Raw genomic sequence first — 223477 nt, 5'->3', positions numbered from 1 at the left:
TCGACCCGGCGCGCCGGCTCGCGCAGTCGATGGGCATTGAGGAGCTGGACAACACCCCGCGGCCGGTGCAGGGGGTCGCGACGGACGCGACCGACGGCGAGTCCGGCCGGCTGGACGCGATGATGCTGGACATGAAGCGCACCTTCGACGAGGTGGTGGAGTCCCAGGCCAGCCCGGAGAAGGCGCAGCAGATCCTGGACAACCCCTTCTACGTCGCCCTGTCGAGCTCGTTCGCGGGCACGCAGGAGTACATGGCGATGGAGAAGCTCGGCCAGATCCACCGCGAGGCGCAACGCAGCGGCGACTACGACCTGATCGTGGTGGACACCCCGCCGTCGCGGTCCGCGCTGGACTTCCTCGACGCCCCCGAACGGCTGTCGAGCTTCCTCGACGGCCGCTTCATCCGGCTGATGCTGGCCCCGGCCCGCGGCCCCGCGCGGCTGATGACGGCGGGCTTCGGGCTGGTCACCGGCGCACTGACCAAGGTGCTGGGCGCCCAGGTGCTGCGGGACCTGCAGACCTTCGTCGCCGCCCTCGACACCGTCTTCGGTGGGTTCCGCCAACGCGCGCAGAAGACCTACTCGTTGCTGCAGGCCGACGGGACGGCGTTCCTGGTGGTGGCGGCCCCGGAGCCGGACGCACTGCGGGAGGCGGCGTACTTCGTGGAGCGGCTCAGCGAGGACGAGATGCCGTTGGCGGGCCTCGTCGTCAACCGCGCGAACCCACAGCCGGCGAGCGCCCTGGAGGCCGAGGACGCGCTGGCCGCGGCGGGCCGGTTGCGGCGTGAGGACCCGGCATCGCTGACGGCGGGACTGCTGCGGCTGCACGCCGACCAGGTGCAGTCGGTGACCCGCGAGCGGGCGCTGCGGGAGCGGTTCGCGACCGCCCACCCCCAGGTCCCCCGGGCCGTCGTGCCCGCGCTCGCCGGGGACGTGCACGACCTGGCCGGCCTCCGCGAGGTCGGCGACCTGTTGGCCGACCAGGCCTGACGGCGAGGCAGGCGCGCGGCTCCGTACGATGCCTCGGGTGACTGCCGCCGCCTCCGCCGATGCCGTCTTCGTGCCCGGGGACGGTCCCGGCACCTTCCTCCCGACCGAGTACGCCCGCGGCCCCTGGAGTGCCGACGCCCAGCACGGCGGCGCACCGGCGGCCCTGCTCGCGCACTGCGTGGAGCAGGAGGCCGGCGAGGGCCACCGGCTCGCACGGCTGACGGTGGAGTTCCTCCGCCCCGTGCCGCTCACTGCGCTGCAGCTCACGGTCACCGGCCGCGCCGGCCGCAGCGCCGGTCGCTGGGAGGCCACGGTCACCAGCGAGGGCGCCACGGTCGCGACCGCGCGAGCGGTCACCGTCGCGGTGCCGGACCAGCCGCTGGACGTGCCGACGCTCGCTCACGAGGACCCACCGCCGGTGGCACTGGCCGAGGACCTGCCCCGCTTCCGCATCCCGGGGATGCCGGACTACCCGTCCTTCTACGCCGACGCGATGGCGCCACGCGTGGCTGCGGGCACCGTCGACGAGCCGGGCGAGGCGACCGCCTGGTTCGGCTTCCGGCTCCCGCTGCTCGCCGGTGCGGACACCCGACCGGCGTCGCTGGCCGCGGCGACCGCGGACTTCTGCAACGGGCTGAGCTGGGTGCTCCCACTGGAGGAGTACCTCTTCAGCAACGCCGACGTCAGCGTGAACCTCTGGCGCGCGCCGATCGGCGCGCACGTCGGCCTGGCCGCCCGGACGACGATCGGTCCCGAGGGCACCGGCGTCGCCACCGGCCAGCTCTTCGACACGACCGGCGTGATCGGGCAGGCCAGCCAGACCCTCGTCGTACGCCGCCGCTGAGCCGAGCCGAGGGGAATTCGCCTCGGGTCAGGCAGCGGCCGACCTCCGGATCAGGAGGCGACGAGCTCGCGGCGAGCGGTCTCGAACAGCTCGCGGAACGAGGTCGCCGGCCGACGACGCAGCAGCGCACGCCGCTCGCGCTCGGTCATGCCACCCCACACGCCCCACTCGATGCGGTTGTCCAGCGCCTCCGCGAGGCACTCGGTCACCACCGGGCAGCTGGCGCAGATCTTCTTGGCCTGGTTCTGCGCGGCCCCGCGGACGAAGAGGTCGTCGGGCCCCTTGGTGCGGCAGGCGGCGCGGTTGGTCCAGTCGTCATCCCACATGTTCGTCCCCATCCGATTCCGATTCCCGCCCCCAACGCGGGCTTCGATGGGTCAACGCTAGTGACCGTTTCGGAGGGGAGGGACGCCTCAACGGTGGCGGCGCACTAGTCATTAGTGACTAGACGTGGTCGCTGGTCGTCGCGCGACGGAATCGGTCCTCTCAGGAAGTTCCCGTAATCTGAGGCGCATGGCACGATCCGACGCCGACAAGCTCCCCGCAGGCAAGATCGCCTCCCACCTCGGTGTGATGGCGCTGGTCTCTGCGGTGCTCGGCGTCGTGGTCTCGGGCCTGGCGATCCCCTTCGCCGGCGTGGCCGGCCTCTCGGCCCGCAGCATCGCGGGCACCGCCGAGGACCTGCCGCAGGAGCTCGAGACCGACCTGCTCGCCCAGCGCACCATCCTGGAGGACCGCGCGGGCAACACCATCGCCACGATCTATGACCAGAACCGGATCGTCATCCCGCTCAAGCAGATCTCCAAGCAGATGGTCAAGGCGCTGCTCGCGGTCGAGGACTACCGGTTCTACCAGCACGGCGCCCTGGACCTGAAGGGCACGCTGCGCGCCCTGGTGACCAACCAGGCCGCCGACGAGGTCGTCCAGGGTGGCTCCTCGATCACCCAGCAGCTGGTGAAGCAGACGCTGGTCAACCAGGCCGACGGCGACGAGGAGGCCATCGCCCGGGCCACCGACGAGTCCTACGCGCGCAAGATCCGCGAGCTGCGCTACGCGATCGCGCTGGAGAAGAAGTACTCCAAGGACTGGATCCTCGAGCGCTACCTCAACACCGTCTACTTCGGCGACGGCGCGTACGGCGTGCAGTCGGCCGCCAAGCACTTCTTCAACGTCGATGCCAAGGACCTCAACCGCAAGCAGGCCGCCACCCTGGCCGGTCTGGTGCAGAGCCCCGAGGCGCTGAACCCGACGTCGTACCCCGAGCGCGCCAAGGAGCGCCGCGACGTGGTGCTGCGCCGGATGGCCTCCCTCGGCGCGGCCCCCGAGAAGCGGGTGGAGCAGCTGCAGGGCAAGGGCCTGGGCCTGGACGTGCAGGCCATGCCCAACGGCTGCGACGACTCCGTGGCCACCTGGTACTGCGAGTACGCGATCGAGTACCTCCTCAACGACCGCGCACTCGGCGAGACCAAGGAGGACCGTCGGCGCCTGATCCGCACCGGCGGCCTGCGCATCCAGACCGCGATCGACACCCGGATGCAGCGCTCGGCGCAGCAGGCGGTCGCCAACAACGTCAACTCCAGCGACACCGCACTGGGAGCGATGGCGCTGGTCGAGCCCGGCACCGGTGAGGTCAAGGCGCTCGCCCAGTCCCGCCCCCAGGGCGACGGTCCCGGCCAGACCTACCTCAACTACACGGTGCCCAAGCAGTTCGGCAACGCCAACGGCTTCCAGCCGGGCTCGACCTTCAAGGTCTTCGTGCTCGCCGCCGCCATCAACCAGGGCATCCCGCTCAACCGCCGGATCTCCGCCGCCGAGCCCGCCACGGTGCAGCTGAACTCGTTCAAGACCTGCGAGGGCAACTACCGCAGCAGCGAGACCTGGAGCCCCGGCAACTCGACGAACTCCAGCGCCACCCCGGACCTCTACGAGGGCACGCAGAACTCGGTCAACACCTTCTTCGTGCGCCTCGAGCAGGAGGTCGGCATCTGCCAGCCGTGGCGCCTGGCCCGCCAGATGGGCATCCGCACCCTCGACAAGGGCGACCAGATCCCCTCCTTCACCCTCGGCGTCGCCGACGTCAGCCCGTTGGACATGGCCGGCGCCTACGCGACCTTCGCCGCGCGTGGCATCAACTGCAACCCGCGCCCGGTGCTGAAGATCTCCGACGCGAACGGCAACCAGCTCAAGTCCTACGACAAGAGCTGCAAGCGGGTCTTCGACGAGGAGGTCGGCGACGCGGTCAACGACGTGCTCCGCGGCGTCATCGAGCCCGGTGGCTTCGGCGCGCCGCTGACGCCGGGCCAGCCGGCCGCCGGCAAGACCGGGACGACCAGCGACAACAAGGCCGTCTGGTTCTCCGGCTACACCCCCAACATGGCCGGTGCGGCCGTGGTGGCCGGCGTCAACAACGACACCGGGCGTCAGATCACCCTGGACGGCCAGACCATCGGTGGCGTCTTCCGCACCACGACCGCCGGCTCGACCACCGCCGGCCCGATCTGGGGCGAGACCTTCCAGGGCATCTCGGGGATCCTCGACGACGAGGACTTCGTGCAGCCCACCGACAAGATCATCAACGGCGAGCAGGGCACCGTGCCCAACGTCAGCGGCGACAGCATCGCCTCCGCCCGCGGCCAGCTCGAGGACGCCGGCTACAACCCCGTCGTCGGCGACGAGCGCAACTCCAACGTCTCCGAGGGCCTGGTCGCCTACTCCTCGCCCGGCGGCGGTGCCACCTACGGCAAGGGCCTCACCGTCTACATCTACCCCTCCACCGGCTTCGTGCCGCCCCCGCCGAAGAAGAAGAACAACAACGGCGGCAACAACGGCGGCGGCAACGGTGGCGGCCGCGGGAACGGCGGCAACAACGGCGGCGGCAACGGTGGCGGAGGCCGCGGCAACAACTAGCGCCCGGGTGCCGAGTCGGCGTGAACTCGGCCGAGTTCACGCCGACTCGCCCCGGTGGCTCGGTCCGGTCCGCTCAGCCGAGCTGGCGGCGTACCTCCGCGGCGACGGCGGCACCGTCGGCCCGTCCCGCCACCTTCGGCTGCACCGCGCCCATGACGCGGCCCATGGCCTTCATGCCGTCCTCGGCGACGCCCAGCTCGGCGATCGTCGTGCTCACGACCTCGGCGATGGCCGCCTCGTCGAGCTGCTCGGGCAGGTACTCGGCGATGACCGCCGCCTCGGCCCGCTCCTTCTCCGCACTCTCGGCGCGACCGCCCTCCTCGAAGGCGAGCGCCGCCTCGCGGCGGCCCTTGGCCTCCTTGGTGAGCACCTGGGTGACCTCCTCGTCACTGAGCTCGCGCGCGGTGTCACCGGCCACCTCGGCCTTGCTGAGTGCGGTCAGCACCATCCGCAGCGTCGAGGCGCGCGCCTTGTCCCGCGCCTTCATCGCAGCGGTGAGGTCGGTGCGCAGCTGATCCTTGAGAGTGCCCATGGCGGCAAGGGTATGTCGCACCGTGTGGCAGCCTTGCCACGTGCCCTTCCTCTCGATTCCGCGCGTGCTCGGCGCCGGTGCGGCCTCCGGCGCCGCGGTGACGGCGTACGCCGCATGGGAGGCGCGGCAGTACACCCTGCGGCGCTACGAGCTGCCCCTGCTCCCGGCCGGCATGCGGCCGCTGCGGGTGCTCCAGCTCAGCGACCTCCACCTTGTGCCGGGGCAGCGTGCCAAGCAGGACTGGGTACGCCGCCTGGGCGACCTGGCGCCCGACCTCGTCATCGACACCGGGGACAACCTCGCCCACCGCGACGCGGTGCCGGCGGTGCTGGACTGCTTCGCGCCGCTGCTGGACCGGCCGGGCGTCTTCGTGCACGGCTCCAACGACTACTTCTCCCCCGGCTTGCGCAACCCGCTGGCCTACCTGCTGCCCGACGACGGCAAGCGCCGCACGGACCTGCCGCCGCTGCCGTGGGGCGACCTGAGCGACGGCTTCCGCGCCGCCGGGTGGCACGACCTGACGAACCGTCGCGAGACGGTGCGGGTCGGCGAGACCTCGATCGCGTTCGCCGGTGTCGACGACCCGCACCTGGGCTACGACGACCTCCCCGCGGTGGCGGGACAGGCGGATCGGACGGCCGACGTCCGGCTCGGGATCACGCACGCGCCGTACCTCCGGGTGCTGGACCAGTACGCCGCCGACGGCTACGAGGCGATCATTGCCGGCCACACCCACGGCGGCCAGGTGTGCCTGCCCGGCGGCCGTGCCCTCACCACCAACTGCGACCTCGAGCCGGAGCGGGCGCGGGGACTGCACCGGCACCCCGCGGACTCGATGCCGGGCGAGCCGGGTTCGGCGTGGCTGCACGTCTCGGCGGGCCTCGGCACGCACCCCCAGATCCGGTTGCGTCTGGCCTGCCGACCCGAGGCAACGCTGCTCACGCTGCTCCCGCGGGACTGACCGACCTCGATTGCGGGACCGCCCGACGGCTCGGGTATGCTCCCGTACTCGAGAGCCTCCCGGAGTGGGGGCTCTCATCGGGCTGTAGCGCAGCTTGGTAGCGCGCCTCGTTCGGGACGAGGAGGCCGCAGGTTCAAATCCTGTCAGCCCGACCACGTGATGTCTCGCGACATCGTGAACCCGGCGGACCGAGCGGTACGCCGGGTTCGGTCGTTCTCGGCCCGCTTCGGTGCGCGGTCGCTCAGTCCTCGTGGGCTCCGGATCCGGCGTGGCCCTCGTCGGGGACGTCGCAGACCAGCGGCGGGCCGGCCACCGCACAGTGGTTGAGGTGGTGGCGAGCGGTGGCCGTGGGGCCGGCCACCGGTGCCGCGGCGTACGGCTCACCCCTGCCACCCTCGGCGACGAGCGCGTCGGCACGGACACTCACCAACGCCAGCACCCCACCGACCAGCAGCACCACGGCGGCCACCAGCATCGCCCGGTCGAAGGCGGTGTCGAAGACGTCGGGGTCGGCGTAGTCGGCCCCCGTGAGCCCGACGAGCACCGGGATCACCGCGACGGCCGCCAGGCCACCGGTCCGGGCGACCGCGTTGTTGACCCCGGAGGCCAGCCCGGCGTGGCGCTCGGGCACCACCGCGAGTGCCGTGGCCGTCAGCGGTGCCACCATCACCGCCAGGCCGAGCCCGAACAGCAGCACCGGCGGGAGGACCTCGCGGACGTAGCGAGCGTCGGCATCGATGCCCAGCATCCACACCAGCGCGGCGGCGCAGACGACCGGGCCCGCCGCCATCTGCAGTCGCGGCCCGATCCGGCTGGCGAGCTCGCCCGACCGTGCGGAGAGCGCCAGCATCACCAGCGTGACGGGCAGCAGCGCCGCGCCCGCGGCCACGGGCCCGAAGCCCGAGACCACCTGCAGCTGCACGACCAGCAGGAAGAACACCACCCCCAGGGCACCGTAGACCACGAACGTCACCGCGTTGACGGCGCCGAACTGCCGCGAGGCGAGGATGGAGGGCGGCAGGACGGGGTGCGACGTCCGCCGCTCCAGCAGCCAGAACGCCGCCCCCGCCAGCAGGCCCACCGCCAGCGCCAGTCCGACCGCGGCCGTGACGCCCTGCTCGCCGCCACCGATCGCGGCGTAGGTCAGGCCGGCGAGTGCGGTCGCGGCCAGCGCGGACCCGGCCCAGTCGATCCCGCCGGTGTCCTCGCTGTCGCGGCTCTCAGGCACGTGGCTCCACAGCACCCACAGCACCACCAGCGCGAGCGGCACGTTGATCAGGAACACCCACCGCCACGACACGCTCGCCACCAGCCAGCCGCCCAGGAACGGCCCGATCGCGGTCGCCACCCCACCCAGCCCCGACCACGCACCGATCGCCCGGCCGCGGTCATCCGCTGCGAAGCTCGCCTGCAGGATGGCCAGGCTCGCCGGCGTCAACAGCGCGCCGCCCACCCCCTGCAGCACCCGGGCGGCGACCAGGAGCTCGGCGTTCGGGGCGATGCCGCACAGCACCGACGCGACGGCGAACCACGCCACACCGACCGCGAACACGCGCCGCCGACCGAAGCGGTCCCCCAGCGTGCCCCCGAGCAGGATGAACGACGCCAACGTCAGGGCGTAGCCGCTCACGACCCACTGAAGCACTGCGAAGTCGGCGTCGAGGTCCTCGCCGAGCGCCGGGAGCGCCACGTTGACGACGGTGGCGTCCACCCCGGCCATGCCCGAGCCGAGGACGGCCGCGGCCAGCACCCACCGCCCCTCGGTCGTGCCCCACCGGATCGGGGCGGAGGTCGCCACCACGGGTCGATTCGACCACGCCGGACCCCCGTCGACAACCGCGGTGACGCTGCCCGCGGAGTGGCTCATGACCGCACCGTGGCGAGGGGTCCATGACACACTGCTCCTCATGTCAGACGAGCAGGACAAGCTGAAGGTCAGCTTGGAGCCACCGAAGCTGTTCGGTCGTAAGAAGAAGTCCGGTCGGGGCGACGACACCGGATCCGCGTCCGAGCACCCGGAGCCTGCTCCGACCGCCGAGGAGCCCACGACCGAGGCCGAGGACGCTCCCACCGAGGCACCGGCGCCGGCGGAGGCCGCCGCTGGCGAGGACGAGCCCGAGCACACCGCCCACACCGACCACGCAGCCTTCGCGCCCCCGGAGACCGCCGAGGTCCCGACGGCGGACCCTGCGGAGGCCGAGGACGCCGACGCGCCGGTCGAGAGCCGGCCGGAGAGTCGTCCGTCATCGGCACCGGCCGCACAGGAGACCAGCGTGCTGCCGCCCGTGGCCGACGACGAGCCGATCATCGACGAGATCGAGACCGGTCTCGACGAGGACGAGGACGACTTGGCGCCGGTGGCCGCCGCCCCGGCAGCGGCCGCGTCCGGCCCGTCGCTCCTGCAGCGGGTCCGCGACCGGGTCGGCGACCTGGTGCGCAACGACGGCGACGACAGTGACGGTGGAAGCAGCGGCGGCCCGGCGTCACCGGGCTCCGACGAGGACGACTCCTCGACGACCGCCGTGCCGATGCTCGACCACTACCCCGCCGCGGTCCTCACCGGAGCCATCGTCGGCCTGGGCATGGTCGTGCTGACCTGGCTCTCGCTGCGCGGCTGCGAGGCCATCCGCGGCACCGCGACGTGTGGCGGGGGGCCCGGCTTCCTGCTGCTGGTGGCGATGTTCATCGTGAGCGTGATGCTCGGCAGCGCCATCCTGAAGAGCTTCGACGTGCCCGACCCCGGCAGCAGCAGTTTCCTCGCCGTCGGCCTGGTCGCCGTCGTCGCGCTGCTGCTGCTCATCGACGTGCTCGACCACTGGTCGTCGCTGGTGGTGATCCCCGTCGTCACCGTCGGGGCGTACGCCCTCTCGGTCTTCGTCACCAAGACCTTCGTCGAACCGGAGAGTTAGCCACCCGGGTCGAGTCGGCGCCAACTCGGCCCACAATTGCGTCGAGTCGGCGCGAACTCGTCGAGTTCGCGCCGACTCGGCACGTGGGTGGCTCAGCGAGCCGCGGCGATGATCTCCGCGAGCTGGACCGTGTTGAGCGCAGCGCCCTTGCGCAGGTTGTCACCGGCGACGAACAGCGCCAGGCCACGGTCGTCGGGGACGCCCGGGTCCTGCCGGAGCCGGCCGACGTACGACGGGTCGTTGCCCGCCGCCTGCAGCGGCGTCGGGATGTCCGCGAGCTCCACGCCCGGGGCCGCCTCGAGCAGCTCGCGGGCCCGGTCGGGGGTCATCGCCTCGGAGAACTCGGCGTTGATCGCCAACGCGTGTCCGGTGAACACCGGGACCCGCACGCAGATGCCCGACACCGGCAGCTCCGGGATGCCGAGGATCTTGCGGGACTCGTTGCGGAGCTTCTGCTCCTCGTCGGTCTCACCGGTGCCGTCGTCGACGATCGAACCGGCCATCGGCAGCGCGTTGAACGCGATCGGCCGCTCGTAGACCTGCGGCTCGGGGAAGGACACCGCCGACCCGTCGTAGGCCAGCTCGCGCGCCTTGTCACCCGCGGCCTCGACCCCACCGGCCAGCTCCTCGACGCCGGCGATGCCGGAGCCGGAGACGGCCTGGTAGGTCGCGGCGATCAGCCGCACCAGGCCGGCCGCGTCGTGCAGCGGCTTGAGCACCGGCATGGCGGCCATCGTGGTGCAGTTCGGGTTGGCGATGATGCCCTGCCCGGCCGCGATGACCTCGTCCATGGCATCGGGGTTGACCTCGGAGACCACCAGCGGGATCTCGGGGTCCTTGCGGAAGGCCGAGGAGTTGTCGACCACGATCACGCCGGCCTCGGCGAACTTCGGCGCCAGCGCGCGGGAGGTCGCCCCGCCCGCGGAGAACAGCGCGATGTCCAGGCCGGTCGGGTCCGCCGTCGAGGCGTCCTCGACGGTGACCTCGCGGTCACCGAACTGCAGCACCTTGCCCGCGGAGCGCGCCGAGGAGAAGAAGCGGACCTCGTCGATGGGGAAGTCACGCTCGAGCAGGATCTGTCGCATCGCGACGCCCACCTGGCCGGTGGCGCCCACGACTCCCAGGTTCACCATGTCGCTCGCCTCCCGATCAGCGGCCGGTGCCGCCGTAGACGACGGCCTCGACCTGGTCGGCATCGAGCTCGAACGCCGTGTGCACGGCGGCGACGGCGGCATCCACCTCGGTCTCGGACACGACGACCGAGACACGGATCTCGGAGGTCGAGATCATCTCGATGTTGACGCCCGCGTCGGCCACGGCCTTGAAGACCTTCGCCGAGATGCCCGGGTGGGAGCGCATGCCGGCGCCGACCAGCGACACCTTGCCGACCTTGTCGTCGTAGGTGAGGGAGTCGTACTCGATCTCGGCCTTGATGCCCTCGAGGGCGGAGGTGGCCTTCTTGCCGTCCGCCCCGGGGAGGGTGAAGGAGATGTCGGTCTTGTTGGTGCTGGCCGCGGAGACGTTCTGCACGATCATGTCGATGTTGATCTGCGCGTCGGCCAGGACCTCGAAGATGCGGGCGGCCGTGCCGACCTTGTCGGGTACGCCGACAACGGTGATCTTGGCCTCGCTGCGGTCGTGGGCCACGCCCGCGATGATCGGTGCTTCCATGGTTCTCTCCTGTTCGAGCCGGGCCTCGTCATCGATGCTGCCGGCGACCGTGGTGCCCTTCAGCTCACTGAAGGACGAGCGAACGTGGATCGGGAGGAAGTGGCGGCGGGCGTACTCCACCGACCGCAGGTGCAGGACCTTCGCGCCGTTGGCAGCGAGCTCGAGCATTTCCTCGAAGGTGACGGTGTCGAGCTTCTTCGCGCTCGGCACGATGCGCGGGTCGGCCGTGAAGACGCCGTCGACGTCGGTGTAGATCTCGCACACGTCGGCGTCCAGCGCGGCGGCCAGCGCCACGGCGGTGGTGTCGGTGCCGCCACGACCCAGGGTGGTGATCTCCTTGGTGTCCTGGCTGACGCCCTGGAAGCCGGCGACGATGACGATGTGCCCGTCGCCGATGGCCTCGGTGATGCGACCGGGCGTGACGTCGATGATCTTCGCCTCGCCGTGCATCGAGTCGGTGATGACACCGGCCTGGGAGCCGGTGAAGGACCGGGCGGTGTAGCCCAGGTCGGCGATGGCCATCGCCACGAGCGCCATCGAGATGCGCTCACCGGAGGTCAGCAGCATGTCGAGTTCACGCGCCGGCGGCATCGGGCTCACCTGGTCGGCGAGGTCGAGCAGCTCATCGGTGCTGTCACCCATCGCGGAGACGGCGACGACGACATCATTGCCGGCCTTCTTGGCCTCGGTGATGCGGCGCGCCACCCGCTTGATCGCATCGGCGTCCGACAGCGACGAACCGCCGTACTTCTGTACGACTATGCCCACGGGGGCTCAACTCCTGAAGTTGATCGGGAAGAGTGTTCCGAACCCATCCCAGCACAACTGGGACGCGAACCCCATTCTAGGGAGCCGTCACGCCTCCGGGGAGGTGGCGTCCAGCACAGCCTCCGCGGCGTCGATCTGGTCCTGCTCGGAGGCGTTGTCGACGTCGAGGCGGTCGTGGGAGACCACCGAGTGCAGCGCCTTCTGCACCGCACTGGCCAGCGACCCCCAGTTGGAGACGTAGGAGAACTGCCACCACCACATGGCCTCGTCCACGTCGCCGGCGCGGTGGTGGCGCATGCCGTTCTCCAGGTCCGCCGCGATGGCGGTCAGGTCGTCGGCGAGGCTGCTCACCACCAGCTCGGGCTGGTAGGGGTCGAGCACGTGGCTGTAGACGTCGGCGTTGCCCAGCAGCTCACCGAGCTGCATGCGGACGTCGTCGAAGTCGGCATCGGGTCCCACGTCGGGCTGGAACTCCCCCAGCGGCGTGATGTCGCGCTGGGCACCCAACCGCGCACCCGCCAGCGACACCTGGCTGACCTGGAGCAGCAGCAGCGAGACCGCCTCGTTGCCGGTCGCCTCACGGGTGATGGCGGTGAGTGCGTCGAGGAAGGCCTGGAAGGAGGCGGCCAGGTCGTCGGCGAGGCGGACGTTCTGCGCCTCGACCTCGACCATGGCGCGCAGCGCGGCGTGGGCCGGGAACTCCCCCGTCGGCGTCTCGGAGCGATCGCTGATCATGTCGCCGCCTGCCTTCCCACGAATGCGCGTCCCAGGGTGACCTCGTCGGCGTACTCCAGGTCACCGCCTACGGGCAGTCCACTCGCCAAACGGGTCACGCGCAACCCCATCGGCTCCAACATGCGCGTGAGATAGGTCGCGGTGGCCTCGCCCTCGAGGTTGGGGTCGGTGGCCAGGATCACCTCGGTGACGCTGCCGTCGCCCAGCCGCGTCAGCAGCTCACGGATGTGGAGCTGCTCGGGACCGATGCCGTCGATGGGCGAGATCGCGCCGCCCAGCACGTGGTAGCGGCCCTTGAACTCGCGGGTGCGCTCGATGGCGACGACGTCCTTGTACTCCTCGACCACGCACAGCACGCTGCCGTCGCGACGCGGGTCGGCACAGATGCGGCACTGGTCGGCCTCGGCGACGTTGAAGCAGATGCTGCAGAACTTCACCTTCGCCTTGACCTCGATCAGCACCTCGGCGAGGCGGCGTACGTCGGCCTCCTCGGACTGCAGCAGGTGGAAGGCGATGCGTTGGGCGCTCTTGGGACCGACACCGGGCAGCCGGCCGAGCTCGTCGATGAGGTCCTGGACGACCCCTTCGTACATCACTGGAAGCCCAGCGGTCCCGAGGAACCGCCGCCCTCGCCGGGCAGTCCGGGCATGCCGCCGCCGGCGAGCGGGCCCATCTTCTCGGCGGCCATCGTGTCGGCCTTGGCGCGGGCGTCGCGGTAGGCGGCGACGATCAGGTCGCTCAGGTCCGCGAGCGACTCGGCGTCGGAGCCGTCGACCTGACCGGGCTGGATCGCGACGTTCTTGAGCTCGCCGACACCGCTGACGGTCACGGTCACGGCACCGCCGGCGACCGTGCCGTCGACGGTCGCCTCCTCCAGCTCGGCCTGGGCGGCCTGCAGGCCCTCCTGCATCTGCTGGGCCTGCTGCATCAAGGCGTTGATGTCGAGGCCGCCGCCACCGCCGAGGGCGTCGAAGGGGTTCTCACTCATGGGGCACCTCTCAGGGTCCGGGTCAGTTGTTGGGTGTCTCTTCGATCATGGTGGCGCCCAGCTCGCGCTCGAGCAGGTCGCCGGTGTCCATCGACTCCACGTCGGCGTCGTCGGGCCGGACGTCGGCGTCGGGGTCCTCCGGCGGCGCCTCCTCGGCCTCGGCCGTCTGCTGGGCGATCTGCTCACGGCGCGAGAGCCGCTCCGGCTCCTCGACCGAGGTCGGCGGGGGCGGAGTCGGCGGCGGCTCGGGCGGCGGAGCCGCGGACGGGTCGGCGCCGGCGTCGTCGATGGTCTCGATGCGCCACGACGCGCCGATGACGTCGGTGATGGCCTGCTTGACCACGTCGAGGTGGCCGCCCTCGAAGCTCTGCCGGGCTCCGGTGTTGGTGAAGCCCAGCGTCAGCGTGGCGCCGTCGAAGCCGACGACCTGGGAGTGGTTGGTCAGGTGGATCCAGGTCACCCGGCGGCGCCGCTTGACCGCCTCGATGACGTCGGGCCAGAGGCGGCGTACGTCGACCAGGCTGAGGCCGTCGCCGCCGGCCGGGGCCGTGCTCGGCGCCGGGGCGGGTGCGGGGGCCGAGGTCGGCCCCGCGGGGGTCTCGACGGGCTCGACCGCCGGGGAGGGCTCGGGACTCGAGGTGGGCTCGGGCCGCACGGTGGGCTCGGCGGGGGTCTCGGCAGGCTCGACCACCGATGTGGGCTCGGGAGTCGGAGCGGACTCGGGCGTCGGGGTCGGCTCGGCCACGGGGGCGGGCTCGGCGCGCTCGGGCATGGCGCGCTCGACACGGTCGGGCTCGGGACGGTCCTGGCCGGGGATCGCGGGCTCGGCCGGGGCTGCTGCTGACGGAGTGCCGGTGATGGACACCCGGCGCTCGAGCCGGTCGAGCCGGGCCATCACACCCTCGGTGCTGTGGTCGGCGGCCGGGAGGAGCACCCGCGCGCAGATCAGCTCCAGCAGCAGTCGCGGGGCGGTGGCGCCGCGCATCTCGGTCAGGCCGGTCGCGACGAGGTCGGCCGCCCGGGTGAGCTCGGCGCGACCGAACCGGCCCGCCTGCGCGACGAGGCGCTCCCCCGCGTCGCTGGGGACGTCGATCAGGCCGGAGGCCGGCGCCTCGGGGACCGCGGCGACGATCACCAGGTCACGCAGCCGCCGGAGCAGGTCCTCGGTGAAGCGCCGGGGGTCCTGCCCGGTCTCGATGACGCGGTCCACCACGCCGAACACCGCCGCACCGTCACCGGCCGCGAAGGCGTCGACGACGTCGTCGAGCAGCGTGTCGGGGGTGTAGCCGAGGAGTCCGGTCGCGAGCTGGTGGGTGACCCCGTCGGCGCCGGCGCCGGAGAGCAGCTGGTCGAGCACCGAGAGGGTGTCGCGGGCCGACCCGCCACCGGCACGCACCACCAGCGGGATCGCGGCCGGCTCGATCGGGACGTCCTCCTTCTCGCACAGCTCGGTGAGGTAGGAGGAGAGCAACCGCGGCGGGATGAGCCGGAACGGGTAGTGGTGGGTGCGGGAGCGGATGGTCGGGATGACCTTCTCGGGCTCGGTCGTGGCGAAGATGAACCGCAGGTGGGGCGGCGGTTCCTCGACGAGCTTGAGCAGGGCGTTGAAGCCCTGCGGGGTGACCATGTGGGCCTCGTCGATGATGTAGACCTTGTAGCGGCTCTTGACCGGCGCGAAGAACGCCTTCTCCCGCAGGTCGCGCGCGTCGTCGACACCACCGTGGGACGCGGCGTCCATCTCGATCACGTCGATCGAGCCCGGTCCACCGCGGGCCAGGTCCTGGCAGCTCTCGCACTCCCCGCAGGGGTCGGCCACCGGCGCCTGCTCGCAGTTGAGTGCGCGCGCGAGGATGCGGGCGCTGGTGGTCTTGCCGCAGCCGCGGGGCCCGGAGAAGAGGTAGGCGTGGTTGACCCGGTTGCCGGCGAGCGCGGCGCGCAGCGGCTCGGTCACGTGCTCCTGCCCGATGACCTCGGCGAAGGTCTCGGGCCGGTAGCGGCGGTACAGCGCAAGCGGGGACTCCACGCATCGGAGCCTACTGACCGCCACCGACGCCCGACACCCCGAGAGGGGCGTCCACGGATGCCGCGGTCAGAGCGTGCGCCAGTGGGTGACCAGCCCGCCGGCGTCGTCGAGGACGTGCACGGCCAGGCTCGGCCCGAGGTCGTGGGTGATGGGCGCCCACCCCGCGCCCTCCTGCTCCTGGTCCAGGGTGACCGTCGAGGCCACCCCACCGCCGATCCGCAGCGGCAGGCCGGCGTACGACGTCGCCGCAGCCGTGTGGGCGTGGCCGGTCAGGACGGCCGCGACGTCCGCATGCGCCGCCAGCACGTCGGCGAGCTCGTCGGGGTCGTCGAGGCGGATCGGGTCCATCCGTCCCATGTGGAGGTCGACGGGTGGGTGGTGGAAGCAGACGATCGCGGGTTCGCCGGGTGCCCGCGCGGCCAGCTCGCGGTCCAGCCGGTCCAGGCTGGCGCGCTGCAGGTGGCCGTGGTCGATGCGGCGCCCGTCCCGGGCCGGCACCAGCGAGTCGAGCAGGCAGAACAGCACGCCGCCCACCCGGACGTACTCGTCCAACGGCTCCGCGGGCGGGTGCTCCGGCTCCCCGCGGAAGGCCGCGTAGTGCTGCCGCACGTCGTGGTTGCCCGGGCACCACAGCACGGGCGCCGGCCCCGGCCAGCCGGCGAAGACCCGGGTCGCCTCGGCGTACTCCTCCGGCGTCCCGTGGTCGGCGACGTCCCCGGTCACGACCAGCACGTCGACCGGCGGAACGAACGCGGCGAGGTGGGCGAGCACCCGCTTGCTGCGCTCGACGGCCGAGGGATCGCCGCCGAAGTGGGTGTCGGTGAGGTGGCCGATGACGAGCACCACCCCAGCGTGGCACGTCCGGAACGACAAGGCCCCCCACGTACCCGGCAGAGCATGCTTACCCTTGCTGCCTTCCGGCCCTGGGGGATTCGGCACGATGCCGCCACGTGGGGGGTTGCCCCAACTCTAGGCGAGGCGCGGCCGGCACCCCAAAGTTGGGGGGATCGGGCGTGCTCCCGTGGCACGGCGACGCGGCCCGTGCTTCACTCAGCGGATGGAGCTGCGCGAGCGGAGCCTGACCCGGCCCGACGGTCGCACCGTCGCGTGGACCGAGTACGGCGACCCCGCCGGCCAGCCGCTCCTCCGCGTCCCGGGCACCCCGGGCTCCCGTTACCCCGTCCTCGCCGACCCCACCCCGTGGGACGACCGCGACCTCTGGGTCATCAGCACCGAGCGGCCCGGCTTCGGGGCGTCCACCCGGCTGCCCGGCCGCGGCTTCAGCGAGCACGCCGACGACCTCGTCGCGATCCTCGACGAGATCGGCGTCGAGCAGGTGCCGGTGCTGGGTGGCAGCGGTGCGGCGCCGCACATCCTGTGCCTGTGCGCGCGCCATCCCGCCCGGGTCGCCGCGGCGACCATCGAGGTGGGGCTCGCACCGCCGCGCGAGGAGGAGGTCGAGGAGATGATCGAACTCAACCGGCGCGTCTTCACCGCCGCCCGGCTCGGCGACCGCGCCACCGTCGCCGAGCTCACGAGTGCGTCCCACGACGCGATGAGCGGGGACCCGCTGGCCGGCTTCCGGTCGGTCATGGATTCCGCACCGCCCGACGACCAGGCCGTGATGCGCGACGCGGGCTGGCAGGAGGCGTTCGCACGCAACGTCACCGAGGCGCTGGCCCAGGGCCCCGAGGGCTGGGTGGACGAGGCCATGGCGCTCGGCGGCGACTGGTCCGACGTCGACGTGGCGCAGGTCCACACCTCGCTGACCTGGTTCCACGCGGCCGGCGACCGCAACGCTCCGCTCGCCGCCGCCCACCGCCTGGTCGGGCAGCTGCCCTCGGCGACGCTGGTGGAGTGGCCCGCGGAGGTCGGGCACCTCTACGGCCACCGCCACGAGGGCGAGGTCCTCGACGAGCTCCTCGCCCGCTGCGGCACGTGAGGTCGGCGGCCGGAGCCGATTTCGGACGACCCGCCCGCCACAGGTAGCCTCCTCTGCGGAGGTATCGCCTAGTGGCCTATGGCGCTCGCTTGGAACGCGGGTTGGGTTAACGCCCTCGGGGGTTCGAATCCCCCTACCTCCGCCGACACCGGAGTCGTGGGATCCAGCGAGGCCACCGTCCTCGCTGGGCCCCGCGACCCGGCCACTCACAGGCGGATGCGTACGCCGGTGCTCTCCTCGCTCAGGTCCCACAGCTTCGCGGCCAGCGCCTCGTCGCGCGCCGAGCGGCTCAACCGGGCCGGGCCGATCGGGCCGCGGGACTCGCCCCGCTTCTGCGGTCCGGTGTAGGAGCCGGGCTCGCCCGCCGTGGCGGCGTACAGCGTCGGGTCCGCGCCGCGGGCGGCGGACTGGAAGACCAACGGCATCGCCAGCGGCGCGACCAGCCGCACGATCGGGTTCGCGCCCATGCCGTCGCGGGAGGCGACCAGGTTGGTGGCCGAGATCCCGGGGTGGGCGGCCGTGCTCACCAGCGGGGCCCCGGCGGCCACGCTGCGGCGGTGGAGCTCCTGGGCGAAGAGCAGGTTGGCCAGCTTGCTGTGGCCGTAGTAGCGGTTGGCGTCGTAGCCCGCTGCCGGGTTGGCCTCGACCACGTGCTCGTCGCCGGCGTGGTGGGCGATCGAGGAGACGGTGACCACGCGCGGCGCCGCCTGGGCCATCAGCGTGGGCAGCAGCAGTCCGGTCAGGGCGAAGTGGCCCAGGTGGTTGGTGCCGAACATCAACTCGTGGCCGTCCCCGGTCTCCCGGAACGCCGGCGGCCGCATGACGCCCGCGTTGTTGACCAGCAGGTCCAACGGCCCCTGCCACCGCTCGGCGAAGGCGCGCACCGAGGCCAGCGAGGAGAGGTCGAGGTGCTCGACCCGCGTCTCACCGGGCATGCCGGACCGTGCCTTCTCCCCCGCCTCGACGTTGCGGCACGCCAGCACGACGTGGGCGCCGTGGGCAGCCAGCTCGTGGGCGGTCACCTCGCCGATGCCGGCGTTGGCACCGGTCACGACGGCGGTCGTGCCGGTGAGGTCGGGCAGGTCCTTCGCAGTCCAGGCCATGGCTCTCCTTCGCGACGATTCCCGGAGACGGTACCCCCGGTGCCCCGTGCCTGCCGCCGCGACGACGGCCGCCCCGCTCAGTACTTGCCGTCGTAGGGCAGCAGCGCCATCTCGCGCGCGTTCTTGATCGCCGCGGTCACGGCGCGCTGCTGTTGCGGCGTGAGGCCGGTGACGCGGCGCGCGCGGATCTTGCCCCGGTCGGACAGGAACGTGCGCAGCAGGTCGACGTCCTTGTAGTCGACGGTCGTCACGTGGGGCGGCAGCAACGCCCGCTTGGCGCGGGCGGGACGGCGCGGACGGGGGGTCGGCTTCATCGGGTGCTCCTCGTCGGTCGGTGCGGTCGCGCGGGGCGGGTCGGTCGGTCCAGCGATGAGGACGGCGAGGCGGACCACGGCCATCCGGTGCAGCAGGCGGGGGCTCACCAGCTGGACTTCCTGATGCCGGGCAGCTCGCCGCGGTGGGCCATCTCGCGGAAGCGGATGCGTGAGGTGCCGGTCAGTCGGACGTAGCCGCGGGGACGCCCGTCCACCTGGTCCCGGTTGCGCAGCCGCGTGGGCGATGCGTCCCGCGGCAGGCGGTCGAGCGCGCGCACGGCCGCGGCGAGCTCGGGCGTCCCGGGGGCGGCGCGGCGTACGGCGTCCTTGAGTTCCGCTCGGCGGGCGGCGTACGCCGCGACCGTCCGCCGGCGACGGGCCTCGGCGGCGATCTTGCTGCGCTTGGCCATCAGCGTTCCTCCTTGAACTCGACGTGGCGCCGGACGACGGGGTCGAACTTGCGCAGCACCATCCGGTCGGGGTCGTTGCGGCGGTTCTTGCGCGTGACGTAGGTGTAGCCGGTGCCGGCGGTCGACCGCAGCTTCACGATCGGACGGACTTCGCTGCCCTTGCGCGCCATCAGAACCGCTCGCCTCGCCGCTGCAGGTCCGCCACCACGGCGTCGATGCCACGTCGGTCGATCGTCTTGATGCCGCGGGCGCTGACCCGCAGCGTGACGTGGCGCTGCAGGCGCGGCACCCAGTAGCGCTTGCGCTGGACGTTGACGTCGAAGCGGCGACGAGTGCGGCGGTGGGAGTGGGACACACGGTTGCCGAAGGCGGGGCTCGCTCCGGTGACCTGGCAGACCTGGGACACGGCGTTCCTCCTCATGGGGTACTATTGAGAATGATTCTCATTCTAACCATACGGAGGTAGCCGATGAGGCAGGGGATCCACCCCGACTACGGGCACGTCGCGTTCCGCGACCGCAGCACCGGCCACGTGCTGGTCACCCGATCCACGCTCGCCGGCCGGGTCGACCCCGACCACACCGTCGAGTTCGACGGCGTGACGCACCCGGTGGTCGACGTCGACGTCAGCCGGCACAGCCACCCCTTCTGGACCGGCCGTGGCCGTGTGGTCGACACCGAGGGCCGTGTCGAGAAGTTCGAGCGCCGCTACGGCCGCAGGGAGGTGCCCTGATGCGCGTCCCCGTCGTCCTCCTCGCCGGCGTCGACCCCGCCCCGATGGCCGCGACCCTGGTCGGACTGCAGTTCGACCTGCCCGGCGCCGTCGCGGTGCGCCACCACATCGACGTCGACCGTCAGGTCCTCACCCGGACCGTCAGCGACATCACCGGCGTGCTCGAGGAGCACGAGACGCTGCTGGAGCACGCGTGCGTCAGCTGCGCGATCCGCGAGGACATCCTGCCCACCCTCGAGCGGCTGGCCCGCGACGGACGGTGGCAGAGCATCGTCTCGCACCTGCCGGTCGGCGCCGAGCCCGCCAACCTGTGCGGCGCGCTGGCGTGGGACACGCGGCTCGCGCGGTTCCTGCGGGTCTCGGCCGTGGTGACCGCTGCCAGCGCGAGCCACCCCGTGCGGGACCTGCTCAGCGACGACCTGCTCGTCGACCGGGGCCACCACTGCGCCGAGGAGGACCGGCGCGGCGTCGGCGAGGTGCTCGCCGCGATGGTGGAGTACGCCGACGTCGTCGTCTTCGACGACACCCCCGACGCCGCGGCCCACGGACTCGTCGCGGCGCTGGCACGCCCCGACGCCACCGTCATGGCCGGCAGCCACGACCTCGACGCCGCCACCCTCACCGGCCACCTGCACCGCCATCGTCGGACCAGCGAGTGGACCGACCCCACGCGGCGCGAGGCCCTGCCGCGCCTGCAGGCCGAGGGCGTGTGGCGGCTGGACCTGCAGTCACTCCAGCCCTTCCACCCCGAGCGACTGCTGGAGTCCCTCGAGCTCCTCGGCGGCGGCAACCACCGCTCGCGCGGCTGCTTCTGGCTCCCCACCCGCCCCGACCGGGCCGTGGAGTGGGACGGCGCCGGGGGCCAGCTCTGCATCGGCGACCACGCCGGCTGGGGACGGCGTACGCCGTTCACCCGGCTGGTGCTGACCGGCGTCGGCGTCCCGCCGGCCCACCTGCGGGAGAGCTTCGACCGCCTGCTCATGACCGCCGAGGAGGGTGAGCGGCTGTCCCGGTCGCCCGACGAGGACGGCTTCGAACCGTGGCTCGGTCCGATCCGGAAGGTGGCGTGATGGCGGTCCCCAAGCGACGGACCTCCCGCAGCCGGACCCGGCACCGCCGTGCGCAGTGGCGTGCCGCGGCACCGGCGCTGGTGCCGGTCACCGTCGACGGCACGACGCACCGGGTGCCGCGGCGGCTGGTGCGGACGGTCCACGCCGGTCTCGTCGACCCGGCCACCGGAAGGAGGACGTGATGAAGGTGCGCAACTCGCTCCGGTCGCTGAAGAACCAGCCCGGCGCCCAGGTCGTGCGGCGCCGCGGGCGCACGTACGTGATCAACAAGCAGAACCCGCGCTTCAAGGGCCGTCAGGGCTGACCCTCCCCGCGCGCTGCGTCAGCGGCAGGCGGTGCGGACGTAGGCGTCGTACGCCGCGTCCGCACCGTCGAGCGTGCTCGCCTCCACCCCGCCGGGGACCGCGGACTCGCTGAGCACCAGGCCGAGCGCGGCATAGGTGGCCGCCAGCTCGGCGTACAGGCCACCGACGGCGAGGGTGCTCATCGCGTCGGGCACCCCGAGCGTGACCATCCGGTCGGCCTCCTCGCGCAGTGGCTCGCGGCGGTCGTCGTCCTCGGCGTGTCGCTCGCGGGCGGCGACCCACTCCCGGTGCGCCGCACAGAACGTCGCCTCGTCCGGCGCGCGGGCCGGCGCCGCTGTCGGCACGACGGTCGGCGAGGCCGTCGTGTCCGGTGGGGCGTCACGGGTGCGCACCGGGTCCGGCCGGACGAGGAGCACGAGGACGGCGACGGCGACGAGCAGCGCGCCGAAGCCCAGCCGCACTCCCGGGCCCGGCGACGGCCGACCGCCGTCCGGGCTCACTCGTAGGGACGCTTCGGCTCGTCGATCAGGGTGAGGTCGGTGACGTCCAGCGCCGGATCGTCCGCAGCGACCAGGCTGACGCCGGTGCCGTCGACCCAGGTGCCCACGACCTCGACCCACTGGTCCGTCGGCGGCGCCTCCACCCCGCGGGCCGCGACCCGGAACGCGGCACCGTCCGCGGCGCAGCAGCGGATCGCGATGCGCGTGACGTACCACCCGTCGGCATCGCTGGTGACGAAGCCGCGCAGCCGGACCGTGCGCCCCGACAGCTCGCCGTCGCTGGAGGCGAGCCGGACGAAGTTGGACACGCCCACGTCGGCGATCCCACCCTCGGGCAGCGGCGCGACCGCGGCCCGGTCCTCGGCGGCGCTGACCTTGTTGACGCCGCGCTCGGCGAGGAAGGAGCCGAGGCTGGGCGGCTGGACGACCAGGCCGATCACCACCGGGAGCAGCAGCACCCAGGCGACCGGGGTGATCGGGTGGTCCTCCTCGGCGGGCCAGAGCACCGCGGTGAAGGCGAGCAGGAGCAGCAGCACCCCGCTGGCGACCAGCGGCCACCGCATCCACTCGTTGACGTAGCGGACGTACTCGTCGGTGATCCCGATCCGCAGCGTCAGCGCACCGACGGCGGTGAGCACGAGGGCCTGGGCAGCGCGGTTCACAGCATCACCCAGCCGACGAGGCAGGCGATGGTCGTGGCGAGCACGAGGACCAGCGGCACGAACTGCAGCGCGAACTGCCGGCCCCACTGGCCCGCCTCCATGGCGGCGAGCTTGACGTCCATGGCGGGCCCGACGACGAGGAAGACGAGCTTGGCGGTGTCGGAGAACGCCGTGAGGCTGACGGCGATGAATGCGTCGGCCTCCGAGCACAGCGCGACCACGAAGGCGAACGCGGCCAGCACCACCACCGAGAGCAGGAACTGGCCGGCCACCGACTCCACGATCTCCAACGGCACCAGCACCTTCACCGCGGCCGCGATCAGGGCGCCGACCACGAGGAAGCCGGCGGCGGGCAGGAAGTCGTGCCAGGCGGCGCCGACGAAGGCGCCGAGCCGGCCGTTGCCGCCGTGGGAGTGCACCGGGCCGCCGATGCGGGGCAGCCTCAGCGCCGGCAGCCGCTGGGCCAGCGCGACGTAGATCCAGCCCACCACGATCGCGACCGCCATCGAGGCGAGGAAGCGCGCGGCCACCATGTCGGTGCGGCCGGAGAACGCGACCGCGGTCGACACGATCACGGCGGGGTTGACCGCCGGTGCGGCGAGCAGGAAGGTCAGCGCGACTGCGGACGGTACGCCGCGCCGGGCCAGCCCCGAGGCGACCGGGACCGCCGCGCACTCACAGGTGGGCAGCCCGATCCCGGCGACGCCGGCGACCGGGACGGCGAGTGCGGGGTTGCGGGGGAGCAGACGAGAGACGGCCCGCTCCGACAGCAGAGCGGAGATGAGTCCGGAGAGGACCACGCCCAGCACCAGGAACGGCACCGACTGGACCACGATCGCGACGAACACCGTCGCCCACGCCTGGAAGGCCGGGGCGTCCAGTCCCGGCCCGAGCAGCCGGACGACGGGCAGCGCGGCGACGAGTACCAGCAGGACCGCCACGACCTGGCCGTCGAGCCGCCCACTCCGCGGCGGCCGCGTGGTCTGGGAAGTCATCGCGCTCAGCGTAGACGCGCTCGCGGCCGGCGCCGCGGAGGCGCGAGTCCCGCCACCCTCACTCGCGACACGGGGCACGGCCCAGCGGACACCGCGCCGCCGCGGTCGAGAGCTCGACCCCCTCGGGCAGCAGGCCGAGCCAGGCGGCCGGGACCTCCGCGGGCCGCTCCCCGGCCAGTCCCAGCCGCTCGAGCGCGGCCTCCTCGACCGGGTGTCGACGGCCGGTCTCCGCGACGAGCTGGGTGGGCCCGCTCCCTGCCCGCACCAGGGCACCGTGCCCCGGTGCGACGTACGCCGCCACCTCGCCGGGCGCGACCGGCTCCGCGGTCCGGTCGGCCGGGGAGATCGCGAGCGCGACCGACGTGCCCTCCTCCCCGCTGCGTTCCATGACGGCGCACACCTCGCCGTCCGGCACCGTCGGCGGGATCCGGACCTCCACGCCCGCGGCCGGCCCGCCGACGGGGAACAACGCCACCCACCCGGGGTCGACCTCGACCGCGGCCGCTCGCGCGACCGGCGTACCGGCGGCCACGGGATGGCGCCGGGCGGCGGTGGTGCCGTCGTAGGTGCGGCTGGTCGCGACCAGCCACCGGCGCGCGCCGTCGTCGACCACCACACCGGTGTCGGCGGTGACGGGACGGGCCGCCGGCACCTCGGTGATGTCGAGGTGCACGCCCTGTCCGCGGCCGGTGCACGCGGTCCAGCCGTCGGGCAACAGTGATCCCGGCGGCGGAACCGTCGGTGGGGCGGTGGGCAGTCCGACCGGTGGCCCGTGCGGACTCGCGGCGACCACGCTCCCCGGGACCTGCTGCGGCGAGGTGTCCCCGGCCAGGAGGCGCGCGGACGTCGCGTTGGCGACGGGCCGCAGCACGGGGCCGTCGGGGGCGTCGTCGTCGATGAGGTGGAGCGCGCCGCTGTCGGTGTCGGCGACGAGCGACGGTCCGTCCCAGTCCACCGCGTCGCGGGGCGCCACGACCGAGGCGATGAACGCGCCGACCAGCACCAGTGCGGCGAGCACGACGCCCGCCACGACGCTGCGCAGGCGGCGCGGCAGTGCCACCTCCTCCCCGCCCGGTCGCCCGTGCACCAGGGCGGCGAGCACCCGGCGCCGGTCGTGGCCCTGCGCCTCGAGCAGGTCAGCGTCGTCGGTCACCGCACCTCACCCCCGGATCGCGTCGAACCAGCCGACGGTCAGCACCAGCAGCGGCAGCAGTGCCACCACGGCGAGCGTCTCCAGCACCGCGCCCCACCGGCGCAGCCGCACCGTGGGCCGCACCCCGAGCACGAGCCCCGCGAGGGCGGCCAGCCCGACCACCGGCGCGACGAGGGCGGGGCCGGGCCCTGCCGACCCGGTCACCAGCAGCACCGCCCCGAGCGCGACCAGCGCGGCCACGCCGGCGGTGACCACCACCTGCACCTGCGGCGCGGAGCGGCGGTGCACCGCCCGCAGCAGCACGGCGACGGCACCGGTGGCGGCCAGCGCCGTCCCCCACGGCCCCAGTCGACCGACGACCGGCGCCAGTGCCACGACGGCGACGCCCAGCGCCACCTCCGCCGCGAGCAGCAGGTCGTGGCCGGTGGTGACCCGTGGCTCCAGTGCCCTGGCGTGCTCCTCCCGGGTGTCGGCGTGGAGGCCGGCCGCCCCCGACGCCAGCCGTGGGGTCGCGTTGCCGGCCAGCACCAGCACCACCAGGCCGATCGGGGCCGCCGTCGCGCGGTCGACCCCGGCGAGCACCAGCACCCCGGCGACCACGGCCACGCAGCCGACCAGTGCGGGCGGGACCGCCGGCAGCCGCAGCGCCACGCACCCCAGTGCGACGACCAGCAGCCCGGCACCCGCCGCGGCGAGCGTGGCCTCCGCCCGCCACATCGGGGCGAGCAGGGCACCGGTCACCGCCCCGTGGCAGGAGGCGAGCCAGGTGAGCACCAGGACCGTCGCCCGATCCCCGTGCCGCCGCTCCCCCACGACGGCCAGCACCACCAGCAGGCTGCCGAGCACGCCGGCGACCGTCGCCGCCGACCCGGCCGGCACCCCCGACAGCGCCGCGAGTCCCAGCCCGAGCGCGAGGACGGCCGCTGCGAGCGTCGTACGCCGCGCCGCGGCCGGGGACCACGGCGGCTGGGTCCGCTCGACCGCCTCCGCGACGGCGTCGGCCGGATCGTCGTGGCGCGCCGGCGGTGCCGCGGGAGGGCCCGCGGTGAGCAGGAGCAGTGCCCCGTCGGCCACGCCCTGCGGCCCGAGCCCGAGGTCGTCGCCCAGGCGGTCGCCGAGCACGGTCGTGAGGTCGAGCGGCTCGTGGGCGGTCGCCCCGTCGAGCAGGTCGAGCCGACCCGCGAGGTCGGGCAGCAGCTCGGCCACCGGCACGGCGGTGGGCAGCACCAGGTCGGCGCGACGGCGACCGCCCGAGACGGTCACCGACACCGACCCGGCGGCGGTGTCGGCAGTGCCGGCAGGGCCGGCAGGGCCGGCAGTGTTGGCAGGGCCGACTGGACCGGCCGGGCTCAGATCTCGAATGCCGCGGCCCCCCTGCGGTCGGCAGCGGCGTACTCGGCGTTGGACTGCTGCACGGTCAGTCGGGTCTGGTCCAGCAGGTCGCGCATCTCGGCGATCGCGCGGTCCCACTGGGACTTCGCGACGACGTAGGTCTGCTGGGCCGCGCCGGCCCAGTCGCTGCGCAGCGGCTCGAGCTCGCTCTCGAGGCGGTCCATCCGGGCGTCGATGTGGCGCACCGTCTGCTGGAGGTCGGCCGCGGCCTGCTCCAGCGCGGCGTGGTTGACGCGCATCCCGTCGAGGTTCATGGTCGTCCTCCCTCAGCCGAGCCGCTGGACCAGCGCCTGGTAGCTGCTGCCCTGCGTCTGGTCGGTGTCGACGTTGTCGGCCTCGGTGCGGCGCAGCGAGGCCTCGAACTCGTCCAGCGCGCGCACCACCGTGGCCTGCTTCTCCGTCCACGCGCGGTGGAGCAGGAAGAAGGCCTGGGCGCCGCGGCCGCCCCACTGGCCGTGGACCGCTGCGATCTGGCCGTCGAGCTGCTGGCTCATGGTGGTGAAGTCCTGCCGGGCCTCGGCGACGAGGCCGGCGGCGCGCGACAGCGTGCCGTCGCCCTGCCCGAACTGGGGTGCGTGGGTGCTCATGGTGATCCTCCTCTGCTGCGCCGGCATCGGACCGGCGCGCGGTGGAGCAGTCCTATCCAGCACGACCCACGTCGCGGAACCCCCTGCTCCGGTTGTCCACAGGCAGCGGGAAAGGCGCAGGTCAGCGGGCCGGCACCGACCTAGGCTGGACGCTCGCTCGGGACCCCGACACCAGGACGCACCGTGAACCGGACGCACGAGGAGCCACCACCCCTGCCGCGGGTGGAGCTGCGCCCGCCGCCGCCCCAGCAACCGCGCGAGGGTGCCGCCGGACTGGCGCTCAACGCCCTCCCGATGCTGGGCAGTGTCGGCTCGATCGTGCTGGTGGCCTCCTTGGGCGGGGCGAGCACGGTGACACGCTTCCTCGCCGCCGGGATGTTCGCCGGCGCCACCCTCGGTTTCGTCGCCGTGCAGGTCGACCGGCAGCGGCGCCAGCACCACCAGCGCGTCGGCAGCGCGCGCCGCTCCTACCTGCGCCACCTGGCCGTCGTACGCCGCACCGTGCGGGAGGTGGCCGCCGACCAGCGTCGCTCCGAGGAGTCGCGTCATCCCCCGCCGGCGGCGTTGGCGCGCCTGGTGGCGGAGGGGTCGCGGGTGGGGGAGCGCCGCCCCGGCGATCCGGACTTCTGGACGGCGCGGGTCGGGGTCGGCGACCGACCGCTCGCGGCGGACCTCGTCGTCCCCGGGGACGACGAGGTCGCCGAGGCCGACCCGGCGACGGCTGCCGCACTGCACCGGTTCGTGGCGGTGCACGCCCGCCAGCCAGACCTGCCGGTCGTCCTCGACCTCGCCGACCGGCCCCGGCGGGCCCTGGGCGGCGCGGACGCCCGCGGTCGCGCGCGGGCGCTGCTGTGCCAGGTCGCGGTGCTCCACGACCCCGCGCACGTCGGCATCGAGGTCGTCACCGACGACGCGAGCGCCCCGGCGTGGGAGTGGGTCAAGTGGCTCCCGCACGCCCGTGGTGCACGACGGCCGAGCGTGGAGGGTGGCCCGACGCGCCTCCTCGTCGTGGTCGACGCCGACGATGGCGCCGACTCCCCCACGCCGGCTGACCAGCCCGCCCCCGGGACGACCGTGGTCACGCTCGACCCGACCGCGGGCGCGGCGGAGGTGCTGGTGCCCGACCGGATGTCGGTGGCCGCGGCAGAGGCCGTCGCGCGGCGGCTGGCCGGACGGAGCACGGCCGGCCCCACCGCCACCGGGGACTATCTCGACCTGCTCGGCACCTCACCGTCCGCGGCCCCGCGCCGCCGCACCGTCGAGGAGCGGCTCCGGGTGCCGATCGGTCTCGACGACGCCGGCCGCCCGGTGCACCTGGACCTGAAGGAGGCGGCGCAGGGTGGCATGGGACCCCACGGGCTGGTCGTGGGCGCGACCGGGTCCGGCAAGTCGGAGTTCCTCCGGACGTTGGTGCTCGGGCTCGCGCTCACCCACACGCCCGAGGAGCTCAACCTGGTGCTGGTCGACTTCAAGGGCGGCGCGACGTTCGCGGGGATGGCCGACCTCCCCCACGCCTCGGCGGTCATCACCAACCTCGCACGCGAGCTGACACTGGTGGAGCGGATGCAGGACGCACTCGCCGGCGAGCTGACCCGGCGCCAGGAGCTGCTGCGGGAGGCCGGGAACCTCGCCTCGCTCCGCGACTACGACCGGGCGCGGGCCGAGGGCGCGGACCTGCCACCGCTGCCGGCGCTGTTCATCGTCGTCGACGAGTTCTCCGAGCTGCTCGCGGCCCGGCCGGAGTTCCTCGACCTGTTCGTGGCCATCGGCCGCCTGGGCCGCTCCCTGGGCCTGCACCTCCTGCTCGCCTCCCAGCGGCTGGAGGAGGGGCGACTGCGGGGGCTGGACTCGCACCTGTCCTACCGCGTCGGCCTGCGCACCTTCAGCGCAGCCGAGTCCCGCACCGCGATCGGCGTCGCGGACGCCCACACCCTGCCCGCCGAACCCGGCATCGGCTACCTCCGGCCGGACCCGGCGACCCTCACGCGCTTCCGGGCCGCCTACGTCTCGGGGGCGCGGGCAGCCCCCGCGCCGGTCGTCACGCAGGTGGTGCCCTTCACCGCAGCGACGCGGGACACCGTCGACGCCGAGCGGCCGGCCGCCGACAGCGAGGCGCCGACCCTGCTGGCGGAGGCCGTCGCGGCGCTGCGCCGCCACAGGCACCCCGCCCACCGGATCTGGCTGCCCCCGCTGGCCACGCCACCGACGCTGGACGAGCTCGACCGGGCGGACGAGGTCGACGCCGGTCCTTGGGCTGTCCCCATCGGCATCGTCGACCGTCCCCGTGCGCAGCGGCGCGACCCGCTCGTCCTCGACCTGTCCGGGGCCGGTGGGCACGTCGCCGTGGTCGGTGCAGCGCGCAGCGGCGCGTCCACACTGCTGCAGACGCTGGTCGCCGGCCTCGCGCAGCACCACGGTCCACGGCAGGTGCAGTTCTTCGTGCTGGACCTCGGGGGCGGCGGGTTCGGTCCCTGGGCGCACCTCCCCCACGTCAGCGGCGTCGCGACGCGGCACCAGCCCGACGTCGTACGCCGCGCCGTCGCGCAGGTCACCGAGCTCCTCGCGGCCCGGGAGGCCGGACTGGCGGACGAGTACGGCGAGGTGTTCGTGGTCGTGGACGGCTGGGGCGCGCTCCGGGCGGAGTACGCCGACGAGGCGGCCGCGCTGCAGGAGGTGGCTGCCCGCGGCCTCGGGGTGGGCGTGCACCTGGTCGCGAGCGCGCAGCGGTGGGCCGACTTCCGCGGTGGGTTGCGCGACGCGTTCGGCACCCGACTGGAGCTGCGGCTGGGCGACCCGATGGACTCTGAGGTGGACCGGCGGCGGGCGGCGGCGGTGCCGACCGGACGGCCTGGACGCGGCCTCACCGCGGCCGGCGAGCACTTCCTCGCCGCGCTGCCCCGCGTCGACGGCGTCGCCGACCCGGACGCCTCGGCGCACGGACTGGCGGACCTGGTCGAGCGGTCGACGTCGCGCTGGCCGGGCGAGCGCGCGCCCGCGCTGCGACTGCTCCCGGACGTCGTCGCGGCCGAGGACCTCACCAGCGAGGGCGACGACCTGGTGGTCGGGCTGGCGGAGTCGACGCTGGCCCCGGTCGGGATCGACGTGACGAGGACGCCGCACCTGTTGGTCCTCGGCGAGGGCGGCTCGGGCAGGAGCGCGACGCTGCGCACCTGGGTGCGCGCCATCGAGCGGACCCGGGGCGCGGACCGGGCGCAGCTGGTGCTGGTGGATCCACGTCGCTCGCTGGGCGGTGAGCTCCCCGACGACTTCGTGCTGCACCACCTCACTTCCGCCGCGCAGGCCGAGCCCGCGCTGCAGGAACTCGCCGACTACCTGACCACCCGGCTCCCCGGACCCGACGTCACGCCACGCCAGCTCCGGGAGCGATCGTGGTGGACCGGCGCCGAGGTCTTCGTCGTGGTCGACGACCACGACCTGCTCACCCTCGGTGGACGCTCACCGCTGACGCCCCTCCTGCCGCTGCTGCCCCAGGCCGGCGACGTCGGGCTGCGGCTGGCGGTGGCGCGGCGCTCGGGCGGCGCGGCACGGGCGCTGCACGAACCGGTGCTGCAGGCGCTGCGTGACCTGGCAGCGCCGGGCCTGCTGCTCTCCGGCAGTCCCGACGAGGGTCCACTGCTGGCCGGGGTGCGCGCCGCCCCCGCCCCTCCGGGACGCGGTCGACTGGTCACCCGCGAGGACGGCGTACGCACCGTGCAGGTGGCCTGGACCGAGCCGACGGCCTGATCCCGGGCGGGCCGATCAGGGCCAGAGCGAGTGGTAGGCGTTGAGGGCGGGCTGCCCGCCCAGGTGGGCGTAGAGCACGGTCGCGTCGCGGGGGATGTCGCCGCTGCCGACGAGGTCGACCAGGCCGGCCAGCGACTTCCCCTCATAGACCGGGTCGGTGATCATCGCCTCCAGCTCGGCGCCGAGTCGCATGGCGGCCATGGTCGACTCGACGGGGATGCCGTAGCGGTCACCGGCCCACCCCTCGAGCACGGTGATCTCGTCGTCGCGCAGGTCACGCCCGAGCTCGATGAGCTCGGCGGTGTGGCGAGCGATCCGCTCGACCTGGTCGGTGGTGCGCGCGAGTGTCGCGGAGGCGTCGATGCCGATCACGCGGCGGCGTACGCCGGTCAGCTCCTCCAGTGCCGCGAACCCGGCGACCATGCCGGCGTGGGTGGACCCGGTGACGGTGCACACGACGACGGTGTCGAAGTGGACGCCGAGGTCACGCTCCTGCTCGGCGACCTCGAAGGCCCAATTGGCAAAACCCAGGCCGCCGAGTCGGTGCTCGCTGGCCCCGGCGGGGATGGCGTACGGCGTGCCGCCCGCCGCCTCGACCTCGGCGATCGCGTCCTCCCAGGACTGGCGGATCCCGATGTCGAACCCCGCGGGGTCGAGCCGCACGTCGGCGCCCATCATCCGCGAGAGCTGGATGTTGCCCACGCGGTCGTTGACCGGCTCGTCCCACGGCACCCAGTGCTCCTGCACCAGCCGCGCCCGCAGCCCCAGGTGCGCGGCGACGGCGGCGACCTGGCGGGTGTGGTTGGACTGGACGCCGCCGATCGACACGAGCGTGTCGGCCCCGCTGGCGAGGATGTCGGGCACGAGGTACTCCAGCTTGCGCACCTTGTTGCCGCCGAAGGCGAGGCCGCTGCTCACGTCCTCCCGCTTGGCCCACACCTCGGCCCCGCCGAGGTGCTCGGTCAGCCGCGCGAGGCGGTGCACCGGGCTGGGTCCGAAGGTCAGCGGGTGGCGGGGGAACTCCTGCAGCCTCATCTGATCATCCTCGCAGTTGCGTGTGCCCGGCGGAACGGTGTCGGGGCCGCAGCCGCGGCGACGTGGCCGGCCGGGGAGGATCGGGCCGTGAGCGAGAACCATCCGACCGTCACCTTCGAGTGCGAGATCCAGGCCCGACTGCGTGACGTCAACCTCGGCGGGCACGTCGACAACGTCGAGGCGATCCGGGTGCTCGACGAGGCGCGCCTGCTCTTCCTCCGCTTCGCCGAGGTGGCCGGCAGCGGCACCGGACTGCTCGGCCGGCTGCCCGACGGCGTGGTGGAGCTGGTCGGCTCCCAGCGCGTCGACTACCACGCCGAGATGCGGTTCGTGCCGTTCCAGCCGTTCCTGGTGCGGATGTGGGTGAGCCACGTCGGCCGGACGTCGGTGACGGTCTCCTCCGAGCTGCGCGTCGGCGAGGACCACCCGCCGGCGGTCGTCTCCGAGACCGCGATCGTGCTGTGGGACGCCGGCACGAACGAGTCGTGGCCGATCTCGGAGGAGGTGCGGGCCGACCTGGCGGCGTACGCCGGGGAGCCGGTGACGCTGCGGGAGCGACCTAGCCGTTGACGCGGTCGAGGACGCGGCCGAAGAACTTCTCCAACGCGCGGACCTCGTCGTCCTCGAGCCCGTCGAAGACCAAGGAGCGCACCGAGTCGGCGTGGCCGGGCGCGGCGGACCGGATCGCGGCGAGGCCCTCGGCCGTGAGCGCGACGTGGGCGCCGCGGCGGTCGTCGGGGCACTCGGTGCGCGAGACCAGGCCGCGCGCCGTCATGCGGCTGATCTGCTTGGACAGCCGGCTCTTCTCCCACTGCACGGCGTCGGTGAGCTCGAACATCCGCATCCGGTGGTCGGGCACGTCGGTGAGGGCGACGAGCACCTCGTAGTCGGCCAGCGAGAGGCCGCTGGCGGCCTGCAGCTCGCGACCCAGGCGCGCGGACAGCTGGGCGTGGGCGTTGAGCCACGCCCGCCACGCGCGCTGCTGGTCCTCGTCGAGCCACGTCGTCATGCCACCAGCCTACCGGCGGTGGTTGACACCGCCACCATCGTCGAACGGGATGCCGAGTCGGCGCCAACTCGGCTCACAGGAGGGTCGAGTCGGCGCCAACTCGGCCCATGAGCGGGTCGACTCGGCGCCAACTCGGCTCTTGCGCCGGACCCGCCCTAGGGTTGTGACATGGCCCACCCTCAGCCACGCAGCCACGTCAGCCAGATCCCCACCTACGTGCCCGGCCGACCGCCGGCCGCCCGGCCCGGGATCACCACCTACAAGGTCTCCTCCAACGAGAACCCGCATCCCCCGCTGCCCGGCGTCCTCGATGCCGCGACGGCCGCCGTCGCGCGGATGAACCGCTACCCCGACATGGGCAACACCGCGCTCTACGAGGCCCTCGCCGCACGGCTCGGGGTCGGCACCCAGCACCTCGCCGCGGGCGCCGGCTCGGTCGCCCTGGTGTACGACGTCGTGGCCGCCTTCTGCGATCCCGGCGACGAGGTCGTCTACGCCTGGCGGTCCTTCGAGGCCTACCCGATCGCCGTCCGGGCCGCCGGGGCCACGTCGGTCCAGGTCCCGGTGACGGCCGACGGGCGTCACGACCTCGCGGCGATGGCCGCGGCCGTCACCGACCGCACCAAGGTGCTCGTCGTGTGCACCCCCAACAACCCGACCGGCCCCGCGGTCACCCAGCGCGAGCTCGACGACCTGCTGGCCGCCGTGCCGTCGCACGTCCTGGTGGTCGTCGACGAGGCCTACCGCGAGTTCGTCCGCTCCGAGGACCCGGTGGACGGACTGGCGACGTACCGGATGCACGCGAACGTGGTGCTGCTGCGCACCTTCTCCAAGGCCTACGGCCTGGCCGGCCTCCGCGTCGGGTACGCCGTCGCGAGCGACCCGATCGCCGGTGCGCTGCGGGCGGTGTCGCTGCCGTTCGGCGTCAACGCGGTCGCCCAGGCGGCGGCGGTGGCCTCGCTCGACGCCGAGGACGCCCTGCTGGAGCGGGTCGCCGGGCTCGTCGCCGAGCGCTCCCGCACCCACGACGGCCTGCGCGAGTCCGGGTGGGACGTGCCGGAGCCACAGGGGAACTTCGTGTGGTTCGACCTGGGCGAGCGGACGGCCGAGTTCGCCGCGGCGGCCGAGACGATCGGCATCGCCGTACGCCCGTTCGCCGGGGAGGGCTGTCGCGTCAGCATCGGCGAGCCCGAGGCCAACGACCGGCTGCTGCAGCTCGCCCGCTCCTGGCACTGACGGGCCCGACAGCTCGTCGTCACCGTGCCGAGCCGACCTGTCGGACCCCGACGGCACAATGTCGGGGTGACCAGGTGGGCGTGGGCGATCGCGGTGGCGTCGACGGCGCTGGTGGCCGCCGGGTGCCTGTCGACGGTGACGACGAGCGAGGAGCGGACGCCGCGGGGGACGGTGACGGCGGGACCGTCGACTTCGGTCCGGCCGGTGCAGCCGCAGGTGCCGATCGGGCAGCGGCTGGCGGGACTGCGCGTCGAGCCGCGGCCGGCGTACGCCGATGACTACGACCGCGACGCGTTCGGCAGCGCGTGGGCCGACATCGACGACAACGGGTGCAACCAGCGCGACGACGTGCTGCTGCGCGACGCGGTCGAGGCGCGGGTGCAGCAGCAGGGTGCGTGCGACCACGACGTCGTCGCGGGCACGTGGGTGGACCCCTACACCGGCGCCACGCTCCGCTTCGACGACCTCAAGGACCCGCGGCAGGCCCAGGCCCTGCAGATCGACCACGTGGTGCCGCTGTCGGAGGCCTGGAAGTCCGGCGCCCGCGACTGGAGCGACGAGCGGCGCTCCCGGTTCGCCAACTCACCGGCCAACCTGCTGTCCGTCGACGGACCGACCAACCAGTCCAAGGGCGACGACGACCCCGCGGCCTGGCGGCCCCGCAAGGACTACCAGTGCAGCTACGCGAAGCGCTGGATCCGGGTGAAGTCACGCTGGGACCTGGCCATCGACGCCAGTGAGCGCGACGCGCTCACCGAGATGCTCGGCTTCTGCTGACCCGCACGTAGGGTCGTCCGCATGCCGTGGTGGCGCAGAGTGATCGCAGTGTCTGCCCTGCTCGTGGGAGTCGGTGTCGTGCTCGTCGGCGCCGTGGTCGGGTTCCTGATGCTGGTCGAGTAGCACCGGCCGGCTGCGACCCGGCTGTCAGCGCAGCCCGCGTCGGTCGATGATCCGGCGCATCTTGCCCACCGAGCGCTCGATGCTCTCCGGCGCGACCACGTCGACGCCGACGGTCACGCCGATCGCGTCCTTGACCATCGCCCGCAACGCGCGGCCGGCGTCACCGGCCGCGTCGCCCGCGCCCTCGCGGTGCTCGACCACGACCGTCATCTCGTCGAGCTTGTCCGGCCGCGTCAGCACGCACTGGAAGTGCGGCGAGAGGGCCGGCGTGTGCAGGATCAGCTCCTCGATCTGGGTCGGGAAGAGGTTCACCCCGCGCAGGATGATCAGGTCGTCTGTGCGGCCGGTGATCTTCTCGATCCGCCGCATCGTGCGGGCGGTGCCCGGCAGGAGACGGGTCAGGTCACGGGTGCGGTAGCGGATGACCGGCATCGCCTGCTTGGTCAGCGAGGTGAGGACCAGCTCGCCCTCCTCCCCGTCGGGCAGCACCTCGCCGGTCACCGGGTCGATGATCTCGGGGTAGAAGTGGTCCTCCCACACGGTGAGCCCGTCCTTGGTCTCGACGCACTCGCTGGCCACGCCCGGCCCGATCACCTCCGAGAGCCCGTAGATGTCGACCGCGTGCATGTCGAGCCGCTCCTCGAGCTCGCGGCGCATGTCGTCGGTCCACGGCTCGGCGCCGAAGATGCCGACCTTCAGCGACGTGGATCGGGGGTCGATGCCCTGGCGCTCCATCTCGTCGACCAGCGCGAGCATGTACGACGGCGTCACGGTGATGATGTCGGGCCGGAAGTCGTCGATCAGCCGCACCTGGCGCTCGGTCATGCCGCCGGAGACCGGCACGACGGTGCAGCCCAGCCGCTCGGCGCCGGCGTGGGCGCCGAGGCCGCCGGTGAAGAGCCCGTAGCCGTAGGCGTTGTGCAGCAGGTGGCCGGCGCGCCCACCCGCGGCGCGGATGCTGCGGGCGACGACGTCGGCCCAGGTGTCGAGGTCGTCGCGGGTGTAGCCGACGACGGTGGGGCGGCCGGTGGTGCCCGACGACGCGTGCAGTCGCAGCACCTGCTCCCGCGGCACGGCGAACATGCCGAAGGGGTAGTTCTCCCGCAGGTCGGCCTTGGTGGTGAGGGGCAGTCGTGACAGGTCCTCGAGTGCGGTGACGTCGCGCGGATGGACACCGGCCTCGTCGAGGGCCCGCCGGTAGTGCGGGACGCGGTCGTGGGCGTGCGCCACCGTCCACCGCAGCCGCTCCAGCTGCAGCGCCCGCAGCTCCTCGAGGGGCGCGGTCTCGATCGGGTCCAGGTCGCCCGGCCGCGGGCTCAGGTCGTCCATGCGTGGCTCCTGTGTCGTGGGCGATGCGCGGTCAGCGGCCGTCGAAGGTCGGCTTCTCGCGGGCGAGGAACGCCGTCACCGCGCCGTGGTGGTCCTCGGTCGCGCCGCACCGGGTCTGCGCGGCGCCCTCGGCGGCGAGCGCCTCCTGCAGCGACGACGTCGCCGAGGCCTGCAGCAGCGCCTTGGTCTCGGCGTACGCCGTCGTCGGCCCGGCCGCGAGCGTGGCGGCGATCGCGTGGGCCCGGTCGGCCACGGCGTCGCCGTCGACGACCTCACCGGTGATGCCCCAGGCGACGGCGTCCTCGGCGGTGAAGGAGGCTCGCAGCAGCATCAGCTCGCGGGCCCGGGCGTCGCCGACGGCGCGCGGGAGCGTGTGGGACAGGCCGGAGTCGAAGGTCAGCCCGATGCCGGTGAACGCCGTCGCGAAGGTGGCGCCGGCGGCGAGCACGCGCAGGTCGCAGGCGAGCGCGAGGCCGAGTCCCGCGCCGACGCAGGTGCCCTGCACGGCGGCGACGACCGGCTTGGGCATGGTGGCGAGGTCCCGCACGATCGGGGCGTAGTGCTCCTCGACGGTGGCGAAGGCAGCCTCCGCGCCGCCCTCGAGCGCGGCGGCGTGCTCCCCGAGGTCCTGGCCCACACTGAAGGCACTCCCGGTGGCGGCGAGGACGACGGCGCGCACGGCCGGATCGGCCGCGACGTCGGCGACGGCGTCGCGCAGTGCGACCTTCAGCTCGGTCGTGAGCGCGTTCTTGCGGTCGGCCCGGTTGAGCGTCACCGTCGCGACGGCGTCGGTCCGCTCCACGAGCACGGGGTCGTCGGTCATGCGTCCTCCTGCAGGATCGGGCGGCCGAGCGAGCGGCTCCGGCCGCGGAACTCCGCGATCACCTCGTCCCCGCAGCGCACGGTGACGTCGTACACGCCCGAGCGGCCGCGACGGCGTACCTCCCGGGCCTCGGCGACGAGCACGTCACCCAGTCGTGCGGGTGCCAGCAGGTCGACGGCGAACCCCGAGGCGACGGTGACGGTGCCGTGGCTGTTGCAGGCGAAGGCGAAGGCACTGTCGGCGAGGGTGGCGATGATGCCGCCGTGGCACAGCCGGTGGCCGTTGACCATGTCCTGGCGCACGGCCATGGACAGCTGCGCGGTGCCGGGCGTGACGTCCTCGAGCACCATGCCGAGCGCGTGGCTGGCGTGGTCGCCGGCCCACATCGCCTCCGCACTCGCGTGGGCGAGCGCGTCGGCGTCGGGTACGTCGGGCTGCGCCGAGTGCTCCGGCTCCGGCTGAGCGGACTCAGGCATCGAAGTCGACCACGATCTCGTCGCTGACGGGGAAGCTCTGGCAGGTGAGGACGAAGTCGCGCTCCACCTCGTGGGGCTCGAGGGCGTAGTTGCGCACCATGTCGACATCGCCCTCGCGGATCCGGGCGCGGCAGGTGCCGCAGACGCCGCCCTTGCAGGCGAAGGGCAGGTCGCTGCGGGTCCGCTGCGCGGCGTCGAGGATCGTGCTGTCGCGCGGCATCGGCGTCGTGGCCGACCGGCCGTCCAGCACGAGGGTGACGTCGCTGGTGACGCCCTCGACGACGCGCTCGGGGTGGCGCAGCTGCGGGGGCGGCTCGTCGACGTGGAAGAGCTCGGCGTGCACCCGGTCGCTCGACACGCCGAGGTCGGTGAGCACGGTGCGGGCCTCGGTGAGCATCGCGACGGGGCCGCACAGCCACACGTGGTCCATGTCGCCCACGGGGACCAGCCGCGTGAGCAGCTCGCGGAGTCGCTCGCCGTCGAGCCGGCCGGAGAAGAGGTCGACGTCGCGGGGCTCGCGGGAGAGCACGTGGACCAGCCCGAACCGGTCGTGGTGGGCGTCCTTGAGGTCGGCGAGCTCCTCGGCGAACATCACCGTGGCCGTCGCTCGGTTGCCGTAGAGCAGCGTCACCTCGGCGTCGGGGTGGGCAAGCACCGAGGAGGCGATCGAGAGCATCGGCGTGATGCCCGACCCGGCGGCGATGCACAGGTGCCGCCCGGCCGGGCTCGGGTCGGCCCGGAAGCTGCCGCTGGGCGGCTGGACCTCGATGCGGTCGCCGGGGCGCACCTCGTGGACCAGCCAGCGGGAGAACAGCCCGTCCGGGATCTCGCGTACGCCGATCCGTGGCGCGGCGCCGACGGGCGCGCAGATGGAGTAGCTGCGACGGTGTTCCTCGCCGTCGATGACGCGGCGCAGCGTGAGGGACTGCCCGGCCGCGAAGTCGAAGTCCTCGCGCAGGTCCTCGGGGACGGCGAAGGTGACCGCGACGGCGTCGTCGGTGAGCCGGTCGACGGCGGAGACGGTGAGCGGGTGGAAGGTCGTGCGCGCCCCGGGCGCCAGCGTGCTGGTAGCGGTCACCTCAGATCTCCTTCACGTGGTCGAACGGTTCGCCGCAGTCCCGGCAGCGGTACATCGCCTTGCAGGCCGTCGAGCCGAACTCGGAGGTGAGTGCGACGTCGTCGGCGCCACAGCGCGGGCAGTGCACGGCGCGTCGGGTGGCGGTCAGCTGCAGCGGGATCGGGCCGTCGTGGTGCGGTGCCGGCCCCGGGGGCGAGATGCCGGCGTCGGCGAGGGCCGCGCGGCCACGGGGCGTGATCCAGTCCGAGGTCCAGGCCGGCTCCAGCTGGACGCGGACGCGGGCCGGGAGGCCGGCCCCTGCCAGCGCGGCGACCAGGTCGTCGCGCATGGTGGCCATGGCCGGACACCCGGAGTAGGTCGGGGTGATGGCGGCGACCACCGTGCCCTCGTGGTCGACGTCGACGTCGCGGAGCACCCCGAGGTCGAGCAGGGTGAGCATGGGCAGCTCGGGGTCGACCACGGTCGCGGCCACGTCCCGGGCGCGCTCGCGCAGCTCCTGTCGCGAGGTCACGGCGCTCACCAGCGACCCTCCGGGTGGGCGCGGGCGACGACCTGCATCTCGGCGAGCAGCAGGCCCAGCGCCTCGGTGTGGCAGCCGTCGCGGCCGGTGCGCCCCCGGACGCCGGCCAGGGGCGCCACGTCGGGGCGCGCGACGCCGCTGGCCCCGAACACGCGGTCGAGCACGCCGTCGACATCCTCGGCCACGGCGGCCGGGTCGACACCGATGCCGCTCGTCGCGGCGTCGAGCTCCACGGGGTGGGTCACGAAGAGCTCCTCCCACAACGGCCAGCGCTGCTCCAGCGCCGCGACCAACCGCCGGCGGGACTCCTCGGTGCCCCGCGCGAGGGTGAGGAACCAGCGAGCGGCGAAGTCGCGGTGGTAGGTGAGCTCCTTGGTGCCCTTGGCCGCCACGGCTGCGAGGACGCCGTCGCGCGATCCGGCCAGCCCCTCCAGGAGCGCGAGGCGCCAGCTGGCGAAGAGCAGGATCCGCACGACCACGTCGGCGAAGTCGCCGCCGCCCACCTCGGCGAGGCGGACGTTGCGGAAGTGGAGGTCGTCGCGGAAGAAGGCCAGGCGGTCCTCGTCGGGCACCGGCGACCCTGCCGGCAGCGAGGGCACGACCGTCGGGTCGGCCGCCGCGGCCCGGGCGAGCAGGAGCCGCGCCTGGCCGAGCAGGTCGAGCGCGATGTTGGCCAGCGCGATGTCCTCCTCGAGGTCCGGCGCACGGCTGCACCACTCCGAGAGCCGCTGGGAGAGCACCAAAGCGTCGTCGCCGAGCATCAGGCAGTACGCCGCCAGCACGCCCGGGTCGACGTCCTCGGGGACCGTCGTGTCGACGCCCGCCAACGGGTCCTCGAAATCGGTGCCGAAGGCCCAGTGGGCGTCGTTGACCAGCAGCCCGGCGTACGGGTTGTCGTCGGTGCCCGGGTCGGGGGTGTGTACGTCGGCCATGGCTTCCTCGTTGGTCGAGAGGTCGGTCGTTGGTCGAGCCTGTCGAGACCTACATGTGGGGGACGTCGTCGGGGATGTCGTAGAAGGTGGGGTGCCGGTAGACCTTGTCGCCGCTGGGCGCGAAGAGCGGGTCCTTCTCGTCCGGACTTGAGGCGGTGACGTCGGCGGACCTGACGACCCAGATGCTCACGCCCTCGTTGCGACGGGTGTAGACGTCACGGGCGTGGAGGATCGCCATCTGGTCGTCCGCGGCGTGCAGTGAGCCCACGTGGACGTGGTTGAGCCCCCGCTTGCCCCGCACGAACACCTCGTACAGCGGCCACTGCGCTGACACGTCGGTCATTCCCTCGTTGGTCGAGCCTGTCGAGACCACGTCACTCCTCCTCGTTCCCGGCGAACGCGAGCGCGGCCTCCCGCACCCACGCACCGTTCTCCCAGGCGCGCCGGCGGTGGGCGACGCGCTGGGTGCTGCACGGGCCGTTGCCCGTGACCACCGCCCAGAACTCCTCCCAGTCGGGCTGGCCGAAGTCGTGGTGGCCGCGCTCGGCGTTCCAGGCGAGCTCGGGGTCGGGCAGCGTCACGCCGAGGGCCTCGGCCTGCGGCACCGTCATGTCGACGAACTTCTGGCGCAGCTCGTCGTTGGTGTGAGTCTTGATGCCCCAGGCCATCGATTGCTCGGTGTTGGGCGAGTCGCCGTCGGGCGGGCCGAACATCATCAGCGAGGGCCACCAGAACCGGTCGACGGACTCCTGCACCATCGCGCGTTGCTCCTCGGTGCCGCGCATCATGGTGTGCAGCAGCTCGAACCCCTGGCGCTGGTGGAAGGACTCCTCCTTGCAGATGCGGATCATCGCCCGGCCGTAGGGGCCGTACGACGTCCGGCACAGCGGCACCTGGTTGCAGATCGCGGCGCCGTCGACGAGCCAGCCGATGGTGCCGACGTCGGCGTAGGACAACGTGGGGTAGTTGAAGATCGAGGAGTACTTCTGCGCCCCGCTGATGAGCTTCTCGGTGAGCTCGTCGCGGGAGGCGCCGAGGGTCTCGGTCGCGGAGTAGAGGTAGAGGCCGTGCCCGGCCTCGTCCTGCACCTTGGCCAGCAGGATCGCCTTGCGCCGCAGTGACGGGGCGCGGCCGATCCAGTTGCCCTCCGGCTGCATCCCGATGATCTCGCTGTGGGCGTGCTGGGCGACCTGGCGCACCAGCGTCTTGCGGTAGCCCTCGGGCATCCAGTCGCGCGGCTCGATGCGGTCGTGGCGCTCGATGGTGGCGGCGAACTGCTGCTCCAGCGCCGGGTCCGCGGCGCGGTCGTGGGCGGGTGCCGAGGACGCGGTCGTCATGGTGCCTCCCGGGCGGTGGTCGACAAACCGAACGGTCGGTCGCTACGGTACACACCATCGTCCGATCCGCCAACCGATCGGTCGGCGCGCGATCGCCGGTCATCCGTCCGGCCGCACCGACCGGCCCTGGGAGGGAGACCCGTGAGCGCACTGCTGGAGAGCTACGTCGCCGGCACCTGGTTCCGCAGCGAGGCCGACGGCGAGCCGGTGCTCGACGCCGCGACCGGTGAGGAGGTCGCACGGGTCTCCACGACCGGGCTGGACTTCGCCGCGATGGTCGACCACGGCCGCCGCGTGGGCGGTCCCGCCCTGCGCCGCCTCACCTTCCACGAGCGCGCCGGGCTGCTCAAGGCACTGGCCCAGCACCTCGGTCAGTACACCGAGGAGTTCTACGCCCTCTCGGCCCGCACCGGCGCCACGCAGCGCGACTCGATGGTCGACATCGACGGTGGCATCGGCACGGTGTTCTCCTACGCCAGCAAGGGCAAGCGCGAGCTGCCCAACGACACCGTGGTGCTCGACGGCGACCTGGAGCCGCTGGGCAAGCACGGCACCTTCGTCGGCCAGCACGTGCACACCTCGCGCACCGGCGTGGCCGTGCAGGTCAACGCGTTCAACTTCCCCGTCTGGGGCATGCTGGAGAAGCTCGCGCCCGCCTTCCTCGCGGGACTGCCGAGCATCGTGAAGCCGGCCAGCCAGACGGCGTACCTCACCGAGGCCGTCGTACGCCGCATCATCGAGTCCGGCATCCTGCCCGAGGGAACGCTGCAGCTGGTCAGCGGCGGCGCCGGCGACCTGCTCGACCACCTCGACGAGCGCGACGCGGTGGCCTTCACCGGCTCCGCGCACACCGCCGAGGTGCTGCGCACCCACCCGGCGGTGGTGCAGCGCGGGGTCCGGTTCGGCGTCGAGGCGGACTCGCTGAACTGCTCGATCCTGGGCCCCGACGTCGGCGTGGACGACCCGGAGTTCGACCTCTTCCTCTCCGCGGTCGTGACCGAGATGACGGTCAAGGCCGGCCAGAAGTGCACCGCGATCCGGCGGGTCATCGTGCCCGAGGCGATCGCCGACGCCGTCGTCGCCGGGCTGCGCGAGCGGCTCGCGGCGGTGCCCGTCGGACACCCCGAGGCCGAGGGCGTCGGGATGGGCGCCCTGGCGAGCCTCGCCCAGCGCGAGGAGGTCCGCAAGGCGATCGAGGCGCTGCGCGGCGGCGCCGACGTCGTCCACGGCGACCCCGAGCACGTCGAGGTCGTCGGCGCCGCCGCGGAGACCGGCGCGTTCCTCTCCCCCGTCCTGCTCCGTGCCCACCCGGGCGCCACCGAGCCGCACGACATCGAGCCGTTCGGACCGGTCAGCACCGTCATCGGCTACGAGACCGCCGCGGACGCGGTCGAGCTCGCGGCCCGCGGCCGGGGCAGCCTCGTGGGCTCCGTGGTCACCCACGACCCGGAGTTCGCCCGCACCGTCACGCTCGGCCTGGCGCCCTGGCACGGCCGCCTGCTCGTCCTCGACCGCGACGACGCCAAGGAGGCCGCGCGGGCAGGCGGGCACGGCAGCCCCCTGCCGGTCCTCGCCCATGGCGGCCCCGGCCGCGCCGGCGGCGGGGAGGAGCTCGGCGGCATCCGCGGCGTGTTGCACCACATGCAGCGCACGGCGATCCAGGCCTCCCCCGACATGCTCACCGCGATCACGGGACGCTGGACCCCCGGCTCCGCACGGCGGACGGGCGAGGTCCACCCGTTCCGCAAGAGCCTCGCCGAGTTGCGCATCGGCGACAGCCTCGTGTCCGAGCCCCGCACCGTCAGCCGGGCCGACGTCGACCACTTCGCCGACTTCACCGGCGACACCTTCTACGCCCACACCGACCAGGCGGCCGCGGAGGCCAACCCGCTGTTCGGCGGCATCGTCGCCCACGGCTACCTGGTGGTCTCGCTGGCCGCCGGCCTGTTCGTCGAGCCGAACCCGGGCCCGGTGCTCGCCAACTTCGGTGTCGACCGGCTGCGGTTCCTCACCCCGGTCAGGGCCGAGGACACCATCCGCGTGACGCTGACCGCCAAGCAGGTCACACCGCGGGCGTCCGCCGACTACGGCGAGGTCCGCTGGGACGCGGTGGTGACCAACCAGGACGACGAGCCGGTGGCGGCGTACGACGTCCTCACCCTGGTCGCCAAGACGTGGCCACCCGAGGCCGGCTGAGGCACCGTGGGAACATGGGCCGGTGAGTGAGTCGAGGTCCGGGCGCACCCTGCCGTCGGGGGAGGCGCGTCCGGTCTACAACCTCGACCGGCTCCTCGAGGTCGCCGTCCGCGTGTTCACCGAGCGGGGCTACGACGGCACCAGCTTCACCCACCTCGCCGAGGCGTCGGGGCTGTCGAAGTCCTCGATCTTCCACCACATCGAGAGCAAGGAGCAGCTGCTCCGCCTCGGGCTGGAGCGGGCGCTGGACCCGCTCATGGCCAGCACCGAGGAGGAGGGGGCGGTCTCCGGGCCGGCGATGGACCGGTTGACCCACCTGATCCGGCGCAACATCGAGATCATGGCCGAGCGGCTGCCCTACGTGAAGTTGCTGCTGGGCGTGCACGGCAACACCGAGACCGAGCGGTGGGCGCTCGCGCAGCGCCGCGCCTACGACAAGGTGGTGGCCGGCGTGGTCGAGGAGGCGATCGCCGAGGGCGTCGTCCGTGAGGACATCGATGCGCCGACCACCGCGCGGCTCATCTTCGGGATGATCAACTCGGTGCGGGAGTGGTACCACCCCGAGCGGCACACCACGCCGGACGAGCTGGCCGCCCAGGTGTGCTCACTCGTGCTGGACGGCATCCGCCGCCACTGATCGCGAGCCGTCATCGGGAGAGTGACCCGTCCCGGGGCGGTACGCCGACGACGCCCCGGGACGGGAGTGCTCACCCTGCTCACGCGGAGTCACATGGACTCGGCGCCCTGCTTGATCGCCTGACGGATGCGGGTGTAGGTGCCGCAGCGGCAGATGTTGCGGATGGTGTCGAGGTCGGCCTCGCTGATGGCGCGGCCCTCGTCGCGGACCTTGCGCACCAGGGCCACCGCGGCCATGATCTGGCCGGGCTGGCAGTAGCCGCACTGGGCGACGTCACGGTCCAGCCAGGCCTCCTGCATCGGGTGCAGGTTCGCTCCGACGGTGTCGGGCAGCCCCTCGATGGTGGTGACCTCGTCGTCGTCGGCCAGCGCACTCACCGGCACCGAGCAGGGGTTGAAGGCCTTGCCGTTGATGTGGGACGTGCACGCCTTGCAGACGTTGATCCCGCAGCCGTACTTCGGGCCGGTGACGCCCAGCAGGTCCCGGAGGACCCACAGGATGCGGACGTCGTCCTCGACGTCCACCGTGACCGACTCGCCGTTGAGGACGAAAGTGTGTTGCGGCATGGGTCGTGATCCTTCCGATCCTCAGTAGGTGAACTGGAGGCCGTTGGTGGGCGACTGCGGCACCGAGGGCACGAACGACTTGGGCTCGAAACCCAGCGGGTCGTCGTGGTTGATCGGGAACCGCTTGGGCACCGTGCCGGTCGCACGGGCGTAGGCGCAGGCGACCGAGGCGGCCGACGCGGCGACACCGGCCTCCCCCGCACCGCCGGGGTGGGTGGCGTCGGACTCGACGATGTGGACGTCGAACTCCGGCGGCATGTTCCACTGCCGGGTGTAGTAGTAGTTGTCCCAGCTGGCCTCGAGGAAGTGGCCGTCGCGCAGGTGGCAGCTGCTGGTGAGCGTCAGCGCCAGTCCGTCGGCGAACCCGCCCTGCATCTGGGCCTCCAGGCCGCGCGGGTTGAGCACCAGCCCGGCGTCGACGGCGAAGGTGCCCTTGGTGACCCGGGGGCCGGTGACGGCGTTGCGGATCTTGCGGTTGACCGTCTCGGGCCGGCAGTCGATCTCGACCACGCAGGCCGTGGCGCCGCGGTACTCCCGGTGGATGGAGACGCCCTGGGCGGTGCCCTGCGGCATCTGCTTGCCCCAGTCGCTCTCCTCGCCGACCTTCTCCAGCACCTTCCGGACCTGTTCGGACTTGGTGTACTTGATCCGGAACTCCAGCGGATCCATGCCGGCCTTCTCCGCCAGCATGTCGACCACCAGCTCGTTGGCTACCCGCACGTCGGGCGAGTAGATGTTGCGCATGCTGCCGGTGGGGAACCGGTCGTCGGTCTCGTTGAGCAGCTGCGTCACGACACCGAAGTTGTAGGGCAGCTCCTGGGTGAGCGTGAAGATCGACTGCGAGAAGCCGAGGCCGCCCAGGCCGGTGGGCAGCTCGTCGACCATCGAGGTGAGCATCTCGCCCAGGCCGTGGCTGAAGTCCGTCACGACGCTGGTGTGGCGCTGCTCGAAGGTGAGCACCTGCTTGCCGAGCATCGTGGCGCGGATCCGCGAGGTGCACATCGGGTGCAGGCGGCCCTGGCGGGGCTCGTCGGCCCGGTGCCACATCAGCTTGACCGGCTTGCCCATCGCCTTGGAGACCTTGGCGGCCTCGATCGCGGCGTCGCCGAAGAGCTTGTGACCGAACGAGCCGCCGCCGGTGATGACGTTGACGGTCACCTTGTTCTGGGGCAGGCCGACGGCCTTGGCGATGTTCTGCTGGGCCAGGATCGGGACCTTCAGGCCGGACCACACCGTGGCCTCGTCGTCGCGGACGTCGGCGATCGCGCAGTTGGGCTCCAGCGCCGCACTGCTGCGGAACATGAACTCGAACTCGGCGTCGACCTGCTTGGCCAGCAGCGGCACCTTGGGCACCGCGAGCGGGAGCTCGGCCTTCTTCACCCGCGACAGGATCGTCTGGTCCGACTCGCCCTCGATCGGGCCGCCGGCCCAGTCGACGTCCATGGCGATGATGGCGTCGATGCACTGGCCGAACGTCGCGGCACGCACCGCGACACCGGTGTCGACCACGGCGACGTCCTCGACGCCGGGCATGCCGAGGATCTCGGACTCGTTGTTGAGGCGCTCGGGGCTGCCGAACAGCGTCGGCGGGCGGCACACCATCGTCGGCAGCGCGCCCTCGACCTCGAGGTCCATGGAGAATTCCTTGCGGCCGGTCACGGCCTCCAGGGCGTCGACGCGGTTGCGCGGCGTACCGACGACCTTCTTCTCGCCCTCCTTGAGGGTGACGTCGACCTTCTTGGTCTCCGGCGAGGCCGCCATCGGGGCGAGCTCGCCGAACCCGACCGAACTGCCGTCGGGGGCGCTGATGACGCCGTCGAGGATGCGCAGCCGCTCCTGGCCGTAGTCCAGGTAGGCCTCGGCGGCCTGGAGCAGCGACTTGCGGGCCACGGCGGCCGCGACCCGGATCGGGGTGTAGGTCGAGTAGGAGGTGTTCGACCCACCGGTGAGCTGGTTGAACAGCAGCTCGGGGCGAGCGGGTGCGAGGGTGACGTTGACCTTCTCCAGCGGCAGGTCCAACTCCTCGGCGATGATCATCGCCGTCGAGGTGGTGATGCCCTGACCGACCTCCATGCGGGGGATCGCGAAGTTGGCGTTGCCCTCGTCGTCGATCTCGATGGTGATCAGCTGCGAGGTGGGCAGTGCCGCGTCGGTCTGCAGGTCCTCCAGGTCGTAGATCTCGGGGATCTGCGGGACCGACGGTACGCCGTCGGCCCGAGCGGGCTTGGCGATCGCGAGGTCCGCGGCGACCGCGAGGGTCGAGCCGCCGATGACGTAGCCGACGAAGGTGCGTCGGCGCAGCGAGGTGGGCGCTGCGTCTTCCGGTGTGGACATCTCACTCCCAAGTGACGAGGCATGGTGGCGACAGCCGGGGAGCCAGCTGCCGGCGCCGCACCGGATCGACCCGGGCGAGCGCGCTCACCCCATCGTGACGACGGTCACTCCGCGACGCCAGAGCCGGCGCGCCCACCATGGGCGTCGAAGGTTTGTGCACGCTGCCCAAGTGCGCGCAGCGCGAGGTCGAGCTCCATCGGGGGCGCCTCGCCGAGCACGCGACCCGTGACCTCCTCCACCCGGCGCAGCCGGTTGAGCACCGTGTTGCGGTGGCAGTGGACCAGTTCGCCGGTGCGGGTCGCCGACCCCGAGGTGGCGACCCAGCCCCGCACGGTGTCGAGCAGCACTTGGGCCTCGGCGTGCGGCAGGGCGAGCACCGGGTCGAGCCAGACGCCGACCAGGTGGGCCGCGATGTCGGGCGCGCTGAACAGCAGCGCCTCGGGCAGGTGGGCGTCGAACCGGGCCAGTCCGGCGTCGGGCGTCGCGGCCCGCAGCGCGAGGGTCGCCTGGTGCAGTCCGACGTGGGCGAGCGCGAGCCCGTCGACGGGCATCGAGACGCCCACGAGACCGGAGCGCACCGCCAGCCGCTCGAGCGCGTCGTAGGTGGCCGACGCGTCGCCCTCACCCGGCACGACCAGGCCGACCACGTCCCCGGAGCGGCTCGTCCAGGCCATGTGGTGGCCGCTCAGCACGTGGCGCGCCAGGTCCAGGTCGACGACCGGCGCGACCACGACGACCATGGGGTCCTCCGGCGGCAGCTGCAGGGTGCGGCCGGCCTCGTGGGCGAACCCGGGCTCGACACCACGACCCCCGAGCACGCCCTCCCACAACCGGACCCGGAGCTGCTCGTCGGCGCGCACGTGCTCCCGCTCGGCCTGGTGGTAGGAGCGCGCCACCTGCGCCGAGGTGGCGTCGACGATCTCCCACAGCTGGGTCCCGACCTCGCGCAGTGCCTCGACCCCCATGTCCGGCGCCTCGGCGAGCAGGTCGTCCCAGATGATCCGCCCACCCATCCGGAAGGAACGGAGTACGTCGTCCAGCGGCAGGCCCTGGTCGGAGCGGCGCTTGCCGGTGGCCCGGGCCGCGTCGTACTCGACGGCGTCGTCGGGCAGCATCGGCGTGCCGGGCTCCGTGGCCTCCCGTGCCGGGTCCAGCGCTCGGGAGAGCAGCTCCAGGATGCGGTCGATGTTGGTGTGGCACGAGTGCCACAGGTCCTCCCGCGGCACCAGGCCACTCCGACGGTAGCCGGGGTTCGCCCGCTCGATCATCTCCACCAGCCGGTCGGTCAACGGGTCGAGCCGCGTGGCCCGGTGGCGGTCGACGTGGGCCGCCAGCGTGGCGTCGGCGGGAGGCGAGGGGGGCACCCGAGCAACGTACCCCGCTGCCTGTGACCGATCGCACGTCGCTGCGCGGGCGGAGGTTGCGACCGGTCACTGTGACGCTGGGGGATCCACTCGACCATGGGGCACCCGGAGGAGGAATCGTGGAGGAGACGCCCGCATCGCGGGCCGAGTACGTCGTGGGGCTGGTCGCCGATCCCGGCGTCCCGCACCGGATCGCGCGCTGGCTCGCCGAGGAGGACCGCCTCGCCGCGCGACTGGCCGAGGGCACCGATGACCACTGGCGCGTCGAGGTGGTCGAGCAGCAGCTGCACCTCGACGCCGACGGCACCCTGCCGGCGGCCGAGCTCGGCAGGCACGCGCTGGCCGAGCACGACTGGGACGCGGTCGTCCTCGTGACCGACCTCCCCCGGCGGGCCGAGTGGCTACCGATCCTGGCCGACTACACCACCGACGACTGCATCGCGATGCTCTCGGTGCCTGCTCTCGGCGCGCTGCGCACCCGCCGGCGTGCCCTGCGCGCCACGGCCCACGTGGTCTCCGAGCACGTCAACCCGCGGCGTACGCAGCAGCAGCGCGCGGGCGACGAGGACGACCGTGAGCAGTCGGGCCCCGGGCACCCCACCGACGAGCAGAGCCGGCGCGCCCGCGGCATGCGGGCGCCCCTGGGCCACGTCGAGTCCAGCTACGAGGGGATCGACGAGCACATCGCACTGCTGGGCGTGCGCGGCCGGCTCCGGTTGCTGGCCGGCATGGTCCGGGCGAACCGTCCGTGGCTGCTGCTCCCGAGCCTGTCGCCGGCGATCGCCGGTGCGGCGGCGGGTGCGGCCTTCGGCGTCTTCTACTCCAACATCTGGAAGCTCGCGGACGCCTTCGCGCCGTGGCGGCTGGTCCTGGTGACCGGGGTCGCGGTCGGCGCGATGATCATCTGGCTCATCGCCGACAACGGCCTCTGGGAGCGGCGCAGGGACCTCGGGTCCCGCGAGGCAGCGGTGATCGCGAACACGGCGACCACCGCGACCATCTCCGTCGCGGTGCTCTTCATGTACCTGCTGCTGTTCGTGGCCACCCTGTTCGCCGCCTTCGTGGTGATCCCCCACGGCCACATGGAGAGCCAGGTGGGTCACGCCGTCGGGCTCGCCGACTACGTCGGCCTCGCATGGCTGTCCACGTCGATGGGCACCATCGCCGGTGCGCTCGGTTCGGGCCTCGCCGACGAGGAGGCGGTCAAGCAGGCGGCGTACAGCCGTCGGGAGTACCAGCGGCGCCAGCAACGCGAGGAGAACGACCGGGGCACCGACCACGGGGACCGTTGACAGCACTCGCTGGAACACGTTCCATTCGGGCATGGCCTTCGACACCGTCATCCGCCGCGCCCGCTGGTTCGACGGGACCGGGGCGCCCTCGGCGATCCGGGACCTCGGCATCCGTGACGGACGGGTCGCCGCGATCTCGGAGTCACCGCTGGACGCGGCCGGCTGCGACGACGTCGTCGAGGCCGGCGGGCGCTGGGTCGTCCCGGGCATGGTCGACATCCACACCCACTACGACGTGGAGGTGCTCGAGGGGCCGGCGCTGAGCGAGTCGGTGCGCCACGGCGTGACGACGATCCTGCTCGGCTCCTGCTCGCTCTCGACGATCCACTGCGACCCCGTCGACGCCGGCGACCTCTTCGGACGGGTGGAAGCCATCCCCCGCGACCACGTCATCGGGCACGTCGAGCGGGCACGGACCTGGGGCTCGGCGCAGGAGTACGTCGCTGCCCTGGAGGACCGGCCGCTCGGGCCGAACCTCGCCGCCTTCGTCGGCCACTCCGACATGCGGGCGGCCGCGATGGGCCTCGACCGCGCCACCCGGCCCGAGGTGCGTCCGACCCGCGCCGAGCAGCGACGGATGGAGCAGTGGCTCGGGGAGGCGCTGGACGCCGGGTTCGTGGGGATGTCGGCACAACAGCTGCTCTTCGACAAGCTCGACGGGGAGCTGTGCCGCTCGCGCACGCTGCCGTCGACGTACGCGAGGTCCCGCGAGATGCGGGGCCTGCGGCGGATCCTGCGGGAGCGCGACCGGGTGCTCCAGGCCGGTCCCGACGCCTCCCACCCGCACACCATCGCGTTGCAGGCGCTCGCCTCCATCGGGTGGGGACGCAAGCCGCTGAAGACCAGCCTGCTCTCGGCCGCCGACATCAAGGCGATCCCCTTCATCATCCACCTGATGCGGGGCCTGGCGGCCGGCGTCAACGGCGTCGGCGCCGACTTCCGCTGGCAGCACCTGCCCGTCCCCTTCGAGGTGTACGCCGACGGCATCGACCTGGTGATCTTCGAGGAGTTCGGCTCCGGGGCGCAGGCGCTGCACCTGCAGGAGAAGCTGGCCCGCGACGAACTCATGCGGGACCCGGCCTACCGTGCGGCCTTCCGCAAGGACTACGAGTCGAAGTACGGACCACGGGTCTGGCACCGCGACTTCTTCGACGCCGAGATCGTCGCCTGCCCCGACCCGTCGGTGGTCGGCAGGTCGTTCGGACAGGTCGGGGTCGAGCGCGGCGGACAGCACCCCGTCGACGCCTTCCTCGACCTGGTGCTCGAGCACGGCACGGACATCCGGTGGCGCACCACGATCTCGGGGCACCGGCCGACGGTGCTGCGCAAGATCGCCCAGGAGCGGGGCGTGCAGATGGGCTTCTCCGACGCGGGCGCCCACCTGCGCAACATGGCGTTCTACAACTTCGGGCTGCGGCTGCTGCAGCACGTGCTCGAGGCCGAGCGGGACGGGGAGGCGTTCCTGACCGCCGAGCAGGCGGTCCACCGGCTGACCGGTGAGCTGGCTGACTGGTACGGCCTGGACGCCGGTCACCTGCGGGTGGGCGACCGGGCCGACCTCGCGATCATCGACCCGGTCCGCCTCGACGGCTCCCTGACGGCGTACGCCGAGGCGCCGGTGGCGCAGTACGGCGGCCTGTCACGGATGGTCAACCGCAACGACGCCGCGGTGCCGCGCGTGATGGTCGGCGGCCGCACGGTGTGGCAGGACGGCGAGCCGGCGCCGGCGCTGGGCACCGAGCGCACCGGGCGGTTCCTGCGGTTCGGGGAGACCAGCCGCGACGCGCTGCCGGCCGCCCGGCTCCGCCCGCCGGTGGTGCCGACACCCTGAGTGGTGCCCTGACCGGCACGGGTGTGGCAGCGTGCCGACCATGCGCGCCATGGTCGTCGATGCTGCCGGGGCCACCCCGGAGGTCCGCGCGGTCCCGACCCCCACCGCTCCCCCGGGCGGCGTCGTCGTCCGCGTCGCGGCCACCGGGTTGTGCCGCAGCGACTGGCACGCCTGGGCCGGGCACGACGACCGCGTGGCGTTCCCGCACGTGCCGGGGCACGAGCTGGCCGGCGAGGTCAGCAGCGTCGGCGAGGGAGTCACGCGGTGGTCGGTCGGTGACCGGGTCACCGTGCCGTTCGTGTGCGGCTGCGGGAGGTGTGCCTGGTGCCGGGCCGGCGACGCGCAGGTCTGCCCCGACCAGCAGCAGCCGGGCTTCAGCCACTGGGGCTCGTTCGCGGAGTACGTCGCACTGCACGCGGCGGACACCAACCTCGTCGCCGTGCCCGACGCGGTGGACTTCGCGACGGCGGCCAGCCTGGGGTGCCGGTTCGCGACGGCGTACCGCGCACTGGTGAGTCGTGCGCGGCTCTCGGCCGGTGAGACCGTCACCGTGGTCGGTGCCGGTGGTGTCGGCCTGAGCGTGGTGATGATCGCGCGGGCCCTCGGGGCGCGGGTGATCGCGGTCGACCGCAACCCCGACGCGCTCGCACTCGCGACCGACCTCGGCGCCGACCACGCACTGGTCAGCGGCGACACCGACGACACCGACGTGCCCGCCGCGGTCGCCGACCTCACCGGCGGCGGCAGCGAGGTGGCCGTCGACGCCGTCGGGAGCGAGCAGACCTGCTCGGTCGCGATCCACAGCTTGCGGCGTCGCGGCCGCCACGTGCAGGTCGGCCTGCTGCCGCCCGTGGCCGGGCACCCGCGGGTCCCGATGGCGCGTGTCATCGGGTGGGAGCTCGACCTGCTCGGCAGCCACGGCATGGCGGCCGTGGACTACCCGGGCATGCTCGCGCTGATCGAGCAGGGCCGCCTGCGTCCCCAGGACCTGGTCGAGCGCACGATCCCGCTGACCGAGGCCGCGCAGGTGCTGCCCGGGTTCGACCGCGCGACGCTGACCGGGATCACCGTCATCGACCCGGCCGGTGGGGAGGAGCCCTAGGTGAAGATCGACACGCCTCCCGGCCCGATGAGCAGGCCGACGATCACGATCAGGATCCCGACGAGCAGGTCACCACGGACCGCACGGATGATGCCGTAGACCACCAGGACCACGGCGATGAGCCACAGGATGAAAGCCACGGTGCCCTCCCTCCGCCGCCACCCGATGTGACGGCCCCGCACCAGTATGCACCGAGCGCGCCGCTCAGCTGCGCCGGAACACCCAGCGCGCCACGATCGGCGTCAGCAGCAGCACGAGGAGGAGGCGTACGGTCTGGGCGGCGGTCACGAAGGTGAGGTTGTCCGAGGTGCCCGTGGCCGCCGCGAGCACGGCGGGGAGGCCACCGGGCGTGGTGGCGAGGTAGGCGTCGAGCCGGGACTCACCGGTGACGGCGGCCAGGACGACGCCGACGCCGGCACAGGCGGCGACGCTGAGGACGATGACGACCAGGACCGTCGGCATCATGCGTCCGATCGCCGCGAGCGTCGGGCGGGTGAAGCGCAGCCCGACCTGGCCCCCGAGCAGCAGGAAGCCCAGGGCCTGCAGCCAGCCCGGCACTGCCGGTGCGTCCAGCGCCGGGACCGTGGTCAGGGCCATCCCGGCCGCCAACGGCCCAGCAGGGCGGGCGCCGGCAGCCGGAGCAGCCGACCTCCGGCGTTGCCCAGCGCCAGGGCGAGCGCGACGAAGGCGTAGTCGGCGAGGCCACCGGCCCACAGGCCCGGCCCGTTCGCACCGTCGACGTCGGCGCTGCTGGCGGTGAAGACGACGGTGACCACGATCGGCAGCGTGAGGAGGATGAAGAGCACCCGCAGGTACTGGTTGACCAGCACGATCCGGGCGTCGGCGCCGTAGTCCTCGGCGAGGGCGACCATGCCCGACGCGCCGCCGGCGACGGTGGAGAAGGTCGCGGTGACCGCGCTGACGTGGTGACGACGCAGCAGTTGGCCGATGCCCACCGACACCGCGATCGTGACCAGGATGGACACGGTGATCGGCACGATGTCGACGCCGACGGCGGGCAGCACCTCCGGGTCGATCTGGGCAGCGACCGAGACGCCGATGATCGACTGCGCGAGGCGGAACCACGCCACGTGCAGGGTGGGCGGCTCCGTGGTGGTGAGCGCGACGACCAGGGCCCCCAGCAGGCCGGCGAAGAGCGGTGGCGTCGGCGCGCCGAGCAGCACGAGGACGACCAGCGAGGCGCCCACGAGCGCCAGCAGCCGCACCCACCGCACCGACTCGGCCTCCTTCACGTCCCGACACCGCCACACAACCGGGCCTCGCGGTCCCCGGCCACTGCGCACGGCCGAAAATACGACGCGGGGCCGGGAACGTCGTTCCCGGCCCCGCGTGATGGTGCGAGGGCGACTCAGCGAGTCGTGTGCCGCTCCCAGGTGCGCTGGTGCCACGGCACGAAGGCCTCGAGTACGTCGTCGTAGCGGCGGTAGAGAGTCATGAACTTGGTGATCACAGTGCACCTCCTTGTGAGCGACGGGGTCAGGTGTCGTGGATTCGTCACTCCCACTACCACCATTCTCACGCGGGCCGTCGCCCGACCCAACCCGGCGACGACATGCGTTCCCTCACACTCCGCGGCTCACCGGGGACGATCGCCGCGGGGCACCTCGGTGGGCCGGTCGACGGCGACCACCTCGGGCGGCAGGCCCCACTGGTTCCGCCCCAGGCGCGAGACCGGCTCGAGGTGCTCCATCGCGGGGTGTCCGTCGACGAGCGCCTCACTGGCGACGGTGACCGCGAGGACGTCGCCGAGCACCACGACCGACTCCCCCAGGTCCACCGTCGAGTGCAGCCGGCACTCGATCGAGGCCGGCGACCCCGCGACCCGCGGCGGGGCCACCGTCTCGGAGGCCTCCATCGCGACGCCCACCGTGCTCGCCTCGTCGACCTCGGCGTCGTACGGCGCGCTGGTGGCGTTGACCTGGTCCATCAGCGCGCGGTTGGCGAGGCTGATGACGAACTCGCCCGTCTCCCGCGCGTTGCGCAGGCTGTCCTTGTGGCCCACGGAGGTGAACTGCACGATCGGCGGCCGCGCCGACGCGACGGTGTAGAAGGAGTGCGGCGCCAGGTTCCCGACGCCGTCCGCCGACAGCGTCGACACCCAGGCGATCGGTCGCGGCACCACCACCGCGGTCAGCAGCTTGTAGGCGTTGACCTCGGCGTCGTCGGTGCGGAAGACGGTGCGGTGGCGGACCATGGGCGCCACTGTAGGTGGCGGCCACCGGGTCCCGAACGCCGCAAGCGCCCCCCTCACCTCACTGCGGCGTGCTCGGTGCCGACTCGGCGGTCGGCAGGTCGGGGGCCAGCCAGCGGCTGTAGACCACGGCGTAGGCGAGCGGGGCACCGACGGTGCTGATCGGCCACACGAGGTAGAGGAAGATCCCGGTCGAGGCCGGGAGGCCGCCCAGCTCCGCGGAGCTGCCGGCGAGCATCCCGGCAGCCACGAACAGGGCCGCGAGCACCGACCACAGCCCGAGGACCGGGACCAGGGCGCGCGGAGACCACTCGTCACGCGCGTTGAGCGACCCCAGCAGCATGAACAGCAGCACGAAGGCAGGGATCGCGTAGTAGACGGCCTGCCAGACGTCGAAGATCATGCCGATCGCGGCGAGCAGCGTCGCGGCGGAGATCGCCGCGATGACGGTGTCGGTCTTGTCGAGGTTCATCGGTGTCCCCTCCGGTCAGGAGTCGTGGGCGGCGGTGGTGGCGGTGGCGCGGGCCTCGTGCGTCGGCGCCACGCCGTAGGCGTGGTCGAACCCGCGGCGGGACCCGGCGGCGGGCCGGAGCAGCGAGGTGCCCACGAACAGGAGCACGCCGACGGCGATCACCAGGCCCCCCGACTGCATGTAGGCGGGCAGGGTGATCACGCCCTCCGAGGTGAGGATCGTCAGCGCCAGGTTGGCGACCAGGCCGAACCCGACGGCGACCGTGGTCGCGAGGCCGGTCGCACGACGCCAGTAGATCCCGAGCGCGATCGGGGCGAACATCGCCGCCGCGAAGGCGGCCCATCCGATCGCACCGAGGAGGAAGACGACCTGGGTGAGGTAGAGGGAGAACAGCAGCGAGCACAGGACGACGAAGCCGCTGGCCAGTCGGCCCCACAGCAGGTCACGTTCGACGGTGCGGCCGAGGGAGGACATCAGGTCCCGGGTGAGCGAGGAGGCACCGATGGTGATGAACGAGCTGGCGCTGGACATGATCGCGGCCAGCAGGCCCGCCATGACGAAGCCGGCGAAGGCGGGAGCGGTCATGTTGTCGAGGAACCAGGTGGTGGTGTTGTCGATGTTGCCCAGCTCGGGTGCGCGACCCTCGATGGCCAACGCACGCATCGCGAGCCCGATCGACAGGGCGAACAACGTCGTGACGGCGTACGCCACGGCCGCGACGAGCGCGCCCCAGCGCAGCTCCGATCCCGAGCGGAGCATGAGGAACTTGGTCACCAGCTGGGGCTGGGCCGCCGTGCCCAGCACGGCGAGGAAGACGAAGCCGAAGACCCAGGTGATCGGTTGGGTGGCGTCCAGCTGCAGCCAGCTGGCATCGGAGCGCTCGATGGTGGCGATCATGTCCGACCAGCCGCCGACCGAGTTCGTGGCGACCACGAAGGTCGCGATCGACATCGCGATCATCAGCAACCCCTGGACCAGGTCGGTCCACACCGCGGCGAGCATGCCTCCCGCGATCGTGTAGGCGGCGACGACGGCGGAGCCGATGATGGCACCGGACGTGACGGAGGTGCCGAAGATGATCGCCACGATGACGCCCATGGCCGTCACCTGGGCGGTCATGTAGGCCACGGCGCCCACGAACATCGCCACTGACATCGCCAGGTGGGCGGACCGGTCGGGATAGCGCACCCGGATCACGTCGGGCACGGAGTACACCGCGTGCTCACGGGCGATGCGGTAGAGCCGCGCCCCCAGCAGGAACCAGGACAGCGCGAAGCTGAGCGGCACCAGCAGGGCGGCAGCGACGATGGCCTGCATGCCCCAGGCGTAGGTGTTCGCCGTGTGGCCGATCATCCCGAACCCGCTCTGGATGGAGGAGAAGGTGGCGATCGCCATGACGAAGAACCCGAGCGTCTGGCCGGCGACCAGGAACTCCTTGGACGACTTCATCCTCGTGTTCGCCCAGTAGCCGATGGCGAACATGACGAGGAAGTAGAGGATCACGATCCCTAGGACGACACTCACGAACTCTCCTCCGTCGGTCGGGCTCCTGGCCCGATGTGGTCGCCGTCACTCTAGGAACGCCTTCGGCTCGACGATGAGGTGGTGATCACCCACAGTTCCGGGGTCACTGGTGGTGCAGACGTCCACCATCGAGGCGGATCAGTGGTCGAGCCGCTCCCGCAACGCCTGGAGCCGAACCGCGAGGCGCAGCTGCAGGTCGTCGGAGGAGCGCCAGTCGCGACCGAGGACGGTCGCGATCCGGTCGACCCGCTTGAGCAGCGTGTTCAGGTGCACGTGGAGCGCCCGTGCGGTGCGCCGCAGGTTGCCGTCGTGGTCGAAGTACGCCGCCAGGGTGGCGACGAGGTCGGTGCCGCGGCGCGCGTCGTACTCCAGCAGCGGCCCGATCGCGTCGCCCAGGAACCGGTCGAGCTCCTCGGCCCGGTCGGCGTCGAAGACCAACGCATAGAGGGAGAACCGGGACGTCGTGGCGCCGAGGTCGGTGGCACCGAGGTGGCCGGCGACCGCAAGGCATCGCGTGGCCAGCAGGAACGCCCGTGCCCAGTCGTGGTCCCGCACGCGCTCACCGACGACCACGACCGGGGCGCCGGTCTCGGCACGGAGGCGACGATGGACCTCGCGGGCCGTGGCCTCGACGTCGTCGGCCGCGGCCATCAGGGTGGCGCGGCCGCGGTGCTCGCCGGCCAGGCCCCGCTGCTCTCGCGCGATCGCGTGCAGGCGGCGTACGACGTCCGAGGTCGCGACACCGTCGGCACGCACCGTGAAGACCGCGTCGAGCGCGCGGAGGTCGATGCCCCGGGTGCTCGCGCGCGCCTCCTGGGTCGCGGTGGGGTGGGGGCTGGCGACGATCAGCTCGGTCAGCAGCTCGCCACTGAGCCGCTCGGCTGCCTCTGCGGTCGCGTTCTCCTTCAGGATCAGCAGGCCCACGACGTGGGTGGCGAGCTCGAGGCTGCGCAGGTCGACGGGCCCGGGATCCTGGCGGTGGCGCCACACCAACGTGCCCAGGACGCTCTCGCCGGCCCGGACCGTCGCGGCGCTGTGCTGGTGACCGTCGGCGCCGACCGTCGTGACGGTCCGACCCCCGGCGCGCGCCTCCTCGATCGCGCGGAGCGCCCCGTCGGACGCCTCGCCGGCCGCGACCTCCTCCCCGCCCCGCGCGAGCAGGGCCCCGTCGCGGTCGAGGAGCGTGACGGCACCGCCGAGGCGGTCCGCGAGCTCGGAGGCGACGGTCGCCGGCCCCCCGCCGGCCAGCACGACGGCGGTCAGGGCGTCGTGCACGGACTGGGCGCGCTGCATGATCGCCATCTGGTCCTCGATGGTGCGGTACGCCGACTGCAGCTCGCCGAGCGCTTCCCGGCTCTGCTCGTAGAGGCGAGCGTTGTCCAGTGCCACGGCGGCATGGTCGGCGAAGGCGCTGAGGAGCGCGATCTCGTCGGTGCGGAAGTGGCGCTCGGTCCGCTCCGCGGCGAAGAGCACGCCGATCACCCGGTCGCGGGCCAACAGCGGCACCCCCAACAGGGCGACGAGCCCCTCGTTCCCGACGAGGGAGTCGAACCCCGGGTCGTGTCGCAGCTCGCCGGCCGCGGCGTAGTCGGCGACCCAGTGGGCGGCGCGCGACTCGACCACCGTGCCACCGAGGCCGGTGCCGGGTGGGATGTGGGCCGAGCGGAAGTCGGCCGAGATCGTGCCCTCGCTGGCGGTGATGCCGAGGACGCCGTCGTCGCCGAGGAGGGAGAGGTAGGTGAAGTCGGTGCCGATCAGGTCGTGCGCGTGGCGCACGATCGACCGGAGCACGTCGTCGACGTCGCCGAGCGCGGTCAGCGACCGTGCGGTGGCGTAGAGCGATGCCAGCTCCCGTTCACGGCCGCTCCGGGCCTCGGCCTCCACGTCGCCTTCCACGGCAGCACGGTAGAACATCGATCCACCACGGTGCCCGGGACTGTGGTCGGTCGACACCTGCTCCGCCCGACCGGTGCTCCCTAGGGTGAAGCCGCCGAGCGGCGCCGCGCCCGCAGTGACGTCCCCCTGCAGCGCGACGGCCCGCGCCACGACGGGACGGAGGAGCAGCCGCACGATGCACGGCCTGATGCAGCCCCGGCCACTGACGATCGCGCACGTCTTCGAACGTGCCGAGTCGATCTTCGGCCACAAGCAGGTGATCGACGACGACCACGAGGGCACGACGTACTGCACGTGGGCTCGGCGCGTGCGGCGCCTGGTCGCGGCACTGGACCGCCTCGAGGTCCCGGCCGGCGCCCGCGTCGCCACGCTCGCCGCGAACCACCGTCGTCACCTCGAGGCGTACGCCGCCGCCCCGATCAGCAAGCGGGTGCTGCACACGCTCAACATCCGGCTCGCAGAGCACGACCTCGCCTACGTCATCGAGCACGCGGCGGACGACGTCGTCCTCCTAGACCGGTGCCATCTGCCCGTGGCGCAGCGCCTGGCCGACCGACTGCCGGGCGTGCGGCACTGGATCGTGTTCCCCGGTCCGGGCGAACTGCCCGACGACCCGCGGTTCCACGACTACGACGCCCTCGTCGACGGGGTGCCGGCGTACGAGGGGTCGTTCAGCGCGGGATTCGAGCGCGAGGACGAGGACCTGGCTGCGGGCCTCTGCTACACGTCCGGGACGACGGGACGACCCAAGGGCGTGGTCTACAGCCACCGCTCGACGGTGCTGCACTGCCTCGGGACCATGGCGGCCGGCCTCATCGGGCTGTCCGAGGGCGACGTGGTGATGCCGATCGTGCCGATGTTCCACGCCAACGCCTGGGGCCTGCCCTACGGCGCGCTGATGGCCGGCGCCGACCTGGTGCTGCCGGGACCCTCGACCGCACCGCAGCACGTGGGCGACCTGATGGAGCGACACCGCGTGACGGTGGCGGCGGCTGTCCCGACGGTGTGGACCGACCTGCTGCCCGCACTCGGTGGCCGCGACCTCACCCCGGTCCGGATGCTCCTCGGCGGCGGTTCCGTGGTCACCGCCGACCTGTCCGCGGCGTACGAGCAGGCGGTCGGCGTGCCGATCACGCACTCGTGGGGCATGACCGAGGTGAGCCCCGTGGGCGCTCTCGGTGGCCTCCGCAGCCAGCACCACGACCTGCCCAGCGCCGAGCGTGATGCCGTCCGGTCCGCGCAGGGGCAGGCGATGCCGCTGGTCGACGTGCGCCTGGTCGACCCCGAGTCCGACGACCTCCTCCCCCACGACGGCGCCAGCGTGGGCGAGCTCCAGGTGGCAGGACCGTGGGTCGCCGGAGGTTACCTCGGGCACGAGGGGGGCCCTTCCTTCACCGACGACGGCTGGTTGCGCACCGGCGACCTCGCCACCGTCGACCAGCACGGCTACCTCCGACTCGTCGACCGGCTCAAGGACCTGATCAAGTCCGGCGGCGAGTGGATCTCCTCCGTCGAGCTGGAGTCGGCGATCGACGAGCACCCGGGCGTGGCACGGGTCGCCGTCGTCGCCCGGCACCACCCGCGCTGGGGCGAGCGCCCCGTGGCCTTCGTGTCGCTGCACGACGGCATCAGCGTGGTCGAGTCCGACCTGCGCGACCACCTCACCGGTCGGGTCGCGTCCTGGTGGGTGCCCGACGAGTTCTTCCTCGTCGACGCGATCCCGCTGACCGGCACGGGCAAGGCCGCCAAGGAGGAGTTGCGGCGATCGGTGACGCAACCGTGAGCCCCGACGAACGGGGGCGCTCCTCAGACGTCGGTGACGCGGATCCCGGCGTGAGCCTTGTGGCGTCGGTTGATGCTGATCAGATTGGCCGTCAGCGCCTCGACCTGGTGGGCGTTGCGTCGACGTCCGCCGTACACCCCACGGACGCCGGGAATCGTCGACGCCAGCTCCTGGACGAGGTCGGTGGCCTCGCGCTCGTCGCCCAGCACCAACACGTCGGTCTCCACCCGGGAGACCTCCGGGTCCTCGAGCAACACCGCGGAGACGTTGTGGAAGGCTCCCACCACGGTCGACCCGGTCAGGATCGCAGCGGCCTGCTCGGTCGCCGAGCCCTCCGGCACGTCGAGTGCATGGGCACCCTGCTTGTCGAAGCCGAGCGGATTGACGCAATCGACGACCACCTTGCCGGCGAGGACGTCGACCAGCCCGCGCAACAGGTCGGCGTGGCCGTCCCACGGCACCACGACGAGGACGATGTCGCCGGCGGTCGCGGCCGCCCGGTTGTCGGTCCCCGCCACGGTGGTGTCGATCGTGGCACTGACTTCCTCGGCCACCCGCGCGGTGCGCTCGGCATCGCGGCCGCCGAGAACGACGGTCAGGCCGGCGGCGGCGAATCGACGGGCGAGCCCGCGACCCTGGGGCCCGGTGCCGCCCAGGACGGCGATGGTGAGGTCGGTCAGGGCAGGCATGGTCGCTCCTCCACGGGGCAGGTCGTCACGGGTTGTCGCGGTGCACTCAGTCAGCGGGCAACGGCAGCGCGGTCGGCGAAGGAGGAGAGCTCGAAGCTCGGGTACCCCTCCTCGACCTCCTTGGCCAGGATTCGCCGGTAGAGCGGTGCACCGCCGAGGTAGACCATGACGCGGGGCTTGGCGTCCCGGTCCAGGTTGATGTTGTGTCCGTTGAACCAGGATTGCGTCTGCGACAGCAGCAGGCGTGCGTTCACCTCGCGCACGTGCTCCAGCCACTCCAACTCGGCTTCACGGCGACCCTCGAAGCGGTCGATGCCGTGGTCCTCGATGTGGCGGGCGGTCTCGGTCATCCAGTTGACGACGTCCTCGATGCCGCGCGGGAAGTTCGCCGTCGCCGACCCGGACTGCGGGCCGACCAGGATGAACATGTTGGGGAACTGCGAGACCTGTACGCCCAGGCATGTCTGGGGGCCGTCGGCCCACTTGTCCTTGAGACGGACGCCGTCGACGCCCTGGATGTCGATGCGGTCGAACGGTCCGGTGACCGCGTCGAAGCCGGTCGCATAGACGATCACGTCGAGCTCCACGTCGCGCGTCCCGCCGTCGGCGAGCGCGAGGCGTACGCCGGTGGGCGTCACCCGCTCGATGGGATTGGCCATGATGTCCACGAGTTCGACGTTGTCCCGGTTGAAGGCCTCGTAGAAGCCGGATTCACCGGCGACCCGCTTGGTCCCGAACCCGTGGTCCTTGGGGATCAGCATCTCGGCGACCTCGGGGTCGTCGACGCGCTCGCGGATCTTGTCCGCAACGAACTCGGAGAGCTCGCGGTTGGGCTCGGCCTCCATGATGCAGTCGCGGTAGTTGCCCATGTAGAGGCCCGCGCCCTGCCCGTTGTAGAGCTCCTCCCACCGGCGCAGCCGTTCCTCGCGAGTCACGTCGGTCGAGAGGGTCCGGTCGGGACGGTGGATGAAGCCGGCGGGCGTCTCCCGGCACCACGCGAAGATCTCGTCGTAGGACGACCGCAGCTCGGCCATCTCCTCCGGCCCGATGGGGGCGTTGCCCAGCGGTGCGCACCAGTTGGCGTCACGCTGCAGCACCACGAGCGACTCCACCTGGTCGGCGACGTCGGTGATCACCTGGACGCCGCTGGCGCCGGTGCCGATCACGCCGACCCGCTTGCCGGTGACGTCGTACCCCTCGGGCCAGTCGAAAGTGTGGGTCTCGAGGCCCTCGAACGTGCCGCGCCCCTCCAACCTGGGGTAGGTCGGCACTGACAGCAGGCCCATCGCGCAGAGCACGAAACGGGCGCGAATCGTCGTAGCGTCATCGAAGCGGAGCAGCCAGCGCCGGTCCTCCTCCTGCCACTGTGCGGAGACGACGCGCTTCTCGAAGCTGATGTGGCGTCGGAGATCGAACTTCTCAGCGACGTACTCGAGGTAGGACAGCGTCTCGGGCTGGGGGGAGAACTTCTCCTTCCAGTCCCACTCCTGCAGCAGCTCCTCGGAGAAGGAGTACTGGTAGGTGTAGGACTCCGAGTCGAACCGGCATCCTGGGTAGCGGTTGTTGTACCAGGTCCCCCCTAGGCCCGCATTCGCGTCGACGACCCGGACGTCGGCACCGATCTCGAGCAGTTGGTGCAGCTGGTAGAGCCCGCACACCCCCGCGCCGATGATCAGGTAGTCGACCGTCGTGGTCGTCCCTGCCTCGTTCGCTGACCTTGTCACCTTGCCACCTCTATCAATCAAGCGCTTGCTGCACTTTACTGTAGTGCATGTCCGGGCCCGAGTCCACGCGATCTGGCTACAGGCCGACGATCTCGGCGTAGCGGCGCATGTCCCGCTCGTAGTGCTCGTCACCGATGCGGGGGGAGACCACGACCTCGTCGATGCCGAGTCGGAAAGCCTCCTCGATGTAGGCGCGGTCGTCCTCCCAGTCCCGCTCCGTCTTGCCCTTGCTGCGCCGGCCGACCTTCAGCGAGAGCTCGGACATGTCCCGACCCGCCGCCGACATCGCCTCGCTGAGCTGGTCGATGAACACCGTGATGTCCTCGTGGGTGCGGCTGTAGCCGGCCCACCCGTCGCCGTACTTCACGATGCGCCGCAGCGAGGACGGGGAGTTGCCGCCGACGATGATCGGCAGGCGCTCCTGCGCGGGTTTCGGGAAGCAGTACAGCGGCGGGAAGTCCACGAACTCCCCCCGGTACTCACTGAGTTCCTCGGCAGACCAGAGCTCGCGCATCGCGGCCAAGTAGTCGTTCATGCGCGCGCCGCGCCGCTCGAACGGGACGTCCAGGGCGTCGTACTCCTCCTCGGCCCAGCCGACACCGACACCGAAGTCGAACCGACCGCCACTGAGTTGGTCGACGCTCGCGACCTGCCGCGCGGTCACGATCGGATTGCGTTGCGGGACGACGAAGACGTACGTCCCCACGCGCAGGGTGGTCGTCGCCGCCGCGATCGCCCCGGCCACCACCAGCGGATCGTGGACCCCCAACAGGCGGTTGACCTCCTGGGCACCGCCGGACTCGTAAGGGTACTCAGAGTTGTACTCCGGGAAGAACACGACGTGCTCGGGCAGCCACACGGAGTTGAACCCGAGCTCCTCGATGAGTTGGGCCGCGTCCATGGACCACCGACCCGAGCGCGGACCGGTCCCGGGGAAGAGTTCGCTGATGCCGATCTTGGTCATGCACGCCGTCCTTCGGTCGCGGCGACGCCATCGGGCGCCACCTGGTCCTTGATCACGTGTTTCATCACCTTCATGCTCGCGTTGCGCGGCAGTTCGTCGACGAAGAAGACGTGGACCGGCTTCTTGTAGCCGGCGAGGTGGGAGCGGGCGAAGTCCCGCACCGCGTCCTCGTCGATCCCCGCCCCGGGAATCCGTACGACGGCCGCCGACACGGCCTCTCCCCAACGCTCGTCCGGCAGCCCGAACACCGCGGCGTCGGTCACCTCCTCCATCAGCAGCAGCACGCGCTCGACCTCGGCGGGATAGACGTTGGCGCCCCCGCTGATGATCAGGTCCTGGGCGCGTCCGGTCAGGTAGAAGTAGCCGTGCTCGTCGCGGTAGCCCAGGTCGCCGGTGTAGTACTCGCCGTTCCGGAACACCGCGGCGGTCTTCTCCGGTTGGTTGTGGTAGCCGGAGAACATCGTGTCCGCCTCGATCACCAGCTCACCCACCTCGCCGTCGGGCAGGGAGCGCCCGTCGGCGTCCACGACACGGACCGACGAGGTCGGCAACGGCCGGCCGACGGAGGCGAAGATGTCGCGGGCACCACCGTGACCACTCCAGTCGCCGCGGTTGGTGATGGTGATGGGACCGACCACCTCGGTCATGCCCCAGGTCTCGACGAGCCGGTCGCCGATGGTGGCGACCAACCGCTCCGCGAGTTCCGGCGGCAGCGGTCCACCCGAGTGCAGGACGCCCTGCAGCGTCTCCAGCGCCTCGGGGTGCGACTCGAGCGCTCCGAGGAGACCGGGGATCAACGGCGTCAGGCCCAGGGTGAACGTCGCCCGGTGCTCGACCATGTGCCGACCCCACTCCTCCGGCGTCGCGCCGGGGATGAACGCAACCGTCCCACCGGTGTAGAAGTGCGGGAAGATCACGCCCCACAGCGCCGAGACGAACGACCAACCGCCGGGGAACGCGGCGTGGCCCTGGAGCGGGAAGCGGTAGGCGTAGGGCACGAGCTTGACGCAGTTGACCACGGCTCGGTTGCTGACCAGGACGCCCTTGGGGAAGCCGGTCGTGCCGCTGGTGTAACCGACCAGGGCGATGTCGTCGAGCGTCCGGTCGATGGACAGCGGTGTCGCCTCGGCCGCCACGAGCGCGTCGGCGTAGGCCTCGGCGCCACTCGGCGGCGCCGAGTCGATCGCCAACCACGCGACGAGACCGGGCACGCTCGTCGCGTCGGCGACCATCGCGCTCACGCCGTCGGTGTGCACGATCGCGGTCGCGCCCGAGTCGGTGACCACGTGGTCGACCTCAGGGGCGGTGAGTCGATCGTTGACGTGGACCGCGACGTAGCCGCCCATGGCGAGACCGACGTAGACCTCCAGCGACTCGACCCGGTTGCCCAGCATCGCGGCGACGGCACTGCCGGGAGCGACCCCGCGCTCACGCAGGGCGTGGGCAAGTCGCCAACCGTTCCCGATCACCTCGGCGAAGGTTCGTTGCTCACCACAGGAGGTGACCGCCACGTTGTCGGCGAACCGGTCCCCGGCCTTGCGGAAGAGTTCTCCCAGCGTCTCTTCGGTCATGCGTGCTCCTTCAGGTCGTAGAGCCGAACTGCGTTGCCACCGAGGAAGAGGCCTAGTTCCTCCTCGGCCAGGACGGGGCGGTCCCCGTCATGGGGTGCGGCCAGGTCCCGCACCATCGAGATCCATCGCTCCAGCTCGACGCCGTCGGGGTCCTCCCGCGGACCGCGGATGATGTCGGAACCGAAGATCAGCCGGTGAGCCCCCACCTGCTCACGCATGCGGCGTACCCGGCGCCGAAACTCGGGGTAGTCCGCCCGGGCGCAGCGCTGCCACAGCGACAGCTCCAGATAGGCGTGCTGCCACCCGGTCGCGCAGTCCAGTGCCTCGGCCCACCAGGCCTCGAGTCCGGCGTGACCGAACACGACGCGCAGGCGGGGGTGACGCGCGAGGAGCGCTCCCAGCTCGGCGGGCCGGCACCGGATCACCTGCAGCGGGTCGCCCCCGAGCGGGCTGGTGTGGATCACGACCGGAAGTGCGCGGGCCTCGAGCTCGTCGAACAGCCAGCGGTACGCCGGATCACACAGGTCCCACCCGGCCGCGGGATAGAGCTTGAACCCGCGGCAGTGCGGATGGGCCAGCGCATCGTCGAAGAGCTCGCGCGCGTCCGGATGGCGCGGGTCCAGGCCGGCGCAGAAGTAGAGCCGGCCCTCGCGGTCGCCGGCAAGGCCCTCGTAGCGGGCGTTGAGGTCACCGATGGCCAGGTGCTCCCCCGCGGGGGCGCCGACGATCGTCCAGTCGACGACGGGCACCAGCCCCGCCGCGACGCCGAGCCGGTCGAACGCCGCGATCGTCAGCGTTGCTTCGGGATCGCTCTGACCCACCGCGACGTGCCCCATCAGGCTCTCGGGATCGCGCTCGGGAAGTCGCCGGCCACTCCCCTGCCGAGCCCAGGCACGACGGATGCCCTCCGGTAGCCACGTGGCGTCCCACACGTGCATGTGGGCGTCGATGACGACGTCGGACACCTCAGTTCCTCCCGAGGACGTGGACCGTCGAGGCCGCCGTGAGCCAGTCGACGACCCCGCCGCCGATCTGCACCACCGCACGTCGCGGGTCATCGAGCTGGAGCACGCCGGCCTCGCCGCGCAGCTGCGCCACGGCGTCGTGCACCTGCGCGAGCCCGCTGGCACCGAGCGGATGCCCACGTCCGACCAGGCCGCCGGTGCAGTTGACCGGGAAGGCACCCGTGGCCTCGGTGACCCCGTCGGCGATCCAGCGTGGTTCCTCGCCCGGCTCGCACAGCCCGACGTCGGTCCAGGCCATGAGCTCATAGGCAACCGAGGCGTCGTGGACCTCCGCGAAGTCCATGTCGCCGGGGCCCAGGCCCGCCTGCTCGAACGCCGCGCGAGCCGAGGCCTGGACCGCGTTCGGAGCGTCCGGCCGATCCCGGGGCGGGCGGGTCGCCAACTGCGAGGCATGGATGCTCACCGACCGCGACGCGGCCACGACCTCCGGGCGCCGCGTCACGACGACGGCGGCAGCCCCGTCGCTGATCGGTGAGCTCATCAAGGCGGTCAAGGGCTCCACCACCGTCCGAGCGGCCAGCACCTCCTCGGGTGTCGCGCCGAACTGGCGGTGGGCGAACCGGTTGTGGCGCGCGCTCTGCAGCGACCGCGAAGCCACGGCGGCGAGGTCCTCCAGGGTCACGCCTCGCTCCTCGAACAGGGCGCTGGCGAGCTTGGCCTGTCGGTCCACGAACGGCGTACGGTCCTGACCGGCCCCGTCGCCCGTGGCGAACGCCGCCTCGACGTCGGCACCGGCGGCGTACGCACTGAACATGCGCTGCCGGTCGGGATGGTTGATCTTCTCCACGCCCAGGGCGAGGACGGTGTCGTACAGCCCCGACGCCACGGCCATCCAGGCCAGGTGGAGCGCGTTGCCCCCGGAGGCACACGCGTTCTCCACGTTGTGGATCGGGATGCCGGCCAGTCCCATCGGGTAGCCGACGACCTCCCCGCGGATGCACTCCTGGCCGGTGATCAGGCCGGCGAGGGCGTTGGAGAAGAACATCGCCTGCACGTCCGGTACGCCGATGCCAGCGTCGGCGATGGCCGCGTCGACCGCCACGCGCCCCAGGTCCTTCATCGAGGTGTCGAGCTGCTTGCCGAACGGGCTCATGCCGACCCCGCTGATCACCACGTTCTCTGCCACGGCTCCTCCTTCGCTAGGCCGGCACGACCGGCGGCGCCGGCCACGCGGCACTGACACCGCCGTCCACCAGCAGGCTCTGACCGGTCACATAGCCGGCGTCGTCACTGGCGAGGAAGGCGACCGCTGCCGCCACCTCCTCGGGCGTTCCCTCGCGTCCCATCGGTGCCACGGCGCCACGAGCGGCGCCGGCCTCGCCGAACTCGCGGCGTACGAGGGCGGAGTCGATGTTGCCCAGCACCGCCGCGTTGGCCCGGATGCCGCGACTGCCATAGCGCACCGCGACGTGGCGCATCACGGCCAGTTGGGCCGCCTTGGTCGCCTCGTAGGACAGTGAACGGCGGCTGCTCCACATCCCCGCAGTCGACCCGACGAAGACGAAAGCGCCGCGGCCACGGTCGAGCATGCCCGCCAACGCGGCCTGCGCGGTGAGCCAGTGGGAACGCACGTTGACCGAGCCGGCGAGGTCCCACTCGGCGACGGACTGCACCTTCAACGGCTCGCGCCCCGAGACGCCGACGTTGCACACGACGACGTCGAGACCGTCACCCAAGCCCTCGGCCGCCCGCACCGCGGCAGCACAGTCATCGGGGTCGGCGGCGTCCACGCGCACTGCGAGACCGGGGGTCGCCAAGTGAGCGACTGTCTGCTCGGCACGCTCGAGATCCAGGTCACCGACCACGACACGGGCACCCTCCGCGGCCAGTCGCAGCGCGATGGCGCGCCCGTTGCCCATCGGCAGGTCCTCGCCCGGCCGAGCGGGCCCGTCGCTGCCGCCACCGAGGACGTAGGCGACTCGGCCGTCGAAGCGCCCCATGTCAGTAGCTCCGGGGCAGGCCGAGGACCTGCTGGGCGATGAAGTTCAGCGACATCTCCTGGCTGACCGGAGCGAGACGCATGATGCGGGCCTCACGCCAGTAGCGCTCGACGTGGTACTCCTGCGCGTAGCCTACCCCGCCGTGGGTCTGCACCGCCCGGTCGGCGGCCTGGTAGCCGGCGTCCGCGGCGAGGTACTTCGCCGTGTTCGCCTCCGCCCCACAGGAGAGGCCGTCGTCGTAGCGTCGCCCGGCGATCAGGGTCATCTCCCACGCCGCCTCGAGACGCGCATAGGAGTCCGCGAGCGGGTGGCTGAGCGCCTGGTTGCTGCCGATCGGCCGGTCGAACACCCGTCGTACGCTGGCGTAGTCGACCGCGCGGCGCAGGGCGGCCTGACCGATGCCGACGGCCTCGGCGGCAATGAGCACCCGCTCGGGATTGAGCCCGGCGAGGATGTGCTGGAACCCCTTGCCCTCCTCGCCGACCAGACGCCAGCCCGCCACGGGCAGGTCGTCGTAGAAGGTCTCGCAGGTGGCCACCGCGTTGCGCCCGGCCTTGGGGATCGGACGGATGTCGACGTGGTCGGGGTCCAGGTCGATGAGGAACAAGCTGAGGCCCTCGAAGCGTCGTTTCGGGTCATCCGGGGCGGGCGAGGTCCGCGCGAGCATCAGCGCCACCGAGGACTCCAGCGCCTTGCTGGTCCAGATCTTCTGCCCACTGATCCGCCAGTCGTCGCCGTCGCGGACCGCCTTGGTCGTGATCCGTGAGGTGTCGGTGCCGGCGTCGGGCTCGGTCACCGCGAACGCGACGTGGAGGTCACCGCTCGCCGCTCGTGGGAGGAACTCCTGCTTGAGGCGGTCGTTGCCGTACTTCATCACCGGCTGGAGACCGAACACGTTCATGTGCAGCGCCGTGCACCCGTTCATGGCCGCGCCCGACGCCGCCACCTCACGCAGCAGGATCGCCGCCTCGGTCACCCCACGGCCACCGCCGCCGTACTCCTCGGGCACCGCGATGCCCACCCACCCGTCGGTGGCCATCGCGTCGAAGAACTCCCACGGGAACCGGTGCTCGCGGTCGCAGGCGAGCCAGTAGTCGTCGTCGAACTCCTTGAGCCGGGATCGGATCGCGGTCGCGATCAGCTCGTGGTCGGGGTCGCGCAGCTCAGCCATGCGGTGCCTCCAGGCGGTCGTGACAGTCGGGGGTGTTCGGGGTGGCGGGCGCCGACTCAGTCCTGCAGCAGCTCGGTGAGCAGCTCGAGCTCCTGGCGGAAGTCGGTCATCACCGTGGCCTTCGCCGGGTTGTTGAGGTCGTCCCATGCCTCGCGGATGCTCTCCGGGGTCAGGTCGCGGGAGAAGTGACCGGGCGTCTGTGCGACGAGGACCCGCGCCACCCGGCCGCCGCCGACGTTGTAGACCTCGCCGGTGACGTCGCACTCGGCCGCGCTGAGCCACACCACCAGCGGCGAGACGAGCGAGGGATCGAGGCTGTCGGCGAGGTCGCCGAGGAGGTTCTCCGTCATGCGGGTGCGTGCGCCCGGCTCGATGGCGTTCGCGGTGATGCCGAACCGCTCGCCCTCGATGGCCAACGTCTTGGTGAGACCGATGATGCCGGCCTTGGCAGCGGCGTAGTTGGCCTGGCCGAAGTTGCCGAAGAGGCCCGCGGCCGAGGTCGTGTTGATGATGCGCCCGGCGCCCTGTTCGATCATCACCGGCCACGCGGCCTTTGACATCCACAAGGTGCCGCCGACGTGCACCTTCAGCACCGAGTCGACCTCGTCGGCCGACATCTTGGCGAAGGAGCGGTCACGCAGGATGCCGGCATTGTTGACCACGACGTCGAGGCGGCCGAAGGTCGAGGTCGCCAGCTCGACGACCTGGGCGGCACCGTCCGGCGTACTGATGTCGGTGCCGTCGGCCACGGCGGTCCCGCCGGCCGCGCGCACTGCGGCCACGACCTCCTGGGCCGGCGAGTCCTGCGACGCAGCATCGACGTCGTTGACGACCACGTGGGCACCGCGCGCGGCCAGCAGCTCCACGTGGGCCCGACCGAGCCCTCGGCCGGCACCGGTGACGACGGCCACGCGACCGTCGAGGCTGATCTCCTTCATGCGTTCTCCTCAGTACGACGTGCCGGCCGGAGCCGGCGATTGGTTGGCTTCACCCGAAGAGGGCAGCCATGACCTCGGTGCTCTCCCGCACCTCATCGGGTTCGCCGGAAGCGATGATGCGTCCGCGCTGCATCACGTGGACCCGATCGCTGACCGCGAGGGCCAGCTCGGCGTTCTGCTCGACGAGCAGGATGGTGGCGCCGGTGGAATGCAGGGTGGCGATGGTCTCGAACATGACGTCGACGATCGAGGGCGCGAGGCCCATCGACGGCTCGTCGAGCAGCAACACGTCCGGGCGGGTCATCAGCGCCCGACCGAAGGCGAGCATCTGTTGCTCGCCACCGCTCATCGACGCGGCCAGCTGGTCACGTCGCTCGGCGAGCCGGGGGAAGAGCTCGAAGACCTGGTCGCGTTGCTCCCGGAGCTCACGCTTGCCGGTGCGCCCGCTGTAGGCAGCGAGGTCCAGGTTCTCGGTGACGCTCAGCGGTGGCGCGATGCGCCTCCCCTCGGCGACCAGTGCGACACCGGCCCGCACCACCTTGTGGCAGTTCCATCCGGTGATGTCGCGACCACCGACCGTGACCGATCCCGAGGCGGGACGGTGCAGGCCGGCGATGCTGTTCAGCGTCGTGGTCTTGCCGGCCCCGTTGGACCCGATCAGTGCGACCAGCGATCCCGGGGACACGTCGATGTCGACGTCACGAACCGCCTGGACCGCGCCGTGCGCGGCGCAGAGTCGCGATACGTGCAGCATCGGAGCGCTTTCCAAAGTAGGCCTCCTTCACGTCGTCTTGCTCGAGGCACCAGGTCGGCGCTCCCTGTGCGAGCACGGCCCCGGAGTTCATGACCGAGACGGACTCACAGAACTCCTCGACCAGCCGCATGTTGTGCTCGATGAGGATCAACGTCAGGCCGGCGTCGCGCAGCTCCACCAGCAACCGGCCGACGGCTGCCGACTCAGCGTCGTTCATGCCCGCCGTCGGTTCGTCCAGCAGGAGCACGCGTGGCCCGGTGGCCAGGGCGCGGGCGATCTCGACCCGGCGCTGGTCGCCGTAGGACAACGTCTCGGCGAGCGTGTCGTAGCCGCTGGTGAGTCCGACCTGGGCCAGCAGTTCGCGGGCGCGTTCGCGGACCTCCCGGCGCTCCCGGCGCTCACTGGGGCTGAGGAAGATCGCCCCCGCGATCGTCGAGCGACGCTGCAGGTAGGCGCCGGCCACCACCGTCTCGAGCATCGTCAGGCCCGGGAAGAGACGGATGTTCTGATAGGTGCGGGCGACCCCGCGGCGCGCGATGGCGTGCGGCGTCTCACCGGTGATCTCGTCGTCGAACACCCGGATGGACCCGCGGTCGGGGGTGATGAAGCCGCTGACCATGTTGAGCACGGTGGTCTTGCCGGCCCCGTTGGGACCGAGGATCCCGTGGATGCGCTGCGTCGGCACGGCGATCGAGACGTCCGACACCGCTGCCAGGCCACCGAAGGTCTTGGTGAGGTCGGTGATCCCCACCGCGGTCTGCGGGTCGGCCGCCGACACCGCGCGTGCCCCCTGCTGGGTGGGCGAGTTGCTCATCGGGCTCCCTCCGTTGCTGCGACCCGGTCGTCGCCCTCGGTGCTTCGCACCGTGGTGTCACCGTCGTCGCGCAACCGGGCCCGCAGGAGCCTGAATCGACGCATGTCGACCAGGCCACGGGGCATGTAGATGATGATCAGGATGAGGACGACGCCGGTCACGACGCGCTCGTAGCCACCCGTGACGTCACGCAACAGCTCGGGGAGGATCGTGAAGGCGATCGCTCCCACGACCGGTCCGGCCCAGTGGAAGGCACCACCGAGCACGACGGCGGCCAGGGTCACGAAGGCCAAGTGGGTGTAGAAGGTGTCGGGCCCGATGTATTGCAGGAAACTGGCTTGCATCACTCCCGCGGCCCCACCGAGCGCACCGGAGAGTACGAAGCCGATGAGCTGGATCTGCCTGGGCGAGATCCCGAGCGTCTGGGCCACGGCCGCGTCCTCGCGGACCGCGTCGGCCGCGAGGCCGAACCGGGACTTGGCGAGACGCGAGAGCACGTAGCCCGCAACGAGGAGCGTTCCGATCAGCCACAACCAGGTCCCGAGGTCACCGGGGACCAACTGCCCCGCAGCGCCTCCGGTGTAGTCGGTGAGGTTGAGGACCAGCACGCGACCGATGAGAACCATCGCGATCGTCGCCATCGCGAGGTAGTGGCTGTCCAGCCGGATCACGAATCCGGCGGTCACCGCTCCCATCAACGCGCCGACCACTGTGCCGAGCAGCAGTCCGACCACGGGAGAGAGGCCGAACGCGGCGGCCAGGTACCCGAAGGTGAAGGCACCCGCAGCGCCGAAGAAGATCGGGGCGAGGCTGAGGGCACCAGTCCAGAGGCTGGCGTAGATGCTCAGCGCGAACAGCGCGTTGACGCCGGCGAACTGGAGTGTGGTGATCCAAGCAGTGGTACTCACGGTTGTCCTCTCAGGTGGTCCTCAGGCCCGGACGAGCTGGCGTTCACCGAACAGGCCCTGGGGTCGCACGACGAGCACGAGCAGGAGCACGCCGAAGGTGATCGCGTCGCGGAACCCCGAGGAGATGTACTGCGAGCTGAGCACCTCCAGCACTCCGATGGCGACGCCGACTGCCGCCGCCCCCCGGATGTCCCCGTAGCCACCCACCACCACGGCGGCGAAGCCCTTCAGCAGGAGTGCCTCGCCGAGGCCGAAGGAGACGTTGTTGTCCGACAGCGCAGCGAGGACGCCGGCCAGGCCAGCAATCGCGGCGGCCAGGAAGGCGACCACGATGAGCGTCCGCCGGGCATCGACGCCGACGATGGACGCCGAGCGCGGATCCACCGACACCGCACGGACGGCGGCGCCGAACCGCGAGCGGTTGAGCAGGAGGTGGACGCCGGTCACGACGACGAGCAGCGCCACGATGCTGAACAGGTGGGCCGGCAGCACCAGCAGTCCGCCGATCTCCAATGGCGTCGCGGGCACCGCATCGACCGGGTAGCTCTGGGTGGTGGGGCCCAACACGCTCTCGGCGACGTTGAGCAGGATGATCCAGACCCCGATGCTGGCAATGATCGGAGCGAACGTCCCCGCCTCGCGACGGCGCAGTGGCGCGAAGGCGAACGTGTCGGCGAGCACGCCGAGCAATCCGGCGCACACGATCCCGACGGCCGCGGCCATCCAGAAGTTGGCGCCCTGTTCGGTGACGAGCCAGTAGGACGAGATCGCGCCCCACGTGGCGAAGGTGCCGTGAGCGACGTTCAGGATGCCCATTCGGGCCAGGATCAGCGCGAACCCGATCGCGAACAGGGCGTACACGGACCCCAGCGCGATGCCATTGGCCAGCTGTTGGGCGAGAAGCTGCACCGGGGACTCTCCTCCGTGTCGGTGGTCGGCACTTTGGTCAAGCGCTCGATTGACATGAAGTAACTCACGTCACGCCGCTGCTGTCAATACTGAATCAAGCACTTGCTTCATATGGTTCGTGGCGCTAGCGTCGCCGCCACGACCGGCAGTCCCGGGCGATCCACGCCTGCGGCCGGGCGGGAGGAGTGGTGCGACATGAGGCTGCCGCCGTCAACGAGCGCGGCCACCGCCGTGCGGTCGATTCCGCCGCACAGCTCCGCCGTGGCCTCCCCCGGCTGCGGCACCCCCGAGACGCTGCTCACCGCGCTCGGCGAGGCCGCCGAAGAGCTGGACGGGGTGCGACTCTTCTCGGGACTGCAACTCGGTTCCTACCCGTTCCTGCCCGCCTCCCTCGCCGGCCACCTGCCCTACCGCACGTGGCACCCCTACGGTCCCGCCCGCGCTGCACTCACGCCGGGCGCGGTCGACTACGTGCCCGCCCGCGCCTCGGCCGTTCCCGAGCTGCTCGACCAGTGGCAGACGTCGGTGGCACTGGTCCGGGTCTCACCGCCCGACAGCGACGGCTGGTGCAGCCTCGGGCCGTCCGCGAGCTACGTACGACGCGCCGTCGACCGAGCGGGACTCGTGCTCGCGGAGGTGGACCCTGCCGTCCCCCGCACCACGGGTGACACCGCGGTCCACGTCAGCGCGATCGACCACTTGGTCGAGGCCGACACCCCGATGTGCACCTTCCCCGCTGCTCGCCGCGACGCCACGAGCGACCGAGTCGCCACGCACGTGCTGGACCTGCTCCCCGAGGGCTGCACGCTGCAGCTGGGGATCGGAGCCGTCCCGGAGGCGCTCACCGCCTTCCTCGCCGAGAGCGACCTCCGCGACGTCCGCTTCGTCGGGATGGCGAACGACGCGATGGTGCCGCTCTTCGCCGCGGGGATCACTCCGTCGACCGGGGACCCGCGACCCGGGGTACTCGCGGCCGAGCTGATGGGCACCGCAACACTGATGGACTTCGCCGACGCCAATCCCGCGGTCGTGCTGCGGTCCAGTGACCGGTCCCACGCGCCCCGAGCACTGGCGCAGGTCCCCCGACTCGTCGCCATCAACTCCGCGATCGAGGTGGACCTCGCCGGACAGGTAAACGCCGAACTCGTCGGTCGGCGACAGGTGTCGGGCATCGGCGGGAGCGCCGACTTCGTGGAGGCGGCGTTCGGGTCGCACGGCGGCCTGTCCGTGGTCGCCCTGACCTCGACGACACCGGACGGACGCCACAGCCGCCTGGTCCCCCACCTCACCAGCGACGTGGTCTCACTGCCGCGGCACACCCCCGACGCCGTCGTCACCGAGTACGGCGTGGCCTGGCTCCGCGGCAGGACTGTCGCGGAGCGGGCCCGGGCGCTGGCCGACGTCGCCCATCCCAACCACCGGACCGCGCTGCTCACTGCGTCGGCCGACCAACCACAGGAGCATGGATGACCATCCACACCCAGCGCGGGCGCTACTACGACGAGATGACCACCGGGGACGTGTTTCGGCACGAGCCCGGACGGACCATCACCGAGGCCGACAACGTGCAGTTCTGCACCATGACGATGAACTCCCAGAGTCTCCACCTGGACGCGGTGAAGTCAGCGGAGTCGGAGTTCGGCCAGCGGCTCGTCAACAGCCTGCTCACGATGAGCATCGCCTGCAGCATCGGGGTGCCGGACCTGACGCAGAAGACCACGATCGCCAACCTTGGTTTCGGGGAGATCAGCTTCCCGGCACCGGTCTTCATCGGCGACACGCTCTACTGCGAGACCGAGATCGGTCCCAAGCGGCCCTCGTCGAGTCGTCCCCGCCAGGGCATCGTCACCCTCGAACACCGTGCGCTCAACCAGCACGGCGTGCTGGTCTGCAAGGCGGTGCGCACTGCCTTGGTGCACTTCGCCCCCGAGGACGACGCCACCACCTGACCCGCGGCACCCCCGTACTGAGGACGCGGGGTGCGGCCGGTCCCCGGTCGCACCCCGCGTGTTCGGTGTCCGGCAGGACACACCGCACCGATCAGTGGAGCGTTGCCGCCGTACCGAGCACCAACGTCCCCGAGGCCATGAACATGCCGCCGACGCCGGTCACGACGCTGACGTCCACGCCCTCGACCTGGGCAGGCGCGGAGCCACGCACCTGCCTCACGGACTCCTGGATGGCGAACATGCCGTACATGCCGGTGTGGGTGTAGGCGAGTCCGCCGCCGTTCGTGTTCAGCGGGAGCGAGCCGCCGGGTCGCGTGTTCCCGTCGGCCACGAAGGCCGCGGCTTCCCCCCGGCCGACGAAGCCGAGATCCTCGAGGCCGTAGAGCGGGACGTGGGCGAACGCGTCATAGATCATCAGGTGGTCGACCTCGGTGTGGTCCACCTCGGCCTGGCGCATCGCAGCGGCCCCGCCGCGCGCGATGGCTCGCGACGACGTGAGACTCTCCAGTCCCGAGACGACCGAGGACTCGCTCGACTCTCCGGCCCCGAGGACGTGGACGGCGCGGTCGCCGACCAAATCGCGCGCCCGCTCGGCGGAGGTCAGCACCAGCGCGCCGCCCCCGTCGGTGACCAAGCAGCAGTGCAGCAGGTGGACGGGATCGGCAATGACGGGTGAGGCCAGCACGTCCTCGACCGTGATCGGCTCACGCAGCTTGGCCCGTGGGTTGTGGGCCGCCCACTCGCGCTGCACCACCGGCACCGCCGCGAACTGCTCCTCGGTCATCCCGTACTCGGCCATGTAGCGACGTACGCCGATCGGGAACAGGGACGGGGCACCCATCGGTCCGTGCGGCACCTCCAGCTGACCCATCATCGCCTGCGGGGCGGGCGCCCAGGGCTGCATGCCCACGCGGCTCCGGCCCGACTCGCCGTGGGTGACGAGGACGGTCTCGCACAGGCCCGTGGCGATCGCCGCCATCGCGTGCCGCACGTGCAGCATGTAGGAACAGCCGCCGACATTGGTGCCGTCGAGGTAGTCGGGCACGATCCCGAGGTAGTCGGCGACGTCGTTGGGCAACTCACCGGCCGAAGCAACACCGTCCACGTCCGCAGGTGTCAGCCCGGCGTCGGCCAGCGCATTCAGGGCGGCATCGGCGTGGAGCTCGAGGGCCGACTTGTCCGGGACCTTGCCCAGGTCAGTGCTCTCGGCCGCGCCGGCGATGGCAATGCGTCCGCGCAGGCTCATGCGGCGTCCTCCTCGACGACGAACTCGACCACGCGACGCTCCCCGCGTTCGGCGAACGCGACGCGCACGGGTTGGTCGACGGCCACGGTTGTGGGGTCGTCGGTGCGCACGGTCGCCATCAGCAACGGGCCTTCGGCCAGTGCCACCAGCGCAAGCACGTACGGCGTGTCCTCGGCGAACTCGCCCGGTCCGCGGTGGTTGACCACGAACGAGGCGATTCGGCCGGTACCCGAGGCCGGGACCAGCTCGACGTCCCGGGAGCTGCAGGCGGGGCAGCACATCCGCGGGTAGAGGAATCGGTGGTCACACGCGCGGCAGCGCGGCACGGTCAACTGCTCGGCGTCGATGTGGTCGAACCACGCCTGGGTGTCCGGCGTGGGCTGGGCAACGGGCTTCACGGGCTCTCCAGTGGCTGGCAGGGTGCGTGGTTCGGGGACGGGCGGGCGACGCGGGTCAACCGACGTCGGTGCCGATGACGGGCCGGAGCAGGTGTTTGCGCAACTTGCCGTTGGCACCGCGCGGCAGCTCAGGCACGACGGCGACCATGCGGGGCACCTTGTAACGCGCGAGCCGGTCGGCGAGATAGCCCTCCAGGACGCGGGCAGGGTCCTCCTGGCGGGCGAGGTGGGAGTCGGCCCCCGCCTGGACGACGGCAGCGATGCATTCACCCCACTCCTCGTCGGGAACGCCGATGACGCCGACGTCCTCGACGTCGGGATGCGACAGGATCGCGGCTTCCACCTCGGCGGGGTACACGTTGACGCCACCGGAGACGACCACCTCGGAGGAGCGGCCGAGCAGGTAGAGGTAACCCTCGTCGTCGAGGCGGCCGAGATCGCCGACGGTCACGAAGTCCCCGACGCGGCCGGCATCGGTCTTGTCCGGATCGCCGCGGTACTCGAAGGCGAGGGCCCCCATCCGGAGGTAGACCGCACCGGATCCCCCGACGGACACCTCCTCACCGAGCGGGTCGAGGATGCGCACCTCGGCACCGGGCTGAGGACGGCCAACGCTACCCGGCCGCTCGAGCCACTCCGGGGTGGAGATCACCGTGCCGGCGGCCTCGGTGGCGCCGTAGTACTCCCACACGACGGGACCGAACAGGTCGATGGTCCCGCGCTTGGTCTCGTCCGCGCAGGGCCCCGCGCCATGGATCAGATTGCGCATGCTGCTCAGGTCGTGCGCCGTGCGCTCCTGCCCGGGCAGACGCAGGATGCGGTGGAGCTGGGTGGGGACCATGTGGGTGGTGGTCACCCGTTCACGCTCGACGAGCCGCAGCACCTCCGCGGCGTCGAAGCGCTCCATCAGCACCAGCGCGTGACCGAAGTGCAGCGAGGTGACCGCGAGACCGCTGACCGCGGTGTGACTCAGCGGCGAGGTGACCAGGTGGACGCCACCGTCACGTGGCGTGACACCGAACATCCCGAGCTGCCACTGGGCACCGGCGCCGAACAGGTCGTCGGGGTCGCCCTCGGGCCGAGGGCGGAGCACGCCCTTGGGACGCCCGGTGGTGCCGGAGGTGTAGCCGAGGTAGGCCCCGGGGCTGCGGTCGGGCACCGGCCCGTCATCCTCCCGGGAGGCGAGCGCGTACAGGTCCGCGAACCGCTCGTGCGCGCCGAGCGCGAAGAGCCGACCGAGTGGATAGTCGGCCTGTTCGGCTGCAGCGGCGAGGAGGTCGACATGGCGCAGCGACGCGAGGGCGACCACCGGTGCGGCATCGCCGAGGATGTGTGCCACCTCGCCCGTGGTCAGCGCCGTGTTGACCGGCACGTAGTAGGCACCGACCTGCTGGCAGGCCAGCACCACCGCCAGCGCACCCGTCTCGTTGGCCACGACACCGACGACCCGATCGCCACGGTGCAGCCCTTGTGAACGCAACAGGCGGGCGACCCGGTTGGCCTCCGCCAGCAGCTCTCCGCGACTGGTGCGTGTGCCGTCGGGTGCGACCACGGCGCACGCGGCTGGTTCCTCGGCCGCGAGCCGCCAGAACCCGAGGTCTCCCATCACTCCTCCTCACCGATGCGGGCGAGCAGGTCCCGTGCGAGGGTGCGACGGTGCGCGGCGGGGGTGCCGTGGGCCGCGGTCAGGCTCATCGTCCGCTTGAGCCAGACGTGGAGGTGGTGCTCCCAGGTGAAGCCAATCCCTCCGTGCAACTGCAGGGCCTCCACGTTCGCTCGGTCTGCTGCCTGTCCAGCGTAGGCCTTCGCCGACGCCGCGCGCCGGGCGCGATCGTGGGCATCCTCGGCCCCGAACGCACCGAGCGCGGCGGCCTCGGCCATGTCGACGCCGACGGCGACATCAGCGATCTTGTGCTTGACGGCCTGGAACGACCCGACGGGGCGACCGAACTGGTGACGGTCGGCGACGTACTCGACGGTGAGGTCGAGCAGGCGGCGGGCGGCACCGGCGAGCTGGCAGGCCGCACCGGCCACCGCGAGGTCCCGGACGTGTGCGGCGACGTCGGGCGAGGTGCCCAGCAGATCGCCCGCGCCGTGGGGGATGACGGCGGCGACGGGGCGGAGCGGGTCGACACCGGCCGCGGGGACGACCTCCAACTGGTCGGCGGCGTACGCCGTGACCGCACCGTCGGGTGCGACGTCGAGGACGAGGTGGGCGTCAGCGGCGAAGGCCACGTGACGGTCGGCGTCCCCGAAACGCACGGTGGCCAGTAGCGAGCCCTCCGCGATGCCGCCGAGTCGGGCATCGGCGTCGGGATGGTCGGGGAAGGCCGCCAGCAGCGTCACAGCGAGAACGGCTGTCTCCAGCAGCGGTTCGGGCAACGCGTGGTATCCGGTGGCGTGCAGGACGCCGGGCAGGTGGGCCGGCTCGAGCCCGGCACCGCCGAACTCGGCGGGCACCAGCGCGGACACCAGGCCGGTCTCGGCCAGGCGCCACCACAGGGCGGGCGCGTGGGCGCCGCCGGCCTCGAGTCGGTCGCGCAGATGCGCGACGTCGCAGTGGCGGGCCAGCAGATCACCGGTCACCTGCTCGAGCTCGCCGCGGTCGATGTCCAGGGTCTCAGTCACGATCTCCGGGGCTCCATGGGTAGTCCGAGCACGCGCTCGCTGATGATGTTGCGCTGGATCTCCGAGGTGCCGCCGAAGATCATGGCCGCGCGGGCGTACCAGTAGCGGTGGTGCCAGTCGCGCCATGCGTCGGCGGTCACGGCATCCACGCCCGCCAGCCCGGCGAGGTCACCGACAACGGCACCGTCCTCGGCCATCAGCCGCAGGCCGGTGGCGAAGATGTCGTGCTGCATCTCGGTCCAATAGAGCTTGTTGATGCTCGCAGTGCTGTCCAGATTGCCGCCGGCCTCGGCCAGGGCGGCCAGTCGGTAGACGTTGGCCCGGTAGACCTCGGTCTCCACCAGGACGCGGCCGAGCTCGTCCAGGGCAAGGCTGTCCTCGGCGAGTCCGCGGACCGCGACGAGACCGGCCAGGGCCGCGACGTCGTTGGAGAACTTGGCGTGATCACCGAAGACGGCGCCACGCTCGAACCCGAGCGTGGACATCGCGACCTTCCATCCCTGGTCCACCTCGCCCACGACATTCTCGACGGGCACGTGCACGTCGGTGAAGAACACCTCGGCGAAACCTTCGGTGCCGTCGACCATCGCCAGCGGGCGGACCTCGACGCCGGGAGTGCGCAGGTCAATGCACAGGAAGGTGATGCCGGCGTGCTTGCGCTCCTTGGCCGCGTCGGGATCGGTGCGCACGAGCGCGAAGATCCAGTCGGCGAAGCCACCCATCGAGGTCCAGATCTTCTGCCCGTTGACCACGTAGTGGTCCCCGTCGCGCACCGCGCGGGTGCGCAGCGAGGCGAGGTCGGAGCCGGACCCCGGCTCGGAGAAGCCCTGGCACCAGATGGTCCGGCACGAGAGCAGGTCGGGGATCCAGCGGCGACGCTGCTCCTCGGTGCCGTACTGCATCAGCACGGGTCCGAGGAGATAGAGCCCACCCATGTTGACCCGTTCGGGCGCGCGGGCGCGGTAGTACTCCTCGGCGAAGGCGATGGTGTGCTGCAGCCCGGCGCCGCGACCGCCGTACTCCTCGGGCCAGTCCACCGCCGCGTAGCCGCCCTCGAACAGGGTCCGCTCCCAGGTGCGGTGCTGGTCGAACCCGGCCTGGTCGGTCCACGAGGGCAACGGCTCGGCCGGTACGTGCTCGGCGAGCCAGGCCCGGACCTCGGCGCGGAACTCTGCAACGGAAATCATGGTCATGCCACCAGGCCCAGAGTCGTCGCGAGCTCCTCCATGGTGCCCACGTAGCCGTCGTCGGTCATGCGCAGCGAGATGTTGACGCCGTCGGCGCCCAGTTCGGCGTAACGGTGCACGATCTCGGGGATGTCGGCGATCTCACCAACCGCGCGGAAACCGGCGACCACGTGGACCTCGTCGCGTGTCCGTCCGGCGTCGGTGAGCTGCTGGTCCAGCGAGCCGAGCTTCTCGGCGAACTCCGAGACCGTCAGGTTCCACGGGTACCAGCCGGTGGCGACCGTCGCTGCGCGCCGGATCGCGGCCGGCGAGTGACCGCCGACCAGCATCCTCGGCGGTGCGACGTCCGGCAGCGGCGGGCTGTCGGGGTCACGCCCGGACCACGCGGCGTCGAGCTGGTGGAGCAGTTCTTCGCAGCGCCGGCCGCGGGTGCGGAACTCGGACTCACACGCCGCGAACTCCTCGGCCGACCACCCAACACCGATCCCCAGGTCGAAACGTCCGCCGGTGAGGGCGGACACGGTCGCGACCTCCCGGGCGAACAGCCGAGGGTTGCGCAGCGGCAACAACAACACCGAGCTGCCGATCCGCAACCGGGTGGTGGCGCCGCACAGTTCCACGGCTGCCTGGGTGATGTCGAGCAGGCCCTGGTCATCGGCGACCTCGACGCGCGCCTTCCCGTCCACCGTCTTGTTGTGCTGTTCTTTGACGTCCGGGTCGGTCGCCGACGGGGCCTGCGGGTAGGGGTAGGTCGAGGTGTACTCGTCGAAGAACACGACGTGCTCGGGCAACCAGATGCCGTCGACCCCGCAGCGTTCGGCGGTGCGGGCGAAGGTCGCCATGAACTCGGTGTCCCGCGTGGCGCTCCCGTCGAAGAGGTCGACGAGGCCGATCTCGACACGGCCGCGGAGGCCGTGGACGCCGACGCGGTCGGTGCTGCTCATGCGTGCTGTCCTTCCACGAGGGCGGTGATCTCGGCCGGGTCGGGCACGTGCTCGAACACCGCCACCAACTCGCTCACGCCCGCACGGTCCGCGGCATCGCAGACCTCCGGGAAGCGGTCGGCGTCGACGAACCAGGTGCATTGCAGCGCCTCGGCGCCGGGGCCGTGCGCCGCGGCGACCTGGTCGGCGGCGGTGGCAAGACCCGCTGCGTCGCCGTGCCAGTGGAGCCACCCGTCGGGTGCGCCGGCCGTCGCGATGACGCCGGCGAGCCGGTCAGTGTCGGTGGGCCGCACGTGCCAGCGCAGGCCACGTCCGGGCGGCTTGGGCAGGGCGATGGCGCCGTCGAAGGCGACCGAGCTCCCGGCGTACGACGCGCGGTCCTCGGACCACAGCGCGCGCATGGCCAGCAGTCGGTCGGTCACGAGTGCGTCACCCGAGGCAGCTGCGACATCGGGCAGGGCGAGCGTGTCCGGGGCGTCATCGAGGTCCAGGCCGATCTCGAGGCGGCCGCCGGCAAACCAGGCCAGCGTCGCGAGCTGCTTGGCCCGCAGCGCTGCACCACGGGCGGCGACGAGGTCGCCGGACAGGGCCACGCGTAGCGATGCGGTCGCACGGGCGACGCGCTGCAGGCACAGCGTTGGGTCGTGGCTCCGGCCGGCGGCGATCTCCCGGTCACCCAGGGCCCACCAGGTGCGGAGCCCGTGTCTTTCCGCGGCCGCTGCCGCGGCACTGATGGCCTCGGCCAGGGGCCGCTCGTGGGCCACGAAGGCGCAGGCGATGCCGGTGTCCATACGGTCCTCTCAGGTCACTTGCGCGGGGGTGACCCCGGCCGGTTGGGGCCGGCCGGGGTCGCCTGGGGAGCTCGGGCGGACCTCAGCCCGTCCACTCCTCGAGCTCGCCGTCCTCGGTCCACTCGAGGTAGGTGCCCGGCTCGGAGAGCGTGGCCTGTCCCTCGACGTAGGTGATCTCGCCGTAGACCGAGTCCTGGGTGTCGATCCCCGACAACGCGCTGCCGACGTCGACCGGATCCCCGCTGTCCGCCTCCTTGATGCCCATCGCGAGGAACCACATCGACGTGTAGCCCTGGGCCGCGAAGATGTCGGGGTCCTCGTCGTACTTCTCGCGGTACGCCTCGATGAAGGTCGCGGCCTCCTCGTTGTCGCTGAACTCCGCGTGGAAAGGCGCGGCGAAGAGGGTGCCGGCCAGTCCCTTGGCCGAGGTCTTGAACAGTTCGGCGCTGTCGATGCCGTAGCTGCTCATCAGGCGCTTGTCGTAGCCGCGCTCCCGGAGAGCGCGCGCCATCAGGGCCGACGGCGTGCCGAGCGTGCTGAGCACGACCGCGTCGGGATCGATCGAGGCGATCTCCGTGGCGGGACCGGTGAAGTTGGTGTCGGTGGAGTTGGTGCTCACGGTCTTGACCACTTCGGCACCGTTGCGCTCCAGGCCGGCCTTCCAGACCTCGCCGTCGGCGACCATCGCGTCGTTGTCGCCGTTGACCACGATGACAACGGTCTCGATGTCCTCGGCCGGGACCACGGTGTCGATGAACTGGTCGTAGATCCCGCCCTCGGCCGAGGGGAGGATGTGCGGCCGGAAGAGGTGCGGCGGCTCGGTGATGTCGGCCAGGATCGCGGAGGTGACGATGCCCGGCACCTGGTCCTGCGTCATCACGGGGGCCAGCGCACCGGCCTCGGCGGAGAGTCCGCAGCACAGCACACCCGATGCGCCGTCGGCGGCGAACTGCTTGTAGAGCGCGATGGCCTGGGCCGGGTCGCTCTTCACGTCCTCCATCTCGAGCTCGACGGTCTTGCCCTCGCCGAGGAAGCCGGAATCGTTGATCTCCTCGGCGGCCAACTCGGCCCCCTGGGTGATCGGGACGCCTGCGAAGGCGGCCGGGCCGGACAGGAGGGCCGGGAATCCGACGAGGTAGCTGTCATCGTCCGCACTGGCGTCACTGGTGCAGCCCGAGAGCACGACCGCGAGGGTCGCGACGACAGAGGCGACGACGGTCCGGCCGCGAGGCCGGTGGGTGATGGTGATCGACACGATCGCCCCTTTCGGTTGGTCAAGCAAATGCTTGATTGAAGTAAAGCAAGCACTTGATATTTGCACAGTGACCGCGGTCACGCAAGCACTTCGTCCAACAAAATCGACGAGCGGCGGGCGGAACGACGCGCACCGCAGCCGCGTCAGGGCCGCAGCACCGCTCGCCCGCGGTCGAGGACCGGCTGGCCGTCGGCGTTGAGGGTCTGGAACCGCACCTCGGTGCCGCCCTCGTCGACCCACGCGCGGATCGTCAGCGCGTCGCCCGGCAGGACCGGTCGGGTGAACCGCCCCGTCATCGAGGCGAGGCGCCCGGCGTCACCGTCCACCAGTTCGTTGACCAGGATCCGCGCGGTGTAGCCGTAGGTGCACATGCCGTGCAGGATCGGGCGCTCGAATCCACCGCGCGCCGCGAACACCGGGTCGGAGTGCAGCGGATTGCGGTCCCCGGTCAACCGGTAGAGCAGGGCCTGCTCGGGCCGCGTGGCCACCGTGACGTCGAGATCGGCGGGGCGGTCGGGCTGCTCCCAGGCCGCGTTCTCGCCGCGCTCACCACCGAAGCCGCCGCCACCGCCGATGAAGGCGCCGGTGCGCGACCGAGCGAGCGAGTCACCCGTGGCGGCATCGACCAGCGTGGTCTCGGTCCACACGATGGCGCCGGCACCCTTGTCCCATGCCTCCGTCACGGTGGTCGTGGCCGTGGCCTCCCCGGCCGGGGGGATGGGGCCGTCGAGGTACATCTCCTGTTCGGCGTGGACGGCCCGCGTGGGGTCGTAGTCGCCGATGTCGGGCATCCCGCTGCCGAACCCCAGGACCACGGCGAAGCTGGGCACGACCTGCTGGGGCACGCCGTCGGTGTTCTCGGTAGTGAAGGCGAGCTCGGTCAGCGGGTCCTGCTGGCCGGCACCCACGGCGAGGGCGTAGTGCAGCGAGTCCTTGTCGGTCCACTGCACGGACCACGGACCGACGGTGGTGCCGACACAGGTGGGGTCGATGGGCATGGAGTACCTCCTTGACTGGGCACCGTGCGGTGCGTGGGGGCGGCCGCGATCGCGGCCGCGTCAGTTCGACAACCGGGTCCGCGGACCCGCGGTCAGCACGCGCGAGGGCAACTCGCGCCCGACGAGGCGCTGGGCGATCGCCGCGACCTCGAGCAGTCGGTCGAGGTCGACGCCGGTCTCGACGCCGTACTCCTCGAGCAGGTACACCGCCTCCTCGGTGGCAATGTTGCCACTCGCACCGGGCGCGTAGGGGCAGCCGCCGAGCCCACCCACGCTGGCGTCGAACCGGTCGACGCCGAGCTCCAGCGCCGCCGCCAGGTTGGCCATCCCGGTTCCGCGGGTGTCGTGCAGGTGCAGCGACAGCACGGCGTCGGCACGGGCGTCGCGGAAGCTGCCGACCAAGCGGCGCACGCGGGGCGGTGACCCCATGCCGGTCGTGTCCCCGAAGCAGACGCTGTCCGCGCCGAGGTCCACCGCCCGTACGGCGTACGCGACGACCTGGTCCGTGGGCAGCTCACCCTCGTAGGGGCAGCCGAACGCGGTCGCCACGATCACTTGGCACCGCACCCCGGCGTCGTGCGCGAGGGCCACGACTTCGCCGATCCCGTCCAGCGACTCCTCCGGCGTACGCCGGATGTTGCGCAGGTTGTGGGTCCGGGAGGCGGAGACGACGACCTCGATGTCGGTGAAGCCATCAGAGATCGCCCGTTGCGCACCGACCAAGTTGGGAACCAGCGCGGAGTAGGTGATCTCGGGTCGCTGTCGCACGCCGGCCCAGACCTCGGCCGCGTCCGCCATCTGGGGGATCGCCCGGGGGTGCACGTAGGACACCGTCTCGATCTCGAGGAGGCCGGTCGTGGCGAGCTCCTCGACCAGCGTCACCTTGTCGGCGGTGGCGACCGGCGGCTCGTTCTGCAGCCCGTCCCGGGGACCGACCTCGCGGAGGACGACTCGTGACGGGACGTCGCTCATCCCAGCCCCCGGGCCGTCGCGACCACCCGCCGGTGTGTCGACGGCGTGCCGTAGAGCCCGCGGCAGGCCATCACGCGACGGAAGTGGTGGGAGAGCTCGTGCTCCCAGGTGAACCCGATGCCGCCGTGCACCTGGATCGCCTCCCGGAGCACGTGGGTCGTCGCGTCGCCGGCCACGGCCGCAGCTGCCGAGGTCGCCTCTCGCCAGTCGGGGGTGTCGCCCTCGAGCAGGTGCAGCGCCTCCCGGACGGCGCTGCGTGCCAACTCCAGCTCGGCGTACATGCCGACGAGATTGTGCTTCACGGCCTGGAAGGAGCCGATCGCGCGGCCGAACTGCTCTCGGGTCGCGGCGTACTCCAGGGCGAGGTTCAGGGCGCGTTCGGCCGCGCCGACGGAGTCGGCCGCTGTGAGCAGCGCCCCCACTGTCCACGCGTCGGCCACCGCCGGCGCGACCCCATCACCACGCGCGACTTCCCGCGCGGGCGCTCCGGACAACTGGATCCGGGCGAGGCCCCGCCCCGGGTCCACCGCGTCCTGCGCCGTGACGTTGCCGTCGTCGAGCACAGCGGCGACCAGCACGGGCTCACCACTGTGCTGCGCGAGAAGCAGCACCTCTGCCGCATGGGTGCCGCCGTCGACGCCGCAGCGCGTGGCGGTCACCGCACCGTCGGCGTACGCCGCCTCGCTGGCGAGGCTCTCTCCTGCGGCGTCCTCGTGACAGGCGACGACCACGACGCGGCCCTGTTCGGCGATCGCCCGCTGCAGGCCGGCGGCGTCGTCGGGGTCCAGGGTCCGCAGCAGGTGGGCCGCGACGCCGGCAGTCGGCACCAGCGGCCCGGACCAGCCGTGGCGGCCCGCTTCGAGGACGGCGGCCCCCAGCTCCAGGAACCCGGCGCCCTGCCCACCGTGCGACTCCGGCACCAGCAGGCCGGCAAGCCCCACTTCGGTCGCCATGCCCGGCCAGGCGGCGGGCAGGTGCGGCCCGTTCGCGCGACTCTGTTCGACGGGGCTGCGCTGGTCGAGGTAGCGCGCGACCACCGGACCGAGGTCGTCGCTCAACACCAGGGGGTCGATCACGGCAACTCCTTCAATCAAGCGCTTGCTGTAACACTGGGAACGCGAGCCCGCCGCACCAAGGCGGGCGGGTTCAGTGGATCAGTCGGTGCGGAGGCCGTCGAGCAGGATCGAGGTCTGCACCGCGATCACCTCGTCGGCGCTGACCTCGCCGTCCGGATCGAACCACCGGATCACGGCCTGGATGGCTCCCATGATCGTGCGGTAGACCATGCGGACGTTGATGTCGGAGCGGAACACTCCCTCGTCGACGCCACGCTGGATGGTCTCGAGCCAGGTGCGCTCGACCTCGGTCATGCTCTGGGCGACCGTGCTGAGGTCGCGGACGTAGTGCCAGTCGTTCTGCAGGATGGTGACCTCAGCGCGGTGCTGGACCAGTCCGCGCAGGGCCTGCGCGATGAGCTCGCGGAGCGCATCGACGGCGTCCTCGTTGTCCTCGGCGGCGTGTCGGTAAGCACTCGCGGCCAGCTCGAGGTAGCCGGTCAGCACCTCCTCGACCATCGCCTCCTTGGAGTCGAAGTAGTAGTAGAGACTGCCCGAGAGCATGCTCGCCTCGTCGGCGATGTCGCGCACCGTGGCGAGCGAGAAGCCCTTCTCCGAGAAGACCTTGGCCGCCGCGCTCACGATCAGTTCCTTGCGCGCCAGGCCCGTCGGGGACCCGGTGGTGCGGCGTCTCGTGGTGCTCACTTGTTTCCCGTTCCCTGGAGCTGACATTGGCTGACATGGTGGCACAGGGGCCACCTTGTTCCGCGGCACGCGACCTGGGGCGCCGACGCGCCGCAGAACCCGTTCATGCGGCCGGCGGTCGCGACGACACGATCGTGACGGCGCTGACGAGGTCTCCGGGGCTGCCGCCCTGGTTCTGCACCAGGCCGAAGCCCGGCGTCTCGACCTGGCGGTCGCCGGCTTCGCCGCGGAACTGCAACCACATCTCATACAGCATCCGCAGGCCGCTGGCGCCGATCGGGTGGCCGAAGCTCTTCAGCCCGCCGTCGATGTTGACGGGGAGGGCGCCGCCGCGGTCGTACCGCCCGGCGACCACGTCGCGCCAGGCCTCGCCGGGAGCGGAGAAGCCGAGCTCCTCCATCAGCACCATCTCGGTCGGGGTGAAGCAGTCATGCACCTCGGCGACCGAGATCTCCGTCGCCGGATCGGTGATCCCGGCCTGGCGATAGGCCTGCTGTGCCGACACGCGCGACTCGGCGAGGTCGGAGTAGTCGTAGTCACTGTCATTGCGTCCGGTGCCGGAGCCGGCGTTCACCGACAGCGCGTGGACGTAGAGCGGCCGGTCGGTGTACTTCAACGCATCCTCGGCGCGCACGATGATCGCCGCGGCACCACCGTCGGCGACACCGGAACAGTCGAACACGCTCAGGTTGCCCGCCAACGTCGGAGCACCGGCGATGACCTCCTTGGACATCTCCTTGCGGAACTGCGCCCGGGGGTTGAGGGCGCCGTTGGCGTGGTTCTTCCAGGCGATGTGGGTCATCGCCTCCTTGACCTGGTCCTCGGTGACGCCGTAGCGACGTGCGTAGGCGGGGACGATCATCGAGTACATCGCCGGGGCACTGAGCACCGGCGGCGTCCCGTCGTTGGGCACGCTGGGAATCTCCAGGCCCGAGTAGCCCTGGTCCTTCAGCTTCTCGCCCCCGACGGCCATGACCACGTCATAGGCGCCCGACGAGACCGCATAGCAGGCGTTGCGGAACGCCTCGGAACCGGTGGCGCACATGTTCTCGACCCGGGTGGCCGGCTTGTGCTCGATGCCCAGTGGGCGGGTCAGAGTGAGCCCCGAGACGCCCGAGATCATCGATCCCAACCAGAACGCGTCGACGTCGTCGAGTGCGAGTCCGTCGACGTCGTCCACGGCGCCGTGGGTGGCCTCGATGAGCAGGTCGTCGACCGAGAGGTCCCAGTGCTCACCGAACCTGGTGCAGGCCATGCCGACGATCGCGACCGGCGTACGCAGCGCATGCGTGCCCATCAGCGGTCCTCCTCCCGGTGCGGACGCACCTTCCAGATGTAGTTGCGCACCCCGTTGCCCGCGACGCTGGCGAGGCGGAACGTGGGCACGACCCGGTCGCCGATCGCGACGGGCTGGTCGACGGCGTCGGCCATCTCGAACTCGAAGCGGCCACCACCCTCGAAGTCGACCGCGACCACCTTCGCCGGCAACTGGATCGACTCCGAGAGCCAGTCGTCGGTGAAGGTCGCCACGGTGGCGGGGACGTCGACCATCGGCTCGGCCGAGAGCGCGTCACGTTCCCCGCAGCGCAGGCACACCCGGCGCGGGGGCAGGTTGCGGTAGCCGCACTCGTCACAGCGAGCGGCGATGAAGCCGAACTTCCACCCGCTCGTACGCCGCGAGGCGGGCGGCACGGGCGGCTTCACCGCGGGGCGGCGCGCCGGCTCGCGCGGCAGCAGGCCGCGCCAACTGAGGAAGTCGGCGTAGGAGACCGGTGCGGTCGTGCCGGCGGTCAGTGCCTCCAGCCCCGCCCCGCCGGGGCGGTGGGCATCGGTCATGCGGAACACGAAGGCGTCCGCGCCGTCCGCGACGCCGACGGCGAGGACCAGGTCGCCCGGGGCGGCGGACTCGAAGGCCGCGACCAGCCCCACCCCCAGGTCGGCCGTGCCGGCGTATCCGAGCGTGGCAACCGCGGGCAGGTCGAGCTGCTCGGGAGCGAATCCCTTGGTCAGGACGCTGCGCGCCTTGGCGTGGGGAGTGCTGATCACGACGCGCTGGAGGTCCTCGCGCTTGAGGTCGCAGCGACCGAGCACGTCGTCGACGACGCGTTGACCGAGCGGGACGTACTCCTCGACGCCGAAGCGGTCCTCCCACGTGTAGGTGCGGTCCGCGCCGGGCTCGCGCCACCGCTCGAGGAACTCGGTGGTGAGGGCGGCGGACCCGACCAGTTCCGCAACGGGGGCGCTTCCGACCGTGAAAGCGGCCGCAGCGTCACAGCCCCCCGCCTCGTCGGCGGATCCGGGCAGCGCGTAGCGCAGGTCGGCGGCCACCGCGACTCCGCCACCCTCGGCCAGCACCGCGCGCAGCGCACCGGCGCCACCACGCAGCGCCCCGGCGAGATCGTGGGCCGGGGCATGGGACCCGCAGCCGCCCGCGACGGCCACCGTGACCGCGTTGGACTTCTCGAGGTATGCCGGACGGGAGGTGGCGAACCACAGCGCCCCCTCGACCTCCGCGACACCGCGCAGGCGGCGTACGGCCGCGACGGCCAGCGTGGTGCTGTCCTCGTCGTGCGAGGCGACCGGACGGGCGCCCTTGCCGCGACCGACACCCAACGTGGTCGCGATCTCCGCACGGTCCAGCCGTCCGATCGGTACCTGGACGGCATAGGACTCGATGCCGGTCACGGGGCCTCCGTTCCGTCCTGCGATCGCCGCAGGAACATTTCAATCAAGCACTTGCTTTGCTAATGTAGACGAGGCCAGCCAACCGCCGCAACCGTCGCGATCGGCGACGAGGCCCCGCGGCAGCCGGCACGGACACAGGAGGGTCATGACCCAGCAGTCAGGCGCACCCGGGCTCGAGGACTTCCGAGCAGAGGCGGCCGCAGCGCTGTCCGCCTTCGCCCCGCGGCGCAACGAGGACCGAGCCCAGTGGGGTGTGGGCGATGACCGGGTCTCGGTCGTCGCCGAGCGCTCCGAGGGCGAGGCCGAGGAACTCGCGGCCCTGCGCCGCTACCGCGCTCACCTGGTCGAGCACGACCTGGGCTGGGTCGACGGCCCGGCCGAGTTCGGCGGCCGCGGCCTCCCCGCGGCGTACGCCGCAGCGTTGCGGGAGGTGGAGTCGGCCCACGACCTGCCCGACGACGGCTACCTGCGCTTCAGCGTCTCCACGTTGACACCGACACTGCTCGCCCACGGCACACCCGAGCAGCAGCAGGCCTGGCTCCCCCGGCTCCGGTCGGCCGACTTGCTCGCCTGCCAGCTCTACTCCGAGCCCGGCGCCGGGTCCGACCTCGCCGGACTCTCGACCCGTGCGGTGCGTGACGGCAACGACTGGCGCCTGACGGGCCAGAAGGTGTGGAGTTCCGGTGCCCACTACAGCGACGTCGGGCTCTGCATCGCACGCACGGCGCCGGACCGGCCCAAGCACGCCGGACTGACCACGTTCTTGGTCGACCTGGACTCCCCCGGCATCGAGATCCGCCCGATCCGCCAGCTGACCGGCGGCGCCTCGTTCGACGAGGTCTTCCTCAACGACGTGGTCGTGCCGGACTCGCGCCGCATCGGCGAGGTCGACGACGGGTGGTCGGTCGTGGTCACCTCCCTGCTCAACGAGCGGTCCGCCATCGGCACCGAGGTCGGCGTCGACGAGGCGCTGGTCGAGCGACTGGTCGACCTGGCCCGCCATGCCGGCGACGGGCTCGACGAACGTGCCCGCGACGCGGTCGCCCGGGTCGCGGCCCGCGCATGGGCGGCGCGGCTCACGACCGCGCGCTTCCTCGAGGACGGCGGGGTACCCGGACCGGAGCTCGCACTCAGCAAGCTGATCGCCACCGACCTGTTCCGCGAGATGAGCGACACGGCCGCAGACCTGCTCGGCGCCGGCCACGTCGTCGACAGCGGCGACTGGGGCACCTACGCCTGGTCCGAGCTCACCCTGGGCCTGCCGGGGCTGCGGGTGGGCGGCGGCACTGACGAGATCCTCAAGAACACCGTGGGAGAGCGGGTTCTGAACCTACCGAAGGATGCGCGATGAAGATCGATATGGGAATGATCGGCGCCTCGGCCGCTGCGTGCGGCCCGGTCGCGGCGGCCGCCGAGGCCGACGGCTTCGACGGAGTCTGGGCCAGCGAGAGCGTCACCGACGCCTTCCTGCAGTCCCAGGCCGCCCTGATGGCGAGCAAGGACATCTCCGTCGGCACCGCGATCGCCGTGGCCTTCGCGCGCAACCCGATGTCCACGGCCTACCTCGCCTGGGACTTGGCGGCGATGTCCGGTGGCCGATTCGTGCTGGGACTGGGCAGCCAGATCAAGCCCCACATCGAGCGACGGTTCTCCATGCCCTGGAGCGCCCCCGTGGGCCGGATGCGGGACTACCTCCTGGCGCTCGACGCCATCTTCACCGCTTGGCGGGACGGTTCCCGTCTGGCCTACGAGGGCACCCACTACCAGCACACGCTGATGACACCGGTCTTCACGCCGCACCACCACGAGTACCGCATCCCGACCATGATCGCCGCGGTCGGCGCCAAGATGACCGAGCTCGGCGGGGAGCTCTGCGACGGCCTGCTGCTGCACGGCATGACCACCACCGCCTACCTCGACGAGGTCACGCTGCCGGCGCTGGAGAAGGGCCTCGCCGCCAGCGGCCGCAGTCGCCGTGACGTCGAGCTCTACTGCCCGCTGTTCCTGGTGATGGGCGACACCGAGGAGGAGATGGCCGAGAGCGCACGCAAGACACGTGAGCAGATCGCGTTCTACGCCTCGACGCCGGCCTACCGCGCCGTCCTCGACAGCGTGGGGTACGGCGACCTGCAGGTCGAGTTGCAGGACCTCTCCCGTGAGGGCAGGTGGGAGGAGATGGGGCAGCGCATCGACGACACGTTGTTGGGCGAGATCGCGCTCGTGGGCACCGCGGAGGAGATGCCGCACCTGGTGCGGGAGCGCTTCACCGGTCGCCTGGACCGGGTGTCTTCGTACTTCGCCTGGCCCGGGGGCGACCCTGACCGACTCCGGTCGGTCCTGGCCGACTTCGACGCCGGGGCCGCGCGATGAGCGCGCAGGACCGGGCCGCCGAGCTCGCAGCACGGGTCGACATCGCCGACACGGTGTACGCCTACAGCCGTGGCATCGACCGGTGTGACTTCGCACTGCTGGCGGACCTGTTCACCGAGGACGCGACCTTCGACTACGGACACGGCAACGTGACGCGCGGCCGGGACGCGCTGGGCGAGCTCTTCCGTGGTGCGACCGGCCGCTACACCGCGACGAACCACCACTGCTCGACGATCAACTACCTCCGGCTCGACGCGGGACGAGCCGAGACGATCACCTACGTCTACGCCTTCCACGAGAACAGCGAGACGGACCTGCAGCTCCACGTGTGGGGCAACTACGAGGACGTGCTGGTCGACGAAGGTGACCGGTGGCGCATCGCGGAGCGGCGGGTGCGCATCGCGGGAGTACGGACCACCGGCGGCGAGCCGCTGCCGGAACGGTTCGAGCGCTACGCGCGCGGCTGAACCGGACGGCGTACGCCGCGACTCAGGCGTGGTGGGCCAGACCACCGTCGACGGCGATCGTCTGCCCGGTGACGTAGGACGCGGCCGGTGAGCAGAGGAACGCGACGAGCGCGGCGGCCTCCTCGGGCGTGCCGAAGCGCCCGGCAGGGACATGGGCGGCGGCGTAGTCCTCCTGCGCGTGGTCGCTGGGGAAGTGGCGCCGTAGCTGCTCGCTGTCGATGCGGCCCGGCGCGACACAGTTGACGGTGACGCCGGTCGTCGCGACCTCGCGGGAGAATGCCTTGGACCACAGGCGGCACGCGGCGATGGCGGCCTGGGCAGCCGAGATGCCCCGCGGTTCGAGGAGCCCGACGAGGTTCACGACCCGCCCTCGGCCACTGGCCTCAAGTTCGGGACGCAGTGCCTCGGCGAGCTCGCGCTTGACGTGGAAGTTGAGCTCGAAGGATCGACGCCACGCGGCGGCGTCGAGTTCGGCGCCCGGCGGGTCAGCCTGACCTGCGTTGTTGACCAGGACGTCGAGCCGGCCGAACTCGTCGCGCACGACCCCGGCGACGGTGGCGGCCGCACCGGCGTCGGTGAGGTCACGACCGAGTACGACGGGACGGTCCGCCCCCGTCGCTGCGATCTCCTCGGCCACGGTCCGCAGCTGCCCCTCCCGTCGCGCGACCAGCAGGACGCGTGCGCCCCGCCCGGCGAGCTCGGCGGCCACGGCTCGACCGATCCCGGTGCCGGCACCGGTCACGACGGCCGCTGTCCCTGCGAGGTCACGTTCCACGTCCACCCTCCTTTGTAAAGCAAACGCTTGATAGTCTAGCGCCATGAGCGAGCCCGGAACCCACGCTGGCCTCGTCGCGCACCTGCGCGGGTTCCTCGATGCCTTCGCCGACGCCGTCCCCGCGTCCGCGACACGCGCCGAACTGGAAAGGGACCTCGAGGCCTGGACCGAGCGCCTGAGGGCCGACCGTGTCGAGGAGTCCGGCCGCGACTACGGGCACCGCCCCGACCTCCCGTCGGCTGGACAGGCCACGACTCCCCACTACGAGGTGCTGGCCCACGCACCGCCGGACCAGCTCGCCGGCACGACTCAGTTCAGCTCGTTCTTTCTCGGCGGTCGCGGCGTCGCACACGGGGGCACCATCCCGCTGCTCTTCGACGAGCTCTTCGGGCGCTTGGCCAACGCCCCGGGCATGCCGGCGGCGCGGACGGCATACCTCACCACGCAGTACCTGTCCGTGGTCCGCGTGGGCGTTCCCCTCACGTTCGCCGCCAGGACCGACCGCGTCGAGGGACGCAAGCGCTTCCTCCGCGCCGAACTCCGCGACGGGGAGGTCCTGTGCGCCGAGGGCGAGGCCCTCTTCGTGACACTGCGGGACGGTCAGCCGTAGACGGCACGGAGTGCGTCGATCAGTCGACAGCGAGGCCGGCCCGCACGACCTCGCAGTAGAAGTCGATGCCGGGGCCGAGGACGTCGTCGTAGAAGACGTAGTCGTGGCTGTGCAGCGGAACGCCCCCGAGGTCGGGCGCGACGCCGTTGCCGAGGAAGGCCAGGCAGGCGGGGACGTGGTCGGCGAGGATGCCGAAGTCCTCGCTGGCCATGATGGGCCGGGCGGCGGCGACTCGGTCCTCCCCGAGCGCCCGGGCTGCCGCATCGGTCGCGATGCGCGCGCACGCGGGATCGTTGACCGTGGGCGCGAACTCGTGGGTGTAGGACACCTCGACGCGGGCACCGTGGGCCTCCGCGACGCCGTGGCTGACCTCGCGGATGCGCTGCTCGAGCAGGGCCTGCGTGGCGGGGTCGAAGCTGCGGGTGTCGCCGGTGATCGTGGCGTGGGTCGGGATCGCGTTGCGGGCACCGTCGGTGGTGAGGTCGGTGCAGGACACCACCGCGGTGTGGAACGGGTCGACGTTGCGCGCGACCACGGACTGCAGCGCCAGCACGATCTCGGCGGCGACCACCAACGGGTCAACGACCAGGTGCGGCGCCGAGGCGTGGCCGCCGCGTCCGGCGATCGCGATCGTGAAGTCGTCCTCGCTCGCCATGGCCGGACCCGCCGCGACGTGGAGGTGGCCGGCGGGCAGCCCGGGGATGTTGTGGATCCCGAAGAGCCGGTCGACACCGAACCGCTCGAACAGCCCGTCGTCGACCATCGCCAGCGCTCCACGACCGGGCTCCTCCGCGGGCTGGAGGATCGCGTGGAGAGTGCCGTCGAACCCCTCCTCGGCGAGTAAGGCCGCAGCCCCCAGCAGCATCGCCAGGTGGCCGTCGTGGCCGCAGGCGTGCATCACACCGGGACGCGTCGAGGCATACGGCACGCCGCTCTCCTCGGTGATCGGCAGCGCGTCGAGATCCGAGCGCAGGCCCACGCTGCGCGACGACGTCCCCCGGGTCAGCGACGCGACGAGTCCGGTGCCGCCGATGCCGGCCGTGACGGCGTACCCGAGGTCGGTGAGGACGCGCGCGGCGTAGGCGGCGGTCTCGTGCTCGGCGAAGGCCGTCTCGGGGATCCGGTGCAGGTCGTGGCGCCAACCCCGCACCCGGGCGAGGAGGTCGGCGCGGTGCGCTGCCTCAGTCACGGGGGTTCGCCTCCGTGCTCAGCAGCACGACGACCGCGTCGGCCGGCAGGCCGAGCGCGGCGCGGCGCTCGGGATCGCCGAGGGCAGCGCGTACGCCGGCCAGGGTCGCCGCGCCGCTCGGCCCCGACGACAGCCCCAGGGCGCCGAGATCCGTCACGGCCCGGTCGGCCTCGGCATCGGTCACCGCGACCGCGGCGTCGCAGCCGTCGCGCAGCACCGGCCAGGCCGCACTGGACACGGTGCCGCAGTTGAGTCCGGCCATGATGGTCGCGCCGGTGGGGACCGCGACGGGCTCGCCGGCCGCGAGGCTCGCCACGACGCAGGCGGCGGTGTCCGGCTCGACCGAGAGCACGCTCGGGTGGGCCGCACCGGGGCGGCGGTGGTGGCGCACGACGGCCTCGGCGAGGGAGCCGACGCCGGTCGGCACCGCGACGAGGTCCGGCGACGTGCCCACCTCCTCGTCGATCTCCTCCAGCAGCGTGCGGTAGCCGTCGACGATCCACGCCGGGACCTCGGTGTAGCCCTCCCACGCCGTGTCCTGCACGAGGGCACGGTCCCCCGCCTCGTCGGCGTACGCCGCGGCGGCGCGCACCGCGTCGTCGTAGGCGACCTCGAGTCGGACCACCCGGGCCCCCTCGGACTCGATGGCCGCAGCGGTCTCGGGCAGCATCACCTCGGGCACGAACACCGTCGCCGCGACCTCGAAGTGGCGCGCCATCCGAGCGACGGCGCGGCCGTGGTTGCCGTCGGTCGCGGTGACCAGCTCGGCACCGGGCCGGTGCGCCAGCACCTGCCGGCACGCCCAGGACGCCCCCAGCACCTTGAACGCGGGCAGGCCGAGGCGCTGCGACTCGTCCTTGGCCAGCACCCGGGCCACCCCGAGCTCCTCGGCGAGGGAGGGCAGCTCGACCAGCGGCGTGACGGCGTACCCGGGCAACGAGCGGTGGAACTCCCGCGCGCCCCCACCGGTGACCGGCGTGGTCCATGTGCGGGCGGCGGGGTTGCTGAACCAGGTCGTCACCGGCCCATCGTCCCCGTGCCGGACGGTGTGGTCCAGCGCCCCCGCCGGGCGGACGCCCTACAGGCCCGCGCCGGGGTTGAGGATGCCCTGCGGGTCCAGGGCGTCCTTGATCCGGTGGTTGAGCGCGAGCGCGTCCGGGCCGAGGTAGGCCCCGACCCACGGCTGCTTGAGCCGGCCGACCCCGTGCTCGCCGGTGATGGTGCCGCCCAGCCGCATGGCCAGCTCCATGACCTCGCCGTAGGCCCGCTGGGCCCGGGCGGCCATGTCCTCGTCGGCCGGGTCGAAGACGATCAGCGGGTGGGTGTTGCCGTCGCCGGCGTGGGCGACCACCGCGATGGTCACCTCGCGGGCCCGGGCGATCTCCTCGATCCCGTCGACCAGTGCGCCCAACTGCGGCAGCGGGACGCCGACGTCCTCCAGCAGCAACGTGCCGGTGCGCTCCACGGCCGGGATCGCCTGGCGCCGGGCGACGACGAACGCCTCTCCCTCGTCGGGGTCGTCGGTGGAGAAGACCTCGGTGGCCCGGTGCTCCTCACACAGCGACGCGATCGTCGCGCACTCCGCCGCGGCGTGGCCGGCGGGCTCGTCGGACTGGATGACCAGCATCGCCGCGGCCTCGCGGTCGAGCCCCATCCGGGTCATGTCCTCGACCGCGTTGATCGTCGGGCGGTCCATGAACTCCAGCATCGAGGGCCGCATCTGCCGGGTGATGGCCAGCACGGTGTCGGTGGCGTCGTCGAGGGTGGCGAAGGTGGCGACGAGCGTGGCGGGTGGGCGCTGTGCCGGCACCAGGCGCAGCACGATCTCGGTGACGATGCCCAAGGTGCCCTCGGAGCCGACGAAGAGCTTGGTCAGCGACAGCCCCGCGACGTCCTTGATCCGCGGTCCACCCAGCTCGACGGCGGTCCCGTCGGCGAGCACCACGGTGAGCCCCATGACGTAGTCGGTGGTGACGCCGTACTTCACGCAGCACAGGCCGCCGGCGTTGGTGGCGATGTTGCCGCCGATGGAGCAGAACTCGTACGACGAGGGGTCGGGCGGGTACCAGAGCCCGTGCTCGGCGGCGGCCGCCTTGACCTCGGCGTTCATCAGCCCGGGCTGGACGACCGCGGTCTGGGTCACCGGGTCGACCCGGACCTCCCGCATCCGTTCGGTGCACACGACGAGGCAGTCGGTGACCGCGGCGGCGCCGCCGGAGAGCCCCGAGCCGGCGCCGCGGGGGATCACGGGGACGTCGTGGGCCGCGGCGAACCGCACGGCGGCCTGCACGTCCCCGGTCGAGCGGGCTCGTACGACGGCCAGCGGCGTGCCGGCGCCGGTGTCGCCCGCCCGGTCGTGGCGGTACTTCTCGGTGCGTTGGGGGTCGGTCACGACGACGTCGTCGCCGAGCTCGGCCACCAGGTCGTGGATGTCGGTCATGGGCGGACCCCTCCTTCGATGGGCGTCGTGCCGGCGCTGTTCACGCCGAGGCCTCGGCCGCGATCGCCGCAGCTGCCGCCTGCAGCGGCGCCACGGCGCGTGCGACCAGGTCGTCGGTGACGCGGGCCCGGGGCCCGGAGACCGACACCGCCAGCGGCGGGACCGCGCCGAGCACGGGCACGGCGACACAGCGGACGCCGACCTCCTGCTCCTCCTCGTCCACGGCGTACCCGCGGCGGGCCACGGCGCTGAGCTCGGCGGCCATGGCGTCCGGGTCGGTGATGGTGCACCCGGTCGCCGGCGGCATGCCGGTGCGGTCGAGCAGGGACCGCGCGGCACGCTCGCCGAGCTGGGCGAGCATCGCCTTGCCCACGCCCGTGCTGTGGGCCGGCACCCGGCTGCCGACCTCGGTGAAGGTGCGCATGGACTGGAAGGAGGGCACGTGGGCCAGGTAGACGACCTGGTCGTTCTCCAGCGCAGCCAGGTTGACCGACTCCCCGAGGTCGGCCATCACCTCCTCCAGCAGCGGGCGGCTCCACGCGGCGAGCCCGGAGGTGGCGCGTTCGCCGAGACGGATCAGCGCGTGCCCGAGCGCATAGGTGCGGTTGCCGTCCTGCCGCACGTAGCCCAGGTCGACCAGCGTGCGCAGCAGGCGGTGGATCGTCCCGGGCGAGAGGCCACTGACCCCGGCGAGGTCGGTGACGCCCATCGGGCGGTCCCGGGCGGCCAGCACCTGGAGCAACTCGAAGGCCCGTTCGACCGACTGCACGCCCCCGGCCCGGGTCGTCGTCACGTCCTCGGTCATGCCGCTGCTCCTCGGTGTTGCCTGCTCCTCGGTGTCCGCTATCCTTCGACTATACAGAAAACGTATTCCACGATACGGAATCTGAAGGAGTCAGCATGGATCGCATCACCGTGGGGGGCCTCGACGTCGCCCCCGCCCTGCACGCCTTCGTCCGCGACGAGGCACTGCCCGGGTCCGGGATCGACGAGGACATGTTCTGGAGCGGGGTCGAGCAGCTGCTGGCCGACTTCACCCCACGCAACCGCGCCCTGCTCGCCCGCCGCGACGAGATCCAGCAGCACCTCGACGACTGGCACGCCGAGCACCCCGGCCCGGTCCGCGACCGGGCGGAGTACCTGCGGATGCTGCGCGAGCTCGGCTACCTCGCCGACGAGCCCGAGGACTTCACCATCACCACCGCGGACGTCGACGACGAGGTGGCGCGCCAGGCCGGCCCCCAGCTCGTCGTGCCCGTGCTCAACGCGCGCTTCGCGGCCAACGCCGCCAACGCCCGGTGGGGTTCGCTCTACGACGCCTTCTACGGCACCGACGTGCTGCCCGAGGACGACGGCCAGGAGCGCGGGACGTCGTACAACCCGCGCCGCGGCGCGGCGGTGATCGCCCGGGCGCGTGCCTTCCTCGACGAGCACTTCCCACTCGCCGGGGGCAGCCACGCCGACGCGACGGCGTACGCCGTCGAGGGCGGCAGCCTCACGGTCCACCTCGAGGGCTCGTCCGCGCCGGTCGGGCTCGCCGAGCCGGGGCAGTACCTCGGTCACCGCGGCGACCCGGCGGCACCGGAAGCGGTCCTGCTGCGCCACCACGGGCTGCACGTGGAGATCCAGGTCGACCCCGCCGACACGATCGGACGCGACGACGCCGCCGGCGTCAAGGACGTGCTCGTGGAGTCGGCGGTGTCGACGATCATGGACCTCGAGGACTCCGTCGCCGCCGTCGACGCCGAGGACAAGGTGGTCGGCTACCGCAACTGGCTCCGGCTCAACGAGGGCACGCTCACCGCCGAGGTGGGCAGCGGCGACTCCGCCTGGACCCGCCGCCTCGCCCCCGACCGGACCTACGAGGGACCCGACGGAGCCTTCGAGCTGCCGGGCCGCTCGCTGATGTTCGTGCGCCAGGTGGGCCACCTGATGACCACCGACGCGATCCTGGTCGGCGGCGAGGAGGTGCCCGAGGGCATCCTCGACGCGGTCATGACGGCGCTGTGCAGCCTGGTCGACATCCAGGGACGCAGTGCGCTGCGCAACTCCCGCACCGGCTCGATGTACGCGGTGAAGCCGAAGATGCACGGCCCCGACGAGGTCGCCTTCACCGACGACCTCTTCGCCGCCGTCGAGCGGCTGCTGGGACTGGCCACCGGCACCATCAAGCTCGGCATCATGGACGAGGAGCGCCGCACCTCGGCCAACCTCAAGGCCTGCATCCACGCCGCACGCGGCCGGGTCGCGTTCATCAACACCGGCTTCCTGGACCGCACCGGCGACGAGCTGCACACCTCGATGCGCGGCGGCCCGATGGTCCGCAAGGGCGAGATGAAGTCCACGGCCTGGATCGCGGCGTACGAGGACCAGAACGTCGACGTCGGCCTCGCGTGCGGGCTGCGCGGGCGGGCCCAGATCGGCAAGGGCATGTGGCCACGGCCCGACGACATGGCCGCGATGCTGGAGCAGAAGGTGGGCCACCCGCAGTCCGGCGCGACGTGCGCCTGGGTGCCGTCACCGACCGCAGCCACGCTGCACGCGCTGCACTACCACCAGGTCGACGTCGCGGCTCGGCAGGAGGAGCTGGCCGGACAGCACCGCACGACGCTGGAGGACCTGCTGACGGTCCCGTTCGCCGACGCCGACACGGTCGCCTCCTGGAGCGAGCAGGACCGCATCGCCGAGCTCGAGAACAACCTCCAGAGCACGCTGGGCTACGTGAAGCGCTGGGTCGACGACGGCGTCGGCTGCTCGAAGGTGCCCGACATCCACGGCGTGAACCTCATGGAGGACCGTGCCACCTGCCGCATCTCGGCCCAGCACGTCACCAACTGGCTGCACCACGGCGTCGTCACCGCCGAGGAGGTGGACGCCGCGCTGCGACGGATGGCGGAGGTCGTGGACGAGCAGAACGCCGGCGAGGGGTACCAGCCGATGGGGCCCTCCTACGACGGCGAGGCCTTCAACGCCGTGCGGGACCTGGTCTTCGACGGCCTCGCCCAGCCGGCGGGCTACACCGAGCCGGTCCTGCACCGGCGCCGCCGGGCCCTGAAGGCCCTCGAGTCCGGACAGTCAGCCCCAGCATGACCACCAGCGCAGTCGCACCCGAACGGAGTCACCGCATGAGCATCGACCTCGCCACCGCCCGCACGATCGTCGCCGGCGCGTTCAGCGCCGCCGAGGAGGCGTCGTACAAGCCACTGACCGTCGTCGTGCTGGACGCCGGAGGCCACGTCGTGGCCGTCGAGCGCCAGGACGGTTCGTCGAACAAGCGGTTCGAGATCGCCCACGGCAAGGCGTACGGCGCCCTCTCCCTCGGCGTCGGGTCGCGCGCGCTGATGAACCGCGCGGAGCAGCAGCCCTACTTCATCGCCGCCGCGACCAACGCGGTGGGCGCACTCGTCCCCGTCCCGGGCGGCGTCCTCGTCAAGGACGACGGGGGGACGCTGCTCGGTGCGGTCGGCATCTCCGGCGACACCTCCGACAGCGACGAGGCCGCCGCGCTGGCCGGTGTCGAGGCAGCGGGCCTGGTGGCCCAGCCCGACTGAGCCACCGCGGCTTGGCGGGACGGGGCAAGGTGAGGGGATGAACGGCGCGCGCTTCCCCTTCCACTTCGCCACGGCGTACCGGCTGCCGGCCCTGGCCTTCGGCATCACACCCAGGACGGCCTGGGTCGACCTCACCGACGAGGACCTGCGAGTGCGGTACGGCCCGTGGTCGCTGCGCACCACCCGGGACAACGTCGCGAGCTTGCAGCGCACCGGAGGCTTCGCGTTCGTCAAGACCGCCGGGCCACCCCACCTCTCCTTCGCCGACCGCGGGATCAGCTTCACCACCAACGGCGAGGACGCCGTGTGCGTGAGCTTCCAAGAGCCGGTGCCGGGGATCGACCCGACGGGGCGGATCCGGCACCCGGGCGCGACGCTGACCGTCGCCGACGTCCCCGGCCTGATGGCAGCCCTCGCCGGGTAGGTCCGCCCCGAGGACGATCACCTCGGGCGGACCCGGGGGTCAGCGGACCCGGTCCCGCAGGAAGGTCGTCGCGCGGCCCCACGCCTCGGCGGCCTTGTCGGCGTCGTAGGTGCCGATGAGGTCCTCGTCGTTGAAGAAGGCGTGCCCGGCGTCGTACTCGAAGAACTCCGTGGTCGCGCCATCGCGAGACTCGAGCCGCCGGAAGGCGTCGCGGGCGTCGGCGATGGGGAGCATCTCGTCCTCGCGGGCGTAGTGCCCCTGCACGTCGGCAGTGATCTGCTCGAGGTCGACGCCCTGCGGGAAGCCGTAGAAGGGCACGGCCGCCGAGACGCGGTCACCGGCCTGCTGCGCGAGGGAGAGCACGAAGCCACCACCCATGCAGAACCCGATCGCCCCCACCGACGAGGAGGTCGTCTCCTCCAGCCCGGTGAGGTAGTCGATCGCTCCGGAGAGGATCTTCGACGCGGCGTTGGCGTCCAGGTCCTGCATCATCTGGGCCGCCTCGTCGCCGTCATGGGTGACGCGGTTGCCGTAGAGGTCCGGGGCGAGCGCGACGAAACCCTCACCGGCGAGCCGCTTGGTCACGTCGGCGATGTGGGTGGTCAGCCCCCACCACTCCTGGATGACGATGACGCCCGGGCCACTCCCGCCGGCGGGCTTCTCCAGGTAGCCGAAGGCGGTGGTGCCGTTCGACTGGAACTCCACGTTGTGCTCGGACTGGGCCTCGGACACGGCAGCCTCCCGTTGTCAGTGCTCTCGTTGAGGGGACGCTCACGACCCTAACCATGTGCCCACGACGGGGCGGCGTCGGCGACGCCTAGAGCCGGACGAGGGTCTTGCCGACGGTGAGACCAGCCAGCATGTCGGCGAGCGCCGCCGGGGCCTGGTCCAAGCCGTCATAGACGCTCTCCTGGTAGTGGATCTTCCCCTCCCTGAGCCAGCCGCCGACCTTGGCCTGCATCTCCTCCAGGAGGTCGAAGTGCAGGCTTCCCCGGAACCCGCTGAGCGTCAGGTGCTTGGCGGTGACCAGGAAGAGGTTCGAAGGCCCCGACGGCGTCGACTCGTAGTCGGAGACGGACCCGCACATGGCGACTCGACCGAACATGCGCATCGCGTCCAACGCAGCCTCGAGATGATCGCCGCCGACATTGTCGAAGTAGACGTCGATCCCGTCGGGAGCCACACGCGCCAACGCCTCGCCGATCGGTTCGGTGCGGTAGTCGACCGCGGCCTCCACGCCCACCTCCCGCAACCACGCGACCTTGGCGGCCGTGCCCGCGCTGGCGATGACCCGGTGACCGAGCTGCACCGCGATCTGGGTGGCCAGGGCGCCCACCGCACCAGCCGCGGCCGAGACCCAGACGCGCTCCCCGCCGTCGAGCGCGTTCGCCACGGCCAGGCCCGAGTACGCCGTCAGGCCCATGGCGCCCAGAGGGCCGAGGTACCACTGCGGTGGCGTGTCACGAGTGTCGAGAACGCGGAGGGTGCCGACCCCGTTCATGGCATCAGCAGTTGCGTCCACGATGGCGTGGGATCGCCAACCGAAGGAGTGCCAGACCGTGTCCCCCTCGGCGAAGCCCTCCGCACGGGAGGCCACCACCTCGCCCACCGTGAGGATGCCGTCCATTGGTTGCCCCAGCGGGAACGCCGTGAAGTACCCCGCAGGTGCGTGCCGTCGGAGGCGCAGGCGCAGTCCGGGGTCCACGGACGTCCAGGTGTTGCGCACCAGGACCTGTCCCGGGCCCGGATCCGGGAGGTCCACCTCCACCTGACGGAAGTGTTCCGGCCCGACCACACCGGAAGGATGGTCCTGCACCTGGATCTGTGTGCTGCGCACGCCCACGCTCCTATCGACCTGAGTTCTTTCGTCGCACCGACAGCCCACGTCAGACAGCCGGGGAGGTCGGGACGAGACGCCCCGCTGCAGTCCCGCCGTCAATCAAGAAATCGGTGCCGGTGACGTACTCGGCGTCGTCACTGAGAAGGAAGGCGATCGCCGCAGCGACCTCCCCCGGTCCCCCGCGGCGCAGCAACGGAATGGAGCGCACGTAGGCCTCCATGTCCACTTGCTGAAAGCCGGGCCCATTCGTGATCGGGGTCTCGATGCTGCCGGGACAGACGGCGTTCACCCGTATGCCGCGAGGAGCGAGCTCGAGCGCCGCAACACGAGCGAGCGCCCTGACACCGAACTTCGCGGCCCCGTAGGCACCGAGGCCCTCGGTGGCCACGACGCCACGCAAGGACGACAACAGCGCGACGGAGCCGCCGTCCGCCAGGCACCGTGCGGCCATCCGCACGGCAAGGAAGGTCGACGTGAGGTTGACCTCGACCATTCGACGGAAGTCATCGAGGGAGGTCTCGGCAAGAGTGGCCGACAGCGCAGCACCCGCCGAGTGCACCACGTTGTGCAACGTCCCAACGTGATCGAGTTGGGATTCGAGGCGGTCCCACTCCACTTCCGACGTGACATCCAGGTGCAGCGCTGTGGCGCCTGGGCCCAGCTCAGCCGAGACCCGGCCGGCGGCATCATGGTCGATGTCCGCCACGAGAACCTCTGCTCCGCGCTCGTGGAGCACGTGGGCGGTCGCGGCCCCGATGCCGCTTCCTCCTCCCGTGACGAGCACGCGGCGGCCCTCGAACTGCCCGTGCTTGGCGGCCACACCACGCGTTCGCGGACCGGCAAGAGTCTCGTCAGTCACTGGTCGACCATCTCCTCGCAACTCGCGGCGTCGTCGTTGCGCACTTCACCAGGCGCCACCTTCAGGAGCGCCGCACGGATTCGGTCTCCACGACAGATCGGCACCAGAACCGCCCTCAGGACCGGGCCGCAGCCTTTCACCGTCACGCCCCCGCCGCATCCGGCAGGAAGGTGATGATCTCGGGGAAGGCGATGAAGATCCCCACGCACAGGAGGTCGAGCAGGAGGAACGGGAAGACCCCCCTGAAGACCTGCTCGACACTGACGCCCTTGGCGACGCCGGAGATGACGAAGACGTTCAGGCCGATCGGCGGCGTGATCATGGCGACCTCGATCATGCGGACGAACAGGATGGCGAACCAGATCCCGTCATACCCCAGCGCGGTCACGATGGGGTGGTAGATCGGCACGAGGATCAAGATGATCGACATCGGCTCCAGGACCATGCCCAGCGGGATCAGGATGAGCAGGAGCAGGATCACGAGCAGGAGCGGCGAGATGTCCAGCCCGGTCGCCCAGTTCGACAGGTCGTTCGGCAGCCTGGTGAAGACGAAGAAGGCCGCGAGCACGCCACCGCCCAGGAGCAGACCGAACACCATGCTCATGACGGACATGGACTCCGCGAGTGAGTCACGCAGCAGACCGGGGACGGACCGACCGTCGCGTTTCGCCTCGACGATCGTGATGCCGAGCGCGAGCACGGTCCCGATCGCGCCCGATTCCACGACGGTGAAGAATCCCGAGTACATGCCACCCACGACCACACCGAAGATCAGCAGGACGTACAGGGCCGCTTCCCAGGGGATGCGGTCCGCCTGGGAGCCGACGTCCCCCTCGGACGATCGGTCCGACCCACTCTCCGAGGAGTCCAGCTGCCCTGCCACGGCGCTGCTCAGCGAACCGGTGGACCCCGCGGATGCAGCACCCGCCATCCCGCTGTGCACCTCGGCCCCCACCGTGCGACCGGCGGGCCCGTCGGCACTGCCCCGCTCGGCGATCATGAGATAGATCGCGTAGACCAGCGCCACGAAGATGCCCGGGATGATCCCCGCGAGCAGGAGCTTGCCGATCGATTCTCCGCTGATGAACCCGTAGAGAACGAGCACGACACTGGGCGGAATGAGCGCCCCCAGGGTGCCGGCCGCCGCCACCAGACCTGCCGCGGTCGCCGCCCTGATACCGAACTCCTGCATCTCCTTGACCGCGACCCGACCGATCGTTGCCACGGTTGCGATGCTCGAGCCGGTCACCGCGGCGAATCCCGCGCATGCGACCACCGTGGCCACGCCGACCCCACCGGGCACTCGACGCAGCACGTGGTTGGCGACTCGATAGACCTTCTCGGCAAGCCCACCGTTGGCCACCAACATGCCGATCAGGACGTAGACGGGAATCAGGAGTAGGAAGTAGGAGGCCGCCGTCGAGTACGGCGCACTGGCGAGCTCGAAAGCCGCCCCCTCGACACCGTCCAGGAGGATGAGGCCGAGGGTTCCGGACAGCAGCAGCGAGTACGCGAGCGGCGTGCCCAGGATCGCGAACAGCAGGAACGTCGCCAGGACGACGGTGGTGATGAGAAGAATGCTCATGTGAGCCGAACCGTTCGAGTCGGAGATGCACTGGTACTTGCCTTGCGGTCCTCAGCCATGCCGCCCCGCCTCAGACCGCATCACTGAGTTGAGACCCGTCGGGTTCGGCGGCCGCGGACCAGTTGGCCCTGGCCGGGCCGAACAGCAGGTCGAGCAGTTGCACCAGCAGCTCCAGGAACAGGAGCCACACGCCGACGGCAATGGCTGCCTTCGCCGGCCAGATCGGCACCGCGCCCATCCGTGCCTCCCGGACGCTGATGGAGTCGATCGCCTCCCGCGCGGTCTCGACGCCCATCCAGAGCACCAGCAGGCACACCGGGACCATCCAGAACACCTTGACGTAGCGCTGCAGTCGGCGGGGCAACATCCTGACGACGACGACGGTGGAGACGTGCGAGTCGAGGTGCTGCGCGTAGGCAAGGCCGAGGTAGGCGATCGCGGCCACGCCCACCTCGCCCCAGCCCACCACGTCGGGGACCCCTCCCTCACCGGAGTTGCGGAGCAGGATGTTCAGGAGGGTCATCACCACCAACACGACGACGCCCAGGCCCGACAGCACCGCGACCGACACGGCGAGGTATCGCGACGTCGCCCTCAGGAACTGCAGCACGCGTGTCACGGGGGGCGTTGAGGACGGCGTCATCACACATCTCTCTTCAGGCGGATCCGTGGGCAGAGGTCAGTTGACCGAGGGGACACTCAGTCCGCCAAGCATCCCGGAACACCGAAGCTCTCGCCGGCGTACTCCGTCTCGGCCTCATCCAGGGCGTCGGTGTAGTCGGAGAGGTAGGCCTCGGGGTCATCGATGGCGCCCTCGGCGCTCTCGATCCAGGCCGCCCGCTGCTCGTCGAAGATCGCGCTGCGCAACTTCTCGGTCTCCGCCTCGGGCAGCACGGACATCTCGACGCCTGCGTCGCTCAAGGCGCCACAGGCCTCGGCCTCGGCGTCATTGACAGCGGAGACATAGAGCTCCTGGAGGTCCTCGGCCGCGTCGGAGGCGCAGCCGCGCGCCTCGTCGGACAGGCCGTCCCACCAGTCCTTGTTCACTGCCAGCTGGATGGCAGAGGTGGCACCGAAACCGGCCTCGGTCAGGTACTTGGTGTTCTCCTGCAGGCTCAGGGCCGTGGTCGTGTCGACGGACACACCGGCGTACCCGTCGACGACACCGCGCTGCATCGCTTCGGGCAGCTCAGCCAGGTCGAGGTCGACCGGCTCGGCTCCCGCGGCCTCGATGGCCGCGTTGACGCCGCCCGGCGGATAGCCACGGAGGTCCTGTCCACGGAGGTCCTCCAGTGCCTCGAACGGGGTGTTGGTCCCGACAGGCGGCGAGGTGACCGGGAGGACCTTCAACAGCTCCATGCCCTGGTCGTTCCACTCGGCCTGTGCCTCGGCGGTGTCCTCGTAGATCGTGCCCTGCGCATCCATCACGGCACTGACGTTGGAGGACAGGAAGGGAACGTCGAACAGGCCCTGGGTCAGCGGGAACTCGCCGGGGTGGTAGCCGACGGAGAACGAGCCGACCTCGATCCGGCCGCTTCCGAGCGCGTCCCTGGTCTCCGTCGCACCGAAGAGGGCGCCGTTGAAGAAGCGCTCGAACTCGATCTCCCCGTCCGCGCACTCCTCGGTCTGGTCCGCCCACGCCTCGACGGCCTTGTTGAAGCCCGTGTCCTGCGGCAGGTAGGAGGAGAGTCGGACGGTGCCGCCGCTCCCTTCCGACACTCCGCCGCAGGCAGCCACCGACAGGCTCAGGGCTGCGGCCCCGGCGATTCCGGCGATTCGTTGCATGTTCCTCATTGTTGGACCCCTCATGGTCGTCGGGTGATCTCGGCCGCCTCCGCGCGGACCGATCCCGTCTGCGGATGTCGTCGTGACCCGAGAGATGAACTGAACTAGGTTAAGTAGATCGCACCGGCCGAAGTGTGTCAAGGGTCACCCCACATCAACGCAAGTTGAATTCGGTTCAACGGTCGGGCAGGGTGTCGTCAGTCACCTCCAGCGACAGGAGCAGAGATGAAGCGCTACGACGAGAAGCGGGTCCTGGTCACGGGGGCCACCGGTGGCCTGGGGGCCGAGATCTGCCATCGCCTGGCCACGGAGGGAGCCCGGTTGGTCGCAGCAGACCTGACCGGAACACCGCTCGACACGCTGCTCGAGGGACTACCCGGCGGCCCCCACGGGGGGCTCGCCCTGGACGTCGCCCAGGAAGCGGAGTGGGCTGCTGCTGCGGACCACGTCGAGACCGCGCTGGGCCAGTTGGACCTCCTCGTCAACAACGCCGCGATCGGCAGCGTGGCCACCGTCGAGCAGGAGGACCGGGACCACTGGGACCAGGTGCTCGCCGTCGACGCCACCGGGGTCTGGCTGGGCATGAAACACATGGGCCCGCTCATCGAGCGGTCGGGAGGCGGAGCCATCGTCAACGTCGCTTCGATCCTCGGCAGCACTGGCGGACTCGGGAACAGCGTCGCCTACCACGCCGCAAAGGGCGCGGTGCGCACCATGACCAAGAACGCTGCGATCCACTGGGCCACTCGAGGGGTCCGGGTCAACTCATTGCATCCCGGCTTCATCGAGACCCGCCAGCTGCTCGAGCGCCACGAGGGGTCCGAGCGACACCGGGCGATGCTCGCCAACACGCCCATGGGGCGACTCGGGCGCCCCGAGGAGATCGCCGGCGCCGTCGCCTTCCTCGGCAGTGCGGACGCCGGCTACATCACCGGGGCCGAGCTCTACGCCGATGGCGGCTGGACCGCACGCTGAGGCGCCTCAGCCCGCGTCGAAGCGGTCCACCCCATCACGGGGGGAGGAGGAGACGAGGCCCCGCTCGACGAGCAGGTCGAGATGCGCCATGGTCTCGCAGACCGCGATCATCTGGTTAAAGGCATCCAGCGTCTCGAAGTCCCGCTCCCGACGAGTCCACTTCAACCGAGCAGTGACCGCCCTCCCGGTGACCGCGCCTGCACGCACGGCGGCCAGGGTGGCACCCAGTCGGACGTCGTGGTGCTCGACGAGCTCGCGGACTCGGTCGTGCACGCGGCCCCCGGACGCCCCGTGGGCCGGGAGCATGATGGCGTCCGGGCGCTCCAGGATGAGCTCCAGGGATTCCAGGTAACGGCCCAGCGGAAGGTCCCACTCCCCCAGCTCGAAGCCGATCGACGGCGAGATCCGGGGCAGCACGTGATCGCCGGTGAACAGGTGACCGGCGTCGATGTCGTGGAAGACCAGGTGTCCCTTGGTGTGGCCGGGGACCGCGACTGCCTCCATCGGCCGTCCGGCGACCGTCAGTGGTCCCGGCTCCAGCCAGTGATCCGGCGCCTCCCAGTCGCCGGCGCACCACGGCTCGGTGCTCACCATCGACTCGATGTCCTCGACGAGGCCACCGGCGCCGGCGCGGCGCAGCTCCCGGAAGGAGGCAGCCGGTTGGTTGTCACCACGCTGGGCGATCAACTCGAGCCCCGGGCGCTCTGGTGCGCCGAGGTGCACCCGACTGCCGACGACACGACGCAGCTCCGGTGCCAGCGTGTAGTGATCGCGGTGGACGTGGGTGACGTACACCTCGCCGATGTCGCGCAGCCGTGCGCCCAGAGCCGCCAGTCCCCGTTCGAGAACGCCCAGGTTGCCCGGTACCCGCCAGCCTGCGTCGATCAGCGCCAGCCCTGCTGGCCCTTCGACGGCGTACACGTTGATCGCGCGCAGCCCGTCCTGGGGCATGGGCAGGGGAATGCGGTGGACCCCGGGCGCCGCGGGATGGCACCCGGGAGCGGTCCAGTCCTCGCGTGAGGAGGTCACCCCTCCGGCACCATCACTCGCTCCTCACCCATCACTGCGATCCGACGCCCTCGCATGGTCCCCACGTGCGCGACCGCGTTGCCCCACTCCTCACTTGCCAGAGCAGCGTCGAGGTCGTCCTTGGAGTCGAAGCTGAGCACGGACATGCCGTCCCATCCGGCGGAGTGGTTGTCGTCCATCGCCTCCAGGACCTCGGTGTGGTGCCAGCGGCGCAACCCCGGCAACGCGTAGGTCATGTCGGCGTGCTCGCCTCGCCACCACTCGATGAACTCGTCATGGGTCCAGTCCGACGGCTTGGCAGCGAGCAGGATGAGGTTGTACACGGAGCTCCCCTTCACGATTGCAATGAATTCAATTCAGTTTAGGGGAAAGTGACCGCTGACGGAAGGTCGCGCACCCGACGTGAGGGACCTAGGCGACCAAGCGCATCGTTGCGCTCACGACGGTGCCGGAGATGTCCTCCAGGCTCTGCGGACCCTGCGGTCGGTACCAGCGCCACACGCTGTTCACCAGGCCGAGCACCAGGCGCACCTCCACCCGCTCGTCCCGATCGACGAAGGAACCGTCGTCCATCCCGCGCCGCAACAGCTCAGCCCATTCGTGCTCGACCTCGCGGACCAACTCACGGGACCGCTGACGCTCCGACTCCTCACGTTCGGAGGAGCGCGGAGCGACCAGCAGGTCCTGATGGCTCAACAGAATCCGCGCCTGGAGCGCCTCACGAGGCGTGACGTCGAAAGCCGACGCGACGGCGGCCTGCAGTTGGTCCACGGGAGACTCGTGGTTCGCTGCGGCCTTGCGGGCGCGCTCGAGGGAGCGCTCGAGCTCGGCACTCATGATGGTGAGCAGGCAGTGAACCTTGGACTCGAAGTAGTGGTAGAGCGCTGTCTGACCGATGCCCACCTGTTCGGCGACCGTTGCCCACTTGGTGTGCTCGAATCCCACCGCACCGAAGTTGTCGACCGCCGTCTCGAGAATCACCCGTCGCTTCGAGCGGGGCCCGTCCGCTCCGTTGCCTGCCTTGGCGGCCATGATGGCGCCCCCTTCCGATGCCGAGATGAGTTCAGGTCAGACTAACCAAGTTTGGTCCTCATCGCCTTCCCTCGGGCTCGGCGAGCGCGGAGTCGGCAAGTTCTCCGACGAGGTTGATCGCCTCACTCCGATCCAGCTTCCCGACCCGGTTCAGCGGGAGGTCAGGGACGGCGTACACGAACTCCGGCCACTTGAACTTCGGGAAGTCGGCAGCTTCGAGGTGGTCACGGACCTGCTCCAGCTCCAGCGTGGGGCCTGCGAAGACGACGAGCGCAGCGGCACGCTCACCCAGCATCGGGTCGGACACCGGCACCACACACACCTGGGCGACCCCCGGCACGGTGGCCATCGCGGCCTCGACCTCGTTGATGTCGATGTTGCGGCCACCACGGATGATGACCTGCTTCTCCCGGCCAAGGATGTTCAGGGTTCCGTCGGCGTTGATGCGTGCGCGGTCGCCGGTGGGGAGGAACCCGTCGCCGGTGAGCTCCGGCGCCTGCGCGTGGCCGGCCCGCGCGTAGCCGACGAAGACGGAGGGCCCTTGCACCTGGGCGTTGCCGACCTCGCCGACCGACAGTGGCCGCCCCTCGGCGTCCACGACCCGGACCTCGGTGCCCGGGAACGGCCGCCCGTCCCGCTCGAGGCGCACCTCCGCCGGCTCCGAGGGGAGCGGGGTGGTGTGCCCCAGGCACTCGGACATGCCGAAGACTCGAAGGAACCTCGTGCCCAGGTGCTCCTCGGCATCCTTGAGCGCACGGGCATTCATGGGTCCGCCACCGACGGTCATCGCCTCGAGGGAGGCCAGCCGGCCCTGCGAACCCTCGACCAGCGACAACTGGAGCGCCATCGTCGGCACGAGCATGGTCCAGGCCACCTGCTGCTGGTCCAGCAGGTCCACGGCCGAGCTCGGTTCCCACCTGGACAGGCACACCATCGGAGAGCCGAGCATCGCCGGCAGGTACATGCCGAAGCAGAACGCGGCCACCGAGGACAGGGGCACGAGGGCACCCACGGGGTCACCGGGCGTCAGGCCCACTGCCTCAACGGTCGAACGACCGGCGTACCGGAGGGCCGCCTCGGACTGGATGACGCACTTCGGCCGCCCTGTCGAACCCGACGTCATCGCGATGACGACACCACCACCCCATCGCTCGACTCCCGCGGTCCGACCCGCGGTCGAGCCACGCAGGGTCCACCCCTCCAGGACGTCGCCGCCCCGCCCCAGGACCGGCAGGAGTTCGGCGTCGACGCGCCAGTTGTGCAGGGTGGCGTCGGGAGCGAGGACCGCGTCCGGGGCGACGTCCTCGACGGCGAGGGCGTACTCCGAGGCAGTGGCATGCCCACTGATGACCGCCACGAGGCCGCCGCGGAGCCCGACTGCCACGGCGGCCGCGAGCGTGCGCCAGGAGTTGTCCGCCTGAACCAGCACTGTCGGAGCGCCGTCGAGTCCGGCCTCGAGCAGGTCCGCCACGACTCGCGCCTCGGTCATCACGTCGCCCACGGTGTGTCGACCGGCGTCGTCGATCACCGCAACGTCGTCGGGTGCTCGCTCCGCTCGGGCGACCATTTCCTGGGCCAGTTGATGCATGTGTTGGTTCCTCTCGCCTCGATGATCACGGGTGGCCCGGTGCCGGCACGACGACCGCTCGTCCCTGGACCTGCCCGTTCCGCAGTTGTTCATAGGCCGTCACGGCCTCGTCGAGTCCGAACGTCGCGGTCTCGGCGCGCAGCAACCCCTCGCGCGCGAGCCGCACCACCTCGACGAGGTCGTTGCGCGTCCCCCAGAAGGGGGCCCGGATGCCCCAGCCCCGAGGCAGGTCCCCTCCCTTGGCCACCTCAAGGCTCCCGCCGGCCGAGCCGACCCAGGCCATCTGTCCGCCGGGCGCGATCACCTCCGGCAGCGCGGCGATGGTTCGGTGGGCACCGACGAAGTCGAGCACCAGGTCGGCGCCCTCCGGGAACCCCAGGTCGGCCAGCGCCGGACCGACGTCCTCGACGCGATTCACCGACACCGTGGCGCCGAGCCGGTCGGCCACGTGACGGGCATCGGGACGAGGATCGACCGCCACCACGGCCTCCGGCCGGCCAGCGGTGACCAACTGGAGTGCCAGGTGCCCTAGGCCACCGATCCCGATGATGACGACGACGCCCCCCCGGACCACGTCGTCGTAGGGCTGGAGCGCATGGAAGGCAGTCAACCCCGCGTCGGTCAGGGGCGCGACGGCGACCGGGGCGATGCCGCCGGCCGGGACCACGTGCCGCGATGACGGGACGAGGATGTACTCGGCGAGCCCGCCGTCGTGGCCGATACCGGCACCGATCGCCCCGGTCAGGCCGAAGCAGTAGTTCTCGCGGCCGCGGCGGCATTGACGGCATCGGCCGCAGGTCCACAGACCGTGCACGGCCTGGGGGATCCCCTCCAACGCCGCGAGCTCGTCGCCTGAGACGCCGTCACCGGCCGCTGCCACCGTGCCGACCACCTCGTGCCCCAGGGTGAAGGGCAACTCATAGGGAAGCGCGCCGGGAGTGGCGTCCATGATGTGCAGGTCGGAGTGACAGAGACCGGCGGCGTCGACGCGGAGCAGCACCTGGTCTCCGACGGGCATGGGCACCGGCACCTCGGCGAGGACCGGGCGTGCGCCCCACTCCTCGACCCGCACGGCGCGCATCGTGGTGGGCAGCCCGGTCATCGGGCGGTCCACCCTCCGTCGACCGTGAGCACGTGCCCGGTGACGTAGCTCGATGCGTCCGATGCCAGGAACAGCAGCGCTCCGTCCACCTCGCCCTCACGGCCACCGCGGTTCAGCATCGTGTTGCGCCGTACCCACGTCGCAGACTTCTCGTTGCTGAACAGACCGTCGGTCATCTCGGTGTCGAACCACCCGGGGACGACCGCGTTGACCCGCACACCGCGACGTCCCCACTGGCCGGCGAGCTCGCGGGTCACCCCCACGACGGCGGCCTTCGAGGCGGCGTACCCGGCACCTCCGATGGGCGCGGTGGAGACGAGCCCGATCACCGACGAGACGTTGATGATGGAGGCACCCCGCCCCTCGGGCAGCGACCTGACGGTGGCCGCCGAGAGGTGGAAGCCCGAGGTGAGGTTGACCTGGAGGATCGAATCGAACTGCTCGGGCGTCTCGCTGAGGGCGTCCGGTGGACCCGGCCTGCCCGCGTTGTTGACCAGGACGTCGATCCCGCCGTTGATCTCGCTCGCGGTGGCCACCAGCCGCTCCCGATCGGCCGGCTCGGTGATGTCGCAGACCACCGGTACGACGCCGGGCACCTCTGCAGCCAGCTGTTCCAGGCGGTCGGCACGTCGTGCGGCGGCCACCACCGTGGCGCCCGCGTCACTCAGGCTCCGCGCGAACCCCTCACCCAGTCCGGAGGAGGCACCGGTGACAACGGCCACGCGGCCGGTCAGGTCGAAGAGGTCCTGGACCCGTGCCATCAGTACACCGCCGTCCTGCCGCCGTCGACGGGAATCAAGGCACCCGTGGTGTAGCCGGAACGATCCGAGGCCAAGTGGACTACCAGGCCGGCCAGCTCGCGGGGGTCCCCCAAGCGTTCGGCAGGCAACCGGTGGGTGACGACCGACACGAACTCCTCGTCCCAGTCTGCGGCCATGTCGGTGGCGAACGCGCCGGGCATCACGCAGTTGACCCGGACCGCGGGGCCGTACTCCTGCGCGAAGGCGCGCGTCAAGGCGTTGAGACCGTTCTTGGAGGCTGCGTACGTGGCCTCCGGTGGACTCGGGCGCTCCGCGCCGATGCTCGAGACGTTGATGATGGAGCCACCGCCGGCCCGATGCATGTGGCGACCTGCCACCGCCATCAGCCGGAAGGGGCCCTTCAGGTTCACCGCCAGCGTCTTGTCGAAGAGTCCTTCACTGACGTCGTACGCCGATGGCGCCAACGGGGCGATGCCAGCGTTGTTGACCAGGACGTCGATCCGACCGTGGTCGCGCACGATGGCGTCGACCGCAGGCTCGATGGCCTCCCACTCGCCGACGTGCAACGGGAGCGGGTACGCCGTGGCGCCGGTCGCGGCGGTGATGTCCGCCGCGACCTGCTCGCATGCCTCCGCCTTGCGGCTGGAGACGATCACCGTGGCGCCGGAGAGTGCGAGGGCCTCTGCGATGGCCCTGCCGAGACCGCGCGTGGCACCGGTGACCAGGGCGACCTTGCCGCGCAACTCCTCGGTTGGCACGTTCACTGCGCTCATTGGCTCTCCCCCGGCTTCAGATGACGGTAGTGGTTCAGCTCGCGCCGGCCGATGGTGCGCAGGTGCACCTCGTTGGGGCCGTCGGCGATCTGGAGAGCACGGGTGATGGCGTGCAGTCGAGTCAGCACGGTGTCCCCACTCACCCCGGCGGCGCCCCACGTCTGGACTGCGCGGTCGACGACCCGGTGAGCGGTCTCCATGGCGGCCACCTTGATGGCGGCGACCTCGGTGCGGGCGGCGGCGTTGCCCTGGGTGTCCATCAGCCACGCGGCCTTGAAGGTGTAGAGCCGGATCTGGTCGATCTCCATCCGGCTGCGTGCGACCCACTCGCGGACCACGCCCTGGTCGGCGAGCGGACCGCCGAACGCGACGCGGCTCTGAGCGCGTTCGCACATCAGCTGCAACGCCCGCTCGGCCATGCCGATCGCGCGCATCGCATAGTGCATGCGACCCGGGCCCAACCGACCCTGCGCGATCGCGAAGCCGTCGCCCTCGTCGCCGAGCATGTTCTCGGCCGGCACGCGCACATCGGTGAACTGCACCTCGCCGTGGCCGAGACGATCCTTGAAGCCGAACATCCCCAGGTCACGGACGACCTCGATCCCCGGGGCATCGGCCGGAACGAGGATCATCGACTGTTGTCGGTACGCGGGGCCGTCCGGGTCGGACTTGCCCATGAAGATCACCAGCCGGCAGTCCGGGTCGAGGATGCCGGAGGTGTACCACTTGCGCCCGTTGAGGACGTACTCGTCGCCGTCCCTCAGGATGGTGGAGGTGATGTTGGTGGCATCCGAACTCGCCACCTCGGGTTCGGTCATGGCGAACGCCGACCGGATGCGGCAGTCCAGCAACGGCTCGAGCCACTGCTCCTTCTGCCGCTCGGTCCCGTACATGGCCAGGATCTCCATGTTGCCGGTGTCGGGCGCAGAACAGTTGATGGCCTCATTGCCGATGATGGAACGACCGACGATCTCTGCGAGCGGTGCGTACTCCGCGTTGGTCAGTCCGACACCCAGTCCATCGTGGGTCATGAACAGGTTCCACAAGCCCTGCGCACGAGCCGTCGCCTGCAACTCACGCATGACCTGGGGCTGTTCGTGGAAGTTGTCGTTGGCCTCGACCTGTGCGTCGTAGACAGCCTCCGCCGGGTAGACGTGGTCTGCCATGAAGGCGTTGAGCTGGTCGGCCAGCTCGGCGGTGCGTGGGGTGAGTCCGAAGTCCACGGCGGCTACCTCTCGGGGGGTGGGTGTGGTCAGGTCAGGCAGTCGAGCCCGGAGACGATCAGGCGCTCGATGGTGGCCGGGAGCTTCTCCTGGTCCGGGTCGTGGTGCCTGCCTTCCCGGTGTCGCCGCAGGTTGTGCCCCATGATCGCGGCCATCTTGAACCGGCCCAGCGCATCGAACCAGTCCAGGTCCGGGAACCTCGACCGGGAACCGGTGTAGAGATCCACGAGCTCGTCCGCCGCAGGCAGGTCGGGGACCTCGCGACCCACGCCGGGGAAGTTGGAACCGTCGGCGAACACCAGGAACCAGCCCAGTTCGACCCGAGGGTCGCCGGGACTCCAGATCTCCCAGTCGATGAGGGCCGCGGGCTCCTCGCCCTGCGCCAGGATGTTGCCCAACCGGTAGTCGCCGTGGACCAGCACCGGGTCCACGGCCGCCGGGGTCGCTGCGGCGAGGCCGTCGCGCAGCTGCACCGCACGTGGCACCAGTTCAGTGGGCACGGCGTCCATGGTCCGAACCCATCGGGCGAGCTCATCGGCGGGCGTCAACGGGTCCCCGTCCACCGGCAGCTCCGCCACCGGGACCGCATGCAGCCGGGGCAGGATCTCGGCGGCGCGCCGCATGCGCGCGCTGGCGAGCGGCGGATCGACGGCGGGGTCGTCGAGGACCGGCTCCAAGGACTCGCCGGGGACGAGGTCCATCGCGAACCAGGCCTGGCCGCCGTCCTCGCCGGGATCCTCACTCGCGCGCACGGTCGGTACCGGGACGTCGGTCTCGCGCAACGCGGTGAGGATGCGGGCCTGCCGCAGCATGTCGTGCCGCCCGATCGGCCGTTGCCCCGGCGGGACCGCCTTGACGACGAAGGCGTGGTCGCCCGCGGTGAGGCGGTAGGTCAGGCCGGAATGCCCTCCCAGCATCGGCTCCAGCGCGGAGTAGGCGCCGTCGTACCCGGCGTCCTGCAGCCCGGCCACCACGCGCGTACCCAGGTCCCCCGTGCTCATCGCCTCGGCTCCTTCGGCAGGCCGAGGACACGCTCGGCGAGGATGTTGTGCTGGATCTCGTCGGTGCCACCGGCAATGCGGTATCCCGGCGCCCCGAGCACGTGCTCGGTCCAGGCCCACGTCCCCCAGTACCCCCGGTCCGCCACCAGGTCGGGACCGAGCAGGGCGCGCACCACCTCGGAGGTTCGGCCCATGGTGTCGGTGGCCAGCAACTTGCCCACCGAGGCTTCCGGACCCGGGTCGCGGCCGGCCACCAGGGAGGCCGCGACTCGCATCCCGGTGAGTCGCTGGACGTAGCTGCGGGTCACCAGGTCGGCGACGCCATCCCGCTCGAGGTCGGTGAGGGGTCGATCCAGGTGGCGGGCGAGCTCCACGGCCTGGTCAGCGTTCTCGAGTCCCAACGCCCCTGAGTCGAGGCGCTCGGAGGCCAGCACGGTGAGTGCGACCTTCCACCCCTCCCCCTCGGGGCCGAGTCGGTAGTGGTCGCCCAACTCCACATCGTCCAGGTAGACCTCGTTGAACGAGGTGCCACCGGTCATCTGACGAATCGGACGGACGGTGACGCCAGGGGCGTCCATGGGGACGAGGAAGACGCTGAGCCCCGCGTGCTTGGCGGCGTCCGGGTCGGTGCGAACGACCGCGACCCCGACGTCCGCGACCCGCGCGCCGGAGGTCCACACCTTGTGGCCGTTCAACCGCCAGCCGTCCGCGGAGCGCACTGCACGGCTGCGGACCGCGGCCAGGTCCGAGCCGGCCTCGGTCTCGGAGAAGAGTTGGCAGGCCATCACGTCGGTGCGCAGCATGGCCCGCACGTACGTCTCCTGCTGTGCTTCGGTCCCCCACTGGGCGATGGTCGGCGCGACGAGCTGCTGGGTCACCGGGAACATCTCGGTCCGACGCGGGACGTCGAAGCCCGCCTCGACCCTGCGGAAGGCCAGGAGGTAGGACGTCGGGAGGTCGCGGCCGCCGTACTCCGGAGACCACGTGAGCGCACCGAATCCCGCGTCGTACTTCGCCCGCTCGTAGGCGCGGATGCGGTCGGTCTCGGCACGCTCCTCATCCTCGGTCCAGTTCTCGAAGACCGTCACGGAGTCGGTCCCCTGCCCCCACGACCGCTCGGTGCGCGTCGGAGCGACCGATGCCAGCCATTCGCGGGCCTGCGCGAGGAAGGTGTCCAGGGTGGGTGCGGTGGGTGTGGTCATCGTGTTGCCTCCAGAACGGTGCAGGCGCTGATGCCGGGCGCACCGTAGACGTGGGTGAAACCCAGTCGGGGGTGGTCGGGCACCTGCCGGTCACCGGCCTCACCGCGCAGCTGGGTGACGACCTCGTGCACCTGACGCAGGCCCGAGGCGCCGATCGGCTCACCGTTCGCGATGCACCCGCCATCGGTGTTGACCGGCAGGCGGCCGCCGATCTCGGTGGCACCGGCGGCGATCCATTCCTCCTGCTGACCGTGCTCACAGAACCCGCACTCGGCGAGATGCATGATCTCCGCCCCGGCCTCGGTGTCCTGCAACTGCGCCACATCGATGTCCTGGGGCCCCACGCCAGCTGCCTCGAACGCCGCGCGCGCCGCGTCGGTACTGACGCTCGAAGGAGTTCCCTGCCCCTGGATCGAGGGCGCGAACACCTCGAACGATCCGAAACTGCGAGTGCGGGTCGAGACGGCGCGCAGCCGCACCGCCCGCGGCCCCAACCGCCGCGCCGCCTCCTCGGAGGCGACGATGATCGCGGCGCCGCCCTCGCCGGGCGAACAGAACATGTACTGCGTCAGGGGGTCGTTGACCATGGGGGCGGCAGCGATCGCGCCCTCGGTGAGCGCCTCGCGCCGCCACGCGTTGGGGCTGATCGCGCCGTTGCGGAACGACTTCGCGGCCACCTTGGCCAACGTGGGCTCGGAGATGCCGTGCTCGCGCATGTAGCGCGCGATCTTGATCGCGAAGAACTGGGTGGTGACCATCAGTCCCGCCTCGCCGTATCCCGCGGGCAGACCCCAGTCCTCCGGTCGCGGGTCGAATGCACCACGCGGGTGCTTGTCGAACCCCACGGCCAGCGCGATCTCGGCGGCGCCGGACCTGATCGCGTTGATGGCCGAGACCAGTGCGCTGCCTCCGGTGGCGCAGCCGTTCTTGACGTTGGTGAAGGGGATCCCGGTCAACCCCAGGTCGGCCACCAGGGTGTCGGCGAGTCCGGAGCCGTCGCTGCCGCCGAACGCCACCTGGATGTCGGGCCACTCCATCCCGGCATCAGCCAGTGCCGCACGGATCGCCTGCACTGCCATCTGGCGCCCCGTGAGATCCGGCTGGCGCCCGAACTTCGAGAGTCCGGCACCGACGATCGACACCGTACTCATGAGGTAACTCCTTCGTCGGAGGCCGAAGCGGCCCGCTGGTGGTGGTGCTGCAGCCACTCGCCGGTCGCGAAACGTGGGACGGGGTCCGTGGCGACGAGATGGACCGCCGCCCCGGCGAGTGCGTCGTAGTCGGGATGGTCGACCGACTCCAGCACTGCTTCCACACGGACCCCCTCCGGCAGTTCGACATACCCCACGGCGAAGGGCGAGAAGCCCTCCGCCGGGGGGACGTACGGCGGCGACTTCGGCGCGAACCGCTGCACCGTGTGTCCCCAGACCGTCCCGTCGGGGCTCAGCTCCCGGGGGGTGACCTCGGCGCTGCCGCAGCGCTGACACCCCGCGGCCACCGGAAAGGCGACATTTCCGCAACTGACGCACCGGCTGCCACGCAGTCCGGGCGACCGGCGGAGGTCGCCGACCTCGGCCGGGCCACCAGACCCTGGCACCTCGTCGCTCACTTCAACTCCTTGTTCCTACTGCTCCAGCATGTCCGTGGACGCGGGGTGCGCCGGCGGTCGCTCAGCGACCGACCCACTTCGGCTCGCGCTTCTGCAGGAACGCCTCCACGCCTTCCTTGCCGTCCTCGGACTGCAGCGCGTTGCCGACAGCCAGGTGCTCCATCACCATCAGGGAGCGCACGTCGGCGTCGAGGCCCTGGTTGATGGCCATCTTCGTCAGACGCATCATGTAGGGGCTCTTGTCGGTGAGCGTGCCGATGAAGTCCTCGACCCGCTGGTCCAGCTCGCCGGCCGGCGCGGAGTCGTTGATCAGGTCGAACTCGTTCGCCTCCTGGCCCGAGAGGAGCTTGCCGGTCAGCATCAGCTCCTTGGTCTTGCGCAGGCCGATCATGCGCGGCAGGCGGTAGATGGGGCCGGCGCCACCGAAGAGGGCGCGACGGATGTGGAAGTCACCGATCTTCGCGTCGTCGGCAGCGATGGCGAAGTCGCAGGAGATCATCAGCTCGAACCCACCCGCGGTCACGTAGCCCTCCAGGACGGCGACCGAGGGGGTGTTCATCTGGTAGAGGCGGTCACAGACCTCGGCGGAGAGCACGGCCACGTCCATCGCGGTGGTGGTGCCGATGAAGTCCGAGAGCAGCTCGTCGAGGTCGAATCCGGAGCAGAACTGGTTCTCCACTCCGCGCAGCACCAGAACCTTCAGCTCGGGGTCCTCGTCGACCTCCTTGATGATCTCGTCGAGTCGGTGCAGCAGCTCGACCGTCACGGAGTTCATCTTGTGCGGGCGGTTGAGCCACACACGAGCGACGGGTCCGTCCTTCTCGAGCAGTACGTGGTCGGTGTCGATTGCCATGGGATGCGTCCTTTCAGAACCAAACTGGATTCAGTTTAGTTTGAACTGACTTCAGATCGTTGTCAAGGAAGCAGCCACGCTTTTCCGAGCCGATGTCAGATCTCGGCGCCGGCCCGGTACCCCTCGGCCACGGCATGGCCGATGCGGCGCGGGCTCAGGCAGTCACCGATGACGCTGACCGCGGCACCGTCCGGCACCGCGCGAGCCAGGGCATCCACCGGAGTGCGGGGCCGGTGCCACACCGTCAGTCCCGCGGGAGCCTCGACCAGCGGCCCACCGAAGACCGGTCGCAGCGCGACGGGCGCATCTGGGGCGGACCCCACCACCAGCTCCTGTGCGATCTGCAGATCCACCCCCAGCGCGCTGAGTCGGGCCAGGAGCGGGCCGCTGCTCTCCACGGGGATCCGCGGAGCCAGCGCCGTCAGCGGCGTGGCCAGGGTGACCTGCCATCCCTGGTGAGCCAGGGACTCCGCCGCGCTGTAGGCGGGCCAGAACCCATCCCCCTCGTCGTAGACCAGGGCGGACCGCTCGACGTCCGGCGGGAGGTGACCGAGCAGCACATCGTCGACCGAGACCGTCGTGCTCCCTCCCGTCGAATCCGGCGCCACGGTCGGACGGGATCCGCTGGCGAGCACCACGTGATCAGCCATCTCGAGGATGTCGCCCACGTCATCGGCGTCGATCCCGGCAGCCAGATTGACCTCGACCTTGAGCCGTTTCATCTCTCGCTCCAGGTACTCGACGATGTCGATCAGGGTCGCCCGGTGCGGCGCCGCGGCAGCCACGCGGACGGCACCACCCAACGTGGTCGCCCTCTCGAAGACGGTGACCTTGTGACCTCGACCTGCGGCGACCCGGGCTGCCTCGAGCCCCGCGGGGCCGCCCCCGATGACGTAGACCTCCTTGGGTCGCGGCGCCGGAACGCCCACTGCTGGATGACGCCCCCTCCCCACCTCCGCATTGACCGCACAGTGCAGGTGGGGGTCGAAAGCGCGGCAGTCCTGATTGACACCGAGGCATCCGCGCACGTCCAGCGCCCGCCCGGCCTCGGACTTCGCGGGCAGCTCGGGGTCTGCGATCAAGGCTCGCGCCATCCCGACCAGGTCCGCATGGCCGGACCGGATGACCTGCTCGGCGGTACCGGCATCCCGGATCCGCTGACCCACCAGGGTCGGCAAGCCGGTGGCGGCGCGGACCCGGGAGGCCGACGGAACGGCCACGGCGTCCGCCGTGGTGGAGTCCTTGACGTACTTGCCGCGCGTGCCGTGGGTGATGCTGAAGTAGTCGACACCGCCCACCTCGGTCAGGTGCTCCGCGATCCGCACGCAGTCATCGACCTGCATGCCGCCGGGGATCTCCTCCTCACCACTGAGTCGCACGCCCAGCACGAAGCCCGCGGGGATCACCGATCGCATCGCCGAGACCACCAGGTCGACGAAGCGCATCCGATTCTCGAAGGAACCGCCGAAGGAATCGGTCCGCCGGTTGGTGAGCGGCGACATGAACTGGGCGGGGAGGTAGCCGTGGGCTGCGTGGATCTCCACCCCATCCGCACCCGCCCGCACCAGGTTCTGCGTCGAGACCTGCCACCCCTTGACGATGTCCTCGATCTCGGGGGCGGTCAGTTCGTGCGGCGGGTAGGCGTCGCGAACCGTCTTGATCGGCGACGGGGCAACCGGCGGGGAGTCGGACTCGCCACCGATGAACTCCCGACCCAAGTGGCACAACTGGCCGATGAATCGCGCTCCGTGGCGATGGATGGCGTCGACCTTCGCTGCAGTGGCCGGCACGAAGTCGTCGATGTAGGCCTCGACCAACTTCCGCGAGCGCAGCGTGGTCGTCGCGTGGACGACCGTCGCGCCCCCGACGATGAGGCCGACACCGCCAGCCGCCAGACGCTCGAAGTGCTCGGTGTCCCCGTGGGTGGGGACGCCCTCGCGCGCCATGCTGGTCCCGGCTGGGAGGGCGACCAACCGGTTCTTCAGCGTCACGCCTGCGAGGTCGAAGGGACTGAAGACATGGGGGAACTCGCTCATCAGACCGTGAACCTGCCTCCGTTGCTCAGCAGCACGGCGCCGACGACGTTGGCCGCTCCGGGGGAGGCGAGGTAGCAGATGCTGTCGGCCAGGTCCTCCGCACTCGCGTACCCGATCGCACCGGCGGCCTCCATCGCCGCACGGACGGCGGCCGGCGTACGTGCTGCCATCGCCGTGTCGACCGGCCCGGGCGCCACGGTGTTGACACGAACCCCGAAGGCGATCGCCTCCTTGGCGACCGCCTGCGACAGCGCATGCACTCCCGCCTTGGAGGCGGCGTAGTGGGGATAGCCGACCAGGGTGTCGAAGGCAGCGGAGGAACCGACCGTGACGACGGCACCCCTGCCCCTCGGCCGCATGGCCCGGACTGCCGCGCGCAACACGTGGAACGTGCCGTCCAGGTTGACCGACATCACGCGACGCCACCGCTCGTCGCCGAGTCGTGCCAGTACGTCGACCGGTTCACCAGCCTCTCGTGCCGACAACAGTTGCGCCTTGGCTTCGGGATCGTCGACCCCGGCGGCGTGCACCACCACGTCGAGTCGACCGCAGTCGCGCGTCACGCCGGACACCAGGGCATCGACCGCGTCCGCGTCGGCGACGTCCACGTGACGGGCGGTGCCGCCCATCGCGACGGCCACGCTCTCGGCGTTGTCCATGTCCTGGTCGGCCACGTTGACCCGCGCACACCCCTCGGCGGCCAACTGACGGGCCACCGCAGCCCCGATGCCGGACCCACCGCCGGTCACCAGGGCGACCTGGTCGGCGAACCGTCCGGGGACGTAGCGCGCGTGCGCGCCCACCCCGGGTACCTCGTCACCCATGACTACTCCTCGCTCTCCGTGTCGCGGATTCCCTGCCCGTCGGGTTGCGTGGCGACCGCGCCCTCGCCGGAGGCGGTCACGGGCTCCACCGAGGGGCCGTACACCTGTGCTGCGGTCTCTGCGACCGCGTGCCGGAGTCGCTGCTCCGGCACGGTCAACCGCTCGGTCTCCTGCTCGAGGAGGTCTCCACGGCTGGCGACGCGGTAGGTCTCGGTGTAGACACCCGGTTGCGCCGAGTCCTTCGTAAGGCTCCAGTGCTGTGCGCCCATGCGGAGGCGAGACAGGCGCAGGTGGGCCATGGCTTCCGCGAAGCGGTCATCGGCGCTCTCGTCGACGCGGTAGTCATAGCGCACCACGAGCTGCCCCTCGCCGGCCTCGGCAGCCACGGCAGCGACCGAGGCGTCGGCGTCGGCCAGCACTGGTTCGATCCCGACACTGCTCCCCAGACCGGAGCGCAGCAGGACGGCGACCGAGATCACCATCATGACCGCGGCGGTCGCCAGCGCACCCGTGAGTCCCACCAGGTCAGCAGCCACACCCCACACGAGGGACCCGAGGGCCTGCGTCCCCTGGAACAGGAAGAGGACCAGCGCGATGATGCGCGGACGGACCCAGTCGGGCAGGGCCTGGTGCGCCAGCATCATCCAGGTGCTCTGCACACCGACCCACGCCACGCCCCCCAGGACCAGGAAGATCCCGACGAGCCCGAGCGGCGCGAAGGAGCCGAGTGCCACCAACGTGGCGGCGTACACCGTGGACAGTGCGGCAGCGAACACCTTGACGCTGCAGCGGTGTCGCAGGGGCCCGAGGGTGACCGTGCCGACCACGGCACCGCTGCCGAGGAGCGCCATCATCACGCCGAAGCCGTCGGAGTCGAGGTCGAACCGTTCGTAGGCGACGAGGGAGACCAGGGCCCACATGGCACTGGCCGGGAGACCGAACATCGTCATCCGCCAGAGCAGTCGCCGGGTCCAGGGTGAGTGACGCGCGAAGTGCAACGCTCCACCGATCGCGGGCAGGACGGGGCGGCGTGGGCCACGGCGCCCGGGGGTCGCCCGCCGCTGGTGGAGGACCAGCGTCAGCGCACACCCACCGAAGAGTGCTGCCACGAGACCGAAGGTCGCCGCCGGGACGAACAGCCCCAGCCCGATGCCGGCCAGCAGCGGCCCGACGGCCCGGGCGACGTTGAAGACGGCGCCGTCCAACAAGGACGCGGCCGGCACCAGCCCACGACCCACCACCTCCGGGAGGAGCGACTGCCATGAGACGCCGACCACGACGAGGGCGGAGCCGACCATGCCCACCGTCGCCAGCAGGACTGTCGGATGTGTGAGGCCGGCGCTGGTCGCCAGCACCAGCGTGAGCGCCGTGAGCGCAGAGACACTGGTCGAGGCGACCATCAGCTTCTCCCGGGAGGCGTAGCCGACCACGACCCCCAGCGGCAACGCGAACAGCAGGAAGGGCACGGCCATGGCGGCGGGAGCCATCGAGATCACGAAGGCAGATTCGCCGCGGACGGTGAGCATCCACTGCACGGCCACCACGTGCACCCAGACCGCCACCGCATTGGCAAGCTGCACGCCGAGGAGCAGCGGCAGGGCCCGCACCCCCAGCGCAGCCCGCAGGCTGTGCCCCGTCCTCGTCGCTGCTCGATCCACGCTCTCTCCTGCCAAACTGAAGTTGGTTTAGTCTAAGGTAGTCCAAGTCACACGTCGAGAGGACTCACGATGAACACCGACCTGCTTGTCATCGGCGCCGGCATGGCGGGGCTGTCCGCCGCCGCACGCGCCACGCGCGACGGCCTCCGGGTGGTGGTGGTCGACGTCGGAGAGGACATCGGCGGCTCGGCGAGATACGCGGGCTACGCCTGGACGGCTCCCACGCACGAGGTCATGGACGCGGTGAACCCCCATGGCGACATCGCGCTCAAGCGCGCCCTGGTCGACCGCTTCGACTCCGGCATCGGGTGGATCCGCTCCGTGGGCGTCGAGTGCCACGACGCCGTCCCGATCCTGGGGTTCGGCCGCGGTCACGCCTTCGACACCAACCAGTACGTCGACCTCTGCCGGCGCTTGGTCACCGAGGGCGGCGGCGAAGTGCGCCTCGGCACCACGACCCGCCGACTACTCAGGAGCGAGGGACGCATCGTCGGGGCCGAGGTCGAGGGCCCCAGCGGCGGCGAGGACATCCACGCCCGCTGGACCCTGCTGGCGACCGGGGGATTCCAGGGCGATCCTGACCTCCTGGCGACGAAGATCCACCCCCGAGCCGGCGCGATGCAGCTGCGTTCGAATCCCCACAGCACCGGGGCTGGCTACCGACTGGCCGAGACGGTCGGTGCAGCGACCGGCCCGGAGGACGCCGGGTTCTACGGCCACCTGGTGCCCAGCCACGTCCCGTTCGCCGACACGGCCGATTTCGTCGACCTCTCGCTCTACTACAGCGAGCACGCGTTGCTGTTCAACCTGGACAACGAGCGCTTCACCGACGAGACGCTCGGCGACCACCTCACCACCATTGCCCTCCTCGACCAGCGTGAGTCGCGCGGCCTCCTGATCGCCGACGCGCGGGTACATCGGGACTGGATGGTGACCGCCTACGTCGAAGGAGCGGTCTCCGTCGACAAGTTCGCCCTGGCCAACAAGCGCGGTGGCCGGGTGGGCCTGGCCCAGGAGCTCGACGAGTTGGCGTACCTGCCCGAGGAATGGGGGTACGACGGCGCGGAGATCCGCGCACGCATCGAGGAGTACAACGCAGCAGCGCAGAATGGCTCCGTGGCCCCCGGGCGCGCCAAGGACGCTCTCCCGCTCGACGAGGGACCCTGGTACGTCATCGAGTGCGAGCCCGCAGTCACCTTCCCCTTCCACGGAATTCGCATCGACGACCGGGCGCGAGTGCTCGACGGCAACGGTGCACCGATCCACGGGCTGCTGGCGGCCGGCTCCGACACCGGCGGCCTGTGGAATCGCGCGTACGCCGGCGGACTCGCCTCCGCCCTCGTCTTCGGCCTCACCGCAGCGGAGACCGCTGCCAGCTGAGACGGCGGCGGTCGCCCGCCGAATGGGCACACGAAGCGATGGCCGGACGCTGCGGCCGCGTCGACCGGTTCAGATGCCGATCAGGTCCGCGACGCGTGCCCGCGCGGCGCTCGCCGACCCGTGGAGCCCCTCGTCCCCGAGGACGCGGCGGTAGTAGTAATGGGCACGATGTTCCCAGGTGAAGCCGATGCCGCCGTGCAACTGGATCGCCTCCTGGGCTGCGTGCACCGCTGCATCGGTGCAGACGGCAGCCGCCACCGCTACGGCGAGCTCGGCACCCTCGGACGTGCCGTCCAGCTCCGCGGCCGCGTAGCGGGCGGCTGACCGGGAACGCTCCACGGCGACCAGGACGTCGGCGAGTCGGTGCTTGACGGCCTGGAAGGAGCCGATCGGACGTCCGAATTGCTCCCGCTCGCTGACGTACTCGCGCGTGCGGTCTAGCAGTTCGGCCGCGATACCCGCGTGTTCGCAGGCCACCGCCGCTCGGGACAGCAACTGGAGTCGCGCGATGGCGGGTCGTGCGTCGACGGGACCGACCAGCAGACGAGCCGGCGCCGCGTCGACGGCGATGTCGGCGAGTCGGCGCGTGAGGTCGATCCCGGTGAGCGGTTCGACCCGCGCAGCCGCAGTCTCCACCGCAAGCAGCACCGGACCGTCAGGACCCGCGGCCGCAACGACGACGGTGTCGGCCGCGGCCCCCTGCAGCACCCGGGGCATCGATCCACTGACGGTCCAGCCATCACCGGACCGCGTTGCCGCCAACGCGGGTGTCGCGGAGTCCAGTGACGCCAGCGTGACGACCCGCTGCCCCGTCGAGGCGGCCGTGAGCAGGTCCGCCACCGAGCCGGGATCCTCCGCGGCCACCAGGGCCTGTACCCCCAGCACGCTGGAGGCGAGGAAGGGCTCGGGCACCAGGGCAGCCGCCGTCTCCTCGAGGAGCACCCCGAGCTCTCGTACGCCGTAGCCGTGCCCACCCAGCGCCTCCGGCACGGCCAGTTGCCCGACCTCCAGCTCGGCGTTGAGGCGCCGCCACAGGTCCTGCGCGTACCCCAGTTCGGAGTCCGCTGCCGCCCGCACCTGCTCGTGGTTGGCGTGCTTGCGCAGGAGTGCGCGGACCACCTCCCGCAGTTCTTCGTGCTCGTTCACGGGGGCCATCACGGCGGGGTCGGACTCGGGCCACGGGTTGCGCACGTCCCAGCTCCTAACTGGATTGAGTTCAGTTCACTTTAGGGGTTCTCGGCAGCCCGGGCAAGCCCCGAGGCCACTGGACACCGCAAGCGAATTGAACTAACTTCAAGTCATGCGCATGGAGCCCGTCACGCTGACCCGGTACTACGCCCACGTCGACGCCGACGAGATCGATGACGCGATGGCGCTGGTCGCCGCGGACGTGCACTTCGCCATCCTTCTCCCCGGCGGCGCCGTTCGTGGCCATACCCGGCAGGAGCTGGTCGACTACCTCAATGGGCGCGGCGAGGTCGTACGCCGCCACGTACCGTTCCGGACCGCCACGGCCGGCGACCTGGAGTTCGTCTACGGCGCGGTGATGGAAAACGAGCGGGTCACGACCGGCCACTTCCTGGCCTCCGTCCGTGTCGTCGACGGCCTGATCACGGCCTACCAGGTGGCATTCGACCCCGACCTCGCCCTGCTCCCCACGGACTGACAGGCACGATTTCCCACAACGACGGAGGCACCGTGACCGACACTCCCCTGCTTCGCAGCTGGTTCGACATCCTGGACGGAACGGAGCCCGACCGGGTGCTGGGGATGATCACCGAGGACTTCCAGCTCTCGATCTTCTTCGCGACCAGCGAGGGTTCGGCCGAGTTCAGCGGAGACCGCGAGGCGCTGGTGGGCTACTTGGCCCAGCGCGAGAAGAGCACGCTGGTCCACCACATCCTGCAGGGTGCTCACGTGGGCGACAGCGAGCTGGTCCTCGGGGAGACCCGGCGCCGGGGCGAGTTCGAAGCCTCCTTCAACGCGAGCGCTCTCCTCGACGAGTCCGGCGAGAGGATCCGTCGCCTGCTGATCTGCCGCACGCCGAAATTGCGCTTCACCGACTGACCCTGGCCGCCACACCGGCGCGAGCGGGATCACGGTGGCGGGCCCCGCCCCTGCGACCGTGGTGATCGGCTCGTCAGATCCGCTGCAGACCCGCTCGGAGTAGCGGCTCGACCGCCTGCCCAGCGGAGTCGAAGCCCTCACCGTGGGTCGCACCGGCGCGGTAACGGTGGTCGATGCCAGCCGCGATGACCGCCAGCTTGAAGTAGCCCAGCGCGAGATGGGCGTCCCAGTCGACAAGCTCCACCCCGCCCGCGGAGCCGTACGCTGCCGCGAGGGCGTCAGCGTCGGGCAAGCGGTCGCTGGTCCACGCGCTCGGCTCGCCGAGCACCAGGTCCAGGGCCGAGTGACGGTAGACGCACATCATCGCCACGTCGGCCACCGGATCGCCGATCGTCGACAATTCCCAGTCGACGACCGCCGCCACCCGGGCGGCGACGCCGCCCCCGGCGCCGTCGTCGAAGGCCAACAGGGTGTTGTCGATCCGGTAATCGCCGTGCACGATCCCCGTCGACTGCTGCCGGAAGGTCGTGGCCGCCAGCTTCTGGCCGAGTTCCGTCGCGAGCGGAGTGAGTGGGGGATCGCCGACGATCTCCCACTGACCCGACCAGCGGCGTACCTGCCGGGCGGCGTACCCGTCGGGACGACCGAAGCGCTCCAGCCCCACCGCCACGTGGTCCACCGAATGGAGAGCGGCGAGGGTCCCGCACAGTGCACCCACGACCGTGTCGAGGGTGCCGTCCTCGAGGGACTCGAGGTCCCGGCGGGACTGGATCGTGCGTCCGTCGACGAACTCGGTGACGGCGAACGGCAACCCGAGGGCCGTCTCCTCCTCGCACAGCACCACCGCGGGTGGGACCGGCACCACCGTCGACGCCAGGGCGCTGGTCACCCGGAACTCCCTGGCCACGTCGTGTGCGGACGGCGTGCGCCCACGGCGGGGTGGCATCCGCAGGACCCAGGCCCGGCCGTCCTCGGCGGCGAGGTCCTGGAGCCGGTAGGTCAGGTTGGAACGCCCACCCGCGATCAGTCGCGCGCTCAGCGGGCCGGCCAGGTCTGCGCCGGCCCGGGCCATCCGGTCGGCGACGGCGGCCAGTTCCTCGGTGCTCAGCGCGGAGGCGTCGGCGCTGCCCACAGCGGGACTCATCGGCCCTCCCCTGCCCGTCGGACAGCGCGCTTGGCGATCGACCACCGGTGCACCTCGGACGGTCCGTCGTAGATCCGGAACGGACGGATCTCCCGTGCGATCCGCGCGATCGGGAGCTCGGTGGACACGCCCAGGCCGCCGCACATCTGGGTGGCGCGATCAACGACTCGGTGGAGCGCCTCCGCCGCGAAGGTCTTCGCGATCGATGTCGACTCCGAGGCCCGCTGGCCGGCGTCGAGCTCCTCGCACGCGACTCGGAGCAGGGCGCGGGTCGCAGCCAGGTCGATCTCGTTGTCAGCGATCATCTGCTGGACCATCCCCAGGTCCGACATCCGGGAGCCGAAGGCCTCCCGGGCGATCACGTGTCGCATCGCGACCTCGTGCGCTCGTCGTGCTGCACCGGTCCAGCGCATCACGTGGGTCATCCGGGCCGGGCCGAGGCGGACCTGCGCGTACCGGAAGCCTTCGTCCACCCCACCCAGCACCTCGGAGTCGGGTACGAACGCGTCGGCGAAGCGCACCTCGCAGTGCCCGCCGACCATCGATCGATCCACCGTGCCGACGTGGCGTACGACGTCCAGGCCGTCGGTCTCAGTCGGCATGAGGAACATCGTGGCCCCGCCCGCTCCGGCTGCGCCGGCACCACCGGGCTCGCCGCTCGTGCGGGCCATGGTGATGAAGAAGGAAGCGCCGTCCGCGCCGGTGATGAACCACTTGCGCCCGTTCACCACCCAGCCACCGTCGACCTTGGTCGCCCGGGTCGACAGTGCGGACGGGTCGCTGCCCGCCCCCGGCGACGGCTCGGTCATGGCGAACGCCGAACGCATCTCGCCTCGCGCCAGCGGCTGCAGGTACCGCGTTCGCTGCGCATCGGTCGCGACGTGGTCGAGCAGGTGGACGTTGCCCTCGTCCGGCGCGGCGATGCCCACCGCCAACGGCCCGAACAGCGAGTAGCCGGCCTCCTCGAAGACGGGGGCCCGTTCCACCATCCCGAGTCCGTGCCCGCCGCAGTCCGCGGGCGCGTGCGGGGCGAAGAGACCCGCACCCCGCGCCGATTCCTGAAGACGGCGGCGCAGGACGTCGCCGCCTGCTGCCTCGATGTCGCCGTCGAATTCGTCATCGAGCGGCAGCACGGTGTCCTTCACGAAGTCGCGCGTGCGCCTGGTCAGGTCAGTCATGTCTCGTCCTTCGGTGTCACAGGTGTGGAGGTTGGCCGCCCGCTCGATGTCACCCGAGCTTTCCACCACCGTCGACGTACAGCGTCTGGCCGGTGATGTAGGACGCCTCGTCACTGCTCAGGAATGCGACTGCGGCGGCGATGTCCTCGGGGAAGCCGACGCGCTTGACCGGGTTGCCCTCGGCGTTGAGTTGGCGGAATTCCTCGACGTCCATCTTCAGCCGGGCCGCGGTGGCGTCGGTCATCTCGGTGGCGATGAAGCCGGGCGCGACGGCGTTGACGTTGATGCCGAACGGGCCGAGCTCGATGCCGAGCGTGCGCGTGAGGCCCTGCACGCCCATCTTGGCCGCGGCGTAGTTGGCCTGGCCGCGGTTGCCCAGGGCAGAGACGCTGGAGAGGTTGACCACCTTGCCGTACCTTTGCTCCACGAAGTGCTGCTGGACGGCCCTGGTCATCAGGAACGCACCCCTGAGGTGGACGTTCATGACCACGTCCCAGTCGTCCTCGGTCATCTTGAAGAGCAGGTTGTCGCGGGTGACGCCGGCGTTGTTCACCAGCACGTGGATCCCCGCCAACTCCTCGACCACTCGCGAGATGGCGTCCGCGACGCCGGACGCGTTGGCGACGTCACAACCGACCCCGATCGCCGTCCCCGGGAGTCGGCCGGCGGCCTCCTCCGCGGCGGACTCGTCGAGGTCGACGACGGCGACCGCCGCGCCCTCCTCGGCCAGGCGCCGCGCGGTACCGAAACCGATCCCGCGCGCTGCACCGGTGACGACGGCGACGCGGCCCTCGAATCTACTCATGCATGTCCTCCTGGTTTGGTTCGGGCAGTCAGGGATCGACTGCCCGGGTGGGGCGTGGCTGGTGGCCCCGGACGTGCGGCACGACGCATCCCGGCGACCGCAACTCGTCGGGCCGTCTCACACTCGCCGGAAGAGTGCGGCGAGCGCCTGGCCCCCGCCGATGCACATCGTGACGATGCCCAGCTCGAGGTCGCGACGGGCCATGTCCTTCGCGACGCGCAGGGTCAGGTTGGCGCCCGTCGCCCCCACGGGGTGACCCAACGCGATCGCACCGCCGTAGGGATTCACTCGTTCGGGATCCAGACCAGCGTCGCGGATGCAGGCGACCGCTTGTGCGGCGAAGGCCTCGTTGAGCTCGATGATGCCGATGTCGGACGGCTGCGTGCCGGTCTGCTCGAACAACGTCTGCAGCGCGAGGACCGGTGCGTACCCCATCAGTTCCGGCTCCATCGCCGCGGTCGCGACCGCCTCCAGCGAGACCAGCGGCGTCAGCCCGCGGTCGAGGGCGACCGATGACCGCGCCAGCACCAGCGCCGCTGCACCATCGTTGATTCCCGAGGAGTTCCCGGCAGTGACGGTGCCGTCAGCCCTGAAGGCAGGTCGCAGCCCGGCCAGGGTCTCCACGGTCGTGCCCGGCTTGGGGTGTTCGTCGATCTCGGCGGTGAACGGGCGGCGGCCCCCGACCTCGACCGGAACGATCTCCTCGGCGAACGCGGCCTGCGCAGCCGGGGTCGCCGCGCGGCGTTGTGACTCGGCCGCGAACCGGTCCTGCTCCTCCCGGGTCACGCCGTACTTGGCGGCCACGTTTTCTGCAGTGACGCCCATGTGCACGCCACCGAACGGATCGGTCAGCATGGCCACCGTGCCGTCGACCAGCGACCGGTCCCCCAGCCGGTAGCCGTTGCGGGCTCCGTAGTCGTAGAACGGCATGCGCGTCATGGACTCGTCCCCGCCGGCGACGGCGATGTCGACACCGCCCCACCGCATCTGCATCGCGGCCGACCACACCGCCTGCAGTCCTGACCCGCACAGTCGATTCACGGTGTAGGCGGGCACGCCGTGCGGCATCCCAGCGGCTCGCGCGACCCTCCGGGCGTTGTAGGCGTCGGGGCCCACCTGCCCGATGCAGCCCATCACCACCTCGTCGACCGCGTCGGCGCCGACCGCGGAACGCCGCAGGGCCTCGCGGGTCGCAGCGGCTCCCAACTCGAAACCGGGGACCTCGTTGAACATGCCGCCGAAGCTCCCGATCGGCGTACGTGCCCCATCGACGACAACGATGGGCTCGGCAGCGGTTCGTTGCACGTCGGTTCTCCTCATGCGTTAGATTACTGAACTAAATTCGTTTCAGGAGGCTAGCATGGCACACACCTTCCACGGCGTCGACGCGTTCCGCTCGGCTGCCGGACAGGACCTCGGCGCGGGACCGTGGTTCGTGGTGGACCAGGGGCGGATCGACGCCTTCGCCGACGTGACCGAGGACTGGCAGTGGATCCACGTCGATCCGGAGCGTGCTGCGACCAGCGACCTCGGGGGCACGATCGCGCACGGATACCTGACGCTCTCACTCCTGCCACGCCTGAGTTCGGGCATCTTCGACTTCGACGCCGTGGGACGCGCGGTGAACTACGGCCTCGATCGCGTCCGATTCCCGGCCAGCGTCCACGCGGGAGAGCGCATACGCGCGCGGGCAGAGCTGGTCGCCGTCGACGACACGGGCGCCGGCGCTCTCGGACGGGTCCGCTACACGGTCGAGGTCGATGGGGGCACCAGGCCGGCCTGTGTCGCCGAAGCGCTCATGCTCGTGCTTCCCGAACCGACGTCACCCGGGGACCGACCCATTGACACCCCATACCGCGCCCCTTAAGTTGAACTCAATTCAATCGCGCCGGGGTGATCCGTCCCGCAGCCGTTCCACTGCCAAGGGGTGTCGATGACCACCTACGTCCTGATCCACGGCGCCAACTACGCCGGCGCCAGCTGGCGGTTCGTGTCACCCCACCTGGACGGGCCGGCCGTGGTGGTGGACCTGCCGGGGCGCGGTGCGCGTCCTCGGCGCCTCGCCGACGTGACCCTCGACGACTTCGTGTCGGCCGCTGCCGAGGACGTACTGGCCGCCGACGCCAGGGACGCGGTCCTGGTTGCCCACTCCGCAGGGGGCCTCACCGCTGCGCACCTGATCAACCGCCTCCCTGGTCGCTTCCGCTCCTGCGTGCTCGTGGCCTGCACCATCCCGCCGCACGGCGAGGCCATCGCCGACAACATCGATCCCGACATCAGGGAGGCGGTGCTGGCCGGGTCCGGGGACGGCACCTACGCGCTGGACGAAGCGACAGCACGTGTCGCCCTGTGCAACGACATGGAGGAGGAGACGGCGACCGTGGCGCTCGGGGAGATGCAGGCGGACACGACCGCGCTCCTGTCGGAGGCGAGCGACCTGAGCGGGCTCAAGGCAATGGACGCCGTCACCTACATCCGGACCACCCTCGACCAGACCCTGCCTCCCGAACAACAGGCAGCCGCCATCGACGCGATCGGCGGGTGCACCGTGGTCGACCTCGACGCGGGCCATCTCGCGATGTACTCCCGCCCGCGCGACCTCGCGGACCTGATCGTCGCATCCGGGCACTGACGACGCCTGGGCGTGTCCCCAGCCCCGTCCGAGGACCGGCGCCGTCTCGAGGCCGGATCAGTCCTCCCCCTCGGCGGCGAGGGTCTCCTGAGCGATCTTGAAGGCGGTGTTGGCGTCAGGCACGCCGCAGTAGATCGCGGACTGCAGGATCACCTCCTTGATCTCGTCCACGCTGAGGCCGTTGCGCCGCGCCGCACGCACGTGCATGGCGAGTTCGGCGTGGTGGCCGCGCGCGATCAGGGCGGTCAGGGTGGTCATCGATCGCGACCGACGGTCGAGCCCGGGGCGGGTCCAGATGCCGCCCCAGGCGTACTCGGTGATGAACCGCTGGAAGTCGACGATGAGGTCCGTGGTCGCGGCCGTCGCCCGGTCCACGTGGGCATCGCCCAGCACCTCGCGGCGTACCGCCATCCCCGCGTCGCGGACCTCCGCCACCGTCAGGCGGTCGCGATCCTGCGGCACCGGCGTGCCGCGGGCATGGGCACGGATCAGGTCCGCCACGTCGCCCGGCGCCTCGATCGGCGCGAGGTGTGCCACGTGGGGCAGGACCACGGTGCGTCCCGCGGCCACGCCGTCGGCGATCTCGCGCAGTGAGTCCGGCGGGGTCGGCTGGTCGTGCTCGCCGGCCACGGCGAGCACGGGCCGCGTGATCTGCCCGAGGCGGTCCCGCACGTCGAAGCTCGCGAGCGCGTCGCAGCAGGCGGCGTACCCCGCGTCGTCGACCTCGGCGAGCGCATGGAGCAGCGCGGACCCGTGGTCCGGGTCCCGGTCGAGGAAGCCCGGGGCGAACCAGCGTTCGGCCGAGGCCGCCACCAGCGACGCCGTGCCGGAGGCGCGTACGCCGGCAGCCCGGTCCGCCCACGACTCCGGCGTACCGATCCGCGCACCCGTGCACAGCAGCGTCGCTGTCCGCACCCGCTCGGGCGCGTCGAGGAGCAGCTGCAGGCCGACGGCCCCGCCGAGGGAGTCGCCGGCGTAGTCGAAGGCCACCTGCGGGCCGACGACCTCGTCGAGCGCCGTCAGCAGCAGGTCGGCCAGCCCCTCGACCGAGACCGCGTCGACGGTTCCCCGGTGGCGCCCGTGGCCGGGCAGGTCCCAGCCGAGGACGTGGAAGTCCTCCCCGAGCCGGGCGGCTGCCGGGCCCCACAGCGACTCGGCGGAGGTCCCCAGCGAGGGACCGAGGACCAGCAGCGGCAGCTCGGCGTTGCCGCCGAGGTGGACGAGGGGGAAGTTCACGGGCGCTCCCGGGTCGCGCTGTCGGTGGTGTCAGTGGCGCTTGGGTGCTCGGCGGCACGGCCGAGCGTCTCGGTGACGAGGTCGTCGAGCACGCCGAGGTAGGTCTCGGACGTCGGTCGCCCGGTCAGCTCGGCGACGGCACGCTGCTCGGCGTGCAGCGCCGGTGCCACCGCGGCCAGGTTGTGCGCCATCCGGTCGGTGTCGACCTCCAGGCCGCGCACGAGGTCCGTCGTCTGGGCGACCGCCACGACGGTCCGGCGCAGCAACAGCGACAGGGGGTGCCACTCGGCGTGCCAGCCGCCGTCGGCCCGCTCGTCGACCTGCTGGGCCGCGGCGAGGTGGAGCGTCGCCGCCTCCTGGGGGGTCGTGAGCGCCGCCCGCCGGACCAGGACCGCGAGGGTGGGGTTCGCCTTGTGCGGCATGGCCGAGGAGCCACCCGCGGAGCCGTCGCGCAGCTCGCCGACCTCGTGGCGCCCCAGGGCGAGCGCGTCGTTGGCGAGCCGACCTGCGGCGTCGGTCACCGTGACGGCCGCGTCGCCCAGCGTGGTGATCGGCGTCCGGCGGGTGTGCCACGGCGTCGACGGCGCCAGCTCGAGCCGCGCGGCGAACGTGGTCCGCAGGTCCCGCGCCGTGTCGGTCCCGGCGAGCTCGACGACGGCGGACAGGGTGCCGGCGGCGCCACCGAGCTGCACGGGCCACGCCAGCGACGCCAGCCGCTCGTCGGCATCGAGGACCGCCTGGAGCCACGTTGCTGCCTTGGCGCCGAAGGTGGTGGGCACCGCCGGCTGGGTGAGCGTCCGGGCCACCATCGGCGTGTGGCGGTGCTCGCGCACCAGCGCGGCGAGCAGGTCGACCTGGTCGGCCAGCTGGCGGCGTACGACGGTCACGGCGGCACGCGCACACAGCACGAGCGACGTGTCGAGCACGTCCTGGCTGGTCAGGCCGCGATGCAGCCAGGTCGCCGTCGGTTCGGGCGCCGCAGCGCGGAGTGCCTGCAGCAGGGGGATCACGGGATTGCCGCCGGCCTCGGCCGACACTGCGAGTTCCTCCACTGCGGGCAGTGGCAGCACCGACAGGTCCGCGGCGGCGTTGGCGGGCGCGACGCGGTGCGCGACCAGCTCGTCCAGCCACGCCTGCTCGACCCGCACCATGGTGGCGAGCAGGGCGTGGTCGCTCATCAGGGTCCCGGCCCGGTGGTCACCGGGCCACCACAAGGTGCTCACGCCGACGAGTGTCCCCGATGGTCGAGGAACACGGTCTCCCCCTCGCCCTGCAGCCGGATGTCGAACCGCAGGCCGTCCTCGTCGGGCACGCACACCAGGGTCCCTGCCCGCTCCTCGCCGACGGCGGACAGCAGGGCGTCCGGCGTGGCGCCGTCCAACGGCAGGTAGGCGCGCGTGAGCAGGCGGTGGAGCAGGCCGCGGGCGAAGACGGTCATGGCGAAGAACGGCAGTCCCCCGTCGACGCCGCCGGGCAGGAGTGTGGTGAAGGCGTAGCGGCCCGTCCGGTCGGTCGTGGACCGGCCGAACCCGGTGAAGGTGTGGCCGTCGCGGCGCAGCGAGCCCTGGCGCCGGGGGATGCGGCCGTCCGGGGCCGCCTGCCAGATCTCGACGAGCGCGTCGGGCATGCCCGCCCCGGCCCCGTCGGTCACCGTGCCGTGGAGCAGGACCGAGCCCGCCGTGCCGGGCGCCACCAGGTCACGGTCACCGTCGTAGGGCAGCGCGTAGTGGAAGAATGGGCCGACGGTCTGTCCGGGCGTCGGGGTCACGTCGGTCTCGACCGATCTCATGCCTCGTCCTCGTGGTCGGTGTCGTCGTCGGTCGGCGTGCGGTGGGTGCCGGTCAGCACGATGTCCCAGCGGTAGCCGGTCGCCCACTCGTGCTCGGTCAGGTCGTGGTCGTACGCCGCCACCAGCCGCGCGCGGGCCCGCGGGTCGACGATCGACTGGTAGATCGGGTCCAGCGCGAACAGCGGGTCGCCCGGGAAGTACATCTGCGTCACGAGCCGTTGGGTGAACCCGGTGCCGAACAGCGAGAAGTGGATGTGGGCCGGCCGCCAGGCGTTGTGGTGGTTGCGCCACGGATAGGGCCCCGGCTTGATGGTGGTGAAGCGGTACCAGCCCTCGGCGTCGGTCAGGCATCGGCCGACGCCGGTGAAGTGGGGGTCCAGCGGCGCGGGATGCTGGTCGCGCTGGTGCACGTAGCGTCCTCCGGCGTTGGCCTGCCAGACCTCGACGAGCTGGTGCCGCACCGGCCGACCCTCGCCGTCGAGGACCCGGCCGGTCACCACCATCCGCTCGCCGATCGGCTCGCCGCCGCGCTGGATCGTCAGGTCCGCCTCGAGCGGGTCGACGTCGCGCTCCCCGAAGCACGGGGCCCACAGCTCGACGCCCTCGGGGTCGACCTGGTGCAGCGACTTGGTCGGGTGGCGGAGCAGGCTGGAGCGGTACGGCGCGTAGTCCAGCCGCGGCTGGGTCTCCTCGACGCCCGCACGAGCGTGGTCCTCGGCGATCTGCTCGATCTCGGCCGACACCACGCCCTGGGTCGGCAACCCGGTCACGGGGTCGCGCTCGACGGAGGCAGGAGAGGTCGTCACACGGACGACCGTAGGGCCGGCGGCACCGACCGAGCATCCCTGCACTTCTGCTCAGTGGAAGTCATCCGGCCGTCTCGGGCAGACTGGCCGCATGGCCGGGAACACGCGTGAGGCAGGCGCCACCGTCTCCCGGCGCGTCCTGTCGCTGCTCGCCGCCTTCGACGAGGACCACCGCCGGCTGGGACTCACCGAGCTCGCCCGCCGCGCCGACCTGCCGCTCTCCACCGTCCACCGCCTGGTCGGTGAGCTGGTGGACTTCGGCGCCCTCGTGCGCACCCCCGTCGGTGACTACGTCCTCGGCCGCCGGATGTGGGACCTGGGCCTGCTCGCGCCGGTGCAGACGGGCCTGCGCGAGGCGGCGTCACCGCACCTGCACGACCTGTTCGCCGCCACCGGCGCGACCGTGCACCTGGCCGTGCGCGACGGGCTCGAGGTGCTCTACGTCGACCGGCTCCGCGGCAGCACCTCGGTGCCGATCGTGAGCACCATCGGGTCGCGGCTCCCCCTGCACACGACCGGTGTGGGCAAGGTGCTCCTCGCCCACGCCCCACCCGAGGTCCGCGACGCCGCACTCGGGTCGCTGACCGCGGTGACGGCGTACACCATCACCCAGCCGGGGCTGCTGCGCCGCCAACTGGCACGGGCCCGTCGCGAGGGGTGGGCCAGCACGGCCGAGGAGATGAGCCCGGGCGCCTGCTCGGTCGCCGTGCCGGTGCTCCAGCGGGACGGCGTCGTGGCGGCCCTCGGTGTCGTGGTGCCCGACCTGCGGCGCGACCGGCCGCGCCTGGTCGCCGGCCTCGATGTCGCCGCCCGGGGCATCGAGCGCGCCCTGCGGCACCTGCCCGCGGTGGCAGCTCCCGACTCCTGACGGACTGCAGGCGCCGGAAGGACCGTCAGCGGCGGTGGCGGGACTGGGCCGCGAGCCGCACTGGCGCGTTGTCGGCGCCGTAGCCGTCGTACTCCCCGATGCGCTGCACGACCTCGAGGAACAGTCGGCCGACGACGGGGGTGTAGAAGTGCCGGAAGCTGCCGTGCCGATCGCGGTCGTGGAGCAGGTCGTGCTCGCGGAGCAGCGCCAGCTCGTCCTCGGGGAGCCCGAACCGGGCGCGGAGGTCGTCGTAGTAGTTGGCCGGCACGTGCAGGAAGTCCATCCCCGCCTCCCGGGCCGCCTGCGCCACCGCGACGATGTCGTCACACGCCAGCGCGACGTGCTCGGGGTAGGTGCCACCGACCGCGGGGGCGACGTTCATCGGGAACCGGATGGCACCGTCGGCCGACCGCATCACCTGGCTGCGCACCAGGCCCTGCGGGCTCGCGACCTCCGTCGAGGGCGGCGCCTGCAGTCCGAGGAGGCTCGTCCAGAACAGCACCGCCTCGTCGTGCTCGGCCCAGGTGTGGACGAGGTTCACGTGGTCGACGTGGCTGTAGGTGGCGCGCTCGTCCGGTCGGCCGTGCTCGAACTCGTCGGTCCAGCGCGGCTCGCCGTCGGGGTGGCTGTCGTTGACGAACACCTCGAGGCCACTCGGTGCGGCGAACCCGGTGAGGCGCTGTTCGCCCGCCTGGGTGCGCCGCGGTACGGCGCTGACCCCCAGTGCGTCGGCGCGTGCGGCTGAGGCGACCGCGTCCTCGACCTGCAGGCCCACGCCGGCCAGGGTGGGCTCCCGGTCACGGGCGTGCTGCTCGTTGAGGACCACCCGGACCGACCCCGACGACCACAGCCGCACCGGCTTGGTCCGATGCTGGCCGCGGAAGGTGAGCCCGAGCTGGGACAACATGGTCTCGACCGCGCTGGTGTCCTCGGCCTTGACCTCGACGTAGTCCACTCCCGACGGCGACTGCACCCGGGGGATCGTGCCCAGGTCGGTGCCGGCCGACCGGCGTGCTGCCTGGTCCTCCAGCCAGGTCAGGGAGCGCCGCGCGTGGCGGGCCGTCCGTGCGGTGTCGGTCTGTCGGAAGATGTCGTTGAAGACCTCCAGCGAGAGCGGTCCGTCGTAGCCGGTGGCCACGACGTGACCGACGAACGCCGCCAGGTCGAAGTCGCCCTCGCCGGGGAAGAGGCGGTGGTGCCGGCTCCAGCTCAGGACGTCCATCGACAGCCTGGGTGCGTCGGCGAGCTGGACGAAGAAGACCTTCTCGCCGGGGATGGCCTCGATCGCGGACGGGTCGTGCCCGCGGGAGAGGATGTGGAAGCTGTCCAGGCAGGTGCCCACGGCCGGGTGGTCGCACAGCTCGACGATGCGCCACGCCCGGCGGTAGTCGTCGACGTAGCGACCCCACGCGAGCGCCTCGAAGGCGACGCGGACGCCGTACGCCGCGGCGAGGTCGCCCAGCCGGCGCAGCTGTGCGGCGGAGACCTCGTCGGAGTCGACGGTGGCCGTGGCGACGTTGCTGCAGACCAGGACGGTGTCGATGCCCAGTCGGTTCATCACCCGGAACCGCTCCTCGGCCCGCCGGAGGTTGTCGGCCAGGAGCTCCTCGGTCACTCCCTCGAAGTCCCGGAACGGCTGGTAGAGGTCCAGGGTGAGCCCGAGCCGATCCGCACGGGCCCGGATCTCCTCCGGGCTCAGGGCGCCGACCACGAGGTCGGGCTCGAAGACCTCGATCCCGTCGAAACCCGCGGCGGCCGCCGCGTCCATCTTCTCCTCGAGGCTGCCCGACAGGCAGACGGTGGCGATCGAGTGACGCATCATTCCTCCAGTGGGCCGTGGTCGCGGGCGAGGTCGTGCAGCGCGCGGATCGCGAGCTCGTACCCGGTCGCACCGAGCCCGACCACGACGCCCCGGGCGACCGGGGAGAGGTGGGAGTGGTGACGGAACTCCTCGCGGGCGTGCACGTTGGTCAGGTGGACCTCGACGACGGGGACCGACGCCCCGACGATCGCGTCGCGCAGCGCGACCGAGGTGTGGGTGTAGGCGCCCGCGTTGAGCACCGCGCCGACGCTGCGTCCGGACGCGACGTCGGCGCCGCACTCGTGGAGCCAAGTGACCAGCTCGCCCTCGTGGTTGGACTGTCGGAAGTCCACCTCCGAGCCGAGCGATGCGGCCAGGGAGCGGCAGCGTGCCGCCACCTCCTCGAGGCCCTCCCGGCCGTAGAGCCCCGGCTCGCGTTGGCCGAGCAGGTTGAGGTTCGGTCCGTTGAGGACGTGGACGATCACGGGCCGGTCCCGACGAGCTCGGTGAAGTGGGCGTGGACCCGGTGGGCGTCGGGGTCCAGGCCGGTGATGAGCCGCAGGCTCTCCAACGCCTGTCCGACCGCCATCGCGCCGCCGTCGAGCACGGCGAGGCCACGGCCGCGGGCACGCTGCACCAGCTCCGTCTCCAGCGGCCGGTAGACGACCTCGGCGACCCAGGCGGCGGACGGGAGCCGGTCGACGTCGAGCGCGACGCCGGGGTGCTCGCGCATCCCGGTCGGCGTCACGTGCACCACGCCCGCGGCGCGACCGACCCATGCCGCCAGGTCACCCCCCGAGCTGCGCAGGCCGGGGCGCCCCTCCCCCAGGCGTGCCACCAGGTCACCGGCCGCCGGCTCGGAGCGGTCGTGGACCACGACGTCGTCGAAGCCGAGGTCGAGCAGCGCACAGACCGTCGCCAGGCCGGCGCCGCCGGCCCCGACCTGCAGGACGGGGCCGTCATGGCACCCCTGCACGAAGTCCTCCAGCGCGTCCCGGAAGCCGGCGTAGTCGGTGTTGTGGGCGACGCGTCGCTCCCCCAGCAGCACCAGGTTCGTCGCGCCGATGCGGCGTACGGCGTCGCTGACGTCGTGCACGTGCTCGAGCACGGCGCGCTTGAACGGGTGCGTGACGTTGACGGCGACGAACCCCTCGCGTTCGAGCCGGTCGAGCTCGGCACCGAGGTCGGCGTCCTCCCGGTCGAGCAGGTCGATCGTCTCGTAGCGATAGTCCAGCCCCAACGCGCCCGCCTCGCGCTCGTGCATGGCCGGCGTGAGGGACGGACCGATGCCGTGCCCCAGCAAGCCGACGCGGTACGCCGTCCCGAGAGTGTTCACACCGCCACCTCCACGGGAGCCGGCGCCAGCAGGCGGGCAGCGTTGTGGACCATCATCTGGTCGACGTCCTCGCGACGGGCACCACGCTCCAGCAGTGCGGGCAGGACCCGGCGGCTGAGGTGGTCGTGGGTCCACTCCGGGGTGTGATCGCGCCGCCACGACGGCGGCGTCACGCGGCTGAAGTACGCCGCGTCGTGGGAGAGGACCATCTGATCGGCGTGTCCCCGGGCGAGCAGCTCCACCACCATGTCGAGACGGGTCTCGTCGCTGCCGGTGTGGGCCATGCCGAACCGGTCCATCCCGAGCGTCACCCCGGTGTCGAGCAGGGCGAGGAGGTAGTCGAGGTCCTCCGCGTCGCCGCTGTGCCCGATCACGACGTGGTCGGGCGCGACACCGCGTTCGACCAGGTACGCCGCCTGGTCCAGCCCGTTGCGACGGTGCGGGTTGCTGTGGGTGGTGACGGGGACACCGGTCTCGCGGTGGACGGTGGCGGCCGCCTGCATCACCCGCTCGACGTCCGGGGTGAAGCCGGGGGTGTCGGTGACGACCTTGAGCATGCCGGCCCGCACCCCGCTGTCGCCGATGCCCTCGGTGACGTCGCGTCGGAACATCTCCACCAACGGGTCCGGCCCGCCGACGAGCCGGTCCGGCCCGTGCGTGCGGAAGTACGGCGGCAGCACCTCGTCGGCGTACCAGCCGGTCGAGGCGACCAGGTTGACCCGGACCCGTGACGCGACCCGGGCGACCAGGTCGACGTCGCGCCCCAGCCCGGGCACCGTGAGGTCGACCACGGTGCGGACCCCGAGGTCCCAGAGGTCCTCGAGCCCGGCGACGGCGCGTTCGACGGCGGCGTCGGCGTCCCACTCGGGGTGGGGGTAGTCGCGATCGAGCTCGGGGCTGAGGACGAACAGGTGCTCGTGGGTCAGGGTCCAGCCCAGGTCCTCCGGAGCGACCGGTCCCCGGTAGGTGGGGACCGGTCCGCCTCGCTCATGGGGGCGGCTCACTCCTGCGAGTCCTTGATCGACTCGTAGACGGCGAGCGAGTCACCCTCGAGGTTGTCGCGGAACCAGGCGTCGGTCTGCTCCTCGAAGGCGTCGGTGTCGACGTCGTCGACGATCTCGACCGAGCCCTCGGACTCCCAGCCGTCGACGATCTCGGCCTCGGCCTCCTCGACGCACTCGGGCATCTGCGAGACCGCGTCGGCGACCGCGTCGTCCACCGCGGTCTGCTGCTCACCGCTGAGGTCGTCGTACGCCGAGCTGGCCACGATCAGGTTGGAGTTCTGCTGGTGGCTGGACATCGAGACGTAGTCCTGCACCTCGACCAGGTTGGTCGCCTCGATGTTGACGATGGGGTTCTCCTGGCCGTCGACGACGCCCTGCTGGAGGGCGAGGTAGAGCTCCTCGTAGGCGACCTCGGTGGCCTTCGCGCCGAGCGCCTGGGCGTTGAGGAGGAACTGGGGCGAGCCGGGGAAGCGCATCCGCAGTCCCGAGAGGTCGTCCGGGGTCTGGATGGGCTCGTTGGCGGTGAACTGGCGTGCACCCGCGGACCAGGCGCCGAGGATGGAGACGCCGGCGGCGGACTTGAAGTCCTCCTTGAGGTCGTCGGCGGCGCCGTTGCTGAAGTAGTTGTCCAGGGCGGCGGCGTCCTCGAAGGCGTAGGCGGCGTCGACGACCCCGACCGGCTCGTGGACGGCGGCGAGGGCGCTCGCGCCCTGGATGTCGATGTCGATGTCGCCGGACTGGACCGAGGCGATGCGGTCGGCGTCGCCGCCGAGCTGGCTGTTGGCGAAGATCTCGACGGTGAGGCCGACGCCGGCGTCCTCGACGCCCTGCTTGATGACCTCGGCGCCGCAGGTGTGCTGCGGCTGGTCCTCGGTGTAGCTGTGAGCCAGGGTCAACGTGCTGCCGTCCTCGGAGCCACTGCCACCGCCACCGCAGGCGGCGAGGGCGAACGGGAGGGCAACGACCGCGGAGGCGGCCAGCGAGCGGTGGATCTTCATGGTGGTTCCTTCCTGCGCACCCGGGGGTGCGTTCCTGGATGGTGTGGGTGCGGGTTGTTGTCGGGTGGGGTCAGAGGCCGAGCTGTGTGGGCAGCCAGGTCACGAAGCCGGGGAAGACGATGATCGCGGCGCAGACGGCGACCAGCGGGACGATGAAGGGCAGGGATCCCTTGAACACCTCGCCGACGGGGACCTCCATCGTCGAGCTGAGGACGTAGAGCACCGTGCCGACCGGAGGTGTGAGCAGCCCGATCATCAGCGAGAGGATCATCAGGACGCCCAGGACGATCGGGTCGACGTCGAGCCGGAGGCCGATGGGCATCAGGATCGGGACGACCAGCACCAGTACGGCGGTCGGGTCGATCACCGTGCCGAGGACGAGCATCAGGGCAGCGACCAGCAGCAGGAAGACCGTGCCGTTGTCGGTGAGCCCGAGGACCAGCTCGGAGAGCTCCTGGGGGACCCGCTCGCGGGCGAGGACGTAGCCCAGCAGGGAGGCGGAGGAGACGATGAGCATGATCGCCGCGGTGGTCATGACGGTCTCGGAGAAGATCCGCGGCAGGTCCCGCAGGTGGAGCGTGCGGTAGCAGAAGCCGAGCACCAGCATGTAGAAGGCGCCGACCGCGGCTGCCTCGGTCGGGGTGAAGACGCCACCGAGGATGCCGCCGAGGATGATCACCGGCGCCAGTGCCGGGCCGAGGACGCGCTTGCCGGTCTGGCCCAGCCGGGACCAGGAGAAGCCGGTGTGCACGATGTCGGGCTGGCGGCGGACCATCCAGAAGACGACGACGCACAGGCCGGCGCCCATCAGCAGGGCCGGGATGACCGAGGCGGCGAAGAGGGCGCCGGTGGAGACCGCGGCGATGCCGGCGTAGATGACGGCCGGGATGCTGGGTGGCATGACGGGGGCGATCAGCGCGGACGCGCCGACGACACCGAGCCCGAAGCGCCGGGAGTAGCCGTTGCGCAGCATCGTCGGGATCTCGACCTTGCTCAGGGCGGCGGCGTCGGCGACGGCCGAGCCGCTCATCCAGGAGAAGCCGAGGCTGACACCGACGCTGACGTAGCCCAGGCCGCCGCGGACGCGGCCGAAGAGTGCGAGGGCGAAGTCGAAGAGGCGGTCGGCGATGCCGGCGTGGTTGGCCATCACGCCCAGCAGGACGAACAGCGGCACGGCGAGCAGCGGGAAGCTGGCGGTCGCGTTGGTGATCAGGCGCATCGCCAGCCCGAGCGACTGGTCGGTGAGGACGAGGTAGGAGAGGCCGGGCCCGAGGAAGGCGAAGGCCACCGGGACGCGGAGGAGGAGCAGCAGGCCGATGGCGGCGAGCAGGAGTGCGACGGTCATGCGGAGGCCCCCCGGTCGTACGGACCGTTGACCTGGATGGCCAGGTCGGCGGACTGGTCGGCCGCGGCGACGCCGCGCATCGCCACCTGGACGGCGGCGACGGCGGCGCGGATCGCCGTACTGACGAACCCGAGGAGCGGCAGCAGGTAGACGTACTGCATCGGCATCCCGAGCGAGGGCGTGGTCAGCGTGCCGGACTCCTGGATCAGCGACCAGCAGGCGAGGGCGAACCCGACGCCGGTCGCGGCGACCACCAGGAGGGCGAAGACGTGGACGACGCGGACGACCAGCTCGGAGCGGAGCTCGTCGACCAGCTGGAGCGCGATGTGGCCGTCGCGGGTGACCAGTACGCCGGCGGCGGTGAAGGTGACCCAGACCAGGCCGTACCGCGCCAGCTCGCCGGTCCAGGTCCAGCCGTCGACGGGCAGGTAGCGCTGCCCGGCCTGGAGCAGGACCAGGACGAAGATCAGGGCGGCGGCGAGGCCGGCCAACCCGATCTCGACGGCGGTGACCACGCGGAGGACGCGGCGCGCGGTGCTGGGCGGCGGCGTCGGCGCGGACCCTGGGGGTGGCTCGTGGGTACCCACGGTGAGCTCCTCTCGGACTGACTGATCGGTGTGCCGTGTGCGAACGGTCACACTCCACGGACGTTAGAAACCTTGCCGCAACAACTGCAATCGGTTGCCAAAGTTGCCATCGGTGTGGCTTGATGGGGCCCGTGGAGCAGCCGACCATCTACGACGTCGCCCTCGAGGCGGGCGTGGCACCGTCCACGGTGTCCCGTGCGTTCGGCCGCCCCGAACGTGTCGGCCGGGGGACCCGCGAGACGGTCGTGGCGGCCGCGGAACGCCTCGGCTACGTGCCGAACCCCCACGCGCGAGCGCTGCAGACGGGACGCCACAAGACCATCGCGATGGTCATCTCCGACATCGCCAACCCCCACTTCTTCGAGCTGATCCGGGGCGCCGAGCAACGCGCGAAGGCGTCGGAGAACACCTTGGTGATCGTGAACGCCGAGGAGTCGCCGACCATCGAACGCGACCAGATCCACGGGCTCACCCGATCGGTGGACGGGTTCATCCTGGCGGCCAGTCGCCTGCCCGACCAGGACCTGCGCAACCTCGCGGCCAAGCATCGCGTGGTGCTCGTCGACCGCGAGCTGGACCCGCTGTGGAGTGTGGCGATGGACACCGGGGACGGGTGCCGGCAGATCCTGGAGCACCTGGCGTCGATGGGGCACGAGGAGTTCACCTACTGCGCCGGGCCGCCGGGATCGTGGATGGGGGCCGCACGGTGGGCGGCGCTGAGCGCCGGCGCCGAGGCGCACGGCCTGCAGGCACGGCGCATCGGCCCGTACACGCCGACGGTGGCCAACGGCGGCGCGGCCGCCGACAACGCCCTGCGGTCGCGGCCGACCGCGCTCATCGCGCACAACGACCTGCTGGCGATCGGCATGATGCGCCGCCTCACCGAGCGCGGCGTACGGGTGCCGGAGGAGGTGAGCGTCGTCGGGTTCGACGACATCTTCGCCGCCGAGCTCACCACGCCGACACTGACGACGTTGGGCGGCCCCGACGCCCACGCCGGCCGGGTGGCGGTGGAGATGCTGCTGGACCTGCTCAAGAGCGGCGCCGGCCGCGCCGAGGGAGACCCCCGGCACGTCCGCCTCCCCACCAGCCTGGTGCTGCGGGGCTCCTCCGGACTGGCAACCCCGGCAACCGCCTCCCGGTGATCGTCCGGCCGCACTAGCGTCACGGGATCGTGGTCGCTGCCATCGGTCCCGTGCTGCTCGGGCTGCTCGTCGGCCACGTCCTGCGGCGCACCGGCGTCGGCGAGGGCGACCACGGCCGGTTCCTGCTGGCGCTCAACTTCTACGTCTGCCTGCCGGCACTGGTGCTCCCCGCCGTGGCACACGCCGAGGTCGGGCCACGGCTGGCGGTGTTCCCGGCGTCCGCGGTCGTCATGGTGGCGGTCGGGTACGTCGTGGGTCGCTGGCTGGGACCGAAGGCCGCGAGCGACCCGGCGGACCGGGCCGTGGTGACGACGGCGTTCATGGTGGTCAACTGCGCCTTCGCCATCCCGTTCGTCGGCGCCGTCCATGGGCCTGAGGGCGTCGTACGCGTGGCGGCCTTCGACCTGGCACACGGCTTCCTGGTGGCGACGGTCGTGCTCGCGGTCGCAGCGCGAGCGGCTCCGGGGACCGGCACGGCGACGGGTGGTGCAGGTCGTCGCGCCGCTCGCAGCGTCCTGCGCACGCCGATCCTCTACGCCATGCTCGGCGGACTCACCCTCAACGTCGCCGGTGTGCGGTTGCCGGCCGCCGTGACCGAGAGCATCGCGCCGTTCTCCTCGGCCAGCCTCGCGATGGTCGCCCTGGGCTGCGGACTCGTGGCCGAGCGCGTGGACCGCTGGGCCCCCCTCGGCCTCCTGGTCACCGCACGTCTCGCGATGGGGCTCGCGACGGCCGCGACGCTCTCGGTGGCCCTCGGCCTCGACGCGCTCGACCGCGGCGTCCTGCTGATGCTCGGCGCCACGCCGTTGGGGTTCGTCGTGGTCACCTTCGCCTCGGCCCACCGACTCGGCACCCGGCTCGGCGCTGGCCTCCTGCTGACCAGCCTCGTCCTCAGCCTCGGGGTGTACGCCGTCGTCGGCGTGGCCGCCGCCTGATCGAATGGCGTGGCCCCACGCACCGCAGGAACCCGAGCCGCTCCGTCGCGGAGGATCCGCGTGGTCAACGGAGACTGGCCCACCACTTCCGATCTCGCCACGATTGGCGCCGCCGCAACCCGCGGCATCGGGATTGTCCGAGGCTGCGGAAGGGAATAGGCACCTCCGGGAGCGAGTGTGCTGCCCCGCAGCCAACGGACCGCGACGGGCGTTGGATGTGTTCGACACGTCGGTGACACGACGAGCTTGCCGAGGTGGTGCAGTGAGCGCCGTCTGCACGGCACGCATGCCGCGGCCGAGTACGGTGCGGTGTCGTGAGCACGAGTACGCCGTCGGGGCGCGAGGCCCTACTGGATCGCGTGATCGCTGTCTTGGTCGAGAACGGCGTGGGCGATGCCAGTCTTCGTGCCGTTGCGGCCGCAGCCGGGACGAGTCACCGAATGTTGATCTATCACTTCGGATCACGCGAGGGATTGCTCACGGCCGTCGCTGAACAACTGTGGCGGGACCAACAACAGCAACTGGAAGAGCTTGCCGACGCGACGTCGAACGACCCGCGCACGGGCGCGTGGAAGTACTGGACCCGCGTCGCAGATCAGTCCGCTCTCGCACCCCTCGTCTTCGAGTTGTCCGCGCAAGCCATGCACGAAGCCCCCTGGAAGCACTCATTGACCGAGAGTCACCGGCACATGGTGGAGGAGTTGGCGGCGCGACTCGAGTCAGTTGGCCACGCGCGGACAGTGTCGCTGACGACCTCGCGCATGTGCGGCGCTCTCATGCTGGGCGCGCTGTGGGAGCTACGACTGACCGGAGACAGGGAGGCAGCTGACGCCACCGTGCGGGCGTTCATCGAGTCCACATGGCCATCACCATGACAGCGCCTGAACCGCCGACCACTCCTCACGCCCAAGGGCCGTGGCACCCTCCGTCGGTGGTCGGGCACTCCCCGCCGAAGGCCTAGGAGATCCTTTCGGTTGGCACCTGAACCTCCATCGGCCGCGTGCCGCCCCGGATGTTGAGCATCAGGGAGTAGATCGATGTTGTAGCGGTGACGAACAGCCGATTTCCTCTCGGCCCACCGAAGGTGAGATTGGAGCAGATCTCCGGCAGCAGCAACTTCCCCACGATCTGGCCGGTCTCGGGCTCAACGCAGTGCAGGCCGTCGTGGGCAGCGAGCCAGAGCCTGCCGCGGTCATCCAAGCGCACCCCGTCGTAGCTGCCCGCGTCACACTCCACCAGGACGCCGAGATCCTCCAAGGCACCGCGCCGATCGACCGCGAATCGCCGCACATGTCGCCGGCGAGTGTCCACGACGAAGAGTTGCTGCTCATCCGCGGAGAAGGCCAAGCCGTTCGGGCGCTCGAAGTCACCCAGCACCCGACGCATCTCCCCGCGCGGCGGGACGCGGTAGAGGTGACACCCACCAATCTCCGCGTCCGCTCGGTGACCTTCGTAATCGCTGTCGATGCCGTAACTGGGGTCGGTGAACCACAGTGACCCGTCAGCCGTCTCCACGATGTCGTTGGGACTGTTGAACTGCCTACCTTCCCATCGATCAGCCACCACGCGTACGGAGCCGTCGTGCTCAGTCCGCGTGACACGTCGTTCGCCTTGCTCGCACGTGACGACACGACCAAGGCGATCAATCGTTCGACCATTGGCGAAGCCCGCAGGCGATTGGAACACCGTCGTCTCACCGGACAGCTCGTCCCACCGCAGAACGCGATCGTTCGGAATGTCACTGAACAACAAGCATCGCCAAGACGGCGAGTACGCCGGCCCCTCGAGCCAGCGCCCTGCGGCGAAGAGTCGCTCCACGGTCAGGTCGCCATGGGTATCGAACGAGGGGTCCCGGACCTCCCATGTCACGGCCGTCCGCTCGGGCGCGATCACGACACATCGCCTGTCGAGAGCTCGACATGGGCGGCCGACAACTCCGCCGCTTCAGTCCAACTGCCGTGGATTGCAATCGCCACCCAACTCCTCACCCCTGACTGGCGAATGTCGCGGAGCAGTCGAGACCCAGAGGCATCGCATTCCGCACCCACTGCACGGGCATTGGCGATCGACATGGCGAGATTCATGTACCACATGGTACACCCGTGTTGCCTACCCCGGGCCCCACGACCCAACTGCGCTCACCCCTCGACGCGCATCAACGACGTACGGATGCGCCCGGCGACCTCCTCGCCCAACGAGTCCACGAGCTCTGCGATCACGACCGCACGCAGGCTCTCCCGCCAAGCGAGGTGGGCTTGGCGCATCTTCTCGGCCAGGAGACACTGCTCCGAGCACTCCTCCGGGGGCGCCGCACCGCGCCCCTGCTGCCGGATCTCCTTGCAGACGTAGGGATCAGCCGCCCCGTCGATCGCTTCGACCACGTCCAACAGCGTGAGTCTCGACGCGGGTTGCGCCAACCGGAAGCCACCACGAGGCCCGGTCGAGGCGAACAGGATTCCTGCACGGACCAAGAGGGCGAGCTGCTTGGAGAGGTAGGGCGCAGGCAGCCCGAAGTGATCAGCCAACTGCCGTGCGCTGACCGACTCCCCCGGCACTTGGGCCAACGCAGTGACGCTGTGCAGGGCCCACTCGGTCGTCTCCGGCAACTTCATGTTGCCATCCTACCTTCCGTGGATATTATGGACGTTAGATATCCCTAATACGAGGAGGAGCCATGAGAGTTGCTGTCGCTGGGGCCACTGGTCGGATCGGCCGCTTGGTCTGGCGCGCGTTGGAGCGCCGTCAACACGAGGTACGCCCGATCAGTCGAGCGCACGGTGTTGACGTCTGGTCAGGTGAGGGCCTCCTTGGCGCTCTTGCCGGCGTCGACGTGGTCGTCGACGTGACCAATACGACCGTCACCGACGAAGCGGCAGCCGTTGACTTCTTCGACACCGCCACCCAGCAGTTGCTCGCCGCCGAACGCTCAGCCGGTGTCTCCCACCACGTCGTCCTGTCGATCGCCGGCGTATCGCGTGTGCGCGGAAACGCTCACTACGCTGGCAAGCGCGCGCAGGAGGCGGCTGTCACGGCCGGCGACATCCCCTACACCATCGTTCCCGCGACGCAGTTCCACGATTTCGCCGAGATGGTCGCGTCGTGGACCGAAGAGAACGGTGTTGCCCTGGTCCCACCCCTGTTGGTCCAGCCGGTCGCCCCTTCCGATGTGGCCGACGTTCTCGCGCACGTGGCCACCAACAACCCACGAGGACATCACGTCGACGTGGCTGGTCCCGAGGTCGAAGATCTCGTGGACATGGCTCGACGGACGTTGGCCGCACGCGGTCGCAACGTCGAACTCGTGCCGAGTTGGCACACCGGCATCTTCGGCGTCGAGATGGCTGGCGACGTCCTCTTGCCCTCCGATGGCGCGCATCTCGCGCCGACGTCCTTCGATGCCTGGCTCGCCACCGTTGATGGACGTGCCAGCGATTCTGCGCGCGAGGCCCTCGGGACGAGCGCGACGGTTTCTTGATCGCACCAGCGCTGCGCCCCGGCCCGGACGAAGAGCCGGGGCGTCGCGTCCTGGTCAGCTCGTGTGGACCTGAGTGTTCTGGCCGGCGGCGATGCGCCAGGTTCCGTCACTCTTCGCGAGGACGTAGACCGGCCGGCCCTCGGGCACGCCGTCCACCGGCGTTCCCGTCAACGTCACTGGCTGTTGCCGGACGTTGACGACTACGACGTCGGCACCGAGGAAAAGCACGTGCTCGACCCGGTAGGTTGCCGTGGATTCACGCATCGCTCCGGGCAGTACGCGGCGAGTGAAGGCGTCGATCTCGTCCCACCCGATCATGCGGTGGCCGTGAGCGGTGGTCCACACCGCGTCCTGTTGGAACAGCGCCGTGAATGCGGAGGCATCCTCGGATTGTTGCGCGCTCTGGAGGGCCCGGACGAGGGCGACGATCTGGGTCAGGTCCTCGCGTCGCGCTGCGGCCGCGGCCGGCTGCACCTGCACAGCGGGGACTTGGTGTGCGTACGAACCCTCGCGGAGGTCCGCCACCGCTCCTGGACCGGCGGGCGTCCAGCCCATGTTGTGGGCCGCGTCGGCGGTGATCACTTGGGTGAGCGCCATGGCCTCGGCGAGTTGCTCGCCGATGGAGGCGGCCGCCTCCTGCTCAGCCCACGGCTCTGCCGTGCCCGAGCCACCAGCAGCGACATCAGCGGCAGCCGCAATGTCCACCACTGCGACGGCGGGCTCCGCGACGCCGTGGAGCACGCTCCCGTGTTCTCCCTTCTCCACGGCCAAGACGACCAGGTCGGCGAGGTCGTCGAGGTGCACCATCGGCCAACGGACGTCGGTCTCGCCGACGAAGACACCATGGCCGCGTGCCCGCGCCCAGCCGACCATCATCGCGGGGATGCCGCCGCCGGCTCCATGCACGATGCCGGGTCGGACCACAAGACCGCGGACCGCCGAAGTGTGAAGGACTCTGTCCTCCACCTCGGGACGCCTGCACACGATCTCGATGGGGCTCGGTGCTGCATTCTCGTCCAACGCTTCGTCGGACTGGCCCAGCACCCAGATCCCGCTCAGATAGACCAACGCCCCGGCGCGGCCCTCCAGTGCGGTGCAGAGTGCGTCGATGGCGTCGAGGTCCACGTTCCAGTCTCCGGTGGGTGCGCCGGCATGGACGACTGCATCGATATCGTCCGTGACGGCTGCTCGGATGCTCGACGGTTCGGCGAGGTCCCCCATGCGATGCTCGAACGGCGCGCCCGGCGGGCCGGACGCGGAGCGTGCGAACACGACCGGCACGTGACCGGCGGCACGGAGCTTGTGGACGATGGCTGAGCCGAGGTAGCCGGTTCCGCCGATGATCAGTACTTTCATCGCGTCTCTCCCTTGTGCGTGTTGGTGAAGCCGAGATCTGGTACTTCGAGCTGATCGCAATGCACTTCGGCTCATCTCTGCCCGACGGCGACCACGCGCTGCGATGGGCCGGGAGCCTCGAGTTCGTCGACCAGAGCGATGGCAAAGTCCTCCATCGATATGCTCGACGCACCATCTGAGTCGACGACGAGGTCCCCGTCGGCCGTGGCGTAGGTGCCTCGCCTCGGTCCGGGCTTGAAGCGAGCCGGTGGGGCGAAGTAGACCCACTCGCCACCTACTTCGCGCAGCGCCGAGAGCTGGCGGATGCTCGCCGACGCCGCGGGCAATGCCGCGGATGGCACGTAGCGCGGGTCATCGATGGCGAGTGTCGTCGTTCCCGGCACTTGCAATGGCCCCGCACCGCCGACGACCACCAAGCGGCGCCCACTCCTGCGTGCCGCCGTCGCGACCCGTTGGGTGACCGCGACGATGCCCTCCGGTCGCGTGGTCTGGCTTCTCACCGACAGGACGACCGCGTCGTGCGCTCTCGTGACGCACAGGAGTCGAGTGCTGATGCTGGCATCGAGGGCGAGTGCGGTCATTCCTGTCAGGTCCATGGTTGTGTCAGCGCCACGACGCGAGGCGACACCGACCTGATGACCGCGATCGCGGGCCTCTCTGGCGATTCTGGATCCGGCGGCGCCGGTTCCGCCGAGCACGAGGATCTTCATGGCGCGTTCCGCGCATCGCCGGTGCGCAGCGATGGTCTGGGTTCGGTGACCCGCGCGAACCTCGCGGGTGTTCGTTGGGCTGCACTGACCGCCACCATCGCCAGGATGAAGCCGGTCCCCTGAAGCAGTCCGAACGACTCCTCGAGCACCATCCACCCGAGCGTGGCCGCAACGAGTGGTGAGATGACGGGCAGGAACGAGACCGCTCCGGCTTCCAAGCGGCCAACACCGTGGAACCACACCACGTAGGCGGCCAAGCCGCCGACCAGCGACAGCCATGCGTAGCCCGCCATTGCCTGGCCATTCAAGACCGGGGGTGAACCTTCGACGACGAACGCAACCGGCACAATGATCAACCCACCCGCTGAGAGCAACCAGCCGGTGTAGGCAACCGGACCCACCGGACGCCCCCAGCGCTTCGAGAGCACCGTACCCAGTGACATGGACGCCGTCGCCGCTACGCCCGCAGCGACGCCGAGCGGGCTCAGTGCTGCTCCAGGCCCCATCACCACCATCGCTACACCGGCAACTCCGACTACGCCCCACGCGATCCGCCAGGGATCGATGCGCTCAGCCAAGAGGGTCAGTGCCATCGCCGCCACCAAGAGCGGTCCTGTGGCACCGAGAGTCGCCGCCACGCCTCCGGGGAGAAGGTAGGCAGCGAGAAACAGCAGTGGGAAAAAGGCGCCGATGTTGAGGGCACCCAGGGCGAGCGCCTTCCACCACCAGGCTCCGCGCGGGAGGGTCAGCCCAACAGCCACCGCAATGAGTCCGGCAGGGAGCGCACGAAGGGCTCCCGACCAGAGCGGGTGACCCTCGGGAAGCCACGTGGTGGTGACAAGATAGGTCGTCCCCCAGACGGCGGGCGCCAGAGCCGTCATCGCAGAGACCGGCACCCCACTGCGACCCGGCGTGGTGTTCACCGGTCGAGCCGATACAGCAGAGGACGCGGCGACACCCGGTTGCGGGCGAACGTGTCCAGCACGTAGGAGCGGAAGCTTCGCTTCAGCATCAGCGACGGAACGACGTCCAGCGGGTGGTCCCACCGACAGTGATTGACGAGCGTGTGTTCCCCCATCTCAGGTGAGAGGGGAGCGAGGACGGTGGAATTGTCCAACCCCGTCTCTCGCTGGAACCACCCGGCTGTGTACTGCCATGCGTCAAGGGTGGTCTCGACACCATCTCCAGCGAAGTAGTTGAAGAGGAAGACGCCCTGACGATCGTGGTCCACCGGCCCGATGCGCCGCACGTCGGTCGCCGCGAAAGCATGCGCCGTCGGCTCCTCCGCCACGACGCTGACCACCGCGCGGTGCCGCAGCATCCGTTGGGCGGCCTCGGCCGTCGTGGTCTCAACGAGAAGAACCACGTCAGGCAGCAACGCCGGCACGACCTGTCCCACGTACGGCGTACCCGAGCCCGGCGGGCGCAGGAACCCGCGGAAGACATCAGCCCGCCGGACCAACGGCTGGGCTCGGAGGCCAGCGGCCACCACATGCAGCTTGGACAGCAGCGCACGGCGGCGCCGAGACGGAAGGGCTGGCGGAAGCCGCCAGGTCCCACTCGTGAGTCCCAAGTGCAGGTAGCCGTACCCAACAGGCTCAACGAGGTCAACGGTGCGCCACCAATGCCCCGGTCCAGACTCCGATGAGGGTCGCGGGTTCCTCACCGCGTCGTCAGTCACACCATCAATGTACCAGTTGGTACACTCGACGTGAACTCCCCCGGCGACCCAGAACCGACTGCTGTCGCCATCGCCCACCGCAGCTCGCGGCGACCATCGAACCCCTCGAGAAGGACGGCCATGTCAGAACTAACGATCGAAGACGCCCACCATGCGCTCGAAGCCCAGCCATTCAGTGTGCTGCTCGGAACCAGGATCACCCGTTTCGACCACCTCGGGACGACCCTGGAACTCGACATCAGGCCGGACCTCCTCCAGCAGAACGGCTACGTCCACGGAGGCGTGCAGTGCTACCTCGCCGACAACGCACTGACCTTCGCCGGGGGGTACGCGCTCGGGCCGATGGTCCTGACCTCGGGCGTGAACCTGACCTACCTTCGCCCCGCGACAGGAGAGACACTCATCGCCCACGCGACAGTACTGGACAAGACCTCCAGCACAGCGGCGGCCCAAGTGGAGATCCTGGTCCTGCACGAAGACAGTGAGTACCGGAGCGCATTGGGCACGGGCACGATCTCCGCGATCCGCCCGCAGGACCCGCCAACCGTGCCACTCGCACAATCGTGCGGTTGCTGATCGCTCCGGTCAGGATTCGTGGCCAGCGACGCTGGGCGCCGACGCCGCGGCCGCGCGCTGCTCCAGGAGGCGGGCGCCCGTGCGTAGCGTCGGCGCCACCTCGCGTCGATGGACCCGCGAGAGGACCCGCCAGATCAGCGCACGGACCGGGGACGTGAACGTCAAGGCCGTGGTGAGTTGGACCCAGCCCGCATCGCCCTCGATCAACAGGTTTGCGCTCGTCCCACTTCCGGCGGCGGCGAGGACGATGTCGTCACGACCCTCCGACGCGATCGCCCACCCCGCGATGCTTCCCGACTGGGCGTCTTGGGCAGTACGCATCCCCAGGAGCATCTGGAAGACCCGGTCGCGGTCCGCGCGCGACAGCCCCTCCTCAAGTGCCGCAACCGCCCACTGTCGGGGGCTCGCTGAGATGTCCGTCGTCAACGCGAAACGATCGACGTAGGTCGGGCGAATGGTCAACCTGTCCGAACTCGTGTCGCAGCTCGTGACCCCGCCCTCGACACGCCCATGTCGCACCTGAGGCGACGACCGGTGACGCACTACGTCAACTCTCGGGCGCGCCAACCACCGAAGCAGGCGCACGTAACGCGTCCAACGCGGCATCGACGGCTCGTTCCCGGAGACTGCAGCCTCTGCCCGGTCCAGCGTGTCCTCGATCAGTGCGTCGTGCAGGTACCGGAAGACCAGCGGCCAACTCAAGCGAGCGACGTGTCGTGGCGAGAGCTGCAGCACGTGGGTGAGCTTGGTGCCAGCCGAGGAGATCTCCTCGAGGGCGAACTCGTGGTAGCCATCGAAGCCCGTTGGCGCTGTGAAGCGGAACCGTACCCGCCGCCCGGGGACCAACTCCTCCACGTAGTACCGGATCGGCCCATGTCCACCCGGCGCCCCCACTCTCAGATCTGGAGCGAGGCGAAGCTCGGGCCAATGGGCCGAGGCCCACATGCGATCCTGGTCACTCCCCAACTGGTCGATCAACGAAGCACACTGATCGATCGGCACCGGAATGGTGCGTACATGCTGATTCACTACAACCACGGGGCCTCCCGACCCTCGACACCAATGAACCATATGGTACATCAGCGAGGGTTGAGCCTCAGCTCCTTGCCACCAACGCGGCGTTCACAACTCGGAGGCGCGAACCGCGATCTCCGCGAGGACGCGATCTCGACGCTCACGTTGCGCCTCGCTGTAGATTCTGGCGCGCAACTTCTCCTTGAGCTCCCGAAGCCGATCTGAATCGACTGCGTAGCCGGGCCCGACCGGGTCGACGGCGACGCGGGTGTCGCTTCGACCGTCCCAATCGCTATCCAAGCCGGGGAGTCCGGCGGCCACGGCCGCTGGGTGCCACGTGACATCGACGACCAGTGGGCCAGCCCACGTGGTCGAGACCGTGAGGCACTCGTGCACCTCCAGCAGGCCAGCAGCGTCCTCGACCAGGTCGGGCCACAACGCTGGTGCGAGTGGACCCACGACGAGAAGCGGCGCGCTGCGTATACCCACCCGATCGAGTCGCTGCGCGAGGAGCGAATGCTTGCCGGCGCATGTCCCGGCGCCGGCGCTCTCGGTGCTTGCAGCATCCGGGGGCGCCGGCCATCGGTACGGCAACTGCTGCACACCAGAGGCGAGCGAAACGAGCTCTTCAGCCTGCACGGGGCCAGTCTGCACCAACGGGAACTCGGCAAGCGGTCCCTCTGCGTAGTAGATCAGACAGGCCGGCTGGCGCCGAGCACCCAACTGTGTGAGCTCGAGTGAGCCGATTGACACGCACAAGGGCTCCGCTGCGACACGCTCCGCGCGGCGATCGTCGCGCGGACGCCCGATTCTGCGAGATCCTGTGCATCCCCTTGGCACGCACGCGTTTGCCTGGCGTGACCGCATGGGAGAGTCTTTGGCGCATGCCGGTTGGCCAACATTCGCGGCACGTGCCGTCCCTGCGTCGCCTCAACTTGCTGGTGTGGGGGTGCGTGCTCCTCGGCATCGGTGTGAGCCTGCTCCTGACCGCCGATCTGGGATCGGACGGATACTCCACGCTTGTCAATGGACTAGCGCTCAGCACCGCGATGAGCTTCCTACTGGCCAACAGCATCGTGAGTCTCGCCTTCTTGGCGCTGGCGGCGGCGCGGGCGGTCCGTCCCGGCTTGGGCACCGTGGTCCAGATCGCGGTGGTCGGAGTGACCGTCAACCTGATGCTCCCGCTCTTGGAGACACCGGGAAGTTGGGCCGGCCAGATCACGATGCTGGTGGCTGCGTTCCCTGTTCTGGCAGTTGGCATCGCGACGTATCTCGGCAGCCAGACCGGAGCCGGACCAGCCGAGGCGGCGGCGCTCGCCTACGATCCGCCACTTGCGTTTCGATGGAGCTACAACGCTGTCCAAGGGGGCGGAGCCCTCTTGGGGTGGTTGCTCGGCGCCACTGTAGGCGTAGGCACGTTCGCCGTGGTCATACTGCTCGGCCCATGCATTCATCTTGCCGGCCGCCTGCTGCGGCTCGACGTCCACCAGTCTCCGCAGCCAACAGTCGCACCCGCCCGTCCCAGGACGAGACGACGCGTCAACAACGCCCCCGATCGGCCCCCGAGCGGAAACTGGACCCGCGACCCCTCATGTGACGAGTGAGGCCACGGTCGGCTGGCCTTCGACCCGCGAGGCCGTAACTCAGGCGCGCGACTCGCGCCACAGAACTGGCTGTGCATCTGTTGAGCCGCCTGCCGGAATCGAACCGGCGACCTATTCACTACGTACGCGCATTTCAGCCAAGAGCGGGCTGGAGCAGCCAATACCTCTCTGACCTGCGGAAACGACGCTTGGGTGCATCCCCGTACCACCCGTTGGATCCCCCGTCGTCACCGGAACCTGACCAATAACTCGCCCCAATCTCGCCCCGGTTATCCCGCTCCTCCCGGAGTCCGTCAGTGGGTGACACGCAGGTTCAGCACGACTGCTCCGACCACGACCATTGCCATGGCCGTCGCAGTCACGAGGTCCCAGCGTTCACCGAGCCAGACGACCCCGACGACAGCCACGGACACCGTGCCCAATCCCGCCCACAGCGCGTATGCCGTGGACACGGGCAGGTACTGCACGACGACGGCCAGGAGCGCGATCGAGACGGCATAGCCGAAGAGGACCAGGAGGCTCCACACCATGTTGCGGAAGCCTTCGGTCCGCGGTAGGGCGGACGTGGCCGTCACCTCGACGAGGATGGCCACGATCAGGATGGCCCAAATGCTCACCATCGACGACATGCCCCGCCTCACCCCCGCGCGGCCGGCGGAGGGCGACGGCTGACACACCGGGATGGTCCGACCTGCCTGAGGAGCTTGCTCATGTCGCACTGTTCCGCGCGCTCGACGTCAGCAGCCAGCACATCCAGGTGGAGGACCGGGCCCCTTCGAGCAAAGGCCGGTGTCACGATCGGTCCAGTTCCTGCATCCAGTGCAGGAGTGCACCGCCGGTTTCACGGGGGTCGATGAAGAACTCCGCCCAGCCCCCGTGGTCGTCGTTCTCCCCGATGATCGTGGCACCGGCATCGGCCACCAGTTCCTTGCAGGATCCGATCTGCTCTGTGCCGAGCGAGACGTGATGGAGGCCGCCCCCGGTCCGGTCCAGAAACCGGGTGATCGCGGTTTCCTGATCACTCCGCGGTGACACGACCTCGAACCTGAGCGCCGCGGAGACGTGAACCCACGTCGCCGTGACATCGAGCGGATCATCGTCGACCTCGAACTCGAGGACGCCACCCAAGGTGTGCATCAGGGTCGTCACCACCGCGTGGTGGTGCTCTCGAGCAACCACGATCCCGATGTGGTGAAGGTCGGCGAGTCGCGCCATTGAGCCGGAGCGCGGTTCCTGCTGTTCGGATGAGTCACGCGACGAGGCTGCTGGACCGACGGTGTCCATCAGCTCGGAAGCCCGATCAGGGGAGCCAGGCGTGCTCGATGTCGCCCCGGGGTCCCGAGCGCGATCTGGCTCGCCTTGGCACGCTTCAGGTACAGGTGCGCGGGGTGCTCCCACGTCATGCCGATGCCAGCGTGCAACTGGACCGCCTCCTCCGCGGCGTGCACCGACACCTCCGCGTTGAACGCCTGCGCGATCGACGCCGCGGCGCTGGTGTCGGGATCGTGGTCGGACAGTGCGGCGGTTGCGTGACGGGCAGCGGCGCAGGCAGTCTCCACACGCGTGTAGAGGTCGGCGAGCCGGTGTTTCAGGGCCTGGAAGCCACCGACCGGCCTGCCGAACTGCTTTCGCTCCTTCACGTAGGCGACGGTGGTCTCCAGGCACCATCGGGCGACGCCGAGTTGCTCCGAGGCGAGCAGTGCCGCTCCCGCATCGAGTGCGCGGCGTACGGCGGACTCGGCATCGGCCATGACGAGTTCGCCCCTCGCATGGTTGAGGCTGACGTCGGCGAGCTCACGGGTCATGTCCAACGACACGACCGGATCCAACGAGGCTCCCGCTGCCTCGACGGCGTAGATCGCCAGGCCGGAGGCAGTGCGGACCGGGGCCAGCAGGACGTCGGCCTCGATCGCACCCGCCACGCTGGTCGCGGTGCCGTGGATGCTCTCGCCCACGAGGTCGAAGGCCGGGATCTCGCCATCGGGCGACATCGACCAGGGCAGGAGTAGCGCGGCCGTGCGATCACCGGAGGCGACCAGCGCGAGGAGGTTCGATTCGCTCTCGAGCAGCAGGGTGGTTGCGATGACGGCGCTGGTAAGGAAGGGCACGGGCGCCACCGCTCGTCCCAGCTCCTCCAATACCACCGCCACCTCGCGGGAGGACGCGCCCTGTCCACCGCGGTTTTCGGGAACCAGGAGGCCGGCCATCCCGATCTCGGTCAATGACTTCCACAAGACGTCGACCACCGAGCGGTCACCGTCGTACAGCCGGGTGATGGCGTCGGGATCACATCGGTCGGCCAGGAGATCACGCACGCTGGCGCGCAGGTCGTCCTCGATGTCGCTGTAGAGCAGGTCGAGGTCGCTCATTTCGCGCTCTCTTTCCACGGGATGTCCTTGTCGGTTCGGTGTTCGGCCGGCAGCCCGAGGACCCGCTCGGCGACGATGTTGCGAAGGATCTCGGAGGTGCCGCCCTCGATCGAGTTGCCCTTGGCGCGCAGGTAGCGGTAGCCGGCGTCGCGGCCGTTGAAGTCGACATGCCCCGGGCGGACCATCGTCCAGTCGGAGTAGCGCAGGCCTTCTTCGCCCAACAGTTCGAGTTCGAACCCCGACAGTTGTTGTGCGATGCGTGCAAATCCGAGCTTCATGGCCGACCCCTCGGGTCCTGGCTGGCCCTGAGCGAGTTTCTGGCGGAGGCGAGTGCCAGCGAGGCGGGTGACTTCCGAGTCGATCCACAGGCGCAGCAGCCGATCGTGCAGCTCCGGTGTCCGGAGGTCGGGACGTTCGCGCCAGGTCCGGGCGACGACGCCTACCAGACCGCTCTCGCGATCAGCCGACTTGCCGATCGACACGCGTTCGCTGTTCAGCGTCGCGTTGGCCACCTTCCAGCCCTCGCCGACGCCACCGAGTCGATGCTCGTCCGGAATGCGTACGTCGGTGAGGAAGACCTCGTTGAACTCGGCCTCACCCGTGATCTGGCGCAACGGGCGCACCTCGACACCGGGGGTGGTCATGTCGCAGACGAAGTAGGTCAACCCTCGGTGCTTGGGCAGCTCGGAGTCGGTCCGCGCCAGGAGGATCCCGAACCGGGCGTTGTGGGCGCCGGAGGTCCAGACCTTCTGTCCGTTGACCACCCAGTCGGTGCCGTCGCGAACGGCCCGGGTTGCCACGTTGGCCAGGTCCGACCCGGCGCCCGGCTCGCTGAACAGCTGGCACCAGACCTCCTCCGCGGTCCACAACGGACGGAGGAAGCGATCCTTCTGTTCCTCGGTTCCGAAGGCGAGGATCGTCGGAGCGGCCATCCCCAGGCCGATCGGATTCACCCGCGGTTTGTTGTCGGGCGCTCCAGCCCGCTCGAACATCCGGTCGACGCCGGCCTGATGGGCTTGCTCGAGGCCCAGCCCGCCGTGCCCGATCGGGAAGTGCACCCAGGCAAGCCCGGCGTCGTACCTGGCGCGCAGGAACTCCCCCGGGTCCGTGGTCCGTGGATCGTGGTCGGTCAGGAACCGAGCCACCCGTTGGTCGAGTTGGTCGTTCATCGTGCCTCCTTCTGCCGACGAGGTCGCATCGGCGCCATCAGGGCACCAGGACGCTGACCGCATCGACGACGCACACCGGTTTGTCGCTTCCCTGTCGCTCGACGGTGACTCGGGCGACCAGTCGGTAGGCAGCGTCGCCCGGAGTGACGCTGATGATCTCGACGCCTGCTCGGACGTGAGCATCGACGGGTACGGGGGCGGGGAACCGCAGTCGCTCGGCGCCGTAGTTGACGCCCATCTGGAGACCGGCGACGGAGTACACCTCGGCCGTGAGCATCGGCACGAGGCTGAGGGTCAAGTATCCGTGCGCGATCGTGCTGCCGAACGGCCCGGTCGCTGCGCGGTCCCGGTCCACATGGATCCACTGATGGTCGCCCGTTGCTTCGGCGAACTGGTCGATCTGCCGCTGTGTGACGGGGTGCCAGTCGGAGTAGCCGACGTGGGTGCCGACGGCGTTCTCGAGGTCGGCAACACTGTGGAAGGCCCTCATGACGTGGGCCCTCCTGCGACGTACAGCACCTGACCGGACACGAACCCGGCTGCCTCGCTGGCGAAGAACGACACCGCGTGTGCGACATCGGCAGGATGGCCCCCGCGGGCGACCGGGATGTCCGCGACAACTGCTGCCTTGAAGTCATCGAAGGAGACGCCCAGTCGCTGGGCAGTTTCCCGCGTCATGTCGGTCTCGATGAATCCCGGAGCAATCGCATTGGCCGTGACCCCGAACTTCCCGAGTTCCAGCGCCAGGGTCTTGGTGAGGCCTTGCACCCCTGCTTTGGCGGCGGAGTAGTTCGCCTGTCCCCGGTTCCCGAGGGCAGAGGTGCTGGAGAGGTTCACGATGCGGCCGAAGCCCCTGTTGATCATGTGTCCCTGCACCGCGCGACTGAGCAGGAAGGCACCGCGCAGGTGAACGCTCATCACCTGGTCCCACTCCTCCAGCGTCATGCGAAACAACAGGTTGTCGCGGATGATGCCGGCGTTGTTGACCAGGACCGTTGGTGCGCCGAGCTCACCCACGACCTGGTCGACCGCCTCGGTCACTGCCTTCTCGTCGGTGACGTCGACACCGACCGCGATGCTGGCTCCTCCGGCACCGTCGATCTCGGATGCCACCTGATGGCATGCGTCCGCGTCGATGTCGAGAACGGCAACCGCAAGTCCATCTGAAGCGAGTTGTCTGGCGACCTCTGCTCCGATGCCGCGCGCTGCTCCACTCACGATCGCGGTGTTGGTCTGAGCCACGAGGGCGCTCCTGTCTGAGTTCGCAACGGTCGTTCGACGTGGGTCCGGGCCGGGCATGGCGACTCAGGAGAGTCGCTCGACGACCATGGCCATGCCCATGCCGCCGCCGACGCACATCGACTCCACGCCGATCTGCTGGTCGTGCCATTGGAGTGAGTTGAGAAGGGTGCTCGTGATGCGTGCGCCCGTCATGCCGAAGGGGTGTCCCACGGCGATCGCTCCACCATTCACGTTGAGCTTCTCCAGCGGGATCCCGAGTTGTTGGGCAGAGCCGAGGGACTGGACGGCGAAAGCCTCGTTGATCTCGAACTGGTCGACGTCCGTGAGTGACATCCCGGCGCTCTTCAACGCGGCCGGGATTGCTTCCACCGGCCCCAGGCCCATGATCTCAGGAGAAAGGCCGGTGACCGCGGTCGAAACGATTCTGGCCAGGGGCATCACACCGAGTTCACGTGCTCGTACGTCGCTCATGACCACGAGTGCCGCGGCCCCGTCGTTGAGGGGGCAGGCGTTACCGGCGGTGACCGTCCCGTCGGGGCGGAAGACTGGTTTGAGGTCACCGACCGCTTCGATGGTCGTGCCCCGACGGGGCCCGTCATCTGCGGTGACAACGGTGCCATCGGGCAGCGTCACCGGTGAGATCTCACGGGCCCAGAAGCCGTCATCGATCCGCTCGCAGGCGAGGTGCTGGCTCCTCACGGCGAACTCGTCCTGCTCGGCGCGTGACATGCCCAGTACCTGCGCGACGTTCTCCGCTGTCTGCCCCATCGCGATGTAGAGATCTGGCAGCGCGCCCGTGGTGCGCGGGTCCACCCACGGCTCGGCGCCGCCACCGGCGCGTTCTTCCGTGACGGCCTGGGCATCGGCGAAGGCGAGGTTCTGTCCCTCCGGGTTGTCGGCGAAGCCGTGGCCGTACCGACTCACCGTCTCCACACCTGCCGAGATGAACGCATGGCCTTCACCCGCCCTGATGGCGTGCATGGCCATCCGGGTGGTCTGCAAACTGCTGGAGCAGTAGCGATTGACGGTCACGCCGGGCAGGTGGTCCACGCCGGAGAGCACCGCGACGGCGCGTCCCAGGTTGTTGCCCGCCTCGCCGGCAGGCTGACCAACTCCGAGGATCAGGTCGTCGATCTCACGAGGATCCAGTGCCGGCACCTTGGCCAGCGCCGCGCTCACCATCTGCTGGGCGAGCTCGTCCGGGCGGGCATCCTTGAGGACACCCTTGCCGGCCCGACCGATGGGCGAGCGGGCGGTGGCGACGATGACGGCCTCGGGCACAACTACCTCCAACTGACTGAACGCTTATTAAGTCCAGCATGGAGCGTGCCGCTGAGGCGATCAATCCCCCGACTGTCGGGTGTTCACCCTCGGCCCGACCTACCTGCCACGCCGACCGATCCCCACCAGCGAGGCGTCCTCGGGACGCCACGCCACGAGGGCCTTCTCGCCGGGTTTGGGCGCCGGCCCATGGCCACTCTCGTCCACGAGCATTGTTCGCCCCTCGGCCTCGATGGACACTCGGCGCCGGTGCCCGAAGAAGGTCACTTCCGAAACCTCGCCCGCCATGACGTTGAGATCGTCGGTTCGTGCAGCCTCGGAGACCAGCCGAACGCACTCGGGGCGAACGACGATCGCCATTCGCTCGTCAGTCGCGGTGGCACTCGGCGCGAGGAAGCGACGGTCACCGTCGACGATGTGGGTGCGACCGTCGTCGACTCGGAGTGAGCCTTCGATGACGTTCGAATCGCCGAGGAACTTCGCCACGAACAGCGTGTCCGGGTTGTGATAGAGGCTCTCCCCGCTCCCGACCTGCTCGATGTGGCCCTCACTGAACACCGCGATCCGGTCGCTCATCGCGAGTGCTTCCTCCTGGTCGTGAGTGACGAAGATGAACGTCACCCCGAGGTCGCGATGGATCCGTCGGATCTCCAGCTGCAAGGACTCCCGGAGACGCTTGTCCAGGGCACCCAATGGTTCGTCGAGGAGCAGGAGTTTGGGGTTGAACACCAGTGCACGTGCCAGGGCGACCCGCTGTTGCTGACCGCCTGACAGTTGCCTCGGGTAGCGATCCGCCATGTCGTTGAGACCGACGATCTCCAGGATGTCCATGGCACGTCGATGAGCCTCTCGCTTGGAGACTCCTCGTCGTCGCAGGGGGAAGGCGACGTTGACACCGACCTTCATGTGCGGGAAGAGCAAGTACTGCTGGAAGACGACGCCGATGTCGCGCTTGTGTGCCGGGAGTCCAACGATGGGGGCGCCACCGACGTCGATGGTGCCGGCATCGGGTTCGATGAATCCAGCGATCAGGTTCAGGGTGGTCGTCTTGCCGGATCCACTCGGTCCCAGCAAGGTCATGAACTCGCCGGGCGCCACCGTCAGGTCCACTCCGTCGAGGGCGACCGAGGACCCGTAGGTCTTCGTCAGGTTGCTCAGGGCGAGTCCGACTCCGTGCTCAGTCATGTGCTTCCGCCTTGTCTCTGAGGTAGGTGAGCATCCCCAGCACCAGCAGCGCCAGGGTCGTCAGTCCGAGTAGGACCGTGGAGGCGGCCGCGACCGTCGGATCCAACGACGTCGTGACGCTCTGGAAGATCTTGATGGGCAGGGTTTGCATCGTGGGTCCGGACAGGAACAGCGAGACAACTGCCTCGTCGAAGGAGATGAGGAAAGCGAACAGCGCGCCGGCGAGCACGCCCGGCAGGATCAGTGGGAGCGTCACCGTCCGAAACGTCGCCAACGGACCGGCGCCAAGACTCTTCGACGCCTGGACGAGTTGCATGTCGAACGACTGCAGCGACGCGCCAACGGTGATCACCACGATCGGTATCGCCAGCACGGTGTGCGCGACGACGAAACCTACAAACGTCTCCGTCAACTGCCAGCGCAGGAAGACGTAGTACACGCCGACGCCGGTGACGACGAGTGGCACGATCATCGGCGCCACCAGGAAGGTACGTGCGGCAACCGTCCAGCGTCGGCGACTGTTCACCAGCGCGATGGCTGCCATCGTCCCGAGGATCGTGGCGAGCAGGGCGGCCACACCACCGACCCTCACTGAGGTCAGCGCGGCTTCGCGCCACTCCGGGTTCGTGAAGAACTCCTCGTACCAGCGCGTCGACCAACCCGGCGGGGGGAACTGGAGCGAGCGGACGGAGGAGAAGCTCATGGGCACCACGATCAGCGTCGGAAGTAGTGCGAAAAGTCCGACGAGGATGCAGTACACGGCGAGGATCGAACGCGACCGACGCGTCCGCACGGTGCCTCTCATGACCGTTCTCCTTCCCCGAGTGCGCGGAGCACGGGTCTGCTCAGCCACGCGGCGAGGCCGAGAAGCGCGAGGGTGAGGAGCAGCAGGAGCAGCGCCATCGCGCCGCCTCGCCCGAATGCGAGCAGTTGGCTGACCTGATCCACGATCTGCTCCGAGATCAGGCTGTTGCGCGAGCTCCCCAGGAACGCCGGGGTGAAGTAGAAGCCCATCATGAAGATGAAGACGATCGTCGACCCAGCGAGCACCCCGGGCACCGAGAGCGGCAGGTACACGCGCGCGAAGGCAACCGAGGGCCGTGCGCCCAGGCTGATGGCCGCGTCCATGAGCCGCCGATCGATGTTGGTCAGGCTGGCGTAGAGCGGCAGCACCATGAACGGCAGGAGCACGTGGACCGACCCCAACGCCACTCCCTCGACAGTGCCCAACAGGTTCACACTGCCGAAGCCGAACCGGTCAAGTGTGGTGTTCAGGGGCCCGTTGCCCTGCAGGATGATGACCCACGCATACAGCCGCACCAGCAGACTGGTCCAGAACGGCAGCATGATCGCGGCCACCATGATCAGACGCATGCGGGGAGAGACGACGGTCATCATGTACGCGTAGGGGTAGGCCAGAACCAGGCACAGTGCGGTCACGACGAGCGTCACCGTGACGGTGCGGACCACGATCGTGCGCTGTACCGAGTTGGTGAGGAACCACGTGTAGTTGTCCCACGTGCCGTGCGGATCGACGACGAAGTCAGTGAAGCTCGCCTGGAACATCTGCGCCAGCGGGTAGGCGAAGAACACTCCCACCACCGTCAGTGGCAGCGCCAGGAGCCACGTCGAACTCGGCTTCGGCCACCGACGTGCCGGCCGGGCATCGGGGGCGCCAGCCCTCGATGCCCGGCCGGCAGCGTGTGTTGTCGTCATGCTCGCTCTCCGTCAGCCCGAGGTCAGAGCTGTCCACTCGTCGGCCGCCGTGGCGCCCATCTCTGACCAGAATTCCGGATCGAACAGCACCGTCTCCTGCACCTGGTCCTCGTTGAAGCTCAACTTGAAGGGCTTGAACTCCTCGGGGACCTCGCCGCTGGGCTCACCGGTGGTCGTCGCGTCGTAGGGAAGCTGCTCGTAGTAGCCGCTCTGGCCCTCGGAGGTCGCGAGGGTCTGGACGAAGTCCCACCCGAGGTCCGCGTTGGGTGAGTCCTTGACGACGTACAACCCGTCCCAGCCGTACCAGACCTTGTCCCAGACCACGTCGACGTTGGCGCCGTTCTGCGCAGCGAGCGCGGTGCGGCCGGTGTAGCACAGACACATACCGAAGTTGCCCGACTCCATCGACTGCACCGCCTGGTCGAGCGTCGACTGGAAGGTGAGGTTCGAGCCGAGGGAGCTGACGGCGGAGTCCAGCCTGTTCCAGTCGATCGGGTACACCTCGTCGGCGGGGACCCCGGCCGCCAACGCCAGCGGCTCGGCACTACCCGTCCAGTAGTCGAAGATGATCCGCTGGCCCTCGAAGTCCCTGTTGAAGAAGTCCGTGATCGAGGTCGGTGGGTTGTCGCCGTAGAGCTCGGTGTTGTAGACGAGCGCGACCGTCTGACCGATGATCGGGATCATGCAGTCGTCGCTGATCATGTCGGTCATCAACTCGCTGGTGTCGAGGCTGGAGGGTCGCTCTTCGTAGAGTGTCCCGCACTCGGGACCCGCCGACGCCGCGTCGATGTCGACGACATCCCACGTCACCTTGCCCGACGTGACCATGGCCTTGATCTTCGCCTGGTCGCTCGGCGCATCGGTCTCGAAGGTGACGCCCGTCTCGTCGGTGTAGGGCTCCAGCCAGCCGGCCTTGGCGGCGTCCATGCCGTCGCCTCCGTAGTTGACGAAGGTCAACTCGTCCTCGCCTGCAGCGCTGTCGGAATCACTGCCGCAGGCAGTGACCACGAGGCTGAGCGCGATCAGTAGTGAGATCCCGCAGGCGGTGCGTCCGCGGTGCGTGGTTGTCTTCATTGCTCTCCAATCCCCCGGTGTGGGCATTGGCTGGATGTTAGGTGGATCACGCGATCGGTCAGCCGCCTGCGATCCGACATAGGACCCGACTGGGGGATGCTGCTCTGAGTGCTGACTCCCCGTCGCCGCCACCGGCGTGCCACATGGCGTCCTGTCGCTTTCTCGCGGGGTCCACTCGTGGAGGGCTTGCTGCCTCCCCCCAATGGGCATGCTTGTGCCGGACTCCGGCTCCTGCTCCTCGCGAACTCCTAGCCTCCGATCATCACCAGGTCAGACCGCGTGTCCCACCGAGCTGGCCCCGATCGCTCAGGAGGCAACATGTCCGATTCACATCGTCCGCTGCGGGTCATCGCCGTCGGCGGGGCCGGCTCCATGGGGCGATGGGCGGTCCGCACCATCGCCAAGCTCGGCAGCGCGTCCCTGTTGACCGTTGCGGACATCGACCTCGAGCGTGCCGAACGTGTCGCGACAGCCGTCGGCGGTGCCTGCCGAGCTCTCCGCCTCGACGCGACCGATGAGGCCCAGCTTCGCGACGCGTTCGCCGGCCACGACGTGGTCGTGAACACGATGGGTCCGTTCGCGACGTTCGTCGGACCGATCCTCAGTGCTGCGCTGGAATCTGACTGCCACTACCTGGACATCAACGACGACTGGCAGCCAACGATCGAGGCGTTCAAGTTCGACCAGGAGGCCCGTCGACGCGGGCTGCACGTCGTCGTCGGCCTCGGCGGGAGCCCCGGTGTGACCAATCTGTGTGCAGCGCACGCCGCAGCCCGGCTCGACGTCGTCCACGAGCTTCACACCGGCTGGAAACTCAGCGGAGCGACCATTGTCGACGAACCCGGGTTCCCGGCACCTGCCGCCTCGGCCGCGGTCGAGCACTGGCTGCACCAGTGCGCGCAACCCATCCAGGCGTGGGTCGACGGGGCCGTCGGCACCGTCGACCCGGTCGAACAGGTCGACCTGGACTTCCCCGGACTCGGCAAGGTCACCGCCTACACCATGGGCCACCCCGAGCCGATCACGCTGCCGCGGCGCCACCCCGAACTCCGTTCCTCGCTCAACCTCCAGTCCGGCCCTGCCTGGCTCTTTGAGTACCTGCGCGAGGTCGCCACTCGTTTCGCCGCCGGTGAGATCGACCTGCAGACCGGCGCCACGATGCTCGCCGACCCGCCGCAGCCCGACGACGCCGGCGAGCGGAGCCCGTTGCCGATCGAATGGGCACTCGCCATCGGCGAGAAGGGCGGCAACCCGTATCGGGTGGCTGTCCACCCGCGTGCGTTCCATCCGGCGAAGATGGGTGGCAACACGGGCATCCCGCTGGCGATCGGGGTCGAACTGCTCCGGCGTGGCGCATTGCACGAGGCCGGTGTGCACGCCCCCGAAACAGCCATCGACCCCCGAGAGTTCTTCGACTTGTTGGCGCCGCTGACCGACGACAGCCTCACCGACGCCGACGACCTGCTGGCCGTGATCGAGGAACACGGATGAACGGCCCGGCGGGGCGGCGTGCCGATCGGTCGACCACCACCGATGGGTGGTGGTCGACCGAGATCCAGGTGTGGTGGCGCGACTTCGACGAACTCGGCCACATGACCGCGGCTGCCTACCCAGCGGCGTACGAGGAGGCGGTCGGTCGGTTCGTCAGCGAGCGCTGGGGGGAGACCTCCCCGGCCTACGTGACGGCCAGGACAAGCATCGAGTACCTGAGCGAGGTGCAGCGCCAACACCAGCCGATCACGGTGCACGTCGGTGTCGTGCGAGTCGGCGTGACCTCGTTCGTCCTGGACCTCGCGCTCAGTGACACCGCTGGCACGCGGTGCGCCGCCGCCCAGACACGCTACGTCGCTTGGGACAAGAACACCCGCGGACCGCGTCCCTTGGACGAGGCCGAACGCTCAGCCCTGCTGCACACAGTTGAACGACCCGAGCTCGAGCAAGCAGGAGATCACCAAGGATGAGAGAACCGGATCGGCTCACGCACTCACCGTTGCTCTGCGGGCTTCTGGACCGGCCGATCCCGGTCGTCGCCTCTACCGTCAACCGCATGGGATCGCCCCAGGCAAGCATCGTGTGGGCCGAGCGTCGTGGCGACGAGCTTGCGATGTTCTTCATGGCCACGTCGACAAAGATGCGCAACCTCAGACACAACCCTCGGCTCGCCGTGGTGTCGGTCGACGACCGCCACCTCCATGGGCCCGGCGTCCCAGCCTACGCACTGCTCACCGGCTCGGTCGACCTCAGAGCCGGTGAGCCGGACATGCCTGATCGGCTGGCTCGAGCCCACGGGAACCCGAACGGCTACCCGTGGAAGCTCGGGGAATTCAACACGGTCGTCATGACGGTCGACCGCGTCACCGGCCTGGGACCGGTGCACGGCGGGACCATGGGTGGGTGGCGGCGGCCCTGAGTTCACCCCGCAGCATCCTGATCCGCAGGGTGGGGTATCGAATGCTCACTGCTGTGGCGGCCAGGCGAGCCCGGGTGCCAGCGGGAGGTGAAGCCCGGGCGGGAGGCTGCGGCCACGTACGGCCGCGTTCAGCATTCGTGCCGCCGTCGCTGGGTACGGGTCGCGACGGAATGAGCCGTCCAGGCGCAGGCTGAGGTCGGCTGCCCCGACCGCGTCGAGACGCAGTGACAGGTCGGACTCGTCGGTCGGGTCCAGGGTCGGCTCCCACCGCAGCCGGATCGTCCGGCCGCCCTCGAGTTCGGCCACGCACTCCTGTACGAACCCGATCGCTTTCCCTGCCGGGATCGTTTCATCGGCCAGCGCGAGGTCGTGGCCGGCAGTCCTCGCCGTGCGTGACTCGTGGAGTCGGGTCACCTGGTGTCCGACGGCCTCCGCGAGAAGCTGCGCCGACGGCGCCAAGGGATAGGGCACTGAGGACTCCAGGACGTCTCGCGACTCGCCCATGCCGAGCATGTGCCGGGTCGACACCGGCCAGGCGCGCGCATCCGATGGTTTGGCCACGTCGACCGTCGTCCACCCCGGCGCCAGGTCGAGCACCGATGCCGGCAGCACGTCGAGGACGAAGCCGGGTTGGACACCCGCCGCCATCACTCGCACGGCGTACTCCCGCGCGAGCGCATCGAGCGCGGTGCCGCCGTCTGCCAGCTGGGTGGGCGGGTGGAACAACCCGGAACTCGTCACCATGTCCAGCCCGGCCCTGACGCCATCTGCCAGAGAAACCTCGAGCTCCTCCCCGATGGCGTGGATGGTGCTCAGGACCAGTGATCCCGGGAACGCGCGCCCCGCCTCGCCGAGATCGGCAAGGGCTGCCACCTCGTCACGGAGCCCCCGCGCCGCCTCGGGCCTCCGGGTGACGACGGCGACGAGCTCGACCCCCGGGGTGCCATCGCACACCTCGACGGCCACCCGCCCCAGGCCGCCCATGCCCTGCACGATGACCGGGACCGGCTGCACGGTGGTCACGCGGGGACGAGGCCCGTGTGCGCCCGTCGCTTCTGTAGGATCTCCGCGGCGACCCTCAGTCCCGAACGCGCGGCCCCCTCCATTGCACTGGGCCACTCGCCCGTTGCCTCCCCCGCGAAATGGATCCCCCCCACCGCAGCACCGAGGGCGGCTCTGCGGGCGAACCCGCCGGTGCCGAGGTTGACGACGCCGCCGAAGAACTCTTCGGTGGTCCAGTTCTGGACGACACCGGCGATCCGCTCGTGGGAAGTGCCCGTCATGACCTCGATGTGGCGGTCGAGCGAGGAGAGCGTTGCCTCCTCGTCGTCGAGCATGCCGTCACCGAGGTCGGCCATGGTTCCCATCGCGATGACCGTGTCATCCGGGCCCTGCTTGAGCCAGAACATGCTGACCGGACCATCGGTCATGGTGCTCGGTCCGGCTGCTGCGGCAATGGCCGCGCCCCCGCGGTACTGCCCGACTGCCTTGCCCCCTTGGGAGAGCGGGGTACCCAACAGTGCCTCGATCTTCCAGGACGGCAGCACGGGGTCGAATCCGATCCGACGAGTCGCTTGGACCGACGCACTCACGACGACGTTGTCGCAGTTGAGCACGTCGGCGTCGGTGTGCACCCGGTAGGTCCCACCAGCCCGTTCGACCAGCCGCACCGGGGTGTCGATTCGAACGTCGAGTCCCGACGAGGCCACGCGCGCCATGGTGTCGGTGCCGTCGGCCAGGATCCAGCAGATCCGTCCGATGTCACCGGGGTGCACGTGCCAGGAGGACACCAGCTCCGAGCGGGCGGTGGGATTGAACGCACCCTGCATCACGTAGGCGGCCGCAGCGCGCGGCGACAGACTGGCTCGGCGTACCCAGGCCTTCAGTGTCTCGGTGTCGGTCGGGGGCACGGCGTCCAGCGCATCCTGCACTTCCTGCGCAATCGCAGCACGCTCGTCCTCCCCGAGTCGCCGCTCCCCCGACACCACGTGCCCCAGGAGGATCGAGGCACCGCTGTAACGCTCGCCCGGCCCCTTGGGGAACATCCGGATCTCGGGCTTGAGTTCGATGTCGTTGTCCACACAGAACTGGAGCAGCAGATCCTGTCCGATGTCGATGAAGGAGCCACCGAGATCGGCGACCTGTCCGTGCTCGAGCACCTCCCGGTTCGTGCGGGTGCGCCCACCCAAATGCGACGTCGCCTCGAGGACGACCACGTCCTCGCCGGCCTGCGCCAGCGCCCTGGCTGCGAACGTGCCGGCCAGCCCGGCACCGATGACCACCGTGCTCATGCCCGGGCCAACCTCTCGTTGATGTCGTCGATGTGGAAACGCTGTGGCGTGCGCAGGATCTCGTCCGCGACCCGATGGCCCGAACGGACGGCAGCCTCGAGCGTCCCCGCCATGCCGCCCTCGGTGTAGTCACCGGCCATGTGCGTCCGGCGCTCCATCGCGGACAGTGTCCCCGCGATCGCGGGCCGTGCGGGGTCGTACGGCGTCACCGTGACCCCCATGGCGATCGGGTCGGCCCACCAGTTCTTCACCTCGCCACGCAGCCGCGTGACCGGGCCGTCGACCACCTGTCCGACCAGTTCGTCGAGCCGGGCGAGTGAGGCGTCGTCATCGCCGAGGAGATGGCGTGCCTGACCGGTGACGAAGGACGTCACGATCGCCGGACCGCTCGTTGCCTCGTGCATGGTGACCCAGCACGCGTTGAAGGCATCGTCGGTGTAGACGACCTCACGGAATCGTTCACGGATCGCGTCACCCTCGGCGTACTGGGCGATGACCTTGCCACCCATGGCCGGCAACAGCGACTGCACGGTCGAGATCTTCTCCTCGACCATGGGCGGGTCGAAGCCGATCTGGGCCATCGCGTAGGGCCCGGTGGCACACACGACCCGGCTCCCGCGGTACGACGCTCCGCTCTCGGTCTCGACCGCCACCCCGCCGTAACGATGGACGCGGGCCACCGGATCGCCGAGACGGACGTCCAGACCGTCGGCAAGGGCCTCCGCGAGCCGCTGGGTGCCACCGACGATCCGTCGGAAACCGGCGCTCGGCTTGCCGAAGACGAAGTGGACGTCGCAGTCCCACGGGTCGAGCTGGCACAGCATCCGCGCAACGGACCGCACGATGCCCGCCTCGCGGGGCGCGAGGCGGGCGCGGAGGATCCACTGCTCGACGATCTCTCCCTGCGTGGGCGGGTGAGCCTCGGCCGCCGAACGGATCAGGCGTCCCGCTGCCAGGCAGGACGCTCGGTCGAGCACCTCACCCTGGATCACGAACGTGCCGACCCGGAGGTAGCCCTCCACCGTGGAGAGGTCGTCGTCCTCGGGCATGGCATAGGCGATGGGCTGGGTGAGTTCCACTCCGACCTGTTCGCACACTGCGATGAGTGCTCGATAGTCCGCATCGACCAGTTCGCCGCCGTAGTCGGTGTACTGACCGTCGGTCCAGCCCTCACGAGCGGTGTAGGCCCGGCCGCCGACTCGCTCCTCGGCTTCGACGACGATGACCTCCATGCCCTCGCGGGCGAGCCGCCACGCTGCGGTCAGACCGGCCAGGCCGGCTCCGATCACGATCGTCGGGCCCGTGTCCAGGTTGCGCACGCGTCCACTCTCCTCCGAAGTCGCTCCGTGTCACGAAGCTGCCGTGAGCACCATCGTCACGCGCGAGGCTGCTCTCGTGTCGTACTCCGTGATCGTTTCCACCCGACTGGGGGATCGCCGATCACTCGCGCCGGTCATCCCTTGACCGAGGTCTCCTCGGCATCCCATGCGGCCCGTGAGAGACCCCGCTCGCGCACCAGTCCCTTCGCGATCCGTTCCGACGGCGTCTTCGGGAGTTCCTCGACAACCTCGACGTAGCGCGGGAGGGCGTAGCGCGGAAGGTCGGAGGCCATGAAGGAGCGCAGCTCCGATGGCTCGGGCCTGCCGTGCGCCGACGGGACCACCAGGAGAGCGACGTCCTCTTCTCCGACATCGGAGGGGACACCGATCGCCGCCGCCTCGAGCACACACTCGTGCCGGGATGCTGCCTGCTCCACCTCCCAGGCCGAGACGTTCTCGCCGCGTCGACGGATGGAGTCCTTGGCGCGCCCGACGTACTCGAAGCAGCCATCGTCGTGTCGGACGACGACGTCGCCGGTGTGGAACCAGAGTCCGCACCACGCCTCGACCGTCGCCTCGGGCTTGTTCCAGTAGCCGAGCATGTGCAGGTGGGGACGGAGGGGCCGGCAGATCAACTGGCCCGGCGTGCCATCGGCAACCGTCACGTCGTCGGCGTCGACGACCTGCACCTCGACCCACGGGAGTGTGCGGCCGACGTGGCCCGGGGCGTTGTCGCCCACTCGCTGAGCGAGGATCAGACCGAACTCGGTCAGCCCGTACCCCTGGACGAGCTCACAGTTGAAGCGCGCCTCGAATTCGCGCTGGATACTTGCCGGCGTCGCCGATCCGATGCCGATCCGGTGTCGCACCGGAGAACTCGCGGCACGCGACGGCTGCTTGTGGAGCAGGTGGATCATCGTGCCGACGTAGTAGAAGTAGTCGACGTCGTAGCGCTCGACCTCCTCCCAGAAGCGGCTCGCGCTGAACCGCGTCCCCAGGAACAGTCGGCCGCGGACGTTGATCGTGTTGACGACCGAGGACCGCCCGTCGATGTGGCACAGCGGCTGGACGCAGTACGTCGTCGCCCCCGTGGCCAGGTCGAACACGTCAGCGTGGACCGCAGACAGGGTCGCGTAGTAGCCCTGCGAGAGCATGACGCCCTTCGACGGACCGGTCGTGCCCGATGAGTACATGATGGTGCCGACAGTCGATGCCGGCGGTGGCTCGAGTTGCTCTGGGGATGCCGCACCGATCGCGCGCAGTTCGTCAAACCCGAGGTGCCGCACATCGGTCCCGAAGGGCGGCTCCTCAGGCGCCGCCTCGCCGACCACCACTGCGAGGTCCGGAGGACTGGGCATCACCTCGGCAAGTGCGGCAAGCAGCGGAGCCGTGCCGATGACCGCCGTCGGCGAGAGGTCCTCGGCCAGGTAGCGAAGGAATGCGCCGGGAGCCTCCACGGAAATCGGTGCATCGACAGCACCGGCCGCCTGCACGCCGAACCAGGCCCAGATCGCCTCGAGCCGGTTCGGGATCAACAGGATGACGCGGTCTCCGACATCCACTCCGCATCGACGTAGGCCGAGGGCGGTCTCGCGGACCGCTCGCCAGGCCTCGCCGTAGGTGGCCTCCTCCCCCTCAACCGAGACCAGGGGGAGGTCCGGGGCGTCGGCAGCGGCGGCCGCCAGGGTCAGGATCGGCGTGCGGGATGGGTCGAAATCCGTTGTCACGTTCTGATGGTGGCCACCGGCCGCGACCGAAATCCATCCCTTCGGGGAGGTTTCCTACCCAGTCAGGGGAGGTCTCCGCGGTACGCAGGTCTGCGATCTCCCCCAAGTGGGCAGGATTCGACTGAGCGGAGCGTGTGGTGCAGCCGCGTCGTTCGAGAGTTGCTCGCATGACACTCACAGAGACGGCTCAGGCAGCCGACACCTTCGACCTGACCGGCCGGCGCGCAGTCGTCACGGGGGCCAGCCGTGGCATCGGGCGAGCCATCACCCTGGGGTTCGCTTCGCGCGGAGCGCAGGTCGTGGCCGTGGCTCGCTCCGCCGACGACCTCGACGAGACCAGTCGGCTGTCCGCGGACCTCGACGGCGCCGTGTTTCCCGTGGTCGCCGACCTCTGCAGCAGCGACGACGGGCCGGCGCAGATGGTCGCGCGTGCGGCTGAGCTGCTCGGCGGCATCGACGTGCTGGTCAACAACGCCGGCTACGACAACGAGCAGGGAGTCGACGACACCACGACGGAGGAGTGGGACAAGGTGATCGACCTCAACGTCCGGTCGCAGTTCCTCCTGTGCCGGGCGGCGTCCCCGTACCTCAAGGACGGCGGCGCGAAGGTCATCAACATCGCGTCGATCTTCGGTCACGTCGGCACCCGCGAGGAGATCGCCTACATCACCTCCAAGCACGCCGTGATGGGCATGACGAAGGCGCTGGCGCTGGAGTGGGCCCGCAAGGACGTCCAGGTCAACGCCCTCTGCCCGGGTTTCGTGGACACCGACATGATCGCCCGCGCAGTGAGCGACGACGCGACGGCGAAGTACCTGCGCCGCATGACACCACTGGGCCGCTGGGCCCAGCCTGAGGAGATGGTCGGCCCCGCCGTCTTCCTCGCGTCCGCCGCCTCCGACTTCATGACCGGCCAGGCCCTCATCATCGACGGCGGCTACACCGCTCAGTGAGGTCGCGCTTCCACGTTCGCGGCGGGGCGGTCGACGCCCGGCCATCTTCAGCCAAGGAGTAGCAAATGCGCATCATCATCATCGGCGGAGCGGGCGACATGGGACGTGTCGCCTGCGCCGCCACCGTTGAGGACTCGGCCATCACGTCACTGGTCATCGCCGACCGCGACGGCGACCGCGCCCGCGAACTCGCCGACCAGCTCGGACCGAAAGCAACCGGCGTCTGCCTCGACATCACCGACCGCGACGCCCTGCTCGCCGCGATCGGCGATGCGGATGTCGTCCTGAACACGGTGGGACCCTTCTACCTGTACGGTCGGCCGGTCCTCGAAGCCGCGCTCGAGGCAGGCAGGCACTACGTCGACATCGCCGACGACTGGGAGCCGACGATCCAGATGCTCGAGCTCGACGATGCGGCCCGCGCCAAGGACGTGACCGCGATCATCGGCATCGGCGCCTCGCCCGGCCTTTCCAATCTCCTCGCTGCCGTCGCCCACGACCAGCTCGACTCGGTCGAGAAGCTGTACACCGGGTGGCGCGGGGGCTCGGGCATCCCCAAGGCACCCGAGAATCGCGAGGATGTCGAGCCTGCCGCGGCGATCGACCACTGGATCCACAACCTTGCCGAGCCGATCCGCGTCTGGCGCGAGGGCGGGTTCCACGAGGCGGATGCGTTGGAGGAGCTCGTCATCGACTACCCCGACATCGGTGCAGGAACAGTGTGGACGTGTGGCCATCCCGAACCGATCACACTGCCGCGCTACTACCCGGAGATCGATGAGTCGCTGAACGTGATGTTCTCCCGCCCAGGTCTCATCGATGCCGCTCGCAAGGTCCGAGACCGCGTCCGCACCGGCGAACTCACGGTGCCCGAGGCAAGCAGGGAACTCATCATGAGCCCCGGTCGACGAGGCCCGGAGGCAGGCCCGGTCCCGGACTTCCCGGGTGTCTTCGCATACGCCGAAGGCACCAAGGGCGGTCGGCCAGCCCGGGTCGCCGTGTCGACCAACTACATGCCCGAAGGCGAGATGGGTGAGGCAACCTGCGTTCCCATGGCGATCGCGGTCGGCATGCTGGCCCGCGGTGAGATCAAGGCGACCGGCGTCCTCGGGCCCGAGGGCTGCATCGACCCGACCATCTTCTTCGAACGACTTGCCCCATTCGCGGGCGAGCGATCAGCGCTCGCCCCGCTCGACGTCCGCCTGGAGGTGGCCTGATGCCCGTGACCGACTACGTCAAGCCCGAGACGCTCTACCGGCCGCGGGGCTTCGTCCACGCGGCGGTCGCCACCGGCAGCAGGACCATCGAGGTCGGTGGCCAGATTGCCGTGGACACCAACGACGAACTACAACATCCCGGTGACTACGCGGGGCAGACCGAGCTCGCGCTGCGCAACGTCGTCCGCGCCGTCGAGGGCGCCGGCGCCCAGGTGGGCGACATCGCCAAGCTCGGGATCTACGTCGTCGACTACCGTCCCGAGATCAACGACGACGTCTTCGGGGGCTTCGGTGCAGCGGTCGCCGCCACCGGGTTGCGGGTCCCTGCCATGGTGGTCGTCGGCATCAGTGCACTCGCCTTCGAGGGTGCGCTGGTCGAGATCGACGCAACGGCGTACTGCTAGCACCGGCTTCCGCCGGACCGCCACCGACACGATGCCCGCCAGACCCCTGGGGTCCGGCGGGCATCGTGTGCTTCACCTCGAGGTCGACCGGTACCCCCATCACGGCGGCACCGACCAAGTGCGGGATCAGGTGACGAGCCCGAGCATGTGGGCACGACTCGCCGCCTCGGCCCGGTTCCTGACACCCAGCTTGCGGTACACGCCGCTGGCGTGCTGCTTGACGGTGTGGCGCGACAGGTTCAGACGCGCCGCCACCTCGGGATTGCTGAGTCCGGCCACCAGGTGACGCAGTACGTCGAGTTCCCGCCGGGAGAGATGGACGGCATCCGCTTTCGCCGCCCCCTTGGGAAAGGCACGTCCCCCCTCTGCGACCCGCCGCACGGCGGCGACGATGCCGGGGACGGGAAGCTGGGTCGGCAGGAACCCGACAGCACCCCGCGACTGAGCCAACGGCACCGGGACGGCGCCGTCGGCCGACATCAACACGATCTTCACGTACGGCATCTGCCCCTGGAGCAGGCGGCACAGGTCGGTCCACGGACGTCCCTGCACCGACGTGCTGAGCAGCACGATCTGCGGGTGGTGTCGCCGCGCGATGTCCCAGGCCGCTTGGACCGAACCCGCCCCGAGGCAGGAAGCGACCCACGGCTCGCAGCCCAGCACGGCGCGCAGGCCCGCCTGCGTGAGTTCGTGGTCGTCGACGACGAGCACCCGCTGCGGCCGGCATCGTTCCTCGACTGACTCAGGTCCCGAGGCCTTGGCTTCCAACGTGATCGACATCGTCGCCTCCATTAAATGAACGTTTAGCCAGTGCCCTCACGATAACTAAACGTTCATTCATCGACAAGGCCCCTCGCTCTTCCTTTTCGACGCCACCTCGGCGCGATCGGGCCGGCAGCGCGCACCGGCAGCCGAGACCGACACCGGAAACAACGCCCGACTGGGGGAGGGAGAGGGCCATCACCACCCCTAGAATCGCGGCATGAGCGCCCCCGTTGACGGCTCCACGTTGCCGAAGGATGACGCGGCCGACGTCAGCGCCCGCGAGCGAATCCTCTCGGCTGCCTTCACGTTGTTCCAGGAGTCCGGCTACGAGGGAACTGCGATGACCCGGATCGCCCGTGATGCCGGGATGACCCCAGCAGCGATCTACTGGCACTTCCCCTCCAAGCAGGACCTCCTCGCGGGAATGCTCAAGCGGATGTATGAGCGCTCCTACGCCGAGCTGCGGGCATCGGTGCGTTCGGACGGGACGGCCACGCAGCGCCTCTCCGACTACGTTCGTGCCTACATCCGCATCCAGCTCGAGGAACTTGGTGATCGTCGCAACCACAGTTACGCCACCTTGGCCTCCTCGCTCACCGAGGATGGACAGCGCGAACTCGGGCGCCTGAGCCGTCCCTACATCGAACTGCTCCGCGAGATCCTTCGCCAGGGCAGCGACCGTGGCGAGTTCGACGTCGAGGACGTGTCCACCACGTCCTATGCCATCGAGACCATGTGCGAGTACGTGTTCACGTGGTTCCGCACCGGCGGCCGCCTGACGGTCGACGAGGTGGGCGAGAAGCACCTCGAACTCGTGCTTCGCATGCTCTGCGCATCGCCGCCCGATCCTGAACACTCCTGACCCGAGAGCCGTGAGCGTCGTCGAGTAGCGATCCACGCCGTCACCGCCCCGAAGGCGCCCGCACCCGATCCGTCAGCGTTCGTGCCTGCGGCGACGTGGCCGCCGTCGTGCCAGCGTCTTGCTGCCGTTGATGGAGTCGTTGAACCGGTCCAACCCCCAGACGGCTCGCAGGACGAACGGCTTCAGCAGTCGTGACATCGACGACGGGTACTCCGAGACGTCAGACCAGATACCGGCGAGGTCCTCCGACATCTCGCCGTCGACGACATAGTCGGCGAGCTGGCTGGCCACGTATGGCACCTGGCACAGGCCGTGGCCGTTGCAGGCCATCGAGTAGTAGACGTTGTCGCCCACCTGACCTGCGATGGCCAGCCAGTCGGGGGTGATGCCGATCCACCCGCCCCAGGCCCGCTCGATGGCCACGTCGGACAGCGAGGGAAACCGGTCGGACAGGTCCTTTCCCATGTCCCGTACGACACCGGGATCGGGGACTCGGTCAGGGAGCGGGTAGGTCAGGCCGCGCTGCGCATGGCGGACCCCGCAAACAATGGTATTGCGCTCGGTGAGCCGGTAGTGGGTCATCAACTGGTGCTGAGTGATGATGCCGGACCGACTGGTCCACTCCAGCTCGGCGAGCCGCTCCGGATCGATGGGTTCCGACTCGATCTCGATGACGTACAGCGGCGTCGAGAGATGCTGGGGGGTGATGTCCCATTCGCCACCGTAGGCGTTGGTGGCGAGCACGACCTTGTTGGCGCGCACGGTGCCCTGTGCCGTCGTGAGCTCGACACCACTGCCCGTTCGCCGGACGTCGCTCACCCGCGACTGCTCGAAGACCGTGGCGGAGGAGGCGAGGAGCGCGCGGCGCACGCCCCGGGCGAGCTTGCCCGGGTTCAGCATCCCGCCGATGTTCTCTCGCATACCACCCACGAATCCGGCGGGGAGGCCGAGTTCCTCCCGGCTGCCGACGGTTCCTTGTCCACCGAAGGCGCGCAGGATCGCCGCCTGGGTGCGGACCCTGAGCATCATGATGGGTGAGACGGCGCCCCACACCAGGCCGTTCGCCACGTAGTCGCACTCGATGTCGTGCGTCTTCATGAGGTCTTCCACGTAGTGGCCTGCATTCTCGGCCAGTTTGACCATCACCGGCATCTTCTTCGGGGACTGGAGGCTGAGCATCCGCAGATCGCCCCCTGGCGCCCCGGCGATCTGACCGCCGTTGCGTGAGGCCGCGCCGTAGCCGCAGAACTCGGCCTCCAGCAGGACGACGTCTTGGTCGCGCTCGGCGAGGCGCAGCGCGGCTGCCATGCCCCCCATGCCGCCCCCGATGATCGCGATGTCACAGGTGAGGTCCCGGTGGAGCGCGGGCTGCAGGTCCTCCGGCCGGTCGATCCATCCGGTGAAGTTGGTGTACGTCGTGCCGTCGGTCTTCATGAGGTCGTCCCCACCGTTTCGGTTGAGGCGGCATCGGTCGCCACGTTGTGTTCGTGCATCGCGCGGTAGGCGTGGAAGTAGGCGATGCCCTGAGCTCCCCACGTCGCCAGTGCGGCGGTGTAGAAGATCGTGCGGTTCTCGTCGTCGAAGGAGAACGGGAAGAAGTCGTAGGTGATCGCGATGAAGCAGGCTGCGGCGGTGACCAACGCAGTCCAGACCGCCTGCTTGGCCGCGCCGATCCGCCACAGCCGCCACGCGAAGTAGGCCAGGAAGCACGTGGTGAGCAGGTTCATCACGACGTAGAAGACCGCGAGTCCAAGGTTCACGTCGGTGTCGCTGTGGAGGCCGCCCAGGACGATGCCGCCCGTCACGGCCAGCAGGGTGACACCGACCTCGACCGCCACTGGCGGTCGGTAGCGGTGGGTCACGGTCAGCAACCCCAGCACCAGGATCAGCGTGATGCCGAAGGAGCGCGAGAAGGCGTCCAGGGCGTACGCGATGTCGTAGAAGGGGCTGTTCTCGGAACCGCTGAGCAGGGACCAAAGCAGGAAGTTGGTTGCTGAGGTTCCCACCACCAGCCACTCGAGTGCCAAGAGGTGGTTGCGGTAGATCCGCAGGAACCTCAATCCGTAGTAGAAGCCGGCGAAGATCAGCAGGAGATCGGCCGCCAGGAAGAGTAGGTCCTTCATGGTCGTGGTCCTTCGGTCGTGGCCGCGCCCGGTGTGGCGGCCGTCTGGTTCTGATCGCCCCACGGTTGCGATCGAGTGACCTCTGCCACAACGACAACCTGCACCCACCTCGACCAAGGCAGGTGCAGGTTGTCGTTGTGACCGACGTCATGGGCTGTCGACAGTGGGAGGCAGCGGTCACCCACAACAGCGAGGAGTTGGCAGTCATGACGACTGAGAGGTCAGACGCAGTCGAGGAGTTCGACGTCGTCGTCATCGGAGCGGGGATCTCCGGGATCGGCGCAGCGACGTACTTCAGCCGGGAGCTGCCCGAGAAGACCCTCGTCGTGCTCGAGGGGCGTGACAACATCGGCGGCACGTGGGATCTCTTCCGCTACCCGGGCATCCGTTCCGACTCCGACCTCCACACCTTTGGCTACGAGTTCAAGCCGTGGCGCCACGAGAGCGCGATCGCCGATGCGCCGCTGATCCGGGAGTACCTGCAGGAGACGGTCGAGGAGAACGACCTGGATCGGCTCATCCGGTTCGGTCACCGTGTCGTGCGGTCGGAGTGGTCCTCGGCGGACTCGAGGTGGACCCTCAGCGTCGAGACCACTGACCCCAGCACGGGCTCGACCACCGTGAAGACGATCCGCGCCGGGTGGGTGTTCGCCGCGACCGGCTACTACCGGTACGACGAGGGCTACGCGCCCGATTTCCCGGGCCGCGATGACTTCGAGGGGACGGTGGTGCACCCCCAGCACTGGCCCGAAGACCTCGACTACACCGGCAAGCGAGTCGTCATCATCGGCAGCGGGGCGACCGCGGTCACCATGGTGCCCGCGATGCTCACCGGCGAGCACGCTGCCGAGCACGTGACGATGTTGCAGCGCACGCCGACGTACATCATGGCCATGCCGCGCGTGGACGGCCTCGCGCTCACGCTCACGAAACTGTTGGGCGAGAAGCGGGGCTACGCCGCCACCCGGTTCAAGAACATCTGGGTCGAGCGAGCCATCGTCAAGGGACTGCGACGCTTCCCCAGGGCGGGGCGTCGCTTCATCCGGCGCGAGAACCGCAAACGGCTCCCCCAGGGCTTCGACGTCGACAAGCACTTCAACCCGCCGTACGACCCGTGGGACCAGCGGTTGTGCCTCGCGCCCGACGGTGACTTCTTCGACGCCATCAAGGCCGGCGACGCCTCGATCGTCACCGACAGCATCGTGCGGTTCAGCGAACGCGGCATCGTGCTGGAGTCCGGCGAGGAGCTGGAGGCGGACATCATCGTCACCGCGACGGGGCTGAACATGCAGCTCTTCGGCGGCATGCCGATCGTGGTCGACGGCCGTGAGGTCGACATCTCCGAGTCCTTGGCCTACCGCGGGATGTTGCTGAGCGGGATCCCCAATTGGGCGATGGCGATCGGCTACACGACGTCGTCGTGGACGCTCAAGGTGAGCCTGATGTGCCGCTACTTCATCGACTTGGTCAAGCACATGGACGCGCACGGGCACGACTACGCCGTTCCAGTCCCACCGCCGGGCATGGAGCAACGGCCAGTGATGGATCTCCAGTCCGGCTACGCCAAGCGCGGTGCACCGTTCCTCCCGAAGCAGGGGCCCTCGTCGCCGTGGCGGATGGCGATGTCCTACCAGGAGGACGCCAAGGCGCTGCGCGGGTCCGTCGCCGATGAGCACCTGGAACTCGGCACCGCCCGCGCCGTCCCACGGGCCCCCCAGGAGCGGAGGCCGACGCATGCCTGAGCAGACCGACGCCTCGAGCGTCGACCAGTACACGACCCTCCCGACCGGGGTCACCATCTGCTTCCGCGACCACGGCACCCACGACGACCCGGTGATCCTCCTGATCGCCGGGCTGGGTGAGGACCAGACCTTCTGGGGTACGTCGTTCATCCGGTCATTGGTCTCTCGCGGCTACCGCGTGGTCACGATGGACAACCGCGACGTCGGCCAGTCCAGCTTCATGACGACGCCCCCGCCAGCGATCTGGCGGCAGGTTCTGGCCCGTCCCCGTGCCGATGCCTACACGTTGGCCGACATGGCCCGGGACTGCCTCGGGGTCCTCGACCACCTGGACATCGACCGGGCCCATCTGGTCGGCCGATCGATGGGCGGCATGATCGCCCAGACCGTCGCCGCCACGGAGCCCCGGCGCGTCTGCTCGCTGACGTCGATCTACTCGACCACCGGATCGACGCAGGTGGGCAAGCCCGCGAAATCGACCATCCGCCTCCTCGTTGTTGCTCCCGAGGCGAGGACGCGAACGGACGCGGTGCGTGCCCACCTGCGCATCACCCAGCACGTCGCAGGGACGGCGTACCCCATCGACGACGCGGCGGAAGCGGCGATCGCCGCGCGGGGCTGGGATCGCAGCGCGGGCGACCCGGCCGCAGGCGTGGCCCGGCAGATCCAGGCCATCCAGCGATCCGGGGACCGCACCACCCAGCTGAGCAGGATCACCGCCCCGACGCTGGTCATCAACGGCGATCGAGACCTGATGGTGCACCCCAGCGGCGGCGCCGCGACCGTGGCAGCGATCCGCTCCGCACAGCACGTCGTCATCCCCGGCATGGGGCACCACGTCCCCGAGGCCCTGGTCGACCCCCTCACCCACTACATCACCCACCACGCGGACCGGGTGAGCGAAGGAGCACACCATGTCGAGATCCCCTGAGAACGCCCCCGGGACCACCTCTGTCGACGTCGTGATCGTCGGTGCGGGCTTCGCGGGTCTCAGCGCTGCCGACCGGCTCACCAGTATGGGCGTCTCGGTCCTGATCCTGGAAGGTCGCGACCGCGTGGGCGGCCGTGTGCTGTCGGGCGAGGTGGCCGGCGTCAAGGTCGACCTCGGTGGGACGTGGGTCTCGCGGCGTCACACCGCGGTCCGCGACCTCGCCGAGAAGGTCGGTTGTACGACGGTCCCCCAGTTCGCCGAGGGCCGCAACACGTTGTGGTTCGCCGGCAAGCGGCGCACCTACAAGGGCAGCATTCCCAAGCTCTCCCCCGTTGCGCTGGTGAACATGGCTCGGGTGCAGATGGCCCTGGACAAGCTGGCGGCGACCATCGATGTAGACACCCCGTGGGAGTCCCCGCGCGCGGCCGAGTTCGATGCGGTTTCGCTCGACGAATGGCTCGATCGCAAACGCGCCCGGGCGAGCACGCGCGCGCTGATGACCGTGGTGTGCAAGGTGGAGTTCGGTTGCCAGCCCAGCGACGTCTCGCTGCTCCACGTCCTGCGCACCATCCGTGCCTTCGGCGGCGTCGACCACCTGCTCGACGTGGAGAACGGGATGCAGGAGGAGCGGTACGCCGAAACCACGCAGGAGATCGCCATCCGGCTCGCCGATCGGCTCGGCAATCGTGTCATCACCGGCGCTCCCGTCCGCCGGATCGCCCAGGACGGCGACGGCGTCACGATCCACACCGACTCGACACGGATCGAGGCCACGTGTGCGATCGTCACCACGGCCACCGAGCATCGAGCCCGCATCGAATTCGAGCCGGCACTATCGGAGCAGGCGCAAGGACTCACCCACACCTGGGGTCTGGGCAAACTGAGCAAGGCCTACGTCGCGTACCAGCGGCCCTTCTGGCGCGACGCGGGACTGTCGGGTGAGGGACTCACCGACACCGGGACCGTGTTCATCACCTTCGACGTCTCTCCCGACCCTGCCGGACCGGGCATCTTGATGGCCTTCTGCGACCCGCGCGTCTTCGACGGCCACGCCCCGGACGTCCGACGCGCCCAGGTCGTGCGACAACTGGCGGACCTGTACGGCCCCGAGGCCGCCGACCCCATCGACTACATCGACCACTGTTGGGGCACGGACTCGTTCGCTGCGGGTGGGCCCAACCCTGTCGTCGCGCCCTACGCATCGCTGAGGTACGCAAGCGCTTTGACCGAGCCCCACGGGCGCATTCATTGGGCCGGGACCGAGACGGCCGGCGAGTGGACCGGATCCATGAACGGGGCCGTCCTCACGGGTCAGCGGGCGGCCGAGCGGGTCGCCGAACTGCTCCGAGTCGAGGAGAAGGCCATGGCATAGGTCGACCGGGCCAAGGCAGACTGCGATCCCATGGAGCAACTGTGGCCCTCGCCCACCCCGGAGGCTGCCGACGTCATCCGGTCAGTGAGCGACAGCCTCCTCACCGAGGCGGACGCGTTCACTGAAGCGGTCACGCAACCCGCGCGCGACGCCCAGAACGACCCGGCCCTGACGTCGGATGCTTCGCTCGCCGCCGAGGACCGCCAGGTCAACCGCTCCGACCTGGTGCAGTGGCTCACCTCGAACATCCAGCATCCGGGGTGCCGGGTGGACCCCTACTTCGGTTCCCGGACGACCGCCTACTTCCGCGATCTGGCGTCGCGCGGCATCGAGCCGGACTTCGCCGGGGGATGGCGAGCGGGACTGGCGGTCGCGTGGCGCCGGTGGCTGGAGGAGTGCCTTCGCCAGTGCGACGATCCAGGACTCCTCGTGGAGGTCCTCGACATCGTCGCGCAATCCATGGCGCAGTACGCCATCGACTGGTTCGCCGCGCTGAGAGAGGCCAGCATCGCCGATGCCGTCAGCCATGCAGACGCCGATGCGATCGCAATGATCCAGCTGATCGCCAGCGGGGCTCCCGTCCCCAGGGATTACGCGGAGAGCCGCCTGAACTACCGGCTCGCGCGGTGGCACCAAGCCCTCGTCCTGTGGAGCCAGGATCCTGAGCACGTCGACGCCGTGGAAGAGGTCGTCGCTGCCGTGCGCGCCACGGAAGCAGGACGCAACGCGCTGGTGGCACGGGCCAGCGCCACCTCACGCTGGATGTGGCTGTCCGGCTCCGCCGCACCCGACCTTCACGAGGTCGAGAAGGTCGTGGCGAAGGCTGACGACGTCCAGGCGACCGCCGGCCGAGCCGGGCGGGGCCTCGAAGGGTTCAGGTCCAGTCACCAGGACGCCTTGGCAGCCCAAGCGATGCTCGTCCGACTGGGAGCAGACCGGCGATTCACGGCGTACGCCGACGTCGAGCTCATCGACACCCTCACCAAGGATCGCGCCAGCGCACGGCGTTTCGTCGTCAAGACACTCGGTCCGCTGGCTGAAGCGGACGCGCAGCTACGGGAGGCGCTGCTGACCTACGTGCAATGTGGGTTCAACACCACCAAGGCAGCAGCCCACCTCTACGCCCACCGCAACACCGTCGACCGCCGCGTCTCCCGCGCCAACGAACTCTCCGTGGTGAAGGTCGAGGACAACCCCACCCACGTCGCCGCCGCACTTCTGGTCATGGAGGTGGCGCCCGACATCGCTGCCTCTATCCACTCATAGGCGCCGCAGTCCACAACAGCGCCGTGCGCAACGGTGGAGCACACCGACGAGGTCGATCGAGATCGTGCCTAGTGTCGGGTTGGGGCATGGATTGTCGCGCCGTCAGGAACCTCAAGCGGTTGTAGCGAAGATTCCGCCGCATCTGGCTACGGTCCCCGAACCGCGGTGGCGCTCGAAGGATCGGCACGTTGACCCAAGGCCCAGGTTCGTGGGCTGCTGGCTCACGGCGTCGACGGCGCTACCGTCGTCATCGCGATCTGTTGTCGACGGCCCGTGGTCGTCGTCGTGTTCTGCTCGCCGCCAGGCGCAACCGGACGCTGCGGGGAACGGGACCGCCATACTGATGAGGCTCGCTGGCGCTCGCCGCGTTGCGTCGCGTGTCGGGTCGATGCGTCGTGTCGTCGCCGTGTTCGCTGTGCCCTCGATGTGCGTCCCGGTTGTTCGCCTTTTCGCCTTCGCGTCCCGTGCGTTGTGGCTTGAGAAATGGCGTGGCGCTCGGTCGGATTCCCTCCTTTCTTTCGTGCCGTTCGCAGGGGGGCAGCCCGAAGGGCTGTTGTGTCGGGGTGGTTTGGACCCCTCTCACTGGGGATATTGGGGGTAGTTGACCTTCGTGTGAAAAAACAACACCAGTGCATATCCACACCCGAGTCGGCGCCGTACGGCCGGACCGAGCGCTGACTTCAGGCGCGAATCACACATCGATTTCGTCGCACACCGGCCGCGCTGAGGGCATGCAGCCGCGAGACTTCTCAACGGCACAACCGTTCCTCGCGTCGCGATCACGAGGGTCGCAACATCGGCAGAACGGTCGCTTCTCTCCGTCGAGGCGCTCGCCTCCGGGCCGCGTCCCACCCCGCCACGGAATCATGCCGCCGCCTTCGTCCGGCTGCCGATTCTGAACGGGGTTCGCCCCTCGATCTGAGCCAAGCACCGGTCCGCTCGGGCAGCACTGGTCCGACCTCAACCGTCCGAACGTCCACCGCAGTTCTTCGTCGCTGAATCAACAGTTCGGGGTGCACGACACCCACGAGATTCCCGGCGGCGAGCCGTCGCCACGGCACGTCTTCGTCTGGGCGTTGGTCGCCGTGAGTGGCTGTGCGGCCGCGTCGCCGGAGCCGCTTGCGACACCCCGCGTCACCGTCCGTGACGAGGCGCCCGCCACGTCATTGACCCGCGTCGCGCCGGCTCCTCAGCGCCTCTGGTTCCGCGAGCCGAACAGGCCGCATGCGCCCTTGGCGTGTCTCTGGTTCGGGCTGAACCGCCGACCCGTCGTCGCCTCCGCATGTGAAGGGGCATGGAGATTTCCCACGCTTCCCATGCCCCTGCCAACACCACCGAGAGCCACACCGGTCCGCGGCACTTGACCGCCCATCCAGGCGGACGCCCCTCCGGGCGCGAGCCACGGTCCGCACGGACCGACCCTCCCACCCCCGAGACCGGAGACGGTGTCACCGCCAGCCAGTGTCCCGAGGAACCCCTCATCGGGCTGCGGGTCCTCTCGGTGTGGCTCGGTGTCAGCGAGAGCACGGTGCGCAAGTGGGCAGCCCGCGGCCCCGGCACCGGGCTGTTGCCGACCATGATCCGCGTCAACGGCCAGCTCCGGTTCCGCCCCGAGGACGTACGCAGCTACCTGCGTGAGAAGGAACTGCGATGACCACCTGGGGCGTCTACGGCCTCCAGGGCCGCACCAGCGCCGGACACACGGTCGCAGCGAACGACAAGGCCGCGACCCGATGGTTCCTGCGGTGGCGCGTGAACGGCGTAGCCAAGAAGCGCACCTTCACCGCCAAGGGCTACGCCCGAACCTTCCACGACCAGCTCCGCCGGGCCCAGCTCATGGGCTGGGACGCCGACGAACGCGGCTGGCCCATCGACCCCACCGGCGCGCCCACCGACAGTGCCGACAGCGCGCACGCCGCAACCGGTCGGTCGCCGTCGGCCGGCCGCACGGGTGGGTTGAGCTTCGCGGCCTACTGCGAGCAGGTGTGGTGGCCCATCATGGCGCCCACCTTCGGGGACAAGAACATGCTCGGGCACCGCAACAACATGCGCACGGCCTGCGACCTGCTGGTCTACCCCGAAACCGACCCCCGCTGCGACCGCCGGTCCGGCGCCCGGCCCGGGGACTCCATCCTGCTCGCCGACCTCACCCCCGACGACCTGCGCCGTGCCGTCATCGCACGCCGCTCCATCAACCGCCGTACCGCCGCGGCCAACCAGCGCCACCTCACCGACGCGCTCGCGGCCGGCGCCCACGACATCACCCTTCCGGTCGAGCAGGCATCCCCGGCCACCGTGCGCGCCTTCTACGTCACCCTTGCCATGATCATCAAGGCCGCCGCCTCCAGCGGCCACACCCACCGCGATCCACTCGCCGGCGTCGCTGCCCTCGCCCCCGCCGCACGCGCCAAGCGCGCCACCAGCCGGCTGCTGCCCTCGATCGAGGACATCTTCGACCTCGCCGACGCCATCGCCACCCTCGGGCCCATCGTCGACGGGCGCCCGACCGGTGACCGGTACCGCAGCCTCATCCTCGCCGCCGGCACCCTCGGCCCACGCCCCGGCGAACTCGTCGCCCACCGCCCCGACTGGATCACCTTCGACACCCCCACCCTGGTCACCTTCGCCGAGACCGAAGCCAGCGTCTACGACACCGAGACCAACCTCGCCGGCCGCCGCAACCGACCACCCAAGCACCGCGAAGAAGGCGAGACCCGCACCGTCCCGGCCATCCCCGCCGTCGCGGACGCGCTGCGCGAGCATCTCGAGCGCGGCTACCACTCCCCCGAACGCACCTGGCTCAGCCCCACCGGCCGCGGCCACCTCGACTGGGGCAACCTCAAGCACGTCTACTGGCGCCCGGCCTGCGAGAAGGTGTTCGCCGGCACTCCCAAGCACGAGTTGGCTGCGATGGCCCCCAAGACGCTTCGCAAGGCCGCGGTGACCTGGTGGCTCGAGAAAGGCATTCCCACCTACCTCGCCGCCGAATGGGCCGGCCACAGCATCAACGTCGCCCGCGACTACTACGCCGGCCGCTCAGCCACCACCTACACCAACGAAGTCGGGCTACTCAGCGCCCACACCGACGGCCGCTGACCACCATGACGCGCGCCAAGGGGGGCACATCGGCCACTATGGCGCGGGGATAAGCCGCCAAGGTGGATCTGCGCGTGAGGCCTCTCACCCGAGGATGCTCAGGCCCGCGCCTACTAGCGTGAGGAGGAGACCCCGGACCTCCCACTTCATCGCTGTGGTCGCGGCGTGACGGCTCTCCTCGTGTCTGTTGGCCACCAACTTATCTAGGTCGCTGATCTGACCCGTCAGCCGCTGTTCAAGCTCGCGGACTCGAGCGTCATGCTCCGTGCGGGTCTCGTGGAAGTCATCACGGAGCTGGTCGAGGTTCCGCTCCAGTTTGTCGGCCCGTACGGCTATGTCGTCGCCGGGCTGGATCGGACTCCAGACCGAGAGCTTTGCCGACATGGCTGAGGAGATCTCGATCGCCGCGTTGAGGTTGATCGTGTTGGCCTTTCCACGGCCCAGCCTTCGCCGTGCCCACCCGCGAGCCCGCCGCCACCGAGCCATGAGGCTCGGCTCCAGATCGGCCAGCGACACTCCACTGTGCTGCCCGAAGTACGCAACAAGCGTGACCAGGATGCCGAGGATCGTAATCGCATTGCCGACCTGTTGCATGCGAACAGTGTGCACGGGAGAACGGCTTGGGGCGCAGCTCCTGCGGTGTTACGGAGCACTCGAGGTCCCACCCACACCCGTGGCCGAAACGCCGAAATTTCGGCAGGACGTCGAAGGCTCACGCGAATACTGGGCGGATCGTTCCGCGCCGTTCCCCGATGAGCCCAGATGCCTCGCGATAACTTGGGGCGTGTCGAACAAGACGTGGATCTACACACCAAGTCCTGAGAATGACGCGCGCACCTTGCTCGGAACCGAGGGACACCGCCCGCTGGTTTGCATCGGGATCAACCCCTCCACTGCCGCGCCCGAATCGTTGGACCGAACGGTCACAACCGTCGAACGTGTCGCCGCGTACGGCGACTACGACAGCTTCATGATGCTCAACGTCTACCCTCAACGTGCGACCGACCCCGAAGACATCCATCCGGCCATGGACCCCCAACTCCATCAGTGGAACCTGCGCTCGATCGCGGCTTTTGTGGCTGGACGTGACCTGCCAGTGTGGGCGGCCTGGGGCACTCTCATCCGCAAGCGGCAGTACCTAGCTGGCCTGCTCAGCGAGATCGTCGCGCTGCCCGAGCTTTCGAACTGCACGTGGTGGAGCCGCGGTGCACGAACCATGGACGGGCATCCGCACCACCCTCTCTACGTTCGACACGATGCTCCGCTCGATCCATTCGACGTAGGCACCTACCTCGGATCCCTCTAGCAACGATTCCCGCGTGAGCTGCCTAGATAACCCGCGTCACACCGCCGCTAGTGACCACCACTCCAACAGTCGCGAAACGGCTGAGTCCCAAAGTCTCGAGGATCCTGCGGCAGTTGCGCACCTCGGCGCTGTTACAGCACAAAGGCATGCATGACCCTGCGGCCGGTGGCGGTGCTCCATAGGGTCGGGCCATGCTTTCGACCTGCGAGTTCGCCAGTCTGGTCTTGCTGAGCGGGTTCGCGTTGTTCCTTGCGTTCAAGAAGCCCAGCGCGTTCATGAGTCTCGGCAGGATCGCGCTACAGGCGATGAAGCCGCCGATCTCCACAGTCATCGTGTCCTTCTGGGCATACACCCTGTTCTTCGTCTGGCTGGCCTCGCGAGTGGGGCTCTGGGAGGAAGACCTATGGAAAGAGACGGTGCTCTTCCTAGTGATCGGCGCCTTCGCCACGGTCTCTAAGTCCCTCAGCGCGGACGACGACCCGCACTACTTCCGCACCGCGATGAAGCAGACCTTTGCGCTCACGCTCTTGATCGAATTCGTGTTCGGCATCGTCAGCTTTCCGCTGTGGATCGAACTCGTGATCCAGCCCACCATGGCTCTGGCGATCGGCGTACAGATCGTAGCTCAACGACGAGAGGGGGCGGAGCAAGTCGCGTCGTGCCTCGAGACCCTTCTCGCACTGACTGGCTTCGCGTTCTTGGCCGCAACCCTAGTGGTGATCTGGCAGGAACGATCCGAGATCGACTGGACGACTCAGGGTCTGGTGTTGGCCTTGCTGGTCTGGCTGCCGCTGGTGAACCTGCCTTATGTCTATGTGCTCTCGTGGGGGCTGAACTATGGCCGATTCCTAAGCCTCATTCGCGTGCAGCGTGACACCACACGAATCCCTTGGCATGCAAGACCTGCCATCGTGTTCGGCTTCAGGTGGGACCTGTACGCGCTAGGACAAGCACGCGGACGTGTCGCGGGTGAGATCGCTTGGTCGGAGTCTTTCGGACAGTCATACGGCGCGGTTAGGCGGTTCAGTAGCGCACTGCCGCGCACGAAGAGCGACGGCTAGGGTCCACGCGGGGAGACCTGCGCGGCAGCCCTTCTCGCTGCTGCTTCTTCACGTCCTGTCGCGGCTGCAGAGGTAGCACTCGTCCCGCGTGGCCACGGGCCACGTCATCGCACCGCCTAACCAGGTCGCTTCATACCGCCGCCTGTCATCGCGGCGGGCAGATCTGCCGATGAGCGATCACCTGTGGCTAGCTAGCCCGGCGAGATGAGCGAAGCGGGGCTCATCTGTCGGAACCACGCAGCGCAGTCTGATCCTCCACGGGCTGGGTGACGATGCTCTCTTGCGACGAGCCGACCTCCCAACTGTTCAATCCACTCAGTTACGCGCTCCGTCTCACCTGCGTATGCCTCTGGCTCGCCGAAGTCTCCAAGCTCCGCTTGGCGCCGGAAAATCGCGGCGAACAGGTCTGCGAGTTGCACGAGGCCGATGTGATGCGACTTGACCACGAAGGGAGTGTCGACGATCTGGTCCATTCGCAAGGAGCGCGCAGGCCGACCGTAGAAGTCGTCCGTCCACTCCGGTGGGTCATACATAAGATCCACGAAGTTTGAAGCCTCGACCTTGTTGTCGTCGAAGACAAGGACGGTGTTGCCCTTGTTTCGCTTCTTTGGTTGGTGCGCCCGCTGAAGCTGCAGCGCCAAGTGCAGCGCGCCAGCCTTCCAAGGTGTGCCAATCTCCGCGGGTGCCATGCAGTCGGCCGCGAACTTCTCGTTGTCGATCGCCGCGAGTGCGAGGGTGTGCCTTCGATCGTTAAGCCAACCGCAGATGTTGGTCACCACGTTGGCGCGCGTCTCGCCGGGAACACGACGCCACACGCCCTTGCCTCGCATCAGATCTCGCGCCTTCAACTCTGACATCGGAGGGTCCGTAACGGATGAGAGGCTCGTCAGGATCTCAGCGAGGTCAACTCGGCTCTTGGTTGCTCGAACCTCGTTGACCACGATGCCCACGAGAACGGTCACGGGCGAGGTTCCGTCTATCCCCGTCTCGTCGATATAGGCGAAGTACACGCGATCCAGTTTGCACTCCGGGTTCCCCTCACTGATCGCATTTCGTGGGACTTGGCCGCTGCTTCAGGCGCGCGCCCCCGCCGCGAGGTGCGCTCGGCGACATGGCTCATACCGCCGCGATTGATCCGCTGGCGTGATCTAGCCCACGCACTCACCCAGCCGCAAAGCGCCTACCGACCATCGCCCTCTGGGGGCCGGGAACGGGGCCAAGGGAACTCACCATCGGCCCTCATTGGTGGCCTCCAGCCGAGGTGGCCGCGCGCGAAGTGTGCCCAGAGTGTGCCCGCAGGCCGGATCGGGGCCCCAGACGAACTCGCACCGGCTATGCCCGCACGTCGCGGGAAAACAACGAAACCGCAGGTCAGCGGGCTGATCCTGCGGCTTCGTCGGTCTGCGCGCCTGTAGGGATTCGAACCCCAAACCTTCTGATCCGTAGTCAGATGCTCTATCCGTTGAGCTACAGGCGCCCGTCGCCGTGGCGACCGGTCGAGGATAGCCGAGACGACACCGTGGTGCCGAATCGGGCCCTCACCGCAGCGACCCCCGGCGAGTCGGACTCGCCGAGGGCCGTGCGATCTGCGGAGGCGGCGGGATTTGAACCCGCGAGAGGGGATTACCCTCAACCCGCTTAGCAGGCGGGCGCCATAAACCAGACTAGGCGACGCCTCCAGCGCGCTTCAGGCTACAAGGCCGCTGCGTCGAGCCCCGAATCCGGGCCCACTCCCCCGTCGCACTGATCGAGGACGGGACCGGAGTTCAGCGCCGCGAGCGGCTCAGGTGGGACCGTACGTCGCGGGCGAAGTCGTCCTTGTCCGCCGCCAGCAGCGCGACCGGGATGGTCGTCGTACGGCCGTCCTTGAGCCGCAGCGTCACGCACTCGATGCCGTGCGGCGTCGTCGGGACCGCGTCCTCGACCTCGGCCCAGCGGGCCTCGGCGACACCGACGCCACGCACCATGCGGACCCGATAGCCGTCGGCGGTCAGTCGTACGACGACCACCCGGCTCCGCAGCCACCACGACATGCCGATGAGCCCCAGCAGGCCGATCACCAGCACCAGGACGAGCAGGTCCAGGTTGAGCTCGGCGGCGTACGCGATCGCGGTCGCGGCGAGAACCACGACGGCGAAGACCACCAGGTAGGCGCCGACGAAACGGGCGACCACGGCAGGGGCGAGGCGGTGGTGGGTGGCCGAGGCGGTGTCCATGGCACCGATTGAACACAAGGCGGGGGCGACCGGGCAAAGCGTGGGCGGTGCCGGCTCCTACACTGGCGGTGTCCCGTCGCGGACGGGACGAGGAGGGGTGCCGGAGTGGCCTATCGGAACCGCCTTGAAAGCGGTCGTGGGGAGACCCACCGCGGGTTCGAATCCCGCCCCCTCTGCCACGAGCGAGCGGGTTGACGGCCGCGTCGGGCCGGGGATCAGCCCTCGATCTCGACGAGGACGTCGCCCTCCTGGACGACGTCGCCGGCGGAGACCTTGATCGCCCGCACGGCGCCGGCGACCTCGGTGAGCACCGGGATCTCCATCTTCATCGACTCCAGCAGCACCACGCTGTCACCCGGCTCGACGCGGGCGCCCTCGGCGACCTCGACCTCGATGACGTTGGCGACCATCTCGGCGGCGATCTGCGTGATGCGGGTGCGGGCCATGGGTCGAACCTAGCCATTACCGCCGGGTACCCGAAGTCGCGGCGTGGCGGCGTACGCCGTGGGGCCGGTGGGCCTTCCCGAGCGTCGGGAACCGCCCACTCGACCGCAAGGAAGTGAGCACTCGCCGGCCAAGAAGTGAGCACTCAACCGGGGGAAGTGAGCACTCGACGGCTACAGGAGCGGAGCGGTGCGGGCGGGCTCGGGGCGGACGGCGGCGTCGCGCTCGGCCTCCCGGCTGCGCTTGCCGCGGGAGCCGGTCAGGGCCAGGTCGAGGCGGATCAGCAGGAAGCCGATGACCAGGCCGACGACCAGGCCGTAGACGACCGACAGGCCGGCCTCCTGCAGGGCCGTGGAGGGGTTCGCGAGCACGGTGGCGACCGAGACCGTGCCGGCCACACCGAAGGCGCACACCCACCAGCCCTGCCGGCGGCGGGCCCGCATGTGGACGCCGTAGGCCAGCGCCGGGAACCCGAGTGCGGCCGCCATCGGCCGCGGGAAGGCACCGAGCTCCTCGCGGCTCCAGCTGACCCAGGACAGCAGCGTGTCCACGACCATCGTCGTGGAGTAGGTGCGCAGCAGCTCGGCGTAGAGCAGCCCGACGGCGAGCACCGCGGCGCCCACGATCACGATGATCAGGCCGCGCCGACCGAGGCCGTGCAGGCCGGCCCCGAGGCGGCTGACGAGGATGAAGATGCCGACCAGCGCGAGCCCGGCGGCGCCGTACTCGAAGCGCGCGACACGGATCGTGGGCTCCAGCCCGACCACGGCCAGGGCGCCGATGGCGGAGATGACCAACGCGATGACGCACTCGCGGACGGCGCCGAGGAAGCCCTTTGTCGGCACGGTCACCATCACCGCGAAGACGGCGGACACCGCGGCGATCAGCACCGCGCCCCCGGTGCGCAGCTGGTCCGGCCCGACCCAGGCGGCGGACGCCGCCATCGCACAGGCCAGGGCCCCGAACACGATCGGCCGGCCCCCGGTGCGGCTGGCGAGCCCCCAGGTGAAGGTCGTCGCCACGCCGACGGATCCCGCGGCGCCGAGCCAGTCGGGGCCCACCGGCACCATCGCCGCGACCATCGCCGCGGCCGCGGCCGCCGTCACCAGCAGCCACAGGGTCACGGCAGCGGCCCGTCGGGCCTTCGACCGATCCACCGCGCTGAACACGGCGGGAAGCCTACAAGCGGCGGTTCGCGAGCGAGGGGTTGGTACGACGCGCCTCGTCCAGCACCTCGCGCTCGGCGCGCGCGGTGATCACCAGCGGGTCGTCGGGGTCGCCGGGGCCGACCTCGGCCACGACGTCGCCGAAGGGGTCGACGACCATCGAGTGGCCGCAGTAGCGCGGTGCGGTCTGGCCCACGGCGGCGACGTAGACGGTGTTCTCGATGGCCCGTGCGGCGAGCAGCGTGCTCCAGTGGTCGACCTTGCGCGGCCCGGCCACCCAGGCGGCCGGCACGACCAGCAGCTCCGCGCCGCGGTCGACCAGCGCCCGCGCCAGCTCGGGGAACCGGAGGTCGTAGCAGGTGAGGAACCCGACCTGCCAGCCGCCGATCTCGGCAAGCACGGGCTCCTCCGGACCGGGCATGAGCCGGTCGGACTCCTTGTAGCCGAAGGAGTCGTAAAGGTGGATCTTGCGGTAGGCGGTCTCGACGGCGCCGCGCACCACGAGCGTGTTGTAGGGCCGCTCGGGGTCCTCGCTCTGCTCGAACATGCCCGCGACCACGGTCGTGCCGCGGTCGGCGGCGACCCGGGCGACCTCGGTGGCGAACGGGCCGTCCAGCGGCTCGGCGTACGGACCGACGTCCGAGCCCGGCTCGCCGAAGTCCCGGGCGAAGGCCTCGGGGAACACGACGAGGTCGGCGTCGGTCGGGGTGAGCCGGTCCAGGGCGGCTCGGTTCGACTCGGGGTCCAGGTCGGACGCCGCCTGGACCAGGGCGATCTCCAGCGCTTCACTCACGGCCCCCAGTGTGTCGAACCAGCGGTCACTTGGACAGCCCCGGGTCGACGGTGCGTCGTGACAGACTCGCCACGATGAGTCTGGACAGCTTCGCCGCGATCGTGCTCGCGGGTGGTCGCGGCAGCCGCCTCGGCGGCGCCGACAAGGCCTCGATCGAGGTCGACGGCCGCACGCTGCTCGCCCACGCCCTGGAGGCGGTGGTGGACGCCGCCGAGGTGGTCGTGGTCGGCACCCAGGTGCCCACCGACCGGCCGGTGACGTTCGTCCGCGAGGACCCGGCGTACGGCGGCCCCGTGGCGGGCCTGCTGACCGGCCGGGACGCGCTGTTCGGCAGCTTCGCGACGGTGGCGGTGCTGGCGGTGGACATGCCGCGGGTGACCACGACGACGATCCGCCGGCTCCGGGATGCGGCCGAGGGCCGTGACGGCGCCGCCCTGACCGACCCCGGCGGCCACCGACAGCTGGCCCTGGTGCTGCGCACCGCGGGACTCGACGCCGCCCGCCCCCCGCTGGAGGAGCAGCACGGCGCCTCGCTGCACTCGCTGCTGGCGCCCCTGGACCTCGCGGCCGTCCCCGCACACGACCGGGAGCACCGCGACGTGGACTCGTGGACCGACCTGCGCGACCTGGCCGACCCCGGCCCGGAGTGAGGCGTCCCGCCCCGACCGACAGGTCCTAGGGTGAGGGACATGCAGGCTGTCACCGTGACCGAGCCCGGCGGGGCCGACGCCCTCGCCCTGACCGAACTCCCCGACCCCGAGCCCGGCCCCGGCGAGGTCGTCCTCGACGTCGCCGCGACCGCGATCAACCGTGCGGACCTGCTGCAGCGCCAGGGCCTCTACCCACCGCCGCCGGGCGCCTCGGAGGTGCTCGGCCTGGAGTGCAGCGGCACCGTCGCCGCGCTCGGCGAGGGCGTGACCGACTGGCAGGTCGGTGACGAGGTGTGCGCACTGCTGGCCGGCGGCGGGTACGCCGCCAAGGTGGCCGTGCCGGCCGGCCAGCTGATGCCGGTGCCCGAGGGCGTCGACCTCGTCACCGCGGCGGCGCTGCCCGAGGTGGCGTGCACGGTGTGGTCCAACGTCTTCATGGTCGCCGGGCTGCGTGAGGGCGAGACGCTGCTGGTGCACGGTGGCGCCGGCGGCATCGGCACCTTCGCGATCCAGCTCGCGAGCCGGTTCGGCGCCCGGGTCTTCACCACCGCCGGTACGCCGGAGAAGCGCGCCACGTGCGAGCGGCTCGGTGCCGAGCGGGCGATCGACTACCACGAGGAGGACTTCGTGGAGGTGGTCCGCGAGGCCGCCGGCGGGGCCGACGTGGTGTTGGACAACATGGGCGCGAAGTACCTCGACCGCAACGTCAGCGTGCTCGCCGAGCAGGGCCGGCTGGTCATCATCGGCATGCAGGGCGGCATCAAGGGCGAGCTCAACATCGCCAAGCTGCTCGGCAAGCGCGGCGCGGTGATCGCGACCGCGCTGCGTTCGCGCGGCGAGGCCGACAAGGCCGCCATCTGCGCCTCGGTGGTGGAGCACGTCTGGCCGCTGGTCGCCGACGAGGCGGTGAAGCCGACGGTGCATGCGACGTACCCCCTTGCGCTGGCCGCCGACGCGCACCGGGTGCTGGAGGAGAGCAGCCACACCGGCAAGGTGCTGCTGACCCCCGGAGGAGACTGACCCCGGTCGGGCGGCACCACCGCTGAACTAGAGTCGGAGGCATGACTGACTCGACCGAGAACGGCTCGCCCGAGGCCTCCGGCAAGCCCCAGGGCGACCCGATCATGGTGATCGGGCCCGACGGCCAGCCGATGGCGGCGCAGGAGGACGAGCACAACTCCATCACCGACCTGGTCGAGCAGCCGGCGAAGGTGATGCGCATCGGCAGCATGATCCGCCAGCTCCTGGAGGAGGTGAAGGCGGCGCCGTTGGACGAGGCGAGCCGCAACCGGCTGGCCGAGATCCACCGCTCCTCCATCGCCGAGCTCGAGCACGGCCTCGCACCGGAGCTGGTGGAGGAGCTGGACCGGCTCTCCCTGCCCTTCACCGAGGAGGGCACTCCCTCCGAGAGCGAGCTGCGCATCGCGCAGGCCCAGCTGGTGGGGTGGCTCGAGGGCCTCTTCCACGGCATCCAGACCGCGATCTACGCCCAGCAGATGGCGGCGCGGGCCCAGTTCGAGCAGATCCGCCGCGCGCTGCCGGCCGGTGCCCAGCCCGGGCAGCAGGGCCAGGGCCAGCAGCCCGACGAGTCCGGCCGCCCCGAGCACGGCAGCGGCGGGATGTACCTGTAGCGAGCCGGTCCCTCAACGGGCCCGGCGGGCCCCCACGGCCACGACGAGCACCAGGGCCAGCAGCCCGACCAAGCTGACCAACGCCCCCGGCAGCGCCAGCCGCTTCAACGACGGCGCGTCCGAGACACCGGCCGAGGGCTCCTCGAGCGCGACGTCGCGGGCCGACTCCGCCTCCTCGGCGACCAGCTGGTCCAGCAGTGCGGCACGGGAGTCCGGCAGCCGCTGCTGCAGCGTCGTGGTGCCGCTGCACCGGTCGACGACCTGGCTGCCGTCGGAGCGGTCGTTGGCGAAGAACAGGTGCCGGGTGCCGCCGGCCATCCGTCCGTGCCCGTCGTCGGAACGGGGGAAGGTGACCACGGTGGTCGGCTCCTCGGTCTCCAGGTCGCCCGCGTAGACGGTGACGACCCGCACCTTGTGCTGGAACTCGGCCGTGCCGTTGGTCTGCACCTTCGCCACCGACTGCACCCGCCCCTCGAAGACGGTGTCGGCCGCGTCGAGCTTGGCGCGGACCTCCTTGGCGTTGTCGATGTCGAAGGGCTCGCACGCCTGCGGCGCCGTCGACGCGTACGCCGCCTGGGGGATCGCCGCCACCGGGGCGAGCGCCAGCAGGCCGGCCAGTGCCAGCGAGAGGATCCGCAGCATCACGCCATCATCCCACCACGTGGGGGCAAGGCGGTGCGTCGCGGACCCGCTGCGATCTCGCTCACCCCGCGACGTGGCGGTGTTCGCGCTGTTGGGTCCCGGGCTGCTCGAGCCGGGCGATCGCAGCGGTGCCGAGCCCGATCAGGGCCATCCCGGCCGCACCACCGGGGCTGAAGATGTGGTCGACGTGGACCAGCCACGCCCCCGGCAGGAGCAGCAGGGCCAGTGCGCCCGGGCCGCCGTGGCGGCGTACGGCGTCGACGAGGAGCACCACCGCGACCAGCAGCAGTGCCCAGGAGCCGACCTCCCCGAGCGGGGTGCCGATCCGGAAGAGCAGCCGCACCTCGTCGGGCCGCGGCACGCCCGCACCGAGCTCGTTGGTGACGTAGCCCGCTGCGATGCCGCTGATGACGTCGAGCGCGGTGTAGAAGGTGGCGTAGACGTAGGCGCCGAGCCGGACCACCCATGCGAGCGGGTCGGTGCGGCCCCGGACCAGCATGGCGAGCGCCACGCCGACCAGCGGGAAGACCGCCAGCCCCGCCACGTGCAGCCAGAACCACGTCGGGGCCGAGGACGGGTTCAGCGAGTGCGGATGGAACAGGCCGGCCGCGGCCAGCGCCAGGCCCGGACCGGCGTACGCCGCCACTCGGGCGATCGCTCGGGAGTCCATGTGATGGATGGTAGGGGCGGTGCGGTCAGTCGCCCGGCGAGCGGAACCACCGGTCGAGCTCGGTGGCGGCACCGTCGTCGTCGACGGTGCCGGTGACCGCGTCGGCGATGCCCTGCACCTCGGCCACCGCCTGCCCCATCGCCACGCCGCGACCGGCCCACTGCAGCATCTCGATGTCGTTGCGGCCGTCACCGATGGCGAGCACGTCCGCGGGGTCCACGCCGAGCTCGGTGGCGACGTGGGCGAGGCCGGAGGCCTTCGAGACGCCCTGGGGAGAGAGGTCCATCCAGGCGGTCCAGCCGATGAAGTAGTCGGTGCCGTGCAGCCCGAGCTTGCGGCCCAGCTCCACGAACTCCTCCACCGTCGCGTCCGGGTCGCGGATGATCACGCGGCTGACCGGGTCGGCGACCATCTCGGCCACGTCGGTGAGGATGAACTCGCCGTTGAGCTCCCCGGCCGGGAACGGCCGGTTGACCCGGTAGCCGACGCCACGCTCCTCGACCGCCACCAACGCGTTGGGGTGGTGCTCCAGGACGGCGGGCACGGCCCGGGAGGCGTCGAAGGTCTCCTCGTGGACGACCTCCATCGGCGGGTAGCGGAAGACCACCGCACCGTTGGAGGCCACCACCCAGACGCGGTCCGCCGTACGCCGTTCCAGGCTGAGCAGGTCGGCGATCGCGGTCATGCCCAGCGGCGAGCGGCCGCTGGCGAGTACGACGTGGGCGCCGGCCTCGATCACCCGGCCGACGGCGGCGTAGACCAGCGGGGTGACCTCGTTGCTGCTCGCGCCGGTGCCGTGGTGCCACTTCAGCAGCGTGCCGTCGATGTCGAGCGCGACCAGCTTGGGCTGCCAGCCGGAGTCGACGGCGTCGGTCGAGCCGTCGGCGTTGGTCGAGCCTGTCGAGACCACCTCAACCACCGACCGGTTCGATCACCTCGCGCCCACCCAGGTGGGGCTGCAGCGCCGCGGGGACGCGGACCGACCCGTCGGCCTGCTGGTGGGTCTCCAGGATCGCCACGATGGTGCGCGGGATCGCGCACAGCGTGCCGTTGAGGGTGGCGGTGGGGACGTTGCCGTCCTCGCCGCGGACGCGGATGTCGAGGCGTCGCGACTGGAAGTCGGTGCAGTTCGACGTCGAGGTCAGCTCGCGGTAGCGCTGCTGGGTCGGGATCCACGCCTCGCAGTCGAACTTGCGCTGCGCGGAGAGGCCCAGGTCGCCGGCCGCGGTGTCGATGACCCGGTAGGCCAGCTCCAGCTTGTCGAGGAACTCCTTCTCCCACGCCAGCAGCCGCTGGTGCTCGGCCTCGGCCTGGTCCAGCGTGGTGTGGACGAACATCTCGACCTTGTCGAACCAGTGGACGCGGATGATGCCGCGGGTGTCCTTGCCGTGCGAGCCGGCCTCCTTGCGGAAGCAGGGGCTGAAGGCGGCGTACCGCCGGGGCAGGTCGGCGGCGTCGAAGATCTCGTCGGCGTGGTAGGCCGCCATCGGCACCTCGGAGGTGCCGACGAGGTACATGTCCTGGCCCTCGATGCGGTAGACGTCGTCGGCGGCCTGGCCCAAGAAGCCGGTGGCCCCCATGGCGCGGGGGTTGACCATCGAGGGCGGGATCACCTGGGTGAAGCCGGCCGCGGTGGCCTGCTCCATGGCGAGGTTGATCAGCGCGAACTCCAGCTGGGCGCCGACGCCGGTGAGGTAGTAGAACCGGCTGCCCGAGACCTTGGCGCCGCGCTCGAGGTCGATGGCGCCGAGCAGCTGCCCGAGCGCGACGTGGTCGCGGGGCTCGAAGTCGAACTCGACCGGCTCGCCGACGTGCTCCAGGACGGTGTAGTCGTCCTCGCCGCCGGCGGGTGCCTCCGGAGCGGCCAGGTTGGGGATGCTCGCGAGCGCGGCCTGCCAGGCGTCCTCGGCCTCGCCGCGCGCGGCCTCGGCGGCCTTGACCTCTTCCTTCAGCGCGGCGGTCTGCTGCAGCAGCGCCTGCTTCTCCTCGCCGTCGGCCTTGGCGATCCGCGACCCGACCTGCTTCTGCTCGGCCCGCTTGGTCTCGAAGGTGTTGATCGCGGCCTTGCGGTCGCGGTCGGCGCGCAGTGCCTCGTCGACCACGTCGGCGGACAGCCCCCGCTGGGCCTGGGCGGCGCGGACGCGGTCGGGGTCGTCTCGGAGGATGCGCGGGTCGATCATGGCCCCGAGGCTATCGGTCCCCCACCCACCCGCCGTGCCGAGTCGGCGTGAACTCGGCCGAGTTGGCGCCGACTCGGCACGGTGCGGAGCCGAGTTGGCGCCGACTCGGCGCCGTGGGGGGACTCAGAACAGGGCGATCGGGTCCGGGGGCGGGAAGAGCTGGTCGAGCTCGTCGAGATCCTCCCGGGTCGGCTTCCAGGAGGCGGCGGCCGCGTTGGCCTGGACCTGCTCGACCGAGGTCGCGCCGGCGATCACGCTGGTGACCGGCACCTGGGCGAGCAGCCAGCCGATGGCGACCTCGACCTGGCTCAGGCCGCGGGAGTTGGCGAAGTCGGCGTAGGCCTGCATCTGCGCCGACGAGCCGTGCTCGGCACGGTGCTGGCGGGTCCGGGAGAGGCGGCTGCCGTCGGGGGCCTTGCCGGCGGAGTACTTGCCGGTCAGCAGGCCGTCGGCGAGCGGGAAGTAGGGCAGCACGCCGATGCCGTACGCACGGCACACCGGCAGCACCTCCAGCTCGGCGCGCCGGTCGAGCAGGTTGTAGTGGCTCTGGGAGGACACGAACCGCTCCACCCCGAGCTCGCGCGCCATGAACTCCGCCTCGGCGATCTGCCACCCGGCGCGGTTGGAGCTGCCCACGTAGCGGATCTTGCCCGCCTGGATCAGGGCGTCGAGGGCGCTGAGGGTCTCCTCGATCGGGGTGTAGGGGTCCGGCGTGTGGAACTGGTAGAGGTCGATGCGGTCGGTCGAGAGCCGCCGCAGCGAGGCCTCGACGGCACTGATCACGTAGCGCCGTGAGCCGCGAGCACCCCAGTCGGCGCCGTTGGCGCCGCGGGCGTCCATGCCGAACTTCGTCGCGATCATCGCGCGGTCGCGCCGACCGCCGAGCGCGTCGCCGAGGCGCTCCTCCGACAGCCCCGGGCGACCGCCGTAGGTGTCGGCGACGTCGAAGAAGGTGATGCCGGCGTCCAGCGCGGCGCCGACGACCCGGTCGGTGCCCTCCTGGGACTCCGTCGCGGCCCCGGGACGACCGAGGTTGTTGCAGCCCAGGCCCACCGCCGAGACGGCGAGCCCGGACGCACCCACGCGGTGCAGCGGCGGCTGGCCGTCGGTCTCGCCCTCGGTGGCCAGCGTGCGATCGGTGTTCATGCCCCGACCGTAGCGGTCGGCGTACGCCGCATCGGTCGCTCCCGCGCCGACGAGTACGCCGATGGGCCCGCTGCGGCATATCCTCGCCCGGACCCGAATCGCCGACCCCGAGGAGTGCAGCGGTGCTGGACAGCCGACGCGGCCCACTCGTGCTGGCCGTGCTGTGCCTGGCCGGGTTCGGGGCACTCACGGCGCTCGTCGTGGGCGAGGTCTCCGCGGTGCTCGACGTCGACCGCGAGGTCGCCGAGCAGGTCCGCGGCTGGGCCCGCGGCGAGGAGTGGCTGCGGCTCCCGCTGCTGGGCGTGGAGCTGGCGTTCGGGTTCTACGCGCTCACCGCCTACACGTTCGCCCTCACCGGCGGCCTCCTCCTCAAGGGTCACCGCCGCGCCGGCACCCTGGTGCTCGCCACGATGGTCGCGGGCTGGCTGGCGATGCGCGCCGCGAAGCTGCTGGTCGACCGGGACCGCCCGGAGTGGCAGGCGATGGACCACCTGCACCTCGGCCCGGCCTTCCCCTCCGGCCACGCGTCCGGGACCGCCGGGCTCGCCGCGCTGGCGATCATGCTCTCCACGATGCTGATCCGCCGGGGCAGCGTCCGCCGCCTGCTGGGCACCGGCGTGGTCCTGGTGCTGCTGGTCGTCGTCGCGGACCGGCTGCTCCTCGGGCGCCACTACCCGCTCGACGTGATCGCCGGCGTCCTGCTCGGCGTGGGCGTGGTCCTGCTCGGGATGGCGCTCTACAGCCCGCTGCCGCGCAGCCACGCCGCGAAGGCGGATCCGCTGCCCGAGGCGATCCCGACCACGAGCCGCAACCTCGCCGTCGTGCTCAACCCGAGCAAGGTCGAGGACGTCGAGGACTTCCGCGGCATCCTCACCCAGATGGCGGCCGCCGCCGGTTGGTCCGAGCCCCGCTGGCACTACACGACCGTCGAGGACTCCGGCACCGGCCAGGCCCACCAGGCCGCCGTCGAGGGCGCCGACCTGGTCGTGGTGTGTGGTGGCGACGGCACCGTGCGCGAGGTGTGCGCCGAGCTCGCCGGCACCGGCATCCCCGTCGGGATCCTGCCCGCCGGCACCGGCAACCTGCTCGCGCGCAACCTCGAGCTGCCGCTCTACATCCGCGCCGCGATCGACGTCGCCCTCACCGGCCAGGACCGCGCCATCGACATGGTCCGGGTCAGCGGCGACGGCATCGACGACAGCCACTTCCTAGTGATGGCCGGCCTCGGCTTCGACGCCGCGATCATGGAGGGCGTCAACGAGGACATCAAGGCCAAGGTCGGGTGGCTGGCCTACGTCTGGTCGGGCCTGAAGGCGCTGATGTTCCCGACGATGAAGATCGAGGTCACCGTCGACGGTGAGGGCCCCACCGTGCACCGCGCCCGGACGGTCGTGATCGGCAACGTCGGCAGCCTGCAGGGCGGCATGACGCTGCTGCCGGACGCCACCATCGACGACGGCCAGGTCGACGTCGTGCTGCTCTACCCGCGACGCTTCCTCAGCTGGATCCCGCTCGTCCTCCGCGTCCTCACCCGCCGCGAGCGCAAGGCCGGTGAGTCGGTGGCCCGCTTCGCCGGACGCGAGATCACCGTGCGCGCCAACCACGACGTGCCGCGCCAGATCGACGGCGACACCATCGGGCAGGGCCGCGAGCTGACCTGCGAGAACATCCACGGGCGACTGCTGGTGCGCGTCCCCCGCTGAGGTTCGCCGCCCGGCGGGCGGTGCGCCACCTCACCCGTTTCGGCACGGCGGCGGGTGGGTACCGGACGCCCGACAGACATCAGTCAACAGTCTCGAAGCTTTCCGTCCGGCAGCCGCCACGGCGCCCGACGGCATGGAAGGAACGCCCGTGCAACTTGGTGACCTCCGCAACGTGTACGACGCCGACGGCCCCTTCGCCACGGTCTACCTGGAGGGCCGCTCGCCGGCCGAGGACGCCGAGCAGCAGGTGCGCCTCCGGTGGGACGACCTGCGGGGCCGGCTCGCCGACGACGGCGCCGACGAGGCGACCCTCGAGGCACTCGACGCCGCCGTCCTCGTCGAGGACATCACCGAGGTCCAGACCGACGGCCGCGTGCTCGTGGCCAACGCCTCCGGCGTACTGCTCGACGAGGCATGGGACGCCGCCCTCGGCGAGGGCGACGCTGCGCACCACGGCAAGGACCCCGAGCTGGGTGCCTACGTCCGCGAGGTGGCCGGTTCGACGCGGCTGCTGGTCGCGATCGCCGACCAGCAGGGCGCCGTCGTACGCCGCATCGTCGCCGCGCCGCAGCACTCGCTCGACGACCGGCGCGAGTCCGAGGTCGAGCCGGCCTCGGAGGAGTCGGTGCACAAGCCCCGCGAGGGCGCCTTCTCCCACAACCAGATCCAGCGCCGCGCCGACGAGGCCGTGAAGCAGAACGTGCGCAAGATCGCCGAGCACCTCGACGAGGCCGCCCGTGCGTGGCGGCCCGACGTGGTCGTGCTCGCGGGCGAGGTGCAGGGCCGCACGGCGCTGCGCGACGAGCTCACGCCCGCCCTGCAGGAGATCCACCGCGAGGTGGAGCAGGGCGGCACCGACGACGACGCGGCCGAGGAGGCGCTGGCCGAGCAGCTGCGCCTGATCGCCGAAGAGGTCAGCCGGGCGCACGCGCAGGAGGTCGCGGAGCGGTTCGACCACGGCCGCGCCCACGACCAGGCCGCCGAGGGCCCCGCCGCCGTCGAGCAGGCGCTGGAGATGGGCGCCGTCGCCAGCGTGCTGCTCGAGCACCAGCGCGCCGCGGACTCCGAGGCCCACCTGCTCCGTGCCGGTGCCCGCACCGACGCGGAGGCCGCACTGATCGACCGGGAGGTCGGCGGCCACGTCGCCGCGCTGCTGCGCTTCGAGGTGCCCGACCTCCCCCGCACCTGACCACCCCACTGCACGACCTGACAGCCACGACAGCCAGAAGACAGCAAGGAGGCTGCCCACGATGACGACGCGCGACGACCTCAGGGCACACAAGGCTCTGCAGGGAGCCGACTTCCCTGCGACGAAGGACGAACTGGTGGCCTACGCCGAGGAGCGGGGTGTGGACGCCAAGTCGCTCCAGGCCCTCCGCACCCTGCCCAAGGGCCGCTACGAGTCCATGGACGACGTCGCCGACGCCGTCCCGCAGGAGCCCGAGGGCGAGGACGTCCCGGGCGGCACCGAGCGCTGAGAGGAGAACAGGCCATGCGCTACGACGAGTTCATCAAGACCGTCACCGAGCACGGTGGCCCGACCGACCGGACCGATGCCCAGGAGGTCACCCGCGTGGTGCTGGCCGACCTGGGTCAGCGCCTCACCGGCGACGAGGCACAGGACCTCGCCGCCCAGCTGCCCGAGGAGCTGAAGGGTGCGGTCACCGAGCACGTGAACGCCGACCCGACCACCGACGACGTGGACGAGTTCCTCCGCCGCGTTGCCGAGCACCTCGGCAGTGGCACCGACCCCGAGCAGGCCCGGCCGCAGGTGCAGGCCGTGCTCGGCACGCTGGCGAGCACCGTCTCCGCGGGTGAGGTGGGCGACCTCCGGTCGCAGCTCCCGGCCGGGTTCGCACCGCTCTTCGACTGAGACGGGACGACTCGGGGCTCCCCCGTGGGGGCGCGCGTCCTCAGGGCTCGTCGTGGGCCCGGTCGAGGGCGCGTCGCTCCTCGGGGGAGAGCTCCTGGTCGCCCTCCCAGGCCGTGATGCCCTTGGCGTAGGTGCGGGCGTCCTCGCGTCCCCGGATGGAGGTGAGGACGACGCCGTTGCCGGCAGGGTCGACCAGCGCCACCGACCACGACAGCTGGCCACCGAGGTCGCTGAAGGCGTCGTACCGCTCGACGGCCAGGTGGCGCAGCGCGCCGGCGTTCTGCTCCTGCAGCCGGGCGACCTCCGCCCGCAGGCCGGGCAGGTCGTGCGGCACGTCCCCGGCGCGCGGCGTACGCCGCGACTCCAGCTCGAGCCCGAGGGCCACCAGGGCGATGACCACGGCGGCGAGCGCGAGGAAGAGGGTCATGGGCGAACGCTAGGGCGTGTGGGGCCGCGCTCCCGGCATGCGAGGCGTGTGTCGCGGGGGATCGGGCCCGACTACCCTGACCGGGTGACCCGAGTGACCCGCATCGCCTACCAGGGAGAGCCCGGCGCCAACTCCCACGCCGTGTGCAACCAGCACTATCCCGACGCCGAGTCGGTGCCCTGTGCGTCCTTCGAGGACGTCTTCGCGGCGGTCGACAACGGCGAGGCCGAGCTGGCGATGATCCCGATCGACAACTCGATCGCGGGCCGGGTCGCCGACATCCACCACTTCCTGCCCGGGTCGGGGCTGCACATCATCGCCGAGCACTTCCTGCCCATCCAGTTCACCGTGATGGGCCTGCCCGGCGCCCGGCTCGATGCGATCGAGACGGTGCACAGCCACGTGCACGCCCTGGGCCAGTGCCGCCGCTTCATCCGCGAGCACGGCCTGACCCCGACCATCTCCGGCGACACCGCGGGCGCGGCCCGCGAGGTCGCCGAGGCCAAGGACCCCACCCAGGCGGCCATTGCACCGCCGTTGGCGGCGGAGACCTACGGGCTGCAGATCCTCGCCGAGGACGTCGAGGACGAGGACCACAACACGACCCGCTTCGTCGTGCTGTCCAAGGAGATGCTGGCCGCGCCGGCGGGCGACGGCCCGGTGGTGACGAGCTTCGTCTTCCACGTCCGCAACATCCCCGCCGCGCTCTACAAGGCGCTCGGCGGTTTCGCCACCAACGGCGTCAACATGACCAAGCTGGAGAGCTACATGGTCGGCGGCGAGTTCGTCGCCACGATGTTCCTCGCCGAGGTGGAGGCCCACCCCGACGACCCGGGCCTGAAGCGGGCACTGGACGAGCTGGCGTTCTTCACCCACGAGGTGAAGGTCCTCGGTGTCTACCCCGCCGACCCGTTCAGGAGCGTTCGAGCGGAGTAGACGTCCGAGGACCGGTCCAACGCCTACTGAACCGAGAGGTAGACGGCCTCGTCCATGCTGAAGATCGCTTGAGCTTTCAACACACCCTTGCCGGCATTCTGCGGGGCGACATCGAAAGCCACGCTTCCTTCCTTCGTCAGCCCAGGGCTGATGTCGTCGTAGGCGAACCCATCGTCCAAGAAGATGGTCGCGTCGTCGGCCTCGATCTCTGTGCCATCGACGATTAGCGTGAGGTCGCTACTCGAGAATTGGATCGTCTCGTCCTTGACATTCGTGACCGCCAACTTCACGATCACGAACTGCCCGGCGGCGTCCTCACCGAACGGGCCGCCGGTGTTCTTGCGCACCTGAACATCAAGGACCTTGTATCGAGCACTCTTGTTCTCGACCGCGGTACCGCGCGGAGCTGGGTTCTCCTCCGTGCCCGCTGGCGACGGCTCCTCTTGGGGCTCAGCCGGTTCCGAAGGCTTCTCGTCCTTAGGCTCTTCTGACTTCTTCTTCTCCTGGGGGGCTTCCTCCGAAGCGCTTTCCGACTCGGTCGTCTCTTCGACCTCGACCGTTGGGTCATCCGAGACGGCTGCGATGATTCCGCCACCCCCGCAACACAACACGATCACGCCGACGACGATCGCCACGACGATCCAAACGATCGGCTTCTTCTTCTTCTCCCCTTCGGGCATTGACGCGCCCGGGGGAGGTGGTGGCTGAGACATAGCGTTCCCCCCTGATACTTGTAATTTTGGGCCCGAGTGTGTTCACGCGATCCCCTGGCCTATCGGCCACCCATGTAGTGGACAGAGAATAAACCCACGCAGGCCTAGCGCGCCGGAAGTCGGTGGAATCGCCGCCGGTTTGTTCTCAAGTGGAACGCAAGGGCCCGTCCGGTGACACACGCTTACCAACCTCACTACGCTGATGGGCATGTCTCATGCAGCCATGGTCGGCGCCGACAGCGAGATCGGGCGGCTGCGCACGGTGCTGCTGCACCGGCCGGGCAACGAGCTGCGGCGCCTGACGCCGCGCAACAACGACCGGCTGCTCTTCGACGGGATCCCGTGGGTGGCGCGGGCGCAGGAGGAGCACGACGCGTTCGCGGCAGCGTTGCGCGACCACGACGTCGAGGTGCTCTACCTGACCGAGCTCCTCACCGAGACCTTCGCGGACCCCGAGGCCCGAGCGGTCGCGATCGACACCGCCCTGGCCTCGATGGACCTCGGCGACGCGTTGCGCACCTACCTGCGCGACTTCCTCGACGACGCCACCCCGGCCGAGCTCACCGGCCACCTCACCGCCGGCATCCGCAACGACGAGGTGCGGCACTTCCCCGGCAGCCTGGTGACCTCGCTGCTCTCCCACGAGACGTTCCTGGTCGACCCGCTGCCCAACCTGCTCTTCACCCGCGACTCCTCGGTGTGGCTGCGGGACCGGGTCGCAGTCACCTCGCTGGCGATGCCCGCGCGGCGGCGGGAGTCCCAGCTGACCGACCTCGTCTACCGCTTCCACCGACGCTTCTCCGCCGAGGAGCGCATCCACGGCAACCAGCTCGAGCACGTCGAGGGCGGCGACGTCCTCCTCCTCGCACCCGGTGTCATCGCCATCGGGGTGGGCGAGCGCACCACACCCGCCGGCGCCGAACGGCTCGCGCTGCAGGCCTTCGCCCACGGGCTGGCCGAGACCGTGCTGGTCGTGCCCATCGCCCAGGAGCGGGCGACGATGCACCTGGACACCGTCTGCACGATGGTCGACCACGACCTGGTGGTGATGTACCCCAACATCGCCGACAGCCTCACGGCGTACGCCGTCACGCAGTCCCTCGACGACGCCGGCCGGCCGCGGCTGGACGTGGCACCGCCGCGGCCGTTCCTGCGGGCGGCCGCCGAGGCGATGGGGATCGACGAGCTGCGCCACCTCGACACCGGGCTGGACCCGGTCACCGCCGAGCGCGAGCAGTGGGACGACGGCAACAACACCCTGGCGCTGGCGCCGCGGCTGGCCGTCGCCTACCAGCGCAACGAGGTGACCAACGCGCGGCTGGCCGAGGCCGGCATCGAGGTGATCGCGATCGCCGGCTCCGAGCTGGGCTCGGGGCGGGGCGGGCCGCGGTGCATGAGTTGTCCCATCGCTCGCGATCTCCTTCCCGACGACCCCCGGGGCGGCTAGGGTCACTGCCAACGCGTCACGGTCACCTGCGGGTGCCGCGGCGCCTCGACATGGGGTCACCGCAGCGAAAGGTCCACACCGATGGCAACGTTCTTCGAGCACTTCACGCCGCAGGAAGTCGCGCGGATCAGCGGTGAGGGTCGCCGCGTCAAGCTCCCCGAGGGCTGGTCCCCCATCTGGGAGGACACGCCCGCCGACAAGGCCTACATCATCCTCGAGGGCACCGCCTCGATCCGCCAGGACGGCAACGAGCTGGCGCGCCTCGGGCCGGGCGACATCGTCGGCGAGGCCGCGATCGTGGGCAACAAGCTGCGCAATGCGACCGTCGTGGCGCTGACGCCGCTGGAGACCATCCACCTCACCGACGCGACGCTGCGCCAGCTCGACAAGGAGATGCCGAGCTTCCACGACGCGCTCGTGCAGGTCGCGCAGTCGCGCGTGGGGTGACCGACGACGAGGGTCCCGACGCGCCGGCCGGCGCCGAACGGCCGCCGGCCGAGGCACTCCTGCCCGACGACGCGCTCGAGCAGCTCGAGCCGATCCTGCTCGGCGGACGCCCGGAGCTGACGCGCCGCGAGGTCAGCGAGCGTTCCGGCGTACCGCTGCCGTTCGCGCAGCAGCTGTGGCGGCTGATGGGTTTTGCCGAGGTGGGCGACGACGTGCCGGCCTTCACCGAGGCCGACGTCCGCTCGCTGCAGCTGACGCGGCAGCTGATCGACTCCGGCATCCTCAACCCCACGCGGCAGGACGGGCTGGTCCGCACCTGGGGCCGCTCGTTCGCCCGCCTCGCCGAGTGGCAGGCCGAGCTCCTCGCCGACATCGCCCTGGAGAGCGAGGAGCCGATGACGACGCTCTTCGAGCTCGCCGAGGACGTCGTGCCGATGATCGACGAGCTGCAGGCCTACACGTGGCGGCGCCACGTCCACGCCGTCGCCTCCCGGATGCTCACCGTGACCGAGGCCGGCGCGGACCCCAGCAAGCAGGCGGTCTGCTTCGTCGACATCGCCCACTACACGCGCCAGTCCCGCACGCTCTCGGAGGAGGAGCTGGTGGCGTGGCTGGAGGGGTTCGAGTCCGCGGTGCTCGACGTCGTGGTGCGCCACGGCGGGCGGATCATCAAGAACATCGGCGACGAGCTGCTCATCACCTGTGACTCACCGACCGCTGCCGCCGAGATCGCGCTGGAGATGGTCGCGCGCGGCGCGGACGACGGCGACGACTTCCCCGACGTCCACGCCGGCGTCGCGTACGGCGACGTGGTCACCCGGCTGGGCGACGTCTACGGGCCGGTGGTCAACATCGCCTCCCGGCTCACCTCGGCCGCCCGTCCCAACAGCGTGCTGGTCGACCGCGGCATGTACGAGGCGGTCACCGGCCGTCCCGACCACGACCACGGCGGGGCCGGGGACGACCACGGCGGCGAGGGCGCGGCGTACCGCCTCCGCCGGATCCCCCGCCTGCGGGTGAAGGGCTACTCCCGGCTCCACGTGTGGCGGCTGCTGCCCCGCAACTGAGGTGGGCTCGGCGCACCCGGTGGCTGAGCCTGCCGAAACCGACCGACGAGGTCTCGACAGGCTCGACCGACGGGATCGCTACTGGCGGATGGTGACCTGGCGATTGGCCAGCCCCGAGCGGGCCGCACGCTGCTCGGTGGTCAGCGGCGTGGTGTCGGCCAGCGCCTCGCGCAGCGTCTCGACGAACGCCGCCGCCGGCTCCTCCAGCGCCTCCGCACCGGTGCCGACCGGCAGGTCCCACACCGGGGCGAGCAGGCCGTGCGCGCGGAACATGCCGATCACCCGGGCGCCGGGGACCACCGGGGTGGCGCCACGCTCGTGCAGTCGCGCGAAGGCGTCGAGCAGCTCGTCCTCCGGCTCCGGCATCACCCAGCGGAGGTACTCCCGGTCCCCCATCTGCGTCCAGTACGCCGCGCTGACCGAGGTGAGGCGATCGGTCGGGGTGGCCGCGCCCTCGGCCTGCGACAGGGCCTCCTGCACCTCCGGGGAGTCCTCGACGTCGTCGACCCAGTACTCGAAGCCGGAGTGCACGGTGATCTCGAGCGGCTCGTCGGCGACCAGGTCCTGCAGCCGCGGCCCCGGCTCGGGGGCGTCGGTCAGCCCGACCACGCCCTCCTCGGAGTCGAGCGCCTTGAGCAGCACGGCGCCGAGGTCGCGGGAGGCGTCGCCGAAGTCGTGCTGCACCTGCAGGCCGAGCCACACCTGGCCCGACTCACGGACCATCGCCGGCACCGCGCCGGGCAGCAGGCTGCACAGCCGGACGTCGCGGTCGGCGTACTCACCGGTGAGCGGGAGCGGCGCCGTGGCCGCGGGCACGAGCTCGCGCAGCGCGATGATGTCGCACTCGGAGGCCATGCCCTCGAAGGGCCGCTTGACGTAGATCTGGGCGCCGCCGGGGGCGCCGTGGCAGGCCTTGTAGCGCTTGCCCGACCCGCAGGGGCAGGGCTGGCGCGGCCCGACCTCGCCCGGGGTGCGGGTGGCTTCCTTCTTGGTGCGGCTCTTCTTGCCCATGAGGGGCAACCTACTGGTCGTCGCGCTCCCGGCGGTCCAGCAGGTCGACGAGGTGGCCCGGCCGGTCGGTGATCACGGCCTTGACGCCCAGGTCCAGGCAGCGCTGCAGGTCCTCCTCGTTGTTGACCGTCCACACGTGGACGTCGCGGTGGCGCGCCATGCGCTCGACGATCTCGGGGTGCTCCCGGACGAGCTTGATGCCGGGCCCCATGGTCCACTCCCGTCCCACGGCGCGGCGCAGCATCGGCCAGTAGCTGGCGCGCTCGACCAGCTGCACCAGCTGCATCTCCGGGGCGTGGCGCTCCACGCGCTGCAGCGCGGTGAAGGAGAAGCTCATGACGCGCACCGGCGCACCGGCACGGTGCCAGCCGAAGTTGCGCAGCAGGTCGACCAGGCGGCGCTCGACCAGCCCGCCGTACCGGGTGGGGTGCTTGGTCTCGATCGCCACCTCGACGCGACGGTCGTAGTCGGCGACGGTCTCGAGCAGCTTGCGCAGGGTCAGGACGCGGCCCATGTCCTCGTCGGGTTCCTCGGCCTCGTCGTCGAGGTCGGCCCAGGGCCGCTTCCAGGTGGCGAAGTCGAGCTCGGCCAGGTCGGCGAGGTCGGAGGTGGAGACCAGCCCCGCGCTGGAGCCGGTACGCCGCAGGCTGCGGTCGTGGACGCAGACCAGGTGGCCGTCGGCGGTGAGCCGGACGTCGCACTCCAGGCCCTCCGCCCCCTCGTCGAGCGCTGCGAGGTAGGCGCCGAGGGTGTGCTCGGCCTCGGTGGCACTGGCGCCACGGTGCGCCACGACCTGGGGTCGCATGCCTCCATTGTGTCCGCCCGGGGAGGGTGCGCGCCCGGCGGCTCGCGGGTCCGGGTGCGATCAGGGACGGTTCCGGGGCGTTCCCCGATGTCGCGCTGCGACGAGCGCGGCACCATGGAGTCATGAGCAACTACGAGAACTACTCCCCGCCACCGGCGCCGAGGCCGGAGGGCAAGAAGCTGGTCCGCACGCCGGACGACAAGATGATCGCCGGTGTGTGCGGCGGCGTCGCGCGCTACCTGGGCCTGGACGCCAACCTGGTGCGGATCCTGCTGGTCGTCGCCGTGATCTTCGGCTTCGGCACCGGCATCATCCTCTACGTGGTCGGCTGGCTGCTGATGCCGGAGGGCCGCTGACCGCGCCTGCGCGGGCAGCGTCGCCCGACGGGGTCGAGCAGCCGCGCGGGCGAGCGTGCGAGCCCGCGACCGGCGTGTCGAGACCCAGGAGGCCGGCGTGAACCCCGACCCGCTGGTGGATCGACTGCGGGCGGCCGGGTGCGTGTTCGCCGAGGAGGAGGCGGCACTGTTGGTCGACGCAGCCGACGGCACCGCCCTCGAGGAGCTCGTACGCCGCCGCGTCGCCGGCGAGCCGTTGGAGCACGTGCTGGGGTGGGTCGCGTTCGCCGGGCTGCGCGTGGCCGTCGCGCCGGGCGTGTTCGTCCCCCGCCGCCGTACGACCCACCTGGTCGACGTGGCCGCCGGGGTGACGCCGCCGGGTGGCACCGTGGTCGACCTGTGCTGCGGCACGGGTGCGATCGGGCTCGCCGTCGCGACCCGGGTGCCGGGGGTGGTCCTGCACGCGGTCGACGTCGACCCGGCCGCGGTCGCCTGCGCGCGCGACAACCTCGCCGGGCTCGGGACGGCGTACGCCGGCGACCTGGTGGCGCCGCTGCCCGCGGACCTGCGCGGGCGGGTGGACGTGATGACCGCGAACGTGCCCTACGTGCCCGACGACGCGGTCGCGCAGATGCCGGCCGACTCCCGCGACCACGAGCCGCGGACGACGGTGGCCGGCGGTCCGGACGGGCTGGACGTGCTGCGCCGCGTCGCGACGCTGGCGGCCGACTGGCTCACCCCGGGCGGGCGGCTGCTCAGCGAGGTGAGCGCCGGCCAGGGGCCGGCGGCGCTGGCAGTGCTGCGCGATGCCGGCCTGTCGGCGGCCCTCGACCACGGCGAGGAGTACGACGCCACGGTGGTGGTCGGAATAGCCGCGGCCCCGCGGGCGCTCTGCTGAGGGAAGGCCTCGACGAAGGAGCGGCGATGCAGGTGCTGTGGGTGCTGGCGCACCCGGACGCGGATTCCCTCAACGGCCAGCTGCGTGACGCCGTACTCCCGCAGTTGCGGGAGCGGGGCCACACGGTGGTCGAGAGCGACCTCTACCGGATGGGGTTCGACCCGGTGCTGACCGCGGCCGACCTGACCGGCGCGGCGCCGGAGCCGGGGACGCCGGTGTCGACCTGGCAGGCCACCGGGCACCACGAGGGGCGGCTGGCGCCCGACATCCGCGCCGAACAGGACAAGCTCGCGGCGTCGGAGCTGGTGGTGCTGCAGTTCCCGCTGTGGTGGTACGGCATGCCGGCGATCCTCAAGGGTTGGATCGACCGGATCTTCGTCAACGGCTTCGCCTTCGGGGTGAAGGACGAGGTGACCGGCCGCGTGCGCAAGTACGGCGACGGCGGGCTGGTCGGGCGACGCGCGCTCGCGGTGACCTCGGCCGGTGACCGGGCCTCCGCGTTCGGTCCGCGCGGGGTGAGCGGGCGGCCCGAGGACGTGCTGTTCCCGCTGCTGCACGGCACGTTCCACTACACCGGCATGGCGCCGCTCGCGCCGCACGTGCTGACCAGCGTCCACCACTGGGACGACGGCCAGTTCGACGCGGAGGTCGCGCGACTCGTGGCGCGGGTCGAGGGCGCACGCGACGAGGAGCCGATCGGCTACCGGCACCTCTTCGGTGGCGACTACGACGACGACTACCGCCTGCGGCCCGGGGTCGCCCCGGGCTGGGAGGGCAACGACGCCCACCGCTGCGACGTCGCCTCCGACTGAACGCGGCCGCGCATCATCGGGCCGACATCGGGTACCGCACCACTGAGGCACCCGATCGAGAGGAGCCGATCATGAACACGTGCGCCACGTGCGGCAACGAGTACGACCGCAGCTTCGAGGTGACCACCGCCGCCGGTGAGCAGTTCACCTTCGACAGCATCGAGTGCGCCGCCCACCGGATCGCGCCCCGCTGCGACCACTGCGGCTGCCAGGTCCTCGGGCACGGCGTGGAGGTCCACGGCACGATCTACTGCTGCGCCCACTGCGCGCCCAGCAGCGGTGGGTCCGATCCGGTCGACCGGGTCGGCTCCCCCGGCAGCAGCGGCACGACCTGACCCCCGACGTACGCCGACTCACGCGGGAGGCGGTCCGCCGAGGCGGATCTCGCTCCCGCGCCAACGGCGGCGCAGCCAGCGGTCGTGGGACGCCACCACGACCGTGGCCGGTGTCGCGTCGAGTGCGTCCTCGAGCTCGGCGACCAGGCCGAGGGAGACGTGGTTGGTGGGTTCGTCGAGGAGCAGCAGGTCCGGGGCCGCCGCGACCGCGACGGCCAGCGCGAGACGGCGGCGTTGGCCGACCGACAGCACGCCGACCGGGCGACCGAGGTCGCGCGGGGGCAGCAGGCCGAGGTCCGTGAGCGGCTGGCGTTCGGCGACATCGGCGCCGATCAGCACTCGGTAGGTGTCGTGGGCCGATCGTCGCGGCTCGGCGAACGCCGGGTCCTGGGTGAGCTCCGCCGTACGCCGTGCGGTGACCTGGACAGTCCCGGAGGCCGCGGTGATCCGGCCGGCGAGCACGCCGAGCAGCGTGGACTTCCCGGCGCCGTTGGCGCCGCTGACCAGGAGGTGCTCGCCGGCCTCGACGTCGAGCTGGTCCAGGCGCAACCTGTCCGGCACGACGACTCCGGCGATGCGCACGGCTGGCCCGTTGCCCGCTGTGCGGACGGCGGGTGGGGAGAAGCGCAGTGGCTCCGGTGGCTTCGGGACCTGGGCGCGTTCGGCCTCGGCGAGTCGGCGGGCGGCGTCCTTCTTGCGGCGTGCGAGGGTCCGCTCGACCCGCTGTCCCTTCTTGTGGTGGATGAAGCGGTCGTTGTCCCGCGGGCCGCGGCCGTGGGCGATGCTGCCGGTCCCGATCTGCGTGGCCTCGCGCAGCCGGGCGATCTCTGCCTGCTGGGCGGTCCAGGTCTCCTGCCATCGGACTCGGGCTGCGCGACGTAGGTGTTCGTAGGCCGTCCAGCCGCCGCCGAAGCGCTCGCCCTGCCGACGCCCGTCCGCGCCCGCGTCGAGGTCGACGAGCTCGGTGCAGACCTCGTCGAGGAGGATCCGGTCGTGGCTGGCGAGGAGGACCACGCCGGGCAGGTCACGCAGGAACTCGGTGAGCAGGGCGACCGCGTCGTCGTCGAGGTGGTTGGTGGGCTCGTCGAGCAGGACCGCCTCGGGTCGGCGCGTGATGATCGCGGTGAGCGAGAGCCGGGTGCGCTGACCGCCGGAGAGCGTGCCGATGCGCCGCTCGGGCGCGAGGTCGGCCACGCCCAGTCGCCGCGCGGCGATCGTGGCGCGACGGTCGGCGTCCCAGGCCTCGTGCCGGGTCGCGAACTCCAGCGTGGCGGCGTACGCCGCGGCGGCCTCGGGGTTCGCCACCTCCCCGGCGAGACGCTCGACGTCGGCGACCGCGCGGCGCAGCGGCGCCAGGGCCCCGGCGAGGACCTCAGCCACGGTGTCGGCGTCGCGGAACGGCGGTTCCTGGCCCAGCAACACGAGATCGTCGGGTCGCTGGACGTGGCCGGTGACGCGTGCACTCTCGGGCAGGTCGCCCGCGATGGCGTGGAGCAGGGTGGACTTGCCGACGCCGTTCTCGCCGACGAGCCCGACCCGGCGGCCGGGGGCCGCAGTGAGGTCGAGCCCGTCGAACACGGGACGGTCGGGGTGGGCGACGGCGAGGTCGCGGACCAACACGGGGCGGAGCGGGGTGAGGGTGGAAGCGGACATGCGAGCGCCTTCGGACGAGTCGTGACTCGCCGGGCGTGGGCCGCGGGCGCGAGTCGGGTCAGGCGTCGTTCCACATGGTGCGTCGAGAGTAGTCATCGGAGGCAGCGCGACGCCACGGATTATCCCGGCGTCGACGCACCCTGGACCCGAACGAAGGTGCTGGGCACCTGTGGAGATCCGGCACACCTGTCGGCGCCGCGCATTATACTCGTACACATGTTCGATCTACTCGCCAAGGTCCGCGCGGACCGGGAGCTGCTGGCCACACGAGCCGACGGCCCGCTGCCCGCGCGAGTCGGCGAGGGTGAGCTGATCGAGCTCATCCGCGAGCTGGAGGACCTGAAGTCCACCGCCGCGGCGCTGCAGGCCCGCGCCAGTGTCGAGTTCGCCGACCGCCGTCGCGAGGCCGAGGAAGCCGCCCGCGTTCCGGCCCGTCAACGGGGCCGGGGCGTCGGGGCCGAGGTCGCGCTCGCTCGCCGCGAGTCGCCGACCCGCGGTGGGCGTCACCTCGGGTTGGCGAAGGCACTCGTCGACGAGTTGGGCTCCAGCTTCGCGGCACTGCGGGAGGGGTCGTTGAGCGAGTGGCGTGCCACCCTCATCGCCCGCGAGACCGCCTGCCTCACCCGTGGCGACCGGGCCGAGGTCGACCGGCACCTCAACGGCCCCGAGTCGGTCGGCTGGGGTGACCGGCGACTGGTCGCCGAAGCCCGCCGACTGGTCTACCGCATCGACCCCCACGGCCTGATCGACCGCGCCCGCCGGGCGGCCGCCGACCGCCATGTCTCCGTCCGACCCGCACCCGACACCATGGTCCGGTTCTCCGCACTCCTGCCCGTCGCGGACGGGGTGGCCTGCTACGCCGCCCTCAAACAGACGGCTGAGTCTGCGCGATCCCAGGGTGATGACCGGTCCCGTGGCCAAGTGATGGCCGACGCCATGGTCGAACGCCTCACCGGCCGCCACCCGCATGTGGGTCCGGACGTGGCGGTCAAGCTGGTGCTGACCGACCGCACCCTGTTCGCCGGTGACGCCGAGCCAGCCCACCTGGAGGGCTACGACACCGTCCCGGCCCAGTGGGCGCGGGACCTGATCACCCATGCCGCCAACCAGGCCGTGGGGTTGTGGTTCCAGCAGCTCTACACCCACCCCGGCACCGGAGCCCTGGTCGCCCAGACCTCCCGCAGCCGGACCGCACCAGCCGGGCTCGCGGACTTCATCGCCACCCGCGACCGGACCTGCCGCACCCCCTACTGCGACGCCCCCATCCGCCACATCGACCACGTCCACGCCGTCGCCACCGGCGGCCCCACGACGACCGAGAACACCCAAGGTCTCTGCGAGGCCTGCAACTACGCCAAACAAGCCCCCGGCTGGGTCGCCCGCGCCGGACCCGGCCCACGACACACCGTCACCACCCGCACCCCGACCGGACACCACCACCGATCGACGGCCCCACCCCTACCCGGCCATGACGTCGAGGACGTTGCGACCGGCGACGGGCCTCGGGCAGGGCCTTCCGCCGGGCGGGGATGGCTCACTCTGGCTCGATCCAGTCGCTGAGCCGGCTGCGGATCCTGCCCTGGTCATCGCGGACCACCCACTCGCCACCGGGCTCGGCCTGATACTCCTCGTCAGGCAGCGACGGTGTGGTGGCCCCGTAGAGCCGGTACTCCCGGTGGACGGCGTAGTGCTCGTCGGGCCGGAGTTCCAAGAGCGTCTGCGTGACCTCCTCCAACGCGCTGTCGAAGCCGCCGAGGGCCACGCTGGCCATGTCGACCCATTCGTCGGGCGTCATCACGATGACAACGTCGCGACCATCGCTGTCGCGGTCCGGCAGCGTCACCTCGATCCGGCCGGGCCCCACCTGCGCAGCAGAGCCCCAGGCGTCGAGGGCCTCGAGGAGGCGCTCCCAGAGCCGGTCGCACGTCACGCCCACAGCATGTCCGATGCACCCACCGATCGGCGCGGACGAGGCTCCTACCCGTGGGCGCGGAGGTAGCGCCCGAAGTGCGGCACGGTGAAGGCGATCAGGCCGCGTTCGGCGGAGTAGATCAGGCCCTTCTTCAGCAAGGCGTCGCGCGCCGGGGAGAGCGACTGCGGCTTCTTGGCAAGCTGGATGGCGACGTCGGCGGTGGCGACGGAGCCGATGTCGTCGATCTTGCCCTGGCCGCTGGCGGCCATCTCGCTGGCGACGTCAGCCATGGCGCGCAGGTATTCCCGCTCCCCCGGCGTCGCACGGTCGTAGCGGGAGCCGAAGAAGCCGACCGCGAGCTCCTCCTCGGCTTCGGGGGCGGCGACGGCGACATCGGCCGCGGTGATCGGCGAGTCCGGGGCGTGGTCCCACACGGTCTTGCCGTAGGCCTGGATGAAGTAGGGGTAGCCGCCGGTGGCCTCGTACAGCGCCGCCAGCGCGTCGGCGTCGTACGCCGCGTCCTCCTCGGCCGCGGGCGCCACCAGCGCCTTGTCCGCGGCATCGCGGGAGAGTCGGTCGATGCGCTGGTAGGAGAAGAGCCGCTCGGAGTAGGACTTCGACTCCGACAGCACGGCCGGCAGGTGCGGCAGGCCGGCGCCGACGACGATCACGGGCAGGCCGTTCTGGCTCAGCTCGTGGCAGGCCGCGCAGAGCGCGGAGACGTCCTCGGGGCCGAGGTCCTGCATCTCGTCGATGAAGATGCCGACGCCCTTGCCCTCATCAGCGGCGAGCCCGCCGACGTCGGTGAGCAGTTCGACGAGGTCGATCTCGACGTCGCCGGAGTCCGCGCGTCCCTTGGCGGGCGGCACCTGGATGCCGGGGCTCCAGCGGTCCTTGAGCTTCGCGCCGCTGCCGGCGTCGCGCTCGACGAAGGCGCGGAGTACGCCGAGCACCTGGTCGCTCTCCTCGGCCGAGGAGTGCCCGAGCTCCCGCACCGCCTGGTGCAGCGCACTGGAGAGCGGACGTCGCAGCGACTGGTCCGGTCGCGCCTCGAGCTTGCCGGTGCCCCAGCCCTTGCGGACCGCGGCCGATCGCAGCTGGTTGAGCAGGACGGTCTTGCCGACACCTCGGAGTCCGGTCAGCACCAGGCTGCGCTCGGGACGGCCCCGCGCCACGCGTTCGAGCACCACGTCGAAGGCGCCGAGCTGCTCGTCCCGGCCCGCCAGCTCGGGTGGGCGCTGGCCGGCGCCGGGGGCGTAGGGATTCCGGATCGGGTCCACGCCGGGACCGTATCGGGCTGTCTAGGCTGC

228 protein-coding genes, 5 tRNA genes, 1 other RNA gene and 1 pseudogene (1 of these 235 running past the window's edge) are annotated in these 223477 nt (G+C 70.8%); 76 read left to right on the top strand and 159 right to left on the bottom strand.

The genetic code is table 11. The features are described from left to right. Positions 1-989, top strand: the 3' portion of a protein-coding gene (locus tag KUV85_RS15390; protein WP_219960769.1) for an ArsA family ATPase. It extends 196 nt beyond the left edge of the window; the window shows 989 of its 1185 coding nt (coding positions 197-1185); its start codon lies beyond the left edge, outside the window; its stop codon occupies positions 987-989. 37 nt (positions 990-1026) lie between these two features. Beyond that, positions 1027-1833 (top strand): thioesterase family protein, encoded by an 807-nt coding sequence (locus KUV85_RS15385; RefSeq protein ID WP_219960768.1) that lies wholly within the window; start codon positions 1027-1029, stop codon positions 1831-1833. Between the two features lie 50 nt (positions 1834-1883). Here the strand turns inward: KUV85_RS15385 and KUV85_RS15380 are convergent, their stop codons facing one another. Then, a complete protein-coding gene (locus KUV85_RS15380; RefSeq protein WP_425299366.1) occupies positions 1884-2159 on the bottom strand; it encodes a WhiB family transcriptional regulator in 276 nt (91 codons plus the stop codon). Between the two features lie 187 nt (positions 2160-2346). Between KUV85_RS15380 and KUV85_RS15375 the strand changes: the two genes are divergently transcribed. Beyond that, positions 2347-4740 carry a penicillin-binding protein gene (locus KUV85_RS15375; protein ID WP_219960766.1) on the top strand — a complete coding sequence of 798 codons (2394 nt, stop codon included), beginning with the start codon at positions 2347-2349 and terminating at the stop codon, positions 4738-4740. A 73-nt stretch (positions 4741-4813) separates the two neighbouring features. Here KUV85_RS15375 and KUV85_RS15370 read toward each other — a convergent pair whose 3' ends face one another. Next, positions 4814-5272 carry a GatB/YqeY domain-containing protein gene (locus KUV85_RS15370; RefSeq protein WP_219960765.1) on the bottom strand — a complete coding sequence of 153 codons (459 nt, stop codon included), beginning with the start codon at positions 5270-5272 and terminating at the stop codon, positions 4814-4816. Positions 5273-5312: 40 nt separating this feature from the next. Here KUV85_RS15370 and KUV85_RS15365 point away from each other — a divergent pair, with 40 nt between their 5' ends. Further along, complete coding sequence (locus KUV85_RS15365; RefSeq protein ID WP_219960764.1) at positions 5313-6233, top strand: metallophosphoesterase; 921 nt, start codon at positions 5313-5315, stop codon at positions 6231-6233. 78 nt (positions 6234-6311) lie between these two features. Beyond that, positions 6312-6388: transfer RNA gene (locus KUV85_RS15360), tRNA-Pro, on the top strand. A gap of 86 nt (positions 6389-6474) precedes the next feature. Here KUV85_RS15360 and KUV85_RS15355 read toward each other — a convergent pair. Beyond that, complete coding sequence (locus KUV85_RS15355) at positions 6475-8100, bottom strand: MFS transporter (protein WP_219960763.1); 1626 nt, start codon at positions 8098-8100, stop codon at positions 6475-6477. A gap of 40 nt (positions 8101-8140) precedes the next feature. On the opposite strand from KUV85_RS15355, the gene KUV85_RS15350 reads away from it, so the two are divergent. After that, positions 8141-9142 (top strand): hypothetical protein, encoded by a 1002-nt coding sequence (locus KUV85_RS15350; RefSeq protein ID WP_219960762.1) that lies wholly within the window; start codon positions 8141-8143, stop codon positions 9140-9142. 92 nt (positions 9143-9234) lie between these two features. Here the strand turns inward: KUV85_RS15350 and KUV85_RS15345 are convergent, their stop codons facing one another. The 8 genes from KUV85_RS15345 to ffs form a co-directional block, all read right to left on the bottom strand. Next, positions 9235-10275 carry an aspartate-semialdehyde dehydrogenase gene (locus KUV85_RS15345; protein ID WP_219960761.1) on the bottom strand — a complete coding sequence of 347 codons (1041 nt, stop codon included), beginning with the start codon at positions 10273-10275 and terminating at the stop codon, positions 9235-9237. A 16-nt stretch (positions 10276-10291) separates the two neighbouring features. After that, positions 10292-11581 carry an aspartate kinase gene (locus KUV85_RS15340; protein WP_219960760.1) on the bottom strand — a complete coding sequence of 430 codons (1290 nt, stop codon included), beginning with the start codon at positions 11579-11581 and terminating at the stop codon, positions 10292-10294. A gap of 87 nt (positions 11582-11668) precedes the next feature. Next, positions 11669-12316: a DUF5063 domain-containing protein gene (locus KUV85_RS15335; RefSeq protein WP_219960759.1), complete on the bottom strand. Its 648-nt coding sequence runs from the start codon at positions 12314-12316 to the stop codon at positions 11669-11671. After that, complete coding sequence (gene recR, locus KUV85_RS15330; RefSeq protein ID WP_219960758.1) at positions 12313-12909, bottom strand: recombination mediator RecR; 597 nt, start codon at positions 12907-12909, stop codon at positions 12313-12315. The genes KUV85_RS15335 and recR overlap by 4 nt, the downstream gene beginning before the upstream one ends. Further along, on the bottom strand, positions 12909-13304 hold the full coding sequence (locus KUV85_RS15325) for a YbaB/EbfC family nucleoid-associated protein (protein ID WP_219960757.1): 396 nt from the start codon (positions 13302-13304) through the stop codon (positions 12909-12911). Before KUV85_RS15325 ends, recR begins: the two co-directional genes overlap by 1 nt. 22 nt (positions 13305-13326) lie before the next feature. After that, positions 13327-15327, bottom strand: a complete 2001-nt coding sequence (locus KUV85_RS15320) for a DNA polymerase III subunit gamma and tau (protein WP_219960756.1) — start codon at positions 15325-15327, stop codon at positions 13327-13329. 66 nt (positions 15328-15393) lie between these two features. Further along, on the bottom strand, positions 15394-16170 hold the full coding sequence (locus KUV85_RS15315) for a metallophosphoesterase (protein WP_219960755.1): 777 nt from the start codon (positions 16168-16170) through the stop codon (positions 15394-15396). A 22-nt stretch (positions 16171-16192) separates the two neighbouring features. Continuing rightward, an RNA gene (gene ffs / locus KUV85_RS15310) (signal recognition particle sRNA small type) lies at positions 16193-16290 on the bottom strand. A gap of 94 nt (positions 16291-16384) precedes the next feature. Here ffs and KUV85_RS15305 point away from each other — a divergent pair. Further along, entirely contained in the window at positions 16385-17269 is an 885-nt protein-coding gene (locus tag KUV85_RS15305; RefSeq protein ID WP_219960754.1) for an alpha/beta hydrolase, read from the top strand. A 57-nt stretch (positions 17270-17326) separates the two neighbouring features. Beyond that, a tRNA-Ser gene (locus KUV85_RS15300) sits at positions 17327-17411 on the top strand. Positions 17412-17475: 64 nt separating this feature from the next. Here the strand turns inward: KUV85_RS15300 and KUV85_RS15295 are convergent. The 5 genes from KUV85_RS15295 to rpmB form a co-directional block, all read right to left on the bottom strand. Further along, positions 17476-18372: an oxidoreductase gene (locus KUV85_RS15295; RefSeq protein WP_219960753.1), complete on the bottom strand. Its 897-nt coding sequence runs from the start codon at positions 18370-18372 to the stop codon at positions 17476-17478. Positions 18373-18449: 77 nt separating this feature from the next. Next, entirely contained in the window at positions 18450-18686 is a 237-nt protein-coding gene (gene rpsR, locus KUV85_RS15290) for a 30S ribosomal protein S18 (protein WP_219962926.1), read from the bottom strand. Between the two features lie 104 nt (positions 18687-18790). After that, a complete protein-coding gene (rpsN, locus tag KUV85_RS15285; RefSeq protein ID WP_219960752.1) occupies positions 18791-19096 on the bottom strand; it encodes a 30S ribosomal protein S14 in 306 nt (101 codons plus the stop codon). Continuing rightward, positions 19096-19266 carry a 50S ribosomal protein L33 gene (gene rpmG / locus KUV85_RS15280; protein ID WP_219960751.1) on the bottom strand — a complete coding sequence of 57 codons (171 nt, stop codon included), beginning with the start codon at positions 19264-19266 and terminating at the stop codon, positions 19096-19098. The genes rpsN and rpmG overlap by 1 nt, the downstream gene beginning before the upstream one ends. After that, positions 19266-19502 carry a 50S ribosomal protein L28 gene (rpmB, locus tag KUV85_RS15275; protein WP_219960750.1) on the bottom strand — a complete coding sequence of 79 codons (237 nt, stop codon included), beginning with the start codon at positions 19500-19502 and terminating at the stop codon, positions 19266-19268. The genes rpmG and rpmB overlap by 1 nt, the downstream gene beginning before the upstream one ends. 63 nt (positions 19503-19565) lie before the next feature. Between rpmB and KUV85_RS15270 the strand changes: the two genes are divergently transcribed. Genes KUV85_RS15270 through ykgO form a run of 4 tightly spaced genes read left to right on the top strand, consistent with a single transcriptional unit; the run spans position 19566 to position 21203 of the window. After that, entirely contained in the window at positions 19566-19829 is a 264-nt protein-coding gene (locus KUV85_RS15270) for a type B 50S ribosomal protein L31 (protein WP_219960749.1), read from the top strand. Next, positions 19829-20899, top strand: a complete 1071-nt coding sequence (locus tag KUV85_RS15265) for a GTP-binding protein (protein ID WP_219960748.1) — start codon at positions 19829-19831, stop codon at positions 20897-20899. Before KUV85_RS15270 ends, KUV85_RS15265 begins: the two co-directional genes overlap by 1 nt. Continuing rightward, positions 20899-21081, top strand: a complete 183-nt coding sequence (gene rpmF, locus KUV85_RS15260; RefSeq protein WP_219960747.1) for a 50S ribosomal protein L32 — start codon at positions 20899-20901, stop codon at positions 21079-21081. Before KUV85_RS15265 ends, rpmF begins: the two co-directional genes overlap by 1 nt. Further along, positions 21081-21203 carry a type B 50S ribosomal protein L36 gene (gene ykgO, locus KUV85_RS15255; RefSeq protein WP_219960746.1) on the top strand — a complete coding sequence of 41 codons (123 nt, stop codon included), beginning with the start codon at positions 21081-21083 and terminating at the stop codon, positions 21201-21203. The genes rpmF and ykgO overlap by 1 nt, the downstream gene beginning before the upstream one ends. Positions 21204-21221: 18 nt before the next feature. On the opposite strand, the gene KUV85_RS15250 is transcribed toward ykgO, so the two are convergent. The 7 genes from KUV85_RS15250 to KUV85_RS15220 form a co-directional block, all read right to left on the bottom strand. Beyond that, positions 21222-21704 (bottom strand): hypothetical protein, encoded by a 483-nt coding sequence (locus KUV85_RS15250; protein ID WP_219960745.1) that lies wholly within the window; start codon positions 21702-21704, stop codon positions 21222-21224. Continuing rightward, positions 21701-22366 (bottom strand): TIGR03943 family putative permease subunit, encoded by a 666-nt coding sequence (locus KUV85_RS15245; RefSeq protein ID WP_219960744.1) that lies wholly within the window; start codon positions 22364-22366, stop codon positions 21701-21703. Before KUV85_RS15245 ends, KUV85_RS15250 begins: the two co-directional genes overlap by 4 nt. Beyond that, complete coding sequence (locus tag KUV85_RS15240) at positions 22363-23361, bottom strand: permease (protein WP_219960743.1); 999 nt, start codon at positions 23359-23361, stop codon at positions 22363-22365. The genes KUV85_RS15245 and KUV85_RS15240 overlap by 4 nt, the downstream gene beginning before the upstream one ends. Positions 23362-23419: 58 nt before the next feature. Continuing rightward, positions 23420-24514 carry a type VII secretion protein EccB gene (locus tag KUV85_RS15235; RefSeq protein WP_219960742.1) on the bottom strand — a complete coding sequence of 365 codons (1095 nt, stop codon included), beginning with the start codon at positions 24512-24514 and terminating at the stop codon, positions 23420-23422. A 6-nt stretch (positions 24515-24520) separates the two neighbouring features. After that, a complete protein-coding gene (gene eccD / locus KUV85_RS15230; protein WP_219960741.1) occupies positions 24521-25777 on the bottom strand; it encodes a type VII secretion integral membrane protein EccD in 1257 nt (418 codons plus the stop codon). Between the two features lie 86 nt (positions 25778-25863). Next, complete coding sequence (locus KUV85_RS15225; protein WP_219960740.1) at positions 25864-26160, bottom strand: WXG100 family type VII secretion target; 297 nt, start codon at positions 26158-26160, stop codon at positions 25864-25866. A 12-nt stretch (positions 26161-26172) separates the two neighbouring features. Beyond that, positions 26173-26493, bottom strand: a complete 321-nt coding sequence (locus KUV85_RS15220) for a WXG100 family type VII secretion target (protein WP_219960739.1) — start codon at positions 26491-26493, stop codon at positions 26173-26175. Positions 26494-26676: 183 nt separating this feature from the next. On the opposite strand from KUV85_RS15220, the gene eccCb reads away from it, so the two are divergent. After that, positions 26677-30237 carry a type VII secretion protein EccCb gene (gene eccCb, locus KUV85_RS15215; RefSeq protein ID WP_219960738.1) on the top strand — a complete coding sequence of 1187 codons (3561 nt, stop codon included), beginning with the start codon at positions 26677-26679 and terminating at the stop codon, positions 30235-30237. A 15-nt stretch (positions 30238-30252) separates the two neighbouring features. Here the strand turns inward: eccCb and KUV85_RS15210 are convergent, their stop codons facing one another. Beyond that, positions 30253-31272, bottom strand: coding sequence for a 1-aminocyclopropane-1-carboxylate deaminase (locus KUV85_RS15210; protein WP_219960737.1), 1020 nt, complete (start codon positions 31270-31272; stop codon positions 30253-30255). Between the two features lie 87 nt (positions 31273-31359). Between KUV85_RS15210 and KUV85_RS15205 the strand changes: the two genes are divergently transcribed. After that, on the top strand, positions 31360-31842 hold the full coding sequence (locus tag KUV85_RS15205) for an acyl-CoA thioesterase (protein WP_219960736.1): 483 nt from the start codon (positions 31360-31362) through the stop codon (positions 31840-31842). Here the strand turns inward: KUV85_RS15205 and KUV85_RS15200 are convergent. Continuing rightward, entirely contained in the window at positions 31832-32281 is a 450-nt protein-coding gene (locus KUV85_RS15200) for a MarR family winged helix-turn-helix transcriptional regulator (protein WP_219960735.1), read from the bottom strand. The two genes, KUV85_RS15205 and KUV85_RS15200, sit on opposite strands and share 11 nt — an antisense overlap. A 168-nt stretch (positions 32282-32449) precedes the next feature. On the opposite strand from KUV85_RS15200, the gene hisC reads away from it, so the two are divergent. Then, entirely contained in the window at positions 32450-33517 is a 1068-nt protein-coding gene (gene hisC / locus KUV85_RS15195; protein WP_219960734.1) for a histidinol-phosphate transaminase, read from the top strand. A gap of 66 nt (positions 33518-33583) precedes the next feature. Further along, complete coding sequence (locus tag KUV85_RS15190; RefSeq protein WP_219960733.1) at positions 33584-34294, top strand: HNH endonuclease family protein; 711 nt, start codon at positions 33584-33586, stop codon at positions 34292-34294. A gap of 147 nt (positions 34295-34441) precedes the next feature. Here KUV85_RS15190 and paaK read toward each other — a convergent pair whose 3' ends face one another. Genes paaK through paaA form a run of 8 tightly spaced genes read right to left on the bottom strand, consistent with a single transcriptional unit; the run spans position 34442 to position 40912 of the window. After that, entirely contained in the window at positions 34442-35746 is a 1305-nt protein-coding gene (gene paaK, locus KUV85_RS15185; protein WP_219960732.1) for a phenylacetate--CoA ligase PaaK, read from the bottom strand. A gap of 31 nt (positions 35747-35777) precedes the next feature. Continuing rightward, a complete protein-coding gene (locus KUV85_RS15180) occupies positions 35778-36569 on the bottom strand; it encodes an enoyl-CoA hydratase-related protein (protein WP_219960731.1) in 792 nt (263 codons plus the stop codon). Then, positions 36566-37045 (bottom strand): hydroxyphenylacetyl-CoA thioesterase PaaI, encoded by a 480-nt coding sequence (paaI, locus tag KUV85_RS15175; protein WP_219960730.1) that lies wholly within the window; start codon positions 37043-37045, stop codon positions 36566-36568. The genes KUV85_RS15180 and paaI overlap by 4 nt, the downstream gene beginning before the upstream one ends. Continuing rightward, positions 37038-38123: a 1,2-phenylacetyl-CoA epoxidase subunit PaaE gene (gene paaE, locus KUV85_RS15170; RefSeq protein WP_219960729.1), complete on the bottom strand. Its 1086-nt coding sequence runs from the start codon at positions 38121-38123 to the stop codon at positions 37038-37040. The genes paaI and paaE overlap by 8 nt, the downstream gene beginning before the upstream one ends. 1 nt (position 38124) lies before the next feature. Further along, on the bottom strand, positions 38125-38643 hold the full coding sequence (gene paaD / locus KUV85_RS15165; protein ID WP_237690153.1) for a 1,2-phenylacetyl-CoA epoxidase subunit PaaD: 519 nt from the start codon (positions 38641-38643) through the stop codon (positions 38125-38127). Continuing rightward, positions 38640-39575, bottom strand: coding sequence for a 1,2-phenylacetyl-CoA epoxidase subunit PaaC (gene paaC / locus KUV85_RS15160; protein WP_219960728.1), 936 nt, complete (start codon positions 39573-39575; stop codon positions 38640-38642). The genes paaD and paaC overlap by 4 nt, the downstream gene beginning before the upstream one ends. Positions 39576-39624: 49 nt before the next feature. Further along, positions 39625-39918, bottom strand: coding sequence for a 1,2-phenylacetyl-CoA epoxidase subunit PaaB (paaB, locus tag KUV85_RS15155; RefSeq protein ID WP_219960727.1), 294 nt, complete (start codon positions 39916-39918; stop codon positions 39625-39627). Between the two features lie 31 nt (positions 39919-39949). Continuing rightward, positions 39950-40912, bottom strand: a complete 963-nt coding sequence (gene paaA / locus KUV85_RS15150) for a 1,2-phenylacetyl-CoA epoxidase subunit PaaA (protein ID WP_219960726.1) — start codon at positions 40910-40912, stop codon at positions 39950-39952. 141 nt (positions 40913-41053) lie between these two features. Between paaA and paaZ the strand changes: the two genes are divergently transcribed. Together paaZ and KUV85_RS15140 are read left to right on the top strand one after the other, a co-directional pair. Then, positions 41054-43108 (top strand): phenylacetic acid degradation bifunctional protein PaaZ, encoded by a 2055-nt coding sequence (gene paaZ, locus KUV85_RS15145; RefSeq protein ID WP_237690152.1) that lies wholly within the window; start codon positions 41054-41056, stop codon positions 43106-43108. 22 nt (positions 43109-43130) lie between these two features. Then, complete coding sequence (locus KUV85_RS15140) at positions 43131-43745, top strand: TetR/AcrR family transcriptional regulator (RefSeq protein ID WP_219960725.1); 615 nt, start codon at positions 43131-43133, stop codon at positions 43743-43745. A gap of 89 nt (positions 43746-43834) precedes the next feature. On the opposite strand, the gene KUV85_RS15135 is transcribed toward KUV85_RS15140, so the two are convergent. The 3 genes from KUV85_RS15135 to KUV85_RS15125 form a co-directional block, all read right to left on the bottom strand. Further along, positions 43835-44311, bottom strand: a complete 477-nt coding sequence (locus KUV85_RS15135; protein WP_219960724.1) for a (2Fe-2S)-binding protein — start codon at positions 44309-44311, stop codon at positions 43835-43837. A 21-nt stretch (positions 44312-44332) separates the two neighbouring features. After that, complete coding sequence (locus KUV85_RS15130) at positions 44333-46645, bottom strand: molybdopterin cofactor-binding domain-containing protein (RefSeq protein WP_219960723.1); 2313 nt, start codon at positions 46643-46645, stop codon at positions 44333-44335. Between the two features lie 104 nt (positions 46646-46749). Then, positions 46750-48009: a PucR family transcriptional regulator gene (locus KUV85_RS15125; RefSeq protein ID WP_219960722.1), complete on the bottom strand. Its 1260-nt coding sequence runs from the start codon at positions 48007-48009 to the stop codon at positions 46750-46752. Between the two features lie 119 nt (positions 48010-48128). Between KUV85_RS15125 and KUV85_RS15120 the strand changes: the two genes are divergently transcribed. From KUV85_RS15120 to KUV85_RS15110, 3 genes are read left to right on the top strand one after another with little or no spacing between them, the layout of a single operon-like run. After that, positions 48129-49301, top strand: coding sequence for a hypothetical protein (locus KUV85_RS15120; RefSeq protein ID WP_219960721.1), 1173 nt, complete (start codon positions 48129-48131; stop codon positions 49299-49301). A gap of 31 nt (positions 49302-49332) precedes the next feature. Then, positions 49333-51132 carry an N-acyl-D-amino-acid deacylase family protein gene (locus KUV85_RS15115; RefSeq protein WP_219960720.1) on the top strand — a complete coding sequence of 600 codons (1800 nt, stop codon included), beginning with the start codon at positions 49333-49335 and terminating at the stop codon, positions 51130-51132. Between the two features lie 40 nt (positions 51133-51172). After that, positions 51173-52234, top strand: a complete 1062-nt coding sequence (locus tag KUV85_RS15110; RefSeq protein WP_219960719.1) for a zinc-dependent alcohol dehydrogenase family protein — start codon at positions 51173-51175, stop codon at positions 52232-52234. On the opposite strand, the gene KUV85_RS15105 is transcribed toward KUV85_RS15110, so the two are convergent. The 6 genes and pseudogenes from KUV85_RS15105 to KUV85_RS15075 all read right to left on the bottom strand — a co-directional run bounded on the left by KUV85_RS15105 (position 52231) and on the right by KUV85_RS15075 (position 58512). Further along, on the bottom strand, positions 52231-52374 hold the full coding sequence (locus tag KUV85_RS15105) for a GPGG-motif small membrane protein (RefSeq protein ID WP_219960718.1): 144 nt from the start codon (positions 52372-52374) through the stop codon (positions 52231-52233). The two genes, KUV85_RS15110 and KUV85_RS15105, sit on opposite strands and share 4 nt — an antisense overlap. A gap of 64 nt (positions 52375-52438) precedes the next feature. Continuing rightward, positions 52439-53460 (bottom strand): annotated as a pseudogene (locus tag KUV85_RS17595) (AbrB family transcriptional regulator). 371 nt (positions 53461-53831) lie between these two features. Further along, entirely contained in the window at positions 53832-54449 is a 618-nt protein-coding gene (locus tag KUV85_RS15090; RefSeq protein WP_219960715.1) for a flavin reductase family protein, read from the bottom strand. 58 nt (positions 54450-54507) lie between these two features. Then, positions 54508-54918, bottom strand: a complete 411-nt coding sequence (locus KUV85_RS15085) for a hypothetical protein (protein WP_219960714.1) — start codon at positions 54916-54918, stop codon at positions 54508-54510. 15 nt (positions 54919-54933) lie between these two features. After that, positions 54934-56442 (bottom strand): sodium:solute symporter family protein, encoded by a 1509-nt coding sequence (locus KUV85_RS15080; RefSeq protein ID WP_219960713.1) that lies wholly within the window; start codon positions 56440-56442, stop codon positions 54934-54936. A 138-nt stretch (positions 56443-56580) separates the two neighbouring features. Continuing rightward, the gene (locus KUV85_RS15075) at positions 56581-58512 is read right to left on the bottom strand and encodes a GAF domain-containing protein (RefSeq protein WP_219960712.1); all 1932 of its coding nucleotides are present in this window, start codon (positions 58510-58512) and stop codon (positions 56581-56583) included. Position 58513: 1 nt separating this feature from the next. Between KUV85_RS15075 and KUV85_RS15070 the strand changes: the two genes are divergently transcribed. Beyond that, the gene (locus tag KUV85_RS15070; protein WP_219960711.1) at positions 58514-60121 is read left to right on the top strand and encodes a long-chain-fatty-acid--CoA ligase; all 1608 of its coding nucleotides are present in this window, start codon (positions 58514-58516) and stop codon (positions 60119-60121) included. Positions 60122-60144: 23 nt separating this feature from the next. On the opposite strand, the gene npdG is transcribed toward KUV85_RS15070, so the two are convergent. From npdG to KUV85_RS15005, 13 genes are all read right to left on the bottom strand, one after another. Continuing rightward, a complete protein-coding gene (gene npdG, locus KUV85_RS15065; protein WP_219960710.1) occupies positions 60145-60810 on the bottom strand; it encodes an NADPH-dependent F420 reductase in 666 nt (221 codons plus the stop codon). A 50-nt stretch (positions 60811-60860) separates the two neighbouring features. After that, a complete protein-coding gene (locus KUV85_RS15060) occupies positions 60861-62534 on the bottom strand; it encodes a flavin-containing monooxygenase (RefSeq protein WP_219960709.1) in 1674 nt (557 codons plus the stop codon). Between the two features lie 76 nt (positions 62535-62610). Further along, positions 62611-63498 carry an LLM class F420-dependent oxidoreductase gene (locus KUV85_RS15055; RefSeq protein ID WP_219960708.1) on the bottom strand — a complete coding sequence of 296 codons (888 nt, stop codon included), beginning with the start codon at positions 63496-63498 and terminating at the stop codon, positions 62611-62613. Then, positions 63495-65069, bottom strand: coding sequence for a class I adenylate-forming enzyme family protein (locus tag KUV85_RS15050; protein ID WP_219960707.1), 1575 nt, complete (start codon positions 65067-65069; stop codon positions 63495-63497). The genes KUV85_RS15055 and KUV85_RS15050 overlap by 4 nt, the downstream gene beginning before the upstream one ends. Then, positions 65066-66034: an amidohydrolase family protein gene (locus KUV85_RS15045; protein ID WP_219960706.1), complete on the bottom strand. Its 969-nt coding sequence runs from the start codon at positions 66032-66034 to the stop codon at positions 65066-65068. The genes KUV85_RS15050 and KUV85_RS15045 overlap by 4 nt, the downstream gene beginning before the upstream one ends. A 1-nt stretch (position 66035) precedes the next feature. Then, positions 66036-67220 carry a thiolase family protein gene (locus tag KUV85_RS15040; protein WP_219960705.1) on the bottom strand — a complete coding sequence of 395 codons (1185 nt, stop codon included), beginning with the start codon at positions 67218-67220 and terminating at the stop codon, positions 66036-66038. A 13-nt stretch (positions 67221-67233) separates the two neighbouring features. Further along, a complete protein-coding gene (locus KUV85_RS15035) occupies positions 67234-68034 on the bottom strand; it encodes an SDR family NAD(P)-dependent oxidoreductase (RefSeq protein WP_219960704.1) in 801 nt (266 codons plus the stop codon). A 1-nt stretch (position 68035) separates the two neighbouring features. Beyond that, on the bottom strand, positions 68036-69205 hold the full coding sequence (locus KUV85_RS15030; protein ID WP_219960703.1) for an acyl-CoA dehydrogenase family protein: 1170 nt from the start codon (positions 69203-69205) through the stop codon (positions 68036-68038). A gap of 56 nt (positions 69206-69261) precedes the next feature. After that, positions 69262-70143, bottom strand: coding sequence for an SDR family NAD(P)-dependent oxidoreductase (locus tag KUV85_RS15025; RefSeq protein ID WP_219960702.1), 882 nt, complete (start codon positions 70141-70143; stop codon positions 69262-69264). 49 nt (positions 70144-70192) lie between these two features. Continuing rightward, positions 70193-70897 (bottom strand): ABC transporter ATP-binding protein, encoded by a 705-nt coding sequence (locus tag KUV85_RS15020; protein WP_219960701.1) that lies wholly within the window; start codon positions 70895-70897, stop codon positions 70193-70195. After that, positions 70842-71711, bottom strand: a complete 870-nt coding sequence (locus tag KUV85_RS15015; RefSeq protein ID WP_219960700.1) for an ABC transporter ATP-binding protein — start codon at positions 71709-71711, stop codon at positions 70842-70844. The genes KUV85_RS15020 and KUV85_RS15015 overlap by 56 nt, the downstream gene beginning before the upstream one ends. Continuing rightward, positions 71708-72619 (bottom strand): branched-chain amino acid ABC transporter permease, encoded by a 912-nt coding sequence (locus KUV85_RS15010; RefSeq protein WP_219960699.1) that lies wholly within the window; start codon positions 72617-72619, stop codon positions 71708-71710. The genes KUV85_RS15015 and KUV85_RS15010 overlap by 4 nt, the downstream gene beginning before the upstream one ends. Positions 72620-72640: 21 nt before the next feature. Then, on the bottom strand, positions 72641-73528 hold the full coding sequence (locus KUV85_RS15005; protein WP_219960698.1) for a branched-chain amino acid ABC transporter permease: 888 nt from the start codon (positions 73526-73528) through the stop codon (positions 72641-72643). A 195-nt stretch (positions 73529-73723) separates the two neighbouring features. On the opposite strand from KUV85_RS15005, the gene KUV85_RS15000 reads away from it, so the two are divergent. Next, a complete protein-coding gene (locus tag KUV85_RS15000) occupies positions 73724-74998 on the top strand; it encodes an acetyl-CoA hydrolase/transferase family protein (RefSeq protein WP_219960697.1) in 1275 nt (424 codons plus the stop codon). Beyond that, positions 74995-75477 (top strand): MaoC family dehydratase, encoded by a 483-nt coding sequence (locus KUV85_RS14995; RefSeq protein WP_237690151.1) that lies wholly within the window; start codon positions 74995-74997, stop codon positions 75475-75477. Before KUV85_RS15000 ends, KUV85_RS14995 begins: the two co-directional genes overlap by 4 nt. Before the next feature lie 91 nt (positions 75478-75568). Here the strand turns inward: KUV85_RS14995 and KUV85_RS14990 are convergent, their stop codons facing one another. The 14 genes from KUV85_RS14990 to KUV85_RS14925 all read right to left on the bottom strand — a co-directional run bounded on the left by KUV85_RS14990 (position 75569) and on the right by KUV85_RS14925 (position 90341). After that, positions 75569-76723 carry a thiolase C-terminal domain-containing protein gene (locus tag KUV85_RS14990; RefSeq protein WP_219960696.1) on the bottom strand — a complete coding sequence of 385 codons (1155 nt, stop codon included), beginning with the start codon at positions 76721-76723 and terminating at the stop codon, positions 75569-75571. Next, complete coding sequence (locus KUV85_RS14985) at positions 76720-77121, bottom strand: Zn-ribbon domain-containing OB-fold protein (protein WP_219960695.1); 402 nt, start codon at positions 77119-77121, stop codon at positions 76720-76722. The genes KUV85_RS14990 and KUV85_RS14985 overlap by 4 nt, the downstream gene beginning before the upstream one ends. 55 nt (positions 77122-77176) lie before the next feature. After that, positions 77177-78727, bottom strand: coding sequence for an AMP-binding protein (locus KUV85_RS14980; protein ID WP_219960694.1), 1551 nt, complete (start codon positions 78725-78727; stop codon positions 77177-77179). After that, a complete protein-coding gene (locus KUV85_RS14975; RefSeq protein WP_219960693.1) occupies positions 78727-79749 on the bottom strand; it encodes an acyl-CoA dehydrogenase family protein in 1023 nt (340 codons plus the stop codon). Before KUV85_RS14975 ends, KUV85_RS14980 begins: the two co-directional genes overlap by 1 nt. After that, a complete protein-coding gene (locus KUV85_RS14970; protein ID WP_219960692.1) occupies positions 79746-80942 on the bottom strand; it encodes an acyl-CoA dehydrogenase family protein in 1197 nt (398 codons plus the stop codon). Before KUV85_RS14970 ends, KUV85_RS14975 begins: the two co-directional genes overlap by 4 nt. Further along, entirely contained in the window at positions 80939-81880 is a 942-nt protein-coding gene (locus KUV85_RS14965; protein WP_219960691.1) for an LLM class flavin-dependent oxidoreductase, read from the bottom strand. Before KUV85_RS14965 ends, KUV85_RS14970 begins: the two co-directional genes overlap by 4 nt. Further along, entirely contained in the window at positions 81877-82671 is a 795-nt protein-coding gene (locus KUV85_RS14960) for an LLM class flavin-dependent oxidoreductase (RefSeq protein ID WP_219960690.1), read from the bottom strand. The genes KUV85_RS14965 and KUV85_RS14960 overlap by 4 nt, the downstream gene beginning before the upstream one ends. An 82-nt stretch (positions 82672-82753) precedes the next feature. Then, entirely contained in the window at positions 82754-83926 is a 1173-nt protein-coding gene (locus KUV85_RS14955; protein WP_219960689.1) for an ABC transporter substrate-binding protein, read from the bottom strand. A gap of 143 nt (positions 83927-84069) precedes the next feature. Further along, a complete protein-coding gene (locus KUV85_RS14950) occupies positions 84070-84924 on the bottom strand; it encodes a MaoC family dehydratase (protein WP_219960688.1) in 855 nt (284 codons plus the stop codon). A gap of 60 nt (positions 84925-84984) precedes the next feature. Further along, complete coding sequence (locus KUV85_RS14945) at positions 84985-85896, bottom strand: hydroxymethylglutaryl-CoA lyase (RefSeq protein WP_219960687.1); 912 nt, start codon at positions 85894-85896, stop codon at positions 84985-84987. Next, positions 85893-86972 carry an acyl-CoA dehydrogenase family protein gene (locus KUV85_RS14940; RefSeq protein ID WP_219960686.1) on the bottom strand — a complete coding sequence of 360 codons (1080 nt, stop codon included), beginning with the start codon at positions 86970-86972 and terminating at the stop codon, positions 85893-85895. Before KUV85_RS14940 ends, KUV85_RS14945 begins: the two co-directional genes overlap by 4 nt. Positions 86973-87050: 78 nt before the next feature. Continuing rightward, positions 87051-87656: a TetR/AcrR family transcriptional regulator gene (locus KUV85_RS14935; protein WP_219960685.1), complete on the bottom strand. Its 606-nt coding sequence runs from the start codon at positions 87654-87656 to the stop codon at positions 87051-87053. A 103-nt stretch (positions 87657-87759) separates the two neighbouring features. Then, positions 87760-88953, bottom strand: coding sequence for an acetyl-CoA acetyltransferase (locus KUV85_RS14930; RefSeq protein ID WP_219960684.1), 1194 nt, complete (start codon positions 88951-88953; stop codon positions 87760-87762). Then, positions 88953-90341 (bottom strand): zinc ribbon domain-containing protein, encoded by a 1389-nt coding sequence (locus KUV85_RS14925; RefSeq protein ID WP_219960683.1) that lies wholly within the window; start codon positions 90339-90341, stop codon positions 88953-88955. Before KUV85_RS14925 ends, KUV85_RS14930 begins: the two co-directional genes overlap by 1 nt. Positions 90342-90486: 145 nt before the next feature. Here KUV85_RS14925 and KUV85_RS14920 point away from each other — a divergent pair, with 145 nt between their 5' ends. The 3 genes from KUV85_RS14920 to KUV85_RS14910 are packed head-to-tail and all read left to right on the top strand — an operon-like array spanning position 90487 to position 93178. Beyond that, positions 90487-91692, top strand: coding sequence for an acyl-CoA dehydrogenase family protein (locus KUV85_RS14920; RefSeq protein WP_219960682.1), 1206 nt, complete (start codon positions 90487-90489; stop codon positions 91690-91692). Further along, the gene (locus KUV85_RS14915; RefSeq protein ID WP_219960681.1) at positions 91689-92711 is read left to right on the top strand and encodes a TIGR03617 family F420-dependent LLM class oxidoreductase; all 1023 of its coding nucleotides are present in this window, start codon (positions 91689-91691) and stop codon (positions 92709-92711) included. Before KUV85_RS14920 ends, KUV85_RS14915 begins: the two co-directional genes overlap by 4 nt. Further along, complete coding sequence (locus KUV85_RS14910) at positions 92708-93178, top strand: nuclear transport factor 2 family protein (RefSeq protein ID WP_219960680.1); 471 nt, start codon at positions 92708-92710, stop codon at positions 93176-93178. The genes KUV85_RS14915 and KUV85_RS14910 overlap by 4 nt, the downstream gene beginning before the upstream one ends. 22 nt (positions 93179-93200) lie before the next feature. Here KUV85_RS14910 and KUV85_RS14905 read toward each other — a convergent pair whose 3' ends face one another. Continuing rightward, positions 93201-93953, bottom strand: a complete 753-nt coding sequence (locus KUV85_RS14905) for an SDR family NAD(P)-dependent oxidoreductase (protein ID WP_219960679.1) — start codon at positions 93951-93953, stop codon at positions 93201-93203. A 43-nt stretch (positions 93954-93996) separates the two neighbouring features. On the opposite strand from KUV85_RS14905, the gene KUV85_RS14900 reads away from it, so the two are divergent. Then, positions 93997-94563, top strand: coding sequence for a PaaI family thioesterase (locus tag KUV85_RS14900; RefSeq protein ID WP_219960678.1), 567 nt, complete (start codon positions 93997-93999; stop codon positions 94561-94563). 19 nt (positions 94564-94582) lie between these two features. Here the strand turns inward: KUV85_RS14900 and KUV85_RS14895 are convergent, their stop codons facing one another. Genes KUV85_RS14895 through KUV85_RS14880 form a run of 4 tightly spaced genes read right to left on the bottom strand, consistent with a single transcriptional unit; the run spans position 94583 to position 98997 of the window. Beyond that, positions 94583-95752, bottom strand: coding sequence for an amidohydrolase (locus tag KUV85_RS14895; protein WP_219960677.1), 1170 nt, complete (start codon positions 95750-95752; stop codon positions 94583-94585). Next, complete coding sequence (locus tag KUV85_RS14890; RefSeq protein ID WP_219960676.1) at positions 95745-96773, bottom strand: pyridoxal-phosphate dependent enzyme; 1029 nt, start codon at positions 96771-96773, stop codon at positions 95745-95747. The genes KUV85_RS14895 and KUV85_RS14890 overlap by 8 nt, the downstream gene beginning before the upstream one ends. A gap of 57 nt (positions 96774-96830) precedes the next feature. Continuing rightward, positions 96831-98192: an FAD-binding oxidoreductase gene (locus KUV85_RS14885; protein ID WP_219960675.1), complete on the bottom strand. Its 1362-nt coding sequence runs from the start codon at positions 98190-98192 to the stop codon at positions 96831-96833. 40 nt (positions 98193-98232) lie between these two features. Continuing rightward, on the bottom strand, positions 98233-98997 hold the full coding sequence (locus KUV85_RS14880; protein ID WP_219960674.1) for an IclR family transcriptional regulator: 765 nt from the start codon (positions 98995-98997) through the stop codon (positions 98233-98235). A gap of 95 nt (positions 98998-99092) precedes the next feature. Here KUV85_RS14880 and KUV85_RS14875 point away from each other — a divergent pair, with 95 nt between their 5' ends. Genes KUV85_RS14875 through KUV85_RS14865 form a run of 3 tightly spaced genes read left to right on the top strand, consistent with a single transcriptional unit; the run spans position 99093 to position 102167 of the window. After that, positions 99093-101282 carry a malate synthase G gene (locus KUV85_RS14875; protein ID WP_219960673.1) on the top strand — a complete coding sequence of 730 codons (2190 nt, stop codon included), beginning with the start codon at positions 99093-99095 and terminating at the stop codon, positions 101280-101282. Positions 101283-101317: 35 nt separating this feature from the next. Beyond that, positions 101318-101743 (top strand): GlcG/HbpS family heme-binding protein, encoded by a 426-nt coding sequence (locus tag KUV85_RS14870; RefSeq protein WP_219960672.1) that lies wholly within the window; start codon positions 101318-101320, stop codon positions 101741-101743. 37 nt (positions 101744-101780) lie between these two features. Then, positions 101781-102167, top strand: coding sequence for a hypothetical protein (locus tag KUV85_RS14865; RefSeq protein WP_219960671.1), 387 nt, complete (start codon positions 101781-101783; stop codon positions 102165-102167). Positions 102168-102206: 39 nt separating this feature from the next. Here the strand turns inward: KUV85_RS14865 and KUV85_RS14860 are convergent, their stop codons facing one another. From KUV85_RS14860 to dctP, 6 genes are all read right to left on the bottom strand, one after another. Then, positions 102207-102899 carry a dienelactone hydrolase family protein gene (locus KUV85_RS14860; RefSeq protein ID WP_219960670.1) on the bottom strand — a complete coding sequence of 231 codons (693 nt, stop codon included), beginning with the start codon at positions 102897-102899 and terminating at the stop codon, positions 102207-102209. 85 nt (positions 102900-102984) lie between these two features. Then, positions 102985-104004: an NADP-dependent oxidoreductase gene (locus tag KUV85_RS14855; protein WP_219960669.1), complete on the bottom strand. Its 1020-nt coding sequence runs from the start codon at positions 104002-104004 to the stop codon at positions 102985-102987. Positions 104005-104053: 49 nt separating this feature from the next. Continuing rightward, positions 104054-104866: an SDR family NAD(P)-dependent oxidoreductase gene (locus KUV85_RS14850; protein ID WP_219960668.1), complete on the bottom strand. Its 813-nt coding sequence runs from the start codon at positions 104864-104866 to the stop codon at positions 104054-104056. A 142-nt stretch (positions 104867-105008) separates the two neighbouring features. Further along, on the bottom strand, positions 105009-106451 hold the full coding sequence (locus KUV85_RS14845) for a TRAP transporter large permease (RefSeq protein WP_219960667.1): 1443 nt from the start codon (positions 106449-106451) through the stop codon (positions 105009-105011). Between the two features lie 70 nt (positions 106452-106521). Further along, positions 106522-107070 (bottom strand): TRAP transporter small permease subunit, encoded by a 549-nt coding sequence (locus KUV85_RS14840; protein ID WP_219960666.1) that lies wholly within the window; start codon positions 107068-107070, stop codon positions 106522-106524. Between the two features lie 80 nt (positions 107071-107150). Further along, positions 107151-108236, bottom strand: a complete 1086-nt coding sequence (gene dctP, locus KUV85_RS14835) for a TRAP transporter substrate-binding protein DctP (protein ID WP_219960665.1) — start codon at positions 108234-108236, stop codon at positions 107151-107153. A 225-nt stretch (positions 108237-108461) separates the two neighbouring features. On the opposite strand from dctP, the gene KUV85_RS14830 reads away from it, so the two are divergent. Beyond that, positions 108462-109211, top strand: coding sequence for an SDR family NAD(P)-dependent oxidoreductase (locus KUV85_RS14830; RefSeq protein ID WP_219960664.1), 750 nt, complete (start codon positions 108462-108464; stop codon positions 109209-109211). Positions 109212-109217: 6 nt separating this feature from the next. Here the strand turns inward: KUV85_RS14830 and KUV85_RS14825 are convergent, their stop codons facing one another. The 16 genes from KUV85_RS14825 to KUV85_RS14750 form a co-directional block, all read right to left on the bottom strand. Beyond that, a complete protein-coding gene (locus KUV85_RS14825) occupies positions 109218-110240 on the bottom strand; it encodes an MBL fold metallo-hydrolase (RefSeq protein WP_219960663.1) in 1023 nt (340 codons plus the stop codon). Beyond that, positions 110237-110563 carry an EthD family reductase gene (locus KUV85_RS14820; RefSeq protein WP_219960662.1) on the bottom strand — a complete coding sequence of 109 codons (327 nt, stop codon included), beginning with the start codon at positions 110561-110563 and terminating at the stop codon, positions 110237-110239. The genes KUV85_RS14825 and KUV85_RS14820 overlap by 4 nt, the downstream gene beginning before the upstream one ends. 88 nt (positions 110564-110651) lie before the next feature. Continuing rightward, positions 110652-111272 (bottom strand): TetR/AcrR family transcriptional regulator, encoded by a 621-nt coding sequence (locus KUV85_RS14815; protein ID WP_219960661.1) that lies wholly within the window; start codon positions 111270-111272, stop codon positions 110652-110654. Between the two features lie 58 nt (positions 111273-111330). Then, the gene (locus KUV85_RS14810) at positions 111331-112860 is read right to left on the bottom strand and encodes a class I adenylate-forming enzyme family protein (protein ID WP_219960660.1); all 1530 of its coding nucleotides are present in this window, start codon (positions 112858-112860) and stop codon (positions 111331-111333) included. 25 nt (positions 112861-112885) lie between these two features. Continuing rightward, entirely contained in the window at positions 112886-113962 is a 1077-nt protein-coding gene (locus tag KUV85_RS14805; protein ID WP_219960659.1) for an alcohol dehydrogenase catalytic domain-containing protein, read from the bottom strand. Beyond that, positions 113959-114723, bottom strand: coding sequence for an SDR family NAD(P)-dependent oxidoreductase (locus KUV85_RS14800; RefSeq protein ID WP_219960658.1), 765 nt, complete (start codon positions 114721-114723; stop codon positions 113959-113961). The genes KUV85_RS14805 and KUV85_RS14800 overlap by 4 nt, the downstream gene beginning before the upstream one ends. Beyond that, a complete protein-coding gene (locus KUV85_RS14795) occupies positions 114723-115496 on the bottom strand; it encodes an SDR family NAD(P)-dependent oxidoreductase (RefSeq protein WP_219960657.1) in 774 nt (257 codons plus the stop codon). Before KUV85_RS14795 ends, KUV85_RS14800 begins: the two co-directional genes overlap by 1 nt. Then, positions 115493-116719, bottom strand: a complete 1227-nt coding sequence (locus tag KUV85_RS14790) for an acyl-CoA dehydrogenase family protein (protein WP_219960656.1) — start codon at positions 116717-116719, stop codon at positions 115493-115495. The genes KUV85_RS14795 and KUV85_RS14790 overlap by 4 nt, the downstream gene beginning before the upstream one ends. A 29-nt stretch (positions 116720-116748) precedes the next feature. Beyond that, positions 116749-117720, bottom strand: a complete 972-nt coding sequence (locus tag KUV85_RS14785; protein ID WP_219960655.1) for a phosphotransferase family protein — start codon at positions 117718-117720, stop codon at positions 116749-116751. Continuing rightward, positions 117717-118922 (bottom strand): acyl-CoA dehydrogenase family protein, encoded by a 1206-nt coding sequence (locus KUV85_RS14780; RefSeq protein WP_219960654.1) that lies wholly within the window; start codon positions 118920-118922, stop codon positions 117717-117719. The genes KUV85_RS14785 and KUV85_RS14780 overlap by 4 nt, the downstream gene beginning before the upstream one ends. Next, positions 118919-120073: a thiolase family protein gene (locus tag KUV85_RS14775; RefSeq protein ID WP_219960653.1), complete on the bottom strand. Its 1155-nt coding sequence runs from the start codon at positions 120071-120073 to the stop codon at positions 118919-118921. The genes KUV85_RS14780 and KUV85_RS14775 overlap by 4 nt, the downstream gene beginning before the upstream one ends. Further along, entirely contained in the window at positions 120070-120519 is a 450-nt protein-coding gene (locus tag KUV85_RS14770; RefSeq protein WP_237690302.1) for a Zn-ribbon domain-containing OB-fold protein, read from the bottom strand. The genes KUV85_RS14775 and KUV85_RS14770 overlap by 4 nt, the downstream gene beginning before the upstream one ends. Before the next feature lie 73 nt (positions 120520-120592). After that, on the bottom strand, positions 120593-121384 hold the full coding sequence (locus tag KUV85_RS14765) for an enoyl-CoA hydratase/isomerase family protein (RefSeq protein ID WP_219960651.1): 792 nt from the start codon (positions 121382-121384) through the stop codon (positions 120593-120595). A 95-nt stretch (positions 121385-121479) separates the two neighbouring features. Further along, positions 121480-123420 (bottom strand): FAD-dependent oxidoreductase, encoded by a 1941-nt coding sequence (locus tag KUV85_RS14760; RefSeq protein ID WP_219960650.1) that lies wholly within the window; start codon positions 123418-123420, stop codon positions 121480-121482. Then, positions 123420-124244: an SDR family NAD(P)-dependent oxidoreductase gene (locus KUV85_RS14755; RefSeq protein ID WP_219960649.1), complete on the bottom strand. Its 825-nt coding sequence runs from the start codon at positions 124242-124244 to the stop codon at positions 123420-123422. The genes KUV85_RS14760 and KUV85_RS14755 overlap by 1 nt, the downstream gene beginning before the upstream one ends. Positions 124245-124246: 2 nt before the next feature. After that, positions 124247-125902, bottom strand: coding sequence for an MFS transporter (locus tag KUV85_RS14750; RefSeq protein WP_219960648.1), 1656 nt, complete (start codon positions 125900-125902; stop codon positions 124247-124249). Between the two features lie 69 nt (positions 125903-125971). On the opposite strand from KUV85_RS14750, the gene KUV85_RS14745 reads away from it, so the two are divergent. Continuing rightward, complete coding sequence (locus KUV85_RS14745) at positions 125972-127282, top strand: FAD-dependent oxidoreductase (protein ID WP_219960647.1); 1311 nt, start codon at positions 125972-125974, stop codon at positions 127280-127282. Positions 127283-127351: 69 nt separating this feature from the next. Here KUV85_RS14745 and KUV85_RS14740 read toward each other — a convergent pair whose 3' ends face one another. Next, positions 127352-128473: an acyl-CoA dehydrogenase family protein gene (locus KUV85_RS14740; RefSeq protein WP_219960646.1), complete on the bottom strand. Its 1122-nt coding sequence runs from the start codon at positions 128471-128473 to the stop codon at positions 127352-127354. Positions 128474-128582: 109 nt separating this feature from the next. Between KUV85_RS14740 and KUV85_RS14735 the strand changes: the two genes are divergently transcribed. Both KUV85_RS14735 and KUV85_RS14730 read left to right on the top strand, forming a co-directional pair. Beyond that, positions 128583-128948 (top strand): hypothetical protein, encoded by a 366-nt coding sequence (locus KUV85_RS14735; RefSeq protein ID WP_219960645.1) that lies wholly within the window; start codon positions 128583-128585, stop codon positions 128946-128948. A 32-nt stretch (positions 128949-128980) separates the two neighbouring features. Beyond that, positions 128981-129349, top strand: a complete 369-nt coding sequence (locus KUV85_RS14730; protein ID WP_219960644.1) for a hypothetical protein — start codon at positions 128981-128983, stop codon at positions 129347-129349. Between the two features lie 73 nt (positions 129350-129422). On the opposite strand, the gene KUV85_RS14725 is transcribed toward KUV85_RS14730, so the two are convergent. The 4 genes from KUV85_RS14725 to KUV85_RS14710 all read right to left on the bottom strand — a co-directional run bounded on the left by KUV85_RS14725 (position 129423) and on the right by KUV85_RS14710 (position 133781). Then, positions 129423-130493 carry a phosphotransferase family protein gene (locus KUV85_RS14725; RefSeq protein ID WP_219960643.1) on the bottom strand — a complete coding sequence of 357 codons (1071 nt, stop codon included), beginning with the start codon at positions 130491-130493 and terminating at the stop codon, positions 129423-129425. Beyond that, positions 130490-131671 carry an acyl-CoA dehydrogenase family protein gene (locus KUV85_RS14720; protein WP_219960642.1) on the bottom strand — a complete coding sequence of 394 codons (1182 nt, stop codon included), beginning with the start codon at positions 131669-131671 and terminating at the stop codon, positions 130490-130492. The genes KUV85_RS14725 and KUV85_RS14720 overlap by 4 nt, the downstream gene beginning before the upstream one ends. A 49-nt stretch (positions 131672-131720) precedes the next feature. Then, positions 131721-132476 carry an SDR family NAD(P)-dependent oxidoreductase gene (locus KUV85_RS14715; protein WP_219960641.1) on the bottom strand — a complete coding sequence of 252 codons (756 nt, stop codon included), beginning with the start codon at positions 132474-132476 and terminating at the stop codon, positions 131721-131723. A 117-nt stretch (positions 132477-132593) separates the two neighbouring features. Then, positions 132594-133781 carry a thiolase family protein gene (locus KUV85_RS14710; protein ID WP_237690150.1) on the bottom strand — a complete coding sequence of 396 codons (1188 nt, stop codon included), beginning with the start codon at positions 133779-133781 and terminating at the stop codon, positions 132594-132596. Between the two features lie 55 nt (positions 133782-133836). Between KUV85_RS14710 and KUV85_RS14705 the strand changes: the two genes are divergently transcribed. Both KUV85_RS14705 and KUV85_RS14700 read left to right on the top strand, forming a co-directional pair. Continuing rightward, complete coding sequence (locus KUV85_RS14705; protein ID WP_219960639.1) at positions 133837-134343, top strand: MaoC family dehydratase; 507 nt, start codon at positions 133837-133839, stop codon at positions 134341-134343. A 66-nt stretch (positions 134344-134409) separates the two neighbouring features. Beyond that, entirely contained in the window at positions 134410-135108 is a 699-nt protein-coding gene (locus KUV85_RS14700; RefSeq protein WP_219960638.1) for an alpha/beta fold hydrolase, read from the top strand. A gap of 57 nt (positions 135109-135165) precedes the next feature. On the opposite strand, the gene pcaC is transcribed toward KUV85_RS14700, so the two are convergent. Genes pcaC through pcaH form a run of 4 tightly spaced genes read right to left on the bottom strand, consistent with a single transcriptional unit; the run spans position 135166 to position 138939 of the window. Beyond that, positions 135166-136344, bottom strand: a complete 1179-nt coding sequence (gene pcaC / locus KUV85_RS14695) for a 4-carboxymuconolactone decarboxylase (protein WP_219960637.1) — start codon at positions 136342-136344, stop codon at positions 135166-135168. After that, positions 136341-137567 carry a lyase family protein gene (locus KUV85_RS14690; protein ID WP_219960636.1) on the bottom strand — a complete coding sequence of 409 codons (1227 nt, stop codon included), beginning with the start codon at positions 137565-137567 and terminating at the stop codon, positions 136341-136343. Before KUV85_RS14690 ends, pcaC begins: the two co-directional genes overlap by 4 nt. Beyond that, positions 137564-138133: a protocatechuate 3,4-dioxygenase subunit alpha gene (gene pcaG / locus KUV85_RS14685; protein WP_219960635.1), complete on the bottom strand. Its 570-nt coding sequence runs from the start codon at positions 138131-138133 to the stop codon at positions 137564-137566. The genes KUV85_RS14690 and pcaG overlap by 4 nt, the downstream gene beginning before the upstream one ends. Next, a complete protein-coding gene (gene pcaH / locus KUV85_RS14680) occupies positions 138130-138939 on the bottom strand; it encodes a protocatechuate 3,4-dioxygenase subunit beta (RefSeq protein WP_237690149.1) in 810 nt (269 codons plus the stop codon). Before pcaH ends, pcaG begins: the two co-directional genes overlap by 4 nt. 91 nt (positions 138940-139030) lie before the next feature. On the opposite strand from pcaH, the gene KUV85_RS14675 reads away from it, so the two are divergent. Continuing rightward, positions 139031-139807: an IclR family transcriptional regulator gene (locus KUV85_RS14675; RefSeq protein ID WP_219960634.1), complete on the top strand. Its 777-nt coding sequence runs from the start codon at positions 139031-139033 to the stop codon at positions 139805-139807. Positions 139808-139832: 25 nt separating this feature from the next. Here the strand turns inward: KUV85_RS14675 and KUV85_RS14670 are convergent, their stop codons facing one another. The 7 genes from KUV85_RS14670 to KUV85_RS14640 form a co-directional block, all read right to left on the bottom strand. After that, positions 139833-141626 carry a sugar phosphate isomerase/epimerase and 4-hydroxyphenylpyruvate domain-containing protein gene (locus KUV85_RS14670; RefSeq protein ID WP_219960633.1) on the bottom strand — a complete coding sequence of 598 codons (1794 nt, stop codon included), beginning with the start codon at positions 141624-141626 and terminating at the stop codon, positions 139833-139835. Further along, positions 141626-142093 (bottom strand): type II 3-dehydroquinate dehydratase, encoded by a 468-nt coding sequence (gene aroQ, locus KUV85_RS14665; RefSeq protein WP_219960632.1) that lies wholly within the window; start codon positions 142091-142093, stop codon positions 141626-141628. Before aroQ ends, KUV85_RS14670 begins: the two co-directional genes overlap by 1 nt. Beyond that, entirely contained in the window at positions 142090-142944 is an 855-nt protein-coding gene (locus KUV85_RS14660; RefSeq protein WP_219960631.1) for a shikimate dehydrogenase, read from the bottom strand. Before KUV85_RS14660 ends, aroQ begins: the two co-directional genes overlap by 4 nt. Continuing rightward, positions 142941-143948 carry a phosphotriesterase family protein gene (locus KUV85_RS14655; RefSeq protein ID WP_219960630.1) on the bottom strand — a complete coding sequence of 336 codons (1008 nt, stop codon included), beginning with the start codon at positions 143946-143948 and terminating at the stop codon, positions 142941-142943. The genes KUV85_RS14660 and KUV85_RS14655 overlap by 4 nt, the downstream gene beginning before the upstream one ends. Then, a complete protein-coding gene (locus tag KUV85_RS14650; RefSeq protein WP_219960629.1) occupies positions 143945-144946 on the bottom strand; it encodes a DctP family TRAP transporter solute-binding subunit in 1002 nt (333 codons plus the stop codon). Before KUV85_RS14650 ends, KUV85_RS14655 begins: the two co-directional genes overlap by 4 nt. Before the next feature lie 70 nt (positions 144947-145016). Beyond that, entirely contained in the window at positions 145017-146291 is a 1275-nt protein-coding gene (locus KUV85_RS14645; protein WP_219960628.1) for a TRAP transporter large permease, read from the bottom strand. Then, complete coding sequence (locus KUV85_RS14640) at positions 146288-146878, bottom strand: TRAP transporter small permease (RefSeq protein ID WP_219960627.1); 591 nt, start codon at positions 146876-146878, stop codon at positions 146288-146290. Before KUV85_RS14640 ends, KUV85_RS14645 begins: the two co-directional genes overlap by 4 nt. Before the next feature lie 131 nt (positions 146879-147009). On the opposite strand from KUV85_RS14640, the gene KUV85_RS14635 reads away from it, so the two are divergent. From KUV85_RS14635 to KUV85_RS17645, 3 genes are all read left to right on the top strand, one after another. Beyond that, positions 147010-148023 (top strand): LacI family DNA-binding transcriptional regulator, encoded by a 1014-nt coding sequence (locus tag KUV85_RS14635; RefSeq protein ID WP_219960626.1) that lies wholly within the window; start codon positions 147010-147012, stop codon positions 148021-148023. Between the two features lie 29 nt (positions 148024-148052). After that, positions 148053-148958, top strand: coding sequence for an AEC family transporter (locus tag KUV85_RS14630; RefSeq protein WP_219960625.1), 906 nt, complete (start codon positions 148053-148055; stop codon positions 148956-148958). A gap of 314 nt (positions 148959-149272) precedes the next feature. Next, positions 149273-149833, top strand: a complete 561-nt coding sequence (locus KUV85_RS17645) for a TetR/AcrR family transcriptional regulator (RefSeq protein WP_273543991.1) — start codon at positions 149273-149275, stop codon at positions 149831-149833. An 82-nt stretch (positions 149834-149915) separates the two neighbouring features. On the opposite strand, the gene KUV85_RS14620 is transcribed toward KUV85_RS17645, so the two are convergent. From KUV85_RS14620 to KUV85_RS14610, 3 genes are read right to left on the bottom strand one after another with little or no spacing between them, the layout of a single operon-like run. Continuing rightward, complete coding sequence (locus KUV85_RS14620; protein ID WP_219960624.1) at positions 149916-150851, bottom strand: SMP-30/gluconolactonase/LRE family protein; 936 nt, start codon at positions 150849-150851, stop codon at positions 149916-149918. Then, complete coding sequence (locus tag KUV85_RS14615) at positions 150848-151042, bottom strand: hypothetical protein (RefSeq protein ID WP_219960623.1); 195 nt, start codon at positions 151040-151042, stop codon at positions 150848-150850. Before KUV85_RS14615 ends, KUV85_RS14620 begins: the two co-directional genes overlap by 4 nt. 54 nt (positions 151043-151096) lie before the next feature. Further along, complete coding sequence (locus KUV85_RS14610) at positions 151097-151570, bottom strand: RrF2 family transcriptional regulator (RefSeq protein ID WP_219960622.1); 474 nt, start codon at positions 151568-151570, stop codon at positions 151097-151099. 62 nt (positions 151571-151632) lie between these two features. Here KUV85_RS14610 and KUV85_RS14605 point away from each other — a divergent pair, with 62 nt between their 5' ends. Next, entirely contained in the window at positions 151633-152433 is an 801-nt protein-coding gene (locus tag KUV85_RS14605; RefSeq protein ID WP_219960621.1) for an SDR family oxidoreductase, read from the top strand. Positions 152434-152487: 54 nt separating this feature from the next. On the opposite strand, the gene KUV85_RS14600 is transcribed toward KUV85_RS14605, so the two are convergent. The 4 genes from KUV85_RS14600 to KUV85_RS14585 all read right to left on the bottom strand — a co-directional run bounded on the left by KUV85_RS14600 (position 152488) and on the right by KUV85_RS14585 (position 155988). Next, complete coding sequence (locus KUV85_RS14600; protein ID WP_219960620.1) at positions 152488-153789, bottom strand: SgcJ/EcaC family oxidoreductase; 1302 nt, start codon at positions 153787-153789, stop codon at positions 152488-152490. A gap of 71 nt (positions 153790-153860) precedes the next feature. Then, positions 153861-154499: an NAD(P)-dependent oxidoreductase gene (locus KUV85_RS14595; RefSeq protein WP_219960619.1), complete on the bottom strand. Its 639-nt coding sequence runs from the start codon at positions 154497-154499 to the stop codon at positions 153861-153863. After that, on the bottom strand, positions 154496-155380 hold the full coding sequence (locus KUV85_RS14590) for an EamA family transporter (protein ID WP_237690301.1): 885 nt from the start codon (positions 155378-155380) through the stop codon (positions 154496-154498). The genes KUV85_RS14595 and KUV85_RS14590 overlap by 4 nt, the downstream gene beginning before the upstream one ends. Before the next feature lie 38 nt (positions 155381-155418). Further along, entirely contained in the window at positions 155419-155988 is a 570-nt protein-coding gene (locus KUV85_RS14585) for a hypothetical protein (protein WP_219960617.1), read from the bottom strand. Between the two features lie 312 nt (positions 155989-156300). Here KUV85_RS14585 and KUV85_RS14580 point away from each other — a divergent pair, with 312 nt between their 5' ends. After that, on the top strand, positions 156301-156756 hold the full coding sequence (locus KUV85_RS14580) for a PaaI family thioesterase (protein ID WP_219960616.1): 456 nt from the start codon (positions 156301-156303) through the stop codon (positions 156754-156756). Between the two features lie 9 nt (positions 156757-156765). Here the strand turns inward: KUV85_RS14580 and KUV85_RS14575 are convergent, their stop codons facing one another. After that, complete coding sequence (locus KUV85_RS14575) at positions 156766-157734, bottom strand: hypothetical protein (RefSeq protein ID WP_219960615.1); 969 nt, start codon at positions 157732-157734, stop codon at positions 156766-156768. Positions 157735-157878: 144 nt separating this feature from the next. Next, complete coding sequence (locus KUV85_RS14570; RefSeq protein WP_219960614.1) at positions 157879-158409, bottom strand: hypothetical protein; 531 nt, start codon at positions 158407-158409, stop codon at positions 157879-157881. Between the two features lie 245 nt (positions 158410-158654). On the opposite strand from KUV85_RS14570, the gene KUV85_RS14565 reads away from it, so the two are divergent. Further along, positions 158655-159374, top strand: a complete 720-nt coding sequence (locus KUV85_RS14565) for a hypothetical protein (RefSeq protein ID WP_219960613.1) — start codon at positions 158655-158657, stop codon at positions 159372-159374. 293 nt (positions 159375-159667) lie between these two features. Here KUV85_RS14565 and KUV85_RS14560 read toward each other — a convergent pair whose 3' ends face one another. The 11 genes from KUV85_RS14560 to KUV85_RS14510 form a co-directional block, all read right to left on the bottom strand. Then, positions 159668-160003 carry a DMT family transporter gene (locus KUV85_RS14560; RefSeq protein WP_219960612.1) on the bottom strand — a complete coding sequence of 112 codons (336 nt, stop codon included), beginning with the start codon at positions 160001-160003 and terminating at the stop codon, positions 159668-159670. A 163-nt stretch (positions 160004-160166) separates the two neighbouring features. Continuing rightward, a complete protein-coding gene (locus KUV85_RS14555) occupies positions 160167-160658 on the bottom strand; it encodes a VOC family protein (protein ID WP_219960611.1) in 492 nt (163 codons plus the stop codon). Beyond that, positions 160658-161743, bottom strand: coding sequence for an acyl-CoA dehydrogenase family protein (locus tag KUV85_RS14550; protein ID WP_219960610.1), 1086 nt, complete (start codon positions 161741-161743; stop codon positions 160658-160660). The genes KUV85_RS14555 and KUV85_RS14550 overlap by 1 nt, the downstream gene beginning before the upstream one ends. After that, positions 161740-162912 (bottom strand): acyl-CoA dehydrogenase family protein, encoded by a 1173-nt coding sequence (locus tag KUV85_RS14545; RefSeq protein WP_219960609.1) that lies wholly within the window; start codon positions 162910-162912, stop codon positions 161740-161742. The genes KUV85_RS14550 and KUV85_RS14545 overlap by 4 nt, the downstream gene beginning before the upstream one ends. A 37-nt stretch (positions 162913-162949) precedes the next feature. Beyond that, positions 162950-163402 (bottom strand): MaoC family dehydratase, encoded by a 453-nt coding sequence (locus tag KUV85_RS14540; RefSeq protein ID WP_219960608.1) that lies wholly within the window; start codon positions 163400-163402, stop codon positions 162950-162952. Further along, positions 163399-164154, bottom strand: coding sequence for an SDR family oxidoreductase (locus tag KUV85_RS14535; RefSeq protein ID WP_219960607.1), 756 nt, complete (start codon positions 164152-164154; stop codon positions 163399-163401). The genes KUV85_RS14540 and KUV85_RS14535 overlap by 4 nt, the downstream gene beginning before the upstream one ends. 63 nt (positions 164155-164217) lie before the next feature. Further along, a complete protein-coding gene (locus KUV85_RS14530) occupies positions 164218-165435 on the bottom strand; it encodes an acetyl-CoA C-acetyltransferase (protein ID WP_219960606.1) in 1218 nt (405 codons plus the stop codon). A 99-nt stretch (positions 165436-165534) separates the two neighbouring features. Next, the gene (locus KUV85_RS14525) at positions 165535-166545 is read right to left on the bottom strand and encodes an ABC transporter ATP-binding protein (protein WP_219960605.1); all 1011 of its coding nucleotides are present in this window, start codon (positions 166543-166545) and stop codon (positions 165535-165537) included. A gap of 67 nt (positions 166546-166612) precedes the next feature. Then, positions 166613-167425: an ABC transporter permease gene (locus KUV85_RS14520; protein WP_219960604.1), complete on the bottom strand. Its 813-nt coding sequence runs from the start codon at positions 167423-167425 to the stop codon at positions 166613-166615. Then, positions 167422-168213 carry an ABC transporter permease gene (locus KUV85_RS14515; RefSeq protein WP_219960603.1) on the bottom strand — a complete coding sequence of 264 codons (792 nt, stop codon included), beginning with the start codon at positions 168211-168213 and terminating at the stop codon, positions 167422-167424. Before KUV85_RS14515 ends, KUV85_RS14520 begins: the two co-directional genes overlap by 4 nt. Before the next feature lie 135 nt (positions 168214-168348). Then, positions 168349-169410: an extracellular solute-binding protein gene (locus KUV85_RS14510; RefSeq protein WP_219960602.1), complete on the bottom strand. Its 1062-nt coding sequence runs from the start codon at positions 169408-169410 to the stop codon at positions 168349-168351. 318 nt (positions 169411-169728) lie between these two features. Here KUV85_RS14510 and KUV85_RS14505 point away from each other — a divergent pair, with 318 nt between their 5' ends. Genes KUV85_RS14505 through KUV85_RS14495 form a run of 3 tightly spaced genes read left to right on the top strand, consistent with a single transcriptional unit; the run spans position 169729 to position 171820 of the window. Next, positions 169729-170901 carry a saccharopine dehydrogenase family protein gene (locus KUV85_RS14505; RefSeq protein WP_219960601.1) on the top strand — a complete coding sequence of 391 codons (1173 nt, stop codon included), beginning with the start codon at positions 169729-169731 and terminating at the stop codon, positions 170899-170901. Further along, a complete protein-coding gene (locus tag KUV85_RS14500; RefSeq protein WP_219960600.1) occupies positions 170898-171371 on the top strand; it encodes an acyl-CoA thioesterase in 474 nt (157 codons plus the stop codon). Before KUV85_RS14505 ends, KUV85_RS14500 begins: the two co-directional genes overlap by 4 nt. Beyond that, positions 171368-171820: a pyridoxamine 5'-phosphate oxidase family protein gene (locus KUV85_RS14495; protein ID WP_337926631.1), complete on the top strand. Its 453-nt coding sequence runs from the start codon at positions 171368-171370 to the stop codon at positions 171818-171820. The genes KUV85_RS14500 and KUV85_RS14495 overlap by 4 nt, the downstream gene beginning before the upstream one ends. 45 nt (positions 171821-171865) lie before the next feature. Here KUV85_RS14495 and KUV85_RS14490 read toward each other — a convergent pair whose 3' ends face one another. The 4 genes from KUV85_RS14490 to KUV85_RS14475 form a co-directional block, all read right to left on the bottom strand. Continuing rightward, positions 171866-172843 (bottom strand): hypothetical protein, encoded by a 978-nt coding sequence (locus KUV85_RS14490; protein ID WP_219960598.1) that lies wholly within the window; start codon positions 172841-172843, stop codon positions 171866-171868. Beyond that, positions 172840-174111 (bottom strand): flavin monoamine oxidase family protein, encoded by a 1272-nt coding sequence (locus tag KUV85_RS14485; RefSeq protein ID WP_219960597.1) that lies wholly within the window; start codon positions 174109-174111, stop codon positions 172840-172842. Before KUV85_RS14485 ends, KUV85_RS14490 begins: the two co-directional genes overlap by 4 nt. Beyond that, entirely contained in the window at positions 174108-175430 is a 1323-nt protein-coding gene (locus KUV85_RS14480) for a flavin monoamine oxidase family protein (RefSeq protein ID WP_219960596.1), read from the bottom strand. Before KUV85_RS14480 ends, KUV85_RS14485 begins: the two co-directional genes overlap by 4 nt. A 134-nt stretch (positions 175431-175564) precedes the next feature. Then, on the bottom strand, positions 175565-177157 hold the full coding sequence (locus KUV85_RS14475; protein ID WP_219960595.1) for an AMP-binding protein: 1593 nt from the start codon (positions 177155-177157) through the stop codon (positions 175565-175567). Positions 177158-177324: 167 nt separating this feature from the next. Here KUV85_RS14475 and KUV85_RS14470 point away from each other — a divergent pair, with 167 nt between their 5' ends. The 3 genes from KUV85_RS14470 to KUV85_RS14460 all read left to right on the top strand — a co-directional run bounded on the left by KUV85_RS14470 (position 177325) and on the right by KUV85_RS14460 (position 179731). Beyond that, positions 177325-178110 (top strand): SDR family NAD(P)-dependent oxidoreductase, encoded by a 786-nt coding sequence (locus KUV85_RS14470; protein WP_219960594.1) that lies wholly within the window; start codon positions 177325-177327, stop codon positions 178108-178110. 65 nt (positions 178111-178175) lie between these two features. Beyond that, positions 178176-179327, top strand: coding sequence for a saccharopine dehydrogenase family protein (locus KUV85_RS14465; protein WP_219960593.1), 1152 nt, complete (start codon positions 178176-178178; stop codon positions 179325-179327). After that, a complete protein-coding gene (locus KUV85_RS14460; protein WP_219960592.1) occupies positions 179327-179731 on the top strand; it encodes a RidA family protein in 405 nt (134 codons plus the stop codon). The genes KUV85_RS14465 and KUV85_RS14460 overlap by 1 nt, the downstream gene beginning before the upstream one ends. A gap of 126 nt (positions 179732-179857) precedes the next feature. Here KUV85_RS14460 and KUV85_RS14455 read toward each other — a convergent pair whose 3' ends face one another. After that, on the bottom strand, positions 179858-180523 hold the full coding sequence (locus KUV85_RS14455; protein WP_219960591.1) for a response regulator transcription factor: 666 nt from the start codon (positions 180521-180523) through the stop codon (positions 179858-179860). Positions 180524-180713: 190 nt separating this feature from the next. Between KUV85_RS14455 and KUV85_RS14450 the strand changes: the two genes are divergently transcribed. Then, on the top strand, positions 180714-181358 hold the full coding sequence (locus tag KUV85_RS14450) for a TetR/AcrR family transcriptional regulator (RefSeq protein WP_219960590.1): 645 nt from the start codon (positions 180714-180716) through the stop codon (positions 181356-181358). A 72-nt stretch (positions 181359-181430) separates the two neighbouring features. On the opposite strand, the gene KUV85_RS14445 is transcribed toward KUV85_RS14450, so the two are convergent. Both KUV85_RS14445 and KUV85_RS14440 read right to left on the bottom strand, forming a co-directional pair. Further along, the gene (locus KUV85_RS14445; RefSeq protein WP_219960589.1) at positions 181431-182792 is read right to left on the bottom strand and encodes an NAD(P)/FAD-dependent oxidoreductase; all 1362 of its coding nucleotides are present in this window, start codon (positions 182790-182792) and stop codon (positions 181431-181433) included. Further along, the gene (locus KUV85_RS14440) at positions 182789-183481 is read right to left on the bottom strand and encodes a hypothetical protein (protein WP_219960588.1); all 693 of its coding nucleotides are present in this window, start codon (positions 183479-183481) and stop codon (positions 182789-182791) included. The genes KUV85_RS14445 and KUV85_RS14440 overlap by 4 nt, the downstream gene beginning before the upstream one ends. Positions 183482-183687: 206 nt before the next feature. On the opposite strand from KUV85_RS14440, the gene KUV85_RS14435 reads away from it, so the two are divergent. The 6 genes from KUV85_RS14435 (at position 183688) to KUV85_RS14410 (ending at position 191888) form a co-directional block, all read left to right on the top strand. Next, positions 183688-185223, top strand: coding sequence for a flavin-containing monooxygenase (locus KUV85_RS14435; RefSeq protein ID WP_219960587.1), 1536 nt, complete (start codon positions 183688-183690; stop codon positions 185221-185223). Next, complete coding sequence (locus KUV85_RS14430; protein WP_219960586.1) at positions 185216-186154, top strand: alpha/beta fold hydrolase; 939 nt, start codon at positions 185216-185218, stop codon at positions 186152-186154. The genes KUV85_RS14435 and KUV85_RS14430 overlap by 8 nt, the downstream gene beginning before the upstream one ends. Beyond that, positions 186138-187526, top strand: a complete 1389-nt coding sequence (locus KUV85_RS14425; RefSeq protein ID WP_219960585.1) for a flavin monoamine oxidase family protein — start codon at positions 186138-186140, stop codon at positions 187524-187526. The genes KUV85_RS14430 and KUV85_RS14425 overlap by 17 nt, the downstream gene beginning before the upstream one ends. A gap of 30 nt (positions 187527-187556) precedes the next feature. After that, entirely contained in the window at positions 187557-188792 is a 1236-nt protein-coding gene (locus tag KUV85_RS14420; RefSeq protein WP_219960584.1) for a helix-turn-helix domain-containing protein, read from the top strand. 1294 nt (positions 188793-190086) lie between these two features. Further along, the gene (locus KUV85_RS14415; RefSeq protein ID WP_219960583.1) at positions 190087-190446 is read left to right on the top strand and encodes a helix-turn-helix domain-containing protein; all 360 of its coding nucleotides are present in this window, start codon (positions 190087-190089) and stop codon (positions 190444-190446) included. Beyond that, the gene (locus tag KUV85_RS14410; RefSeq protein WP_219960582.1) at positions 190443-191888 is read left to right on the top strand and encodes a site-specific integrase; all 1446 of its coding nucleotides are present in this window, start codon (positions 190443-190445) and stop codon (positions 191886-191888) included. Before KUV85_RS14415 ends, KUV85_RS14410 begins: the two co-directional genes overlap by 4 nt. A gap of 84 nt (positions 191889-191972) precedes the next feature. Here the strand turns inward: KUV85_RS14410 and KUV85_RS14405 are convergent, their stop codons facing one another. Next, the gene (locus KUV85_RS14405) at positions 191973-192482 is read right to left on the bottom strand and encodes a hypothetical protein (RefSeq protein ID WP_219960581.1); all 510 of its coding nucleotides are present in this window, start codon (positions 192480-192482) and stop codon (positions 191973-191975) included. A 190-nt stretch (positions 192483-192672) separates the two neighbouring features. Between KUV85_RS14405 and KUV85_RS14400 the strand changes: the two genes are divergently transcribed. Both KUV85_RS14400 and KUV85_RS14395 read left to right on the top strand, forming a co-directional pair. Beyond that, positions 192673-193194: a DUF1643 domain-containing protein gene (locus tag KUV85_RS14400; protein ID WP_219960580.1), complete on the top strand. Its 522-nt coding sequence runs from the start codon at positions 192673-192675 to the stop codon at positions 193192-193194. A gap of 191 nt (positions 193195-193385) precedes the next feature. After that, the gene (locus KUV85_RS14395; RefSeq protein WP_219960579.1) at positions 193386-194255 is read left to right on the top strand and encodes a hypothetical protein; all 870 of its coding nucleotides are present in this window, start codon (positions 193386-193388) and stop codon (positions 194253-194255) included. Between the two features lie 191 nt (positions 194256-194446). Here the strand turns inward: KUV85_RS14395 and KUV85_RS14390 are convergent, their stop codons facing one another. From KUV85_RS14390 to KUV85_RS14375, 4 genes are all read right to left on the bottom strand, one after another. After that, positions 194447-195265 carry a DUF3800 domain-containing protein gene (locus KUV85_RS14390; protein ID WP_219960578.1) on the bottom strand — a complete coding sequence of 273 codons (819 nt, stop codon included), beginning with the start codon at positions 195263-195265 and terminating at the stop codon, positions 194447-194449. A 394-nt stretch (positions 195266-195659) separates the two neighbouring features. Further along, positions 195660-195732: transfer RNA gene (locus KUV85_RS14385), tRNA-Arg, on the bottom strand. Between the two features lie 112 nt (positions 195733-195844). Continuing rightward, positions 195845-195934 (bottom strand) — tRNA-Ser (locus KUV85_RS14380). 87 nt (positions 195935-196021) lie between these two features. Continuing rightward, the gene (locus KUV85_RS14375) at positions 196022-196471 is read right to left on the bottom strand and encodes a hypothetical protein (protein WP_219960577.1); all 450 of its coding nucleotides are present in this window, start codon (positions 196469-196471) and stop codon (positions 196022-196024) included. A gap of 91 nt (positions 196472-196562) precedes the next feature. On the opposite strand from KUV85_RS14375, the gene KUV85_RS14370 reads away from it, so the two are divergent. Next, positions 196563-196650 (top strand) — tRNA-Ser (locus KUV85_RS14370). 36 nt (positions 196651-196686) lie between these two features. Here KUV85_RS14370 and KUV85_RS14365 read toward each other — a convergent pair. The 3 genes from KUV85_RS14365 to KUV85_RS14355 form a co-directional block, all read right to left on the bottom strand. Then, the gene (locus KUV85_RS14365) at positions 196687-196917 is read right to left on the bottom strand and encodes a biotin/lipoyl-binding carrier protein (protein WP_219960576.1); all 231 of its coding nucleotides are present in this window, start codon (positions 196915-196917) and stop codon (positions 196687-196689) included. Between the two features lie 171 nt (positions 196918-197088). Next, positions 197089-198084: a hypothetical protein gene (locus KUV85_RS14360; protein ID WP_219960575.1), complete on the bottom strand. Its 996-nt coding sequence runs from the start codon at positions 198082-198084 to the stop codon at positions 197089-197091. Positions 198085-198094: 10 nt separating this feature from the next. Beyond that, positions 198095-198874, bottom strand: a complete 780-nt coding sequence (locus tag KUV85_RS14355) for a carbon-nitrogen hydrolase family protein (protein WP_219960574.1) — start codon at positions 198872-198874, stop codon at positions 198095-198097. A gap of 74 nt (positions 198875-198948) precedes the next feature. On the opposite strand from KUV85_RS14355, the gene mobA reads away from it, so the two are divergent. From mobA to KUV85_RS14340, 3 genes are read left to right on the top strand one after another with little or no spacing between them, the layout of a single operon-like run. Next, positions 198949-199524 (top strand): molybdenum cofactor guanylyltransferase, encoded by a 576-nt coding sequence (mobA, locus tag KUV85_RS14350; RefSeq protein ID WP_219960573.1) that lies wholly within the window; start codon positions 198949-198951, stop codon positions 199522-199524. Between the two features lie 39 nt (positions 199525-199563). Further along, a complete protein-coding gene (locus tag KUV85_RS14345) occupies positions 199564-200544 on the top strand; it encodes an NAD(P)H-quinone oxidoreductase (RefSeq protein WP_219960572.1) in 981 nt (326 codons plus the stop codon). A 41-nt stretch (positions 200545-200585) separates the two neighbouring features. Further along, positions 200586-201155: a bacterial proteasome activator family protein gene (locus tag KUV85_RS14340; RefSeq protein WP_219960571.1), complete on the top strand. Its 570-nt coding sequence runs from the start codon at positions 200586-200588 to the stop codon at positions 201153-201155. 12 nt (positions 201156-201167) lie between these two features. Here KUV85_RS14340 and KUV85_RS14335 read toward each other — a convergent pair whose 3' ends face one another. The 5 genes from KUV85_RS14335 to KUV85_RS14315 all read right to left on the bottom strand — a co-directional run bounded on the left by KUV85_RS14335 (position 201168) and on the right by KUV85_RS14315 (position 205793). Next, the gene (locus KUV85_RS14335) at positions 201168-201797 is read right to left on the bottom strand and encodes a hypothetical protein (RefSeq protein WP_219960570.1); all 630 of its coding nucleotides are present in this window, start codon (positions 201795-201797) and stop codon (positions 201168-201170) included. Between the two features lie 61 nt (positions 201798-201858). Continuing rightward, complete coding sequence (locus tag KUV85_RS14330; protein ID WP_219960569.1) at positions 201859-202467, bottom strand: hypothetical protein; 609 nt, start codon at positions 202465-202467, stop codon at positions 201859-201861. A gap of 25 nt (positions 202468-202492) precedes the next feature. Next, complete coding sequence (locus tag KUV85_RS14325) at positions 202493-203386, bottom strand: HAD family hydrolase (RefSeq protein ID WP_219960568.1); 894 nt, start codon at positions 203384-203386, stop codon at positions 202493-202495. Continuing rightward, on the bottom strand, positions 203379-204647 hold the full coding sequence (gene serS, locus KUV85_RS14320) for a serine--tRNA ligase (RefSeq protein ID WP_219960567.1): 1269 nt from the start codon (positions 204645-204647) through the stop codon (positions 203379-203381). The genes KUV85_RS14325 and serS overlap by 8 nt, the downstream gene beginning before the upstream one ends. Positions 204648-204770: 123 nt before the next feature. Continuing rightward, complete coding sequence (locus KUV85_RS14315; protein ID WP_219960566.1) at positions 204771-205793, bottom strand: aldo/keto reductase; 1023 nt, start codon at positions 205791-205793, stop codon at positions 204771-204773. 122 nt (positions 205794-205915) lie between these two features. Between KUV85_RS14315 and KUV85_RS14310 the strand changes: the two genes are divergently transcribed. The 4 genes from KUV85_RS14310 to KUV85_RS14295 all read left to right on the top strand — a co-directional run bounded on the left by KUV85_RS14310 (position 205916) and on the right by KUV85_RS14295 (position 209369). Continuing rightward, positions 205916-207496 (top strand): diacylglycerol kinase family protein, encoded by a 1581-nt coding sequence (locus KUV85_RS14310; RefSeq protein WP_219960565.1) that lies wholly within the window; start codon positions 205916-205918, stop codon positions 207494-207496. A 148-nt stretch (positions 207497-207644) separates the two neighbouring features. Then, complete coding sequence (locus KUV85_RS14305; RefSeq protein ID WP_219960564.1) at positions 207645-208685, top strand: Vms1/Ankzf1 family peptidyl-tRNA hydrolase; 1041 nt, start codon at positions 207645-207647, stop codon at positions 208683-208685. Positions 208686-208746: 61 nt separating this feature from the next. After that, positions 208747-208974: a DUF2795 domain-containing protein gene (locus tag KUV85_RS14300; RefSeq protein ID WP_219960563.1), complete on the top strand. Its 228-nt coding sequence runs from the start codon at positions 208747-208749 to the stop codon at positions 208972-208974. A 14-nt stretch (positions 208975-208988) separates the two neighbouring features. Beyond that, positions 208989-209369, top strand: coding sequence for a DUF2267 domain-containing protein (locus KUV85_RS14295; protein WP_219960562.1), 381 nt, complete (start codon positions 208989-208991; stop codon positions 209367-209369). Positions 209370-209409: 40 nt separating this feature from the next. On the opposite strand, the gene KUV85_RS14290 is transcribed toward KUV85_RS14295, so the two are convergent. Further along, positions 209410-209796 carry a DUF4446 family protein gene (locus KUV85_RS14290; RefSeq protein ID WP_219960561.1) on the bottom strand — a complete coding sequence of 129 codons (387 nt, stop codon included), beginning with the start codon at positions 209794-209796 and terminating at the stop codon, positions 209410-209412. An 84-nt stretch (positions 209797-209880) separates the two neighbouring features. Here KUV85_RS14290 and KUV85_RS14285 point away from each other — a divergent pair, with 84 nt between their 5' ends. Next, positions 209881-210732 carry a prephenate dehydratase gene (locus tag KUV85_RS14285; protein ID WP_219960560.1) on the top strand — a complete coding sequence of 284 codons (852 nt, stop codon included), beginning with the start codon at positions 209881-209883 and terminating at the stop codon, positions 210730-210732. 23 nt (positions 210733-210755) lie between these two features. Here KUV85_RS14285 and KUV85_RS14280 read toward each other — a convergent pair whose 3' ends face one another. Continuing rightward, on the bottom strand, positions 210756-211412 hold the full coding sequence (locus KUV85_RS14280; RefSeq protein WP_219960559.1) for a DUF4352 domain-containing protein: 657 nt from the start codon (positions 211410-211412) through the stop codon (positions 210756-210758). A gap of 241 nt (positions 211413-211653) precedes the next feature. On the opposite strand from KUV85_RS14280, the gene KUV85_RS14275 reads away from it, so the two are divergent. The 3 genes from KUV85_RS14275 to KUV85_RS14265 all read left to right on the top strand — a co-directional run bounded on the left by KUV85_RS14275 (position 211654) and on the right by KUV85_RS14265 (position 214406). Further along, positions 211654-212892 carry an arginine deiminase gene (locus tag KUV85_RS14275; protein ID WP_219960558.1) on the top strand — a complete coding sequence of 413 codons (1239 nt, stop codon included), beginning with the start codon at positions 211654-211656 and terminating at the stop codon, positions 212890-212892. A gap of 81 nt (positions 212893-212973) precedes the next feature. Then, positions 212974-213339: a Crp/Fnr family transcriptional regulator gene (locus KUV85_RS14270; RefSeq protein WP_219960557.1), complete on the top strand. Its 366-nt coding sequence runs from the start codon at positions 212974-212976 to the stop codon at positions 213337-213339. Continuing rightward, positions 213336-214406 (top strand): adenylate/guanylate cyclase domain-containing protein, encoded by a 1071-nt coding sequence (locus tag KUV85_RS14265; protein ID WP_219960556.1) that lies wholly within the window; start codon positions 213336-213338, stop codon positions 214404-214406. The genes KUV85_RS14270 and KUV85_RS14265 overlap by 4 nt, the downstream gene beginning before the upstream one ends. A 78-nt stretch (positions 214407-214484) precedes the next feature. Here the strand turns inward: KUV85_RS14265 and KUV85_RS14260 are convergent, their stop codons facing one another. Then, the gene (locus KUV85_RS14260; protein WP_219960555.1) at positions 214485-215417 is read right to left on the bottom strand and encodes a DUF5926 family protein; all 933 of its coding nucleotides are present in this window, start codon (positions 215415-215417) and stop codon (positions 214485-214487) included. A 10-nt stretch (positions 215418-215427) separates the two neighbouring features. Further along, the gene (locus KUV85_RS14255) at positions 215428-216222 is read right to left on the bottom strand and encodes a glycerophosphodiester phosphodiesterase (protein WP_219960554.1); all 795 of its coding nucleotides are present in this window, start codon (positions 216220-216222) and stop codon (positions 215428-215430) included. 122 nt (positions 216223-216344) lie between these two features. Here KUV85_RS14255 and KUV85_RS14250 point away from each other — a divergent pair, with 122 nt between their 5' ends. The 4 genes from KUV85_RS14250 to KUV85_RS14235 all read left to right on the top strand — a co-directional run bounded on the left by KUV85_RS14250 (position 216345) and on the right by KUV85_RS14235 (position 218602). Beyond that, the gene (locus KUV85_RS14250) at positions 216345-216578 is read left to right on the top strand and encodes a PspC domain-containing protein (protein WP_219960553.1); all 234 of its coding nucleotides are present in this window, start codon (positions 216345-216347) and stop codon (positions 216576-216578) included. 97 nt (positions 216579-216675) lie between these two features. Then, positions 216676-217455, top strand: a complete 780-nt coding sequence (locus KUV85_RS14245; protein ID WP_219960552.1) for a putative protein N(5)-glutamine methyltransferase — start codon at positions 216676-216678, stop codon at positions 217453-217455. Between the two features lie 26 nt (positions 217456-217481). Further along, complete coding sequence (locus KUV85_RS14240; protein ID WP_219960551.1) at positions 217482-218267, top strand: NAD(P)H-dependent oxidoreductase; 786 nt, start codon at positions 217482-217484, stop codon at positions 218265-218267. A 71-nt stretch (positions 218268-218338) separates the two neighbouring features. Next, positions 218339-218602 carry a hypothetical protein gene (locus KUV85_RS14235; protein WP_219960550.1) on the top strand — a complete coding sequence of 88 codons (264 nt, stop codon included), beginning with the start codon at positions 218339-218341 and terminating at the stop codon, positions 218600-218602. A gap of 18 nt (positions 218603-218620) precedes the next feature. Here KUV85_RS14235 and KUV85_RS14230 read toward each other — a convergent pair whose 3' ends face one another. Next, positions 218621-220255, bottom strand: coding sequence for an ABC-F family ATP-binding cassette domain-containing protein (locus tag KUV85_RS14230; protein ID WP_219960549.1), 1635 nt, complete (start codon positions 220253-220255; stop codon positions 218621-218623). A 216-nt stretch (positions 220256-220471) separates the two neighbouring features. On the opposite strand from KUV85_RS14230, the gene KUV85_RS14225 reads away from it, so the two are divergent. Next, complete coding sequence (locus tag KUV85_RS14225; RefSeq protein ID WP_219960548.1) at positions 220472-221815, top strand: HNH endonuclease; 1344 nt, start codon at positions 220472-220474, stop codon at positions 221813-221815. On the opposite strand, the gene KUV85_RS14220 is transcribed toward KUV85_RS14225, so the two are convergent. Both KUV85_RS14220 and KUV85_RS14215 read right to left on the bottom strand, forming a co-directional pair. Beyond that, the gene (locus tag KUV85_RS14220; protein WP_219960547.1) at positions 221790-222185 is read right to left on the bottom strand and encodes a hypothetical protein; all 396 of its coding nucleotides are present in this window, start codon (positions 222183-222185) and stop codon (positions 221790-221792) included. The two genes, KUV85_RS14225 and KUV85_RS14220, sit on opposite strands and share 26 nt — an antisense overlap. Before the next feature lie 47 nt (positions 222186-222232). Next, a complete protein-coding gene (locus tag KUV85_RS14215; RefSeq protein ID WP_219960546.1) occupies positions 222233-223447 on the bottom strand; it encodes an ATP-binding protein in 1215 nt (404 codons plus the stop codon). Between the last annotated feature and the right edge of the window lie 30 nt (positions 223448-223477).

Origin of the sequence: Nocardioides panacisoli, assembly GCF_019448235.1 — a bacterium.
GTDB classification, from domain to species: Bacteria; Actinomycetota; Actinomycetes; order Propionibacteriales; family Nocardioidaceae; genus Nocardioides; species Nocardioides panacisoli_A.
Note: the sequence above shows the minus strand (reverse complement) of the source record. Positions and strands in the feature narration are given on the sequence as shown.

Bases quoted from the DNA above. Each gene is read 5' to 3' on its own strand.
- KUV85_RS15380 (WP_425299366.1), bottom strand. From the start codon at position 2,159: ATGTGGGATGACGACTGGACCAACCGCGCCGCCTGCCGCACCAAGGGG.
- KUV85_RS15375 (WP_219960766.1), top strand. From the start codon at position 2,347: ATGGCACGATCCGACGCCGACAAGCTCCCCGCAGGCAAGATCGCCTCC.
- KUV85_RS15370 (WP_219960765.1), bottom strand. From the start codon at position 5,272: ATGGGCACTCTCAAGGATCAGCTGCGCACCGACCTCACCGCTGCGATG.
- KUV85_RS15355 (WP_219960763.1), bottom strand. From the start codon at position 8,100: ATGAGCCACTCCGCGGGCAGCGTCACCGCGGTTGTCGACGGGGGTCCG.
- KUV85_RS15350 (WP_219960762.1), top strand. From the start codon at position 8,141: ATGTCAGACGAGCAGGACAAGCTGAAGGTCAGCTTGGAGCCACCGAAG.
- KUV85_RS15345 (WP_219960761.1), bottom strand. From the start codon at position 10,275: ATGGTGAACCTGGGAGTCGTGGGCGCCACCGGCCAGGTGGGCGTCGCG.
- KUV85_RS15335 (WP_219960759.1), bottom strand. From the start codon at position 12,316: ATGATCAGCGATCGCTCCGAGACGCCGACGGGGGAGTTCCCGGCCCAC.
- recR (WP_219960758.1), bottom strand. From the start codon at position 12,909: ATGTACGAAGGGGTCGTCCAGGACCTCATCGACGAGCTCGGCCGGCTG.
- KUV85_RS15325 (WP_219960757.1), bottom strand. From the start codon at position 13,304: ATGAGTGAGAACCCCTTCGACGCCCTCGGCGGTGGCGGCGGCCTCGAC.
- KUV85_RS15305 (WP_219960754.1), top strand. From the start codon at position 16,385: ATGGAGCTGCGCGAGCGGAGCCTGACCCGGCCCGACGGTCGCACCGTC.
- KUV85_RS15295 (WP_219960753.1), bottom strand. From the start codon at position 18,372: ATGGCCTGGACTGCGAAGGACCTGCCCGACCTCACCGGCACGACCGCC.
- rpsR (WP_219962926.1), bottom strand. From the start codon at position 18,686: ATGAAGCCGACCCCCCGTCCGCGCCGTCCCGCCCGCGCCAAGCGGGCG.
- rpsN (WP_219960752.1), bottom strand. From the start codon at position 19,096: ATGGCCAAGCGCAGCAAGATCGCCGCCGAGGCCCGTCGCCGGCGGACG.
- rpmG (WP_219960751.1), bottom strand. From the start codon at position 19,266: ATGGCGCGCAAGGGCAGCGAAGTCCGTCCGATCGTGAAGCTGCGGTCG.
- KUV85_RS15270 (WP_219960749.1), top strand. From the start codon at position 19,566: ATGAGGCAGGGGATCCACCCCGACTACGGGCACGTCGCGTTCCGCGAC.
- KUV85_RS15265 (WP_219960748.1), top strand. From the start codon at position 19,829: ATGCGCGTCCCCGTCGTCCTCCTCGCCGGCGTCGACCCCGCCCCGATG.
- rpmF (WP_219960747.1), top strand. From the start codon at position 20,899: ATGGCGGTCCCCAAGCGACGGACCTCCCGCAGCCGGACCCGGCACCGC.
- ykgO (WP_219960746.1), top strand. From the start codon at position 21,081: ATGAAGGTGCGCAACTCGCTCCGGTCGCTGAAGAACCAGCCCGGCGCC.
- KUV85_RS15240 (WP_219960743.1), bottom strand. From the start codon at position 23,361: ATGACTTCCCAGACCACGCGGCCGCCGCGGAGTGGGCGGCTCGACGGC.
- KUV85_RS15225 (WP_219960740.1), bottom strand. From the start codon at position 26,160: ATGAACCTCGACGGGATGCGCGTCAACCACGCCGCGCTGGAGCAGGCC.
- KUV85_RS15220 (WP_219960739.1), bottom strand. From the start codon at position 26,493: ATGAGCACCCACGCACCCCAGTTCGGGCAGGGCGACGGCACGCTGTCG.
- KUV85_RS15210 (WP_219960737.1), bottom strand. From the start codon at position 31,272: ATGAGGCTGCAGGAGTTCCCCCGCCACCCGCTGACCTTCGGACCCAGC.
- KUV85_RS15200 (WP_219960735.1), bottom strand. From the start codon at position 32,281: ATGACGACGTGGCTCGACGAGGACCAGCAGCGCGCGTGGCGGGCGTGG.
- hisC (WP_219960734.1), top strand. From the start codon at position 32,450: ATGGCCCACCCTCAGCCACGCAGCCACGTCAGCCAGATCCCCACCTAC.
- paaK (WP_219960732.1), bottom strand. From the start codon at position 35,746: ATGGACGACCTGAGCCCGCGGCCGGGCGACCTGGACCCGATCGAGACC.
- KUV85_RS15180 (WP_219960731.1), bottom strand. From the start codon at position 36,569: ATGACCGACGACCCCGTGCTCGTGGAGCGGACCGACGCCGTCGCGACG.
- paaI (WP_219960730.1), bottom strand. From the start codon at position 37,045: ATGCCTGAGTCCGCTCAGCCGGAGCCGGAGCACTCGGCGCAGCCCGAC.
- paaC (WP_219960728.1), bottom strand. From the start codon at position 39,575: ATGGCCGACGTACACACCCCCGACCCGGGCACCGACGACAACCCGTAC.
- paaB (WP_219960727.1), bottom strand. From the start codon at position 39,918: ATGACCGACGTGTCAGCGCAGTGGCCGCTGTACGAGGTGTTCGTGCGG.
- paaA (WP_219960726.1), bottom strand. From the start codon at position 40,912: ATGACGACCGCGTCCTCGGCACCCGCCCACGACCGCGCCGCGGACCCG.
- KUV85_RS15135 (WP_219960724.1), bottom strand. From the start codon at position 44,311: ATGCCGCAACACACTTTCGTCCTCAACGGCGAGTCGGTCACGGTGGAC.
- KUV85_RS15130 (WP_219960723.1), bottom strand. From the start codon at position 46,645: ATGTCCACACCGGAAGACGCAGCGCCCACCTCGCTGCGCCGACGCACC.
- KUV85_RS15115 (WP_219960720.1), top strand. From the start codon at position 49,333: ATGGCCTTCGACACCGTCATCCGCCGCGCCCGCTGGTTCGACGGGACC.
- KUV85_RS15110 (WP_219960719.1), top strand. From the start codon at position 51,173: ATGCGCGCCATGGTCGTCGATGCTGCCGGGGCCACCCCGGAGGTCCGC.
- KUV85_RS15090 (WP_219960715.1), bottom strand. From the start codon at position 54,449: ATGGTCCGCCACCGCACCGTCTTCCGCACCGACGACGCCGAGGTCAAC.
- KUV85_RS15085 (WP_219960714.1), bottom strand. From the start codon at position 54,918: ATGAACCTCGACAAGACCGACACCGTCATCGCGGCGATCTCCGCCGCG.
- KUV85_RS15070 (WP_219960711.1), top strand. From the start codon at position 58,514: ATGCACGGCCTGATGCAGCCCCGGCCACTGACGATCGCGCACGTCTTC.
- npdG (WP_219960710.1), bottom strand. From the start codon at position 60,810: ATGCCTGCCCTGACCGACCTCACCATCGCCGTCCTGGGCGGCACCGGG.
- KUV85_RS15055 (WP_219960708.1), bottom strand. From the start codon at position 63,498: ATGACCAAGATCGGCATCAGCGAACTCTTCCCCGGGACCGGTCCGCGC.
- KUV85_RS15050 (WP_219960707.1), bottom strand. From the start codon at position 65,069: ATGACCGAAGAGACGCTGGGAGAACTCTTCCGCAAGGCCGGGGACCGG.
- KUV85_RS15035 (WP_219960704.1), bottom strand. From the start codon at position 68,034: ATGGGGCGCTTCGACGGCCGAGTCGCCTACGTCCTCGGTGGCGGCAGC.
- KUV85_RS15030 (WP_219960703.1), bottom strand. From the start codon at position 69,205: ATGGCTGAGCTGCGCGACCCCGACCACGAGCTGATCGCGACCGCGATC.
- KUV85_RS15025 (WP_219960702.1), bottom strand. From the start codon at position 70,143: ATGAAGGAGATCAGCCTCGACGGTCGCGTGGCCGTCGTCACCGGTGCC.
- KUV85_RS15020 (WP_219960701.1), bottom strand. From the start codon at position 70,897: ATGCTGCACGTATCGCGACTCTGCGCCGCGCACGGCGCGGTCCAGGCG.
- KUV85_RS15015 (WP_219960700.1), bottom strand. From the start codon at position 71,711: ATGAGCAACTCGCCCACCCAGCAGGGGGCACGCGCGGTGTCGGCGGCC.
- KUV85_RS15000 (WP_219960697.1), top strand. From the start codon at position 73,724: ATGAGGCTGCCGCCGTCAACGAGCGCGGCCACCGCCGTGCGGTCGATT.
- KUV85_RS14995 (WP_237690151.1), top strand. From the start codon at position 74,995: ATGACCATCCACACCCAGCGCGGGCGCTACTACGACGAGATGACCACC.
- KUV85_RS14990 (WP_219960696.1), bottom strand. From the start codon at position 76,723: ATGAGCCTGCGCGGACGCATTGCCATCGCCGGCGCGGCCGAGAGCACT.
- KUV85_RS14980 (WP_219960694.1), bottom strand. From the start codon at position 78,727: ATGGGAGACCTCGGGTTCTGGCGGCTCGCGGCCGAGGAACCAGCCGCG.
- KUV85_RS14970 (WP_219960692.1), bottom strand. From the start codon at position 80,942: ATGACCATGATTTCCGTTGCAGAGTTCCGCGCCGAGGTCCGGGCCTGG.
- KUV85_RS14965 (WP_219960691.1), bottom strand. From the start codon at position 81,880: ATGAGCAGCACCGACCGCGTCGGCGTCCACGGCCTCCGCGGCCGTGTC.
- KUV85_RS14960 (WP_219960690.1), bottom strand. From the start codon at position 82,671: ATGGACACCGGCATCGCCTGCGCCTTCGTGGCCCACGAGCGGCCCCTG.
- KUV85_RS14950 (WP_219960688.1), bottom strand. From the start codon at position 84,924: ATGCCCATCGACCCCACCTGTGTCGGCACCACCGTCGGTCCGTGGTCC.
- KUV85_RS14945 (WP_219960687.1), bottom strand. From the start codon at position 85,896: ATGAGCGACGTCCCGTCACGAGTCGTCCTCCGCGAGGTCGGTCCCCGG.
- KUV85_RS14930 (WP_219960684.1), bottom strand. From the start codon at position 88,953: ATGGGCACGCATGCGCTGCGTACGCCGGTCGCGATCGTCGGCATGGCC.
- KUV85_RS14920 (WP_219960682.1), top strand. From the start codon at position 90,487: ATGACCCAGCAGTCAGGCGCACCCGGGCTCGAGGACTTCCGAGCAGAG.
- KUV85_RS14915 (WP_219960681.1), top strand. From the start codon at position 91,689: ATGAAGATCGATATGGGAATGATCGGCGCCTCGGCCGCTGCGTGCGGC.
- KUV85_RS14910 (WP_219960680.1), top strand. From the start codon at position 92,708: ATGAGCGCGCAGGACCGGGCCGCCGAGCTCGCAGCACGGGTCGACATC.
- KUV85_RS14900 (WP_219960678.1), top strand. From the start codon at position 93,997: ATGAGCGAGCCCGGAACCCACGCTGGCCTCGTCGCGCACCTGCGCGGG.
- KUV85_RS14885 (WP_219960675.1), bottom strand. From the start codon at position 98,192: ATGACCGACATCCACGACCTGGTGGCCGAGCTCGGCGACGACGTCGTC.
- KUV85_RS14880 (WP_219960674.1), bottom strand. From the start codon at position 98,997: ATGACCGAGGACGTGACGACGACCCGGGCCGGGGGCGTGCAGTCGGTC.
- KUV85_RS14875 (WP_219960673.1), top strand. From the start codon at position 99,093: ATGGATCGCATCACCGTGGGGGGCCTCGACGTCGCCCCCGCCCTGCAC.
- KUV85_RS14870 (WP_219960672.1), top strand. From the start codon at position 101,318: ATGAGCATCGACCTCGCCACCGCCCGCACGATCGTCGCCGGCGCGTTC.
- KUV85_RS14865 (WP_219960671.1), top strand. From the start codon at position 101,781: ATGAACGGCGCGCGCTTCCCCTTCCACTTCGCCACGGCGTACCGGCTG.
- KUV85_RS14845 (WP_219960667.1), bottom strand. From the start codon at position 106,451: ATGAGCATTCTTCTCATCACCACCGTCGTCCTGGCGACGTTCCTGCTG.
- dctP (WP_219960665.1), bottom strand. From the start codon at position 108,236: ATGCAACGAATCGCCGGAATCGCCGGGGCCGCAGCCCTGAGCCTGTCG.
- KUV85_RS14830 (WP_219960664.1), top strand. From the start codon at position 108,462: ATGAAGCGCTACGACGAGAAGCGGGTCCTGGTCACGGGGGCCACCGGT.
- KUV85_RS14815 (WP_219960661.1), bottom strand. From the start codon at position 111,272: ATGGCCGCCAAGGCAGGCAACGGAGCGGACGGGCCCCGCTCGAAGCGA.
- KUV85_RS14810 (WP_219960660.1), bottom strand. From the start codon at position 112,860: ATGCATCAACTGGCCCAGGAAATGGTCGCCCGAGCGGAGCGAGCACCC.
- KUV85_RS14805 (WP_219960659.1), bottom strand. From the start codon at position 113,962: ATGACCGGGCTGCCCACCACGATGCGCGCCGTGCGGGTCGAGGAGTGG.
- KUV85_RS14800 (WP_219960658.1), bottom strand. From the start codon at position 114,723: ATGGCACGGGTCCAGGACCTCTTCGACCTGACCGGCCGCGTGGCCGTT.
- KUV85_RS14795 (WP_219960657.1), bottom strand. From the start codon at position 115,496: ATGAGCGCAGTGAACGTGCCAACCGAGGAGTTGCGCGGCAAGGTCGCC.
- KUV85_RS14785 (WP_219960655.1), bottom strand. From the start codon at position 117,720: ATGAGCACGGGGGACCTGGGTACGCGCGTGGTGGCCGGGCTGCAGGAC.
- KUV85_RS14780 (WP_219960654.1), bottom strand. From the start codon at position 118,922: ATGACCACACCCACCGCACCCACCCTGGACACCTTCCTCGCGCAGGCC.
- KUV85_RS14775 (WP_219960653.1), bottom strand. From the start codon at position 120,073: ATGAGTACGGTGTCGATCGTCGGTGCCGGACTCTCGAAGTTCGGGCGC.
- KUV85_RS14765 (WP_219960651.1), bottom strand. From the start codon at position 121,384: ATGGCAATCGACACCGACCACGTACTGCTCGAGAAGGACGGACCCGTC.
- KUV85_RS14760 (WP_219960650.1), bottom strand. From the start codon at position 123,420: ATGAGCGAGTTCCCCCATGTCTTCAGTCCCTTCGACCTCGCAGGCGTG.
- KUV85_RS14755 (WP_219960649.1), bottom strand. From the start codon at position 124,244: ATGGGTGACGAGGTACCCGGGGTGGGCGCGCACGCGCGCTACGTCCCC.
- KUV85_RS14745 (WP_219960647.1), top strand. From the start codon at position 125,972: ATGAACACCGACCTGCTTGTCATCGGCGCCGGCATGGCGGGGCTGTCC.
- KUV85_RS14735 (WP_219960645.1), top strand. From the start codon at position 128,583: ATGCGCATGGAGCCCGTCACGCTGACCCGGTACTACGCCCACGTCGAC.
- KUV85_RS14725 (WP_219960643.1), bottom strand. From the start codon at position 130,493: ATGAGTCCCGCTGTGGGCAGCGCCGACGCCTCCGCGCTGAGCACCGAG.
- KUV85_RS14720 (WP_219960642.1), bottom strand. From the start codon at position 131,671: ATGACTGACCTGACCAGGCGCACGCGCGACTTCGTGAAGGACACCGTG.
- KUV85_RS14715 (WP_219960641.1), bottom strand. From the start codon at position 132,476: ATGAGTAGATTCGAGGGCCGCGTCGCCGTCGTCACCGGTGCAGCGCGC.
- KUV85_RS14705 (WP_219960639.1), top strand. From the start codon at position 133,837: ATGGCACACACCTTCCACGGCGTCGACGCGTTCCGCTCGGCTGCCGGA.
- KUV85_RS14700 (WP_219960638.1), top strand. From the start codon at position 134,410: ATGACCACCTACGTCCTGATCCACGGCGCCAACTACGCCGGCGCCAGC.
- pcaG (WP_219960635.1), bottom strand. From the start codon at position 138,133: ATGAGATCGGTCGAGACCGACGTGACCCCGACGCCCGGACAGACCGTC.
- KUV85_RS14675 (WP_219960634.1), top strand. From the start codon at position 139,031: ATGGCCGGGAACACGCGTGAGGCAGGCGCCACCGTCTCCCGGCGCGTC.
- KUV85_RS14670 (WP_219960633.1), bottom strand. From the start codon at position 141,626: ATGCGTCACTCGATCGCCACCGTCTGCCTGTCGGGCAGCCTCGAGGAG.
- KUV85_RS14650 (WP_219960629.1), bottom strand. From the start codon at position 144,946: ATGAAGATCCACCGCTCGCTGGCCGCCTCCGCGGTCGTTGCCCTCCCG.
- KUV85_RS14645 (WP_219960628.1), bottom strand. From the start codon at position 146,291: ATGACCGTCGCACTCCTGCTCGCCGCCATCGGCCTGCTGCTCCTCCTC.
- KUV85_RS14615 (WP_219960623.1), bottom strand. From the start codon at position 151,042: ATGAATCTCGCCATGTCGATCGCCAATGCCCGTGCAGTGGGTGCGGAA.
- KUV85_RS14610 (WP_219960622.1), bottom strand. From the start codon at position 151,570: ATGAAGTTGCCGGAGACGACCGAGTGGGCCCTGCACAGCGTCACTGCG.
- KUV85_RS14605 (WP_219960621.1), top strand. From the start codon at position 151,633: ATGAGAGTTGCTGTCGCTGGGGCCACTGGTCGGATCGGCCGCTTGGTC.
- KUV85_RS14600 (WP_219960620.1), bottom strand. From the start codon at position 153,789: ATGAAAGTACTGATCATCGGCGGAACCGGCTACCTCGGCTCAGCCATC.
- KUV85_RS14595 (WP_219960619.1), bottom strand. From the start codon at position 154,499: ATGAAGATCCTCGTGCTCGGCGGAACCGGCGCCGCCGGATCCAGAATC.
- KUV85_RS14590 (WP_237690301.1), bottom strand. From the start codon at position 155,380: ATGACGGCTCTGGCGCCCGCCGTCTGGGGGACGACCTATCTTGTCACC.
- KUV85_RS14580 (WP_219960616.1), top strand. From the start codon at position 156,301: ATGTCAGAACTAACGATCGAAGACGCCCACCATGCGCTCGAAGCCCAG.
- KUV85_RS14565 (WP_219960613.1), top strand. From the start codon at position 158,655: ATGCCGGTTGGCCAACATTCGCGGCACGTGCCGTCCCTGCGTCGCCTC.
- KUV85_RS14560 (WP_219960612.1), bottom strand. From the start codon at position 160,003: ATGTCGTCGATGGTGAGCATTTGGGCCATCCTGATCGTGGCCATCCTC.
- KUV85_RS14555 (WP_219960611.1), bottom strand. From the start codon at position 160,658: ATGGACACCGTCGGTCCAGCAGCCTCGTCGCGTGACTCATCCGAACAG.
- KUV85_RS14550 (WP_219960610.1), bottom strand. From the start codon at position 161,743: ATGAGCGACCTCGACCTGCTCTACAGCGACATCGAGGACGACCTGCGC.
- KUV85_RS14545 (WP_219960609.1), bottom strand. From the start codon at position 162,912: ATGAACGACCAACTCGACCAACGGGTGGCTCGGTTCCTGACCGACCAC.
- KUV85_RS14540 (WP_219960608.1), bottom strand. From the start codon at position 163,402: ATGAGGGCCTTCCACAGTGTTGCCGACCTCGAGAACGCCGTCGGCACC.
- KUV85_RS14520 (WP_219960604.1), bottom strand. From the start codon at position 167,425: ATGAGAGGCACCGTGCGGACGCGTCGGTCGCGTTCGATCCTCGCCGTG.
- KUV85_RS14510 (WP_219960602.1), bottom strand. From the start codon at position 169,410: ATGAAGACAACCACGCACCGCGGACGCACCGCCTGCGGGATCTCACTA.
- KUV85_RS14505 (WP_219960601.1), top strand. From the start codon at position 169,729: ATGTCCGATTCACATCGTCCGCTGCGGGTCATCGCCGTCGGCGGGGCC.
- KUV85_RS14500 (WP_219960600.1), top strand. From the start codon at position 170,898: ATGAACGGCCCGGCGGGGCGGCGTGCCGATCGGTCGACCACCACCGAT.
- KUV85_RS14495 (WP_337926631.1), top strand. From the start codon at position 171,368: ATGAGAGAACCGGATCGGCTCACGCACTCACCGTTGCTCTGCGGGCTT.
- KUV85_RS14485 (WP_219960597.1), bottom strand. From the start codon at position 174,111: ATGAGCACGGTGGTCATCGGTGCCGGGCTGGCCGGCACGTTCGCAGCC.
- KUV85_RS14470 (WP_219960594.1), top strand. From the start codon at position 177,325: ATGACACTCACAGAGACGGCTCAGGCAGCCGACACCTTCGACCTGACC.
- KUV85_RS14465 (WP_219960593.1), top strand. From the start codon at position 178,176: ATGCGCATCATCATCATCGGCGGAGCGGGCGACATGGGACGTGTCGCC.
- KUV85_RS14460 (WP_219960592.1), top strand. From the start codon at position 179,327: ATGCCCGTGACCGACTACGTCAAGCCCGAGACGCTCTACCGGCCGCGG.
- KUV85_RS14455 (WP_219960591.1), bottom strand. From the start codon at position 180,523: ATGGAGGCGACGATGTCGATCACGTTGGAAGCCAAGGCCTCGGGACCT.
- KUV85_RS14450 (WP_219960590.1), top strand. From the start codon at position 180,714: ATGAGCGCCCCCGTTGACGGCTCCACGTTGCCGAAGGATGACGCGGCC.
- KUV85_RS14445 (WP_219960589.1), bottom strand. From the start codon at position 182,792: ATGAAGACCGACGGCACGACGTACACCAACTTCACCGGATGGATCGAC.
- KUV85_RS14440 (WP_219960588.1), bottom strand. From the start codon at position 183,481: ATGAAGGACCTACTCTTCCTGGCGGCCGATCTCCTGCTGATCTTCGCC.
- KUV85_RS14435 (WP_219960587.1), top strand. From the start codon at position 183,688: ATGACGACTGAGAGGTCAGACGCAGTCGAGGAGTTCGACGTCGTCGTC.
- KUV85_RS14430 (WP_219960586.1), top strand. From the start codon at position 185,216: ATGCCTGAGCAGACCGACGCCTCGAGCGTCGACCAGTACACGACCCTC.
- KUV85_RS14425 (WP_219960585.1), top strand. From the start codon at position 186,138: ATGTCGAGATCCCCTGAGAACGCCCCCGGGACCACCTCTGTCGACGTC.
- KUV85_RS14420 (WP_219960584.1), top strand. From the start codon at position 187,557: ATGGAGCAACTGTGGCCCTCGCCCACCCCGGAGGCTGCCGACGTCATC.
- KUV85_RS14415 (WP_219960583.1), top strand. From the start codon at position 190,087: ATGGAGATTTCCCACGCTTCCCATGCCCCTGCCAACACCACCGAGAGC.
- KUV85_RS14410 (WP_219960582.1), top strand. From the start codon at position 190,443: ATGACCACCTGGGGCGTCTACGGCCTCCAGGGCCGCACCAGCGCCGGA.
- KUV85_RS14405 (WP_219960581.1), bottom strand. From the start codon at position 192,482: ATGCAACAGGTCGGCAATGCGATTACGATCCTCGGCATCCTGGTCACG.
- KUV85_RS14395 (WP_219960579.1), top strand. From the start codon at position 193,386: ATGCTTTCGACCTGCGAGTTCGCCAGTCTGGTCTTGCTGAGCGGGTTC.
- KUV85_RS14375 (WP_219960577.1), bottom strand. From the start codon at position 196,471: ATGGACACCGCCTCGGCCACCCACCACCGCCTCGCCCCTGCCGTGGTC.
- KUV85_RS14365 (WP_219960576.1), bottom strand. From the start codon at position 196,917: ATGGCCCGCACCCGCATCACGCAGATCGCCGCCGAGATGGTCGCCAAC.
- mobA (WP_219960573.1), top strand. From the start codon at position 198,949: ATGAGTCTGGACAGCTTCGCCGCGATCGTGCTCGCGGGTGGTCGCGGC.
- KUV85_RS14345 (WP_219960572.1), top strand. From the start codon at position 199,564: ATGCAGGCTGTCACCGTGACCGAGCCCGGCGGGGCCGACGCCCTCGCC.
- KUV85_RS14340 (WP_219960571.1), top strand. From the start codon at position 200,586: ATGACTGACTCGACCGAGAACGGCTCGCCCGAGGCCTCCGGCAAGCCC.
- KUV85_RS14335 (WP_219960570.1), bottom strand. From the start codon at position 201,797: ATGCTGCGGATCCTCTCGCTGGCACTGGCCGGCCTGCTGGCGCTCGCC.
- KUV85_RS14330 (WP_219960569.1), bottom strand. From the start codon at position 202,467: ATGGACTCCCGAGCGATCGCCCGAGTGGCGGCGTACGCCGGTCCGGGC.
- serS (WP_219960567.1), bottom strand. From the start codon at position 204,647: ATGATCGACCCGCGCATCCTCCGAGACGACCCCGACCGCGTCCGCGCC.
- KUV85_RS14315 (WP_219960566.1), bottom strand. From the start codon at position 205,793: ATGAACACCGATCGCACGCTGGCCACCGAGGGCGAGACCGACGGCCAG.
- KUV85_RS14300 (WP_219960563.1), top strand. From the start codon at position 208,747: ATGACGACGCGCGACGACCTCAGGGCACACAAGGCTCTGCAGGGAGCC.
- KUV85_RS14295 (WP_219960562.1), top strand. From the start codon at position 208,989: ATGCGCTACGACGAGTTCATCAAGACCGTCACCGAGCACGGTGGCCCG.
- KUV85_RS14290 (WP_219960561.1), bottom strand. From the start codon at position 209,796: ATGACCCTCTTCCTCGCGCTCGCCGCCGTGGTCATCGCCCTGGTGGCC.
- KUV85_RS14280 (WP_219960559.1), bottom strand. From the start codon at position 211,412: ATGCCCGAAGGGGAGAAGAAGAAGAAGCCGATCGTTTGGATCGTCGTG.
- KUV85_RS14275 (WP_219960558.1), top strand. From the start codon at position 211,654: ATGTCTCATGCAGCCATGGTCGGCGCCGACAGCGAGATCGGGCGGCTG.
- KUV85_RS14270 (WP_219960557.1), top strand. From the start codon at position 212,974: ATGGCAACGTTCTTCGAGCACTTCACGCCGCAGGAAGTCGCGCGGATC.
- KUV85_RS14260 (WP_219960555.1), bottom strand. From the start codon at position 215,417: ATGGGCAAGAAGAGCCGCACCAAGAAGGAAGCCACCCGCACCCCGGGC.
- KUV85_RS14255 (WP_219960554.1), bottom strand. From the start codon at position 216,222: ATGCGACCCCAGGTCGTGGCGCACCGTGGCGCCAGTGCCACCGAGGCC.
- KUV85_RS14250 (WP_219960553.1), top strand. From the start codon at position 216,345: ATGAGCAACTACGAGAACTACTCCCCGCCACCGGCGCCGAGGCCGGAG.
- KUV85_RS14240 (WP_219960551.1), top strand. From the start codon at position 217,482: ATGCAGGTGCTGTGGGTGCTGGCGCACCCGGACGCGGATTCCCTCAAC.
- KUV85_RS14235 (WP_219960550.1), top strand. From the start codon at position 218,339: ATGAACACGTGCGCCACGTGCGGCAACGAGTACGACCGCAGCTTCGAG.
- KUV85_RS14230 (WP_219960549.1), bottom strand. From the start codon at position 220,255: ATGTCCGCTTCCACCCTCACCCCGCTCCGCCCCGTGTTGGTCCGCGAC.
- KUV85_RS14225 (WP_219960548.1), top strand. From the start codon at position 220,472: ATGTTCGATCTACTCGCCAAGGTCCGCGCGGACCGGGAGCTGCTGGCC.